The organism is Streptomyces sp. JLBJ103, assembly GCF_058215575.1.
The window spans coordinates 458618-683946 of record NZ_CM177089.1 but is presented as its reverse complement, the minus strand read 5'-3'; the positions used below and the strand labels follow the sequence as shown (position 1 = coordinate 683946).

Here is a 225329-nt window from a genome sequence, read left to right as displayed (position 1 = left end):
CCGTCTTCGACGAGGAGTTCGGCAAGGAGGGCGAGCCCCGCCCTTGACCGTGCGTATCGATCTCGCCTGGCTGCTGATGATCGCCGAACACCACACCCCCGGGGATCCGCGCGTCACCGACTACGGCGCGCTGGTGGCTGCCGTGAGCCGCCATGAGGCGGAGATATTCGGCACCCCCGTCTACACCGACCCCCAGGAGCGGGCCGCCGCGCTGCTGCAACTGCTGCTCCTGGTCCCGGCCCTGGAGCGGGGCAACGCGCTGTTCGCCTCCGCCGTCGCCTACGCCTATCTCGTGGCGAGCGGGCTGAAGATCGCCACCTCGCCGGAGCGGGTGCGGGATCTGGCCCGGCTGGTCAAGGACGGCACCGCCGATGTCCGTACCATCGCCGACGAGCTGCGCAGCTGGAGCGTGTAGCGCCCAGGGCCCGTCGTCACAGGAGCCGCCCCGCTCCCGACACCCTAGGTCCTGTCCGGTGGATCTTCGTGGATCAGCCCGCGGTGTCTGGTGCGGTGGATCGCAAGGCGGGGGGGTCGTCCTTGTACTGGGCGTACTCGGACGATCCCGACAACGCGGCGAGGTGCCGTGCCAGGCGTCGCGGGCCCGCGAAGATCCGCCGGACAGGGCCTACGCGCCCGGAAGCGCCGGGCGGCGGACCGTCCCCAGCACGCAGGACGACGTCGGCAGCGGCACACCCCGCTCCGGAACCCGCAGGCGCCGGTGCCCGGCCGGTTCGAAACCGGCCGCCGCCAGCTCCGCCCGGACCTCCCGCGCGGTGTGACAACCGCCGAACATCAGCGGCCACACCGTACGGTCCAGCACCCGCTGCGTCGTGGCCATCACCCGGCCGTCCGCCCGGCCGTGCTCCAGGAAGCGCAGCTCCCCGCCGGGCTTGAGCACCCGCATCAGCTCGGCCAGGGCGCGCGGCACATCGCGTACCGAACACAGCACCAGACACGCCACCGCCGCGTCGAACGCCTCGCTCTTGACCGGCAGCGCCTCCGCCACCCCCGGCACCACATCCACCGGGACCGCCGCCCGCAGCCCCGCCCGCGCGGCCAGCCGCCGCAGATGGCGCTCCGGTTCGATGGCGACGACCTCGGAGACGGTCTCGGGGTAGTGCGGGAAGTTCCGGCCGTTGCCCGCTCCGATCTCGATGACCCGGCCGGACAGCCCGGACAGCAGCTCACTGCGCAGCTCCGCCACCCCGCCCCGCTCGTCGGCCACGACGCTGAGCCGGTCCCAGCAGCGGGCGAAGAGCGGGTGGTGCAAGGTGTCGGGCGGTGCGGTGCGGCGGCGGATGGGCATCGGGATCCCCCTTTTTTCCAGCGGAACGGTCGAGGACCGGTAGGGGGATTCTGCCCAGGACGGGGGTGAGGCTACGCCGTGAACGCCGCCGGGTTCCAGGTGCCGTCGAGCTGCGGGGCCAGCCAGCCGGGCGCCGCGGCGCGGAAGTCGGCGGGATCGAGCGCGGCGGCCCGCTCCGGCAGGACGCCGAGCAGGGGTACGCCCGCCGACGCGGGCAGGTCGGTCACATTGCAGCGGGAGGCGAGATCGGCGTCGGCGGGCCAGCTGCCGATGACGAGCCCCGGGCAGTCAAGCCCCCGGGCGGTCAGCGCTTCCGTGGTCAGCGTGGCCACATTGAGCGTGCCGAGGCCGGGATGCGCGACGATCAGGACGGGAGCGGCCAGCAGCCGGGCCGCGTCGGCGAGCGTCGAGCCCTCCTCGTCGAAGCGTACGAGCAGTCCGCCCGCGCCCTCGAGGAGCACCAGATCGTGGTCGGCGGCCAGCTTCTCGGCCGCCTCCGCCACCTCATGGGGACGGACCGCCGGAAGTCCGGAGCGGCGCGCCGCGGTGTCCGGGGCCAGCGGCTCGGGGTAGCGGGCGAGTTCGAGGGTGGTGACCTGCCCGGCGAGCCGGGCCACCTCGGCGACGTCGCCCCGCTCGTCCGCGCCGACCCCGGTCTGCGCGGGCTTGAGCACCGCCACCGACCGGCCGCGGGCCAGGGCCGCGGCGGCGACGGCCGCTGTGGTGACGGTCTTGCCGATCTCGGTGCCGGTGCCCGAGACGACCAGTACTGACATCTGTCCGTGCCTTTCGCTGAGATCCGCGCCCCGCCGTCCGGCGGAGGAGATCCGCCGGACGGCGGGACGCGGCTGTCCGTTCGTCAGCCCGCCGCGGTCGCGGCCGCCCGTACCGCGGCGCAGATCCGGGCCAGGTCGTCGTCGCCGGTGATGTACGGCGGCATGGTGTACAGCAGATCGCGGAACGGTCGCAGCCAGACGCCCTCGCGGACCGCGGCCCGGGACGCCGCGGCCATGCCCGCCGCGTCGAGCGGACGGTCCAGCTGGACCACGCCGATCGCGCCGAGTACCCGTACGTCCCGGACGCCCGGCAGTTCGCGCGTGTCCGTGAGCCCGTCGCGCAGTCCCGCCTCGATCCGCTTGACCTCCTGCCGCCAGTCGTGGCCGAGTAGCAGGTCGATCGAGGCGTTGGCGACGGCCGCGGCCAGCGGATTGCCCATGAAGGTCGGGCCGTGGGCGAGCACCGGCACCTCACCGCGCGAAATGCCCTCCGCCACCCGCGCGGTGCACAAGGTGGCGGCCATGGTGAGATAGCCGCCGGTCAGCGCCTTGCCCAGACACATCACATCGGGGCTCACCGCCGCGTGATCGGCCGCGAAGAGCGCGCCCGACCGGCCGAAGCCGGTGGCGATCTCGTCGAACACCAGCAGGACGTCGTGTTCGTCGCACACCTCGCGCAGCAGTCGCAGCAGCGCGGGGGAGTGGAAGCGCATCCCGCCCGCGCCCTGGACCACCGGCTCCACGATCACCCCGGCCAGCTCATGGGCGTGCCGGGCCACCAGGTCGCGCAGCTGGGCCTGGTAGGCAGGGTCCGGGTCGGCGTCGAAACCGGGCGGCGGGGCGTCCGCGAAGATCTGCTCGGGCAGCACCCCCGACCACAGCCGGTGCATCCCGCCGTCCGGGTCGCACACCGCCATCGGCTGCCAGGTGTCGCCGTGGTAGCCGCCGCGCCAGGTCAGCATCCGCCGCTTCTCCGGACGGCCGAGCGACCGCCAGTACTGGAGGCACATCTTGACCGCGACCTCGACCGACACCGAACCGGAGTCGGCGAGGAAGACATGGCGCAGCGGCTCGGGGGTGATCTCCACCAGCCGGGTGGCCAGCCGGACGGCGGGCTCATGGGTGAGCCCGCCGAACATCACATGGCTCATCCGCCCCAGCTGGCCGCGCGCGGCCTCGTTGAGCACCGGGTGGTTGTAGCCGTGGATGGCCGACCACCACGACGACATCCCGTCCACCAGCTCACCGACGCCCTCGACCGGTTCGGCCAGCCGCAGCCGGACCCCGGACGCGGACTCCACCACCAGCGGATCCTCACGGCCGGGCATCGGGCCGTACGGGTGCCAGACGTGCTCCCGGTCCAGCTCCCGGAGCTCACCGGCCGACAGCGGCTCAGGCATTGGGCGGCAGATCCGTGCCCACGCCCCGGCGGCGCACCGCGACCAGATCGGCGTGGGACTCCTCGCGCGCCGCCACCGCGGCGGGCTCGGCCTCGGGCTCGGACGCGGGGTCACCGCACGGACCGCAGCCCCCGCCCTCGGTGCTGTGCGAACCGCAGCCCCCGCCCTCGGTGCTGTGCGAACCGCAGCCCCCGCCCTCGGCGCCGTGCGAACCGCAGCCCCCGGCCGCCCCGGCGTGCGAGCCGCAGCCTCCGGCGGCCGCCGCGAGCGCGTCGGCGCGGTGCTCGGGCAGGGTGGTGGTGTCGGTGCCCTCCACCTCGAAGCCCGCGTCGGCGATCATCGCCAGGTCTTCCTTGCCGGTCTGGCCCTCGGTGGTCAGATAGTCGCCGAGGAAGATCGAGTTCGCCAGGTTCAGGGCCAGCGGCTGGAGGCTGCGCAGATGGATCTCGCGTCCGCCCGCGAGCCGCACCTCCACATCCGGGCAGACGAACCGCACCATGGCCAGGATCCGCAGACAGCGCTGCGGGGAGAGGTTCCAGTCCCCGGCCAGCGGGGTGCCCTCGATCGGAATGAGGAAGTTGACCGGCACCGAGTCCGGGTCCAGCTCGCGCAGCGAGAAGACCACGTCGACCAGGTCCTCGTCCGTCTCGCCCATGCCCGCGATCAGCCCGGAGCAGGCGGACATACCGGCCGCCTGGGCCTGCTGCACCGTCGAGACCCGGTCGGCGTAGGTGTGGGTGGTGGTGATGTCGCCGTAGGTGGCCTCGGAGGTGTTGAGGTTGTGGTTGTAGGCGTTGGCACCGGCCTCCCGCAGCCGCTCCGCCTGGCCGTCCGACAGCAGCCCGAGGCAGGCGCAGATCTCCACGTCCTGGTGCTGGTCCTTGATGGCGGCGATGGTCTGCGAGACCCGGTCCACATCCCGGTCCGTCGGCCCGCGGCCGCTGGCGACCAGGCACACCCGCTTGGCGCCGCCCGCGACTCCCGCGGTCGCCGCGGCCGCCGCCTGGTCCGGCTTCAGCCAGGTGTACTTGAGGATCTCCGAGGTCGAGCCGAGCCGCTGCGAACAGTACGAGCAGTCCTCAGGGCACAGGCCCGACTTGAGGTTGACCAGATAGTTGAGCTTCACCCGCCGCCCGAACCAGTGGCGGCGCACCTTGCCCGCGGCGGCCACCACATCGAGCACATCGTCATCGGAGGTCGCCAGCACGGCGAGCGCCTCTTCGCGGGTCGGCGATTCGCGCCGCAGCCCCTTGTCCACCAGCGTGTTCAGCAGGTCCATGGCGCCGATCCTGTCCTACGCCACCGCTCCCGGCAAAGGAGGATCTGTACAAGACCGCGAGTTGGGGGTGTGGGTATTGCCACACCGTGACCACGCATGGAGAGGACTACGTTCTATCCGGACCCCACAGTTGGTGCCCCGTGGAAGGCGAGGACAGCGTATGGCCGAGGACCGGCAGGACGACCCGTTCGAGTGGATCGACGCGCAAGCCGAGCGGCGCGCCCGCGCCGGACTGGTCCGCCGTCTGAACCCTCGCCCCGCCGACTCCCCGCTGCTGGACCTGGCGAGCAACGACTATCTGGGGCTGGCCCGGCATCCGGAGGTCACGGCCGCCGCGGCGGAGGCGGCGCGGCACTGGGGCGCGGGGTCCACCGGGTCACGGCTGGTCACCGGATCCACCGAGCTGCACGCCGCGCTGGAGGAGGAACTCGCGGAGTTCTGCGGCTTCGAGGCGGCTTTGGTGTTCTCATCCGGATATGCCGCGAATCTGGCCGCCGTCTCCGCACTCAGCGACCGTGCCGCGCTGGTGGTCTCCGACGCGGGCAACCACGCCTCGCTCATCGACGGCTGCCGGCTCTCCCGCGCCGAGGTCGAGGTGGTGCCGCACGCCGACCCCGCAGCCGTACACAAGGTGCTGGACGCCGAGCGCCACGAGGCGGGCGGGGGACGGGGCCGCCGGGCGCTCGTGGTCACCGACTCGGTCTTCTCCGTCGACGGCGACGCCACCCCGCTGCCCGCGCTGGCCGCGGCCTGCCGGTCGCACGGCGCGGCGCTGGTGGTGGACGACGCCCACGGGCTGGGGGTGCTCGGTGAGGGCGGGCGAGGGGCGGTGCACGCGGCCGGACTCGCGGGCGCGCCGCAGGTGGTGGTCACCGCCACCCTGTCGAAGTCGCTGGGCAGCCAGGGCGGGGCGGTTCTGGGGCCGGCCCGGGTGATCGAGCATCTGGTCAACGCCGCCCGTACCTTCATCTTCGACACCGGTCTGAACCCGGCGGCGGCGGGCGCGGCGCTGGCGAGTCTGCGGCTGCTGGCCCGGGAGCCGGAACGGGCCGCCCGCGCGCGTACGGTCGCCACCGCGCTGCACGGACGGCTGACCGCCGCGGGTCTTGCCGCGGTGCGGCCGGACGCCGCGGTGGTGTCGGTGCGGGCTCCGTCGCCGGAGCAGGCCGTGCGATGGGCCGCGGACTGCCGTGCGGCCCGGCTGCTGGTGGGCTGCTTCCGCCCGCCGTCGGTCCCCGACGGCATCTCCCGGCTGCGGCTGACCGCCCGCGCGGATCTGACGGACGAGCAGATCGAGCAGGCGGTCGGCGTGATCCTGGAGACCGCACCGACCGCCTGACGGATCAGCTCCCGGCGGCGTGGGAAAGGCCGGGGCCGAAATCGCCGCCGGACAGGCCCTCGAGGAACGAGGTCCAGCTCGACGGGGTGAACAGCAGGGCGGGGCCTGCCGTGTTCTTCGAGTCGCGTACGGCGAGCAGTCCGGAACCGAGCCGGGCCGTCTCGACGCAGTTGTTCATGCCGACGCTGTAGCTGCTGCGCAGCCAGCCGCCGGGGTCGACGGATGTGGCGGATGTGGCGGACAGTGCGGACATGGAGCCCCCTCAGGCGCCGCCCCCGATTTTGCTGATGAAGGTGAGTGATTCCTCAGGTGCCAGGGCGTGGGTGCGCAGGACATCGAACGCCGCGCTGTACGCCCGGAGGTCTTCTTTCCGCTCCAGATAGAGGCTACTCGTCAGGTGGTCGAGAACTACCACGTCGAGGTCAGTAATGTGCGGAAAAGAGAAAATAATGAAAGGACTGGTAATGCCAATGGGCATTCCAGCGGAATATGGCAGCACTTGTACACACACCTGAGGCAGCTCCGCCAGCGTGGTCAGATGCCGCAGTTGGGCCGCCATCACCTCCGGCCCGCCGACCACGCGGCGCAGCACCGCCTCGTCCAGCACCGCGTGCAGGCGCAGCGGTTCGGTGCCGTACAGCACCGACTGACGGGCGATCCGCACCTCCACCAGCGCGTCCAACTGCCGCCGCGGCAGATCCGGCAGTGCCGCCCGGGTGACCGTCCGGGCGTAGTCCGGGGTCTGGAGCAGTCCGGGCACCACCGTGGTCTCCAGGGTGTACGCCTGTGACGCCTCGGCCTCCAGGCTGATGAAGTCCCGGTAGGCGGGCGGCAGAAGATCGCGGTAGGCGTGCCACCAGCCGCGCCGTGACTCGTGCGGATCCGAGGAGCCCCCGCCGCACAGCGCCTCCAGCAGCGCCCGCAGATCCGGATCACCGACCCCGTACAGATCCAGCAGCCGTGCCACATCCGCGGGTTTGGCACCGCTGTGGCCGGTCTCGATCCGGCTCACCTTCGACTGGTGCCAGCCCAGCAGCCGCGCTGTCTCCCCACTGGTGAGACCGGCCAGATCGCGCTGGCGGCGGAGCTCCGCGCCCAGCTTGCGGCGGCGCACCGCCGGGCCGTACCGCATGAGTTCTCCCTCCCGCCCGCGCCCCTGTACCGCCTTTCGCTCCCCAGTCTGCCGCCCAAATCCGGTCTTCCGTAGCAGAGTTCACCGCTTCGAGCGACAGATATATGCATAACCCGGTGGATCGCCCCCGTTACGGAGGGCATCGATGGCACTCTGACGCGTAAGCACGCCGAAGCCACCCGGAACGCCCCGGCTTCGTCGGCACCACCCGACGCGTCCGCGCCGCGCCCCCGGCGGAAAGGGACAGGCCGCCATGGCAGACCATCAGGAAGCATCCCTCACTCTGCCGAGCGCCCCCGCCTCGGTCCCCGCGGCCCGCGCCTATGTGACGGACGTACTGGCCGAATGGGGGCTCGGAGCGGGCGCGGAGGCCGCCGACACCGTCCGGCTCATCGTCTCCGAGCTGGCCACCAACGCGGTCCAGCACACCGTGGGCCGGTCACCCACCTTCACCGTCGACCTCCGGCTCGACCACACCCGGCGGCTGGAGATCGGCGTCACCGACAGCCATCCCCGGTGGCCGGGACGGCTGCCCGCCGCCACCCCGCAGGACCACGGCCGGGACCATGGCCGCGGCCTGGTCATCATCCACTCCCTGGCCGCCGAATCGGGCGGCGACGTCTTCATCACGCCCACCGACGACGGTGGCAAGACCGTCTGGATCGCGCTGCCCTGGACCGTAGCGGTCAACTGAGCTGCGCCCCTGGCTACAACACCCGCTCGACCCGCCCCGTCCCCGAACGCGCCTCGGTCAGCTCCCGGATACGGGTGAAGACCCGCCCGGCGGCCGGGCCGATCAGATAGTGCGGCATATCGCCGCGCTCGATCACCCCGTACGGACTCGCGCCCATGAGGTACGAGGAGTACAGGATCAGCCCGTCCGGGCGGCCCACGTCGATCCCGAGCGCCGAGAACCCCGGGAAGCCGTCCGTCTGGTAGACCCGCAAGCCCTCCGCCTCGGCGCCGTAACGCTCCTTGAACCGGCCGAACCGCTCCAGCGAATCCTTGATCTTCCGCGCCATGTCCTCCTCGTACTGGCGCGCCAGCGTGTCCGCCGCCTCCGAGGACGGGTCCAGCAGATAACCGCGGTAGGTGCCGCCGCGGCGTAACAGCCCCAGCACCGCGTCCCGATAGCGGGCCGGGCGCTCGGTGGTCACCAGACGGCTGGAGGAGGTGCGCAGCGCCGTCCCCATGTCGAGGACCTCGTCCGACGCCGCGTCCAGCAGCCGCGCCTTCTGATGTGAACTCGGCCGCTCGGGATAGGCGTACACCGGTGTGCCGTCGGCCAGCCCCCGGCCCGCGAGCCACGCCTTGGCCGCCGCGCCCGGCCCGCCGTCGCCCGCCATCAGATAGACGTCCTTGCCCTCATGGCTGCCCACGGGCGTGAACAGCTCCGCGAACGGACCGGCGGTGCGGTACACATCCTCCGACACCGCCAGACAGTCCGGCGGAGTCACCTTCTCCAGATGCGCGGCGAGATTGATGTCGGGGGAGTGGATCGCGCCCGTCCGGCCCTCCGCGCTGTGCCGGATCGCCCCCTTGTGCACCGCCATCCGCACATGCAGCTCACCGTCCACCCCGGCCTGCGCGAACTCGTCCCGTAAATGGCGCAGATCGAGGGTGAGAAAGGTCCGCGCCGCCTCCAGCGCGACATCGCGGGCCACGCTCTCGCACTCGTCGTGGACCGCGAAGAACCCGCCGTCGCCGCGCCAGCTCCAGACATCGCTGCGCGCACAGCGGTACTGCGCGGAGAGCTGGGCGATCCGGCCCCGCATCCGTTCCCGCAGCAGATCGAAGGCCTGGGCGGCCCGGTCCCTGGGGTTGGAGCGGACGATCGTCGAATACCCGGAGGTGTCGACGAAGACGAGATACACCTGGTCGTAGGTCCGGTCCGGCTGGAACTGCTCGGTCACCACGCGCCCCCTCCCGGTGCCGGCCGGTGCACGGCCGGCACCGGCTCACGCTAGCGGCTCGCCCCGACCCGCTCCAGGTGGCCGACCGCCGGACAGTGTTCAGGACTCCACCAGACCGCGCTCCACCGCGCTGCGCTCCACACAGAACTCATTGCCCTCGAGGTCGGACATGACCACCCAGCCCATCCCGTCGTCCGTACGCCGGTCGTCGACGACCTTCGCGCCGAGTCCGACGAGCCGGTCCACCTCGGCGTCCCGCGTGCCCGAAGGCGGCTGGATGTCGAGGTGGACACGGTTCTTGACGGTCTTGGTGTCCGGCACCCGCAGGAACAGCAGGCCGGGGACCCCGGGTTGGTCCGGCGTGATCAGCACGTCGTCATCGCCCGGATCCGAGTCCTCCAGCGGGTATCCGGTCAGCTGTGACCAGAACTGCGCCAGCCGGTACGGATCATGGGCGTCGAAGGTGATGTGCCGGACCGGGTTGAGGTAGGACATGCGGGTCTCCGAGGGTCGACGGGGTGGTGCCGCAACCCCGTCAACCTACCTCCGGCCTCTGACAAAGCGGCCCCGGCAACTCCGCCCGGATCAGCGGACCTTGCCGTAGGAGACGTGGCGGGTCCAGATCCGCTCCAGCCGTACCACGGTGCCGGTCTTGGGCGCATGCCAGATCCGGCCGTCGCCCGCGTAGAGGCCGACGTGGTAGACACCGCGGTTGCCGTGGAAGAACACCAGGTCACCACGGGTGCGCGAGGCGGCCGTTATCGGGCGCGTCCGGTTGTACTGTGCCGCCGCGGTACGCGGCAGAGGCTTCCCGGCCCCCTTGTACGCGTACTGCGTCAGCCCCGAGCAGTCGAAGCGGTGCGGCCCCGCCGCGCCGTACACATAGGGCGCGCCCTTCTGCGACGCGGCGATCCGGAGCGCCTTGAAGGCGACGGTCGTCGACGCCGCCTTCGCCTCCGGCGGCGACTCCGGCACCGCGATGGTGCCGCCGACGGCGGCGACGGTGAGAGCGGAGACGGCACTCGCTCGGGAGACCATCCTGGGGATCCGAATGTGCGCAGTCATCGCGCACCCCCTTCATGAGCGGACCCCACCCCGGTACTCCGGCGGGGTCTGTTGTCCCAGTGATGGTCACGCATCCCGGCCGCTGGTTCCGCAGCGACACACCCCTGTGTGATGGTGCTCACGGATGGCCCGTTCGAGTGACCGCCCCTCCCCCTCGCCACCCTCCTGACCAGTGACGATCTCTGCTTCGCCGAGGGGCGGCAGCACTGGGCGCAAGCGGGCGGCGATTCTTCCCCGGGATTTCCGGCTACGCCGATCGGGCGACCGCTTCAGCTCCCCCGGGCCGGGGGCAGTGTGACCCGCCCGGTACGCCGCTCCCCGTCCAGCACCCGCAGCGCCCGCGCCAGGGTGGCGGTGTGCAGGGCGCTCTCCCCGCGCTGGTGCATCAGCTCCAGTGCGTCACGCAGTGCGACGGCCCTGCCGACCAGCGCCTGGGCGGCACGCAGACTCGCATAGGTGTCCCGGGCGCGGGCCGGGTTGACCCGCCCGAGCAGATCGACCGTCTCCAGATAGGCATCGAGGAGGTTCCCCTCCGCGCGGGTCAGCGCGGGCAGCGGCGGCAGCTCCGGTGGAAGCATCCCCTGCTCACCTCGCTCCGGTGGCCGCGTCCGGCCCGCCGCGACGCTCGGTGAGCCGGTCCACCAGCCCGTACGCCACCGCGGCCGGAGCGTCGAAGATCCGCTCGCGGTCGATATCGGTGCGGATCTCCTCGGCGCTCCGGCCGGTGTGGCGGGCCAGCATCTCCTCGAGCAGCGCCTCGCTGCGCAGCAACTCCGCCGCCTGGATCGCCAGATCGGAGGTGCTGCCCTCGATCGGCTCGCTGATGGCGGCCTGGTGCAGCAGGACCCGTGCGCCGGGCAGCGCCAGCCGCTTGCCCGGCGTACCCGCGGCGAGCAGTACGGCGGCGGACGAGGCGGCTTGACCCAGGCAGACCGTCTGGATGTCGCAGGTGACGTACCGCATCGTGTCGTAGACCGCGGTCATGGCGGCGAATGAGCCGCCGGGGGAGTTGATGTAGAGCGAGATGTCCTGGCCGGGGGCGGCGTGCTCGAGGTGGACGAGCTGGGCGATCACATCGTTGGCCGAGGTGTCGTCGACCGGGGTGCCGAGGAAGACGATCCGCTCTGCGAGGAGCTTGGCGTACGGGTCCATGGTGCGGGCGCCCGAGCTGGTGCGCTCGGTGAACTCGGGCAGGACATGGCGCGCGGTCGGTCGTTCCATGGCGTCACCTCTCGGCGGCTCGCAAGGCGCTCTGTATGGCGCTCTCTCTGCATGGCGCTCTCTATAAAATGTACAGGACGTACATTTCGTTATGATGGTGAGCATGGCCTATGAGATTCCGGTGACGCAAGCCCGTGCGGAGCTCGCGGAGCTGATCAACCGCGTGGTGTACGGCGGGGAGAGGGTGGTCGTCACCCGCCACGGAAAGCCGCTTGTCGCTCTGGTCTCCGCGGCTGACCTGGAACGACTCGAGCGGAACGGGACGGAGGCGGAGGAGTCGGTGATCCGTACCGTCTCCAGCGTGCGGTCCTCGTCGTCCGCTCCGGGCGAACGGCGCCGCTTCGGCATCGCCGCCGAACACCGCGGCCCGGCCGCCGGGGATCGGCGACCGGGCCAGAAGGAGTGAGGCGCGGGGCCGGCGCTCGGCCGGCCCCGCCAGGTCCTAGGAGCTGAGCGTCCAGATCGCGTTGGCAATCGCGTCGGTGTTCAGATCCAGTGCCTTGTCGTCGATGTTCGACGTCTTGTCGCATGCGGAGTGGTAGCACGGGTCGAACGGCTCGCCCGCCTTGCCGCCCCACTTGTCCGCCTGCTCCTGGCTCTTGGTGGCCTCGGCGCCGGTGAACAGACCGCCGACCCGCACGCCCGCCTCCTTGAACGGCGCGTGGTCCGAGCGGCCGTCGCCCTCGGTCTCCGGGTCGGTCTTGATCTGCTTGGCCGCGAACCAGTCCGTGAAGACCTTCTCCAGCTCGGTGTCATCGTCGTAGACGAAGTACCCCGGGTTGGGGGAGCCGAGCATGTCGAAGTTCAGATACGAGTCGATCTTCGACTTGTCGCCGGACGCCAGGCTGTCCACGTAGTGCGTGGAGCCGACCATGCCGTCCTCCTCGTCGCCCCACCAGGCGAACCGCAGGTGCTTGGTGGGCTTGAGGTCGGCCTTGGCCGCGGCGAGCGCGACCTCCAGGATCGCGGCGGAGCCCGATCCGTTGTCGTTGATTCCGGGGCCCGCGGAGACCGAGTCCAGATGCGACCCGGCCATGACGACCTTGTCCTCGCTGCCGCCCGGCCAGTCGGCGATGAGGTTGTAGCCCTTCTCCCCGCCGCTGTCGAACTCCTGGATGGTGGTCTTGAACCCGGCCTCGTCCAGCTTCTTCTTGATGAAGTCCACGGACGCCTTGTAGCCGGGCTGGCCGTGGGCGCGGTTGCCGCCGTTGCTGTCCGCGATGGACTGAAGTTCCTTCAGGTCTCCCTTGACGGCCTCGACATCAATGTCGGGGGCCGCCGCGGCGGAGGAGTCGGAGATGCTTGCCTGGGCCATCGACGCGCCGGACAGCAGGGCGGCGGCGAGGGCGGCACTGGCTCCGGCCGCGAGCACTCCACGGCGGATCGGCATTATTCGCTTCACAGTTGGGCTCCGTTGTGATGTGGGGGGATGTTGCGGAGCGGTGGATCATTTGTGCGCACATGAGAATCGACGGTCAACAGGGCCTCCGTCAAGGGCAAATATCGGACGGCATGTCCCGCCGACCGGAGCCATCCGCCCCCGACCTGCGAGAACTGGCCGCTACAGTGGTGTTGACAGCCAGGGAACGCCATGCGGCGGGACCCCCTACGCCGTTGGGCTGATGTTCACGTGTTGATAAAGAAATGACGGTTTGCCCTGTACTCGGCGGTAAGCCAGCCACAAGAATCCTCCTGACACTCTGTGATCATCGCCGTCACGAGCGGCGCAACCATGCAGGGGGATAACTACGTGAGACGCACAGCACTCTTCGGCGTGGCCGGTGGTGTGATGACCGGTGCGCTGATAACTGCGGCGCTGGCCGCTCCCACCGCGGGTGCCTCCGAGCGGACGCCGGGCGGCGCCGCCGAGGCCCGTGGTGTTGCCATCGCCGCGGCCAAGGCCGCGAAGAAAGGCATCGACTGGCAGGACTGCCCGGCCGACTGGGGCCTGGCCAAGCCCATTCAGTGCGGCTACGTCACCGTGCCGCTGGACTACGCCAAGCCCGACGGCCGCAAGATCAAGATTGCGGTGGACCGGATCGGCAACACCGGCTCCGCCTCCGAGCGCCAGGGCTCGCTGGTCTACAACCCGGGTGGTCCGGGCGGTTCGGGCATGCGCTTCCCGACCCGGGTCACCAACAAGAACCCGGTGTGGGCGAAGGCCGCGAAGGCATATGACTTCGTCGGCTTCGACCCGCGCGGTGTCGGCCACTCCGCTCCCATCTCCTGCGTCGACCCGCAGGAGTTCGTCAAGGCGCCCAAGCTGGACCCGGTGCCCGACAGCGAGGCGGACAAGCGCGTCCAGCGCAAGCTGGCCAAGAAGTACGCGCGGGGCTGCAAGGAGCGCAGCGGCCGGATGCTGCCCCATATGACGACGCCGAACACCGCGCGTGACATCGACGTCATCCGGGCCGCGCTCGGCGACAAGAAGCTCAACTACCTCGGCGTGTCCTACGGAACGTACATCGGTGGTGTCTACGCCACGCTGTTCCCGAACCACGTGCGCCGGCTGATCGTCGACAGCGTGGTCAACCCCTCGCGGGAGAAGATCTGGTACCAGGCCAACCTGGACCAGGACGTCGCCTTCGAGATGCGCTGGAACGACTGGAAGGCGTGGGTCGCCAAGAACGACGCCGCCTACCACATCGGCAACACCCCGGACGCGGTCCAGAAGCAGTGGGACACCCTGCGCGCGACCGCCAAGAAGAGCCCCATCGGCGGGGTCGTGGGCCCGGCCGAACTGCTCGCCTTCTTCCAGAGCGCTCCGTACTACGACTCCGCGTGGACCCAGGTCGCGGAGGTGTGGAGCGCCTACCTCGCCGGTGACGACAAGCCGCTGATCGAGGCCGCGGGCCCGGACATGTCCGACACCGCGGGCAACATCGCCTCGGAGAACAGCAACGCGGTCTACACCGCCGTGGAGTGCGCCGACACCAAGTGGCCGACCAGCTGGGCCAAGTGGGACCGGGACAACACCCGGCTGCACCGGGACTACCCCTTCCTGACCTGGTCCAACGCCTGGATGAACCTGCCGTGCGCCACCTGGGGCGCCAAGCAGCACACCCCGCTGGAGGTGGGCGCCGCCAAGGGCCTGCCCAAGACCCTCATCGTGCAGAGCACCCGCGACGCCGCGACCCCGTACGACGGCGCCGTGGAGCTGCACAAGAGGCTCAAGGGCTCGCGTCTGATCACCGAGAAGGACGCGGGTTCGCACGGCGTGACCGGCCTGGTCAACGCCTGCATCAACGACCGGGTGGACGCCTACCTGCTCAAGGGCACGGTGGACGCCGCGGACGTGACGTGCGGTCCGCACGCCACGCCGGTGCCCGCGAAGTCCGACTCGGCCGCCAAGGCGGCCAAGGCGGCGAAGGTCTCCAAGGCCACCGCCGTCAAGTAACCACCACCGGGCCCGGTTCCGTACGTGTCGGCGCGTACGGAACCGGGCCCGGCCCTTTCCGGCGAGGTGGATCAGACGGCCCGGCCGCGGCTGCCCAGCCAGGCGTCCTCGGCCGCGTAGTCGAACAGATCGATCTTCGGGCCGTAGGCCGCGGCCATCTCCGGGAACGCGGCGGGCCAGCCCCCGCCGTCGGTGAGCCGCCGGGCCAGCCACTCCACCGTCTCCGGCAGCGACTCGGCGTAGTCGGTGACCGGGCGGTAGCCCAACTCCCGCTCCGCCGCCGTCATGTCGAAGATCACGGGGTGCGGGAGGCTCCACGGGGTGACGCCCACGTGCGCAAGCGGTGGCCCGCCGTCGATCAGTACCAGTTCACTCCGCGCCCCCATCACGGCGTCCACCGCGGCGGCGATATCGGCCACCGTCGGCGCCTGTGGATCGCCCGCGTTGAGCACCCGCGACCCGGGCCGGTGGGCGGCCAGCCGTATCAGCTCCGCGAGATTGTCCACATGCACCGGGTGGAAGCGGCTGCGGCCGCCGTACGCCAGTACGCGCACCGGTCGCCCGTCGAGCACCCGCTTGACGAAGAACAGCTCGCGCGGGGTGCGGCAGTGGGGGCCGTGGATCGCTCCGGCCCGCAGCAGGGTTACCGGCAGCCGGTCGCCCGCGGCCAGCAACTCCCGCTCCAGGGCGACCTTGCGGTTCCCGGCGGTGTCCCCCGGGGGCACGGTGCGCTGGGATTCCAGGATCGGCACCGGGTACACCGGGGCGCCGTCCGGCCGGTCCTGGGTGCCGAAGCCGCGGCCCCGGTCGTCCTGGTACACCATGACGCTGGAGATCACCACCGCCGAGCCGATCCGGTCCGCCAGGCCCAGCAACTGCCTTGCGTGCGCGCGGCCGTAGGCGACACAGTCGACCAGCACCTCGCAGCCGTCCCCGACGAGGGCGGCCACCGCCGCGTCGTCCTCCCGGTCCAGGGCCACGCTCTCCACGTCCCCGGGCCAGCGCTCATCACGGCCCCCGCTCCGGGAGGCCGCCCGCACCCGCCGGCCCTCCTCGGCCAGCGCGCGCACCGCCGCCCGTCCGATCTGCCCGGTCGCCCCGATCACGCATACATCTGCTGTGGTCATGCCGGGACGCTACGGTCCACCGTTCAGGCACGCCCAGGGCAATCGGCTGGTGGCAGATTCGCCGTCAGCGTAACGGTCCGGGACGGTGCCGGGACCGCTCGGCCTGCCGTCCGTCGTGCGAGCGGGGTGCCCTCCGGATAGATGCCCAGCAACCGGCCCTTGCGCAGCACCGCGAGTCCCGAGCGCAGCGCCGCCCCGGCCGCCTCGCGCCCGCGCGGTCCACCGGAATCTGACCGGCGCCGCGGAAGAACGCCGCGGTCAGCCGCCTTTGAGGCCCGGTCCGGTGAAGTACTCCGCCTTGGCGAGAAAGGTGATGCGGCGCGGCACGATCGCGGGCATCAGAAAATGATCGGAGAACGACAGGTGATTCCCGGCGACGATGGCGGCGCCCTCGGCCGGGATGTGCTCGATCCCCTCGACCCGGGGCCGGAAGAGAAGCCTCAGCAATGGCCCCAACAGCACGTATTTGAGCACCTGTAGAACACGCGACCGCCCTCCACACCTGTGTGGCCAACCGACAGACTCTACAACCAGGTTGCCCCTGCGGAGAGTCACCGCGCAATGTCCGTAATCACCTGGAATGAGCGGCCTTTGATAGGTGTGGGGTTTCGAGATGCAGGAGAATGTGAATGAATTTGATCGATTCTTTGCTCTGAATGAATTCGCTCTTCAGTGCAATTCCGAGAAAAAAGCATCTTCGTCTCGGTGCCTGATGAAAGCGCTATGCTCCTGGGCCCATAGCGAGCTCCTCGCACGCATTTTCTTCCGCTCTTCCTAAGGAAGCCAATGGTTTTCGCTGGCGCCTCACCCGGAGGCCGACGGCCCGCCTCCACGCTCGTATGGGTCCTTCCCCCCGCCGCGACGGCGGTCTGCGCGGCGCTCGCCGTGATCGCGGTCCCGGCCGGGGCACGGACGGCGGTCGCCTGGTGCGGGGTGGTGGCGACGCTGGTGGTGGCCCTGGCGGCGGCCGAGTCGATGCGCCGTGGCCGTCTGATCGCCACCCTGCGCGAACGGTTCGCCGCCCAGGAGGACGGACTCCGCCGGCGGCTGGTGGAGCAGGAGGAGGAGATCCGGCGGCTGACTCGCGATCTGCTGCCCGCCGCGGTGGACCGGCTGCGGCGCGGCAGCATGGTCGACGACGTCATGAAGGAGATCGACCACGCACCCGGCCTCGACCGGGACTTCGAATCCGCGCACCGGGCGCTGCTGCGCGCGATGCTGGAGACGGTGCGGGCGGAGGAGGACCTGCGCGACGCGGCACAGCGGGCGTTCGTCAACATCGCCCGCCGGGTGCAGGCCATCGTCCACCAACAGGCCCAAGATCTGCGGGAGCTGGAGGACAAGCACGGCGCGGACCCCGAGGTCTTCGAGGACCTGCTCCATATCGACCACGGCAACGCCCTGGTCGGCAGGCTGGCGGACAGTATCGCGGTGCTGGGCGGCTCCCGCCCGGGGCGTCAGTGGCAAAAGGAGGTGCCGCTGTTCAACGTGCTCCGCGGCGCCATGTCGCGCATCCTCGAGTACCAGCGGGTGGATCTGCACTCGGTGGCGGATGTCGCCATCGTCGGACCCTCGGTGGAGCCGCTGATCCACGCCCTGGCCGAACTGCTGGACAATGCCACCCGCTATTCACCGCCCAAGACCCGGGTGCATCTCACCGCGATCGAGGTCCAGTCCGGGATCGCGGTCGAGATCGAGGACGCCGGGGTCGGACTGTCCGCGGAGGCGCGGCGCCGCACCGAACTGGTGCTGGCCCAGGCGTCCACCGGACTGGATCTCAACGACCTGGGCGAGACACCACGGCTGGGCCTCGCCGTGGTCGGACGGCTCGCGCTGAAGTACCGGTTCCAGATCTCGCTGCGGCCCTCCGCGTACGGCGGGGTGCGCGCCGTGCTGGTCGTACCACAGGACATCACCTGTCCCACTCCCGCGCCCGGCGGAGCCATCGCCCGCGCCGCCAAGCTGCCGCCGCCCAAGCCGGTCAAGCGCGCGACACCGACGCCGATGCCCGCGCGGGTCGCCAAACCCGCTCCGGGCCACCCGGGGTTCCGCCAGAACGGCGCCGGACTGCCGCAGCGCCGCCGCCGGATGCCGGTGGTGACCCCGCCCATCCGGGTCGACGCAGAGCCGCCCGCCCCGGCCGCCGACCGGCCCGCCGAACCGGCCGCGCCGCGGGTGCAGCCCGGGATGTGGCTGGCCGCGTTCCACAAGGGCCTCTCCGGGGAGCCCTCGGACGCCACGGACGACGCGGAAGCCGCGGAAGCCACGGACACCGCGTCAATCCCCTCGGACTTCACAGACCCCACAGACCCCTCGAACAAGGATGAATAGCCAAGTGAGGCAAGCGCGGTTCAACATGGACTGGATGCTCCGGGACCTGGCGTCCAGCGTTCCCCAGACCCGCCACGTGGTCCTGCTCTCCTCGGACGGTCTGTGCATGGCACAGGTCGGGACCGACGAGGACACCGCCGACCGGCTGGCCGCCGCCTGCGCGGGATTGCAGAGCCTGTCGACCGCGATCGCCGCCGAATTCCCCGAAGGTGACGGGCGGATGAGACTGGTGGTCATCGAGGTCGTCGGCGGATTCTTCTATCTGATGGCGGCCGGAGTCAGTTCGTATCTGGCGGTTCTCGCCGAGGAGAGCGTGGACGCGGGGCTGATGGGCCAGTGCATGCGGGACCTGGTCGCCCGGCTCGGAGAACATCTGAGCAGCCCGCCCCGTGTCGACGGACTGGCATGAGCCGGCCGGACAGGGGCGGGACCGGCAAGGACTGGGACGAGGGCGGCCCCGAGCGGCTGTACACCGTCACCCGTGGCCGTGTGCAGTCCGACCGGACCTCCGTCGAACTGGTCAGCCTGATCGTGGCGCGGACCGAACCGGAACCGGGGATGCAGCCCGAGATCGCCGCTGTGCTGAGGATGTGTCAGTTCCCCCTCTCCGTGGCGGAGATCTCCGCGTATCTGGTGCTGCCCGTCTCCACCGTCTCCGTGATCCTCGCGGGGCTGCTCAAGGACCACCGAGTGGAAGCGCGGGCGCCGGTCCCCGCCGCCGTGCTGCCCGACCCCGAACTGCTCCAGGCGGTGATGCATGGACTACAGAATCTCTGACGGCAACGGCAACGGCAACGGCAACGGCAACGGCAACGGCAACGGCAACGGCAACGGCAACGGCAACGGCAACGGCAACGGCAGCGATGGCGGCAATGACGGGCTTGTCGGGCTTGTCGGGCCGCGCAGCGAGGACATCCTCCCCGCCTCCGCCGCGGCGGCCGTCAAGGTGGTGATCGTCGGAGGGTTCGGCGTCGGCAAGACGACCATGGTTGGCTCCGTCAGCGAGATCCGCCCGCTGACCACCGAGGAGACCATGACCCAGGCCGGAGTCGGCGTCGACGACCTCGCCGGGGTGGAGCGCAAGACCGAGACCACCGTGGCCATGGACTTCGGCCGGATCAGCCTCAACGAACGGCTGGTGCTCTATCTCTTCGGCACTCCGGGCCAGGAACGCTTCTGGTTCCTGTGGAACGGCCTCTTCGAGGGCGCGCTCGGTGCCGTGGTTCTGCTCGACACCCGCAGACTCGAGGTCAGCTTCGATGTGGTCGGCCGGCTCGAGGAGCGCGGAGTGCCCTTCGTGGTGGCGGTCAACGCCTTCCCCGAGGCGCCCGTGTACCCCATGGCAGACCTGCGCGCGGCCATGGATCTGCCCGACGCCGTCCCGATGATCGACTGCGATGCCCGCGACCGCCGTTCCAGCCGCGACACCCTCATCACCCTCGTGAGCTATCTGCAAGCCCTCACCACCATGACCCCGGAGACACCGTGACCCCTCCCTCCGACCACCGCGGCACCGGCACCGGGCACCCGGCCGCGCCACCCGTCGAATGCCCCGCCCACGCCCTGATGTCCGAGGGCGCCACGACGGATCTCTTCGGACCGGAGAACGCGAAGGACCCGATGGCCCTGTACGAGCGGCTGCGCGCCGAGCACGGGGCGGTGGCCCCGATCCGGCTCGACGGCGACGTACCGGCCTGGCTGCTGCTCGGCTACCGCGAGAACCTGGAGGTGACCCGCACTCCCTCCCGCTTCTCCCGCGACTCCCGGCACTGGTACGCCTGGAAGGAGGGCACCCTGCCCCCCGACTCCCCGCTGCTGCCCGTGGTCGGGTGGCAGCCCATGTGCACCTTCGCCGACGGCGATGAGCACGAGCGGCTGCGGGCGGCGCTCACCGAGTCCATGGGCCGCCTCGACCGGCGCGGGATCCGCCGCCACATCACCCGCTTCACCCACCAGTTGGTCAACGACTTCTGCGCGGACGGCGAGGCCGATCTGGTGGCGGGCTTCGCCCAGCAGCTGCCCATGCTGGTCCTCACCCATCTGCTCGGTATGCCCGACGAGTACGGCCCACGGCTGGTCGCCGCCACCCGGGACCTGATGCAGGGCACCGACACCGCGCTGCGCAGCGACGCCTACGTCACCGAGGCCATCCAGAGCCTGGTGGACCGCAGACGGACCGCGCCCGCCGAGGACCTGGCGTCCTGGCTGCTGGACCACCCCTCGGAGCTCACCGAGGAGGAGGTCGTCCAGCATCTGCGGCTGGTACTGCTCACCGGGAACGAGACCACCACCAATCTGATGGCCAACACCCTGCGCATGGTCCTCACCGATCCGCGCTTCCGCGCCTCGCTCGCCGGTGGCCATATGACCTTGCCGGACGCCATCGAGCATGTGCTGTGGAACGAACCGCCGCTCACGGTCATCCCCGGCCGCTGGGCCACCGGGGACACCGAGTTGGGCGGTCAGCAGATCAAGGCGGGGGACATGCTGCTGCTCGGGCTGGCCGCCGGGAACGTCGACCCGGCCATCCGCCCCGACATCGGCGCCCCCATGTACGGCAACCGCTCCCATCTGTCCTTCAGCGGCGGCCCCCATGAGTGCCCCGGACAGGACATCGGCCGTGCCATCACCGACACCGCCATCGACACGCTGCTGCTGCGGTTGCCCGATCTCCGGCTGGCCGTCCCGGAATCCGAGCTGAGCTGGCATGCCACCTGGATCTCCCGGCGGCTGGAGGCGCTGCCCGCCGAATTCTCCCCGCGCCGCGCCCAGCCCGACATCGTGGAGGACACCTCGGGCACCACGCTCTCGCCCGAGAGCCGGGCGCGCCGGGTGCCCGAGGAGGAACCGCCCGCGGCCCCGCGGCCGCCGGTGGTGGTCTCCGAGACACCGCCGTCGGTGCCGTGGTGGCGCGCGCTGTGGCGGCGGCTGCTGGGCCGCGCGGCGGCCCCGGCGCGGCAAGCGGACTCCGGCGGCCGGGACTGACCTCTGGGGCCCGCCGTTCGCCTCAGGAGCGCGCCAGCACCACCCCCACGGTCAGCAGGCCGAGCACCACCCAGCTGAACCAGAGCCATCCATTGCTGCCCAGGGCCACGGTGTAGGCCGTCACCATCACCAGGCCCCCCACCGTGCACACCGTCATCGCCTTCGTGGATCCGGGCATCCCCGACCTCCTCACGGCGGTTCTGACGACCTATCGCCAGAACCACGGCCCCACCACGGGCCGGGGCATATCGTCTCGCGGCCGGGGCCCGGCCGCCAGCGCCTCCCAGGGCCTAGGTGTTCTGTCCACAGAGGTTGGTGATGGACGGCACGGCTTGGTGGTCTTGAACGAGTGAGGGCCTTCCGGCTTCGGTGTGGATTGCGACATCTCCACCGAGCACCGAGAAGGCCCTCTTGCCCCACCGTAATGCACCCCTGACTGAGACCGGCCGTCTTCGCCTCGCCCGCTGTGTGGTCGAGGACGGCTGGACCCTGCGCCGTGCCGCCGAACGTTTCCAGGTCTCACCGACCACAGCCCAGCGATGGGCGGACCGCTACTGTCTGCTCGGCGAGACAGGTATGACCGACCGGTCCTCCCGGCCACACACGAGCCCACGACGTACCCCGACCCGCACCGAACGCCGGATCATCAAGGTCCGCCTCCAGCGCCGGTGGGGCCCGGCCCGCATCGCCCACCTGCTGGGCCTGGTGCCTTCGACCGTGCACCGCGTGCTGACCCGCTACCGGCTGGCCCGGCTCACACACCTGGACCGGGCCACCGGACACGTCATACGCCGCTACGAACGCGACCGGCCGGGCGAACTGATCCACGTGGACATCAAGAAGCTCGGCAACATCCCCGACGGTGGCGGCCACAAGATGCTGGGCCGCCAAGCGGGGCGCAAGACCCGCAAGAACGCCGGCTACAGCTACATCCACACCGCCGTCGACGACCACTCCCGCCTGGCCTACAGCGAGATCCTCGGCAACGAGAAGAAGGAGACCGCGACGGCCTTCTGGACCCGGGCCCAGGCATTCTTCACCTCGTGCGGGATCACCGTCGAGCGGGTTCTGACCGACAACGGCGCCTGCTACCGCTCACGCGACTGGCGCGAAGCCCTCGCGGCGGCTGGGATCACCCACAAGCGAACCCGGCCTTACCGCCCCCAGACCAATGGCAAGGTCGAACGCCTCAACCGCACCCTGCTCGACGAATGGGCCTACGCCCGCCCCTACCGATCAGAGACCGAGCGACGCGAAGCCTTCCCCGGCTGGCTGCACACCTACAATCACCACCGCGGACACACCGCGCTGAAGGGCCAACCACCCGCCAGCCGCGTCCCCAACCTCACAGGGCAAGACACCTAGGTCCTGTCCTGTCGATCTTCGTGGATCAGCCCACGGTGTCTGGTGCCGTGGATCGCAAGGCGGAGGGTCGTCCTCGTACTGGGCGTACTCGGATGATCCCGACAACGCGGCGAGGTGCGGTGCCAGGCGTCGCGGGCCCGCGAAGATCGGCAGGACAGGGCCTAGCGGCCGCGGCTCTGGAGCGAGGCGAGATAGGCGTTGTACGCCTCGAGCTCCTGGTCGCCGTCCCGGTCCGCGGTGCGGTCCGCCCGCCGCGCCTGGCGCTGATCGGACTTGTACCACTGGTAGACCAGCGCCACCAGGACGATCACCGACGGGATCTCGCTGAACGCCCAGGCGATACCGCCCGCCGCGTTCTGGTCCGACAGCGCGTCGATGCCCAGCGAGGCGGGCGGGTGCTCATAGGTGCCGATCATGGGCTCGGTCGCCATCATCAGCGCGATCCCGAAGAACGCGTGGAACGGCATGCCCGCGAACAGCTCCAGCATCCGCATCACATAGCCCGGCCGGTGCGGACCCGGGTCCACGCCCATGATCGGCCAGAAGAACACCAGGCCCACCGCGAGGAAGTGGACCATCATCGCCAGGTGTCCGGGCTTGCTCTCCATGAGGAAGTCGAAGAGCGGGGTGAAGTAGAGCGCGTACAGGCTCGCGATGAACAGCGGGATCGTGAACACCGGATGGGTGATCACCCGCATATAGCGGCTGTGCAGCAGTGCCACCAGCAGCTCCCGCGGCCCCTTGCGGCCGCGCCCGGCCGCGGGCAGGGCGCGCAGGGCCAGGGTCACCGGCGCGCCCAGCAGCAGCAGGATCGGCGAGACCATGCTGATGATCATGTGCTGCACCATATGGACGCTGAACATGACCATGCCGTAGTCGTTCAGCTTGGTGCACATCGCGATCACGATGGTCAGCACGCCGAGGGTGAACGAGACCAGCCGCCCCACCGGCCAGGAGTCACCGCGCCGCCACAGCCGCGCGGCGCCCCAGCCGTACAGGCCGAGCGCCACCAGGGAGCCGACCAGGAAGAGCGGATCGCCGCCGAACTCCAGCCCTCGCGACAAGGTGAACGGCGGCAGATCCATGTCCATGCCGTGCCCGCCGTGATCCATTGACTCTCCCCGGCCTTCCCTGTTCTCCCGCTGTGCACCGATGTGCCCGCACCAGCGTAGAACCGGTCAGCTCAGAGCACGCACTCGGCCTCGGCATAGCGCTCGTCCGGGACGGTCTTGAGCCGCTCCACGGCCTCCGCCAGCGGCACCAGCGTGATCTCCGTACCGCGCAGCGCCGTCATCCGGCCGAAGTCGCCCCGGTGCGCCGCCTCGACCGCGTGCCAGCCGAAGCGGGTGGCCAGCACCCGGTCGTACGCCGTGGGCGTACCGCCGCGCTGCACATGGCCCAGGATCACCGGCCGCGCCTCCTTGCCGAGCCGCTGCTCCAGCTCGACGGAGAGCTGACGGGCGATACCGGCGAACCGCTCATGCCCGTAGACGTCCTTGCCGCCCGATTCGTAGGCCATCGTGCCCTCGACCGGTTTGGCGCCCTCCGCCGCGACCACGATCGCGAACTTCTTGCCCGCCTCGAAGCGCTGCCCGACCGTCCGCGTCAGCTCGTCGATGTGGAACGGACGCTCCGGCACCACGATCGCGTGGGCGCCCGCGGCCATCCCCGAGTGCAGTGCGATCCAGCCGGTGTGGCGGCCCATGACCTCGACGATCAGCACCCGCTGATGTGATTCGGCGGTGGTCTTCAGCCGGTCCAGGGCCTCGGTGGCGACCCCGACCGCGGTGTCGAAGCCGAAGGTCACATCGGTCGAGGCGATGTCGTTGTCGATGGTCTTGGGCACCCCGACGATCGGCAGCCCGGCGTCGGAGAGCAGCCGTGCCGCCTTCAGGGTGCCCTCCCCGCCGATCGGGATGACCGCGTCCAGGCCCAGATCGGCGACATGGCCCTTGGCCCGCTCCACACCGTCGCGCAGATGGGCGGGCTGCACCCGGGTGGAGCCCAGGATGGTGCCGCCGCGGGCCAGGATGCCGCCGACGGCGTCCAGGTCCAGCTTGCGGTAGTCGCCCTCCAGTAGACCCTTCCACCCGTCGTGGAAGCCGATCACGTCATCGCCGTGATCGACGACGGCGCGGTGGACGACAGACCTGATGACGGCGTTCAGACCGGGGCAGTCGCCGCCGGACGTGAGCACACCAATGCGCATGGCACGGATTCCTCTGTGTACGAGGGGGCCGGAGACCGGACCGCGCTGTCCGGCGGGAGACCCCGCCACCCTACAAGCGCGGGGGTGGCGGGGTCGTGGCCGTGCGCCATGTGTCCAGCATCCGGGCACATTCCGTGCCGGAGCGGCTCATCTGGGCCGGAGGCGGCTCAGGCGGGTTGGCTGGCCGCCGCGATCCGCTCGTTGCGCAGCGCCTCGTACCACTGGTCGTCGACCGGCGGCAGCGCGTTCACATCGAGCGCCAACTTCAGCAGCAGATCGGCGATATGCGGATTGCGCGCCATCACCGGGCCGTGCATGTAGGTGCCGAAGACGGTCTCGTTGTACGCGCCCTCGAAGCCGTCGCCCGTGCCGTTGCCGTTGCCGAACCGGACCCGCGCGAACGGGCGCGCGGTCGGGCCCAGATGGGTGACGCCCTGGTGGTTCTCGAAACCGGTCAGCGGCGGCAGCCCCAGCCGCTCGTCGATGTCGCCCAGTACGTCCCCGACGCAGCGCGCGCCCTCGCCACGGGTGCTGATCACATCCAGCAGCCCCAGACCGGGCTGGCGCTGGCCGAGGTCGTTGACGAACTCATGGCCGAGGATCTGGTAGCCCGCGCACACCGAGAAGACGATCGCCCCGTTGGCGACCGCGCGGTTCAGTCCGCCGTCCCGGGTCAGCCGCTCGGCGGCGAGCCGCTGCGGGCGGTCCTCACCGCCGCCGATCAGGTAGATGTCCCCGGAGGTGGGGATCTGCTGGTCGGAGCGGACGTCCAGTCGGGAGACATCCAGCCCGCGCTGGCGCGCCCGGCGCTCCACCACCAGCGCATTGCCCTGATCGCCGTACGTGCTCAGCAGGTCGGGGTAGACCCAGACCAGGCGCAGGCCGTTCTGGCTGTTGCTACGCATGTCGTGTGCCTCTCGTACGGGGTCAGTTGCCGACGCGGCGGCGCAGGTCCTGGAAAGCGGTGTAGTTGGCGATGGTCTCGATCTGCCCCGGGGGAGCGATCCGCACCGCCTCGTCCACATCGGCGCAGACCCGGAAGTCCAGCCCGGCGACCTCGAGACGGACCGCCAGGTCCAGCTTGCGGTCACCGATCACACAGATCGGGTGCCCGGCGAGCCGGGTGTAGTCCACGTCCCACAGCCAGGAGGTGTCGGTGCCGTCCGCCCCGCGCGCGTTCACCGAGAGGATCACCGGGGTGGGCGGCGGGTTGATCAGCGAGAAGGTCTCCAGCCAGCCGGCCGGGTTCTTCGCCAGTAGCAGCCGCAGCTGACGCTCCTCGAAGGTGACCACGTCATAGCGTCCGGCGACCGCCTGGACCTGGTACATCCGCTCCAGCGCGACCTGCGGGGGCACTCCGAACGTCGCCGCGACCGCCGCCGAGGTGGCCGCGTTGGCCTTGTTGGCGCGGCCGGGCAGCTGGAGGTGGATCGGCCACGCGGCGCCCTGCGGGTCGAGGACGTAGTCGCCGTTCAGCGCCCAGCTGGGCATCGGACGCCGGAAGCCGCACTCGGCGCAGACCCAGTCGTCGCCGGGGCGCTGGAGCACCCCGCCGCACGACGGGCAGGACCACGCGTCGTCCTTCCACTCCTGGCCCGCCGCGACCCAGACCACATTGGGGCTGGAGGAGGCGGCCCAGACGATCAGCGGATCGTCGGCGTTGGCGATCACCACGGCCTTGCTGCCGGTCAGCCCCTCCCGCCACTTCTCCGCGAGCATGCGGGTCTCGGCGGCGCGGTCGAGCTGGTCGCGCGAGAGGTTGAGCAGCGCGATGGCCTTGGGCTCGGTGTCCCGGGCCACCCCGGCGAGGTACTTCTCGTCGACCTCGATGACCCCGTAGCGGGCGTCCGAGCCGCCCGCCAGGGCCGAGGTGATACCCGCCGGCATATTGGCGCCCAGCGCGTTGGAGACGACCGGTCCGGCCGCCCGCAGCGCCTCGGCGATCAGCCGGGTGGTCGTGGTCTTGCCATTGGTCGCCGACACCAGGATCACGTCCAGGTGCTGTGCCAGCCTGCCCAGCAGGTCGGGGTCGAGCCGCAGGGCCACCTTGCCGCCGATCACCGATCCGCTGCCGCGGCCCGCCGCCCGCGACACCGCTGCCGCGGCCTTGCCCGCCGTCACGGCCAGTTTGGCTCGCGGCGACAGCGGCTCCGAGTTGCCTGCCATCGTGTTTCGATCCTCCTCGCATACCGGTGCCGCTTCTGCCCCCCGAGCACCGGTGGTACGCCCCCTCCGAGCCGGATCTCCAGCCGGGAGGCCACGGTCGGGGATCAGCCTATCGAGATCCGGCCGCCGACCCGAATTCCGTGACCCCCACAAGTGCCGACCGGGTGGCCCGTACCCTTGGCTCTCATGCGAAACGGCGTGATCCCCGGCAGCAGTGGAGCGGTACGGCCGATGAGCCTGTTCGGCGATCCGGTGCTCGGCGCGCCCTGCGCGGAGGTCACCGAGTTCGGCCCGGAGCTCGGCCGTCTGGTCGAGGACATGTACGCCACCATGTACGCGGCGCAGGGGGTCGGCCTTGCCGCCAACCAGATCGGGGTGGCCCTCCGGGTCTTCGTCTACGACTGCCCGGACGACGAGGACCGCCGTCATCTGGGCCATGTGGTCAATCCCCGGCTGGCGGAGACCGACGGGGTCGTGGTGCGCGGCCCGGAGGGCTGTCTGTCGCTGCCGGGCATCGAGGCGGGCACCCCGCGCCACGACCGCGCGGTGGTGGAGGGGGTGACCCTGGCCGGGGAGCCGGTGCGGATCGAGGGCACCGGTTTCTTCGCGCGCTGTCTCCAGCACGAGTGCGACCACCTGGACGGGGAGCTGTTCACCGACCGGCTCGGCGGGCTGCGGCGGCGCCGGGCGCTGCGCGCGGCCCGGCGGGCGCCCTGGGCCCGCGGCGGGGTGTGACGCTACGCACGCCGCCGGAAGGCCCGGTCCGCGAGGGGCCCGGATCAGAACGCGGGGCCGCCGTCGCGGTCGTCCGCCACCGCCAGCCGACCCCACAGCAGCTCGGCGAGATGCTGCACCAACTGCTCGCGTGAACAGGGGCGTTCCCGCAGCCACCAGTCACCGGCGGCATGCATCATGCCGACGATCCCATGGCCCCAGACCCGCGCCTGCTCCTCGCCCCCGGGGCCCAGTTCGACCCGTTCGGCGATCACCATCGCCAGCTCCTCGCCGAGGCGGCGGAGCAGCGGCGCGGAGTGATGGCCCACATCGAAGCCCTGCTCCTGCTGCTGGCCCTGGTCGGAGGGGTGCATCAGAAAGCGGTACACCTGCGGCCGGGCCTCGATCGCCGCCAGATAGGTGTCGAGGGTGGCCTCCACCCGGTGGCGCCGGTCGGGGGCTGGGGCGCCGAGGGCGGTCCGCAGCGAGGACAGCAGCGCGTCGGTGTGGCGCTTGGCGAGCGCGCGGTACAGCCCTCCCTTGTCGCCGAAGTGGCGGTACAGAATGGGCTTGGTGATGCCCGCCTCGGCGGCGATGGCGTTCATCGAGGCTTCCGGGCCGTCGCGGAGCACCACGCGGTCGGCGGCCTCGAGCAACTCCCTGCGCCGCCGCTCGGCCGCTTGCCGCTGGTCTTCCCGCTGGCTGGTCCCGGTCTCCATCGCGCTTCCTCCCCGCCCCCTGACGTCCGCATACGTCCAGGCCGTCTGTGCTCTGCGCAACGTAACACCCGGGTGGTGCGTCCGGCGCGGGCGGCCAGGGGAGTTGACATCGCCTACTCGTGAGTAACACACTCTTGTTACCGCAGGTAACAAGCAGGTGGAGGGGCCATGGCGGAGTTCTCGTTCGAACTCGACGACGAGCAGAAGGCAGTGCGGGACTGGATTCACGGGTTCGCCGCGGATGTGATGCGCCCGGCCGCCGCGGAATGGGACGAGCGCGAGGAGACCCCCTGGCCGATTATCCAGGAGGCCGCCAAGATAGGGCTGTACTCCCTGGATTTCTACGCCCAGCAGTACTTCGACCCGACCGGTCTCGGCGTCCCCATGGCCATGGAGGAGCTGTTCTGGGGCGACGCGGGCATCGCCCTGTCCATCGTCGGCACCGGTCTGGCCGCCGTCGGCGTCCTCGCCAACGGCACCGAGGAGCAGATCGGCACCTGGGTCCCGCAGATGTACGGTGACGCGAACGACGTGAAGGTCGCCGCCTTCTGCTCCTCCGAGCCCGACGCGGGCTCCGACGTCGGCTCGATGCGCACCCGCGCCGTCTACGACGAGGCCAAGGACGAGTGGGTGATCAACGGCACCAAGACCTGGGCCACCAACGGGGGGATCGCAGGCGTCCACGTGGTGGTCGCGGTGGTCGATCCCGAGCTCGGCTCCAAGGGCCACGCCTCGTTCATCATCCCGCCGGACACCCCCGGCCTGTCCCAGGGGCAGAAGTTCAAGAAGCACGGCATCCGCGCCTCGCACACCGCCGAGGTGGTCCTGGACCACGTCCGTGTCCCCGGCCACTGTCTGCTCGGCGGCAAGGAGAAGCTGGACGAACGCCTCGCGCGCGCCCGCGAGAGGGCCAAGGACGGCGGGGAGCGGCTGAAGAACGCCGCGATGGCCACCTTCGAGGCATCCCGCCCGGCCGTCGGCGCCATGGCGGTCGGCACCGCCCGCGCCGCGTACGAGGTCGCGCTCGACTACGCCAGGACCCGGCAGCAGTTCGGCCGCCCCATCATCGACAACCAGGGCGTCGCCTTCCAGCTCTCGGACATGCGCACCCAGATCGACGCCGCGCGGCTGCTGGTGTGGCGCGCGTCGTGGATGGCCGTGAGCGGCAAGCCCTTCGAGTCGGCCGAGGGCTCGATGTCCAAGCTGTTCGCCAGTGAGACCGCCAAGAAGGTCACCGCCCAGGCGGTGCAGATCCTCGGCGGCAACGGCTTCACCCGCGAGTACCCGGTCGAGCGGATGCACCGCGACGCGGCGATCTACACCATCTTCGAAGGCACCAGCGAGATCCAGCGGTTGGTGATCGCCCGCACTCTGTCCGGGATGCCGATCCGCTGAACCCGCCGCGCCGCAGTCGGTGAGCCGCGCCGGACAGGGCCCAGGGGCGGGTCACCCCACGCCCGCTCCGAAGCGCCGCTTGCGGGTGGCGAACGCGTCCAGCAGCGCCCGCAGTTCCTCACCGGTGAAGTCGGGCCAGAGCGTGTCGACGAAGAACAGCTCGGCGTAAGCCGCCCGCCAGAGCATGAAGTTGGAGATGCGCTGCTCCCCGGAGGTGCGCACCAGCATGTCCAGGTCCGGCAGATCGGCATGCGGCAGATGACGGGTGAACAGGGCCTCGTCGATCAGGCCGGGGTCCAGTGCGCCGTCCGCGGAGGCGCGGGCCAGGGAGGTCGCGGTGCGGGCGATCTCCTCCCGGCCGCCGTGGTTGAAGCAGAACGCCAGCGTCATCGCGCGGTTGTCGCGGGTCTCGGCCTCCGCCCGGCGCAGGGCGGCCAGGGTGGACGCGGGCAGCCGCGCCTCCGAGCCCAGCCAGCGCAGCCGCACCCCGCGCTCGCCGTAGCCCCGGAAGACATCGGCGAGCTGGCCGGTCAGCCGCATCAGGGCGGCCACCTCGCGGCGCGGCCGGTTCCAGTTCTCGGTGGAGAAGAAGAACAGCGACAGATGCTCGATGCTCTCCTCCAGCGCGGTGTCCACCACGCGGGGCAGGGCCCGGATCCCGGCTTCATGGCCCCGGGTGCGGGACAGCCCGCGGGCGGCCGCCCATCGCCCGTTGCCGTCCATGATGATGCCCACATGCCGGGGCCGGTCCGGGCCGTCCGCTACGTCCCGCAGGCCGCGGCGCTGCCGGACGACCGCGGGCGCCTCACCGGGCGGACGCTCCGTTCCGCGCAGCAGGCGCTTGACGGAGGGCACTCTCCAGGCTCCGACCTCGAACACCCTGCGTTCCTCCGCCCTCGCCCTCGGCTCTCCGGCGCTGTGTCTGACGAGGCGGCGGGGGCGGGGGTTACCTGCCCGGTGGCCGAACCATTCGTTATGGCTACCGCCAGTCGGGGCAGTGGGCGCCGGGTCGAGCGTCAGGGTTTGCGCGCCACACCGCCGTGGACATCGGTGGTCTCGATGGCGGTCTCGGTGGGTCCGGGCCGCCACAGCGGACAGGACACGATACCGGGTTCGATCACCTCCAGTCCCTCGTAGAGGCGGGTGATCTGCTCGTAGCTGCGCAGTACGTACGGCACCGCGCCGGTGTCGTCGTAGCCCTCCTGAGCCTTCTTCAGCGCCTGGTCGGTGTCGGTGCTGTCGTAGTGCACGAAGTAGCTGCCGGAGGGCAGCGCGTCCTGGAGCCGACGGGTGATCGACACCGCCTCCTCGAAGTCCTGGATGTGACCCAGGATGCCCATCAGCATCAGGGCGATGGGCTTCTCGAAGTCCAGGATCCTGGCCGCGGCCTCCAGGATCCGGTCCGGGTCGTGCAGATCGGCGTCGATGTAGTCGGTCACCCCCTCGGGGGTGCTGGTCAGCAGGGCCTGGGCGTGGCGCAGCACCAGGGGGTCGTTGTCGACGTAGACGATGCGGGCCTCGGGTGCCACCCGCTGGGCGACCTGGTGGGTGTTGTCGTAGGTGGGCAGCCCGGTGCCGATGTCGAGGAACTGGCGGATCCCGCACTCACCCGCCACATGGTTGACGGTGCGGATCAGATAGGCGCGCGAGGCGCGCGCCATGACCTCGATGTTCGGGGCGATCTCGCGGTACTGGTCCCCGGCCACCCGGTCGACCTCGTAGTTGTCCTTGCCGCCCATCCAGTAGTTCCAGATACGGGCCGAATGCGGCACGGAGGTGTCGATTTTCGTTAATGCCTGCTGGCCGGGGGTGGATGCTGCGTCTGCCATGAGGTTCTCCTGCCGTACGACTGCCTGTGCGGGCACCAACGTAGCGTCGCTGCCCGGGAGTTCAGCGAGGTTGGGCGACGAGGGGGACCGGAGAACGGATCCGCGGAAGGCGCCGGGCCGACGGGCTCACCGGCAGCGCGACGGTGCGGTCGGGCGGTCCGGCGCCGGGGCCGGTCAGCGGATTCTCGTCGACCGTGACCACCGGGGCGTGCTGGGCGAGGGTGCGGAACGCGCCCTCGAAGGCGGCCACCGCGGCGGCGATCTCCGGAAGGTCCACCGCCGGACCGCCGCGCGCGGCCATCCGCTCCTCGAGCACCGCGACCGGCGTCCTGACGTGGACGAAGGCGCCGCTGCGCTCGGCCAGCGCATCGGCGAAGTCGAACGCCTGGATCCAGGTCACCCGGGAATGGCCGCGCCGCAGCGGTCCGTAGACCAGCTCTCCGACCAGATGGGCGTCGACGGCGAGCGCCCCGCCCTGCTGGAGGATCTCGCGGTAGGGCCGGACCGGGTCGATATGCGGCAGCTCCCGGGGCGCGCGGCCGACGGTGTATCCGTGGCTCTCGGCGAGTCCGGTCAGCAGCCGGTCTCTGATGACACCGTCGCAGCCCTCGACGACGAGAGTGCGGCGCTGTGCGGCCAACTGGTGAAGGTTCATCCTGTCGTCCCGTCGTCCCATGTGTCCCGTACTCGGTTCAGGGGGACGACACCGCCGCCCGCCACGGCACCTCCAGTGTGCGTGGCGTAACGCCAGGGGTGGGAGTGAACTGCGAGTTGTGCGGTTGTGCGGGCGTAGTGGTTTCCGGTGACAGCCGCAACGGACGCGTAGGGGACGACGCCGGACAGGCCTAGGCGATCAAGAAGTCCGCTTCGCCCGCCTTCGCGGCCTCCAGGAAGGAGGCGACCTCGGAGCGGGTGTATATCAGCGCGGGCCCGGAGGGATCGGTGGACTGGCGCAGCGCGACCCGGCCGTCGGGGAGCCGCTTCGCCTCGATGCAGGTGCCTCCGTTGGTTCCGCTCCAGGGCTTCTGCCAGCCCTCCGTGCCCAGGTCTGTGGCCGGCATACCGCTGTAGACGGGATCGGTCATGTCAGAACTCCTTACGCAGTTCGGCCAGGACAGTGCTGGTGTCGGCGATGGGTTCCGCCTGGACGGCCATCCGGTCCAGGACCTCCAGATAGGCGACCACCTCGGCGGGCTGGTCCACATAGACCGCGCCGGTGAGGCTCTCCGTGTAGACCACGTCCGGCAGCTCGGAGAACCCGAAGCGGAAGTAGTGGAAGGGGCCGAAGGCCCCCGGGTGCGGTCCCGTGGCGAACCGCATCACCTGGAGCCGGACCTTGGGTCGCTCCAGCGCGGCGATCAGATGGTCGATCTGCTCACGCATCACCCGGTGGCCGCCGACCGGGCGCCGCAGCACCGTCTCGTCGAGGATGGCCCATATGGTCGGCGCGTCCGGTTTGGTGAGCAGGCTCTGCCGCTGGACGCGCAGGGCGATCCGGCGGTCCAACTCCTCCTCGGTGTCGTTGGGGAAGCCGGTGCGCAGCACCGCTCGGGCGTACTCCTCGGTCTGGAGCAGCCCGGGTACGTAGTGCGGCTCATACGCGCGGATGACGGTCGCCTCGCTCTCGAGGCTGACATACGCACTGAACCAGTCGGGCAGGACATCCCGGAACTGGTGCCACCAGCCGGGCTGGTTGGCCTCCCGGGCCAGGGCGAGGAAGTCCTCGATCTCCGGTCCCCGGACGCCGTAGTTGCGCAACAGCTCCTTGACGTACGGGATTTTGAGGCCGACCTCCGCCTTCTCCATCCTGCGGACGGTCAGTGGGGTGACCTCGATGGCCTTGGCGGCCTCCTCGAAGGAGACCTTGGCCCGTTCGCGCAGCTGTCGCAGGCGTTTGCCCAGCACTCGGCGCAATACGGTGGGAGCGGCTCCGGCCGGCCGTGCCTCGCTCACGTCCCGCCTCCCGAAATGGCCGTCATATGCCTGCACAGTGTGCCACGCCTCGCGGCGACATATACAGCACGAGCGGATCGTTCTGAAATTATCAGAACGATGGTTGCGGGCTGAGTGTGTCACGGCTCATAGTGAGCACGTGACCCATCTCACCCTCCGTGGCGAGGGCTCCCAACCACCTTTGTCCACAACGCCGTTGAGGTGCCCGGCCGCACGGTCGGTACCCCGCGGCGGGGATCCCGCAGATCGCCGTGGCCCGAGCTCGGGACGGTCACGGTGACGCACGACGCACACTCCACGGGCGTACGCCGGAGCGCCGCCACCAACAGCGCGTTGGCCGCCGCCCTGAAGGAATCCGGGTGCTCCTACGCCTCGTTGGCCCACCGGGTCAACGAGCTGGGCCGCCGGCAGGGACACGAGTCGAACTACGACAAGGCGTCCGTGACCCGCTGGCTCCAGGGCGGACAGCCGCGCGGCAGTACCCCGGAGCTGATCGCCGCCGTGCTCTCCCACCGGCTCGGCAGGCCGGTGCGCCCCGCCGAGCTCGGCTTCATAGCCGACCGACAACGCCCGGTGGTCGCCAGGGCGTTGGCCTACCGGGAGGACGTAAGCGAAACCTTGCACACGCTCGCCGAACTCGGCTCCACCGATATCTCCCGCCGCAGCCTGCTGGGTGCGGTGCCCTTCGTCGCCGGCGCGCTGGTGACCCCACAGCGCGAATGGCTGCTGTGGCTGGTCGAGAACCAGGACTCCGCCCGTCTGGCCGCCGCGGCCGACGGTGGACGCGTCGAGCAGGTCCACGCCGCCATCAGCATGTTCGACGAGATGGACAACCGGTTCGGCGGCGGCCAGGTCCGCGCCAGCATCGTGCTCTATCTGTCGACCGAGGTCGTGCCCATGCTCCAGCAGCGCGGTGCGCCTCCGCACGAGCGGCGCCAGTTGTTCACCGCGGCCGCCAAACTGGCCGCCATGGCCGGCTGGAGCAGCTATGACAACGCTGAATACGGCCTGGCCCAGCGCTATATGACACAGGCGCTGCGGCTGTGCGCCGAAGGCGGCGACCGCGTGCTCGGCGGTCAGATCCTCGCCGGGCTCTCCCATCTGTCCACCAATCTGGGTCAGCCCGAGGCGGGGGTCGAGCTGGCCCGGGTGGGGGTGGCCACCGCGAAACACGCGGGCAGCCCGCTCGGACTGATGCGGCTGCACGCCATGGCCGCCCGCGGATACGCCGCTCTGGACCAGCCCCGCGAGGCGTCCAAGTCGCTGCGCGCGGCCGACGCCCAGCTGGAGGCGAGCCGCGGCGCCGAACAGGAGTCGCCCTGGGTGCGCTTCCTCGACCACCACTATCTGGCGGCCGAGGCCGCACTGTGCTTCCGCGATCTGGGCAACTCCGCGGAGGCCGAGCACGCGGCCGCCGAGTCGGTGCGCGCCAATGCCGACCGGCGCCGCCGCCAGGCCATCAGCCGGTCCGTCCTGGCCACCGCCTTTCTCCAGCAGAACCGGCTGGACGAGGCGGTCGGGACCGCGAACGAGGCGCTGGACACCCTCAGCGGGGTGCACAGCGAGCGCTCGATCCAGGCGTTGCGCGACTTCCGGGCACGGCTTCGGCCACGCCAGAAGGAGCCTCTGGTCAGGGAGTTCGAGCGGCGGTCACGGGCCGTGCTCGGTGCCGCCGCCTGACCGGTGGCGTTCGGCGACGCCCCTTCGGGGGAGCGCCGGGTGGCTAGTAGCCCCCCGGCGTAGGGGCGTTCTGAGCGCGGTCGACGGGCAGGTGTGCGCCGGAGACACCGCTCGAGGCATCCGAGAGCAGAAACGCGACGACTCGGGCGACCTCTTGCGGCGCCACCAGCTCGCCGTGCGGGAACTCCGCCGCGAACCGCGCGAACGCCTCGGGCTCCTCGGTGCGCATCCGGTCCCAGCGCTTCCCGGGGATGAGCATCGACCCCGGTGAGACGGCGTTGACCCGGATCCCGTCCGGCCCCAGTTCACGGGCGAGCGAGCCCGCCAGATGGATCTGGGCCGCCTTGGCGGCCCCATACTGGGCCTGCGGCCCCGGCTTCCATCCGGAGATGGAGGCGATCACCACCACCGAGCCGCCGCCCGCCCGCCGCAGATGCGGCACCGCGGCCTTCACCAACCGCGCGGTGTGACCGACATTCATCTCCCAGGTCAGGGACCAGTCCCGGGCGTCGGCCTCGTCCAGCCCGCGGCCCCGCGCTCCGCCCGCGCAGGCCACCACGCCGTCCAGTCCGCTGAAACGTTCCGCCGCGGCAAGGACGAACTCCTCCAGCCGGTCCGGCTCGGTGATGTCCAGAGCGCGCGTGAACAGCGGGCCATATCCCTCCGCGGCCAGTGACGCCGTAAGTCCCCGCAGGTCATCCGCCGTGCGCGCACAGGTGGCCAGCCGCGCTCCCTCCGCGGCCAGCAGCCGAACGATCTGTTCGCCCAGCCCCCGGGTGCCCCCGGTGACCAGAACGCGCTTGCCCTCCACACCGGACCGGCCCCCCGGGCGGAACTGCCCGCTCCGGTTCCCACTCATACGTGCCACGCCGGGACCGTACAGCCCGAACCACTACGCCCGTACAACCGGACAACCCCCATGCCCTCTCGCCCGCCGGTCGGTCCAACCGTTTGTCTACATGAACGGCGGCCGTTGACGCTGTGCGCTGCCTTCGAAGGAGGAATCATGCCGGTACCCGGCACTCACCGCGACCGGGCCCGCTCCGTCCATGGCAGCCGGTCCAGGCGGGTCGGGCAGGGCGCGCCCCCCACCCTTCACCAGCACAGATGCGGCGTGGTCGGTCGCCAGCATGCGCTTACCCGCTCCCCAGGACGTCAACCACGCCATGTGCACGTATGCCATCAGAGCCGACAGACCGAAGAGGACCGTGAGGACCGACACCGTGAGCCGATCCTTCCCAGGGCCGCCGAAGCGGCCGGCGTCGGCCGATGAGGGAGGTGAACCAACCATGTCACCGTCCACGACCACCGCACTCGCGCCGTCCACGGACCGCCCCCACGCCGAGCCGGCCGCCGGGCAGCGTGCTGTCCCCTGTCGGCGAGGGGGGAGACCGATGATGTCCGTGGACACCTGCCGTCTCTTCCGCGCCGAATTCCCCGCGCTGGCCGACCGTGCCTCCGCGGTACGCCGTATGGTCACCGGGCATCTGCGCGAATGGCGGCTCGGCGCGCTGGTGGACTCCGCCGTCCTCGCCACCAACGAACTGTTCGCCAACGCCGTGGAGCACGGCAGCTCCGGCGCCGCCGACACCGTCACCATCACCGTCTCCCTCCAGAACCGTGGCCATGAGCTGCGGGTCGAGGTGGCCGACGGCTCGCCCGTCGTCCCCCGCATCCGGGAGGCGGCACCGACCGCCGAGTCCGGACGGGGGCTGGCCATCGTGGACGGCCTGGCCGGTGACTGGGGCACCGAGCCGCCCGACCCCGGGAGCGTGGGCAAGAAGGTGTGGTTCACCCTGCCGCTCGAGCCCGTCGAGAGCCTGTCATGACGGCGGGGGAGCGGCGGACACGGCTGACCGTGGAGGGTGACGCCGCCGACTGGCTGCTGTCCGCCAGCGAGGACCCCGGCCGGGTGCGGCTTCAGTGGGCCAGCGGCAGCGGTCTCGCCGACCTGCCGGTGGGCCCGGTCTTCGACCTGGTCAGAATGGCCGACGAGATCGGTTCCGCGGTGATCCAGGCCCTCCAGCGGCGGGACGCGGCCACCGGCCCGGTGATGCTGGCCACCGCCAGCCATGTGCTCTCGTTCCTCGTACCGCCCGGCTCCGCGGCCGAGTGGAAGGCATGGCTCGCCGGAACGCCGTACGCCCGGCGGCGCTCGGTGGCCGCGGCCGGACCGGGCCGGACCCTGCGCTGCCCCCGGCCCGGGTGCGTACGGCAGGGCCATGTCTGGCTGATCCGCCCCGGCGGCGGGCTCGTCGACAGCCGCGTCCTGCGGGCCGCGCTGGAGGAGGCCGCCGACCGGCCCGCCGACCGCCTCGCGGGCGCGCTGTTCCGCTGAGCGTTCCGCGGGACGTGCGAGCGTTCCGCGGGACGTGCCGTGAGGTGCCCGTCGCGTCTGCGGCTGCGCCGTGGCTGGTCGCGCCCACGCGGCGGAGCCGCATATCGACACAGCCCCGTGCCCCTTCGGGGCGCAACCCGAACCGCACCGGACTTCAGCGAGGCCGCTTTAGAACGGTCGCAGAGTCTCCGGGACCTCCACCACGATCGTGGCCCGCTTCTCCCCGGGCGTGGTGCCTTCCCGCCGGGCCCAGGGCTCGGCGGAGCGCATCCACGCGGGCAGCCCCGCGGGCAGATCGGCCTCGGGGATGGGGGCGAGATCGGCCGGGGTGAAGCCGGTGCCGCCGTACGGGACCGGGGGCCGTTCGTGGTCGGGGTGGGTGATCGCGCCGTGCAGCGCCTCCAGGGCGGTGTTCCAGTCGGCGAGCAGCTTCGCCATCGCGGTGGCCAGGGTTGTGCTGCCGGAGGAGGATGCGCTCTCGGGGTAGGTGGGGTGCAGCATGTGCTGGTAGGCGCCCTTGTAGCGGCGCCCCGCCGGGGTCGCGTGCCAGGTGCGGAACGCGGTGTCGGCCAGCCCGCCGAAGGCGAGGACCGCCTCCACCGCGTTGTGCTCCATCAGTGCGTCCAGCCAGGCGTGGCGGTAGTCGGCGATGGCCGGGTCCTGGGCGTGGGCGGTGCCGCCGCCCTGCCCGTACACGCTGTAGAGGAACGTGTTGACCATGACATAACCGGTGTCGATGCCCAGTTTGGCCAGGAAGCCCTGGACACGGCGGCCCGCGGTGCCCACCAGGATCCGCCGGGTGACCGCTTCGTGCGCGGCCGGGTCCTGTCCGATGACCAGGACCCGGGCGCTTCCGTCGAGCCGCCCGCGGTGGAAGACCGGGCCCCACTCGACGCGGAAGTCCTCCGGTGGATAGATCTCGGGGCCGGGGTGGGAGCGGACCAGGGTGGCGTAGGGCTCATGGACGTACCCGGGATCGAAGTCGTGCACCGCGGACTCCTCACGTGGGGGCTGCCGGTCTCTCCTCCGGATGGGGCCGAAGAACAGGGCATAACTGGATAAGTCACATCATCATCGCTTAATGGGGCGGCGGTCGCCCGTGGACGGCCGCCGGTCCGGGAGCGAGGTGAAGGGACGCGCCATGCCACCTCCGGTGGATGCCGAAGAGCAGCCGCGCTTCGCGCTGCGCGGCCGGATCGTCACCATGGACCCGCATGACACCGTGCTCGACGACGGTGTGCTCTACATCGCGCGGGGCCTGGTCGACGCGGTGCTGCCGGTCGGTGCCCCACGGCCCCCGGGCCATGAGGACACCCCGGTGGTCCGCACCGGCGGCACCGTCTACCCCGGTCTGATCGAGCTGCACAACCATCTGCCCTACGACGTGCTGCCGCTGTGGCGGATCCCCGAGCGCTACGGCAACCGCTCCGACTGGGGCGGACGGCGCAACCCGGCCTACCGCCCCCTGGTCACCGGGCCGATGACGGTGCTCGGCGAGGATCCGGAGCTGATGCCCGCCGTGGTGCGCTACGTGGAGGCCAAGGCCCTGGTCAACGGCACCACCACCAGCCAGGGCATCGCACTGTTCAGCAACACCGGCTCCCGCCGGATGTACCGCGGCATCGTCCGCAACGTCGAGGCCACCGACGACCCCGCGCTGCCCGAGGCCGCCTCCCGGATCGCCGATGTCGAGGCGGCGGACGCCGCCCGGTTCCTCACCCGGCTCCAGCAGCCCCACCGGCTGCTGCTGCACCTGGCCGAGGGCACCGACCAGGACGCGCGCGACCACTTCCAGGCCCTGGAGATCGAGCGCGGGCGGTGGGCGATCACCGACAACCTCGTCGGTATCCACTGCACCGCGCTCACCCCCGAGGACTTCACCGTGCTGGCCGGGCACGGCGGCTCCATGGTGTGGTCCCCGCTGTCGAACCTGCTGCTGTACGGCCGCACCGCGGACATCGCCGCCGCCCGTCGCACCGGCATGCTCATCGGACTCGGCTCGGACTGGTCGGTCTCCGGCAGCAAGGGTCTGCTGGGCGAACTCAAGGCGGCCCGGCTGGCCTCCGACGTGGCGGGCGGGGTGTTCAGCGACCGCGACCTGGTCGCCATGGCCACCCGTGACGCGGCCGCCATCCTGCGCTGGGAGCGCACCCTGGGCTCGCTGCGGCCCGGGATGCGCGCCGATCTGATCGCCGTCGCCGGAGCCGACGGCGATCCGTACACCGCCCTGATCGACGCCCGCGACCGCGACATCACCCTCGTCGCCATCGACGGCACCCCCCGCTACGGCACCACCGCCCTGATGCGGAAGCTCACCCCCGACCCGGCCGAGCTGGAGCCGCTCGACCACGGGGCGTCCGCGCGGCGCAGCGTCCGGCTCCGCCAGACCTCCGCCGACCCGGTCGTCGGCGGTCTGACCCTCACCGAGGCCGCCGACCGGCTCAGCCGCGCCCTCGCCGATCTGCCCGGCCACGCCGAACGAGCCGCGCGGCGCGCCCCGCCCCGGGCGGACGAGGGCCCGCGGTGGCGGCTCGCCCTGGACGAGATCGAGCCGAACGGCACCGAGCTGCGCCCCCGGCTGGCGCCGGCCGGAGCGCCCCTGCGGGCCAGGCCGGGCCGCAGCGGCCCCGAGATCGCGCCGCCCGGCATCAGCCCGGCCGCGCTCACCGCCCTGGCCTTGGACGGCCTGACGGCCGGGGCCGACCCCGCGTTCCTGGCGAGCCTGGCCGCCGAGCCCAATCTGCCCCCGGACTACGCCGCCGAGCTGTCCGACCTGCTGACCTGACCGTTCCCCACCCCACCCGAGGAGTTCTCATGGCAACCGGTATCTCCGTCCACATCGGACTCAACCAGGTCGACCCCGCGGCCTACGACGGCTGGAGCGGTGAGCTGAACGCATGTGAGCAGGACGCCACGGACATGGCGGGCCTCGCCGACAACGCGGGGTTCGACGTCACCGATCCGCTGATCACCGCCGAGGCCACCGCCGAGGCGGTCACCTCCGCACTGGAGGCCGCGGCCGGGCGGCTGGCGGGCGGCGACATGCTCTTCCTCACCTACTCGGGCCACGGTGGCCAGGTGCCCGACCTCAACCACGACGAGACCGGCGACCGGCTGGACGAGACCTGGGTGCTGTACGACCGGCAGCTGGTCGACGACGAACTGTTCGAGCTGTTCGGCAAGTTCGCCAAGGGGGTGCGGATCTGGATGCTCTCCGACAGCTGCCACAGCGGCACCGTGGCCCGCCAACTGCCGGATGTCCTCAGCCCCCGCGAGCTGGACCGGCGGTTCAACACCGACGACCCCGATGAGATCGGCCGGAAGATCAGGGCGATGCCCGAGACGGTGCAGGCCGCGGTCTACCGGCGGGACCGCGAGTTCTACGACCGGATCCAGAAGGCGCACACCGCCAAGGACCTCGTCAAGATCGAGGCCAGCGTGCTGGAGATCTCCGGCTGCCAGGACAACCAGACCTCCTCGGACGGCGTCGTCAACGGCCTGTTCACCGGAACCCTGCTGGAGGTCTGGCGCGGCGGCGCCTTCGCGGGCAGCTACCGGGGGCTGCACCGGGAGATCGTCAAGCGGATGCCCCCGGACCAGACCCCCAACCTGTTCCTGGCCGGGGCGCGGAACCCGACCTTCGCCCGTCAGCGTCCGTTCACCATCTGATGACGCGGGCGTATCCCACTGGTGTGCGGGGGTCCGCCCGGCGAGGTATGACAGAAGAAGCGCACACGAGCCGGTGAGGTGCCGGTATGACCAGGCATGACCGTCTTGACCAGGACGGCGAGGCGGGCAGGAGCGGCCTGACCGCCGCCCCGGGAGGGGTGCTCGACCTGTTGCAGGTCGCCGCCGTGGTGCTGGACGGCGACGGCCGCATCGTGCTGTGGAGCCCCGAGGCGGAACAACTGTTCGGATACCGTGCCGCCGATGCGCTGGGCTGCCGCGCGGACCGGCTGCTGGTCCCCCCCGACGACCGCCGGTCGGCCGTGGAACTCTTCGCGCGGGTGCGGGCGGGTGACACCTGGGCGGGCGTCTTCCCGGTGCGCCACCAGGACGGCCGTACCCTTCAGGTCGAATTCCGCACCATGGGCCTGCGCGATGTGCACGGCGACGCCTACGCCCTCGGGCTCGCCGCCGACGAGGGGACCGTACGGCGGCTGGAGACCGATCTCGCCGTCTCCGGCTTCCTCATCAAACAGTCGCCGGTGGGCCTGGCGGTCTTCGACACCCAGCTGCGCTGGATGCGCGCCAATCCGTCCCTTCAGCAGATGCACGGGGTGACCGAGAACGAGGTGCGCGGCCGCCGGATCGCCGAGGTGCTGCCGGGGCTGGACACCGTGGCCATGGAGACCGCGATGCGGCACGTCCTGGAGTCCGGTGAACCCCTGCTGGACCAGCAGAGCGTCGGCCGCACCCCCGCCGACCCCGACCACGACCACGCCTGGTCGGACTCCTACTACCGGCTGGAGGACCCCAGCGGCCGGGTCCTGGGCGTCGCCGTCTCGGTCATCGACGTCTCCAAGCGCCACCGGGCGGCGAGCGAGGTCGCCGAGGCACGTGAGCGGCTGGCCGTCATCGCCGACGCGGGGGTCCGTATCGGCACCACCCTGGACCTGCGGCAGACCGCCCAGGAGCTGGCCGATGTGACCGTGCCCCGGCTCGCCGACCTCGCGGCCGTCGATGTACTCGACGCCGTGGTGCACCGCGAGGCCACGGCCCGGGTGCGCACCGACGGCTCGACCCGCTTCCGGGCGCTGGCCGTGGCCGCCGGCTATCCCACCGAGGCGGTGCACGCGGCCGACCCGGTCGGCGAGATCGCCCGCTACGGCCCCACCCGCCTGATCACCAAATGTGTGCGCGACGCCCAGCCGATCTTCGTTCCGCACGTCACCGAGCAGGACGTCCGCCGGATCGCGCGCGATGAGTCCGCCGCCGCGGTCCTCCAGCGGGAGGGCGTCCACTCCTATCTCGCGGCCCCGCTGATCGCCCGCGGCAGTGTGCTGGGCACCCTCAGCCTGCACCGCACGGTCAACCCCCGGCCGTTCGACGAACAGGACCTCACCCTCGCCTGCGAACTGGCCATCCGCGCCGCGCTGTGCATCGACAACGCCCGGCTCTACGGGCGGGAGCGCGACGCCGCGCTCACCCTCCAGCGCAGTCTGCTGTCCCAGCAGCCCCGGGACCTGGACGGACTGGAGATCGCCTCACGCTATCTGCCCGCCGTCAGCGCCGCGGGCGGCGACTGGTTCGACGTACTGCCCCTCCAGGACGGCCGGGTCGGCCTGGTGGTCGGGGACGTCATGGGCAAGGGCATCCACGCCGCGGCCATCATGGGCCAACTGCGCACCGCCACCCGGGCCTTCTCCCAGCTCGACCTGGACCCCGTGGAACTGCTGCGCCACCTCGACGAGATCACCCTCAGCCTCGGCGAATCCATCGCCACCTGCCTCTACGCGGTCTGTGACCCGCGCACCGGGCGGTGCGAGCTGTCCACCGCCGGCCATCTGCCCCCGGTTCTGGTGCATCCCGGCGGTGACGCCGAGCTGATCGACATCCCCACCGGAGCGCCACTGGGCGTGGGTGGTGTCCCCTTCGCCGCGGTCCACTGCGAACTGGCCGAGGGCGCGCTGCTCGCCCTGTTCACCGACGGGCTGGTGGAAAAGCGCCACCAGTCGCTGGACGTCGGACTGCACACCCTGGTCCAGCTGCTGCGCCGGCACCACGGTTCCCTGGAGCGGATCTGCGACCAGGTGCTGGCGGCGCTGCACGGCGCGCCCGACGACGATGTGGCGCTGCTGCTGGCCCGGTTGCGTACGCCGTCGGGGTCCGACGGCGACGGCGGTCACGGTGCCGCGGTGCCGCGGAAGGTGGACCGGTAGGCGCTGGGGGAGACACCGAGCGCGGTGTGCAGATGCTGTCGCAGTGACGCGGCCGTCCCGAACCCCGCGTCCGCCGCGATCCGGTCCACCGGCAGATCGGTCTCCTCCAGCAGCTGCCGGGCGCGCTCCACCCGGGCGTGCGTCAGCCACTGCACCGGGGTCATCCCGACCTCCTCGCGGAACCGCCGGGAGAAGGTCCGTACGCTCATCGACTCCCGATCCGCCAGCTCCCGCAGGCTCACCGGCCGGTCCAGCCGGGTCAGCGCCCAGGCGCGGGCCGTGCCGGTGGACGAGCCGCGCCGCTCGGGGACCGGCCGCCGGATGAACTGGGCCTGGCCGCCGTCCCGGTGCGGGGCCACCACCGCGCCGCGGGCGACCTCGCCCGCCACCGCCGCTCCGTGGTCGCGCCGGATCATATGGAGGATCAGATCGATACCGGAGGCGTCCCCGGCCGAGGTGAGGACCGAGCCCTGGTCGGTGTAGAGGACGTCCGGGTCCAGCTCCACGGCGGGGAACAGCCCCCGGAAGCGGTCGGCGGCCTGCCAGTGGGTGGTCGCCCGGCGGCCGTCGAGCAGCCCGGCGGCCGCCAGGACAAAGGCGCCGGTGCAGATCGAGGCGATACGGGTGCCGGGGCGGATCACCTCGAACGCGGCGCCGAGCGCGGCGCCGAGACGGCCCTCGGTCTGCGGTGGGTCCTGCTCGTTGGCGGCCGGGACGATCACGGTGTCGGCCTCGGCCAGCGCGTCCGGCCCATGGCGGACGTTCACGCTGACATCGGAGTCGGTACGCACCTCACCGGGGATCAGGGCGCATGTCACCACCTCGTACAGCGGCTCGCCCGCCCCCGATCGGGCCCGGCCGAACAGCCGGTGCGCCATGCCCAGTTCGAACGGCAGCAGCCCGTGCCGGACCAGCACCGCGACCCGGTGGCGGTCGGTGTGCGCGAAGTGCGGGGCGGCAGACATGGCGCAATGTTTGCACAGCATGCCGATCCGGCCAGGGGGTGGCTCAGTCCTCGGTCTTCGCCCGGCTCGGCTGCACCCGCTTCGGCTCGCCCTTCATCTTGGGATGCTCCGGCGGATAGGGCAGATCGCCCAGACCGTGTTCCTTCTCGTCCCGGTCGGCCAGCTCCAGCGCGCTGTCCAGCCGGAAGGCGTGCCCGTCCATATCGGCGTGCACATCGCCCAGTTCGCGGTAGCGCACCGGCATGGTCGCCAGATCGAAGTCCTGCGGCCGGGCGTCGGGCACCTCCTCCCAGCGCAGCGGCGCGGAGACCGGGGCGTCCGGCCGGGGGCGGACCGAATACGCGCTGGCGATGGTGCGATCGCGGGCGGTCTGGTTGTAGTCCACGAAGATCTTGCTCCCGCGCTCCTCCTTCCACCACGCGGTGGTGATCCGCTCCGGCGCCCGCCGCTCCAGCTCCCGCGCGACGGCGATCGCGGACCGTCGTACCTGGGTGAAGGTCCACCGCGGCTCGATCGGGACGAAGACGTGCAGCCCCCGGCCGCCCGAGGTCTTGGGCCAGCCGCGCAGCCCCAGCTCGTCCAGCACCTCGCGCAGCTCGCCCGCCGCGCGCACCGCGTCCCAGTAGTCGGTGCCCGGCTGCGGGTCGAGGTCGATCCGCAGCTCGTCGGGGTGCTCGGTGTCCTCGCACCGCACCGGCCAGGGATGGAACGTCAGACAGCCCAGGTTGGCCGCCCACACCACCGCCGCCACCTCGGTCGGGCAGATCTCGTCCGCGTGCCGCCCGCTGGGGAAGGAGATACGGCCGGTGGGGATCCAGTCGGGCAGGTTCTTGGGCGCCCGCTTCTGGAAGAACGACTCCCCCTCTACGCCGTCCGGGTAGCGCTCCAGCGTCGTCGGCCGGTTCCGCAGCGCCCGCAGCACACCGTCGCCGACCGCCAGGTAGTAGCGGGCGAGGTCCAGCTTGGTGAAGCCGCGCCCCGGGAAGTACACCTTCCCGGGGTTGGACAGCCGCACCGTACGCTCACCGACCGTGAGCTCCACCGTCTCTCCCATACCGTCACGCTAGGCCCGACCGCCCAAGGTCACCTCCCGGCGGGCGCCCGGCCCTCGACGGACGCACAATCGGACACCATGGACCTTCCGGTGATGCCCCCCGTCGCGCCGATGCTGGCCAAGTCCGCGGCCACCATCCCCGCGGGGATGCGCTACGAGGCCAAGTGGGACGGTTTCCGGGCCATCGTCTTCCGCGACGGCGACGAGCTGGAGATCGGCAGCCGCACCGGCAAACCGCTCACCCGCTACTTCCCCGAACTGGCCGAGGCCCTGCTCGCCCAGCTCCCGCCGCGCTGTGTGCTGGACGGCGAGATCGTCATCGTGCGCGGCGGACGGCTGGACTTCGACGCCCTGCTGGAGCGCATCCACCCCGCCGACTCCCGGGTCCGGATGCTGGCCGGGACCACCCCCGCGAGCTTCGTCGCCTTCGACCTCCTCGCCCTTGGCGACGCCTCGCTGATGGACACCCCGCTGCGGGAGCGCCGGGACGCCCTCACCGAGGCGCTGCGCGCGACCACCGACCCGGTCTTCACCGCCCCCTGGACCGACGACCAGCAGGTGGCCCGGCAGTGGTTCGAGCAATACGAGGGCGCGGGGCTGGACGGAGTCGTCGCCAAACCCTTCGACCTCGGCTACCGGCCGGGCGAACGCGTCATGGTCAAGGTCAAGCACGAGCGCACCGCCGACTGCGTCGTCGCCGGACTGCGCCACCACAAGTCCGGCCCGGTCGTCGGCTCACTGCTGCTCGGCCTGTACGACACCACCGGCCGCCTCCAGCACGTCGGGGTGTCCGCCGCCTTCCCCATGCGCCGGCGCCAGGAGCTGATGACCGAGCTGGAACCGCTGCGCATGCCCACCGTCGAGGGCCACCCCTGGGCGGAGTGGGCCCGCGAGGAGGCACACGCACAGTCCCGGATGCCGGGCGCGCCCAGCCGCTGGACCGGCGTCAAGGATCTGTCCTGGGTGCCGCTGCGCCCCGAGCGGGTCTGTGAGGTGGCGTACGACCACATGCAGGGCGACCGCTTCCGGCACACCGCCCGGTTCCGCCGCTGGCGCCCCGACCGCGATCCGCGCGACTGCACCTACGCCCAGCTCGAGGAGCCGGTCTCCTACGACCTGCGGCAGGTGCTGGGCAGCACCTAGGCCCTGTCCTGCCGATCTTCGCGGGTCCGCGACGCCTGGTACCGCGCCTCGCCGCGTTGTCGGGATCTTCCGAGTACGCCCAGTACGAGGACGACCCTCCGCCTTGCGATCCACGGCACCAGACGCCGCGGGCTGATCCACGAAGATCGACAGGACAGGACCTAAGCGCTCCGCGGGAAGTGCCGAGAGGTGCGGTCGTTCGTCCGCGGCCGCGTCGTGGCCGGTCGCCCACGCGGCGGAGCCGCACATCGACACAGCCGCGGCGGAGCCGCACATCGACACAGCCCCGCGCTCCTTCGGGCCGCAACCCGAACCGCACCGGACTTCAGCGAGGCCGCTTAGCTGTGGTCAGTGCCGGGCGCCGCGGGCCGGACGGCGGGACATCCGCGCGAACCAGTCGCGTGCCGCCTCGGCCGCCTGCTCCAGGGTTCCGGGCTCCTCGAACAGATGGGTCGCGCCGGGCACCACATGGACCTCGTGCGGCGCGGCGAGCATGGCGGCGGCCTGCTCGTTCAGCCGCAGCACCTCATGGTCGTCCCCGCCCACCACCAGCAGTACCGGAGCGCGCACCCGGTTCAGCGCCCCGCCCGCGAGATCCGGGCGCCCGCCGCGCGAGACCACGGCCCGCACCCGGTCCGGCCGCTCCGCCGCGGCGGTCAGCGCCGCCGCGGCGCCAGTGCTGGCGCCGAACAGACCGACCGGCAGGTCGCTGGTGGCCGGATGCCCGGCGAGCCAGTCCACCGCCCCCACCAGCCGCCGCCCCAGCAGCGGAATATCGAAGCGGTGCTCGGCGGTGACCGCGTCCACCCGCTCCTCGGCCTCGGTGAGCAGATCGAACAGCAAGGTGGCGAGGTCCGCCCGCTGGAGCACCTGGGCCACCGCGCGATTGCGCGGGCTGTGCCGGGAGCTGCCGCTGCCGTGTGCGAAGGCCACCACGCCGATGGGGTGTTCGGGCAGGGCGAGATCTCCCACCAGCAGGGCGTCGTCCGCGGCGATACGGGCGGTCTCGGAGCGCATCGGCACCTCCTGCCGGGGGTCGGAACTCTTCACTGTTCTTGGTCTTGCGGGCGGTCAGGCGTAGGCCATCAGCCCTTGGCGCAGCTCGCTGTAGAGCCGGGAGAGCCTGCGGGATATGTGCATCTGCGAGAAGCCGAGGATCTCGCCGATCTGGCTCTGCGAGAGCCCGGCGAAGAACCGCAGGTACAGCACATAGCGGTCCTGTTCCGAGAGATGCGAGATCAGGACCCGCAGCGCCTCCCGGTTGACGACGCGTTCGATCGCGGCGTCGTCGGCGCCCACCGTCTCGGCGAGCAGCCGCTCCTCGGCGCCCTGCACGGCGGCGTTGAGGGACAGCGGGGTGCAGGAGGCGCTGGCCTCGAGGCCGGCTTTCACATCCTCCTGCGGCATCCCGGTGCGCAGACAGATCTCGGTGACGGTGGGGGTACGCCCGCCCAGCTCCTGTTCCAGCGCGTCGCGGGCGGAGCGGGTGCGGGAGCGCACCTCCTGGATGTTGCGGGGGATGTGCAGCGTCCACAGATAGTCGCGGAAGTGCCGCTTGAGCTCACCGGTGATGACCGGGATCGCATAGGAGGGGAAGGCGTGCCCGAGGTTCGGGTCATAGCGGTCGACGGCCTTCACCAGGGCCAGCGAGGCCACCTGGGTGAGGTCCTCCATGTTCTCGCCCTTGTTGCGGAAGCGCAGCGCCAGCCGCTTCGCGACCGGCAGCCAGGCGCAGATGATGGCCTCGCGCAGGGCGTCGCGCTCGGGTCCGGAGGGCAGTCGGGACAGACGCTGGAAGGCACCGCCGGTGTCGGGCGTGTCGTCATGGCGTCGTCGGCGAGTCGCGGTTGCTGACATGGTCACTCGCCTCCGTGGTCCGATGTCACGGCGGTCCCCACCACAGTCGCATGATCCTTAACCCCTCGCAATTCGGCCATATTGGTTTATGTTTATGCGCTTTTGGGGGGAATGTTGAGGATCCGGAGTTCAGGGCGGAGGCCCCGGGTACAGTGCGGGGATGGACGTCACCGTGCGACTCGCCCAGCAGCCCGAGGCCGACGCCCTGCTCGGGCGCAGCCCGCTGGCCCTCATGATCGGGATGCTGCTCGATCAGCAGGTCCCCATGGAGTGGGCGTTCTCCGGCCCGTACACCATCGCGCAGCGCATGGGGTCGGACGATCTGGACGCACAGGAGATCGCCGCGTACGACCCCGAGCGGTTCGCGGAGCTGCTGTCGCAGAAGCCCGCCGTGCACCGCTACCCCGGGGCGATGGCCAAGCGGGTCCATCAGCTGTGCCAGTACCTCGTCGAAACCTACGACGGTGACGCGGAGGCCGTGTGGCGCGATGTGGGCAGCGGCGCCGAGCTGCTCCGGCGGCTGACCGACCTGCCCGGTTTCGGCAAGCAGAAGTCCCAGATCTTTCTGGCGCTCCTCGGCAAGCGGGTAGGGGCCGGGCCCGAGGGGTGGCGTGAGGCCGCCGGGGCCTACGGCGAGGAGGGCTCGTACCGCTCGGTGGCCGACATCACCGGCCCCGAGTCGCTGGACAAGGTCCGCGCCCACAAGCAGGAGGTCAAGCGGCAGGCGAAGCGCGCCGCGGGGAAGTGAGCCCCGTGAGCCCCGGGGGCCGGTTCAGCCGGTGCGCAGTGCGCCGCGCAGGGTGTCCACGGCCAGGGTGAGCGCGGCGCGCGCGGCCTGGGTGTCGCGGAGCGCGTCGAGCATGAGGAAGTCGTGGATGATGCCCTGCATCCGCACGGCGGTGACCGGTACCCCGGCCGCCCGCAGCTTGTCCGCGTAGGCCTCTCCCTCGTCCCGCAGCACATCGGCCTCGCCGGTGATCACCAGGGCCGGAGGCAGCCCGGCGAGCTGGGCGACATCGGCGCGCAGCGGGGAGGCGGTGATCTCGGCGCGCTGGGCCGGGTCGGTCGTGTACTGGTCCCAGAACCACCGCATCCCCTCGCGGGTGAGGTAGTAGCCGTCGGCGAACTGCTGGTAGGAGCCGGTGTCGAAGGCGGCGTCGGTGACGGGGTAGAACAACACCTGCTGGACCAGGGAGAGATCACCGCGCTCCTTGGCCAGCAGGGTGAGGGCGGCGGACATGTTGCCGCCCACCGAGTCGCCGGTCACCGCGATCCGCGCGGGGTCGAGACCCGCCCCCTCGCCATGCGCCACGATCCACTGCCCGACCGCGTAGCTCTGTTCCAGGGCCACCGGGTAGTGGACCTCGGGGGAGAGGTCGTACTCGGGGAAGACCACGGCGGCGCCGACCCGGACGGCCAGCTCCCGGACCAGCCGGTCATGGGTGTGGGCGTTGCCGAAAACCCAGCCCGCGCCGTGGATGTAGAGGATCACCGGCAGGGTGCCGCCCATCCCCGGCGGACGGAGGATCCGCGCCTTGACGCCACCCTCGGGGATCCCGGTGACGCTGATCCACTCCTCGTCCACCTCCGGTTTGGGCACCGGACCCGACTGCACCTCGTCCACCGTTCTGCGGCCCTCGGCGGGCGACATCTGGTACAGGAACGGCGGCTTGGCACTGGCTTCGGCGAACTCCGCGGCGGCGGGCTCCAGTACGGGGCGAGCCGGGGCGGTGCCGGGGGACATCTGCTTCTCCATCGCCTCTCCTCGACATGCGGTGGCAGCGCCGCCGCCCGCCCCGCCTGGAGTCACACCGCGATGCGGCGCTCCTCGGCGGTGATGGGCAGGTCGTTGATGCTGGCGTAGCGCTTGCGCATCAAGCCGTTCTCGTCGAACTCCCAGTTCTCGTTGCCGTAGGCGCGGAACCACCGGCCCTCGGTGTTGTGGTACTCGTACTCGAAGCGGACGGCTATCCGGTTGCCGGTGAAGGCCCACAGCTCCTTGCGCAGCCGGTAGTCGAGTTCGCGCTCCCACTTGGCGGTCAGGAATTCGACGATCTCACTCCGGCCGCGCAGGAACACATCGCGGTTACGCCACTCGGAGTCCTCGGTGTACGCGAGGGCGACCCGGGCGGGGTCCTTGGTGTTCCACGCGTCCTCGGCGAGCTGGACCTTCAGACGTGCGGTCTCCTCGGTGAAGGGCGGCAGCGGGGGCTTCTGGTCGGCCATGGCGGAATCTCCTTGAGCGTTGGCACGGTGGAAACGGTGGAGAACGATCGTTCTCTCCGCTGGTTCACCACCGTAGGAGAACGTTGGTTCTCGCGCAAGTGTGCACCGGTGCCGGTGCCGGCGCCGCGCCCCGCCGTGCGATCGGGGCACGACGGGGCGCGAGGGCGGTACGGCTCAGGTGAGCGGCCCCGGGGCCGGTGATGGATCCGGGACCGGGTCGGGGCCCGGCGGTCTGGGCACCGGATCCGGGGACGGGCCCGGCGGCGGCCCCGGTGTGGGGCTCGGCGGCGGGCTGGGCGGCGGGCTGGGCGGGGGAGTGGGCACCGGGTCGGGCGGCGGTCCCGGCGGCGGGCCGGGCACCGGTCCCGGTGTGGGACCCGGCTCCGGGCCGCCCGGACCGGGTGACGGTGCGGGCGACGGCGGCCCGGGGTCACACAGTGCCGGGTGCGGGGGAATCGGGTCGGTCTGCCGTGCCACGGTGTCCTCCCGGAGTTCGTACGACGGTGGCCACGTCATCTGGGGGCGAGTGCCCCGCCCCCTGTCGTCCACGCATGGCCCCAGGGCGTGCGCGGGAAAAACACCCGCGCGATGGACCCGGTGTCACTGGCATCGTCGTCGCCATGCGACGCTTCCCCGATCCGGATACCGGATCTCCGGACCTGCGCTCTCCTACATCCTATCTGTTATGGCTTGCCGCTGATCAGAGGAATTCGCTCTGCTTAGGCGTTCTTTACGGCATTGTCCATGTGCTGTCCCAGGCGCTGGTACCCGCCGTGATCGGCCGGGCCATCGACACCGGAATCATCGCGGAGAACCAGCGGGCGCTGCTGCTGTGGGGCGGGGCGGTGGTGGCCCTCGGGGTGATCCAGGCCGCCGCGGGCATCCTGCGCGACCGCGCCGCCCTCACCACCCGGCTCGGCGCCTCCTACCGCACGGCTCAGCACATCACTCGTCAGGCGGCCGGGCTCGGTGCCTCGTTACGGGGGCGGGCGACCAAGGGCGAGGTGGTGAACGCGGGGGTGGCCGACCTCTCCCAGCTCGGCGACGCGCTCGCCGAGACCGTCCGGGGCGGCGGCGCCGTCGTCGCCGTGGGTGTGGTGGCCGCGATCCTGCTGACCACCTCCTGGCAGCTGGGCCTGGTGGTGCTGATCGGCGTGCCGCTCATGGCGGGGGCGATCGCGCTGCTGATCCGTCCGCTCCACCGCCGACGGCAGCGGCTGCGCGAGCAGCAGGCCGAACTGACCGGCCGCGCGGTCGACATCGTCGGCGGACTGCGCGTCCTGCGCGGGATCGGTGGTGAGGAGGCCGTCGCCGCCCGCTACCGCGCGGACTCCCAGCGGGTGCGCGCCGCCGGAGTGGCGGTGGCCCGGGTGGAGGCCCTGTTCGACGCCGCGAAGGTGCTGCTCCCGGGGCTGCTCACCACGGTTGTCGTCTGGCTCGGCGCGCACTACGTGGCCACCGGCCGGATCGGCGCCGGCCAGCTCGTGGCGTTCTACGGCTACGCCGTCTACCTCACCGACCCGCTGCGCCGGATCACGGGTGCCGTCAGCAAGCTCACCGGCGGCCATGTCGCCGCCCGCCGGGTCGTCCGCTTCCTCGCGCTCCGGCCCACGCTGGAGTCCGGCTCCGCCGCCCCGGGCCCGGACGGCGGACCCGCCGCCCTGGCCGACCCCGCGTCCGGGCTCACGGTGGCACCGGGCCGTCTCACGGCCGTGGTCTGCGCCTCCTCCGCCGATGCCACCACCCTCGCCGAGCGGCTCGGCCGCTACACCGACTCCGCGGTCACCCTCGGCGATCTCCCGCTGAGCGATCTGCCCCTCGCCGAGGTGCGCCGCCGCATCCTCGTCGCCGACAACGCCGACCGGCTCTTCGCCGGGCCGCTGCGTGCCGAACTGCGCGGTGAGCACGGCTCGGACGACCTGCTGGAGCGGGCCGTCGACGCCGCGTCCGCACAGGACATCGTGACCGCGCTGCCCCACGGGCTCGATGACACCGTCACCGTGTCCGGGGGCACCTTCTCCGGCGGACAGCAGCAGCGGCTCCGGCTGGTCCGCGCCCTCGTGGCCGACCCCGAGCTGTTGATCCTGGTCGAGCCCACCAGCGCGGTCGACGCCCACACCGAGGCCCGGATCGCCCATGGGCTGTCCGCCCTGCGCGCCGGGCGGACCACGCTCGTCTTCACCAGCAGTCCCGTCGTCCTCGACCGGGCCGACCACGTCGTCCACATCGAGAGCGGCAAGGCCGTCGCCCAGGGGTCGCACGCCCAACTCCTCGCCGACAGCCGCTACCGGGCCGTCGTGGCCAGGGAGGACGCCCTATGAGCGCCAGTGCGACACTGCCGGTGGCTTCGGCCCGGCGGACCCGTGCCCATGCCCGCCGGATCGCGCTGCGCCATCGGCGTGAGCTGTGCGGTGTGCTCGCCCTCCACATACTCGCCGCCGGCTGCGGTCTGGTGGGGCCCTGGCTGCTGGGCGGACTGGTCGAGGACACCCGTGGCTGGGGCGGTGCCATCGCCCGTACCGCCCTGCTGATCTGCGTCTTCATCGTCGCCCAGGCGCTGTTGACCCACGCCGCCCAGTACGCCTCGGCGCGCCTGGGCGAAAAGGTCCTGGCCGCACTGCGCGAACGGTTCGTCGACGAGGTGCTCGCGCTGTCACCGGCCACCGTCGAACGGGCGGGCACCGGCGAGCTGGTCACCCGCACCACCCGCGATGTGGAGCGGCTCTCCAGCGCGGTGCGCACCGCGCTCCCGTCCGCCATGACCGCCCTCGTCACCATCGGCGTCACCCTGGGCGCGCTGTTCGTGGTCGGCCCGCTGCTGGCCCTTCCCTGTCTGATCGCGGTGCCCTTCCTCTGGGGCGCGGGGCGGTGGTTCTTCCGCCGGTGGCGGGTGGCGTTCCTGGAACAGAGCGCCTCCTACGCCGCGATCACCGAGGGGCTGACCGAGACCGTCGAAGGCGCCCGCACCGTCGAGGCGCTGGGCCTGGCGCGGCGCCGGGCCGAGCGCGCCGACCGCGATATCGCCGGGTCCTACGCGGCCGAGCGCCGCACCATCGGACTGCTCACCGTCTTTCTGCCGGTCATCGACACCGCCTATGTGCTGCCGGTGGCCGCGACCCTGGTCATCGGTGGTGCGTTCGCCCTCCACGGCATGGTTTCGCTGGCCGCGGTCACCGCCGCCACCCTGTACGTCCAACAACTGCTGGGCCCGGTCGACCTGCTGCTGTACTCCCTGGGCGACCTCCAAGCCGGTGCCGCCTCGCTGGCCCGGCTGCTCGGCGTCCACCGCGGCCCCGAGCCCGCCGCGGGGCATGCCACCGCGTCCGTTCCCCGGCACCGGGCGCTCGCCCTGCGCCAGGTGACCTACGCCTATCCCGGCGGGGAGGATGTGCTGCGCGGCATCGACCTGGACATCGAGCCCGGTGAACGGCTGGCCGTCGTCGGGCCGTCCGGTGCGGGGAAGTCCACCCTGGGCAGACTGCTCGCCGGGATCGAGGCGCCGCGCACCGGTGCGGTCACCGTCGGCGGTGTCCCCCTCACCGGGCTTCCGCCGGACGAACTGCGCGGTCAGGTCGCCCTGGTGACCCAGGAGAGCTATGTCTTCCGCGGCACCCTGCGGGAGAATCTGCTCCTCGCCCGGCCCGGTGCCGATGACCGTGCGCTGGAACGGGCCCTGGACGTGGTGGGCGCCCTGGGATGGGCCCAGGAGACGGGCCTCGACACCCGAGTGGGGGCGGGCGGCACCGCCCTGCCGCCGGATCGGGTCCAGCAGCTGTCGCTCGCCCGGCTGGTGCTGGCCGATCCGCACACCCTGGTGCTGGACGAGGCCACCTCGCTGCTCGATCCGCGCACGGCCCGCCGTCTGGAGCGTTCGATGGCCGCCGTTCTCCAGGGGCGCACCGTCATCGCGATCGCCCACCGGCTGCACACCGCGCATGACGCCGACCGGGTCGCCGTCATGGAGCGGGGCCGGATCACCGAACTGGGCCCGCACAAGGAGCTGGTGGGCCGGGAGGGGACCTACGCCGCGCTCTGGGAGTCCTGGCACGGCCGATCCTGATCGGTGGCTCGAAAGACCCCGTTGACTTCTCCCATTCGGTCATGGCCCTGACACCGAACCTCCGCAGATTGTTCACCATCGGACGATCATGTGTCTGACACGCTTTCGGGGATCGAACAACGGTCGTAAATCGGGGAAAGGACCACCTGTGCACGTCACCCGTGTCAACCGCTGGAAATCCCTGGCCCTGCTGGCCGGCGTCGCCACCATCGCCGTCACGGCACAGGCCCCGGCAACCGCCGAGGTCACGGCCACCTCCACGCCGTACGACGACACCTACTACAAGGACGCGATCGGCAAGACCGGTGAGCCTCTGAAGGACGCGCTGCACACGATCATCAGCACCGACGTCACCAAGCTGTCGTACGACGAGGTCTGGGACGCCCTCAAGAAGACCGACGAGGACCCGGACAACCCGTCGAATGTGATCCTGCTCTACAGCGGGACGTCACAGAGCAAGGACGCGAACGGTTCCGGACCCGACCAGTGGAACCGTGAGCACGTCTGGGCCAAGTCGCACGGCGACTTCGGCACCGCGACCGGCCCCGGGACCGATGTCCATCATCTGCGTCCGGCCAATGTGACGGTCAACAGCATCCGCGGCAACAAGGACTTCGACGAGGGCGGATCCGAGGTCGAAGGAGCGCCGGGCAACCGCACCGACGACGACTCCTTCGAGCCGCGGGACCAGGTCAAGGGTGATGTGGCCCGGATGGTCCTCTACATGTCCGTGCGCTACGAGGGCGACGACGACTTCCCCGACCTGGAGGTCAACGACAAGGTGGACAACGGCACCCAGCCCAACCTCGGGCGGCTGTCCGTGCTGAAGAAGTGGAACGACGAGGACCCGCCGGACGCCTTCGAGAAGCACCGCAACGACGTCATCTACGACACCATCCAGCACAACCGGAACCCGTTTGTCGACCACCCGGAATGGGTCGGCGAGATCTGGAAGTAGGTCCTGCCCAGGGCCTGGGCCCCGCTCACGCCTCGTCCGCGCCGACGGCCCGGCCGTCGGCGCGCAGCGGTACCGGGTCCGTGCTCCGGGCCGCCGCCAGCAGTTCGGCGGCGGTGCCGGGGCGGGCCTGGAGCGAGGGCAGCAGCAGCGTCCACAGATCGGTCAGATGGTCCTCGACCAGCCGTCGTCCGTCGAGCGCCTCCGAGACGGTGTGCAGACCGAAGAAGGCGCACACCACGGTCCGGGCCGCGGCCTGCGGATCGACGTGGGCGGCGAGCTCGTCCTCGGCCTGGGCCTTCTCCAGCATCTTTGCCACCGCGTCGATCCAGCCCACGAAGGGCGGCGGAAACTGCGCGTCGATCAAGGTGCGCTCGGTCCACAGCCGGGCCCCCGCCCGTACCACGATGTCATCGCGGAAGGCGCGGGCCACCGCATAGCTGAGCCGGACCAGTTGCTCCAGCGCGGGGGTGTCGATGGCGGTGTGCTGCTCGATCAGCGGGGGCCAGGTGGCGAAGTGCTCCTCCACCACGGCGAGCGCGAGCCTTTCCTTGCTCGTGTAGTGGAAATACATGGCGCCGCTGGTGTGCCCGGACCGATGAGTGATGTCGCTGATGCTCGTTCCGGCGTATCCGCGTTCGTCGAAGAGGGATGCGGCCGCTTCCAGAAGGGATCGGCGCGTTTGTTCGGCCCGCTCTTGCACGTGTTCGCCGTCCTTCATCAGCCGCTTTGTGTACGCAGCGAACTTAGCGGAATTCCGCCCCCTCATGGAGATGAGGCGAGACAGGTCAAACATTATTAGTATTTTATAGTGATCGTTCGTGAGGCTTGCGGCCTTTCGGAGTCCTCCGGTCCCACCGGGCGGCCGCTCAGTTGGTCCCGCACGGTGGAGCGCGAGGCGGTGCACCGGGTCTCGGTGGCCGAGGTGCTGCTCACCGATGTCCGTACGCTGGGTGACGACCGCTTCGAGGCCGCCGCCCAGTGGCCCCGCTCCCATCCGACCTTCCCGCACGGCGGGGACGGCAGACACCATCCGCTGATGATCGCGGAAACCCTGCGTGAACTGGGCATCTACATCCCCACCCGGTACTACGCGGTGCCCGCGGGCGCACACTTCCTGATCCGCGACCTGTTCTACCGGCTCGACCCCGAGGCCGAGCCGCGCGCGCCGCACGGCGCCACCGACATCACCTGCCACGCTGCCGTGACGGACCTCCACACCACGCCCTCCGGGCGCTTCGTCTCGGGGATGCGGCTTGACATCGCCCTCTCGGCGGGCGGCAGACGGTTCGCCTGGGCCGGAGGCACCGCGCGATTCCTCGACGGCACCTCCTACGCGGAGACCCGCTCGGCCGCCTCGGGGCAGACCGCACGGCGCAGACTGCGCGCCGCGGTCCGCCCCTCACCCGGGCAACTGGCCGTTCCCGCAGCCCGGGACGTGCTGGTGGTACGGGACGGGGGAGTGGTGTACCTCGATCCGGCCGACCCCCGCCACCCATTCTTCTACGACCACTGGAGCGACCATGTCCCCGGTCTGGTGCTGCTGGAGAGCGCCCGGCAGGCCGCGGCGCTGGCCACCGACGGGTCGCTGACCCGGCCTGTCGCCTGCCGGCTGAAGGCGATCCGCTTCACCGAGTCGTATCCGCCCGCCGTGGTCGAGTGCACCTCCCACGGCAGGACGTGTGTCTTCCGGCTGCGGCAGGCGGAGATCTGTACGGCGGTCGGGGTGCTCCAATACCTCTGACCGCACTTCTGACCGTCAAACACACTGTACGACGGACGCATTGAGCGACGAACGCGCGCAGCGGTGAACAAATCGCCGACATTGCGTGACGACTTGCTTACTCCGGGTCATCCAATTAACGTAGTGATCGTTATGTTTCGGGCAGGCGGATTCTCCGTCTGTACCGCCTCCCATGTCGCGCACGCGAATAGGCGCTCGCGCATCGGACAGCAGCGGTCAACGCATTCGCGTACCGAGCCGCCAGGAAATCCACTGTGCTGCTCCCCGCAGGTACAGGCACCCCCTGCGCCGATTCCCCCACCTCCCATGGAACGGCAGGCAGATGACAGCCGAAAAGCTCCTCGCATGGACCCCAGCCGCCATCGTCTTCGACTGCGACGGCACCCTCATGGATTCCGAACGGCACTGGGAGGAGGCGCGTGAAATGGTGCTGAGAGAGCACGGCACCGCCCCCACCGAAGAGTTCGCCCAGCGCACCAAGGGACTTCACTACAGCGAATGCGGCCGTCTGCTGGCCGAATTCGCCGGGCACCCCGAACTCGCCGAGCAGATGACCGGGCAACTGCTCGACGCCTTCCGCACCCTGGTGGCCGAGAACCCGGTCACCATGCCCGGGGCGCCGGAACTGGTGGAGAAGGCCGCGGTGTTCGCACCGCTGGCCATCGCGAGCAACTGCCCGCGGGACGTGGTCGAGGACGGGCTCGCCAAGGCGGGGCTGCTGCGGCACTTCGGTCATGTGCTGGTCCCCGAAGGGGAGATGCGGCCCAAACCGTATCCCGATGTCTATCTGGAGGCCGCCCGTCTGTGCGGTGCGGCCCCCGGCGACGCCCTCGCGGTCGAGGACTCCCACTGCGGGTTTCTCTCCGCCTCACGTGCCGGGCTGAGAGTGCTCGGTGTCGGCCCGCGGAAACCGGTGGACGAACGCCCCCCGGTGGACCTGTGGGTCGACACCCTCGCCGACCCCGATCTGGTCAGGTGGGCCGAGACCAGGGTGGCATGACCGGCTGACACGCTTCGCCGCCCGGTCGGCGGCGCGGCTCACATCCCGTCCATCCCGTCGTGCGAGCCGGAGCCGTGCGAGCCGGACCCGCCCTTCGGGTCGGAGCCTCCGTGGGATCCGGAGCCGCCGTGGGACATGGACCCGTGCTCGATGTCCCCGCCGATCTTCTCCCGCAGGGGTGTGAGCGAGCCGGTGGACAAGCCCGTCACCGACCAGCGCTTGCCGACCAGGTAGGTGCCCCCGTAGTCCTTGGACGTCGACAGCCAGGCGTGCTGGCCCTTCTCGGTGGCGAAGGTCAGCATCGTGTACCGGTTCTTGCCGGAGGTGCAGGCGCCCTGCCGCAGCTCCTCCACCTCGGTGATGACCTTCGCCTTGCAGCCGATGGCATCGGCGATCCCGGTCAGCGAGGCGGGTTTGCCGGGTTTGCCGAACTCCTTGGCGGAAGGTGCCGCCTTCTCCTCCGGATGTTTCGCGGCGTCGTGCGCCTTGCTGTTCCCGGCGCAGCCGCTCAGGAACAGCAACGCCGCGCAGAGCGCGGTGGCACGGAGTGCGGGTGACACTACAACCTCCCGTTGAGAGTCCGTCGGGGAGGCCCGGGTCCTCTGCGGCCTCGGGCCTCCCGCTGCGGTGACCGTGTTGGTGCGGCTACTGCGCCGCGGCGACGCCCGCCTTCTTGCCCTTGTCGGTGACCGCGAACCACTGGCCCGCCTTGCCCTGGCCGTTGGTGTCGCCGGGCTTGGTGTCCCCGGTGAAGGTGTAGAGCAGCCAGCAGTCGAAGGCGGCCTGCTTGGTGCCGTCGGGACGGGTGAAGGAGGTGACCTTCGAGGCGTCGAGACCGGCGACCTTGGAGGTGTTCACGGCCTTGAGCGGCTTCCAGGTGTCCAGGCAGGCGCCGAGGCAGCCGGTCTTCATCGGCCACGCGCTGTCCTTGTTGAACCGGTAGACCGTCATGCCCTTGCCATCCACGATGATCTTGCCGAGCTTGGCGTTGCTGTTCACCATCAGCTGGAGGCTCTCGTCCGTACCGGCGGCCTTCTTGCCGGCCGGCTTGCCGTCGGGCGCCAGCGCGTTCCAGGTGCCGCCCACGCCATGGCCCTTGGTGTCGCCCGCCTTGGTGTCACCCGCGTAACGGTAGACCGGCCAGCCCTCGAGTGTCAGCTGCTTGGTGCCGTCGGAGCGGGTGACCGAGCCCAGCTTGGACTTGTCGACACCGGTTCCGGCGGCGGCGTCGTCGGCGGGCACCGGCGGCCACTTGGTGGCGCAGGCGTCGTTGCAGTTGGACTTGGCCGGCTTGGGGGTGTCCTCGTCGAACCGGTAGAGCGTCCAGCCCTTGGCGTCGGTCACGATCTCGCCCAGCTTGGCGTCCTTCTTGACGGTCACTTCCTTGGCCGGGCCGGACTTCCCGGTGTCACCGGAACCCGCCGCGGCGCCCGTGTCCCCGCCCGCCTGGTAGCCACCGGCCGCACCGGAGGAGGCGGCGCTCGAGCCGGCGCCCGCGCTCGATCCCACGTTCTGGGCACCGCCGGCGGGCTGGACATTGGAGCTCTGACCGGAGGAGTCGTCCTTGCTGCTGCCACACGCCGCCGTCAGCAGAACCATCGCGACGGACACTCCGGCGAATGCGATCTGACGCCGCTTCTCCATGACCATTCCTCTGCAATCTCTCTTGGTCCGGCGGTGTTTGCGCCGACGTCATGTGCATACGGAGCCGGTGCCGGGCGACGTTCAGCGGGCCCGGATTTTGTCATCCGACGCAAAAAACGCGGGATCCTTGAGCGCACAGCAGTCGACGGCCGTTCTTGGCGGCCGTCGTGGGTGACGCGGGGTACGGGAGGGCGGCTACTCCTCGATGCGCAGCGCCAGCGCCGGACAGCGCCGCACCGCGCGGACCGCCTGGGCTCGCAGCTGACGTGGCACATCCATCTTCGCCGAGGCCGGATAGCCGTCGATGCCCAGCTGGAGCACATCGGGGATGATGTCCGCGCACAGCCCGTGGCCCTGGCACAGCGACCAGTCCACGATGAGCTGCTCCATCCGTGCCCGCGGCTCCCGTTCCCGCCGGGGCTCGGCCGCCGACGGTCCCGGGGGCAGCGCGAGTGGCTGGGAGTCCTCGGGCAGCGGCAGCACACCGAGGGTGGGCCGGCCGCAGCCCAGGCCCAGCGCATGGGCCTCGATCTCCTCCGGGAAGGCGTCCAGCGCGGTGGTCACAAAACCGGCCGTACCGTCGGGGTGGCTGCATGCCCCGCGCTTCTTCACGGAGTTGATGTACGCCCGCACCGTGTCGACGGCGCTCTGGCCGCCACCGCGCTCCACCTGACCCAGCGCGTCCGCGAGCGCGGGCAGCCCGATGAAACACGGTCCGCACTGACCGGCCGTCTCCGCGGCCAGCCAGCGTGTCACCCGCGCGGTCTCACCGAGCGGGCAGGTGTCCTCGGGGATCGGCAGCACCGCCCCGGCGCCCAGCCGGGCGCCGTACTTCTTCATGGACTCACGGGAGATGGTGGTGGCGTGGATGCTGTTCGGGTCCAGCCACTTGCCGTGGTACCCACCGACCAGAACGCCCTGGCCGGGGGTGAGGTTGCACAGATCCAGGATGTAGGTCAGCGGGACCCCGGTCGGGGTCTCCATCACGAACTTGCCCGCCACCGTCAGCAGGGTGGTGCCCGGTTCGGTGGGCAGCCCCACCGAGCGGTACGGCAGGGCGCCCATCCGCGCCGCCACGGCGAGCTGAGCGAAGGTCTCGGTGTTGGACAGCAGGGTGGGCAGCCCCCCGAGCCCGCTGTCACTGGTCCGGATCTTCCGGCCGTTGGGGATGGCCGGGGCGCCGCTGATGCCGTTGATGACGGCACCGCCCTCACCGGCGACGAAGCGGTCCGGAGTGCGGGAGACCCGCAGCCGGGGCCCGCTCGGGGCGCGTTCGGCGATGGCGGCGGCGATCGACTCCTCGACATCCGGCCGGTGCACCGCGATGCACACGTCCTCCGCACCGAGCGCCTCGGCGGCCAGCATCGCGCCGTCGATCACCAGATGCGGAGTGTGCAGCAGCAGTGCGGTGTCCTTCAGACAGCTGGGCTCGCCCTCACTGCCGTTGACCACCACGGCGCAGCGGCCGTCCCGCCGCGCCGCCGACTCGATGACGGAGGTGAGTTTTTTGGCGAACGGGAACCCGGCGCCACCACGGCCGCGCAGGTCGATGTTCTCCGCGAGGGCCACCAGTTCATCGGCGCGCAAAGCGGGCATCTGCCCGTGCACCGTCAGATGGCCGACACGGTCCAGCCGGTACGCCTCGTCCAGTCCAGCCAGCAGCCGGGGCGGATCAATGCAGGCCAGCCGGGGCTTTGCTGTGATCACCGGCCCCACCCGCGGGAGGCGCCGAGCGGCTCGGTGTCACGCCGGTCGGGCTCCGCGGAGCGCGGACGGGGGACGCTCGGTGCGGCCCGTCCGGTCCTGCTTTCCTGCCGACCGCGAGCGGGGGGATTCCTCACCTCGATGCCGTCCGTCCTCTCGCCCTGCGCCCGCCGGGAAGCGAGCCGTATCCACAACGCGACCGCCACACCAGCCAGGGCCATGACATATCCGGCCGTGGCCCAGTCCTTCGCCGGACGGCCTGCCTTGAGGCCGTGGATCAGCGCGGCACACCACGCCGGATACGCGGCCACATGCAGGGCCCGCCACCAACGGTAGCGCCAGCGGGACTTGCCGGTTGAGGCGAATGCACTGCGCACCGCTCCGGTGACCGCCGCCATGGTGAAGAGGTACCCGGCGATGGTCCCAAGGCCGATGAGCACAGGCTGATTTGCGTCAGCGAACGGTACCACGATGGCCGCGGCGCTCGTGTGGCTCTCCGCCACCTTCACCCAGACATGCAGCGCGAGGAAGCACAACCCCCCGACGGCGGCGGCCCGGTGGACACCCTGGGCGATCAGCCGGTGGTTGGTGTGCAGCACCAGTTGGTCGGTGGCCGCGAGCCCCCACAGCACCGCCGAAGTGAGAGACACCAGGGCGAGGACACCGGCGCCGAAGTCCAGAAAAGCCCAGGTCTTGGTGAATGCGCCCACGTTGTTGGCCACAATGAGGGACAACACCACCGCCGCACCGATAGCGTAGAGGCGAAGGTGTCGGGCCTGGCTGCTGCCAGGCCGGGCACGTGCCCGAGGCCGGCGGGCGGCTCGTCGGCTGCCGGGTACTCCGAGGGCTCCAGCGGGAACCGATCCGGTGTGGCGTCCCCTGCGGTGCGGCCCCTGGGAGCGGGGAGTCGGCATCTGGGACATGGACATGGAGCCTCCCGATCGCGCGGATTCGCGCGGGTGACGAGATACGTCAAAGTCGTCTTGGGAGCAGCAGCTTCTCGGAACTACACGTGATCTCCATAAGATTTGTCGTAACGTGACAACTTCTTGTGGAGAAACGGTGCCCACACCGTCTCCTACCGATCCGTTGCCATCTCGATGGCAAAGAAACGGCAAAATGCCGGGACCGGTAGGGGTGGGGGTCCTCTATGACGTAGCGGAGGACCCTCGACTCCCTTTCCGGACTGGACGAACCGGAGACGGAGGCAACCTCCACGGGCCTGACCGACCCCCCAACGGCCAGGCCTCCCCCCGGCAAGAACGAGGTAATGATGGGCGAACTCGTGAACCGCATGTGGTCCCGCCCCCGTGGCGAGTGGACCCGCGTTCTGCGCAATGAACTCCCGTCGGTAGCCGACGAGGTGGTTGAGACCCTTCGGCGCAGACTCCCGGGATTCTCCGAACTCCTGGAGGACTCTGAGCGAGAGAAGGTCCGATGCGGAGTCGAGCAGGCTCTCCTGACCGCACTGGGCTACCGGAAGCAGGGCGAGGAAGGGGCCGGGGAACCGGCCGCCTCCCCGCCGGCCCGCTCCGGTGGCGAACGGATGACGGAGGTACCGCCCGAGCGGGCCCGCCGCGAGCTGTTCGAAGCCCTCACCGGCGAAGTGGCGGTCTCCGAACGGACCCTGGCGGAGCTTTCACGGGCCGCCCGCTGGCCCCTTCCCGAAACCGTCCAGGCCGTCGCCCTGCCCACCCCGGGCGAGGCGCCGCAACTGGCCGCGGTGCTGGGAGACACCCTCATCGGCGCGGTCGGCGACGAGCTGTGCCTGCTGATCCCGGACCCCGACGCGGACGGCGATCCCGCACCGGTCACCACCGCCGAACGGGCGCCGGACGGCGAGCGGGACCCGGACCGGGAACCGCCCGTGGACGCCGGTACCCGTGGCGCGCTGGAAACCGCGCTGCGGGGCCGCACCGCCGCGGTCGGCCATGTGGTGCCGCTCAACGACGCGGCGTCCTCGGTGCGCTGGGCGCGGAAGCTGCTGACGATGGCTCCCGCGCGCAGCGGCCCCGAGGCCCGGGTGCTCTTCGTCGACGACCACCTGTCGATGCTGCTGCTGCTCCAGGACGAGTCACTGGTCCGGGCCCTGGCCTCCCGGTGGCTCAAACCGCTGGTCGGGCTGACACCCCGGCAGAGCGAACGGCTCCAGATGACACTGCTGGCATGGCTGGAGGGCGGTGGCGCCCCGGAGGCGGCGAAGGCGCTCAAGGTGCATCCGCAGACCGTGCGGTACCGATTGCGGCAGATAGAGAAGCTCTTCGGGCCGGGCCTGCGGGACCCGCGCATACGCTTCGAGTTGGAGATGGCGCTGCGCGGGCGGCGGCTGATGGCACAGATGGACCGGATACGCCGCCACGCGTCACGGGTGGGCCGCAGGGCCCGTACCGGAACGGCCCCCGGAATCCGGCCGCTCGGGATCGCCCGGGAGGCCCGCGTCAACGGACTGTGAGACAGGTCGGCGCACCGCGCTGACCACCACCAACGGAACTGCCGGCCGCGTCACGCGGTCGGCAGTTTTGTGTGGGGAAGTGGGTGTTGCGGGGGTACGGCCGGGTCAGCGACCCGCGCCCACGGGCACCTGGGCCGGTGCGACGGTGCGCATCGCGGCGTTGAGCCCGAGCAGTTCGTGGTAGGCGTGGGCGCAGAACGCGCACGAGGCCAGATGGCGCCCGAGCGCATGGCCACGGACCCCGCCACGCCGCACCGAGGCGCCCAGCATGGCGCTGAAGTGGCGGCACCGGTCGTCCCGCGCGGACTCCAGATGCGCCTGGAGGTACGACTCGCGCAATCCCTCCCTGGCCCGGAAGGCGAGCGAGGTGACACCACTGGGAGAGATCCCCAGAACGGTGGCCACCTGGTGCGGAGGGGCGTCCTCGACGAGGGTCAGCCACAGCACGGTCTGCCAGCGTTCGGGCAGTCCGCGGAAGCTGCGGATGAGCAGCCGGCGGTTCTCCCTGGCCACCAGGTGTTGCTGGGGGTCGGCCGTGGGCGCGAGCTGCCGCCAGGGCTCGAAGTCGGCCGTGAGCAGGATCTGCCGTTCCCCGGCGCTCCATTCGACCGCGGTGTGGCGCACCACGGTCAGCAGATACGGCCGCCAGGGCCCGCGCGGCCCGCCACCGGCGCGCACCGCCTGGAAGGTGCGGATGAACGCCTCGGAGGCCAGATCCTCCGCGTCCTGAAGGGCGCGGCAGCAGGTCCGGGCGTACGAGAGCGTGGCCGCGTGGTGGCGGCGGTAGAGGATCTCGCCCGCGGCCGGGCTGGTGGTGCCCGAGCGGTAGCCCTCCAGGAGCAGCCGGGTCAGTTCCGGGTCCGAGAGGGAGCGGACCGGTCGGTCGGTATGTCCGGGGCCCACCGCTTCGGGATGTTCCGCGGCGGGAGGGTCCCAGGGCTCGTCGGCCGTCTCATGGGTGGTGGCAGCGCGGCGCGCGCCGGCCTGATGGCCGACGCGCGCCTGGAGAGTCTTGTCCATCAATTGCACTTTTGGCCGTTGTTGATGCAGTCCACGGCCTTGTTCATCAGGTCTTCCGGCATCACGTTGATGAAGTCGTCGTGGTCGGTGATGGGCTTGTGCAACTGCTCGGGGAAGCCGTCCACGGCGAACGGGGTGTTGGGCGGCACATCGTAGGTGATGGTGTTCACCAGCTTGGGGATGGCCTGGAAGCCGTTGGGGCAGGAGCCGTCCTGGTTGGGGAAGGCCATGTGGTCACGGTGGTTGGCGCTGTCGATGTTCTTGCCGTCCCAGCAGCTCTGGAAGTCGAACGTGCGCGTCACCGAGCTGCCCTCGGGGCAGAGCGGGTACTTGTCGGTCAGCTGCCGGTCCTCGAAACCGGTGCAGCTCCAGGAGGCGTTGGCGTTCTTGTCGCCGTTGGTGAACGCCTTGGCGTCACCGGTGATGATCCGCAGGAACTTCGGCATCGCCACGACCTTGTTCTGCGGGTTGCCCTGGAACTCGATGGTGGAGCTCTTGGGCGTCAGGATGGTGCCGACGTTGCCTTCCTGGCCGCCGCCGAGGTCGTTGGCGTCCGCTTCGTCCTTACCGTCCTGGGCGCGCACCACAGGCCAGTAATAGGTCGACTTGTCGCCGTTGTTGCAGGAAGTCCCGGCCTGCTCGAAGGTCTGGTTGTTGGCGAAGGCGTCGTTGCTGTCGTTGCCCACGTAGTCGTGCATGTGGTGGGCACCGTTGCCCACACCGGGCGCGACGATCACGTTGTCGCTGTTGCGGAGCTGCGGGTCGCCGACGCCGCACTCCGAGGTGAACGTGCCGTTGGAACCGCCCTGCTGCGCCTGGGGCGGGTTCTGGACGTTCGGCTGCACCTGCTTGATGTCGACGAAGTCGCCCTGCGACGGGCCGTTGCCCGCCTGGCCGCCGGCGTTGCCGGGCACCTCCTTGGCGCCCTCGCCACCTTGCTGCTGACCGCCGTCCTGCTGCTGACCCCCGGCCTGTTGCTGGCCGCCGTCCTGCTGCTGCGCGCCATCCTGCTGGTTGGCCTGGCCGCCGTCGTTGCTGACCTGCTGCATCTGGCAGTTGCTCATCGAGTTGAGGTCGTCAGGGCTCTGGCCCTGCTCGTCGATGGCGTTGCCGATGTTGTCGAGGGTTTCCCCACGCTGCTTCTCCAGCGAGGAGAGCACCGAGTCCCTGGAGGCCCCGCTGTCGGACATCCGCTGGTACGCCTTGGCCACCTGGGAGTCGAGTTCGGCGAGGTTCTTGTCGACCTCGGGGCGCGCCTGGCGCGGCACGGACGACAGCTGTTGGCCCACATCGGGGCAGCGGATCGTCCATGATCCGGCGGACACCGTGCGATTCTGGCCGGAGTCGGTGTTGTCGCCGCTGGCGGACGCGTTCGCCGCGATGATCGCGGCCCCGCCGCCGCCCAGAGCCAGTGCGGCGACGATGGCGACGGTTTTGTTCGAGAACCTGCCGCGCTTGTGGGTCTGTTGCCTCATGAGATCACTTCACTTAGTTGTTGAGGGCGTCGAAGTCGACGAGCCCGGTGTTCTCGAGCACCGTGATGTGGTCGAGAACGATGGTGTTGGCCCGGGTGGCCAGTGATCGCACCATGGAGTTCCGGCTCTGTGCCCGGATCTGGGCGACGAGCGAGAACACCTTCCCGTGTGCCGCGCGGAGCCGGTTGGCGAAGATGCGTTCGAACTCGGCGCTGCTGGACGCGTTGTTCATCTCATTGAGCCAGCCCTGCTGCTGCTCGTTCGGCTGAGTGGGCAGATCGACCCCCAGCGCCCGGCCCACCTCGTTCACCCGGCGGTCGAGCTCGGTGTGGCCCTCGATGAGGTGCTCACCAGCGGTCTTCACCGAGTCCCGAGTGCCACGCTCCTGGGCCTCCCGGCCCGAGGGAAGCTCCCAGAGCCCGGCGAGCTTCACCTTGCGGACGAAGTCCCGGTCCAGAGCGGTCAGCGGCCCGTACTGGGTGCTGACCGTGCCCTTGCCGTCGTCGATGACGCCGGGGGGCAGCGATGACGCGGCGCTGCTCTCGCCGAACAGCTGGACGGGGATGAGGATCGCCGCGAGGGTCATGGCGAGTGCCCCAATGATGAGGCCGGTGCCGATGGTACGGCTGGATGCGATGGATCTGCTGACGATTGCTGATCGCACAGCGCCCTCCTTGCTTCGGAGTGACACCGGACGCTAGTACCTGGTGTGGCCCGGACGTGGAGACCTCATCACTAACGAATAAAGCCGGGACAACCATCGTTACCGACTGGTACCATACGCGGCCATCTTTCGGCCGCACCCTCCGCGGGGGCGGTCGCAAGTTTTTTCCCGCGCGTTGAGCACATCGCGGGTGCCGTCCGTACGACAGGGAGAACCATCCCCGCGCGAAGGGCATCTGTGATGCGAACAGCGGCATGGAGCTCCGAACTGTTACCCCGGCGGACCGGGGTTCGCTCCGCCCCGGCCCGCCATACCCTTCCGCCGCCGTCATCCTTCGGCGGTTGAACTCCTCGAGGACGGCCAGAACCTGCCGCCAGGTGTCCAGGGCGAAGTCCCGCTCGCCCAGGGCGTACTGGCTGTCCCCTTATCTGTGTGAGGGCGTGCCCTGTCCCCTATATAGGCATCAGTAGAAACGACGAAGAACGACAGCAGGAAACAGAAGGAAGGAGAGCGGCGGGGCCGGTGCGGCCCGCGCTGTCACCACCCGACCCGGACCCGGTGGCGCGTCAGGAGGCGTTGGCGTCCGGCACCCCCGTCGAAGTGGTCACCCAGCACCCGGCGTTCCACGGACTCAGTGCCCGGGGCGCCCGGAGGAGCGGGCCGCCCGGCTGTCCGGGCCTTCCTGACCCCGGGAGCGGGGCGGGGAGCGGCGATCGCCGTGTCCGTTTTCCGCCAGCGCCCCGGCCCGGACCGGAGCACAGTGGACACCGTGATGACGGAGGACGGTAAGTACGAGGCGGTGCGTGGCCGGGACGCGCGGTTCGACGGTGAGTTCTTCTTCGCCGTGGCCACGACCGGTATTTACTGCCGGCCGAGCTGTCCGGCGACGACGCCCCGGCGGAAGAACGTGCGGTTCTTCCCCACCGCGGCGGCGGCGCAGGGCGAGGGGTTCCGGGCGTGCCGTCGCTGCCGCCCGGACGCGGTGCCCGGTTCGGCCGCGTGGAACACCCGCGCCGATGTGGTCGGGCGCGCGATGCGGATGATCGGCGACGGGGTGGTGGACCGCGAGGGTGTGGCGGGGCTGGCCCACCGGCTGGGCTACAGCCCGCGTCAGGTACAGAGGCAGCTCAACGCCGAACTGGGTGCGGGGCCCATCGCCCTCGCCCGCGCCCAGCGCGCCCACACCGCCCGCATCCTCCTCCAGACCACGCAGATGCAGGCCGCGGAGATCGCGTTCGCCGCGGGGTTCGCCAGTGTGCGGCAGTTCAACGACACCATCAAGGAGATCTACGCCATCACCCCGACCGGGCTGCGCGACGCCCGGCCCGGCCGCTCCTCGCGCTTCGGCCCGGTCGCGCCGCGTTCGTTCTACGGCGGGGTGCCCCTGCGGCTGGCCTGTCGCGGACCGTATGCCGCGGCCGAGTTGTTCGACCAGCTCGCCCGTCACACCGTCCCCGGTGTGGAGGAGATGATCGGCGAACGCGGGGCCCGCACCTACCGGCGTACCCTGCGGCTGCCGCACGGCCATGGCATCGCCGAGGTCGACGAACGGCCCGGCGACGGCGGCTGGCTGGAGTGCCGGCTGTGTCTGGGGGAGCTGCGCGATCTGACGACGGCCACCCAGCGGATGCGGCGGCTGTTCGACCTCGACGCCGATCCGTACGCGGTCGCCGAACACCTCGGCGCCGACCCGCTGCTGGCGCCGTTGGTGGCCGCGCGCCCCGGGCTTCGCTCCCCGGGCGCCACCGATCCGCAGGAACTGGCCGTCCGCGCCGTCCTCGGCAGACGGCTCTCACCCGATGAGGCGCGGGCCCAAGGTGCCGCGCTGGTCAGCGCGTACGGGCGGCCGCTGGCGGCCCCGAGCGGCGGACTCACCCATCTCTTTCCCCGCGCCGACACCCTGGCCGGGGCCTCGCTGGAGGAGTTGGACCTGCCCGCGCCGCGGCGTACGGCGCTGCGCGCGCTGGCCACCGCCCTCGCCGACGGCACCGTACCGCTGGACGCCGGGGCCGACCGGGACCAGGCGGAGAAGGAACTGCTCAACCTCGACGGCATCGGACCACGCACCGCCGGATACATCCGGATGCGTGCGCTGGGCGATCCCGATGTCCTGCTCCTCCCGTCCGGAACATCCGTTGCGCCGGAGACGGCCGTCGGCTGGCGGCCCTGGCGCTCGTACGCCACCCAGTATCTGTGGGCCGCGGCGCGCGATTAGTCTCCGCCTTGGGTTCCGCCGTGTGACGTGGTGTCCTCGATGGTGCCGCCGAATCGTTCGCGCACCTCCGTCATGTTCTTCCGCGGGGACGACGACAGCACCCAGCGATCGCCGATGAGATACACCCCGCCGTACATCTGTGCTGTCTCCAGCCAGTCGCGCTGCCCCTTGGCCTTGACGAAGTCCAGGAGGAGGAACTTGCCCCGGGAGTTCTTGCACACCGCTTGGCGGTAGTCGTCGACATCCACGGTGAACTTCGGCTTGCAGCCGACCGCCGCGGCCAGTTGCTCGACCGTCGCCGGTCTGGGAGTGGCTCTCGCCCCGGCGCTCGGCCGGTCCGCGCCATGCCGTCCGGTCTCCGCCGTGGCATTCCCCGCACCGCCGTCGCCGCCGCAGCCCGCGACGGTGAGCAGTCCGCAGACGGCCGCCATCACCGGGGTCAGACGCGCGCCGCGGCGAGGTGGGGTGCGTTCGGCGGTGCGCTCCGGGTGCGGGGATGCGTCCATGAGGGGCCCTCTCGTGGCGTGTCCGGTGGCGGCTGCACCCATGGATACGGACGCGTGGGACGGATTGTTCACGGCCTCCGGTGGCGCCCGTCGCAAGCGGACGGCGCGATGTGCAAACCCTTGACAGCCAGGGCGGATGCTGGATTACTGGACCGCACTCCAATAGAGACCGAATGTTCGGTCGGGTCTCGAGGGCGGTGGAAAACAGGTGGCAGGCTCCAGAAACGCGGCCGTCGGTCCGGTGGAGGAGATGTTCGCCGCGGACCAGGCGTCACGCGGACTGGGCATCGAGCTGCTGAAGACCGGGGACGGTTCGGCGGTGCTCCGGATGGCCGTGACGGCCTCGATGGTGAACGGGCACGGGATCGCCCACGGCGGCTATGTCTTTCTGTTCGCGGACACGGCGTTCGCCTGTGCGTGCAACGGCCACGGCCCGGTGACCCTCGCCGCCGGTGCCGACATCACCTTCGTCGCCCCCGCCCGGGAGGGCGATGTGCTCGAGGCGACCGCCGAGGAGCGGACCCGGTACGGACGCAGCGGTGTCTACGACGTGACGGTGCGCCGCGGCGACGAGGTGATCGCGGAGTTCCGCGGGCGCAGCCGCGCTCTCGGCCGCCGCGCCGCCGAAGCGAAGGAGAGATCGTGACCGGCACACCGCCACCCGAGGAAATCCTGGACGCCGCCGAGCGGATGAGCCGGGATGAGCTGAGGGATCTCCAACTCACCCGGCTGCGCGCCACCTTGCGCCATGCATACGACCATGTGGAGCTGTATCGCGCGAAGTTCCGCGAGGCCGGAGTGGTCCCGGAGGACTGCCGCACCCTGGAGGACCTGGCCCGCTTCCCCTTCACCACCAAGGCCGATCTGCGGGACACCTATCCCTTCGGGATGTTCGCCGTGGACCAGAGCGAGGTGCGGCGCATCCATGCCTCCAGCGGCACCACCGGCAGACCCACCGTCGTCGGCTACACCGAGAACGATTTGTCGATGTGGGCGGATGTGGTGGCCCGTTCGCTGCGCGCGGCGGGCGGCCGTCCCGGCCACAAGGTCCATGTCTCCTACGGCTACGGCCTGTTCACCGGCGGTCTCGGCGCCCACTTCGGGGCCGAGCGGCTCGGCTGCACCGTCATTCCCGCCTCCGGCGGTATGACCGCGCGTCAGGTGCAGATCATCCAGGACTTCAAGCCCGAGATCATCATGATCACCCCCTCCTACATGCTCACGCTGCTCGATGAGTTCGAGCGCCAGGGTGTGGATCCGCGCACCACCTCCCTCCAGGTCGGTGTCTTCGGCGCCGAGCCGTGGACCGAGGAGATGCGCCGGGAGATCGAGGACCGCATGGACATCCACGCGGTGGACATATACGGGCTCTCCGAGGTGATCGGGCCCGGGGTGGCACAGGAGTGTGTGGAGACCAAGGACGGTCTGCATGTGTGGGAGGACCACTTCTACCCGGAGGTCGTCGACCCGCTCACCGACGAGGTGATGGCCGACGGCGAGGAGGGTGAACTCACCTTCACCACCCTCACCAAGGAGGCCCTGCCGGTCATCCGCTACCGCACCCGGGATCTGACCCGGCTGCTGCCCGGCACCGCCCGTCCCGCGTTCCGCCGTATCCAGAAGATCACCGGCCGCTGCGACGACATGCTCATCGTGCGCGGGGTGAATGTCTTCCCCAGCCAGATCGAGGAGATCGTGCTGAGGGTTCCGGCGGTGGCGCCGCACTTCCAGGTGGAGCTGACCCGGGCCGGTCGGATGGACCGTATGACGGTCCGCGTCGAGGCCCGCCCGGGAGCCGACGGCGGGCAGCGCGAGGCCGCCGCGGCGGTGATCGCCCGGGGGATCAAGGACGGGGTGGGGGTCACGGCCGAGGTGGCGGTGGTGGATCCGGAGACCCTGGAGCGCTCGGTGGGCAAGATCCGCCGGGTCAGGGACCTGCGCGAGGGGTGAGACGGGCCGGTCCGGGGTGGGCGGTACCGTAGGAGAACGACTGTTCTCAGGTGAGGGTGACCGTGATGGACCAGGAACCGATCAGGACCCGTGTGCTCGACGCCGCGGAGGGGCTGTTCTACGGCCGCGGGGTGCAGAGCGTGGGCATGGATGAGATCCGGACCGCCTCGCAGGTCTCCCTCAAACGCCTCTATCAGCTCTTTCCGTCCAAGGGTGAGCTGGTCGAGGCGTATCTGGAGCGGCGCGACATCCGGTGGCGGGAGGCGCTGGCCCGCCATGTGGAGGCCGAGGAGGACCCCGTGGCGCGTGTCCTGGCCGTCTTCGACTGGCTGCACGGCTGGTTCATCGAGCCGGACTTCCGGGGGTGCGGATTCATCAACTCCTTCGGTGAGCTGGGGGCCACCACCCCCGCGGTGGCGGACGCCGTCCGTGCGCACAAGGAGGCGTTCCGGGCGTATCTGGGTCGGCTGGTGGCCGACGCCGGGCGGCCCGCCGCGCTCGCCGGGCAGCTGGCGCTGCTCGCCGAGGGGGCCATGACCACGGCGGCCATCCGCGGGTCGGCCGAGTCTGCCCGGCAGGCCCAGGATGCCGCGCGGGTCCTGCTGGGGGCGTCGGCCGGAGCCTCCCGGGCCGGCTCCCCGGGGTGATCCCGGCTTCCTCGAAGTGATCTCGGCGGGCGGGAATGAAGCCATGTAGTTCACTGTTCAACCAGATGTCTTCAGGGTCGGCCGTCCTGGCCGGCCGACCGCCGTCCGCGAACGAGGAGAGCGTCATGCCCGCCGTGACCGTCGACAGCACACTGGAACTGCCCCGCGTCCCCACCCCCGATCCCCAGACCGCCCCGGCGCGCCCGGTCCGCTCGGTAACCGGCGCTCCGCAGGGGTTCGAGGGGGAGGGGTTCCCGGTGTACCGGGCCTTCGCGGGCGCCTCGCTGCGCGATCTCGACCCCTTTGTCCATATGGACCAGATGGGCGAGGTCGACTACGCGCCGGGTGAGCCCAAGGGCACCCCCTGGCATCCCCACCGCGGCTTCGAGACTGTCACCTACATGATCGACGGCGAGATGCAGCACCAGGACTCCAACGGCGGCGGTGGGCTGATCTCCGACGGCGCCACCCAGTGGATGACCGCCGGTGGCGGCATCCTGCACATCGAGACGCCGCCGGAGCACCTGGTGGTCTCGGGCGGGCTGTTCCACGGCATCCAGCTGTGGGTGAACCTGCCGCGCGCCAACAAGTGGAATCCGCCGAAGTACCAGAGCATCGAGGGCCGCGAGGCCGCGCTGCTGTCCTCGCCCGACGGCGGCGCCCTGGTGCGGGTCATCGCAGGGGAGATCGCGGGCCATCAGGGGCCGGGTGGCACCTTCACCCCGATCACCATGATCCATGCGACGCTCAGCCCCGGTGCCCGGCTCGATCTGCCCTGGCGCCCCGACTTCAACGCGCTGGTCTACGCCCTGTCCGGACGTGGCACCGTCGGCGCCGAGAACCGTCCGCTGGACGCGCATCAGCTCGCCGTCCTCGGGCAGGGCGGAGCCCTGAGCGTGGCCGCCACCGACCGTCCGGACACCCGCACCCCCCAGCTCGACGTACTGATCCTCGGCGGGCGGCCGATCCGGGAGCCCGTCGCGCACTACGGACCTTTCGTGATGAACACCAAGGCGGAGATCGCCCAGGCCATCGACGACTTCCAGAGCGGCCGTCTCGGGGTCGTCCCCGCCGAGCACATGCCGCACACCGCAGCCGGAGAGGAGGACGCATGACCGCGTACATCCCCGAGGAGACCCTGGCCGAGCGCTGGGAGCGCGCCGGGCTCTTCTTCGAGGCGAAGGACTACGCCGAGGCCGCCCGCATCCTCGCCACCGTGGTCGAGGACGAGCCGGAGCAGATCGCCCCGCGGCTGCTGCTGGCCCGCGCCTACTACCACTCCGCCCAGCTGCGGCGCGCCGAGGAACAGCTGCGCGAGGTGATCGCCCGCGATCCGGTCGAGGCGTACGCCCATCTGATGCTCGGGCGCACCCTGCAACGCCAGGGGCGGGACCGGGAAGCGGCCGGTGCGCTGCGAGTGGCGGACGCGCTTCGCGGGGCGTTCGCCACGACCGCGGCGGACTGACCCGTCACACCCGTCCCCCGGCTGGGGGACGGGTGGTCAGCCGTGCAGGGGGAGTTGGGCACCGCACACGGTGGCCTGTGCCCGCGCGGCGAGCATACGGCGGTCCTCCCTCCCCGGCGCGGGCAGCAGCGGCCGGTGGTTGCGCACCCGGATGGTCAGCCCGTCGGCGCGCAGAACCCGGCGCAGCGAGCTGCCGAAGTCGTCCTCGCCGACGAAGGCGGCCACCGTGGTGGGGGCGCCGTGCTGGAGGTATTCCAGGGCCACCGGGCGCACCGGAGCGCCCGCGTCGAGCGCCGCCTGGAACGTCGCCCGCCGGAAGTGTCCTCCCGTCCCGGCACACCAGGTGATGCCCTGCGGGAAGACCACCAGCGAACGGCCGTCGCGCAGCAGCGCCGACATCTCCCTTACCGTGTCGGGCAGTTGGCGCAGACTGGCGCGGTCGATGAACATCGTCCCGGCTCGCTTCGTCAGCGGGCCGACCACGGGCCAGCTCCCCACCTCCCGCTTCGCCAGCATGACCACCGGCTCGACGGCCAGCAGTGCCACGATGTCCAGCCAGGAGATGTGGTTGGCCACCACGAGGGTGCCGGTGGTGCCCGGTGCGCTGAGTGTGGCGTCGCCCGCCACCTCCAGCCGGATGCCCAGCGCGGTCAGCAGCTCCGCGGCACGGGAGCGCAGGGTCTCCGGCTCGGCGATCCGCTCGCCCCGCACCAGCGCGCCGACCAGCGCCCGGCCGAAGGCGGCGGACCGCCGCAGGGTCCGCGTGGCGGGGACCCGGTCGGCGGCGTGGGCGACGCAGTCCGGGTCGCACGGGGACCACGCGGCCCACGCGTGTGCCGGCGGATCCAGGGGGGCCGATACGGTCACTTGGTCTCGCCCAGGAAGTAGCGGCGGTAGCGGTCGTTCATCCGCTCGGTGTCCAGCAGGACGAAGAAGTCGGCGTCGTCGAAGCTCCGGTCGTGCTGCGGGGAGCCGCACATCCAGGCGCCGACCCGCAGATAGCCGCGGAGCAGCGGCGGCAGTTCGGCATAGCTCGGCTCGGCGTCCAGCGTCCGCGTCGGTATCCAGGGGTCGAGCGGGTGCACCCGCAGCCCGGAGGGGGCGGCGTGCCGGGTGGTGCCCAGCAGCCAGGCGTTGGCCGCGGCCTGTCCGCCGTCGGCCAGCGGGACCGAGGCGCAGCCCGCGAGATAGCGGTGGCCGGACAGCAGGACATAGCGGGCCAGTCCGGCCCACATCAGATTGATCACCGCGCCCGAGCGGTGGTCGGGGTGCACACACGCCCGCCCCGCCTCGACCATGGAGGAACGGACCTCCTCGGGAAGGCCGCGCAGATCGAACTCGGTCTCCGAGTAGAGCCGTTCACTGCGGCCCGGGGGGAGCAGCCGGTAGGTGCCGACCACGGTGCCCGTCGTCGTGTCCGTGACGATCAGGTGGTCCATCACGGCGTCGAACTCGTCCACGTCGCGCCCGGCGAAGGGCGAGGACAACCGGCCTCCCCTCTCCTCTCCGAACACCTGGTAGCGCAGCCGCTGCGCGGCGTGGATCTGCTCCTCGGTGTGGGCGATGGAGGTGACGTACGAGCTGGTGGACGCCGGTACCGGGGGCGTCGTGAGCACGGACATTCCTGTTCTCCTTCCGGGGAAGTCAGGAGCGACGGGGATGAGGGAAGGGGCGGGCGGGGAGAGATACCCGCACGCCGGCGCGGTGCGCGAAGAGCGGCGCACACCGCTTGCGTTCACCCCAGTCTTGCCGTGACGGCGAACGCCACAGTGTCCGCGTGGTGTTTCGACGACTGCCAGCCGATGACAAACGCATGCCGTGGTGACGCGGGCGATCGGCCCGGTGACACGGAGCGGCGAGAGGTGGTGACGTGCCCCGGTGTCAGGGTGCGCCGGTGCCGTGCAGCGGGAAGCCGAGGGACCGGGCCGCGACGGCGGGCGTGGGCTGGGACCAGTAGTCGGTGACGGCCTGCGCGGAGGCCAGCGAGCGGGTCTCGGCACGGTCCAGATACAGCACACCGTCGACATGGTCGGTCTCGTGCTGGACGATCCGGGCGGGCCAGCCGGTGAACTCCTCGTTCACCTCCCGCCCCGTCTCGTCCTGTCCGCGCAGCCGGATCCGCTCGGGGCGGCTGACCACCGCCTGCCAGCCGGGAACGCTCAGACACCCTTCGAAGAACGCCGCTCGGCCGTCGCCCACGGTCTCGTACGACGGGTTGACCAGGACGCGGTACGGCTGTGGCACCCGGCCGCGCGCCTCGCGCACCTCGGCTGTCACCTCCGCCGGATCCTCGATCACCGCGAGCCGCAGCGGTACGCCGATCTGCGGGGCGGCCAGGCCCACCCCGGGCGCGGCGTGCATGGTGTCCCGCATCGCCCGCAGCAGCCGGTCGAGCTGGTCCGTGGACAGCTGGCCCTCGTAGGGGACGGCCGGTTGCCGCAGGACGGGGACGCCCGCGGAGATGATCGGCAGCGGGTGGGTGCCGGAGAGCAGTTCGTCGACGAGTTCGGACAGGCTGGAGGTCGGCATGGGGACAGCCTGGCAAGCCGGTCAGGCCGCGGCAATCCATGGGACGGGGCTGCTGTCCGGAGCCGGGCGTGCCCGTGTCCGCCCCCGGTGAACGGGATGCGGATGTGGTCCGTACTCACCCATGAGCCGCCGGGGAATCCCACGCCCCGAGGCTCACCCGGGTCCTCCCGGCTCGGGACGCCGCCGCTCCGCGGTGCTTTCCCCGTTGTGCACGCGGGGTGGCGGCTCCTGGGGCCCGTCTTCGAGGACGGCCCCCAGCGTCCGGGAGGCGGAGGGAGCCGGTGCTCACGGGGCGGCCGGCTCCTGGGCGGCCGCCTCCCGGACATCGCTCAGATCGCGTACATACGCCTGCGCGGGGCGCCTGCCGAGGGTGATCTCGCCGCCGGTGGGGACGAAGCCGGTGCGGGCCAGTACGGCGCGTGACCCGGCGTTGTCGAGCGTGGTCTCGGCGCGCAGCGCGGTCAGACCGTACTCGGTGGCGGCCAGGAGGCAGACCCGCCGGACGGCGCGGGTGGCGAGGCCCTGCCGGGTGGCCCGCTCGGCGATCCGGTATCCCAGCGCCGCCGTGCCGTCGGCCACATCGACCAGATTGACCCGTCCCAGCACCTGGCCGTCGGCGTCCACGATGAGATGGAAGTGGTGGAGTCCGGCGTCCTGTTCGGCGAGCCGCTCGGTGTGGCGCGCGTCGAAGTCGGTGAAGTAGTCGTCACCTCGGTCGGGAACCGTCTGCGCGAAGTAGGCGCGATTCTCCCGCTCGAAAGTGAGCAGGGCCGCGGCGTGATCGCGTCGGAGGCGCTGGAGTTCGGGCATGACTGCACGGTACGCCGCGACCGGCCGGAACGATCACTGGTTTTCGCGGTCCGCGGATCCGGAGGCCCCGCTGCCGCCTCCTGTCCCGTCGTCGAGATCGGTCCGGTCCCCGACATCGGTCCGGTCGTCGAGGTCGGCCCGCGCCTCCGGGAGCAGGGCGCGGATATCGCTCGGCAGCACCCCGTACACCTTCTCCATCAGCTCCGGGTCCACGGCGGCGTCCAGCACCTCGAAGAAGGCGCTCGCCTCGCGCAGCGCCTCCTCCTCGGTGTGCTCGGTGCGCCAGGCGATCCGGCCCGCGAAACCGGTCAGGTCGAACCGCTCGCCGTGGTCGCGCCGGTAGGACCGCTCCTCCGGCGAGCCCCGGTGGGAGGCGGCCACCCGGCGCATCGGCTCCGCCGCATCGGTGGGCAGCTGGGCCGCCAGATGGTCCGCGAGTCCGTCGGGAATCCGCTCGGCGAGGGTTTCGAGTGTCGCCCGGACGGCCCGCTCGGCCGAACGCCGGTCCGGCAGCTGGGCCCGCACCTGGACCTGGCCCGTCAGTTCTTCGTAGCGCATCGTGGATCAGCGCTCCCTGGATCGGTGCCCACGCTCGTCCGCCGAGTGCCCAGCGGCACCGCCCCGAAGCGTCCGCCCCGGCCCCGATCGGCGCCCACCCCGATACCCACCCTCCGGCACCGTCCGGCCGAACGGAGCGCGGTGTGGCCATCACGGCCGCACACTGGGCACTGTGGCGGAGAAGCGCACCGAGAAGAGCACGGGGAAGCGTACGGAGCGGCGCACCGAGAAGCGCAGCGCCGGAATCCTGCTGTTCCACGGCACCGGACCGGCCACCGAGGTGCTGCTCGGCCATATGGGAGGCCCGTTCTGGGCCGCCAGGGACGAGCGGGCGTGGTCCGTGCCCAAGGGCGAGTACACCGAGGGGGAGACCCCCGAGGCCGCCGCGCGCCGGGAGTTCGAGGAGGAGCTCGGACTGCCGCCGCCCGACGGCGAGTTGCTGCCGCTGGGCTCGGTCCGGCAGACCGGCGGCAAACTGGTGACGGTCTGGGCCCTGCCGGGCGAGCTCGATCCGGCGGAGGTCAGGCCCGGCACCTTCACCATGGAGTGGCCCCGGGGATCCGGCCGGATGCGGGAGTTCCCCGAGCTCGACCGGGTGCGGTGGCTGGATCTGCCACGGGCCCGTACGAGGATCGTGGCCAAACAGGAGCTCTTCCTCGACCGGCTCGACGCGCTGCTCAACGGGGCGCCGCTACCGTGAAGAGGGAGACCGTGCGGTATGCCACGACGCGCGCTGAAGCCGACGGAGGCACGGTGGGCATGGAGAGCGCGAGGAGTTCGGAGTACCTGCCCCGACTGCGGCTGGACGAGCTGCTGGAGGAGTTGCAGGTCCGCATCGACGCGGTGCGCGGCACCCAGGACCGGGTGCACAGCCTGCTGGAAGCCGTGCTCTCGGTCGGCCGTGAGCTGGATCTCCCCCATGTGCTGCGGCGGATCGTAGAGGCCGCGGTGGTCCTGGTGGATGCCGAGTACGGGGCGCTCGGTGTCATCGGCGAGGATCAGCGGCTCGCCGAGTTCCTGCCGGTGGGCGTCGACAAGGAGCGGATCGAGAGGATCGGGGACCTGCCGTCCGGCCACGGCATCCTCGGCGAGCTGATCCGCCACCCCGAGCCGCTGCGGCTGGCCGAGCTGTCGGAGCACCCCGCCTCGTACGGGTTTCCGCCGGGCCATCCGCCGATGCACTCGTTCCTCGGGGTGCCCATCCGGGTGCGGGACGAGGTCTTCGGCAATCTCTATCTCACCGAGAAACGCGGCGGGAAGGAGTTCGACGGGGAGGACGAGACCGTGCTGTCCACCCTCGCCGTGGCCGCGGGCGTGGCCATCGAGAACGCCCGGCTCTACGAGGACGCCCGGCACCGCCAGCACTGGCTGGAGGCGAACGCGGAGGTCACCAACAGCCTGCTGTCGGGTGTGGACGAGACCAGCGTGCTGGAGCTGATCGTCGACCACGCCCGCCGGATCCTCTCCGCCGATCTCGGAGTGCTGATGCTGCCCGTCGCCGGAAGCGGCGATCTCGAGGTCGCGCTCGCGGCGGGCACCGACGCCGAGGCCCACCGCGGTCTGGTGCTGCCCTGCCGGGGCACCTTCGCCGGTGCCGCCTTCACCGCCTCCGCGCCGGTCACCAGCACCGACGTCAAGAACGATCCACGGATCACGGTGGGCCCCCAGCGCTGGGAAGGGCTCGGCCCGGCCGTCGCGGTGCCGATGCGCACCAGCGACGGAGTGGGCGGGGTGCTGTCGCTGGCCCGCTCGGTGTCCAGCGCCCCCTTCACCCAGATCGAGACCGACACCCTGCTCGGCTTCGCGGGCCAGGCGGCGATCGCCATGAAACTGGCCGAGCGGCGCCGCGACGCCGAACAGCTCGCCCTGCTCGAGGACCGCGACCGGATCGCCCGCGATCTGCACGACCTGGCCATCCAGCGGCTGTTCGCCGCGGGGATGACCCTCCAGAGCACCATGCGGTTCGTCCAGCACCCGGAGGGTTCCGAGCGGCTGCTGCGAGTGGTGGACGATCTCGACGACACCATCAAGATCATTCGGTCCACGATCTTCGGGCTGCGGGCCCATGAGGGCGGCCCCGCCCTCCAGGGGCTGCGCGTCCGCACCGCCAAGACCATCGAGGAGGCCGTGCCCGCGCTCGGCTTCACCCCCTCGCTCCGCACCGAGGGCCTGGTCGACACGGATGTGCCGCGCCCCGTCGCGGACGACATGGTCGCGGTCCTCGCCGAGTCGCTGTCGAACACCGCCCGGCACGCGGAGGCGGACGCCGCGGAGATCTCCCTCGTCGTCGCCTCGGGACGGCTGACCCTGACCGTCACCGACAACGGCGTCGGCATCCCGGAGGGCGGACGCCGCAGCGGACTGCGCAACCTGGCGGAACGCGCCGAGAAGTACGGTGGTGAACTGGCCCTCCAGGTGCCACCGGGCGGCGGGACCCGGCTGGTGTGGGGCGTACCGCTGCGCAGTCCCTGAGCCCTCGGCGTACGCCGACCCCCGGTGGTCAGCCGCCGGTCAGCGGCTCAGATCGCCGGGTCGCTGTCCAGCACGTCATGGGCACCGCTGCGCGGAGTCGCCGAGCCCGGCGGCCCGTACCCGAGCCGGATCAGCATCTGCACATGGCCCGGTACCTGGCGGGCGTCGCTGAGCGCCCACCGCAGATCCGACCACTCCAGCGCCTGGTGCAGCAGCGAGGCCCGCACCGCGCGCGAGGTCGCCAGCAGCAGGACGTGCTCCAGCGCCTGCCCGGCCCGCAGCCAGTCCGCCCGGCGGTCGTGGCCGGTGGTCAGCACCGCGATCGTGGGACGGCTCTCGAACATCGCGGTGGGCTGCTGTCCGGCGCCGCGGAAGTCCCGCATCGGCATCCGCGACGCGGTGTCCCGGGGGCCGATGGCCGCCGTGGGGATCCCGTACGGACCGCTTTCGCGGATCCACTCCCGGCTCTCCGCGGCCCGCCGCGGGTCATGGACGTTGCGCTGTTCGGCCTCGGCGGTCAGCCGCAGCAGATGGGAGGTCTCCTCCGGGCCCGCGAGATGCAGGGTGGCCCCGTCCTCGTGGGCGGCGTCGGCCAGCTGGTACATCAGCTGATGCGGCAGCCGGTGCGCCGAGTAGGGCATACGGCTGCTGTGCCGCCGCCAGATCACGTCGTACAGCTCGTCGTGCGCGGCGCGGGCCCGGCCGCGGGGCGACGCGGCCAGCCGCACCGTGGCCAGCAGATCCGGCTGGGAGCGGTACGGCAGCAGCCGGACCACCGGCTCCCAGCCGAAGTGGGCCACGGCCACGCGCAGATTGAACACGGCGGCCCCGGCGGAGACGCTCAGGGCCCGTCCCATCGGGTCGGCGTGGCGCAGGGCGCGTTCCGGGGCGGCCCGGACCTCCAGCGTGACGGTGTCGGGGTTCAGCCGGTACCGCCACGGCTGGGTGTTGTGCATCGACGGAGCGGCCACGGCCGCGGAGATCAGTTTCTCCAGGATCGCCGCGTCGAGTGCTGCGGGCTGCATGGTGTTCTCCTCGCCGGTGGGCGCGGGCGGTTCCCCGCGCAGTCAGCGTGCGGCTCCGGAAAGCGGGACGGGCAGGGGCCGTTGGTCCCCGGGGAGGGACCGGTTGGTACGCGTCGGCCCTCAGCGGTGGGGCGCATGGGGCGCCTGGGGCGCGGGGCGCGCCGGGTGGTCGTCGGGGGAGGCCGGGGAGGAGTGGGTCGCCAGCACCGCCGCCTGGATACGGCGCTCGACGCCCAGCTTGGCCAGCAGCCGGGAGATGTGGTTCTTGACCGTCTTCTCGGAGAGGAACAGTCGCTTGCCGATCTGCCGGTTGGTCAGCCCCTCGCCGATCAGCGCCAGGATCTCCCGCTCCCGTGGCGACAGCCCGGCCAGCACCTCGTCCCTCGGTTCCTGCGGGGTGGTGTCCCCGCGCAGGGTGCTCATCAGCCGGGCGGTGGTCGCCGGGTCGAGCATCGACTGCCCGGAAGCGACCGTACGGACCGCGGAGACCAGGTCGGAGCCCTTGATCTGCTTGAGCACATAGCCCGCGGCCCCGGCCATGATCGCGTCCAGCAGGGCATCGTCGTCGTCGAACGAGGTGAGCATCAGACAGGCCAGATCCGGCATCCGGGAGCGCAGCTCACGGCAGACCGTGATGCCGTCCCCGTCCGGCAGCCGGACGTCCAGGATGGCCACGTCGGGCCGGAGCGCGGGGCCCCGCGCCAGCGCGTGGTCCACGGTCCCGGCGTCCCCGACCACCTCGATATCGGGCTCGGCGTCCAGCAGGTCGTGCAGCCCGCGCCGGACCACCTCGTGGTCGTCGAGCAGGAACACCCTGATGGGGTGCGATGTCGGCGGGGATTCCCGTGTCTCGGTCATGGCGCTCCTCGCACCGCTGGTCTGTGTCCGCCCGTTGTCCGTGTCCGCCCGGCCCGTGGGCCCGCCCGGCTCCCTCGCTGAAGCCCCGCCCCTCGCTGACGAGGGTGGCGCATCCGGCGAGGGCCGCACCAGGGCCGAACGGGCCCCCGCGGGGCCGCGACGGGACCGAAAGGCCCCCGGCACAGGGGTCTGCCCGGCCCTCGCCACGGGCGCCCCCGCGTGCGACGGTCGCGGCATGGGCACGAACGTGCGGGTGCGGTGGCTGTGGCGCTGGCGGCGCAGTCCGCTCAGACGCCGCTCCGACGTGACCGAGGCATGGGTGGTGCTGGTGACCGCCCTGGTGATGGCGGTCGGCGGCCCGGCCGCGGGCGTCATCGCGGGCAGCGCCGTGGACGAGGCGCTGCGGCAGGAGCGTGCCGAGCGGTTCCGGGTGCCCGCGGTGCTGCTGGAACAGGCTCCCGTCGTGCCGCCCACGGGCGACGGCACCGACACCGACCAGGTGCGCGCCCCCGTACGGTGGACCGCTCCCGACGGCGTCGTGCAGACCGGCTCCGCTCTGGTCCACGAGGGGCGGCGGGCCGGTACGACCACGCCGGTGTGGGTCGACGGCCGAGGCCGTCTCGTCCCCGCCCCGCCCACCACGGAGCAGGTCGCGACCCGGGCCTCGCTGGCCGGTGCGTCGGCGGCGGCGGGGGTGGCCGCGGTGGCGCTGACCGGGCGCGGTGTGGTGCGGTGGCGGCTGGACCGCGGCCGGGCCCGGGAGTGGGAGCGTGCCTGGGCCGAGGTGGAGCCGCGCTGGAGCCGCCATCTGTGAGAGCTCATCTGTGAGAGCTGGAGCCGCCATCTGTGAGAGCTGGAGCCGCACTGTGAGATGTGAGACTCACAGTGCGGTTGTGTGCTCTACGACCGGTGTGCTGCGGGCGGAGCCGTCGTCAGCTGGTTGTCGAAGTCCACGACGCCCTCGACCGCCCGGATCAGCCGGGCAGCCGCCGGAACCAGAACGGCGTCCCGGATCCGTCCGGTGAGGGTGACCACGCCCTCGCTCACACTGACCTGGACCGTCTGCCCCGGGGCCGGGAAGAGATGGGTCACCACCTCGCGGCGTACCTCCTCCGCGATGTCCTCGTCCGGCCGCAGAAAGACCTTCAGCAGATCGGCGCGGCTGACGATGCCCTCCAGACGGCCCTCCTCGTCGACCACCGGCAGCCGCTTGACGCGCTTGTGCGTCATGATGCGCGCGGCCTCGGCCAGCGTCGCGCGCGCGTGCACCGTGATGGCGGGGGACGTCATCAGCTCCTCGGCGGTCACCGCGCCCGCCTTGGCCATCTCCGGCAGCTCGCGCAGCTGGGGTATCCGGGCCGGATCGCTGTCCCGGAACTCCTCCTTGGGCAGCAGATCCGCCTCGGAGACCACACCGACGACCCGGCCCTCGCCCTCCAGCACCGGCAGCGCGCTGACCCGCCACTGCTCCAGCGTTCTGACGATCTCCTTGAACGGCGCCTCGCGGCCGACGGCCACCACCGTATGCGTCATCACATCACTGACGATGTGCGAGGTCCGTTGCACGGGTCCTCCTCCGTTCAGCGTGAGGTCAGCCCCTCGGCTCCTCCGCCCTTCAGCCGTCGAAAGCGGCGCTGTAGGGTCCGTAGAGGTCCAGCAGTCGGCTGCGGGTCGACCGCAGTCGCCGCCCGACGACCCCCGCGACATACGTGGCCAGGGCGCTGCCCAGCACCGGGTCCGCACGGCACAGCGCACGCACCGTGGCCGCGTCGAACTCCTCGGCGCGCACCGGGCTGACGGCCTCCGCGCCCAGATGCCACCGGCACGGCGGGATCAGCCATGACCAGCCCAGCAGATCGCCGGGGCCGAGCGTGTCCACAGTGGGTGCCTGCCGCCCCGGCACATGCACATCGAGGGACACTCCGCCGCTGCTGATGATCCAGAAACGGTCGGCCAGGCCCCCTTCCTCGAAGATGCGGGTGCCCATCGGGAACGACACCTCGTGGGCGAGTCGGACGAACTGGTCGCGGTGGTCCGGCGGTACGGCGGCCACCACCCCGTTTCTGGTGATCATCGAGGGCCCCTTCTCCACAGATGCAACGCGTCATGGGTGGCGGGCATCGGCGTCGCCGACGCCGTCATGTCCATCGTGCGGGTGTGCCACCGGCGTGAGGCATGGGCCGAGCGGCCCCCGACCTGGTCCGCTCGGCTCCGGGGCCCGGCCGGTCGACTCCTTGGCCCGGCCTGTCGGCCTCGTGCTCCCCCGGGAGGAGCCGGTGCTCGATCTGGTGGCGCACCCGGCCCGCCAGCCGGGCCAGCGGCGCTGAGGTCGCCGCTCGGGGCGGTATGGGGTCCCGGATCCGGCGCGCCTGGGGCGGCAGCCCGGCAAGATCGGCGGTGAGGCGTTCACGCGCCCGGCCCAGGGTGTCGGGCTCCCCCGTCCGCCGGCCGCCCCGCATTACCGTCTCCAGCAGCGGGGTGCCACCGCGCGGCGGCAGTTCGTCCTGTTCGCCGATCACATCGGCGAAGCCCGGCCGCCGCCACACCTGCTTGGCGCCGGGGGCCGTGACCTTCGCCGAGGACAGCTTCATCACCGGCCGCCCGTCATAGGCGACCAGCTTGTACGCCGAGTCGAGATACGCCGAGTCGGCCGAGACCCCGACTCGGGTGCCCACGGCGAACACATCGATCGGCGCCCCGTCGCGCACCAGGTCCCGCACGGCGTACTCGTCCAGACCGCCACTGGCCACGATCCCCACCTGCGGCAGCCCCGCATCGTCGAGGAGCCGCCGCGCTCGCACCGCGAGCGCGCCGAGGTCGCCGCTGTCCAGGCGGATGGCACAGCCGGTCCCCAGACCCAGATCGCGCAGCACCCGCGCGGCGGTGGCCACACCCGTCAGGGTGTCGTAGGTGTCGACCAGGAAGGTCACCGGACCGGGGTGGGTGCGGGCGAACGCCCGGAACGCGGTCTCCTCGTCCGCGAACGCCTCGATGTACGAATGCGCCATCGTGCCGCTGGCCGCGATCCCGTAGGTGGTGGCGGCCTCCACATTGCTCGTCCCCACGAACCCGGCCAGGGCGCCCAGCCGCGCCGCCTGCATCCCGGCCTGCGGGCCGTGGGTGCGGCGCAGCGAGAAGTCCAGCACCGGGCGGCCGTCGGCGGCCATCACACACCGCACGGCCTTGGAGGCGATGGTGGTCTGGTGGCTGAGCTGCCCCAGCAGATACGTCTCGACCAGCTGGGCCTGCGGCAGCGGCGCCGTCAGCTCCAGCAGCGGTTCCCCGGCCAGGACGATCCGGCCCTCGGGCACCGCTCGCACCTCACCCTCGAATCCCAGGCCCAGCAGGGGTTCCAGATCGTCGTAGGAGCGGTGCAGCACGGTGGCGAACGCCTCGACGTCGTCCGGCCCGACCCGGAAGCCGGACAGATAGTCCAGCGCCGGTTCCAGGCCCGCGGCGACCAGGAAGCCGCGCTCGGGCGGGAGGTCGCGGACATACAGATCGAAGGTGGCCGGGGCGGTCATACCCTCCCTCAGGTACGACAGAGCCATGGTCGCCTCGTAGAGATCGGTGGTCATCGCGTTCGACATCGTCGTTGTCTCCCTGTCTCCCTCTGTCTCCCTCTGTCTCCCTTGTGCTCTCCTCAACTCCTCGTCCGCCGAGGCGCGTTGAACGGTTCCCGCCGTCCGCGTCAGCCGGACGGCACCACCGCCACCGGACACGGTGCGTGGTGCACCGCGGCGTGTGTCACGGAGCCCACCCGCGGTACGGCACCGTGCTCGTCACGGCCCAGTACGAGCAGCCCGGAGCCCGCGGCGGCGTGCACCACGGCGCGCCCCGGGCGCTCCGCGATGATGCCCTCGGCCACGGGCACCCCCGGGTACTTCTCCTGCCATGGCCGCAGCGCCGCGTCGAGCGCCGCCCCGGCGTCGGCGTCCGCCCGCCGGGCGCCCGCGTGCACCGCGCGCAGTGCGCCGCCGCGCCGCGCGGCCTCGTCGAAGGCGAACGCGAGCACGTCGTCGGACGGCCGCCGCAGCTCCAGGCCCACGGTCACGTCCGGGCTTCGGCCGGGGTCGTCCACGTGCACCAGCACCATCGGCCGCACACCGCGGGCGAGGAGCTGCCGTCCGGTGGAACCGAGCAGAAACGCGGCGAGAGTGCCGCGTCCGCGCGAGCCGAGCACCAGCATCTCGGCGTCGGCGCACGCGGCCAGCAGCGCGGGTACCGCGTCCCGCGGCACCAGCTCGGCGGTGACGTTCAGCCCCGGATGCGCGTCGCGCAACTCGTGCACCGTGTCACTCAGCAGACGCCGCGCCCAGTAGTTCTGGTCCATCCCGCGCGAGAAGTGCTCCTCGGACAGCACGTCCGTGTCCGTGGGCGAGAGCAGGACCCAGGCGTGCACCAGCCGCAGCGGCAGATCGCGCAGCAGCGCCTCATGTGCCGCCCAGTGCGCGGCATACGGACTCTCGGGAAAACCGTCGATGCCGACGGTGATGGGCGGTCGCACGACCGTCACCTCCATCAATCTCTTCCGGCCGGGAGGAGTTGGTGTTCCGTTGTGCCCCGGAGCGTGGTGTACGGCCGCGGCCGGTGTGCCGGTGTGCAGGGTCAGCGCGCCCGGATCCGGCGGCCGGTGACGCTGGTGGGTTCGATGCGCAGCCACAGCTCGCGGCTGCCGCCCGGCCAGGGGGCCGAGTACGCCGCGGTGGTCAGCCGCCGCACCCTCTCCGGGTCGGTGACCCGCTGTGCGCGTCCGACCACGAGGACGCTCCAGCCCTCGCTGAGCGCCTCGTCGATGTGGTCCACCTCGAAGGCCACTTCGGTGCCCGCGGCCGCCGCGGGGGTGGCGTCGGGCGCGGTCCGGAAGACCACGGCATCGTCCACCACGCTGTAGTTGACCGGGACGACGGCGGGGCCGCGCGCGGTGGTCACCGAGACCCGGCCCACTCCGTGTCCGGCGAGCCGGTCCCGGCACTCCGCGGCGTCCAGTTCCAGCAGATCGGGGTGGGGCCCCGCCTGTCCGCGACCGGGTGGCCGTTCGGCGCCACCGCCGCGCAGCTCCGCCGCGCTGGTGTCCAGTGCCGCCGCGATCCGCAGCAGCGCCCCGGCTCCCGGATCGGCCGGATACTCCTCGAGATAGCGCACATAGCCGGGCGAGGTGCCCGCCCGTTCCGCCAACTCCGCACGGGTCAGGCCGAGTTGCGCGCGGCGCTCGGACACCCGGCGCCCGATGTCGCCTCCGCCGGCCACCGGCTGTGCGGCTGCCGGACCCGGCTGTACCATGTCGCACATCGCCTTCACTCCTCTCGGGTCGCCAGGGGCCGGGTGGGACCCCCGAGCGCGATTTTGATCGCGCCGGTGTCGGTGGCCCGCGAGAAGACGTCGTACGCCTCCTCCATCTGGTCCAGCTCGAAGACATGGGTGATGAGCAGGGACGCGGGCAGCCGTCCGGCGGCCAGCATGGACAGCAGCGTGGGTGTGGAGGACGTGTTGACCAGCCCGGTGGTGATCGTCACGTTCTTGATCCACAGCTCTTCCAGATGCAGTGTGGCGGGCTTGGCGTGCACCCCGACATTGGCGATCCGGCCGCCGGGCCGCACCATGCGGGTGCAGGTCTCGAAGCTCTGCGGTGTGCCCACCGCCTCGATCACCACATCGGCGCCCAGCCCGTCGGTGAGGTCGGCGACCAGTCGCTCCGGGTCCTCGTCCGCGGAGGCCACCGCGTCGGCGCCGATCCGCTTGGCGGCGTCCAGCCGCGTGGTGGCGTAGTCGACGGCGATGATCCGGCCGGGGGAGAAGAACTCCGCGGTCGCGATCGCGGCCAGTCCGACCGGCCCGGCCCCCACCACCGCGACCGTGTCCCCGGGGCCCACCCGGCCGTTGAGGACACCCACCTCATAGGCGGTCGGGAAGATGTCCGCCAGCAGGACCGCCTCATGGCCCTCGGCCGTGCCGGGCAGCGGATGCGTCGACAGATCGGCGAACGGCACCCGCACATACTCGGCCTGTGTGCCGTTGACCGTGCGCCCCAGGATCCAGCCCCCACCCCCGCGGCACTGCCCGTACGCACGCTCCCGGCAGAACCGGCAGTGGCCGCACGCCGAGATGCAGGAGATCAGCACCCGGTCCCCGGGGCGTACCCCCCGTACCTCCTCCCCGGTCTCCACCACCTCGCCCAGGGCCTCGTGGCCGAGCACCGTACCGGGCCTGACGTCCGGTACGTCGCCGTTCAGGATGTGCAGGTCGGTGCCGCAGATGGTGACCGTGTCGACCCGCACGATCGCGTCGGTGACCTCCTCGAGGTCGGGGTCGGGCACCTTCTGCCAGGAGATCCGCCCCGGCTCGTGGAAGACGAGTGCTTTCATGGCCGTTTCCTCTCCGCGCCTCGTGGCATGCGTGATGTCGGTTCTGGTCAGCTTTGGGGGACGACGGCGACCGGACACGCGGCGTGGTGCGCCACGGCCTGGGCGACGGGCCCGAGCCGCGGTCCGAGGCCCGTCCGGCGCGGACCGCGTCCCACGACCATCAGCGCCACCCCCGCCGCGGCGGCCACCAGCCGCCGGGCCGGGCTGTCCGACGCGGTCTCCTCGACGACCCGCACCCCGGCGAACTTGTCCCGCCACGGCGCCAGCGCCTCGCTCAGCGCGTACTCCGCCTCTTTGTGGGCATCGGTCAGCCCGACGTCCACGACCCAGGGCGCGGAGCCCCGTATCGCGGGAACCCTGTTGGCGTACACACACCGCAGCCCCGCACCGCGCCGGGCGGCGGTGTCGAACGCGAACTCCAGCACGTCATGGCACGACCTGCGTGGATCCACCCCCGCCAGCACATCGGCGTTCCGGGTGTCCGGGGTGTCCGCCCGCACCAGGACGACGGGGGTGGCGGCGCGGGCGGCCAGCTCCAGACCGACCGAGCCCAGGAAGAATCCGGCGACCGTGCCGAGCGAGCGGGACCCGACCACCAGCAACTGGGCCCGCTCCGCCTCGGCCAGCAGCACGGGCCCGGGAGAGCCGCGAATCTGGTCGGTCAGGATCGGCATCTCCGGGTGTTCGGCGTCCAGTTCGGCCCGCGCGGACCGCAGCGCGCGCTCGGCCCAGTAGTGCCAGGCGGCCTTCCGGCCCGGGGTGAGCTCCAACTGCTCGGGCCCCGGCCAGGCGTTGACCAGCCGCAGCGGAGCGTCGCGCAGGATCGCCTCGCGCGCCGCCCAGTCGGCGGCGGCCAGGCTCTCGGGGGACCCGTCCAGGCCCGCGGTGACGGGGCGCACCATCGCTGCCCTCCTCTCCGGCGTGGCGCGGTGCGGTGCGGCGTCGTGGGCGCCGGGACTCCTGCGGCCGTATCGGCTCCGGGACGCCTGCCGGACCATGTCTTTGTTGACCGGCGTCTTTGTTGACCGGCGCGCCGACGGGGCGGAGTACGGCCCACCCGGGCCTCGCCCGGTACGACCTGTCGGCCGCCGCCGCGGCACACCCGCGGCGCCGGGGGCCGCCCGCTTCTCGCGGGCCCTGATTGCGCGGTGCGCGGTAGCCGGTGACACACGTCAGCGGGTCCGCCGGTCCGCTTCTCCGCGTCTGCTGGACGCCCCCGGTGCCACTTTCCAGGGCACCACGTCCGGGTGGCCCGCGCCAGGGCCGACCGGTCCCGGCCCACCCCCGCCCCCAGGACAACCGGCCCATCCACCCCGAGTCCCCGGCCCCGTCGGCCCGCCTGCCCCCGCGTCCCGCCGGGCCGCGACATCCGGCCGCCGTGTGCATCCGTGCGCCGCTCGGCACCGTGCCGATCGTGCGTGCCCACGACGGGGAAGGTCTGCGGGCCCCTCCGCTACGCCCCTCCGCCGTGGGCCGGGCCGGGCCGGGGCCGAACGAGGGCGCCCCGGGCCCAGCCCGGAGCCACCCCGCGGTATCCGCTCGTCGCGCCGCGGGGAACGCTCAGCCGACCGGGACCAGGACGACCGGGCAGTGGGCGTGATGGAGGACCGCGTGGGTGACGGGGCCGAGCTGGAGGCCGAGCCGGGCGGTGCGGCGGTGGACGGCCAGGACCAGGACGTCCGCCGCGCGGGACGCCTCCACCAGGGCCTGCGCGGGGGCGCTGTGGACCGTGTCCTCGCGGACGCCCACCTGGCCGAACTCCTCGCGCAGCGCGGCCACCACGCGGTACGTCTCCGCCTGTGCGCGCTCCGCCCGCAGGGCCACGACCTCCCTCGAGGGCAGGGTGTGGTCGCCGCTGAAGGTCCGGGGGTGGGTCCATGGGTACAGCACCCGCAGCCGCGCGCCGCGCCGGATGGCCTCCTCGAAGGCGAACCGGGCCGCCGCCTCGTCCGCGCCGCCCTCGACCCCGACCAGCACCTTGCCGTGGCCCTCGGGCCCGTACGCGGCCGGCACATCGCCGCGTACCACCAGCAGCGGGCGGTGGGTGTGGGCGGCCAGCCGCAGTCCGACCGAGCCCAGCAGCAGCCCGGTGAAGCCTCCCAGACCACGCGTGCCGATGACGATCAGCGAGGCGCCCTGGCCGATCCGCAGCAGCTCCGGCACCGCGTCCTGCGCGGTGAGGGTGGGGACGATCCGCAGCTCCGGGTCCTTCTCGGCGGCCCGCGCCACGGCGAGCCGCAGCACCGTGCGGGCGATCTCGACCGGGGGCCGCTGGGGTTCGCTGTCCATGTCGAAGGCGAGCGGATCGGTACGGGCCCATGGCCAGGCGTGCACGATCTCCAGCGTGGCATCGCGCCGCCGGGCCTCGGCGACGGCCCTGTCCAGCGCGGCCCAGGCGCTGTCGGAGCCGTCGAGGCCCACCACGACCCGGCCGTCCTGGGCCGGCTTGTCGGCAGCCGTCATGACGCGGCACCTCCCTGGCCGGGGGAGTCGTCGACGCGATAGGTGAGCCGGTCGACCACCGCCACCACCCCGTCCACCTGTCCGGCCATCCGCACCGCGATGGGGATCTCGCTGTGCCGGTCGAGGCGGCCCTCCAGCCGCACCACCCCGTCGGTCACGGTGACCGCGACGGTGTGCGGCAGCAGCCACAGCGAGCGCACCAGCACCTCGTCGATCACTTCCGCGCGGATCTCGTCGTCCGGGCGGAGGAAGACCCGCAGCAGATCACGGCGGGTGACGATGCCGATCAGCCGGTCCTCCTCGTCCACGACGGGGAGCCGTTCGATCCGATGGCGGTCCATGGAGCGCGCGGCGTCCACGATGGTGTCCTGCGGGTGCACGGTGACGGCGGGCCGTGACATCAGCTGCCAGGCGGTGCGTCCGTCGGGGGACTGCCGTGGTACTCCGTCGGCCCGTCCGCCCCCCTGGTGACCGTTGTCCTGGCGGCCCGTCAGCTCGCTGAGATCGGTACCGCTGATCACGCCGACCACCTTGTCGTCGTCGTCCACCACCGGCAGACCGTTGATGCGGTGCCGGGCCAACAGCTGGCTGACCTCCTCGAACGAGGCCCCGTGGCCCACCCGGACAACATCGTCGGTCATCACGTTGCCGATCTTGCGGTGCTTCATTTCCTGCCTCCCCGGATCCTGTCTCCAGCCTCCAACGGCCCCCCTTCGCCCTCATGGGCTGCCCGGGGTCCGCTCGGGGCCGACCGGCCCGACCCGGCGGTCTGGGCCGAACGACCCCCGCCGGGGCCGAATCGCCCCTCGCGCCCGGGGCCGGACGGCGGGAGGGTGGGGACATCGGACAGCGAAGGCCACTGCGAAGGACGGTGGATACGGTGGTGCTCCCCCTGGTTGTGGGTGTCGACGGCTCACAGTCCAGCCTCAACGCGGTGGACTGGGCGGTGGACGCGGCGGCCCGGCACCGGGTGCCGCTGCGCCTGGTGCACGGCTCGCTGTGGGAGCGCTATGAGTACATCAGGCCCGCCACCGACCCCGAGCGCCCCTGGGACCGGGTGCTGTCCGAGCAGATCACCGACACCGCGGCCGAGCGCGCGCGACGCCGCGGCCCCGATGTGAAGATCTCCACCGAGGTGCTGCCGGAGGACCCGGTGTCCGTGCTGCTGCGCGCGGGCCAGGAGGCGTTCGGCGTGGTCACCGGAGCGCGCGGCCGGGGCGAACTCTCCGGACTGCTCCTCGGATCGGTCGCCCTGACGGTCGCCGCCCGTGCCCCCTGCCCGGTCACCGTCGTCCGGGGCGGGACGCCCAACCGGCGCGGTTCCTTCGGCCGGATCGTGCTCGGCGTGGACGAGCCCGGCGGTGAGGCGGCGCCCGCCCTGCGGTACGCCTTCCGCGAGGCCGAGGCGGGCGGCCGCGAGCTGGCCGCCGTACGGGCCTGGCGGTGCCCGGCCGGTGAGGTCACGGACGACCTGATGATCTACGGCGATCCGGTCCGCGCCCACTGGGCCCGCGCCGAGCGGGCACTCGACGACGCCCTGCGGGTCCCCGAACGGGACCACCCCAAGGTCGTCGTCCGCCGCGAGACCGTCGAAGGACCGGCCCGCAAGGCGCTGCTGCACGCGGCGGCCACCGCCGATCTGCTGGTCGTCGGCGCCTGCCGGCGCCACGGCCACATCGCGGGGCTCCAGCTCGGACTGGTCGCCCACACGGCGCTGCACCACGCGCCGTGTCCGGTGGCGGTCGTCCCCGACCGGACATGACGTTCCGCGCGCAAGGAACACGGACGCGCGCAAGGAACACGGACGCGCGCATGGAACACGGACGCGAGGGTGGAACACGGACGCGGCGCGTGGAACACGGACGAAGGGCACACCCGGCCGCAGCACGAGCGGCGGCCCGGCAGCGGGTACCCATCCGGAAACCCTACGAGGGAGAGAGGTCCATGCCAGATGTACCGACCTCGGCGGCGAGCGGGCTCGCCGCCGACGAACTGCACGCCCTGGACGCCCACTGGAGGGCCGCGAACTACCTCGCGGTCGGCCAGATCTATCTGCTGGCCAACCCGCTGCTGACCGAGCCGCTGCGCCCCGACCACATCAAGCCCCGGCTGCTGGGCCACTGGGGCACCTCACCCGGGCTCAACCTCGTCCACACCCACCTCAACCGGGTCATCAAGGCGCGCGACCTGGACGCCATCTGCGTATGGGGACCGGGGCACGGCGGCCCGGCGGTGCTCGCGGGCACCTGGCTGGACGGCAGCTACGCCGAGGTCTACCCCGACGTCGGCCGGGACGCGGCGGGTATGGCTCGCCTCTTCCGTCAGTTCTCCTTCCCCGGCGGGGTGCCCAGCCATGTCGCGCCCGAGACCCCCGGCTCCATTCACGAGGGCGGTGAGCTCGGCTACTCGCTCGCCCACGCCTACGGCGCGGCCCTGGACAACCCCGGCCTCCTCGTCGCCTGCGTCATCGGCGACGGCGAGGCCGAGACCGGACCGCTGGCCGCCTCCTGGCACGCGAACAAGTTCCTCGACCCGGTTCACGACGGCGCCGTACTGCCCATCCTCCACCTCAACGGCTACAAGATCGCCAACCCCACGGTGCTCGCCCGCCTCCCCGGGCCCGAACTGGACGATCTGCTGCGGGGATACGGCCATGAGCCGATCGAGGTGTCCGGCGACGAACCGCTCCAGGTCCACCGGGACCTGGCCCGCGCCATGGACCAGGCCCTCGACCGGATCGCCGTGCTCCAGCGCACCGCCCGGGAGGAGGGCGTCGGCGAACGTCCGCGCTGGCCGGTGATCGTGCTGCGTACCCCCAAGGGCTGGACCGGGCCCGCCGAGGTCGACGGCGTCCCGGTGGAGGGCACCTGGCGCTCACACCAGGTCCCGCTGCCGGGTGTACGGGAGAACCCGGAGCATCTGCGGCAGCTGGAGCGGTGGTTGCGCTCCTACCGGCCCGGGGAACTCTTCGACGAGGACGGGCGGCCCCGGCCGGAGGTGCTGGCCTGCGTCCCCGAGGGTCGGCGACGGCTGGGCGCCAATCCGCACGCCAACGGCGGACTGCTGGTGCGCGATCTGCCCCTGCCCGACCTGGAGCGGTACGCGGTCCCCGCCGAGAAGCCCGGGGTGACGCTGCACGAGCCCACCCGAGTGCTCGGCGACTTCCTGGAGCGGGTCATGGAGGACAGCGGCGACCGCCGCGACTTCCGGGTCGTCGGCCCGGACGAGACCGCCTCCAACCGGCTCCAGGCTCTCTTCCGGGCCACCGGAAAAGCGTGGCAGGAAGAGACCCTGACCACCGATGAGCATCTGAACCGGCACGGCCGGGTCATGGAGATCCTCTCCGAACACGTCTGCCAGGGATGGCTGGAGGGCTATCTGCTCACCGGACGGCACGGGCTGTTCTCCTGCTACGAGGCGTTCGTGCACATCGTCGACTCCATGGTCAACCAGCACATCAAGTGGCTGAAGGTGTCCCGGGCGCTGCCGTGGCGGCGCCCGGTGGCCTCCCTCAACTACCTGTTGACCTCGCATGTCTGGCGGCAGGACCACAACGGCTTCTCGCACCAGGACCCCGGCTTCGTGGACCATGTGCTCAACAAGAGCCCCGAGGTGGTGCGGGTCTATCTGCCGCCGGACGCCAACACCCTGCTCTGTGTGGCCGACCATGTGCTGCGCAGTCGGGACTACGTCAATGTCGTCGTCGCGGGCAAACAGCCCTGTTTCGACTGGCTGGACCTCGACCAGGCCCGCGCCCACTGCGCCCGTGGCGCCGGAATCTGGGACTGGGCGGGCACCGAGAACGGCACCGGCGAACCCGATGTGGTGCTGGCCTGCGCGGGCGACGTCCCCACCCAGGAGGTCCTGGCCGCCGCCGGGATCCTCCGCCGCCATCTGCCCGATGTGGCGGTGCGCGTGGTCAACGTCGTCGACATGACCCGGCTGCTGCCCCGGAAGGAACATCCGCACGGGATGCCGGACGCCGAGTTCGACGCCCTCTTCACCCGCGACCGGCCCGTCATCTTCGCCTACCACGGCTATCCGTGGCTGGTGCACCGGCTGGCCTACCGCCGGACCGTCCACCCGGAGCTGCATGTGCGCGGCTATCTGGAGTCGGGCACCACCACCACGCCCTTCGACATGGTCGTCCGCAACGACCTGGACCGCTACCGGCTGGTGATGGACGTCATCGACCGCACCCCGGGCCTCGCGGTGCGCGCCGCCACCGTACGCCAGCGGATGCAGGACGCGCGCACCCGCCACCACGCGTGGATCCGCGAACACGGCACCGACATGCCCGAAGTGGCGGAGTGGTCCTGGAGCGGCTGAGCCACCGCGCGGGGGCACCGGGAGCCGCACCGGCCCCGGTGCCCCATGCCCCGTACGGCCCAGCAGAAAGAGCCGTACCGCCCGCGCCGCGCACACCATGGGCCCATGACGGAGGAGAAGGAGCAGGGCCGGCGCTCGGGACTGATCGGCGAACTCTCCGCGGAGTTCGCCGGGACGATGGTGCTGATCCTCTTCGGATGCGGTGTGGTGGCGCAGGTGGTGGCGGCCGGCGCGCTCACCAAACCACCGGGCGCGCTCGGCGACCACGACTCCATCGCCTGGGGCTGGGGACTCGGCGTCACCCTGGGCGTCTATGTCGCCGCACGGCTCAGCGGCGCGCATATCAACCCGGCGGTCACTCTCTCCCTCGCGGCCTTCAAGGGCTTCCCTTGGAGCAAGGTGCTGCCCTACACCCTGGCCCAGACGCTCGGTGCGTTCGTCGCCGCGCTGCTGGTGCGCTGGAACTACACCGAGGTGCTGGCGGGCGCCGACCCGGGGCACACCTTCAAGACGCAGTTCGTGTTCTCCACCCTGCCGGGCAACGGCTCGCTCCCGGTGAGCGAATGGGGCGCGCTGCGCGACCAGATCATCGGCACCGCGATTCTGGTACTGCTGATCTTCGCCCTCACCGATGTCCTGAACGACCCGCCAAAGGCCAACCTGGCGCCGTTCATCATCGGCCTGGTCGTGGTCGCGATCGGCATGGCGTGGGGCGCCGACGCCGGATACGCCATCAACCCGGCCCGCGACTTCGGCCCCCGGCTCGCCAGCTTCATCACCGGCTACGGCACCGCCTGGCGGGACCAGTACGGGAATTTCTACTTCTGGGTGCCCATCGTCGGCCCGCTGATCGGCGGGCTCGTCGGCGCCGCCCTCTACAAGCTCCTGGTCAGCCGCTTCCTCCTGACGGCCGGACCACAGGAAGTGGGACGCATTCCGGCCCCCGAGGGTCCCGAGAGCTGAGGAGGCCGCATGCCGGACTTCGTCGGTGCCGTGGACCAGGGGACCACCAGCACCCGCTTCATGATCTTCGACCACGACGGCGGCGAAGTGGCGAGGTACCAGCTGGAGCACCACCAGATCCTGCCGCGCTCGGGGTGGGTCGAACACGACCCGGTGGAGATCTGGGAACGCACCAACTCCGTGATGCAGAACGCCATCCGCGCCGGCGATCTCTCACCCGCCGACCTGGCCGCCATCGGCATCACCAACCAGCGCGAGACCACCGTCATCTGGGATCCGCGCAACGGCCGGCCGTACCACAACGCCATCGTCTGGCAGGACACCCGCACCGACACCATCGCCGCCGCCCTCGAACGGGACGGCCACGGCGAGGTCATCCGCCGCAAGGCCGGACTGCCCCCCGCCACCTACTTCTCCGGCGGCAAGATCAAGTGGATTCTGGACAACGTCGAGGGCGTCCGCGAGGCGGCCGAACGCGGCCACGCGCTCTTCGGCAACACCGACGCCTGGGTGCTGTGGAACCTCACCGGCGGCCCCGGCGGCGGAATCCACGCCACCGATGTCACCAACGCCAGCCGCACCATGCTGATGAACCTGGAGACGCTGGACTGGGACGACGAACTGCTGGAGATCTTCGGCATTCCACGGGCCATGCTGCCGACCATCAACCCCTCCTCCCACGCCGAGGCGTACGGCCAGGCACGTACCACCCGCCCGCTGCGCACCGCGACCCCCATCACCGGGGTCCTCGGTGACCAGCAGGCGGCCACCGTCGGCCAGGTGTGCTTCAGCCCCGGCGAGGCGAAGAACACCTACGGCACCGGCAACTTCCTGGTCCTCAACACCGGTACGGAACTGGTGCGTTCGACCAGCGGACTGCTCACCACGGTGGCGTACCAGTTCGACGGCGAACCCGTCGTCTACGCCCTGGAGGGCTCCATCGCGGTGACCGGCTCGGCCGTGCAGTGGCTGCGCGACCAGATGAAGATCATCGAGGACGCCCCCGCCAGCGAGCGGCTGGCCCGCAGCGTCGAGGACAACGGCGGGGTGTACTTCGTCCCCGCGTTCTCCGGCCTGTTCGCCCCGTACTGGCGCTCCGACGCACGCGGCGCGATCGTCGGCCTCACCCGCTACAACACCAATGGCCATCTCGCCCGCGCCACCCTGGAGGCCATCTGCTACCAGAGCCGGGACGTGGTGGAGGCCATGGAGAAGGACGCGGGAACCCATCTCGATGTGCTCCGGGTGGACGGTGGGGTCACCGACAACGACCTGTGCATGCAGATCCAGGCCGATGTGCTGGGGGTGCCGGTCAGCCGTCCGGTGGTGGCCGAGACCACCGCACTGGGCGCCGCCTATGCCGCCGGTCTCGCCACCGGTTTCTGGCGGGACACCGATGAGCTGCGCTCCCACTGGAGCGAGTCCAAGCGCTGGGAGCCGGAGTGGAGCGAGGAGCGGCGCGAGGAGGGCTACGCGGGCTGGAAGAGGGCCGTGCAGCGCACCCTGGACTGGGTCGACGTCGGCTAGGCCCTGTCCTGCCGATCGTCGCGGGCCCGCGACGCCTGGCGCCGCGCCTCGCCGCGTTGTCGGGGTCTTCCGAGTACGCCCAGTACGCGGACGACCCTCCTGCGATCCTCCCCCAGCTACCGCTGGGAGGTGCCCCCTCACCAGACGCCGCGGGCTGATCCACGAAGATCGACAGGACAGGACCTGGTACGCGGTGTGTCCGACGCGTCACCCAGCTGAAGTTCACCGGTGGTACGACGGCGACCCGCGGCTCGTCGCCGCATGGCTGCCCACCCTGCGCCCCCGCATCGCGGCCTTCGCCGGCACCCCCGCTGCAAGAACGCATCCGACGCGCTGATCGGGATCGACGCGCTCGAGGCCGGCACCTGGGGTCCCTGGCTCTACCCCTACGACATGCGCAGGCTCAGCGGCCCTGCGCTCATCCACCAGGGCTGAGGAGCCGAGTTTCGACAGCCGCGTGAGTTCCTCGTACTGATCACGCATGACGTCGGGGCCGCCGATGGTGTACCTCAGGCCCGCTTCGCCGAGGATTGCCCACAGTTTGACCGGGTCCGGGTCGCGCTCCAGGACGCGCTGCTTGCGTTCCATACGGAGTCCGCCTGCCTGAAGGCGTTGTGCCGCCGCTACGCGGGCCGGCCCTTCGGCGACTGCTTGACCGATCGCCTCCCGCGAGGGAGGGCGGGTCCCCGGCCTGGTGGGGGCCGCGGTTGCGGGCCCCGGCGGACGGCGGTTACCTGGGAACGTATCCGGCGGTGAAGTGTGATCGCACCGGGGCCACGGCGTGACCGGGGCCCGGACCGGTCCCGTGTCTTCGGCGCCCGCCTTGTCCGCCGCCGCCGGTCCGCAGGTGACCGACGCGGAGGTGGTCGAGGTGAAAGCCGTTGTCTACGAAGAGCCTTTCACCGTGGCCGTGCGGGATGTCGACGATCCCCGGATCGAGCATCCCAACGATGTGCTCGTACGGATCACCTCCAGTGCGATCTGCGGCGCGGACCTGCATATGTACGAGGGGCGTATGGCGGCCCGGCCGGGCATCGTCTTCGGACACGAGAACATGGGCATCGTCGAGGAAACCGGCTCCGGCGTCACCTCGCTGTCCACGGGGGACCGCGTGGTCATGCCGTTCAACGTGGCGTGTGGATTCTGCAAGAACTGCCTCGTCGGCAACACCGGCTTCTGTCTGACCGTCAACCCCGGCTTCGCGGGCGGGGCCTACGGCTATGTGGCGATGGGGCCGTACACCGGTGGCCAGGCGGAACATCTGCGGGTGCCCTACGCCGACTTCAACTGTCTGAAGCTGCCCGAAGGCGATGAGTTCGAGACCGACTTCGTTCTGCTCGCCGATATCTTCCCGACCGGCTACCACGGTTGCGAGCTGGCACAGGTCTCCCTGGGCGAGAGCGTGGTCGTCTACGGCGCCGGGCCGGTGGGGCTGATGGCCGCCTACTCGGCCCTGTTGCGCGGTGCCGCCAAGGTGTTCGTGGTGGACCGGGTGCCCGAACGGCTCGCCAAGGCCGAGGAGATCGGGGCGATTCCCATCGACTTCACCAAGGGCGACCCGGCGGAGCAGATCAAGGACCGGACCGGTGGGGAGGGCACCGACAAGGGGGTGGACGCGGTGGGGTACCAGGCCCAGTCCCGCGACGCCGGCCACGAGGAGCCCGCGATCGTCCTCAACGGGCTGGTGGACACCGTACGGCCGACCGGGATGCTCGGGGTGCCGGGCCTGTATGTGCCCTCCGACCCCGGCGGCCCCGACGAGCACGCCAGACACGGTGAGCTCCTCCTTTCCATCGGCCGGATGTTTGAGAAGGGGCAGCGGATCGGCACCGGCCAGTGCAACGTCAAGCGGTACAACCGCCAGCTGCGCGACATGATCATCGCCCGTCGCGCCACACCGAGCTTCGTGGTCTCGCATGAACTCCCGCTGGACCAGGCGCCGTCGGCGTACGAGAAGTTCGATCAGCGGATCGAGGGCTACACCAAGGTGGTGCTGCACCCGGCGCTGGCGGCCTGACCGCGGAACTCCAGGATCCGCGGAATCTCGGGAATCCCCGGAATTCGCAAATAGGGTGAATGCGACATACTCGAAGTGGAGGCCCGTGTAGGGGGCTCTTCGAGCGGCGGCCGTACTCCGGCGGCGGTGAGGAGGACCGATTATGAAGAGCGAGGCGGCGCTGGCCTTCGCCAGTGGTTACCTCTTCGGGCGCCGTCACAGGGTGCGATGGGCCGTCGCGCTCGCCGGCATGGCGGCGGGCAAGCGACTCGCATCCCGCCATGCCCCGGGTGTCGATGCGCTGCCCACCTCGGACATCGGCAAGCTGGGCCGCGATGTCCGCGGCCAGGTGGCGTCCGCGGGACGGTCGGCCGTCGTGTCGGCGGCCAGTCATCGTATAGACGCTCTGAGTGACCGGCTGGAGCGCCGGGCGAGCACCCTGCGCGGCCGGGACACCTCCGAGAAGCCGGATACGTCCGAGGAGCCGGACACATCCGAGAAGCGGAAGACCTCCGGCGAGCGGGCGGCGAAGGGTAGGGCGCGGGAGCGCAAGAGCACGTCCGCCGCGCGGTCCGCCGAGCGCGGCCGGAGCGGGGAGCGGACGCGGGGCGCGGAGCGGAGCCGGAGCGAGGACCGGCGGCGGAAACCGGCCGCCGACCGCCCGGCGAAGACCCGGAAGCGAAGCGAGTCCGGAGGGTCCGGACGGCGGAGTCAGGGGTGAGGGCCTATGGCGCGGAAGGCGGATGAACGAGGCTCGGGAGCGCTCGGCGCGCTCGTCCAGGAACTGCCCACTGAGCGTCTGAAGAAGGAGGCGCGGAACCTCGTGGGCGCCCTGGGGCAGAAGGCCGTGTCATCGGTGACCGAGCGCGGCAAGAAGGCCGTGGGCAAGGCCGGAGGCGGTCTGGACGTACCCGTGAAGCCGCTGGTGAAGGCGGGGTTGGAGACCGTCAAGGACAAGGCGGTGGACACGGTCGAGGAAGTGGTCCCGGGCCTGGGCGGCGGCAAGGGGGGTGGGCGGGACAAGTCGCTGAAGGTCACCAATATCGTCGAGCAGATCGATGTCGGGGCGCCCCTCTCGCTCACCTATGACCTGTGGACGCAGTTCGAGGACTTCCCCAGCTATATGAAGAAGGTCGAGGACGTCTCACAGGAGTCCGACACCGAACTGGACTGGAAGGCGCAGGTCTTCTGGTCGCACCGCAAGTGGCACTCCGAGATCGTCGAGCAGGTGCCGGACAAGCGCATCATCTGGACTTCACGGGCCGAGAAGGGCCATGTGAACGGCGCGGTCACCTTCCATGAGATCGCCCCCGAGCTCACCCGGATCATGGTGGTCCTCCAGTACTACCCGCAGGGCTTCTTCGAGCGCACCGGAAACATCTGGCGGGCTCAGGGCCGCCGGGTGCGCCTGGAGCTGAAGCACTTCCGCCGCCATCTGATGGCCGAAGTGCTGCTCAACCCCGACGAGATCGAGGGCTGGCGCGGCGAGATCCGCGAGGGCGAGGTCGTGGACGAAGAGGAGTACGACGAGGGCGAAGAAGAGTACGAGGGCGAAGAAGAGGACGAGGGCGAGGGGTACGACGAGGAGGAAGAGGAGGAAGAGGAGGAAGGCGAAGAAGAGGAGGAAGAGGCGCCGCGGCGGCGCTCGCCCCGCCGCTGACCGTCCCTCGGGCCCGTCAGACCTCGCCCAAATACGCGTAGACCGTGCGGAGTTGACGCTTGAGGATCTTCCCGCTGGGGTTCTTCGGCAAGGATTCGGCGAGCGCCACGTACTTGGGCACCTTGTAACTCGCGAGCCGGGAGCGGCAGTGGTCCAGGATGTCCTGGACGTCCACCGTCTCACCCGGCCGTGGCACCACCACCGCCGTCACCGCCTCGATCCAGTACGGATGCGGCACCCCGAACACCGCGGCCTCGGTGACCGCCGGATGGCTGTGGATGACCTCCTCCACCTCGCGCCCGGACACGTTCTCCCCGCCGGTGTTCACCATGTCCTTCTTGCGGTCGACGACGGTCAGATAGCCCTCGTTGTCCATCACCCCCAGATCGCCGCTGTGGAACCAGCCGCCACGGAACGCCTCCGCGGTGCGCTCGGGGTCCCGCCAGTAGCCGAGCATGGTGTGCGGGCCCCGGTGCACGATCTCGCCGATCGTGCCTGGCGGCACCGGACGGTCGTCCTCGTCCACCACCAGCGTTTCGACGTTGAGCGCGGCCCGCCCCGCGGATCCGGCCTTGCGCTCCTGGTCGTCCGGGCCCAGCACGGTGGCGATCGGGGACATCTCGGTCTGGCCGTAGAGGTTGTACAGCGCCAGCCCCGGCAGCCGGTGACGCAGCTCGGCCAGTACGGCCACCGGCATCGACGCCGCGCCGTAGTAGCCCTTGCGCAGCGACGACAGATCGCGGGTGCCGAACTCCGGATGGCGCAGCAGCGCGATCCACACCGTCGGCGGCGCGAACAGTTTGGTCACCCGCTCCGCCTCGATGGTGGCCAGCAGGGTCGCCGGATCCGGGCCGGGCAGCACCAGGGAGGTGGCGCCCAGATAGATGTCCGGGGTGAGACACGCGTGCAACTGGGCGCAGTGGTACAGCGGCATCGCGTGGATCTCGACGTCATCGGCCGACAGATCGCCGACCACGATCGCCGTCAGATACTGGGAGATCAGATTACGGCTGGTCATGATGGCGCCCTTGGGCCGGGACTCGGTCCCCGAGGTGTACATCAGCTGCACCGGATCGTCGTCCGTCAGTGCGGGGTCGGGCACCCGGTGCCCGTCCTCCTCGCCGAGCGCCGCGAGGTCCTCCCACTCGCCGCGCCCGCCGCCGATCGCCGCCCGCACCACGAGGCGTGGCGGTGCCGCCTCCGCCAGCGCGGCGTCGGCGGCGTCGAGCAGATCCACGCCCGCGATGATGCCCACGGCTCCCGAATGGTCCAGCACATAGGCGACTTCGGGCGGGGTCAGCATGAAGTTGACCGGGACCGACACCGCGCCCAGCCGGGCGAGCGCGAAGTAGGCCACCACAAAGCCGTGTGCGTTGCGCGCGTACAGCACCACCCGGTCGCCCCGGGCCACCCCGCGCGCGGCCAGCGCGCCCGCGGTCCGGTCCACCACCGCGTCGAGTTCGGCGAACGTCTGCCGCAGCGGACCGTCGACCACGGCGGTCTTGTGCGGCAGCCGCAGCGCGGTGCGCGACAGCAGATCGGCGATGCCGTGGCGGCGGGCGCGCACGATGTCCACGGGCAGCGAGGATGCGGTCACCGGTGTCTCCCGAGGTGGCGGGGTGGAGGGACGGATCGCCACGCTGACACGGCCGGGGACGGGCTTCAAGAGTGACCGCGTCAACGTAACCGCCGCGCCGCGGTCCCCCCGCCCGGTCCGGCCCGCCACCGCCCATACCGCACCCCACCGGACCAGGGGCCGGACGGCCCCGCATCAAGGGCCGCGCAGCCCTGCCGCCGGGGCTCCCGGCGGGCCACTCTGGTGCTCCACACAAAGTGGGGGGAAGACGGACGGGCGGCCGCACCGAAGGAGTCATCTCGATGACTCCAAACCATCTTCGGGCGCGGCCGTCCGTCCGTCCTGTGCCATCACGCTCATCACGCACCACACGCAAGGGGGAGACGTATGTCCCGAACTGCCGCCCGCACCGGCGCCCTGCTCGCCGTCGGCTGCGCCGCCGCGCTGCTGTACCCCGCGGCGCCCGCCGGAGCCGCGGGCTCGGTCCACCTGTCCAAGATCTACTACGACTCTCCCGGCAGCGACAACCGCAGCAACTCCAGCCTCAACGCCGAATACGTCCAGATCAAGAACTCCACCTCACACGGGGTCAGCCTCAAGGGCTGGGTGCTGGCGGACGCGAGCAACCACAGGTACACCTTCCCGAGCTATACCCTCGGCGCGGGCAAGACCGTGACCGTGCGCACCGGCACCGGTTCGGACACCTCCGCCACCAGGTACCAGGACCGCCGGGCCTACGTCTGGAACAACACCAGTGACAAGGCCACGCTGCGCAAGAGCGGCGGATCCACCGTCGACACCTGCTCGTACAACAGCGGCCGCGTCGACTACAAGATCTGCTGACCACCCCGGTGGCGCCATCCGACCGGTGAACCCCTCCGCCCCCGACGACAATGGGAGTGTCGAGGAGCGAGAGCCGGTGAGCGGCCGTGTCGGACTGGGTGTGGGAGTACCAGGGCTACGTGCCCGCGGAGGAGCGGCTGCGGGAGTCGCTGTGCACCCTGGGCAACGGCTACCTGGCCACTCGGGGGGCGGCCTCCGAGACCGCGGCCGACGAGGTGCACTACCCGGGCACCTATGCCGCGGGCTGCTACAACCGGCTGGTGTCGGAGATCGCCGGAGGTCAGGTCGAGAACGAGGACCTGGTCAACCTGCCGGACTGGCTCCCGCTGCGCTACCGGCTCTCCGGGCCGGACCCCGCCGTGCCCGGCCCCGGGCCCTGGCTCACACCCGACGGGGAGGAACTGACCGAGTACCGGCAGACCCTCGATATGCGGCACGGCACGCTCACCCGGCGGCTGCGGTTCACCGACCGCCACCGTCGGGTGCTCGTCGTGGAGCAGCGGCGGCTGGTCCACATGGGCGATCCGCATCTGGCGGCACAGCGGACCACCTTCACCGCCGTGGGCTGGTCGGGCACGGTCGAGATCGAGTCCGGGCTCGACGGTGCCGTGGCCAACGCGGGGGTGGCCCGCTACCGCGATCTGGCCGGGCACCATCTGACCGAGCTGCGCACCGGGGTCGCCGCGGCCGACACGGTGTGGCTGAGCTGCCGTACCTCGGCCTCCGACGTACGGGTGGCCATGGCCGCGCGCACCCGGGTGACCGAGGGCGTGGCCGTCACCACCGGACAGCGCCTCACCGGGACCGGGGCCGTCCGGGGGCTGACCCTACCGATCACCTCCAAGGCGCCCGTCACGGTGGAGAAAACCGTGGCGGTGCACACCTCCAGGGACGCGGCGATCGCCGATCCGCTGTGCGCCGCCGTCGACCGCGTGGAGCGCGCCCCGGATTTCGCCGGGCTGCTGGCCTCGCACCACACCGCCTGGAAACACCTGTGGCGCGAGGGCGCGTTGGAGGTGCCGGGCGAGGCGGGCCGCATCCTGCGGCTGCATCTGTTCCATGTCTTCCAGACGCTCTCCCCGCACACCGCCGAGCTGGACGTGGGCGTACCCGCGCGCGGACTGCACGGTGAGGCGTACCGCGGCCATGTGTTCTGGGACGAGCTGTTCGTCCTGCCGTATCTGAATCTGCACTTCCCCGAGGTGTCCCGGGCCCTGCTGCACTACCGGCACCGCCGGCTGCCCCAGGCGTGCCACGCGGCGGCGGACGCCGGGCGGGCCGGTGCGATGTACCCGTGGCAGAGCGGCAGCGACGGCCGCGAGGAGACCCAGATCCTCCATGTGAACCCGCGCTCGGGCCGCTGGCTGCCCGACTACTCGCGGTTGCAGCACCACGTCGGCTCGGCCGTGGCGTACAACGTGTGGCAGTACGGTCAGGCCACCGGTGACACCGACTTCCTGCACACCAAGGGCGCGGAGATGCTGGTGCAGATCGCCCGGTTCTGGGCGGACGCCGCCGTCCTCGACCCGGATCACGGCCGGTACCGCATCCGCGGGGTGGTCGGCCCCGACGAGTACCACGACGGCTACCCCGGCGCCCAGCAGCCCGGCCTCGACGACAACGCGTACACCAATGTCACCGCCGCCTGGGTGCTCAGCCGCGCCCTGGAGCTGACCCGCACCCTGCCCGAGCCGCGGCGGAGCGAACTGTTCGAGCGCATCGGCCTGGACCGCGCCGAACCGGAGCACTGGGAGGATGTCTCCCGGCGGCTGCGCATCCCCTTCCACCAGGGCGTCATCAGCCAGTTCGACGGCTACCAGGACCTGGCCGAGCTGGACTGGGACGGCTATCGCGCACGCTACGGCGACATCCGCCGCCTGGACCGGATCCTGGAGTCCGAGGGCGACACCGTCAACCGCTACCAGGCGTCCAAACAGGCCGACGCGCTGATGCTCGGCTACCTCTTCTCTCCCGCCGAACTGGCCGAGCTCTTCCATCAGCTCGGCTACGGCCTCGACGACGAGACCTGGCACGCCACGGTCGCGTACTACCTGCGCCGCACCAGCCACGGTTCGACCCTCAGCGGGCTGGTGCACGGCTGGGTACTGGCGCGGGCCCGCCGTGCCGAGGCATGGCGGTACTGCCAGGAGGCGCTGGCCGGTGATGTGGCCGACATCCAGGGCGGTACCACCGCGGAAGGCATCCACCTCGGCGCCATGGGCGGCACCCTCGATCTGGTGCAGCGCGGCCTCACCGGTCTGGAGACCCGTGAGGACGCCCTGTGGCTGGACCCGGTGCCGCTGCCGGAGCTCTCGGAGTACGCGGTGTCCGTGCGCTACCGCGGCCACTGGGGGATCGTGCTGCGACTGCGCTCCGGACGGCTGTGGATCAGGGTGCCGGACTCGGAGGAGCCGCCCATCGAGCTGCGGCTCCCGGACCGCACCCTGACCGTCGCGCCCGGCGAGTCCATCTGGCTGCCGCTGCCGCCCGGCTGAGCGCCGCGACGCCGCCGTACCAGCCCCGGTCGCTACTCCGTCAGGGCGTCCAGGACCTGCTGTCCGTACTTGGCCAGCTTGTTCTCCCCGACACCGTTCACCGTGGCCAGCGCCTCCAGGGTTGTGGGACGCTCGGTGGCGATCTGCCGCAGGGTGGCGTCATGGAAGATCACATACGCCGGGACCCCCTGCTCCTTCGCGGAGGCGGCGCGCCAGGCGCGCAGCCGCTCGAAGACCGGCACCGCCTCCTCGGGCAGTTCGGCGGACGCCTCCGCGCTCTTGGGCCTGGCCGCCTTGGCGGACTTCGCCGCGCGGGCGGCCTTCTCCGGCTCCCGCCGCAGTCTGACCTCGCGCTGCCGGTTCAGCACCGTGGCGCTGCCCTCGGTGAGCACCAGCGTGCCGTAGTCGCCCTCGACGCCGATCAGCCCCTGTGACAGCAACTGCCGTACCACACCGCGCCATTCGGCCTCGCGCAGCTCGGTGCCGATGCCGAACACCGACAGCGCGTCATGGTCGAACTGGATGACCTTCGCCGTCTTCTTGCCGAGCAGGATGTCGATGATCTGGCCCGCGCCGAACTTCTGGTTCCGTTCCCGCTTCAGCCGGACCACCGTGGACAGCAGCTTCTGCGCGGGGATGGTGCCGTCCCAGGACTCCGGCGGGGTCAGACAGGTGTCGCAGTTGCCGCACGGACCGCTTTGCTGCCCGAAGTAGTCCAGCAGCTGGACCCGGCGGCACTCGACGGTCTCGCACAGCGCCAGCATGGCGTCCAGATGAGCGCCCAGCCGCCGCCGGTGGGCCTCGTCGCCCTCCGAGGTGTCGATCATCTTCCGCTGCTGGATGACGTCCTGGAGCCCGTACGCCAGCCAGGCGGTGGACGGCAGACCGTCCCGCCCCGCGCGGCCGGTCTCCTGGTAGTAGCCCTCGACGGACTTGGGCAGGTCCAGATGGGCCACGAACCGCACATCCGGTTTGTCGATGCCCATACCGAAGGCGATGGTCGCCACCACCACCAGACCGTCTTCGCGCAGGAACCGCGCCTGGTGCTCGGCACGGGTGAGCGCGTCAAGACCCGCGTGGTAGGGCAGCGCCTCGATCCCGTTGCTCACCAGGAAGTCGGCGGTCTTCTCCACCGAGGAGCGGGACAGGCAGTAGACGATGCCCGCGTCGCCCGTGTGCTCGGTGCGCAGCAGTTCCAGCAGCTGCCGCTTGGGGTCGTTCTTGGGGGCGATCCGGTACTGGATGTTGGGGCGGTCGAAGCTGGCCACGTACTGGTGGGCGTCCTGGAGCTTCAGCCGTGAGGCGATCTCGGAGTGGGTGGCCTCGGTGGCGGTCGCCGTGAGCGCGATCCGGGGCACGCCGGGCCAGCGTTCGTGCAGCTCGGACAGGGCCAGGTAGTCGGGCCGGAAGTCATGGCCCCACTGGGCCACGCAGTGCGCCTCGTCGATGGCGAACAGCGACACCGTGCCCCGCTCCAGCAGCCGCAACGTGGACTCCAGACGCAGCCGCTCCGGCGCCAGATACAGCAGATCCAGCTCGCCCGCGACGAACTCGGCCTCGACCAGCCGCCGCTCGTCCGGATCCTGGGTGGAGTTGAGGAAACCGGCCCGCACCCCGAGGTTGCGCAGGGCGTCCACCTGGTCCTGCATCAGCGCGATGAGCGGCGAGACCACCACCCCCACGCCCTTACGGACCAACGCGGGGATCTGGTAGCACAGCGACTTGCCGCCGCCGGTCGGCATCAGGACCAGCGCGTCACCACCGGCCACCACATGCTCGATGATCTCCCGCTGACCTCCGCGGAACGCGTCGTAGCCGAAGACGCGGCGCAGTACGCGCTCCGCCTCGCTGCCGTCGGGACCGTTGCCGGGTTCGGGACCGTTTTCCGGGAGAGCCATCCGGCGATTCTAGGGGGCCGCGCCGGGGCCCACGAAACGTGTGCGCCCCGGGCGCGGACAGGGCCTAATGGCGGGTGAACCCGGCGACGACGGACACGGTGGCCGCGCCCGTCATCATGCCGCCGGGGTTCGCGGTCATCCCGAAGTCGTGGCGGTCGATCACGACCTCCGCGGTGAGGATGGCGGTGTCCTTGGCCGCCTCGTCGAGCCGGGCGGTGAACGTCATCGGGTGGCTGCGGCCGACGATGGTCAGCACACCGTTGACCCGCACCGCGCCGCTGCCCTCGGGGGACGCGTCGGTCACGGTGAAGACGATCCGCGGATGGTTCTCCACGTCGAAGAACTCCGGGCCGCGCAGGTGGGTGTCGCGTTTGCGGTTGCCGGTGTCCAGCGAGGCGGCGTCGATGGCCAGGTTGCCGTGGGCGGAGCCGTCGGGCCTCACCTCGCCGTCGCCCTCCATCCGGGTGAAGGCGCCCTTGACATTGACCAGTCCCCACATGGTCCGGTGCCGGAGACGGACCGAGGACCGGTCGGCGTCCAGGCGCCAGTGGCCGGCGGCGGGGGAGGCGGGGGAGGGGGTGTTGGTGTCGGTGGTGTCCGTCATGGCGCTCACGTCCTTCACAGACGGCATATGTCCCTGAAGGCTAAACAGCCCACGGCCCTCTGTCGCGGCGGCGTTCCCCCGCCCGGGGCACGGCCCGCGCGGCGGCCCGGACGGAACCCTGGGCCGAACGGGTGGCCACCACCGCACAAACCGGAGGCGGGACTGCCGGTTGATTGGGGCCCGGGGTGGGCATGGTGGCCGATGAGCATGGCGGTGCATCATGTTCACGTCCAGACGCCCAAAAGGTTCCTTCCCCCACAGGAGGCCGATCGTGACATCCAGAAGGCTTGTGCGTGCCTTACCAGCCGCCGTGGCGGCGACCCTCGCCCTGGCGGGCGGACAGGCCGTGGCCGCCCCCGCCGCAGGCTCGCAGGCCGGACACGCCGCAGCCCGGGTGGTGACCTACGACGCCTCCGGGGCAGCCGAGTTCAAGGACGCGGTCGCCAAGGGCGTGGCCGTGTGGAACGAGAGTGTCACCAACGTCCAGCTCAAGCCCGCCACCTCCGGTCAGCGGGCGAACGTCCGTATCGTCGCGGACGACGGCTGGCCCCGCGCCGCTGTCGAAGGACTGGGCAGCGGCACCGTCTACTTCGGCCGCCAGGCCGTCGACCAGGGCTACAACACCGTGCGGATCTCCTCCCACGAACTCGGCCACATCCTGGGGCTGCCCGACAAGAAGCCGGGCCCGTGCTCCAGCCTGATGTCCGGCTCCACGGCCGGGACGTCCTGTGCCAACCCCAACCCCGACGCCTCCGAGAAGGCCGAGGTCGAGGACAACTTCGGCGGCGCGGCGGCTACTTCGCGCACGGCACGGACCACCGTCTACGCGGACTGATCCGGAGCACAGGAGCGAGCTGAGCGAACGCGCGACGGGGCGGGCCGGAGAACCCCACAGCCCCCGCCCCTACCGCACCGCCTCCTCGACCCGCAGCGGCGGCGTCGGAAGCCCCCCACGGCGCGGCAGAAGTACCGTCCGCAGTGCGACGGCGGGGGAGAGCAGCCGGGACGTGGGCGCGGCCAGATGCGTGATGTCGCGGAAGGCCGCACCCACCACCGGGTCGATCGTCGCCCGCGCGACCAGCCGGTCGAAGTACCAGGTCTGGATCCGCTCGGCGGCACCCGGCGGGGTCGCGTCCCCGGCCGCGGCGTACGGCCGGTCGGCGCCCACGGCGGTCAGCCACGCGGTGTCGCCTGCTCGGGCCACCGCCCGCTGCGTCGCGGCCGCGAAACCCGGCCGCAGACCTCCCTTGACCAGGCAGTCGCGCAGGGCGAGACCGCTCAGCGCGGCCACCGACATGCCCTGGCCGTAGATGGGGTTGAAGGTGCACGCGGCGTCCGAGACCGCGATGAAGCCCTCGGGCACACCGCCCCGGGCGTGGTAGTAGCGGCGGCGGTTGGCGGTGTCCCGGTAGCCGAACGGCGGGGACACCGGTGTGCAGCCGGTCACGTGCTCGTGCAGATGCGGTTCGTCGAGCGAGGCGATGAAGTCCAGCACCTCCGCGCTTTGGGTCGGCGGATGGTGGCCGCGCACTCCGGTCATGGTCAGCAGCCAGTTGCCGTTCTCGACGGGCGACCACGCGGCGCCGCGCGGGCAGTCGGGCCGCGGCTCGACGACCATCACCATCTCCAGGGGCTCGGCGGGCCGCAGCATCTGGGTGGAGTAGCCCAGCCCGGCGTCGACCACCTCCTCGCGCGGCGCGGGGCGGCCGAGTTCCCCGAACCACTGGGGAGCGCGCGAGGAGCGCCCGGAGGCATCGACGACCAGATCGGCGCGGATCTCGCGCTCGGCGCGCTCCGCGTCGCGCGCCCGCACCCGTACACCGGTCACCCGGTCCGCCGTACCCAGCAGCCCGATGGCCTCGGTCGCCTCCAGCACCTCCACCCGGGTGCCGGAGCGGGCCGCCTCGGCGAGCACCCGGGCCCGTACGGTGGCGTCGAACAGCGGGCGGGTACAGCTGAGCACGGCGTGCCGGCCCTCGTGGAAACGGCGATGCCAGCCGCTGGCGGTCCTGGTGATCACATCGCGCGGCATCTCCATCCGGTGCGCGCCCGCCGCCTCCAACTCCGCGAGGGTGCCCGGGAGAAGCGTCTCCAGGGCGCGCTGACCGCCGCTGAGGAAGACATGGAGATGGCGTCCCTGGGGCACGCCCTTGCGGAACACCGGATCCTCTGGATAGCGGTCCCGCTCGATGACGGTGACCGTGCCGACGTGCCCGATCAGAGCGCCTAGTGCCAGTGTCCCCGCCAGCCCTCCGCCCACCACTACCGCCGCGTCGTTCATCCCGTACCCTCCCTGGCCCGAGATCGCATCGGCCCAAGCCTGGGGCCCGGGGGAGGGGGCGTCAACTACGCCGGTGGGGAGGGCGCATGCCCTCCCCACCGGCGCGCCGTGCGCGCCGGAGCTTGGGCCCGTCTTCACAGGGGCCGCCCTGCTCCCGACGCCTGGCACGGCACCTCGCCGCGTTGTCGAAAGTCGCCCGAGTACGCCCAGTACGAGGGCGATCCTCCGCCTTGCGAGTCACCGCACCAGACGCCGCTCGCGGCCGGACGCCCCCTTTGAAGACGGACCCTACGGCACCACCACGATCTTGCGCCCCTGGCCGGACGCGAACTGCTCGAGCGCCGAGGGGTACTCCTCGAGCGGCAGCCGGTGGCTGATGAAGATCTCCGGGTCCAGAACGCCGGAGGCGAACAGTCCGGCGGCGCGCTCGTAGCTGTGCAGCACGGCCATCGAACCGGTGATGGTGATCTCCTGGTTGTAGATCTTGTACGGCTCGACGGTGGCCCGCGTCGCGTAGTCGGAGACACCGAACTGGAGAAACGTTCCGGCCTTGGCCACCCGGCTCAGCCCGTCCTGAATGGCGGCCTGGTTGCCGGTGGCGTCGATGACCACGTCCCAGCCGCGCGGCTGCTCCAGCTCCTCTGCCGAGCCGGCGGACCGGGAGCAGCCCAGCGTGCCTGCGGTGGCCAGCCGTTCGGGGTTGATGTCCACCATGTCCACCGTGGTGGCGCCGGTCCGCTTGGCCAGCTCCAGCATCATCAGGCCCATGGTGCCCGAGCCGTAGATGAGCACCTCCGCGCCCAGATTGCCGTTCAGGACGTCATAGCCGCGCACCGCGCAGGACAGCGGCTCGATGAGGGCCGCGTCCGCCGTCGCCACGTGCTCCGGCAGCTTGACGCAGTTGGCCACCGGGGCGACGGCGAACTCGGCGGCGCCGCCGGGGACACTCACCCCGATGGCGTTCCAGTTGTCGCACAGATTGCCCCGCCCGATCCGGCAGTAGCGGCACTCGTGGCAGTGCAGGGACGGATCCACCGCGACCCGGTCGCCCACCGCCAGCTCGGTGACACCGCTGCCGACGCCCACCACCTGCCCGGCGAACTCATGCCCCGGGACGATCGGCAGGGTGGGGGCGAACTCGCCCTGGAGAATATGCAGATCGGTGCCGCACAGACCGCACGCCGCCACATCGACCACCACCTCGCGGGGTCCCGGCGTGGGGTCCGGAACGGTTTCGACGGTGACCTTGCCGGGGGCTTCGATGACGGCGGCCCTCATTTGACTGCTCCTAGAGACAGGCCCTGGACCAGTTTGTCCTGGGCGGCGAAGCCGGCGGCCAGCACCGGCAGGGAAATCACGACGGACGCGGCACACACCTGGGCGAGGAACAGCCCCTGGCTGGTGACGAAGCCGGTCAGGAAGGCCGGGGCGGTCTGGGCGACCACACCGGTGAGCACCTGGGCGAAGAGCATCTCGTTCCAGCTGAAGATGAAGCAGATCAGCGAGGTGGCGGCGATCCCCGGACCGGCGATCGGGGCGATCACCCGCACCAGGACGGTGGGCAGCCGCGCCCCGTCCATCTGCGCGGCCTCGATCACCGACACCGGGATGTCGGCGAGGAAGGACTGCATCATCCACACCGCGATCGGCAGATTCATCGAGGTGTAGAGGATGACCAGCAGCCAGATGTTGTCCAGGAAGCCGGTGTCCTTGGCGAACAGGAACACCGGGAGCAGACCGGCCACCACCGGCAGCATCTTCGTGGACAGGAAGAAGAACATCACATCCGTCCACTTGCGCACCCGCCGGATGGACAGCGCGTACGCCGCCGGAAGCGCCAGCACCAGGACCAAGAGGGTGGAGAACACGCTCGCGCCCAGGGAGTTGAGCAGCGGCGGCCAGGGGCTCGCCCCACCGTCCGCCCCGAAGAACTCGCGGTAGCCGTCCAGGGTGAGCGGCGCGGTCACCGACGGCGGGTTGGTGGCGGCGTTCGACTCGGAGTGGAAGGAGGTCAGCACCATCCACAGCACCGGCAGGACGAACACGATCCCGGTGAACCAGGCCAGCAGTCCGAGCGCGGCACCGCGGCGTCTGGCCCGGCGGGTGGACGGGGGAACGGCGGTGACGGCCGCTTGGGCGGTCGACGCGGTCATGCGCGGGACACCTCCTCACGGAACAGGGACGACACCACGCGCAGCGCGAAGGTGGCGATGACGATCGTGCCGATCACCACCAGCACGCCGGCCGCGGATGCCAGCCCGTACTCATGAGCGTTGTAGAAGGTCTCGTAGATGGTGTACGGGAGGTTGGCGGTGTCCAGACCCCCACGGGTCAGGGTGAACACCGCGTCGAAGTTCTGCACGATGTAGATCGACCCCAGCAGAGTGCCCAGCTCCAGATAGCGGCGCAGATGCGGCAGGGTGAGATAGCGGAAGATCTGCCAACTGCCCGCGCCGTCCAGCCGGGCCGCCTCGATCATGTCCAGGGGGCGGCTCTGAAGCCCGGCCAGCAGGATCAGCATCATGAACGGTGTCCACTGCCACACCAGGGACATCTCGACGGCCAGCAGTGGCATATCGGAGATCCAGTCCGGCTGGGGCCCGCCCAGCCAGTTGAGTACCCCGTTGAACAGACCGTACTCAGGGTTGTACAGCGCATGCTTCCACAGCAGCGCGGAGGCCACCGGGACCAGCAGAAACGGTGCGATCAGCATCGTGCGCACCAGCCCGCGGCCACGGAACTTCCGGTCCAGCAGCAGCGCCAGCAGCAGCCCCAGCACCACGCTGATGATCACCACACTGGCGGTCAGCACCACCGTGGTCAGGATGGATTCGCGCAAGCCCTCGTCATTGACCACGGTCCGGTAGTTGTCCAGACCGGTGAATTCGCGATGGTCGGGCCGGAAGGCGTTCCAGTCGAAGAACGAGATCACCAGTGTGGCCACGAACGGCAGTTGGGTGACCACGATCAGGAAGATCAGCGCGGGCATCAGCGGTGCTCGGGTGGCCCATTCGCGGGCGCGGTTGCGGGGCACCTTGGCGGTGGGCCGCGAAGCGGTGGTCACGGCCGGCGGACGCGGGTCGCGTACGGGGGCGGCAGTCGTGGGATTACTCATCTCGGTACTCCTCGCCGACCTTCTCGGCCAGCTTCTGCGACTTCTTCAACGCCTCGTCGACGGACTGCTTTCCGGCGATCGCGGCACTGATCTCCTGTGCGACCTTGGTGCCGAGATCCGAGAACTCCGGGATGTCGACGAACTGGATGCCGATGGTCGGCCGCTGCTGCACACCCGGGTCACGCGGCCGGGCGCTGGTGATGGCCTCGCGGGTGACCTCCGAGAAGGTGCCGGCGGCCTTGCGGTAGTCGGGGTTCGCGTAGGTGGAAGCCCGTTTGCCCGCCGGGACGTTGGCCCAGCCGAAGGTCTTGCCCACCAGACGCTCGTACTGCTTGCTGGAGGCCCAGCGGACGAACTTCCACGCGTTGTCGTGGGCACGGGACGCCTTCTGGATGCCCCACGCCCAGGTGTAGAGCCAGCCGGAGCTCTTGGTCTTCTCCACCGGCGCCTGGGCATAGCCGATCTTGCCCTTGACGGGGGAGTCGGCGGCCTCCAGCGATCCGGCGGCCGAGGTGGCGTCGTACCACATGGCGCTCTTGCCCTGGGTGAGGTTGTTCAGGCATTCGGCGAAACCGGACTGCGCCGCACCCGCCTCACCGTGTTTGCGCACCAGGTCGACGTAGAACTTGGTCGCCTCTTTGAACCCGGGGGAGGTGAGCTGCGCCTTCCAGTCCTTGGTGAACCAGGTGCCGCCGAAGGTGTTGGCGACGGTGGTGAGCGGTGCCATCAGTTCGCCCCAGCCGGGCAGTCCGCGCAGACAGATGCCCTTCATCCCGGTGCGCGCGCCGTCGGCCTTGGCCGCCAGCTCGGCCACCTGCTTCCAGGTGGGCCGCTTGGGCATGGTCAGATGTTTCTCGGCGAACACATCCTTGCGGTACATCAGGAAGGACGACTCACCGTAGAACGGCTCGGCGTACAGCCGGCCGTTGTCGGCGGTCAGCGACTGACGCATCGGGGGCAGGATGTCCTTCTGGTCGAAGGCCCGGTCGTGCGCCACCCGGTCGTCCAGCGGCAGCAGCCAGTCGTTCTTGGCGTAGAACGGGACCTCGAAGTTGCTGATGGTGGCCACGTCGTACTGACCGGCCTGATTGGCGAAGTCCTGACTGATCTTGTCGCGGACATCGTTCTCCGGCAGCACCGTGAAGTTCACCTTGATGCCGGTTTCCTTGGTGAAGTGTTTCGCGGTGAGCTTCTGCAACTCCATCATCTGGGGGTTGTTGACCATCAGGACGTTGATGCTCTTGCCGGAGCCACCGCCCCCCATTCCGGCGCACCCGGCGAGGAGCGCTCCCGCGGTCAGGGCCACCAGCGGTATCCGGGCAGCACGAAGAGTCAGGACGGGCATGACTGGTCCAATCGAAGGGACGTGTGGGGGGAGAGCGGAGTAACAGCGGGGCGGGGCAGGCCGTGTGACGGTCCGTCAGGCGCGGATGATCTGCGGGCCCAGCAGGGAGTAGCGGTGTGCCTCGGTCAGCGGGAGCCCGGTGTCCGTCACGATCGCCTCGAAGTCGGACACTTCGGCGAACCGGCAGAAGCTGACGGCACCGAACTTGGTGTGCACCCCGGAGAAGATCTTCCGCCGGGACACCCGGACCACCTGCGCCTTGACCTCGCTGACGGCCGGATCGGGGGTGGTGAGGCCGTACTGCCGGGAGATGCCGTTGGCGCCGATGAAGGCCAGGTCGATGACAAAGCCGGAGAGCATATGGGTCGCCCAGTGGTCCACGGTGGCCATGGTGCCGCCGCGCACCCGGCCGCCGAGCAGCAGCACGGTGGTGTTCTCCCGCTCGGCGAGGCCACCGGCGGTGGTGAGGGAGGCGGTGATCACGGTGAGCGGACGGTCCTGGGGCAGCGCCTCCGCGATCAGCTGCGGGGTGAACCCCTCGTCCACGAAGACCGTCTCGGCGTCGCCCAGGAGCCCGGCCGCCGCCTCCGCGATCCGCTGCTTCTCGGGGACGTGCATGGTGGTGCGGAAGGCCAGGGTCGTCTCGAACCCCGCGCTCTCCACGGGATAGGCGCCGCCGTGTGTGCGGCGCACCAGACCGTGTCGCTCCAGCACACTCAGATCGCGACGTACGGTCTCCTTGGAGACACCGAGGTCCGCGGCGAGCTTGCCGACATCGACGGCTCCGGCACGGCGGGCCGTCTCGAGGATCTCCCGACGGCGTTCCTCCGCGTCCATACCGCACCTCTCTGTGTCGATCTCCTGGCTTGCGTGGAAGTTTTACAAGCCCGTCATCACGTGGCCAGCCTTCGGGATGAAGAGATCGTGACCGTATATGCCCGTTTCATGAACGTTATCTCAGCAGGTCAGCACGTGTGAAGCGATGACGGGTGTGGATGGCGGATGGCCGGTTTTCCCTCTTGCGGGCCTGTTTGGTGCCCGTCTTCTCGACGGGGGGCGGAATATGGGCCCGACCGGGCGCGTCCGGGCGCGACCGACGACGGGTTCCTGCCCGTTCGGACATGTGCTAGGCGACTGCGTCGCGGGTGAGCGCCCCCGAGGCGTCGAGGATCCGGGCCGCGACACTGACCGAGTCCACCAGCGGATGGAGGGCGAGGGCTCGCAGGGCCGCGCCGCGGGCGCCGCGCGTACGGGCGCCCGCTCCGGTCGCCGCCGAAGCCGCCGCCTCGATGGTCGAGCGCTCCACCGCCTTCAGCGAGAGCATCAGCCCCAGCTGGTCCGGGGCCACCGCGCCGGCCGCCAGCGGGCGCGCCCCGCCCGCGTCCACCAGGCACGGCACCTCCACCACGGCCTCGGCGTCCAGCCCCGGGACCGCGGTGCGGTTGCGGACGTTGAGGATCAGCGTGGCGCGCTCGTCGCGGGCGATGGCGCGCATGATGGCCAGCGCGATCCGGTCGTAGCCGCCGCCGTCGAGATCGCAGGTGTCGCGCTGCCAGCCGCCGGTGGCCGCACGGCTCTCCGCCATGTACGTGGCCTCCCGCTCCAGCCGGGTCCGCTCCCAGAGCTCCAGAGCTCCCACGCCCTCGGTGGCCGCCGACGCGTAGAAGCGCGCCTGCTGTTCCCGGAGGAACTCACCGCGGGTGGCCGGGGCCTGCCGGATCGACGCCACCGCCTCGCGGTTGAAGTAGTAGTAGTGCAGATACTCGTTGGGCAGGGCGCCCAGCGCCCGCAGCCATGCGGCGCCGAACAGCCTGCCCTCCTCGAAGGACTCCAACAGGTCGGTGTCCGCGAGGAGTTCGGGCAACCGGTCCCGGCCGTCCACCACCACCCGGCGCAGCCATCCGAGGTGGTTGAGTCCGACGTAGTCGTAGGAGGCCCGGTCCGGGTCGGCACCCAGCGCCCGCGCGGCCCTGCGGCACAGCCCCACCGGGGAATCGCAGATGCCGATCACCCGGTCGCCCAGCACCCGCTGCATCGCCTCGGTGACCATGCCCGCGGGGTTGGTGAAGTTGATGACCCAGGCGTCCGGGGCCACCGCCGCGATCCGCTCGGCGATCCGGACCGCCACCGGCAGGGTGCGCAGCCCGTAGAGCACCCCGCCCGCCCCGACGGTCTCCTGGCCGAGCACCCCCTCGGCCAGCGGGATCCGCTCGTCGCGCGCACGCCCCTCCAGACCGCCGACGCGGATGGCGGAGAACACGAAGTCGGCGCCGCGCAGCGCCTCGTCGAGGTCGGTGGTGGCCCGTACGGCGGGGGCGGTGGCACGGCCCGCCGCCTGCTCGGCCAGGACCGCGCCGATGGCGTCGAGCCGGGTGGCGTCGGTGTCGTACAGCACCAGCTCGGTGCAGCGCCCGGCCGCGTCACCGCTGTCGTCCAGCAGCGCGCGGTACACCAGGGGCATACGGAAACCGCCGCCGCCCAGCACAGTCAGCCTCATACGGTCAGTACCTCCACATCGGCCTCGCGGAACACGGCGAGCGTCGCCGGATCGGATGCCGCGTTGGTGATCAGGGTGTCGATCTGCCCGGGCCCGCAGATCCGGGCGAGACCGGTCTCGCCGGGGAACTTGCCCGAGGTGACCAGCAGCACCACCTCACGGGTGGCCTCGAGCATGGCCCGCTTCACCGGCACCTCCACATGGGTGCTGTCCAGCACGCTGCCGTCCGGCAGCACCCCGCTCGCGCCGAGGAAGAGCCGACCCACATGCAGCTGGCGGATGTTGGACTCGGTGAGAAAGCCCACCATCGACCGGTAGTTGGCGCGCACCTGCCCGCCGAGCAGGATCAGCGTCACCCGCGGGTCGTCGCGCAGTTCGTCGTAGATCGCGAGGTTGCTGGTCACGATGGTGACCGGCCGTCCGCGCAGCTGCTTGGCGAGCTGGAGGGTGGTGGTGCCGATGTCCAGCAGCAGGACTTCGCCGTCCGCGACCAGCTCCGCGGCCCGGCGGGCGACGGCCTGCTTCTCGGCCAGGTCGTCGACCTCCACCTCGTTGAACGGGCGCTCCTCGCCCGGGGTGGGGGCGGCCACCGCGCCGCCGTAGATCCGGGTGAGCCGCCCGGCCCGGCCCAGCTCGGTGATGTCCCGGCGGGCGGTGGCCTCGCTGATGCCCAGACGCGTGGCGATCTCCCCGATGGGGAGCACACCCTCCTGCCCGAGGATGCTCAGCAGCTTCTCGTGGCGGGTCTCTCGCAGCATGGGGGCAACCTACTCCTCTTGAGCGAGTGTGCGCGAGTATGACCGATGTCTTGCATTGAGCGTCAAGCAGGTGCAGGGTGTCGCTCACGCTCATGACACCCCTGTTCCGCCGGTGCCATGGCGCACCGACCGGAGAAGGGGGCGCGGGTGAGCGTCACTGGAATTCCCGGAGGATGCCCCGGCCTTCAGGCCGGGGAGGAATCCGGATTCCCGCGGCGCGGGGCAGGAGAAGCCGGATCGCCGTCGGGCGATCCGGCGTCCGCCCGGGGAGTGGCGAGGGCGACGACCTCCAAGAGGTGTGGTGGTTCCTTCGCAGTTGAGGGACCGCCGGTCCGCAGCGGTTTGGGCGGTCACCCGTTCGAGTAGGTCTGCCGGAATCCGGAGTGAGAGCCGAAGGATGACGCTACGTTGGCGGCATGACGACGCCAAGTGAAGCAAACGAGGCCGGGTATGCCCGGTACACGTACCGGCTTCGCGTGTCGTCGACCTCTCGTGCGGCGCTGTTGGCGGAGTGGAACCGGTGCCGGTGGATCTGGAACGAATGCGTCGCCAAGTCCTCGATGGCGCGCAAGGCGGCGGACGCCGCGATCAGCGCCACGAAGAAGGCCCTGATCGAGATGGGCCACAAACACGGGCGGGACATCCGTCTGGTGCATCCCGCGCACACCACCATGGACTGCGCATCGTGCGGAGCGAGAACCAAGCACGCACTCCCGCTGTCCGAGCGCACCTACACCTGCGCCGCGTGCGGAGCCGTCTCCCCCAGAGACAAGAACTCCGCCCGCGTGATGCCCACCGGGCAGGTCTGAACCCGGCTGGCGCCGAGGGCACAAGACCTCCGGGAGCGCTGCTCCCGGAGGCAGCCTGAGCCAGGAATCCCCTCCCTCCAGGGAGGGGAGTAGTCAATGCTGCGTGAAGGAGATGTCCATGGGAATCCCCGGCACCGGGGCGCGCCGACGGCACACCAGAACCGCGCCCACCGTGCTCACCGCCGCTCTCGTCCTGCTCGCCACGGGCTGTGTGCCCGGGACCGACGGCTCGGGGGCCGCCGGTCCCGGCACCGGGGCGGCCACCGCCGTACCGGATCCGGCGAAGGCCGGGAAGGTCACGCTGACCGTGTGGGACCAGGAGATCCGCGGCGGTACCAACGGCGAACTGACGCAGCTCAACAAGGAGTTCCAGCGGAAGTACCCCAACGTGCGGATCAAGCGGGTGGCGCGTAGCTTCGCCGATCTGAAGACCACGCTCAAGCTGGCCGTCTCCGGGAACAACCCGCCGGATGTCATCCAGGCCAACCAGGGCTATCCCGACATGGTCTCCTTCGTCCGAGCCGGACTGCTCACCCCGCTCGACAACTACGCCGGGATCTACGACTGGAACACCCGCTACCCGAACACCCTGCTCAATCTCAACCGGGTCTCCGCCGACGGCACCGACTTCGGCACCGGGCGGCTGTACGGCATATCCCAGACCGGTGAGTACATCGGTCTCTACTACAACAAGGCGCTGCTGCGGAAGGCGGGCCTCGAACCTCCCAGCACCTGGCGGGAGTTCACCGACGGCCTGGCGAAGCTCAAGGACCGCGGCGAACTGCCCGTGCAGTTCGGCAACCTGGACAAGTACCCCGCCATTCACACCTTCGGTGTGCTCCAGGACCAGCTCGACGCCACCGGCACCCGGGACACCGTCCTCGGCCGCGGCGACGGCTTCGAGACCGCCGCCACCAAGGACGCCGCGGCCACCCTCACCGACTGGACGAAGCGCGGCTATCTGCCCAAGGGCGCCAACGGGCTCGGCTACGACGACGCGGCCAAGAAGTTCGCCTCCGGCGACGGCGCCTATCTGCTCACCGGCACCTGGCAGCTGGCCGATCTGAAGAAGACCATGGGCAACACGCTGGGTCTGATGCCACCGCCACCTGCGAAGGCCGGTGGCGACCCCGTCACCACCGGCGGCCAGGGCCTCGCCTGGTCCATCACCTCCCGCTCCCGCCACCCCGAAGTGGCCGCCGCCTACCTGGACTTCCTCACCGACGCCCACGCCGCGGACGTCATGACCCGCCACGGTGTGCTGCCCGCCGTACCCGGCAGGGCCGCGGCCGCGGTCGAACCGGAGACCGTCGACGGCCAGATGATCGACGGCTGGAAGCGGCTCAGCGCCGCCGACGGCCTCGTGCCGTACCTGGACTACGCCACCCCCACCTTCTACGACACCCTCTCGGCCGCCCTCCAGGGCGTCGTCAGCGGCAAGACCTCACCCGGGAAGCTGGCCACCACGCTCCAGCGGGACTACCACCGCTTCATGGCGGAACAGCGGAAACGCCATGCGGCGAAGCCGGACCCGGCGGGCACCCGATGAGGGCCCGTCCCGCCGCGCTGAAGAGCGGCTACCGGCGCCGGGCGCCCGGTGAGCCCCGCGCCATCGGCTATCTCTACGTCCTGCCCGCGCTCGCGGTGTACGCCGTCTTCCTGCTCTACCCCTTCGGCCAGTCGGTGTGGCTGTCCTTCGTGCACTGGGACGGGCTGACCGTGGCCACCCCGGCAGGGTTCGACAACTACCGCGATCTGTTCAGCGATCCCTCGCTGCGCGCCCCGTTCGCCCACGCACTGCTGCTGCTCGTGTTCTACTCCGCCCTGCCGGTGGCCATCGGACTGCTGCTGGCCGCGGTGATGTCCCGGGTCCGGGTGCGCGGGATGACCTTCTTCCGCACCGTGCTGTTCCTGCCCCAGGTGCTGGCGCTGATCGTGGTCGGGGTGGCCTGGCGTTCCATCCTCGCCCCGGACGGACTGCTCAACGACACCCTCCGGGCCGTCGGCCTCGGCTCACTGGCCCGCCCCTGGCTCGGCGACTACACCTGGGCGCTGCCCGCGGTCGGTGTGGTCGGCACCTGGGTCGGCACCGGCCTGTGCATGGTCCTCTTCCTCGCCGGGGCCCAGCGGATCCCGCGCGAGCTGTACGAGGCGGCGCGGATGGACGGCGCCGGGCCGGTGCGGGAGTTCCTCACCGTCACCCTGCCCGGCCTCCGGCCGCAGATCGCGGTGGCGCTGACCCTGACCATCATCGCGGGGCTGCGCAACTTCGACCTGATCTACATCACCACCAGCGGCGGCCCCGGAAACGCCACCTCCGTACCGGCCTACGAGGTCTACCACCGCGCCTTCGAGACCGGCCAGGCCGGCTCGGCCGCCGCCGTCGGAGTGGCCCTCACGGTGCTGATCTTCGTCCTGACCGTCACGGTCTCCCGGCTCGTCGAAGGGCGGCGGTCATGACCACACGTCTGGAACGCGGTGTCACCTACGGCATCCTCACCCTGTTCGCCGTCATCGCCCTCACCCCGGTGATCGGCATCCTCTCCACGGCCTTCGGCTCACAGGACTCCCTGGACACCGGGTTCTCGCTGCCCGAGGACGGACCGCACTGGAGCAACTTCACCGACGCCTGGAGCCGTGGCCACTTCGGCACCTACCTCGGCAACTCGCTGCTGGTCACCGCGGTCGTCGTGGCGGTCACGACGGTGCTGGCCGTCCTGGCCGCGTACGCCTTCGGCGTGATGCGCTTCCCCGGCTCCACCGTGCTGTTCCACCTCTTCGTCATCGGGCTCACCCTGCCGCAGGAGGCCCTGGTCGTCCCGCTCTACTTCGATCTGCGCTGGGCCGGACTCACCGACACCTACTGGGCGTTGATCCTGCCGCAGACCGCGCAGTCCCTGGCCTTCGGCGTGTTCTGGATGCGCACCTACTTCCGGGGCAGCGCACGGGCGGTGATCGAGGCGGCCCGGATCGACGGCGCGGACACCTGGACCACCCTGTGGCGGGTGCTCGTCCCGATGGGCCGCCCGGCGATCTCCACCATGGTGGTCATCACCTTCATGTGGACCTGGAACGAGTTCCTGATGGCACTGGTGATGGTCAGCGACGAGGCCCATCGCACCGTCCCGCTGGGCCTCGCCTTCTTCCAGGGACAGCACAGCTCCGACGCGGCCCTGCTCGCGGCGGCCTCGGTGCTCATCGCGCTGCCGGTGGTGGTGGTCTACGTGGCGCTCCAGCGCCGCTTCATCGAAGGGATGCTCGGCGGCGCGGTCAAGGAGTGAGCCCGGCCACCGGCAGCGTGGAGGGCGTACGGCTGACCTCCCGGCCCAGCTTGGACAGCGACCGGGCGAAGGCGGCGGCGTCGTGCACCGCCGCCCCGCCCGTGTCGTTGTTGAAGTACGCGTACACCGCGGCACCGCCCGGCCAGGTCTCGTCCACCCGGTGCGCCCAGGTGGCCAGCGCCTGGGCGCCGTAGCGCGGGGCCGGGTGGGCGCGGCCGCCGTGGAAGCGCAGATAGCCCCACCCGGCGGTGCGCCACAGCGGGGCGGCCGGTCGCGATCCGGCGTCCGCCCAGCACAGCGCGGCGCCGTGCCGCTCCAGCACCGCGCGCACCTCATCGGTCCACCAGGACGTGTGGCGCGGTTCGACGGCCACCCGGCTCCCGGCGGGGAAGCAGCCCAGAGCGGTGTCCAGCAGCGCGGGATCGGCGCGCAGGGTGGGCGGGAGCTGGAGCAGGACGGGGCCGAGCCGGTCGCCGAGGCCCTGTGCGTGCGACATCAGCCGCTCCACCGGCTCCCGCGGGTCGCGCAGCCGCTTGATGTGGGTGAGATAGCGGCTGGCCTTGAGCGCCATCACAAAGCCGTCGGGGGTGCGGTTCCGCCAGGTGACGAACTGGTCGTGGTCGGGCAGCCGGTAGAAGGCGTTGTTGCTCTCGACGGTGGCGAAGGCACACGCGTACTCCTCCAGCCACAGCCGCTGTGGGCAGTCGGCCGGATAGAGATCGCCCCGCCAGTCCTTGTACTGCCAGCCCGACGTGCCGATCAGGACGGTCATGCCTCGCCCGGGTGCCAGGCCGGCCACTGCCCCGGCCGGTCGGCCCAGTGGACCTGCTCCGGATCGTCGAAGTCGATGTCCGGGAAGGCCCGGCGGACGGTCGGCTCGAACTCCTCCCGTTCGAGGGGTTCACAGCCGAGGCCGCGCAGCCTCACCCGCCGGTAGCGGGTGTCGGCGTCGAAGGGCTCGACGAAGACGGGGTATCCGGACGTGCCCGGATGCGTCGTGTTCCTCATACCTCCAGGGTGCCTCCGGGGCGCGGAATACGCCCTGGAAGCCCGCGCGGCCGGTGCCGCCCGTTTGCGGCCCGGGGCAATGTCGGCTTGATTCGAAGGAGAGCCTTTGTGCCGGGGGTGAGCGATGATCTTCAGCGACCGCGTGGACGCCGGGCGGCGCCTCGCCGAGGCGCTGCGGCCGCTGCGCGACGAGCGGCCCGTGGTACTGGGGCTGCCCCGGGGCGGGGTGCCGGTGGCTTTCGAGGTCGCCCAGGCTCTCGGGGCCCCGCTGGACGTGATCATCGTCCGCAAGCTCGGCGTCCCCTACCACCGTGAGCTGGGCTTCGGCGCCATCGGCGAGGGCGGTGTGCGGGTGGTGCACGAGGCGATCATCCGGATGAGCCGGATCGGTGAGGAGGACCTCCAGGAGGTGGAGCGGACCGAGCAGGCGGAGCTGGTCCGCCAGGCCCGGCGGTTCCGCCGGGGGCGGCCGCGGATAGCGGTCGAGGGCCGGACGGTGATCGTCGTGGACGACGGGATCGCGACCGGGGCCACCGCGCGCGCGGCCTGCCGGGTGGCACGGGCGCAGGGGGCGGCCCGGGTCGTCCTGGCCGTCCCGGTGGCGCCGCCGGACGCGGTCGCGTCGCTGCGCGAGGACGCGGACGAGGTGGTGTGCCTGTCCACACCGCCGGAGTTCTCCGCGGTCGGCGAGTGGTACCAGGACTTCTCGCAGACCGGGGACGCCGAGGTCGTGGAGCTGCTGTCCCACTCGACCGGAGAGACCGGGGAGGCGCATCCTGGAGGGTGAGGTAGGAGGTGATCGCGATGGAGACGATCGTGGGATGCGACGTACAGATGGAATTCCGTGAGGTCGGCCCGCTGACCGAGGCGGTGGTCCGGCTGAGGATGCACGACGGCACCGAGATGCTGGCCCAGGGCCGCGCCAACCGCAACCCCGACGACCCGGCACAGCCGAGGGTCGGCGAGGAGATCGCGGCGGCGAGGGCGCTGAGCAACCTCGCCCACCGGCTGATCGGCAAGGCGGGCGGCGACATCGAGGAAGTCACACACACCAAGGCTCATCTGACGATGTAGGCCGCGGGGAAGCGGTGCCGTGGGGGAGATGCTGGGCTGCCCGGGCGGTGCACCGCCCGGGCAACCCGCTCGGCATGTGCCGGGCCGGTCAGATGGAGGCGCCCTTCTCAGATGGAGACGCCCTTCGACCGCAGATAGCTCAGCGGATTGACGTCCGAACCGTAGTCGGGACCGGTGCGCACCTCGAAGTGCACATGCGGTCCCGTGCTGTTGCCGGTCGAACCGGAGCTGCCTATCTTCTGGCCGCCCTTGACCGACTGGCCGACGTGGACCGAGAGCGCCGACATGTGCGCGTACTGGCTGTACATGCCGTCGGAGTGGCGCAGGACGACCTGGTAGCCGTACGCCCCGCCCCAGCCCGCCGCGACCACCTCGGCCGGGCCCACCGCCCGCACCTGGGTGCCCGCCGGCACGGGGAAGTCGGCGCCGGTGTGGTGGCCGCTGGACCAGTTGCCGGGCACCCCGTAGGCGGTGCCCACGTGGGTGCTGGCGACCGGTGTGGTGAAGGAGGAGGAACGGGTGGCGGTGTCCTGCCGCCCCTGCCCGGTGCCGGGGCTGGTGGCCCGCTGGGCGTCGGCGCCCGTCCTCGGCTTGGCCTGCGGGGCCCGGTCCTGTCCGCCCTGGGCATCGGTGTCGAGGGTGAGCCGCTGGCCGGGGAGGATCAGATTGGGGTCGTCGCCGATGGTCCGGCGGTTGGCGTCGTAGAGCGCCGACCATCCGCCGTCGACGTGCTCGGCACCGGCGATCCGGGAGAGGGTGTCACCCCCGGCCACGGTGTACGAGTCCGACCGCGGTGTGGCCTTGGTGGTGGCCTTGGGCGCGGCCTTCGGGGCAGCCTCGGGGGTGGCCTTCGGCGTCGACTTGGGCGCCGCCTTCGGGGTCTGCGCTCCGGAACCGCTGGAGCCGCCGGAGCCGGTCGAGACGTCCGGGGCCGGTCCGCCGCGCGTCAGCCCGGCCTTCACCGAGCAGACCGGCCAGGCGGTGGGGCCTTGGCTCGCGAGGACCTTCTGGGCCACGGTGATCTGCTCGGCCTTGGTGGCCAGGTCGGCCCGCGCGGCGTAGGAGCCGCCGCCGTATGCCTGCCAGGTGCTCTGGGAGAACTGGAGACCGCCGTAGTAGCCGTTTCCGGTGTTGATGCTCCAGTTGTTGCCGGACTCGCACTCCGCCACTTTGTCCCAGGTGTCGACGGAGGCGGCGTTCGCCTGGCCGACGCCGATGAGCGGCAGGGCCACTCCGGCGCCGCCCGCGGTGAACGCGAGTTGGGCGCGGGAGACGCGGCGAGGCTTAGGCCGGCGGTGACGTCCGCGTGCAGCCATTGAGCTCTTCCTCTCCTACGCCTGCGAGGTGAGCTGTCGGGTTCGGGCTGGAGTTGCCCGGCCGCACGCACGCGGCGCCATGGCCCCGTGGTGCGTCTTCACCCCAAGCCGTACCGCGTGGTCGCGCGGTACGGCGCCTACCTGGTTCCCCCGCTCCTGCCGTGACAGGTCGTCGTGTCACCCCTCAGCCGACGGCAGGACTCGGCGCTCCGGCGGAGGAGGCCCGCGCATGGAATGCGACGAGAGCCGCACAGTAAACACATCGATTTGGTCACGACAAGGTCTCGGTGTGTTGAGCAGGGCACCGGCCTCCGGACCCCTCACCCGGTGTCACTCTGTGCGTCGGATCTCCTTCGGAGAGCGAGACCGTTTTTTTCCGAATGAGTGTCAGAAACGTTACGACACCAAGGAATCCGTTGCCGTTGGTGATCTTTCCCTGGAAATCGATCAATTGGCGGATTCTGCTGTGACCTGCGTCACTGCATTTCCGATTCGACCGATTATGGCGAGATGTGCGCTATGCGGAATTTCTTGAAGAATGCAGCCAATGTGCCGGGTGACATAACGGAGTCAAAGCGGGGAAGGGTGAGCCAAGGGGGATGGACGGGAAGCATCGGGGCACGCGCCCTCGCGGTCGGTGCCCCGCCGATGGCTGACCTGGGGAGGTCACTCATGGCACAACGGCACGGCACGGCAGCACGGCGTACCACCACGGCCCGCTCCCGGCCACTGGTCCTGTCCGCGCTGCTCATGGGCGCGCTGGCCACGGCCACGGGGTGCGGCACCGACTCCGGCGCGGGGGCCTGGGCAGGCTCCGACGCCTCCGGTGCCGCCCGCACGTCGGACGCGGCGGGCGCCCCGCGTTCCTCGGACGCGTCGCGCGCCCCGCGTTCCTCGGACGGGTCCCAGGGCGCCGCCGCTCCGCGTGACCGCTCCGCGCCGTCCCGCGCCCGGTCCGCCACGGACGCCGACGCCCCGGCCGTGCGCCGCATCTGCTCCACACAAGCGCTGAAGCTGACCGTGGGCCGCAAGGACGTGGGCGCGGGCAATGTGTATCTGCCGCTGGTCCTGACCAACACCTCGACCTCGGCCTGCACCCTCACCGGATTCCCCGGGGTGTCCCTGCTCGACGCCGACGGCGCCCGCATAGGCGCCCCCGCCGTCCGGCGGGGCCCCTCGCACTCCACCGTCTCCCTGCCGCCGGGCGGCAGCGCCTCGGCGGTCCTGCACACCCTCAACGAGGGCGTGAACGACACCCCGTGCCGGAAGCCCGCCGCGACCATCCGGGCCTATCCGCCGGACTCCTTCCGGGCCATGACGACCGCGGCGCACTCCTTCCGCGTCTGCGGAGGGGTCTTCGATGTCGAAGCGGTCCGTTCCGGAGCGGGCACCTGACATCTGACAGCGGCATACCGGACCGATGTCACCTCGCGTAGAGGTGTCCGAAAATCTTGACAAGCCAGGCGCCGACTGGCTGTGTTCACCCTTTCGCAATCAAAATAGGTAGGTCACCATGAGGGGTGCCTCACGTGAGCCGGTGTGTAGCGTCCGGAGGGGGACGGTGTCATGGAGCGAGCCGCGACCGGGGTCGAGACGGAGCTGCTGGACCTTTCGGGAGCGACCCTCGAAGACCTTGACCGGAGCGATGGGCTTTCTTCGGTGACCCGGCGATTGCTCGACGCGGTCCAATTTCCACCGACCCTGGTGAACTCCTCCAGTTCCGGACAGAATTGCGGGAGCAAGGGAACCGCGGAATAGTGCCGCATCCCTCGCTTTCCGGAACAAGGTGGCCATGACGGCTGAGCGCTCCTTTCATCGCCTTTCGGAGCGGTGCTTCACCGAGTTGGGCCGGGGTTCGGGCGGTGTGTCGTCGGTGGCCGAGCTGCGATCCGGGCAGCGCAGCCGGACCATGCTCCTACTGCGCGCCCTGGTCGGCATCTGCGCCGACCACTCCGCGTTACCGGGCCCGCTCCCCGACGCCCGGGAGCCGTGGCGCCTTCTGATCCGGGCGGAGCGTGCGGCCCCGGCCGCCGTGGAGCGGGTCTTGCTGCACCCCCAGGCGGGCACCTGGCTCAACCGCTGTCTGCGCGGGCTGCGCGGCCGGGAACCGGTGAAAACGCCACTGTGGACCGAAATCGGCTATCTCCATGCCATGGCCGCTTCGGCCGCACTTCTCGCGGGAATCGACTTCCGTACCACGGTGGCGGTGCGCGAGGGCGGGGTGATCCTACCCGCCCTCGGTTTCGCCCGCCTCCCGGACCGGACGGCGGAAACCGCCGAGGTCGTCCGCGCCCCGGACGGGAAGACCACGCTGACCGCCGGACCGCATACGGTCCCGCTGCCTTTCGACCTCACCCGGAATGCGCCGGGATGGTACGGCCTCCGGCGATTGCGCGGCGAACACCAGGGGCATATCTGCGAGCCCTTCCTCGACGATGTCGACCCCTATCGCGATTTCCTGCGCACCACCCCGCCGGAAAGACTCACCGACGACGAGTGGAAGCACTGGCAGGGGTGTTTCGACACCGCATGGCGGCTGGTCGCGGAGCAGTCGCAGGTGGATCCTGGGGGGATCGCCGCATGTCTGGGCTCCCTCGTCCCCGTGCCCTACACCGCCCATCCCGATCTGTTCAGCGCCTCCTCCCCGGAAGCCCACGGATGTGTGCTGCTCGGCCGCCCCGACGACCCACTCGCGCTGGCCGCGTCGCTGGTGCACGAGGCGCAGCACATCAAGCTCAGCGCACTGATGGATCTGGTGCCGCTGATCGAAGGGGGCCTGGAGGAGGTCCACTACGCGCCCTGGCGGCTGGACCCCCGACCGCTGCGGGGTCTGCTGCACGGGGTGTACGCGTTCCTCGGTGTCACGGGGTTCTGGCGGGACCGGTGGCACCGCGCCGAGGACGGGCCCGCCCGGGACATCGCCGCGTTCGAGTTCGCCCTGCGCCGTGCGCAGACCGCGCGGGGGCTGCGGACACTCCTCGCCCACGCCCGGCTCACACCGCTCGGTGAAAGGTTCCTCCAGCTGGTGGAGGAGCGGCTCGCCGCGTGGTCGGCCGAGCCCGTCCCGCCGCTGCCGCGGCGCTGGGCGACGGATGTGCTCATCGACGCCGAACTCCTCTACCGGCTGCGCCACCTCAGGCCCGACCCCGCGCAGACCACCCGCTGGGCGCGGGCCTGGCGGGCGGGCAACGCCCCGCCGCGGGACCTGCCCGCCACCGCGGTCCGGCCGGCTCCCACCGGGATCCCGGCGCGCCCCGCGCTCGTCCGCCACCGGCTCATGGACCCGGCGGCGTTCGCCCGCCTCGACACGGACCGGAACGCAACGCTCCCCGACGGCACCACACCCGCCGGGGCCGATCTCGACTGGGCCGCGGACCGGGCCGCGGCCGCGCTGCGCGGCTACCGGGCCCGGCTGGCGACGGCCCCGGACGATCTGAGTGCCTGGGCGGGGCTCGCCCTCAGCATGCCGGACAGCACCGCGCGACAGGCGCTGCTGAGCCGCCCCGAGCTGGTGCTCGCCGTCCACCGGGCGTTATGCGGCACGGGGACGGAACGGACGGCCGGTCCCGGTCCGGGGCCTGATCCGATCGCCCTCGCGCGGTGGATCGGAACCCATGGCCGCTGACCGCTCCCCGCGGCCGGTTCAGAAGGCCATGGCCTCCACATCGCAGTCCGCGCGGATGCCCCGGGCCGCCGCCACCGTGGCCGGATGGCCGGCGGACAGCACCTGCCGCATCCGGGTGAGCGCGTCATGGTGCAGTTCCTCCGCCGATCTGCCCTCGCCCAGCGCCCGCAGATCACCGGAGAGATTGAGCGCACAGGCGAGGGTGGTGGGATGGTCCTCGCCCAGCCGGGTCCGGCAGGCCGCCAGGGTCTCGGTGTCCAGCCGCCGGGCCTCCTCGTAGTCGGCCAGTGTGAAGTGATCGCTGGCGAGGTTGATCGCGCAGGCCAGCGAGACCGGGTGGTCGGCCGCCAGCCGCTCGACGAGCAGCGGCAGCGTCCGCTCGTTCAGCCGGAGCGCCTCCTCCGTCTCGCCCAGCAGCCGCAGGGTGATGGCGAGGTCGAGCGCCGCGCTCAGCGTCACCGGGTGGCGCGGCCCCAGCGCGTCCCGCATGTCCTCCACACACTTCAGGCCGAGTTCACGGGCGCCGTCGAGATCGGCCGTCTGCCGCAAGTCCATCGACAGGTTGAGCGCGGTCGTGGAGATGTTGAGATTGGGCTCGGCGTAGCGCAGCCGGTAGCGCTCCAGGACCTCCTGGCTGATCTCGAGCGCGCCTTCGTGGTCGCCCGCCTTGCGGCGCGCCACGGCGAGATTGCGCAGGGCGTAGACACCGATGGGCGCGTTCTGCGGAAGCACTCTGCGGATCCGCGTGCAGGTCTGCTCCAGCATGCCGCGGGCGGTCATGTAGTCACCGCATTCGCGGACGTCGATGCTGACGTTGGTCTCCAGCAGGATGGTCAGCAGATTGTCCTCGCCGAGGATGACCTCCGCGATGTTGTGGGCGCTCTCGTCCACCTCCCGGGCGCGCGCGTAGTCCCCGGCCGCCCGCAGCCCCAGGGCGTAGTCGTTGGCCGCCGCGATGGTGTACGGGTCCTCGTCGCCGAACAGCCGCCGGGTCCTGCTCCAGCGGTCCCGCTCCAGCTCCAGCGAGCGGGCGAAGTCGCCCTGGAAACGCGCGTCGCTGGCCACCGCGCCCAGGGTGACGAGCGTGTTCTCGTGGTCGTCGCCGTCGGCGGCGCGCTGGAGCTCCAGGGTGCGGCTGTTGAGCTCCCGTGCCTGCTCGAAGTAGCCGAGGACGGTGAGGACATGGCCCAGGGTCCGGGAGACCGCCAGTGACTCCGGGCTGTCCTCGCCGAGCGTCTCGAGCCACTTCTCCCGTACCTGACGGCCCAGTTCGAGCGCGCCCTCGTGGTCGCCCCACACATAGAGGAAGCGCACCAGGTTGCGCACCATCTGCCGCACCCACTTGTCGTCGCACTCCATGGCCCGGGAGGCGCGGACATGCGACAGTAGATCGGCGTATCGGCCCCAGTTGGGCGGTGCCACATCATTGGGATCCCCGTAGGCGAGCAGCACATGGGCGCTGTGCTTCATATCCGCCTGCTGCTGCGGGGACATCTGGCCGATCAGCACCGCCTGCACCAGCCGGTGCATTTCGATGGTGTTGCTGCGGTGATTGATTTTGATCAGGGCGTAGCGATTGATCTCACGGATGGCATGGCCCAGTTTGATGGGGTCCTGGAGCACCTCCGACAGCTCGGGGGAGAGGGAAACCCCCCGGACCCCGGAGAACAGCCGCCGCGAAATCGGCTCGGGAGCGAAGAAGGAGCACATCTGGAGCAGTTGCAGCGCGCCGGGATGGGTCTCGGCCAGCCGCCGCAGCGACATGTTCCAGGCGGCGGCCACCGGTTCGGGATAGTCGACCGGCACCCCCGCCGCGAGCAGTTCGCTGCGACGGGTGGAGACATCGGACCGTTCGTCCTCGAACACCTGGAGGTACTCATTGACCGGCATGCCGGTCTCGGTCAGCCAGGCCGCCGCCTGCTCGATGGCCAGCGGCAGATCCCCGAGCGCGTCGGCCACCCGGTCCGCCTGGTCCCGCGGCAGCTCCGGCCCCCGCCGCAGCAGCAGCTCGATGCTCTCCTCGCGCTCGAAGACATCCACCTCGACGGTGCGGGCGGCCCGCGACCACTGGGCGTTGCGCGAGGTGACCAGGATGCGGCCGGGGCCGCCCGCGGGGAAGAACGGCCGGACCGTCTCCAGCTCCTCGGCATTGTCGAAGACCAGCAGCCAGTTGCGACAGGGCCGCCCGGTGCGCAGCGCGTCCAGCACGGTCGGCACGGCCGTGTTGGCCTCCATACCCGCCTGGAGACCGAGCCGGTCGGCGAGCTGGACCAGCGCCTGGCGGATCTGCTCGGTGCGCTCGGCCGGGATCCACCACACCGCGTCGTAGTCCGCGGCGTGCTGATGGACGTACTCCAGGGCGATCTGGGACTTGCCGACCCCGCCGAGGCCGTGCAGCGCCTCCGGCAGCACGGCCGCCGTGCCCTCACTGCGCAGCCGCTCGTGGAGCACGTCGAGCAGCGTCTGCCGTCCGGTGAAGTTGTTGTTCCGGGGCGGCACATTGCCCCAGATGGACGGGGGATCCCCGGCACGGCGCTCCTCCACGGCGGGCAGGGACCGAGCAGCGGTCACGGACACAAAACTTCCTCTCAGGTGCTCTCCCGCCGCACCCGGCGCGCGGTGCGACGGCGGGGCGGGTGAATCGTCGGCATGGGAACGCGCGGTGGATCGGGGAGTGGTGGAGTCAGTCACGGCAACCGCCTCAGCCGCATCGGGGACCACATTTTTTCCCCTGCCGGACCCGTCATCAACTGGATCCGGGGGGTGTTCGCCCGTAGGGGCGACCGTCTGATGGGCGAGGACAAGAGCGCGAAAAGAGCGCGCGCCTTCGAGATACGGCCCCGACAGCGCCTGGTAGACCTGCTCCTGGAGTCTGAGGTACGGCACCAGCCGCTCGGTGGTGGGCAGATCCCGCACCGGCCCCGAAGGGTGGTTGAGCAGATCGCGCAGCAGATGCAGCGGCTGCCAGCGCTTTCCCAGCCGGTCCAGAACGCTGCGCAGGATGTACAGCGACTCGTCCCGCATCCCGGCCGACAGCAGCAGCTCCCGCACCCCGCTGTGGAATTCGTAGCCGATGCCCGTCTCGTCCATGGGGTCGGCCGTCCCCACCTTGCGCAGCAGCCCGCCCAGCAGGATCTCCGCCAGATCGCCGGGGCTGCCCTCCGGGTGGTGGATCCCCTGTACAAACTCCATCACCGGAATGTTCAACGGGGCCGCCGCCAGCCGGGACGCCAGCCGGAAGGCGCTGGGCGAGGCCGTCGTACGGAACCGGAAGACCCGGTCCAGGGCGCTCGGTTCCGGCTCGCGCTCCCAGCGCTCGGCCGGTACGCCGGGCAGCAGGGCCAGCGTCTCCTGGCCGCGGGCCGAGGGCCGGGCCACCAGCTGCGCCCAGCCGGCCAGCCACCGCGCGTCCAGCTCCAGCACCGGCACCGGCGGCTCGCCCCCGGGCCAGGAGCCGCCATCGGCCGGGGCCCAGGTGGCGTTGGGGGCGCCCGGCCCAGGGGCGCGCACCCGCACCCGCTCCGGTGCCACCCCGGTGTGCGCCCAGCGGCCCTGGTGCAGTACGTGCAAGATGGCCACCGACGCACTCCGCGCCCAGCGGGCCAGCGCGCGCTGGGCGCTCTCGTCGGCCCAGGCCGCGCCGATGCCGTCGGTGAGCACCAGCACCGCCCGCTTGTCCCGCGGCGACATTCCGGCCACCGGCGAACCCGGCCCCGGACGGTCCCCGCGCCCGGCCGGACCGCCCTCCCCGTCGTCGGGTAACAGGCGGTCGCTGTCGATCCGGTGCACCCGTACGTCCCGGAAGGCGCCGGTGCGTTGCAACACGGTGACCAGCCGGGTCGCCGTCCGGCGCCAGACCACCATCGACCGTCCGCAGTCCACCACGAGGACCGCGTCCATCCAGCGCTCCCGCACCGGAACGCACTCGGGCACCCACAGCCCCTCGCGCGCCGCGCGCTCGGCCGTGGCCTCCTCGTCGACCTCCAGTGCGACCGGGGAGGGCGTGGTGCGCTTGAGCGGGCGCAGCGCCCGGGACAGCGCACGCTCGGCGATCATCGGCCCGGGGACGGAGCACCGCGGGGCGGGCAGGACAACATCGGTGGCCAGGGCCGGTTCCGCCGCGGCGGCCGGATGGTCCCCGGCCGCGGCGACTTCGGCGGGCAGCGGCGTGGAGACGGTCAGATCGGGCTCGGGAGCCCGCTCCTCCTCCGGCTCGCGCTCCGACGGCGGTTCGCCGGACGGGCGGTCATCCGGCGGCGGTGCGTCCACCTCCGGGGGCCGGGTGAGCGGATCGGGGCCGGTCCGGTCCGGTCCGCGGTCCGTCTCGGCCTTGCAGACGGCCAGCCATACGGCGTCGGCGATCTGCTGCCAGTCCAGGCCCCGTGGGCCGTGCCCGGGGGACCCGCCGCCTGGGTCGTGTGTCATGTCGGGCCCGCTGCGTCCAGCCGGTGCCAGACGGAGTGCAGGAGCTCCTCCCACTCGGGACCGGGCACCTGGGACTGGGACGTCACCAGGTACACCGCGTTGAGCAACTGGTCGGCGGCGAGCCCTCCTTCGAGCTCACTGCGCTCCAGGAACATGTGGATGAGCTCCTGGGCGCGCGGGTCGTCGGCCCGCCCCAGATGAGCGGCCACGATCGCGGCGAGCCGGTCCGCGTCCGGGTCGGGCAGCCGCAGCTGGAGGCAGCGGCGCAGGAACGCGGGCGGGAACTCCCGCTCACCGTTGCTGGTGATGACCACGACCGGGAAGGCACGGCAGCGCACCCGGCCCGAAGCGATGACGGTACTGCGGTCCGGGTCGTCGGTGAGGACCGAAACGGCCGGCCGGCGCCTGCGGACGCGCACCAGCTCGGGGATGGCGTACTCACCGGCTTCGAAGATGTCGAGCAGGTCATTGGGCAGATCGATATCGCTCTTGTCGAATTCGTCGATGAGCAGCACACGGGGGAGGCGGTACGGCAGCATCGCCGTGCCCAGCGGCCCGAGTTGGAGGAAGTCCCCGATGTCCTCGGGGCCCGGCTCCGGGGTGTCCCGCTCCGCCGCCTGCCCGGCCGCGGCCGCGTGCACCCGGCCGACGGCGTCATAGCCGTACAGCCCGGACCGCAGGGTGGTGCGGGTGGTGATCGGCCAGCGCAGCACCCGGCCGAGGCCCAGTTCGCGGCTGATGCGGTAGGCCAGGGTGGACTTGCCCGTACCGGGGCGCCCGGTCACCAGCAGCGGACGCCTGAGGATGAGCGCCGCGTTGACGACGTCGGCCTCCTCGGCGCCGGCCCGCAGGCCCAGCGGGGTGGCTCCCAGCCGCCGGGCCGCGTCCTGCTCCTCCTCCGGCGGTGCCGGGGGCTCGGTCGGTGTCCCGTCCCGGTCTGCTAACGCGCCCGCCTCGGCGTCCGGAGGGCAGGCTGAGACCCCGCCGAAGGTACGCCAGGGAGGCGGCGGCGGAAGGATCTCTTCCAGATCGACGTCGTGCAGCGGGCGGCCGGTGCCCTGGTAGATCCACCAGGGGCGTGGCACACCGGACGGCAGCGGATTCGCGGTGGACCCCGGGTCGTTGTGGACCCGCCCGTTGTGCCGTCGCGCGGACTCCGCCTCGCTCATCGGCTCCCCACCCCCTCGTCCGGCCCCGTCAACCGCCCCACCGGCTCCACGGGACGGGTCGGGTCGTCCCAGACGAGCATCACATGCTGCCCCGGGTGATGCTCCCGCTCCGCGGAGTCGATCGTATGGGCGTCCAGACGTAACTCTGTCACGGCTTCGCGGAGCCGTGCCAGGTTCCCGCTGGCCTCGGCCGGTTTTTGTCTCAGCCAATGGACCAGGTCGGGGGCGCGGTTGTGGCGGCGGTCCCAGGTCACCACGGGGATCCCGGCCCGCCACGCCGCGAGCGCCTCGTTCGTGCCTTCGGAGGTGGCCCCCGGGGGCGAGTTCAGGACCAGCGCGACCACATACGGATCGGCCTTGAGCCGGGCCAGCAGCCCGCCGGCGTCCCCCGCGGACGGGCTGTCCGGGTCCGGGCCGTCAACCACCAGCTGCTTGGAACGCAGGGGCTGATCGGCGAAGACCTGCCAGCGCTGCTTCCACGACCGGTGCCAGCGGCGGGTCTGGCAGCGCTCCAGACTCCGTATCACCACGGGGTAGTCCATGCACAGCGGAGTGGCCAGATCGCTGTCCAGCTCCTGTCGCCACAGATGCACCGGAAGGTTCAGGTCATCGGGGCCCAGCATGAACTCCACATGGATGGACCGGGCGTCGTCCCACTCCTCCGCCGCGGCGTACACCAGGTCCTGGACGGCCCGCTCGGCGGTGGCCGAGGTGACCTGGGTGACCGGGCCCCGGGCCGGATGCCAGCCGGTGGGGTCGTACTGATGCCAGGACGAGAGCTCATAGCGGCCCGGCTCCTGCTGCCGCAGCAGCCGGATCACCAGATAGGCATCGACGGGCTCGGCCGGGGCGGCATGGCCCACCTGCTGGCGCAGCGATCTCAGCTGCGAGGTCAGGGACAGCTCCCGGGCCCGCTCATCGGCCCACGCCCGCAGCGCGTCCGCCGTGCGCAACGGCTGCGCCGACGCGGCCAGATACTCCACCAGGGCGAGCCCCGGCGGCAGACTCCCCGGCTGGGCGTTCATCCGGCTCAGCACCTCGAAGGCGTGCCAGGGGCCGGTGACCGGGGGAACGTCCTGGAGTGGGCCTGCCGCCGCCCGGCACAGCTGCCCCAGATGCCCGATCTCCAGCTCCTCCAGCAGCGACCGCAGCTCCGCGGTGGCGGGCACCGGCAGCGCCGGACGGGCCGTCATCTGCGCCATGACCGCGTCGAGCTGGTGCATCGCGTCCGCGTCCGAGGCCATCACCGCCAGCGACGCGCGCAGCGCCCGCATCACCCGCACATTGTCCAGACACTCCCGGGCCAGCTCGACCAGGAAGTAGTCGGTCACCCGGTGGCTGCGGACCGGTACGGCCGATTCCAGCTCCATGGCGACCAATTCCAGACACAGCGCACGGGAGTCCGGATCCGTCAGACACCGGAATTCCTTGAGCGCCGTGACCAGATGGGTGACCGATGCCAGGCCGCCTTCCCCCATGGCCGCCATGCCGTGCCCTCCCCAGAGCCCGTATCACCGGTCCCCGCCGCCGATGATCCCCCGCCGGAGACCCTGCCATATCGCGGGCGCCGCCCGCCCGGACTCCGGACAACTGATATGCCCTGCACGCCTCCGGCGACACTCCCCGGCGCTGCCCGGTGCGTGCCGTGCGTGCCCGCGTCCGCGCGGTCACGCACGGCCCAGCTCCGCTATGCGCCGGGCCAGTTCGGCCGTTGCCGGGGTGTCCGGCGCGAGCACGGACACCACCTCCACCAGCTCCTTCAGCGCGCCGTACGCCTCACAGGTCCGCAGCAGGGCCAGCGCCTCCGCCCGGCTCGCCGACTGCCGGCCGACCGCGGTGCCGACGGTGGGCAGCTCATCGAGCAGCTGCTGCCAGCGGGCGGGCGAGGTCATCCCGGGGATGTCGAGCAAGGCATCGGCCATGGCGCCCAACTGATGAATGGTCAGCTTCTGTCGACGGCGCGCGGAGGGGGAGACGGCGTGCGCCGCGGGCGCGGGGCGCGCCGCGCCCGCCTCCTCGGGCAGCCGCCCGATCAGCTCGAACGCGAAGGCGGCGGCGTTCCGGGACGCCACGGGCTGCCAGCGCTCGTCATGGGCCTCGCCCTTGTCGCCCAGCAGATCCGAGATACCCCGGATCACCAGGGCGTCCAGATGCTGATTGAGATAGGCGCCCGCCAGGAAGCCGAAGCCCTCCATGTCCACCGCGACGGCGTCTCCCGCGGCCGCCGCCAATCTGCGCCCGGTGTCCGAGCGATGGTGTGCCACCACCCGTCCGCCCGCCGCGATCGGTTTGACATGGGCGCGGGGGATCGGGGAGCCGTCGGACGGGTGGATCCGCCGCTGCCAGGTATCGCCCGCGGTGACGATCCGGGCCAACTGCACCAGCCCGTAAGCCGACTGGTGGGTCTTCTGCCGGGGCAGAAAGCCCTGCTCGGTGTCCTTGCCGGTCTCGTAGTCGTACACCGCGTCGGCGGCCACCACATCGCCCAGCACCACGTCCTTGCGCCCGCCCGCCACCCCGACGAACAGCAGCGCGCGGGGTGCGAACAGCGCCGCGGCCCGCTCGACCGCGGCCGCCGCGCCCGGATTGCCGGGGCCGGTCATATGGGTCGCCACCCGCCGTTCGACGGACCCCGTACGGAAGGTGCCCACCTCGAACAGGGCACCCCGCTCGGCCCGCACCGGGCGCAACTCCTGAAGATGGGCGCACACCGCCCGGTACTCCACCTCCAGCGCGGTGAGCACCACCACATCCGCTCGCGCGGAGCCCCCGTTGTCGCCAGCCGTCACCGTTTTCCCCCTCGGCGCTGTTCCGACCCGAACCCACCATGCTGCGCCACCGCGGGAGCGGCGTCGATGTACGTGTTCACATCACGGGCGGTGAAGATCTGCGTAGCGCACGATCTCCACGGTGACCACGGCGACCAGCGCCACTTCGGCCACCGATACCGCCAGCAGCCACGGAGGCAGCGGCTCCGAGGACCAGCACACGATCAGGGCGGCCATCGGCGCCACCGAGAACAGCAGCAGATCCGCGGCGAGTTGGAGCCGCTTCCGGGAGACCCTGCGGTGGTCGTCGCGATGGGCCGTCTCCCAGCCGAACACCCGCGTTGACCCCGGCGCCAGGGCCGCCAGCCGCGGCCCCAGATCCCCGCGCACATAGCGCCCGATGGCCGAGATCTTTTCGTCGTTGACCAGATACGCCCATCCCAGCACCACCGACGCTGGCGGCAGCAGCAGAAGCAGCTCGGGCTGACCGCCGTTCTGGAAGGAGAAGGTGATGATCGCCGCCATCGAGGCGAGTGTGGCGTAGAGCAGGTTGTCCCGGAACCCGATCCGCGCCCGCTGCTCCTCCTTCACCTGCTCGTACTCCACGATGAGCAGCCTGTTCGTCAGATTCTCCGCATCGCCGTTCCCGTCCCGCGCCACCGCGCCCCCCTCCGCGCTCCGTCACGAACGATAGGCCGTTCGCCGTCCGCGCGGTGGTGGGACGGGCCTTTCAGATCCGGCTGCCCGTCGCGGTGTCCGACGACAGCCGCTGGGCGAGGTAGATGGGGATGACCGACAACAGGACGAGGACGGCGGCGACGACGTTGACCACCGGGGCCTGCTGGGGGCGGGCCATATTGGAGAAGATCCAGATCGGCAGGGTCTGGATACCGGGGCCCGCGGTGAAGGTCGTCACCACGATCTCGTCGAAGGACAGCGCGAAGGCGAGCAGTCCGCCCGCCACCAGGGCCGAGCGCACCAGTGGGAAGGTGATGTCCACGAAGGCCCGGAAGGTGTTCGCGCCCAGATCCATGGCGGCCTGTTCATAGGATCCGGCCATCCGGCGCAGCCGGGCGATCACATTGTTGAAGACGACCACGATGCAGAAGGTGGCGTGGCCGACCACCACGGTGAACATGCCCAGGCCCACCCCGAGCGGTTCGAGGACCGTACGGAAGGCGGTGTTGAGGGCGACACCGGTGACGATGCCGGGCAGCGCGATCGGCAGGACGACCAGGAAGGAGAGGGTCTCCCTGCCGAAGAAGCGGAAGCGCTGCACGGCGAAGGCGATGAGGGTGCCGAGGACCAGGGCGATCGCGGTGGCGCCGAGACCGGCCTTGACCGAGGTCCACAGCGCGTCGCGGGCGCCGGTGCTGTGCCAGGCGTCGGCCCACCAGTGCAGGGTGAGTCCGGGCGGTGGCCAGCCGGAACTGCGGTCGGGGTTGAGGGAGTTGACCAGGACCAGCAGCAGCGGCACATAGATGACCGCGAAGCCGAGCCCGGCGGCGATGCGCAGGGTGATGCGCGCGGGGCGGGAGAGATTCATCGAAGCGCCTTCGGTGTGCGGGCCGTCAGAGGCTGCTGAGAGCACCGGTGCGGCGGACCGCGAGCAGATAGCCCACGATGATCACCACCGGTACGGTGCCCAGCGCCGCGGCGAGCGGCAGATCGAGGGTGATGTTGGAGTAGATGAGGTTGCCGATCAGCTGGGTCTTGCCGCCGACGATCTGCACGGCGATGTAGTCGCCGAGGCTGAGCGAGAAGGTGAAGACCGACCCGGCCGCGATGGACGGCAGCAGCATCGGCAGCACCACCGAACGGAAGGTCCGGCCGGTGCGGGCCCCGAGGTCGGCGGAGGCGTCCAGCAGATTGTCCGGCAGCTGTTCGAGCCCGGCGTGGATCGGCAGGATCATGTACGGCAGCCACAGATACGTCAGCACCAGCACGGTGGCGGTCAGCCCGTAACCGGGTCCGTCGAGCCCGAGCGGACCGAGCAGCCAGTCCAGCAGACCGCCCTCGGCGAGGATGAGCCGCCAGGCGTACGCCTTGACCAGATAGCTGGCCCACAGCGGGGTGAGGATCGCCACCACCAGCAGCGGCCGCCAGCGCGGCTTGGCGATCCGCGCGGTGTAGAAGGCTACGGGGAAGGCGATCACGGCGCACAGCGCGGTGACCGCCAGCGCCACGCCGACGCTGCGCAGGGCGACCTGGCGGTAGACGTCGCTCTCGAAAAGCGTGGTGAAGTTGTCGGTGTTCCAGACCTTCACCACGCTCGAGGTGAAGGAGTCCGTCGTCCAGAACGCGGACAGGAACAGCGCGCTGAGCGAGCCGAGATAGGCCAGGACAAGCCAGGTCAGCGGCGCGGTGAGCAGCAGGGACAGCTGGAGCCGGGGGCGGCGGTGCAGGGTCCCGGCGAGCCGCCGGACGAATCCGGCGGCCGGCGCGGTCTTGGTCATATCAGGCTCAGCCCTTGATCTCGGTCCATGCCTGGACCCACTTGGCGTACGGCACGCACGTGGCGTCCTTGCGGCCGTCGAGGCACTGGGCGACCGGCGTGGTCCAGAAGTGGACCTTCTTCCAGTACGGTTCGTCGGCCGCGTGGAAGATGTCGCAGTGGTTCTTGGTCGCGGTCAGGGCACAGGCCTTCTCGTTGGCCGGGGCTTCGCCGAAGTACTCGGCCACCTGCGCGTTGACCTTGGGGGAGACGATCCAGTCCATCCACTTGTAGGCGCAGTTGGGGTGCTTGGCCTTGGCCGAGATCATCCAGGTGTCGGACCAGCCGGTGGCGCCCTCCTTGGGCAGCACCGCCTTGACCGGGGCCTTCTCGGCCTGCGCGGCGTTGACGATCACCTGCCAGGAGGTGCCGACCACGGAGTTGCCGCTCTTGAAGGCGGAGATCTCCTTGAGGTAGTCGCTCCAGTACTCGCCGATGTCGCGGTTCTGGTCCTTGAGCAGATCCACGGCCGCGTCGAACTGCTTCTGGTCCAGCGCGTAGGGGTTCTTGATGCCCAGCGAGGGCTTGCTCTTCATCAGGTAGAGCGCGGCGTCGGCGATGTAGATCGGTGAGTCGTACGCGGTGACCTTGCCCTTGTGGGCGGACGCCTGGTCGAAGACGGCGGACCAGGAGTCGGGGGCGGGGGAGACCTTCTTGGTGTTGTACATCAGGAGGTTGGCGCCGCGGCCGTGCGGGATGCCGTAGGGGACACCGTCGACCGAGTTCCAGTCCTTCTTCTTCAGACCCGCGAAGACGTCCTTGTAGTGGGGGACCAGCTTGGTGTTGACGGGTGCGGCGTCACCGGAGGCGATCAGGCGCAGCGAGGCGTCGCCGGAGGCGGAGACCGCGTCGTACTGACCGGTCTTCATCAGGCTGACCATCTCGTCGGAGCTGGCCGCGGTCTTGGAACTGACCTGGCAGCCGGTCTGCTTCTCGAAGTCGCTGACCCAGTCGACCTTCGGGTCGTTGCTGCCGTCCTCGACATAGCCGGCCCAGGCGATGAGGTTCACCTTGCCCTCGGTCTTGCCGAGCTGCTTGCGCGGCTTGAGGTCCGGTGGGTCGAAGCCGCCGGCTGACGAGGACGTACCGGACGAGCCGCAGGCGGTGGCGAGGAGCAGGACTCCGGCCGCCGCGGCGGCCTTGAGCGAATGGGGCATGCGCACGACAAATCTCCACGGGGTGGGGGGCGACGGAGGGATGAAGGTGAGGTGGGCAGGGTGCGCCGGGGGCTCAGCCGGCGTCCGGGACCCGGACGGTGTGGCGCGGCTGCCACTGGAGCCTGACCCGTGAGCCGCGGTAGCCCGCGACGTCCTCGGAGGAGGTCTCCAGGTTCTGCTGGAGGGCGGTGAGCCGCCCCCCGGCGTCGAGGTCGACGAGGAAACGGGTCGCGTCCCCGAGATAGACGACCTCGGCGACGGTGCCGACGGCGCCGGCGCAGTCCGGCGTACCGCTGTCCCGGTCCTCCTTCAGCACCCGGATCTTCTCCGGGCGGATGCTGAAGGTGCCGGTCTCGCCCACCACCTGCTCCGCGGCCGGACCGGTGAGCAGATTGGAGGTGCCGACAAAACCGGCGACGAAGGGGGTGGCGGGGCGTTCGTAGATCTCGGCGGGGGTGCCCACCTGCTCCACCCGGCCCCGGTTGAAGACCGCGATGCGGTCGCTCATGGTCAGCGCCTCGTCCTGGTCGTGGGTGACGAAGACGAAGGTGATGCCGACCTCGCGCTGGAGCTCCTTGAGTTCGATCTGCATCTGCTCGCGCAGCTTGAGGTCGAGGGCGCCCAGCGGTTCGTCGAGCAGCAGCACCCTGGGGCGGCTGACCAGGGCTCGGGCGAGCGCCACCCGCTGCCGCTGGCCTCCGGAGAGCTGGGAGGGCCTGCGATCGCCGAGTCCTTCGAGCCGGACGTCGGCCAGGGCCGCACGGGACCGGCGCAGCCGTTCGGCCTTCGGGACCTTCCGGATCTTCAGTCCGTAGGCGACGTTCTGCTCGATCGTCATATGCGGGAAGAGCGCGTAGTCCTGGAAGACGGTGTGCACATCCCGCTCGAACGGGGCGAGCCGGGTGACGTCCCGCCCGGCCAGTTCGATGGTGCCGCCGGTGGGCGGTTCGAAGCCCGCGATCATCCGGAGCACCGTGGTCTTGCCGGATCCGGAGGGCCCCAGCATCGAGAAGAACTCGCCGTCCGCTATCTCCAGGTCGACTCCTGCGACCGCCTCCGTCTTCCCGAAGGACTTGCGCAGGCTCCGTAGCCGGATGGCTTTTCCTTCCATGGGCGGGAACCTTTCTGACGCCGCTGGACGTTGGTCCGTAAAACTATGAAGCCATAGGTCTAATTACAAGACCCCGTTAAGGTAAAGCCTGAGTCAATGGACAGGGGGTGAGGGTGGTGACACGAGACTTCGGCGGTGTCCGGCAGGGCGTCTTCGCGCCCGTCGACAGCCAGGCCAGGGTGGACGTTGTGGTGCGTCGGCTGGGGGACGCCATAGAGCTCGGACTGCTGGCGGACGGGGAGCAGCTGCCCGGTGAGTCCGATCTCGCGGCGCGGCTCGGCGTCTCCACCGTTACCCTCCGTGAAGCACTCATGGCCCTGCGTCAGCAGGGGTTGGTCACCACCCGCAGGGGCCGCGGCGGGGGCAGCTTTGTCACCGTCCCCGAAGGCCCCGCCGAGGAGCGGCTGCGCGGGCTGCTCCTCGGCTGGAGCACCGAGGAGCTCCGTGACCTCGGCGACCACTGGGCCGCCGTCTCCGGGGCCGCCGCCCGGCTGGCCGCCCACCGCACCGAGCCCGGCGATCTGCTCCAACTCAGTCGCTCCGTCGACCAGTTGGCCGAAGCGCCCGACCCCCCGGCGCGCAGCCGGGTGCACGGCCGCTTCCATGTGGAGCTGGCCGCCGCCGCCCAGTCCGCGCGGCTGACCCGCGAGGAGATAGCCATCCAGACGGAAGTGGGCGCGCTGCTCTCCCTGGTGCTCGCGGACGACGAGTATCTGAAGGACGTGTGCGATCGTCACCGCGCTGTGATCTGCGCCCTGCAAGATGATGCGGACGAGCAGGCCAGAGCCCTGGCCGAGGCGTGCGTCCAGCGGTGCATGGCGCGCTTGGTCGAACTCCGCCTCGCCACGCCCGGCTCCGCCGACGGACCCCCTCCCTAGGAGAACACCTATGGGTAGCAGCCCCCGACCCGCGGGTGCCGGGCCGGACCTCCTGGACGACAAGGTGACGGCCGCCGATGTCGCGGTCCGTGTCCGCGACACCCTGGAGGGCGTGTTCGACGCCGTCCGCGAGATCCGTGACGACGCGGCCGAGCTGCTCACCTCCGTCTCGGCGAGCGGACGGCAGCCCGTCACCACCGATCTGGCCGAGCTCCGCCCCGGGCTGCACACCCGGCTCACCCGGCTCGAACTGGTCTCCGGCGCGGGGTTCGTGGCCGCTCCGGAACTGCTCGCCGATGCACCGGCCTGGCTGGAGTGGTGGCAGATCGGCGCGGGCGGCGAGGTGCGCCCGTTGCTGCTCGACCTGGACCCGGAGCACTCGGCGTACTCCGACTACACCCACTGGGACTGGTTCGCGCTGGCCCGGGACACCGGCCGCCGCGCGGTCGCCGGACCCTATGTGGACTACCTCTGCTCCGACGAGTACAGCCTCACCCTCTCCGTGCCGGTGACCGTCGACAGCCGCTTCATGGGCGTGGCGGCGGCGGATGTGTATCTCTCACACTTCGAGGCCGCCGTGATGCCGGTGCTGCAGCGGCTGCCCGGCCCCGCCTTCCTCGTCAACGCGCGCGGCCGGGTCGCCGCCTCCACCTGCGCCGACCACCTCACCGGCTCGCTCTTCAAGGGCCCGGACTTCGGGGCGGTCCCGGCCGGTCCCGTGGACGGTGTCGAGTACGGCCGACGGCGGCTGCGGCCGTGCGGCGACATCCCGCTCATCCTGGTCACCTAGGCCCTGTCCTAGATTGTGCGTACCGGAAGTAACGACAAAGGTGGTTGACCCGTGAGCCTGTACGACATTCCGTTGCACACCCTGTCCGGCGAGCCCACCACGCTCGGCGCGCACCAGGACACCGCGGTGCTGCTGGTCAATGTGGCGTCCAAGTGCGGCCTCACCCCGCAGTACGAGGGTCTGGAGCGGTTGCAGCAGCGCTACGCCGGGCGTGGTTTCACCGTGCTGGGCGTGCCCTGCAACCAGTTCGCGGGGCAGGAGCCGGGTACCAGTGAGGAGATTCAGACCTTCTGCGCCACGACCTACGGCGTCACCTTCCCGCTGCTGGAGAAGGCCGATGTCAACGGCGAGCAGCGGCACCCGCTCTACGCCGAGCTGACCAAGGTCGCGGACGCGGCCGGGGAGGCCGGGGACGTGCAGTGGAACTTCGAGAAGTTCCTGATCTCGCCGAGCGGTGAGGTCGTGGGCCGGTTCCGGCCGCGCACCGAGCCGGAGGCGCCGGAGCTGGTCGCCGCGATCGAGACCCAGTTGCCCGGCTGACCAGCGGAACGCACGGACGGGGTGGGTGCCGCACACCGGCACCCACCCCGTCGGGGTGTCAGCCCCGCTCGGCGGCGAAGGCGACCAGCCAGGCCAGCGGCGCGTTCCAGTTGATGGCCACCTCGTTGGTGGAGTACGAGCCGATGTCATCGACATAGCAGCGGGCGGGCGCACAGCCCCGCAGCTTCTCCCGCGCCACCGGATCCTCCAGGGACTGGTTGGGGCCGCCCGCGAGAGTACCGGCGGGCGGCTCCGGCAGCGCGGCGTCATAGCTGTGCGCCCAGAAGCGGTGGTGCTGGTGGTGTGACGCCCGGGTGCCGTGGCCGGTGATGAACGACTGGCCGAGCGCGTTGCGGCCCAGCAGATAGTCGAGCGCTTCGATCGCCCCCGTGCGGTAGCGCCGCTCCCCGGTCAGTGCGTACGCCACGGCGATCACCGTCGCGTTGTTGGCCACCTGACCGTTGGAGCCCCACACATAGCCGTCCGCGGGCAGCGGGACGGCGTATCCCTGGCGGTTCATCGCCGCCAGACAGTCGTCGGCGGCGGTGACCAACGAGCCCCGGATGCGGGTGAGTTCGGCGGCGGGCAGCCCGGTCGGGACGGTGGCCAGGGTGATCCGGCCGAGGGCCGCGGTGTCCTGCCAGGAGAAGCCGACCGGGGTGAACACCTCCTCGTCCGCGGTGTGGAAGCGCGAGGCGGTGACCGCGTCCCGGTACTCCGCCTCACCGGTGGTGGCGTACAGCTCGGCCGCGGCCCAGTAGAACTCGTCGCCGACCTCGGTGTCGTCGTACGGCCCGCCGCCGGTGCTGTCCGAAACCGGCGCCGACAGGCCGGGGTTGGCTCGTGCGGCGTTCCAGGCGCGGCGTGCGGAGGCCAGGCAGCGGGTGGCGAAGAGCGGGTCGTACGGCGCGAAGACCCGGGCACACTGCGCGGCGGCCGCGGCCAGGTTGAGGGTGGCCGCGGTCGACGGCGGGTGCAGCTCTCGCGGCTCGGCGTCCTGGTCGGGCCGGGTGGGCAGCGCGGTCCAGGCGGCGTCATGGATCTTGTGGAGCGCCATACCCGCCCGCGGCTGTCCCTCCGGGATCTGCATCCGCATCAGGAACTCCAGCTCCCAGCGCGCCTCGTCGAGCACATCGGGCACACCGTTGCTCCGCTCGGGCAGCCGCAGTGTGCCGTCGCCCAGCGCCGCCTGACGGCCCGCCCGCTGGGCGCGCTCGAAGGAGTTCACCAGCTGCCAGGCGGCGATTCCGCCGTTGACCACGTACTTGCCCTGGTCCCCCGCGTCGTACCAGCCGCCGCGCACATCCCGGACCCCGTCGCACACCCCGCTGACGCACGGGACGGCGGTGTCACCGGTGTTGGGGGCGATCCCGAGGTGTCCGGCCGGCCGCGCGTAGGCGGCCCCGGCGAGCGACGCCTCGATGGGGATCCCGCTGCGCTGCTGGTAGAAGAAGGACATCGCGTCCGCGCGCAAGGTGTCGTAGAGGTCGGCGCGGATGGCGAACGGAGGGCTGGTCCGCCCCTCGACGGTGAGGGTGTAGCCGGAGCCCGTGCCCCGGAACGAGGAGAAGTCCACCACCTGCGTCGGATCGCCGGAGGCGGGGTCGGTGCCGCGCGCGGTGGTGGTGCCCGAGGCGGCCAACATGCCGTGGGCGTCGTGGAGTTGCCAGGCTAATCCGGTGGCGCTCGCGCTCACGACGGTGGCGCGTTTGGGGCCGTCGGGCAGATAGCCGAGCTGGTTGACATGGACCGCGGACGGGGAGACGGCCGCGGCGGCGGACGGTGCCGCGGGGACGGCGGGGGCCGCCGCCGGGGCGGCGGCCAGCACCAGCGTGCCGGTGAGCACGACGGCGGCCGTCCGTGCGCCACGCGGCCGCAGGGAGTGGGACATGGGGACCCTTCTGTCGCGGCACGGCGGATGCGCGCACCGCGCTCGTGGAACACAGGTGTTGGGAGCGCTCCCACGTTATGGGGACGGGACGGTGCTGGGTAGGCCCGTACGGGCGAACGCGGGCGGCGGCCCCGGCTGTCACATCCGGGCGGCCGCATCCGTCAGACAGATGACGCGCGCGACATCCGCGTGGCATCCGCGACGAGGAGAATAGACCGATGGACCGGCACCACATTCTGGCGGAGAGCTTCGAGACCCACCGCGGCCGACTGCGGGCGGTGGCCTACCGCATGCTCGGCTCGCTGAGCGAAGCGGATGACGCGGTCCAGGAGACCTGGTTGCGGCTGAGCCGTTCGGACGCCGAGGCGGTACGGAATCTGGGGGGCTGGCTGACCACGGTGGTGGGCCGGGTCTGTCTGGACCTGCTGCGTTCGCGTCACCAGCGGCGTGAGGAGCCGCTGGAGGTGCGGGTGCCCGACCTGATCCTCAGCGGGGAGCGCGGGGCCGACCCGGAGGACCAGGCGCTGATCGCCGACTCGGTCGGCCTCGCCCTGCTCGTCGTCCTGGAGACACTCACCCCGGCCGAACGGCTGGCCTTTGTGCTGCACGATCTCTTCGGGGTGCCCTTCGACGAGATCGCGCCTCTCGTCGACCGCAGCCCGGCGGCGGCCCGGCAGCTCGCCAGCCGCGCCCGGCGCCGGGTCCGGGGAGCGGCCCCGGCGCCCGATCCGGATCTCACCCGGCAGCGCGAGGTCGTCGACGCGTTTCTCGCCGCCGCGCGCGGGGGCGACTTCGAGGGGCTGATCGCCCTGCTCGACCCCGAGGTGGTGCTGCGCGCCGACTACGGCGCGGCGTCCGTCCCGGCCTCGCGCGAGGTGCGCGGCGCCACGGCAGTGGCGAACCAGGCGCTCACCTTCTCGCGCCTGGGCGGATCGGGCGCGGTGTCCCGGCCGGCCCTGGTGAACGGGGCGGTGGGGGTGGTCAGTTCACGCGAGGGCCGTCCGTTCTCGGTGCTGGGCTTCACGGTCACCGGCGGGCGGATCGCCGCGATCGACATCCTGGCCGACCCCGAGCGGCTGAGCGCCCTCGATCTGACGGTGCTGGACTGAACGCGGGTGGGGGCGTGGGCGTGCCGCACCGTCACACCGGCACAGCCACCGGCGTGCCCGCGTCCTTGCCGGTCCGGCCCTTGCGGTACAGGGCCGCCGTCAGCACCACCCCCGCGACGAAGATGCCCGCCGACCACCAGTAGGCGACCTCGTAGCTGTGCAGCTGGGCCCGTGCCGCGGTGACCGGGCCCGGCCGGTGCTCCGCCAGATAGTCGGCCGCGGCGTCGGCGGCCAGGGTGTTGAGCAGGGCGGTGCCGATGGAGCCGCCGATCTGCTGCATCGTGTTGACGGCGGCGGAGGCGACCCCGGCGTCGTCCTCGTCGATCCGGTCGGTGGCCATCGCCATCGCCGGGGGCATCACCAGACCGAGCCCGATCCCGGACAGCAGCAGCGGCGGCAGCACGGTCGTGGCGTAGTGGCTGTCCAGCCCGAGACCGGTCAGCCAGACCATGGAGATGGCGGTCAGCCCCATCCCGAGCGGCACCACCGCCTTGGGGCCCAGTCGGGGCACCAGGACACCGGTGGAGAGCTGCGCGCTGACCATCAGTCCGCCGATCATCGGCAGAAACGCAAGGCCGGTCTGGACGGGGCTGAACCGCAGGCCGCCCTGGAGGTAGTAGGTGAGGAAGAGAAAGACACCGAACATGCCCGCGCCGGAGAGTCCGATGGCCAGGAAGGAGGCGCCGCGGTCGCGGTCCAGCAGTACCCGGGGCGGCAGCAGCGGATGGGCCGTACGGGTCTGCCGGCGGGCGAAGGCGATCAGCAGCACGGTCCCGGCGGCCAGGAACCCCCAGGTGAGCGGGGAGGACCAGGAGTGGCTCCCGGCGTTGGAGAAGCCGTAGACCAGCCCGAAGAGACCCGCGGTGACCACAACGGTGCCGGGGATGTCGAGTTGGGGCCGGTCCGCGGGGGCGCCGCGGCGGAGGAACGCCACTCCGCCGGCCAGCGCGAGAGCGGCGAAGCCGAGATTGACGTAGAGGGTCCACCGCCAGCTCAGATGCTCGGTGAGCAGTCCGCCCAGCAGCAGTCCGATACCGCCGCCCGACACGGCGATGGCCCCGTACGCGCCGAACGCCTTCGCCCGCTCCCTGGCGTCGGTGAAGGTGGTGTTGAGCAGGGACAGCGTGGCGGGGGCGAGCAGCGCGGCGAAGAGACCTTGCAGGGCCCGGCCGGTGACCAGCAGTCCGAAGCCGCTTGCCGCCCCCGCCAGCGCCGAGGCCGCTGCGAACCCGGCCACACCGATGAGGAAGACCGCCCTGCGGCCGAAGAGGTCGGCCAGCCGTCCGCCGAGGAGCAGCAGACTGCCGAAGGGCAGGGAGTAGGCGGTGACGATCCACTGGCGGTTGGCGTCGGAGAAGCCGAGGTCGTGCTGTGCCGAGGGCAGGGCGATGTTCACGACGGTGGCGTCGAGGACCACCATCAGCTGGGCGATGCCGATGGCGGCGAGGATCCACCAGCGGTGCCGGACCGCGTCGGCCGGCGGGGAGATCGGAGTGGTCGGGCCGGTCGAGGTGCGGGTGGTGGTCTGGCGCATGGCGGTGCCCTCCAGGCTGGGGGCTGAACGATTCCGTAAGAGTACGAAACCGTTTCGTACTCTATGAAGGTAGCCCGCACCTCATCGAAACGCAAAAGTTTCGGTTACGCGTGTCGAGCGTGGTCATCCGGCGTACCGCCGCCGCCGTCCGCGGGTGTTGCTGCCGGTCAGCGCTTCCGGGGCGGGCGGCCCGGTTCGATCACGGTGACCCCGCCCTTCGCTCCCGCTGTCATCGCGGACAGTGCCTCGGGTGCCTCGTCCAGCCCGATGACATCGGTGACCAGCAGATCGGGCCGCAGCGATCCGGCCTCCACCATCTCCATCATCGGTCGGTAGGCGTGGGCGGCCATGCCATGGCTGCCGAGCAGGTGCAGTTCGAGCGCGATCACCTGGTCCATGGGGAGCATCGGGGTGCCGGCGGCCGGGGGCAGCAGTCCGACCTGGACATGGCGGCCATGGCGGCGGAGGGACTTGATGGACGCCGCACAGGTGCGCGGGGAGCCCAGCGCGTCCAGTGAGACATGGGCCCCGCCCCCCGTCGCGTCCGCGACCGCCTCCGCCACCGACCCCAGGGTGGACGCCGCGTCCACACACACCTCCGCCCCGAACCGGGCGGCCAGGGCGAGCGCGCGCGGTGCGATGTCCACCGCGACCACCCGTGCCCCGGCGGCCGCGGCGATCATGACCGCGGACAGCCCCACTCCGCCGCAGCCGTGCACCGCGACCCATTCCCCCGGGGCGACCCGGCCCTGTGCGACCACGGCGCGGAACGCGGTGGCGAAGCGGCAGCCGAGACTCGCGGCCGTGGTGAACGACAACTCATTGCGGATACCGACCAGATTCACATCGGCGTTCTCGATCGCCACGAACTCCGCGAAGGACCCCCAGTGGGTGAACCCCGGCTGGGTCTGTCTCTCGCACACCTGCTGGGCGCCCTCCGCGCAGGCGGCACAGCGCCCGCACGCGCACACGAAGGGGACGGTGACTCGGTGTCCCGGGCTCCAGTTGAGGACGTCCGGGCCCACCTCCTCCACCACACCGGCCAGTTCATGACCGGGTACATGCGGCAGCCGTATGTCCGGGTCGTGCCCCATCCAGCCGTGCCAGTCGCTGCGGCACAGCCCGGTCGCCTCGACCCGGATCACCACACCGCTCCGGGAGGGGGCGGGGTCGTCGACGATCCGGACCCCGGGCCTGTGCCCGAAGTCATCGAACACCACAGCGCGCATCGACCCGCTCCCTCGCTCGAACACCCGGTGGGGGCGCTCGAACCTACACCACAACCGGCGGGTACGAGCGTGGGTGTGCGGTGCCCGACGAGGGCTGCCGCGCGCCGGGGTGGCGCGAAAGGCGGGCGGCTGTCCTCCGCGCACCCGTGGCTCAGCGCTTGTCGCGCTGTCCTTCGGCGAGTTGGCCGGCGGTCCGGTCGGCCCCGGCCCGCCGCTGGGCCCGCTCGGCCAGGCTCGGGAACAGTCCGCCGAGGGCGCTGCCGAAGCGCAGCTCCACCGGGGCGACGTTCACCTCGGCCCGGTTGCGCTCGATGGCGCGGATGGTCGCCACCGCCACCTGGCGGGTGGAGACGGTCCGTACCCCGGCGGGTGGAGTGGCGCCGGAGTCGGCGAACATCCCCGCGTCGCCCACGAATCCGGGCTGCACCAGCGACACCCCGACTCCCGTGCCGTGCAGATCCTGCCGCAGCCCGAGGGTGAAGCCGCGCAGCCCGAACTTGGACGCGTTGTAGAGCGCGGCACCGGGGGAGGCGGTACGGCCCGACAGCGAGCCGATCATCACCAGATGGCCGGAACCCTCGGCCACCATCCTGGGGGCCAGCAGCCGGGACAGCAGCAGCGGAGCGCGCAGATTGACATCGAGGGCGCGGTCGATCTGGTCGGTCTCGTAGTCGAGAACCTGCCCGCTGGAGGGCAGCGCGGCGTTGGCGATGAGGATACGGGCGTCCGACGCCTCCTCGGCGAGCCGCTCGAGGTCCTTGCGGTCGGCCAGATCGGCCACCAGCGCCCGCCCGCCGAGCCGGTCGGCCAGCGGCCGCAGCACCTCCTCGCGCCGCCCGGTGAGCAGGAGGTCGGCGCCCTTGGCGGCGAGCGCGCGGGCCAGTGTCTGGCCGATGCCTCCGGTGGCCCCGGTGAGCAGGACGGTCGTACCGCTGATCCGCATGCGATCTCCTCCGGTTACTGACGGGTTTGTTGGGGCACCGTACTGCCCGTACCCGCTGCCCGCGCCACCGGGGGAGCGAGAGGTTCCCCCTCGGCCGCCCGGACCGTCCCGACCACCCGGTGTGGAGGGATCAGGCGTCGCGGCCGGACGCGACTCCCAGGCCGTACACCCGCCGGGCGTTGTCCGCGGCGAGGAGCGCCGCCACCCGGTGGGCGTCCCGGCGCGACCAGGCTCCCGCCGCCACCCAGCCGTTCACCAGCGCGGCCAGCGCCTCCCGGAACAGCCGGGCCCCCACCACATACAGCTCGGGCAGACCGTAGGCGTCCGTCGAGAACAGCACCTTGCCGAAGGGGGCGAGCTCCAGCATCTCGGCCAGCACGGCCCCGGCCCGCGCTCCGGTGTGCGCCAGGGCCAGCCCCACATCGGCGTAGACATGGGGGAAGACGGCGGCCAGATAGCCCGCGCCGCGATGGTACGGATAGCCGTGCAGCAGGATCAGCGTGCAGCCGGTGGGCCGTACCGCGCGGATGAAGTCGGTGAGCGCGAGCGGATCGCAGCGGTCCAGCCGCAGATCCGGATCCCCGAACCCGGTGTGCAGCTGGAGCGGCAGCCCGGTGTACGCGGCCGACCACAGCAGATGGCGCAGCAGTATGGGATCGGTGACCCGAGCCGCGGCCCCGGGATCGTCGGCCCGGTGGGCGAGCCAGCGCTCGGCCGCGGTGTGGACGGCGGCCGGGGCCGGGGGTTCCGGGGCGAAGTCCAGCCCGTAGCGGTACGCGGCCACCGACTTGAACCCCGCCGCCGTACGGGCCGCCTCGCGCACCCCGTCCGCAAGACCGGTCAGAAAGTCGTCCGCGGTCAGCGCGGTGTCGGCGGTCCGCTCCGCCAGGTGCTCCAGGCGGACGATCTCATGGGCCGTACCGCCCGACGCCGTGGCCAGCTCCCGCGGGGTGGTGAGATCCCCGGGCAGCCCCGTGTCCACCAGGAACTCACCGATGCCGGACGCCGCCAGCAGCCGCCGGGTCACCTCCCGCACCCCCATCTCGCGCCGCCGGGCGAGATAATGAGCGGGCGGGCAGTGCGGTTCCAGGCCGAGCAGCGGCGGACACCAGCGGCGCACCGCGAAGCCCAGCTGGCTGTCGAAGAACGTGGTGCCGAGCGCCGCGGGGGCGTCGGACTCGGTCAGGAACGCCTCGAACGCGGCCGAGTCCAGCTCGGAGCGGACCACCCCGTGGCAGTGGTGGTCCACCAGGGGCGGCAGCGGAAGTTCGGCCGGGTCCGGCCTCTCGGCGGCGGGCACGGTTCAGTACCGCCCGCGGGTCGCGGTCGCGATCTCCTGGGGGCTCGCCTTCGCGAACAGCTCGGACTCCGCCCGGCGTACCGCCGCGATGGACTCGAAGAGCGGATCGCCCATCGCCTCCCGGAGCACCGCGGACTCCTCGAACCGCTCCAGCGCCTCCGGCAGCGAAGTGGGCAGCCGCCGCTCCCGCCCCTGGACCACCGGGTCACCGGCCACCGGTGCGGGCAGCGTCAGACCGGCGTCGAGACCGGCCAGCCCGGCGGCGATGACCGAGCCGGTCACCAGATACGGATTGGCCGCCGGGTCAAAGCATTTGACCTCGGCGTTGGCCGCGGCCGGGTCGTCCGGCGCGCCGGTGATGAAGCGCAGCGCGGCCTCCCGGTTCTCAAGACCCCAGCACTGGTACGCCCCGGCCCAGCGGGAGGGCTCGAGCCGCAGATAGCTCGCGGGGGAGGGGGCGCCGACCGCGAGCAGGGCGGGCAGCGCCCGCAGCACCCCGGCGAGGAACGCCTCGCTCGTGGCCGTCATCCCATGGGGGCCGTCGCCGTCCCGGCACAGATTGCGGTCCTCCTGCCACAGGCTCAGATGGAGATGGCCGCCGTTGCCCACCCCGCCCGCCTCCACCACCGGGCCGAACAGCGGGTGCAGCCCGGCCCGCCCCGACACCGCCCGGATCGTCTCCCGCACCAGGACGGCCTGGTCGGCGGCGCCGACCGGGTCCGCGGGGGCCACGGACACCTCGAACTGCCCCGGGGAGTACTCCGGGTGGAGCTGGAGCACCTCGACCTGCTGGGCGTGCAGGGCGCCGAGCAGATCGGCGAGATATCCGGAGAGGTCGACCACCCGCGCCATCCCGTACGCGGGGCCCGTGGTGGGGTAGCGCGGCTTCTCCTCGGACGGCTCGTCGGAGGTGACGACCCACTCCGTCTCGAACCCCATGCGCAGGGTGAGCCCCCGCTCCCGGGCCCGCTCCGTCATCCGCCGCGCGAACAGCCGCTGGCAGGTGGGGTGCACCGCCCCCGCCTGGTCGTACCGGTCGGCCGGTGCCCAGGCCCAGCCGGGCTGCGCGGCCAGCGGGGTGAGCCGGTCGAGGTCGGGGAAGAGCCGCAGATCGCCGTCGGGGCCGCCGATATGGGGGCTCGTGGTCATGGAGTCGTCCACCAGATAGACGTCGAAGACCGGGGACATACCGACGCCACGGCGCACGGCCTGCGGAAGCCGTGTGGTGGGCACGGTCTTCACCCGGGTGAGGCCCGCATTGTCCACCCAGGTCAGCGCGATTCCGCCGACCCCGTCCGCGGCCAGCCGCTCGGCCTCCTGGCGAGCCCGCGCATACGCCCGCTCGCTGTCGCCCGTCGCCATGCACTTCCTCCTCTGTCGCCGCCTATGCCCCGAGAGTATTGCCTCGAACCCGCCGTGCGGTGACGGAACGTCCCGATCAGGGAGGGTGGGTGACGGACAGTCATGTCTGCCCCAAGGGGACGCGCCCGCCGCCACGGGGGCGTCCCCGGACCTTGCCGGGGGCGCCGGGCGCCATCGGCAGCCCTGCCGCTCCAGCGGTGTGCTCCGGCGTACCCACCCCGTGGGCACGGCCCGCCCGGAGCCCACGTCCGGCGCGCCGCTGTCCGCTGCCGGGTGCGACTCGGCGCGACACCTCCCGCTCTGCGGCGCGGCCCGCCCTGCCCGCCCGTGGGGCACAGTGCTCCTCGGGTCATGCCATGGCCCCGCCGCCTGTGGGGTGCCGTCCATTCGGACTTCGTGATGCGGGCGCCGGCCACGAATCCGGCCGCCGCACCGCCTTCGCGGCGTGGAGAACCCGCCGCGGTGACCACCCCCGCTCGGCCCGGGATTGGCGCATCCGGCCCCGCTTTCGTACAGTTCCGCCGTTACCCAGGGAAAACGGCGATACCAGAAAGCGGCAGCGGCGATGACGGTGACTGACGACGGCCGGGCCGGGACGACGGGTGTCGATCCCATGACAACGGGCGTCGATCCCATGACAGCGGAGACCGGCGAGACGGGACCGGCGGCCGGGGCCCCCGCCGAGGCACCCGGGCTCGACCCCGAGCGGATGGCGATCTGCCTGAGCGTGCTCGCGGAGCTCGACCGGCTGCCGCTCGACCACCCCGACGCGATCGCCGTGCGCCGCGCCACCGCCGGGATCTACCGCACCGTGAAGCAGCGTCGCCGCCAGGAGCGGCGGGCCGCGAAGACCGCCAACGACAAGGCCGTGACCGAGGCCACCGCCACCGGGGCCGCCGACCGGATCGACGACGAGACACTCGGCCGGGCCCTCACCAGCTCGGTGACCACGGAGATCGCGGGCATCCTGGAGCGCGCCCGCTCCTGCTACGTGTGCAAGACCCGCTATGTCGAGGTCGACGCGTTCTACCACCAGCTCTGCCGCGAGTGCGCCGCCGAGAACCGGGCCCGCCGGGACGCCCGTACCGATCTCACCGGACGGCGTGCGCTGCTCACCGGTGGTCGCGCGAAGATCGGGATGTATATCGCGCTGCGGCTGCTGCGCGACGGCGCGCACACCACCATCACCACCCGCTTCCCCAACGACGCCATCCGCCGCTTCAAGGCGATGCCCGACAGCGGTGAGTGGCTGCACCGACTGAAGATCGTCGGCATTGATCTGCGGGACCCCGCCCAGGTCATCGGACTGGCCGACACGGTGAGCGCCGCCGGTCCGCTGGACATCCTGATCAACAACGCCGCGCAGACGGTCCGCCGCTCGCCCCAGGCGTACGCGGAGCTGATAGCGGGCGAGTCGGCGCCGCTGCCCGCCGGGGAGCTGCCCGAGGCCACGGTCCTCGGCGCGTTCGGCAGCGGGTCCCAGACGGCGCTGCCGGGACCGCGCCGGCCGCGGGACGGGGCGCTGTCCCCGCAGGACCTCACCGCCCTCGCCCTCACCAGCGGCTCCGCCTCACCCGCCCGGATCGAGGCCGGTACCGCGATCGACGCGGGCGGGCTCATACCGGACCTGGACGCGACCAATACCTGGATCCAGCGGGTCCACGAGGTCGATCCCGTCGAGATGCTCGAAGTACAGCTCTGCAACGAGACGGCGCCCTTCATCCTGGTGAGCCGACTGCGCCCGGCGATGGCCGCCTCGCCCGCCCGGCGCACGTACGTGGTGAACGTGTCCGCGATGGAGGGCAAGTTCGGCCGCGGTTACAAGGGCGCCGGGCATCCGCACACCAATATGGCCAAGGCCGCGCTCAACATGCTCACCCGCACCAGCGCGCGCGAGATGTTCGAGTCCGACGCCATCCTGATGACCAGCGTCGACACCGGCTGGATCACCGACGAGCGGCCGCACCCGGACAAGATGCGGCTGGCCGCCGAGGGCTTCCACGCCCCGCTCGACCTCGTCGACGGCGCGGCCCGGGTCTACGACCCGATCGTCCGGGGTGAGCAGGGCGAGGACCTCTTCGGCTGCTTCCTCAAGGACTACGCGCCGACGACCTGGTAGCCGGCCGTCGGCGCGGCGACGCGCCCCTCAGCGCCCCTTACCGGCCCGCCGCCGTCCCCGGACGGCGGCGGAACACCGCTGTGCAGCGGCGCACCAGTCGGCGGGCGCGGGACCGCAGCGCGGCCCGGGTACGCGCACGGCGGCGAGCGCCGCGGGTGGCGGCCAGCTCCTCGAAGAGCCGCTCGTAGCGCCAGGAGATCGTCGCCGGGTCGTACGTCCGCGCGGACTCCAGCGCCGCGGCCCCCATGGCCCGCCGGGCCGGGGCGTCGTCGATCAGCTCCAGCAGGGCACCGGCGAGCGCGTGCTTGTCCCCGGTCGGCACCAGCCGCCCGGTGGCGCCGTCCTGGATGATCTCGGCTGGCCCGAGCGGGCAGTCGGTGCTCACCACCGGCACCCCGCAGCGCATCGCCTCCACGATCGTCATGCCGAACGACTCGGCGTCCGAGGCCACCGCGACCAGCGACGCCCTGGCGAACTCCGCCTCGATCGGGGAGTGCGGCCCCATCAGCTCGGCGCTGCCGGTCAGCCCCTGCCGGCTGATGCGCTCGCTCAGCCGGTCCTTCTCCGCTCCGCCGCCGTAGATCCGCAGCCGCCATTCGGGATGCTTGTCCACCACCTCGGCGAAGGCGTCGATCAGCAGGTCGAAGCGTTTGCCGCGGACCAGTCGGCCGGCCGCCGCGATCACCGGCTCGGTGCCCTCGGAAGGCCGGACGTCCGGTTCCGGGACGCTGTTGGGTATCGCCAGGATCCGCGCTCCCGGCAGCGGCAGCCGCTTCCGGTAGACCGCGGAGTCGGCCTCGGTCGTGGTGACCACGGCGTCGAGCCTGCGGTAGTGCGGTGCGAGCTCCGCCCGCAGCCGCTTGCTGTGCGCCTCGAAGCGCAGATGCTCCTGGGCGATGCGCAGCGCGCCGCGCGGGCCGAAGCGGGCGAGATAGACATTGACGCCCGGCCGGGTGCCCACGATCACATCGGCGTCGCAGCCGCGCAGATACTCGGCCACCCGCTCGTCGATCAGCCTGCTGTACTGCTCGTAGCGCTTCTCGTGGACCGGGAAGTCCCGGGCCGGCTCGGCGAATCGGGGATCCCGTGCGTCGGCGCCGTCCGGTCGCGTGTCCACCAGCGGGATCAGCCGTACCCGGGGGTCCACGGTGAAACGCGGCGTCTCGCGGTGCCGCTGCATCGAGGCGATCTCCACCTCGTGGCGATCGGCCAGCGCCGCGGCGAGATTCAGCGTGGTCCGAATCGTTCCGCCGATCCCGTAGGCGTTGTGCAGCAGGAATGCGATCTTCATACGGTGATTTTCTCCGGCCCGTAGCATCGCCGGGGCGGGTTTCCCCGGAACGTATCCGACACCTTCTCCGGATTCGGTAAGCCGGTCGCGAGAACAAGGTGAGAGCCGGGTAAGAAGCGCGGCCCGGGAGGGGGTGGATCCGGCGCCCGGCGGATCTTGGCAGACTCGGGGAGTGATGAATACCGTGCTGCTCGCCGAGGACGACCGCGCCATCCGCCATGCCCTGGAGCGCGCCCTGACCCTGGAGGGATACCGGGTCACCGCGGTCTCCGACGGCATCGAGGCGCTGGCCGCCGTGCATCGCGAGCATCCGGACATGATCGTGCTCGATGTGATGATGCCGGGGGTGGACGGACTCCAGGTGTGCCGGGTGCTGCGTGCCGAGGGGGACCGTACACCCATCCTGATGCTCACCGCGAGGGTCGAGACCGCCGACCGGATCGAGGGCTTGGACGCGGGGGCGGACGACTATGTGGCCAAGCCCTTCGAGGTCGAGGAGGTCTTTGCCCGGCTGCGGGCCCTGCTGCGCCGTGCCGCCCCCGCCCCCGCCCCCGCGGTGCCCGGTGAACCGGCCGTGGACGGAGTGGTCGAGGTCGCGGATCTGCGACTGGACCCCTGGGCGCGGCGGGTCTGGCGCGGCGGTACGGAACTGGAGCTGACCCGCACCGAGTTCGACCTGCTGGAACTGCTGGCGCGCAACGCGGGTATCGTCCTGGACCACGCCACCATCTACGCCCGCATCTGGGGCTATGACTTCGGCCCCGGATCGAAGAACCTCGCCGTCTACATCGGCTATCTGCGCCGGAAGGTCGACCAGGAAGGCGCCGAGCCCCTCATCCACACCGTGCGCGGTGTCGGCTACACCCTGCGGGAGGAGTGAGAACGTGCGCCGTCCCCGCCGGTTCCGCGGTCCGCGACCCAGTCTGCGGACCACCTTCGCGCTGTCCTTCGCGGCCGTGGCCTCCGTGGTCACCCTGCTGGTCGGCGGCCTCAGTTACGACGCCGCGGCCGGTCTGGTGCGGGTGGACCAGCAGTCGGCCTTCGACGACGTCGTCCGCGAACTGCGGACCGAGGTCCAGGGAGAGAAGGTGGTGCTCAGTCAGTACCCCTCCGATGGGCCGGTCCCCTACGAGCTGCGGGGCGATCTGCGCCGGATCAGTCGGCTGGACGTCCAGGTGATCAATGGCCGGGGCACCGTCTACGACCCGGGCAGACCCGTGCTGCCGGTCGGCCCCGAGGACCGGGCGGCCGCGGCGTCCGGTACGGCCGGGGCCGTGGTGCGGCGCAACATCGGCATCGGCGACGAGCAGTACCGGATGGCCACCGTGGCCGTGGGCGACGGCACCGGGGCTATCCAAGTGGCCCAGCAGCTCAGTGACACCGAGGATCTGCTGCAAGAACTCCAGAAGCGCACCGCGCTGTTCATCGCCGCCGTCATCGCGGCCGCCGGACTGGCCGGATGGTGGCTGGCGGGGCGGATCACCCGGCGGCTGGTGCGGCTGACCCGGGTCGCCGAGAGCGTGGCGGCGACGGGCCGGATGGAGGTGGCGGTCCCGGTCACCGGACAGGACGAAGTGGGCCGTCTGGGCCGGGCGTTCGACGGCATGCTGGGTCAGTTGGCCCGTTCCAAGGACGACCAGCGGCGGCTGGTCCAGGACGCGGGACACGAGCTGCGCACCCCGCTCACCTCGCTGCGCACCAATGTCTCGCTGCTGCGCCGCTTCGAGGAACTGCCGCCCTCCGCGCGCGAGGACCTGCTCGCCGATCTGGCGGGGGAGACCCGGGAACTGACCGATCTGGTCAATGAACTGGTGGAGCTGGCGGCCGGCCAGAAGGACGACGAACCGCGCACCCCGGTGTCGCTGGAAGCGGTGGCCACCACTGCCGCGACCCTCGCCCGCCGCCGGACCGGCCGCGAGATCACCGTACGGGCACAAGGCGATACCCGGGTCGAGGGCGGCCCGGCCGCCCTGCAACGGGCGATCTCCAACCTGGTGGAGAACGCCGCCAAGTTCGACCAGGAGGGCACCGAACCGGTCGAGGTGGTGATCACCGGCCGCCGGGTGGAGGTCCGCGACCGCGGCCCCGGGATCGACGAGGAGGACCGCGAGCGGGTCTTCGACCGCTTCTACCGGGCGCCCGGCGCCCGCAGTCTGCCCGGCTCCGGGCTCGGTCTGGCCATTGTGCGCGAGATCGCCCTCGCGCACGGCGGCACGGTCTTCGCCCAGCCGCGGCCGGGCGGTGGCGCGGTGCTGGGCTTCACGGTGGGCGATCGCCCCGTGAAGCCCTGACCCCGTTCAGATCCCCCGTCGTTCAGGTCCCCCGTCGCACCCGTTGTTCCCTCGTACTTCCCCCGTTGTCCCCCGCTCCGCTGTCGAGCGCCGCCGTCCTGATCCCCGTCCAGGACACGCGATGGGCTTAACGGCTCAGGGCTTGCGGGCCACACCACACCACAGCGAGACGTCCGCGCTGCTGAGGGCGGACACCTCCCCGTCCGGCTTCCACCGGTGCGGCTCCTCGACGCCCGGCGCGACGAGCTCGAGCCCCTCGAAGAACCGCTCGACCTCGGCCTTGGACCGCACCTGCGCCGGGATACCGCCCTGGCGATAGATCGCGGCGACCTTCTCCCAGGTCTCCGGGTCGAAGTCCGGGGTGCAGTGCGAAAGCACCAGATAACTGCCCGAGGGCAGGGCCTCGACGAACTGCCGGACCAGTTCGTACGGCTGGTACTCGTCCGGGACGAAGTGGAACAGCGCGTTGAACGACAGCGCTATCGGCTGGTTCAGATCGAGCGTCTCGTGCAGCTCGGGTGCTGTGAGGATCCGCTCGGGTTCGCGTACATCGGCCTGGAGGTAGGCGGTGCGGCCCTCCGGCGTTCCCTGCAGCAGCGCCTGGGCGTACGCCAGCACGATCGGGTCGTTGTCCGCGTACACGATCCGGGCGTCCGGGGCGACGTCCTGCGCGACCTGGTGGAGATTGGGCTTGGTGGGAATTCCGGTGCCGATGTCCAGGAACTGCCGGATCCCGGCCTCTTTCGCGAGCCAGCGCGTGGCGCGGTGCATAAAGGTCCGGTTGGTCCGGGCACAGGTCTTGATCCCCGGATAGATCGCGATGACATTCGCCGCGGCCTGCTCGTCCACCTCGTAGTGGTCCTTGCCACCGAGGTAGTAGTCGTACATCCGCGCCGAATGCGGCTTGGTGGTGTCGATATTCATGATGTGGGTGCCGCTCCTGCCCTCTTCGCTAGGTCCGCGCTGTGGATGTCGCTGGTCATGCGGCCCTCCGTTTCGCGCCGTTCCCCTTCGGCGAGGTCAGATGGGGATCCGGCCGCACCAGCAGGAAGTCCGCGGCACCGGCCTTGGCCCCCTGGATGAACGTTTCGATCTCATGATGGGTGTAGATCAGAGCGGGTCCGTCGGGGTCGGTCGACTGGCGCAGCGCCACCCGTCCGTCCTTCAGCTTCAGCGCTTCGACGCAGGCGCCTCCGTTGGGGCCGCTCCAGGGCTTGTGCCAGCCTTCCACCCCCAGTTGCTTGGCCGGCATGCCGTTGTACACGTTGTCGACGTGTTCCACTGTCAGAGCTCCTTGCGCATCTCACGGAGGAAGCCCTCCGTGCGCCGCGCCGATGTGGCCTGGGTGCCCATACGGTCAAGAGCCTCCAGGTAGGTGGCCACATCCGCGCGTTGGTCGAGATAGCCGGCGCCGGTCAGGGCCTCGGCGTAGACGATGTCCGGAAGTTCCGGGATCTGGAACCGGAAGAGCTGGAAGGGGCCGCCCATGCCCACGTGCGGGCCCGTGGCGAACGGCATCACCTGAAGGGTGACGTTCGGCATCCGGGTGGCCTCGATGAGCCGGTCGATCTGGGCCCGCATCACCTCTCGCCCGCCGATACCGAGACGGAGCACCGTCTCGTCCATGACGGCCCACAGATGCGGGCCGTCCGGGCGGGTGAGCAGCTCCTGACGCTCCATCCGCAGAGCGACCCGGCGGTCGATCTCCCGGTCGCTGCCGTTCGGAAAGCCGATGCTCAGCAGCGCGCGGGCGTAGGCCTCGGTCTGGAGCAGACCGGGTACGAAGTGCGGCTCGTACGCGCGGATCCGGCTGGCCGCGCCCTCCAGGCTCACATAGAGGCTGAACCAGTCCGGCAGCACATCGCGGAACCGATGCCACCAGCCGGGTCTGTTGGCGTCCTCGGCGAGCGCGAGGAAGGCGTCGATCTCCTCCTGATCGGCCCCATAGGTCTGCAACAGCTTCTCGACATACGGGAGTTTCAGGCCGACCTCGGCCTTCTCCATCCTGCGGACCGTGGTCTGGTTGACGTGCAGCGCCCTGGCGGCTTCCTCATAGCTGACGTCGGCCTTCTCGCGAAGGTCCCGCAGTCGCATGCCGAGGACCATCTGCCCGACGGTCGGGGCAGACCGCGCTTCACCCACGTCGTACCTCCTCGGACGGTCATTGTCGAGAGTCAGTGTGCCATGTGCGTGATGGGTGGAACAGACTGCTCTGGCTATTCTGCATTTTGCAGAACGCCTCTTGCCAACTGATGTGTACAGCCGGAATAGTGGCGTAGCGTCCGGGCCAACAGGGTGGCCCAAAAGCGGACTTGTGCTCTTCTGAGCCCCCCACAGCGAGACGGAAGGCGAATGGCCGTGGCATTGCGTCAACGCCCGACGATGGCCCCCCTCGTGAGCGCCGAGTGCTATGACGCCGCCCTTCGCCAGGAGATCTTCCGGCTGCCCGCCCGTGGCGCCTCCGTCGCCGCCGCCCGTCTCCGGGTCCGCGCCCAACTGCCCCTCTGGGGCTTCCATGAGGATGTGTGCGACGCCGCCGAACTGGTGATGTCCGAGCTGTTCACCAACGCGCTGGTGCACACCGGAAGCGAACAGATCCTGTGCGTGCTGCGCGCCCATGAGCGCCGCTCGCTGTATATCGAGGTCACCGACCAGGGTGGTGGCCCCCTCGGCCCCACCCCGCGGGACGCGGGCGTGGAGGACGAGAGCGGCCGCGGCCTCGCCCTGGTCCGCGCCCTCACCGACGCCTGGGGCGACCGCCCGGCCGCGGACGGCGGCCGCGTCGTCTGGGCCCAACTGAGCGCCACCGCGATCTGACGCGCGTCGGCGCCACCCGTCTGTTGCCGGGCCCCGCGTGGCCGCCCGCACCTTCCGCAACCTGTTGAGTACGCGGGCCGCGCGTCCGCGCCCCCTGTCGCTCCGCTTGTGGCACCCGCGCGCCTTGGGCCCGGCGGCGGGCATGTGATCGTCGGCGTCTGCCCGTTGGGTTCGGGGGGCTTGCGTGCGCGGGGCGGAGCGTCCGTGGCGGGCGGTCCGGTGGTGTCGTGACGGGCGCCGGGCCGCTCGGCGGTGCAGCCATGGCCGAGGCGGGCTAGGGGCGGTCGTATGTCCGCGCCTCGGGTGGCGCCGGCCGCAGCCCGCGGCGGCCCAGCTGCGGGCTTCGGGTGTTTCGCCACCCCGGCGCACCCGTGGCCGCGCATTCTGGGCATTTCGCCGCTCGCATGCGTGCGCCCTACCCGCCGGGCCCCGGTATCGGGCACGTGATCGGCGTCTGCCCGTTGGGCACGCGCATCCGCTCCGCCGGGCCCGGCACCCATGCCCCCTCGGCTGCCCCCATCCCACCCGTGCGGTGCGCAGCACCGTACGGGTTAGCATCGGCGGGTGGTGCAGGCCGTTTCTCGCCGGGTGTTCGTGGCGCTCGCGGCGGTCGGGCTGGTCGGCTGCGAGGATGCCGGGCCGTCCGGCCGGGTCAGGCTGGCCACCGGGCCGCAGGGCGGGCCGTACAAGATCTTCGGTGGTCGGCTGGCGGACGAGGTGCACGCGGCACATCCGCGGATCGACATCCGGGTGCTCACCACCGCGGCAAGCGTGGAGAACCTCCGGATGCTCGGCGACGGGCGTGCCGATATGGCGCTCTCCCTCGCCGACAGCGCGGCCGACGCCGCCAAGGGCCGGGGCTCCTTCCGGCAGCCGGTGCCGGTCGCCGCGCTCGCCCGGCTGTATCTCAACTATCTGCATCTGGTGGTGCCCGCGGACTCGTCGATCCGGAACCCCTCCGACCTCACCGGGCGGACCGTCTCTCTCGGCGCCGCCGAGTCCGGTACCTCGGTGACCGCGGCCCGGGTGCTCGAGACGGCCGGGGTGAGCACCGTCCGGACGGTATGGCTCGGGCTCGGCGAATCCGCCGACGCGCTCGCCGCGGCCGAGGTGGACGCGTTCTTCTGGTCCGGTGGCGCACCGACCCGGACCATCTCCGAGCTCGCCAAGCGCCGACCCGTGCGGCTCATTCCGCTCGAGGGCCTGGTGGCGCAGCTCCGCCACAGCCACGGGGCCGTCTACCAGAGCGCGTCCATCCCCGCCGGGATCTACGGGCTGCACGGCCCGACCGCCACTGTGGGCACGCCCAGCTATCTCGTCTGCCGCTCCGATCTCGCGACGGCCACGGCCCGCGCCGTCACCGCCGTGCTGTTCGAGCGGCGGGACCGGCTGCCGGTGCCGGACGCGCCCGGCAGCCGTCTCGACGAGCGGTACGCCATCGGCACCGGCACCGTGCCGCTGCACCGGGGCGCGGCGGCGTACTACCGCGCGGTCTACGGCTGAGGGCGGGGCCCCGGGAGCGGGCCGGGTGCGTTGTCGGGCAGCCGCAGCTCGACCACCAGCCCGTGCGGCTCCGCGGGCCGCAGCACCAGCGTGCAGCCCGCCGCGCGGGCCAGCTCGGCGGCGATCGCAAGACCCAGACCGCTGCCAGGGATGTTTCCGTGGCTGGGGGAGCGCCAGAAGCGACCGGACGCCGCCGTCAGGTGTTCCGGTGCGAGCCCGGGGCCGTCGTCGGCGATCCGGAGCGCCCCGGCGTTCAGGGAGACGGTCACGGTGCCGCCCGGCGGTACGAACTTCGCCGCGTTGTCCAGCGCGATATCGGCGATCCGCCCGGCCGCCGTGGGCAGCGAGGTCTCCTCGCCCGCCGCGCCGCCTTCGATGTCCACCGCGAGCGTCAGCTCCCGCGCCGCGTACACCTCGCGCCAGGTGGCCAGCCGGGTGGCGAGCGCCGCGGGCGCGATCGGTTCGGGCGCCGTCGCGCCCGCCTCCACCCGGGCCAGCTCCAGCAGGTCCTCCAGTAGCTGGGCCAGCCGGTCGACCTCGGCGAGGGCCTCGCCGAACTCCTCGTCGCCGGTCTTCTTCAGATGCGGCTCCAGGTTCTCCAGCCGCAGCGACAGCACGGTCAGCGGGGTGCGCAGCTCGTGCGAGGCGTCCGCGACAAAGGCTCGCTGCCGCTCCAGGGCGGCCGAGACCGCGTCGGCCATGGCGTTGAACCGCAGCTCCAGCAGCCGCAGCTCGGCCGGGCCCCGCTCGACCGCCGCGATCCGGGCGTCCATCCGGCCCTCGGCGATCGCGCGGGTGGTGATATCCAGTTCGGTCACCGGATGGAGGATCCACCGGGCCAGCCGGCGCGCCGCGATCAGCGCGCAGAGCACCGCGACCACCGAGCCCGCCGCCACCGCGGCCCAGACCAGGGTGACGTCGCGCCGGGCCGCGTTCGTGGACGCCCGCATCACCACCACCCCGAAGACCTGGGCGTCCCGGCCGACCGGCTCGGCGATCACCGCCGAATCCGGGCCGAACGGGGTGATCAGCGGCAGGCTGTCCGTGGTGCGGCCGGACATCGCCCGTTCGGCCTGGCCGTGGTCCCAGGCGCCGCCGCCCGCGACCCGCGCGCCGTCCCGGTCGCGGATCTCCACGGCGGTGCCGTACAGCGCGTGGTAGCGGGACACCTCCTGGGCGAGCCCCGCGGTGTCGCCGTCGCGGATCGCCTGGTCGGCCAGTTCCGCGAAGCGGGTGGCGTCCGCCCGCCGCTCCAGCAGCAGCTTCCCGGTGCGGTGCGAGGAGTACGCCAGGGAGAACGGCACCGCGAGCGCCATCACCAGGCAGGCGATCAGGACGGTGTAGACGGTCAGGATCCGGAGGTGCATGTGCCGGTTCCCAGCCGGTAGCCGGTGCCGCGCAGCGTCTCCACCAGCCCCGGGCGGCCGGTCTTGGCGCGGATCCCGGCGATGTGCACATCGAGGGACCGGGACGCGGACAGCAGCAGATCGCCCCACACCTCGTCGAGGATCTCCTCGCGGCTGCGGACCACGCCGGGTTCACGGGCGAGCAGGGCCAGTACGTCGAACTCCCGGCGGGTGAGGGTGACGGGCCTCCCGTCCACCTCCAGCCGCCGGGTGGCCAGATCGATACGCACACCGTCCGCCGCCACCACCGGGCCCGCGGCGGTGAGCGGCCGGGTACCGCGCCGGATCACGGCCTCCATGCGGGCGATCAGCTCGGCGGTGCGGAACGGTTTGACCAGATAGTCGTCGGCCCCGCCGCGCAGCCCCCGCAGCACGTCCCGCTCCTCGGAGCGGGCGGTGACCACGATGACCGGGACGGCGGAGGCGCGGCGCAGCCTGCGCAGCGCCTCCAGTCCGTCCATATCGGGCAGTCCGAGGTCGAGCAGGACGAAGTCGGCTCCGTCCTTGAGCCGCAGTGCGTCATCCGCGCGTCCGGCGCGGACGACCTGGTGGCCCAGACGGGCCAGCGCGGCGGTCAGGGCGGCCGCCAGCCGGTTGTCGTCTTCGACCAGGAGAACGTGCATGGGCGTAAGGGTAAGCGCCGGGCCGAGGGGTCACACAGAGGTCGGCTGTGGCTTCCCGGAGGCGGTCGTAGGGTCCTCGGTCCGGCCCCGGGTGAGCATGGTGTCCCGGGTTTCCCGCATGGTCAGGTAGACGATGAGCGAGACAGCGGCACAAGCCGAGACATACCAGTAGAAACCGTACTCCATCCCGCCTTGCTTGAACCACAGCGCCACATACTCCGCGGTGCCCCCGAACAGCGCGTTGGCCAGGGCGTACGGCAGGGCCACGCCCAGTGCCCGGACATGGGTGGGGAAGAGCTCGGCCTTCACCACGGCGTTGATGGAGGTGTAGCCGGTGATGATGACCAGCGCCACCAGCGACAGCAGCAGCGCGCCGCCGAAGGTGTCGGTGTGCGACAGCGCGGTCATCAGCGGAACGGTGCCCACCATCGAACCGATCCCAAAACTGATCAGCAGTGGCCGTCGGCCGATCCGGTCCGAGAGCGCCCCGGCCACCGGCTGAAGCAGCATGAACAGAAACAGGGCACAGAAGCTCACCAGCGAGGCGTCGGACTTGCTCAGCCCGGCGGTGTTCGACAGGTACTTGGTGAGATAGGTCGTGTAGGTGTAGTACGCGACCGTGCCGCCCATGGTCAGCGCGATGACCAGCGCGGCCTCCTTGCGGTGGCGCAGCAGCTCGCCGATGGTCCCGCGGCGCTCGCTGCTCCGGTGGGTGTCCTCCTCGGCGTACGCGTCGGTCTCCAGCAGATTGCGCCGCAGCCAGAAGACCACGGCCGCGGCCACGGCGCCGACGATGAACGGGATCCGCCAGCCCCAGGAGTGCAGCGCGTCGTCGGACATGGTGCGCTGGAGCACGATCTGGAGGCCGAGGCCGATCAGCTGTCCCATCGTCATCGACACGTACTGGAAGCTGGAGACGAAGCCCCGGCGGCCGGGCTGGGACGCCTCGGTCAGATACGTGGCGCTGGCCGCGTACTCACCGCCGACCGACAGCCCTTGCAGCAGCCGCGCCACCAGCAGCACCCCAGCGCCGAGGTAGCCGACCTGGTCGTAGGTGGGCGCGACGGCGATGAGCAGGGCGCTGGCCGACATCAGGGTCACGGTGAGGGTCAGCGCGGCCTTGCGCCCGCGCCGGTCGGCGAACCGGCCCAGCAGCCAGCCGCCGACGGGGCGCATGAAGAAGCCGACGGCGAAGATACCGGCGGTGTTGAGGAGTTGGGCGGTCTCATTGCCTTGAGGGAAGAAGGCACCGGCGAAATAGGTGGCGAAGCTGGCGTAGACGAACCAGTCGAACCACTCGACGAGATTGCCGATCGAACCGCCGATGACGGCACGCCAGGGTGTGCGGGCATGCTGCCGGGGAGCGCTGTCGGACATAGGGCCTCCTGGTGAGCGGTGTCCGGCGGGGCCCGGGGATGGGCGACGCCGCCGCTCGTAGCGTCGACCGAGGCGGCCGCGGGGTACAGCGCCGGCACCGAGAGCTAACCTGCGGTTAACACTGGGGGCGATTCCTCTCTCCAGGAGACCGGCAGGGCTCAAGACTCTCGGGCGGGTCTCAGGAGGTGCGAACGCGCCCCGCAGGGAGCGTTCGCCCAGGTGACAGCGGTGCGCTGATGCGCCTGTGCTGGGAGGGCGTCCGATCGGGCAAGCCCCTTCGGCAAGATCGCGCACGCCGGGGAAGCTTCGCCGGGCCCCGTTCGCCCCGGTTGGAACCGGACTGAGCCGGACCTTAAGGGCTGTCCCGTAAATGATCTTTAGCGCGGGAGAGCGGCACTGGCGCGGGCTCAACCCAGTGAACGGGGCTATCCAGGACCTCCGGCGCCGTGATCACACCAGCCACACCGTGATCATCCCACTGCGGCTGATCCCTCCGGGCGGGCGAAGGCGAGGATGTCGGGGACTGCTTCACACAGGCTCCCGAAGTGACGGTGTACGCCGTCCACCGCAACCACAGCGTTGACCCCCCACACCGTCATGCCGGCCCGCAGCCCTGCCTCGACTCCGGACGGGGCGTCCTCAATGACCAGGCAGTCCTCGGGCTTGGCGCCGAGTTGCTCGGCGGCCAGCAGGTAGGGCACGGGCGACGGTTTGCCCTCCTCTACCGCGGCGGCGTCAACTATGACGCGCGGGAGTGGCAGGCCCGTCCGGGCAAATCGCCCGCGCACCCGGTGCTCGTAGTTCGAGGTCACCAGCGCCCACGACGACGCCGGCAGGGTGCCCAGAAGCTCCGGCGCACCGTCGAAGGCCGCATAGACGCCGGACTGGACGTCCTCGTCCTCCAGTTCATGCAGCGCAGCCAGGCACTCCGTTGGATCCTGGTCCGGAGCTACCTGCGCGAAGGTCTCCGTCGGCCGCGTCCGCAGCGCCACCCGATAGACCTCATCCGCGTCCAGCCGGTATCGCCCCGCCCACATTTCCCAGACCCGGCGTTGGTTGTCCACGGCGTCGATCAACGTCCCGTCGACATCGAAGAGTACGTACGTCCTGGGGCTGGGCTGCACAAGCTCACGGGTCACGTCGTGATCATGCCAGGAAGCTCTGAAGATCATTTACGGGGACGGCCCTTGGACGACGGACCCAAGCGACATGCACTCTCTTGGTGAGCGACTCATTCGGCTCGGTCGTCGGCCTGTCGGCGCGCGAGAATGATCCCCCCGAGCTTGCTTTCGGCTGAGGTGAGAGTTCTGTATTCCTCGACGGAGAAGCCGGCGTCGTTGAGCCACGCAATCATCTGGCCGTGCTGCCGACGGTGGACATAGACGTTCATCGGGTGCCCGCCATAGCCCTCGGTCTTCAATCGCGACTCGTCGCCGACATGGAAGCTGAGCAGCAGCGGCCCACCGGGCCGAACCACTCGCCGGAAGTGCCCGAAGACCGAGCCGATCTCGTCATCGGGGACGTGGATCAGCGAGTACCAGGCGACCAGGCCAGCCATCGAGCCGTCGGCGAGGTCGAGGTCCGTCATGGAGCCGAGATCGAACCGGAGACCAGGGTGATCGCTCCGGGCCACCTCGATCATCCCGGGCGACAGGTCGATCCCGAACGCGTCCATGCCCAGCTGACACAGGTGAGCCGTGATCCTTCCCGTCCCGCATCCCACGTCAGCAACCGGCCCCCCGCCTTGGGTACTCACCAGGTCGGCGAAAAGCGCCAGGACCGCGCGCTCTTCGGGCGTTTCGTCCAGGAGGTGACGCGTCAGGTCGGCATAACTAGCAGCGACGGTGTCATAAGACGTCCGCGTGTCTTCCATCCAGCCGTCATTTTTCAGCCCCATTTCCACGGCCGCAGGCTACCCAACAGCCCAAGTGGGACGACCTGTTGGTTCAGAGGAGCTTGTGAGATGCTCGCTCCTCCGACCAGATCCGGCCCAACGGGCACGTCTCGTCGAGATCCGCATACCGGTCCAGGCCTCACCACGAGGACGAACCGACAGATTGATCACGACCCGATACGCGCCCTGGCTAGCCGTTGCTCCAGCGCTGCCTGGTGTCGGTGGTGAGCGGGGCGAAGGAGAGGAAGCCGGCCGCCTTGTCGCTGGGGACGACGGCGTGGTCGGAGGCGAGCTGGGGGCGCAGCCGCCCCCGCTCGTCGAAGAAGAACAGCAGATCGAGGGTGCGTTCGCAGGTCCGGATGCCGATGCCCTTGGTGATCCGGCCCCGGGTGTCCAGGCAGAAGCCGGGGTTGGCGCTGTTGCGCAGCAGCCCGTCCGGGTCGAGCCGCCACTTCTGGGTGGCGGCGCCGGAGCGGCAGGCCCCGGTGATGACGTCGGCACCGTTGAAGAACGCTCCCTGGACATCCAGACACTGTCCCGTCGCCGCGTTGACCACGGTCGTGAAGGGGCCGGTCGGGGTGGAGGAGGGAGGTTCGGCCGTGGCGTCGGACGGGGGAGCCGTCGTGGGTGTCCGGCTGGGGCTCGGCGACGCGGATGCGGATGCGGACGGGGAGGAGGCCGGGGCCGACGGGAACGGGGTGGCGGTCGCGACGCCCCGGGCCCGTCCCACGTCTCCGTTGCCCTGGGTGGCGGCGGCGATCCCGGTGATGGCCGCCACCATGACCACTGCGCTGGACAGGATCAGCGAGGCGGCGCGGGTGTACGGGGGCTGGAACACTCGCCGGGCCGGGGCGGGCGGCGGGGCCGCGGACCGCGCCGGCTCCACGGCTCCGGTGGCCACCGGGGCCAGGGCGGTGGTGGCGGAAGCCGAGGTGTCCGGGAGATAGCGGTCCGCGGCCCACCCGAGCAGGGCGGCGGCCACCAGCGGGCCGGGCCGCTTCTCCAGCTCGATCAGGGCCGAGAGCATGGCGGCACAGCCGGAACAGTCCGTGAGATGGCCGGGCAGCTCCGTGGTGTGCGGGGTGTCCGCGCGGCGGGCGGCCACTTCCAGGATCCGTCCGAAGCCCCGGCACTCCTCGTCGGCGTCGCGCTCCAGATAGCCGCGCAGGCACAGCTCGCGGTAGGTCTCCCGGGCCCGGTCGGTCAGGCGGGGGAGGTCCGCGGGCCGCCGTCCGGTGTACCGGGCCACCGTGGCGTCGGATTCCCCCTCGACCAGGGTGTGCCACAGCAGGGTCCGGGTGGCGGGCGGGAGCGCGGCGAAACCGTGCACCAGGGGGAGGCGGTCGGGCTCAGCGCCGTTGCCTTCGTCGAGGTGGGCCGCGTACGCGGTCTCGAGCCGGTCGCGGGAGCGGTTGGTGGCCCAGTCGGCGGCGGCCTCGTGGACCAGGGCCAGCATCCGGTGGCGCCATGGAGCGCCGGGTTCCTCGGTCTGGAAGATCTGGCGTAACGCCAACGTGAAGGCTTTTGCGGCCAGTTGGTCGGCTGACCACTCGTCGCGGGCGCAGAGGCGGGCGTAGTCCAGCACCCGGGGCAGATGGCGGCGGCGCAGTTCCTGCGCCGCCGGATGGGGTGAGGGCGCACCGGCCCGGATGAACTCGACGAGCCGGGCGTCGGACAACTCGGCGTAGACAGGGGGGTGTTCGGATGAGGGCAAGGGGGATCACCGGATGCATCGATCACGGGCAGTGTGGGGGCGCCCTCATCGTGATCGATGGCCACGGTGATCAACAGTGTGTCTGCCGGTAACTCATGAAATTGCGCGGAATGCCACACAACCGGACCAGACCAACCCGTGCCGCCTCAGCCGTGTGGCTGGAGCATGGCCTTGCCGCAGTCCGGCCGGCCCGGCGACCCGCCCTGCCCACCGGAGGACTGATGGGGGATCCGGTCCGTGAGACGGAGGGGAACACCGGGAGTGCCGGGCGCCCCGACGGCCCCGATCGCCAGGGCCGGGTCGGCCGTCCCGACCGCCGTGGTGTCCTCGGCCGCCCCGACCGGTTCGGCGGTCCGTACGTCTTCGGCGGTCCGTACGTCTTCGGTGGTCCCGTCCGTCTCCACCGTGTCCGTCAGCTCGGCGGTCACCGGTTCCCCGGTCACCTCGGTCGTACCAACTGCCCCGTTCTTCCAGGCCCGTTCCGCTTCCGCCTCCGCGCCGTGCACCGTCAGCATCACCAGACCGGCGCTCGCGACGACCGCCGCCACCAGGGCCAGCAGGGCGCCCGGCGTACCGAACCGGAAGTGCTCGCCCAGTGCGGCGATGCCCACGGCCGTGGCGACCACCGGATTGACCACGGTCGCCGTCGCCAGTGGTGCGGCCAGCCCGGCGCCACGGTAGGACGCCTGGGACAGCAGCACACCGCCGGACGCCAGCAGACCGATCATGACGAAGCTGGGCAGGGCGTCGCCCAGCGCGTCCCAATTCCACTCCACCGCGACGTTCTTGGTGAACACCGAGGAGATACCGAAGGCCGTGCCCGCCGCCGTGGCCAGCAGCACACTGCGGACACCGGGCAGCCTGATCCACCGCGCGGTCCCGGCCAGCAGTGCGATGGTGCCGACCGTCGCCACGGTCACGGCGATCCGCTCCTGTTCCGCCAGCGCCTGCGCCTCCCGCGAGGGACCGGTCAGTGAGAGCAGCCCGGCCAGCCCGACGGTCGCCAGCACCGCGCCCCGCCAGCCCGCGGCCCCCACCCGGCGGCGTACGAACAGGGCCGCCATCGGCAGCGCGAAGACGATGGTGAGGGCGCCCAGCGGCTGCACCACGCTCAACGGCCCGTAGGCCAGGGCGATCACATGGAGGACCGCACCCGTCCCGTTCAGGGTCACCGCGGCCCACCAACTCCCGTGCCGCAGGGGGGCGGAGGGGTAACGCGGCGTCGTGGCCGCGACATGCTCCTGGAGTATGGCTCCGGCGGCGTAGCACACCGCGGAGGCCAGGGCCAGCAGCACAGACAGCGCAAGGGAGGTCACGTCGTGGCCCCCTGGGCCGATCGGTCGTCGTCCATACCCTCCACCTTGGCGGGTGGAGGCGGCTCCGTCGTCGTCCTAGAGCACCGAATTCCATGTACTACTTGCGTAGTACGGAGCGCCACCAGTGGGGGACTTGCGCGGCCGCCGTACGCGCCCTTTGGAGGAGTTCGTTCTGCGGTTCGGCGGGGCGGTAGACGGTGAGTGCCCCGGGCCGCTTGTCCAGCAGCAGCGCCTCGCCCGGGGTGGCGGTCACCTCGCCGTCGTAGGCGAGGGAGTCCACATCGTCCAGACCCGACAACCGCAGCGTGCGCATCCGGCTCGTGGAGTAGACGTGGGAGCGGCCCAGGGTGCCGGTGAGCGCGGCGATCAGCAGCCGGGTACGGGCCAGCCGCTGGTTCCCGTCGATCGCCCGGACGTCCAGCAGCCCGTCGTCGAGCTGATCGCGGTAGGCGGGCGCGAACCCGTCGGGGGAGTAGCCGCCGTTGCCGACGAACAGCACCCACAGCCGTCGCTTGCGCCCATTGACCTCGATCTCCATCGGCTCCGCGGTACGCAGCACCCGGGTCAGCGCGACGGCGGCCGCGGGCCATTTGCCCAGCCGGTCCTGGAGGCTCTCCCGGATCCGCACCAGCTCGGGGTAGAAGCCGATGCTGAAGGTGTTGACGAAGTGCTGACTCTTGCCGTCGCCGCTGAGCGGTGTGGCGCGGGCGAGGTCCACGGCCACGGCATCGCCCTCGGTCACCGCGTGCGCGGTGTCCTCGAACGCCGGTACGCCCACGTCCAGAGCGAAGTGGTCCAGGGTGCCGCCCGCGAACACCGCCAGCGGAAGTCCGCGTTCGGCGGCGAGCGTGGCCGCCGCGTTGACACTGCCGTCGCCACCACAGATGCCCAGCGCCCCGGCCCGCTCGGCGGCCCGCCGCCCGGCCTGCTGGAGCAGTGTCATGAAGTGGTCCTCGGGGCCGCATTCCAGGATCTCGGCAGCGGGCAGCAGCACCCGCAGCTGATCGGCCACGGAGAGCCCGCCCGCCGCGGAGGCCGCGCCCGCCCGCTGGTTGACCAGAAGGACCAGCCCCTCGCCCTTGGGCAGCGCGGGGGCGGAGACCCGGGGCCGGGCCTGCGCCGGGATCTCCGGGCGCGGCGGCCAGTAGCGGCAGGTGAACGCGGCGGCGCCGGCCCCGATCGCGAGACCCGCCAGCACATCGCTCGGGTAGTGCACACCCACGTACACCCGGGAGGCGGCGACCGCGGCGGCCAGCGGGGCGACCAGCATGCCGTACCGGGAGGACTCGATGGCCACTCCGGTGGCGAACGCGGCGGCCGAGGCCGAGTGGCCCGAGGGAAAGGAACTCGTCCACGGCTGCTTGTGCAGCCGCCGCACCAGGGGGACGCCGTCCAGCACCGGACGGCGCCGTTCCACGGTCCACTTGACCACCAGGTTCGTGGCCAGCGATGCCGCGGCGAGCGAGCCGACCCCGCGCAGCGCGGCCCGCCGCGCGGTGCGTCCGCCGACCGCCGCCAGCACACCGGCGGTACCGAACCACAGCCGTCCGTGGTCGGCCGCCCGGCTGAGCCGGGGCAGTGTGGGGTGCGCGCCGCGCAGCCGTCCGGACGCGACCCGGGCGAACAGCCGGCGGTCGAGTTCGCTGATGTGTCTCATGCGTCATGGGTATCCCGGAACCGCCGTCTGCACGCGCGATCGGTCTCCGCGTGTGATCAGCGTCGCCGTCGGGCGGGCTACCGGGTCGGGCCCATCAGGTCGGGTCTACCGGGTCCGGCTTACCAGGTCGGAGCTACCGGGTCCGGCCGCTGACGATGAGGTCGGCGCCGTGTCCGAAGCGGTCCTCGAAGTCGCCGAAGTGCGGAACGGCCGTGGCGAGCGCGGGATAGCGCTCGGCGGTGACCGCGCTCCGCAGCCGCTCCGGGCTTCCGGTGCCGTCGGCGGCCTGTTCCTCCTGGACCAGACCGAGGGTGAAGTACACCAGTGCCCAGGTCCGCCACGCCGCCTCCGCCGGACCGTGGCCCCCGGCCAGGAACGCGCCCGTCAGCGCGTCGGCGAAGCGGAGGGTGTTGTCCTCGGCCACATCGGTACCGGCCACCACCCGCGCCCCGTCCCGGCGGGCGAGCAGCGCCGCGCGATAGCGGTCGGCCAGGGTGCGGGCCCGCTCCTCCCAGAGCTCCGGAAGCGGGTCGTCCGCACAGCCGTGGAGCATCGCGTCGGCCATCAGCTCCAGCAGCCGCGGCTTGCTGGAGGCGTGCCAGTACACGGTGTTGAGCTGGACGCCCAGCCGCTCGGCCACCTTGCGCATCGTGAGCTTGTCCAGCCCTGTCTCGTCCAGCAGCTCCAGCGCCGCCGTCACCACGGCCGTGCGGTCCAGGCCCATGTGCCCCGTCTCCCTCCACTTGCCTCTTGATCCGGGATCAAGTCTACTGGGGAGGCGCTGTTGATCCAGGATCAAGACCGGTTCTGGCGCACCGGCGTATCAGCCCTGCGATGAGAAGTGACATAGAACCGAGGGAGACGCTGTGGTGGACCATGTGGTGGTGGTGGGGGCCGGGCCGACCGGACTGCTGCTCGCCACCGAACTACGGCTCGCGGGGGTGCCCGTCACCGTCGTCGAGCGCGCGGCCGAGCGCAGCCCGCACTCCAAGGCGCTCACGCTCCATCCGCGCACGCTGGAAGTGTTCGCCCTGCGCGGGATCGCCGAGCGGTTCACCGCCGAGGGCGCCCGGCTCCCCGTCGCCCACTACGCGGGGCTGCCCACCCGGCTGGACCTTTCCGTGCTCGACACCCGCTTCCCCTTCACCCTGATCCTTCCTCAGCTGCGGACCGAACAACTGCTGGAGGAGCGGCTGCGGGAGCTGGGCGGAGAAGTCAGGTGGGGCCACCGGGTGCTCGCGGTGCGCCAGTCCGCTGACGGCGCCGGCGCCGGCGTCGAGGTGGAGGTGGCGGGCCCGGACGGGACCGGCACCCTGCGGGCGGCCTGGGTGGTGGGCTGCGACGGCGCCGGGAGCACGGTGCGATCCTCGGCGGGCATCGACTTCCCCGGCACCCCGACCACCCTCACCGGCTTCCTCGGCGACGTCCTGCTCGACGCGCCGCCGACGGCGGAGGGCGCGCCCTCGTACGACAACGCCCACGGCGGCATCATGGTCGTCCCGCTGGAGGCCGGATACCACCGCATCGTCGGTTCCGCCCGGGGAACCTCCGCCGCCCCCTCCTCGCGGCCCTTCACCTTCGAGGAGCTGCGCACCGCCGTGCGCGAGGTGGCGGGCACCGACTTCGGGATGCATACGCCCCGGTGGCTGTCGCGCTTCGGCAACGCGGCGCGGCAGGCCGCCCGTTACCGCGAAGGGCGGGTGCTGCTGGCCGGGGACGCGGCGCATATGCATATGCCGTTCGGTGGGCAGGGGCTCAACGTGGGTGTCCAGGACGCCTTCAACCTCGGATGGAAACTGGCCTCCGTATGCCATGGCCGCGCCCCCGCCGCCCTGTTGGACACCTACCACGACGAACGGCACCCGGTCGGCGCCGCCCTGCTGGAGAACACCCGGGCCCAGACGGTCATCGGCACCGCGCACACCGCGGACACCCCGGCGCTGCGCCGTGTTCTCAGCGGGATCCTGGCCGACCACCCCGATGTCAACCGGCGGCTGGCCGGGCAGATCTCCGCGCTGGACGTCGCCTATCCCGACCCGGGCGGTGCGTTGCTGGTCGGTGAGCGCGTGCCCGATGTGGGGCTGGACGGGGCGGCCGAGCCGAGTCTGTACCCGCTGCTGGCCGACGGGCGGTTCGTCCTGCTCCACCTCAGGGGCACCGCGGCCGGAGCGGACGGCATCGCCACGGCCGCCGCGCTCGCCGGGGGTGAGGACCGGATCAGGACCGTGGCCGCACGCCCGACCACCGTCCACCAGGGCTGGGACGGCCTGGCCACCGTCCTGGTGCGGCCGGACGGGCATATCGCTTGGGCGCGCCACGCGGTGGACGGCGGCGCGGACGGTCCGGAGCCGGCCACGGGGCAGCGCCGCCCGGTGACCGGGAACGGCGACGGAGGTGCCGCGCCGCTGCCGGGGCGGCCTGACCCGGCCGGTTCCTGTGCGTTCGCCCGGCCGTGGCACCGGAGTGCGGTGCCCGGCCGGGCGGTGTAGCGTCCGCCGCACCGCGGCCGGGAGATGTTCCGGTGCGCGGAACGATGTTGTCGATCTTCGTGGCCAGAGCGCGGGGTCGGGCCGTGCGCACGCCCCGCCGAGGGCCCGGCCGGCCGCCGTTGTCCCGGGTTCGCGCCCGGGGGTCCGTCACCCGTTCGGCGGTCCGGTGTCCGGCCCCCTGGCATCCAGCTCAGCACGATTGGCATCCCGCGGCCACCGGACGTACGGCTCCTGAGGGGTGGTGTCCATTCCGTGTCCACTCCTTGGAAATCGACGCGCGGACCGTTCCCTTGCTGGTTAACCTGGCGACAGATCCCGGTTCAGCCGACACAGGGAGTGTGCGGTGACCCCCGAACAGACACAGAGCGACGAGTCGCACGCAGGCGATGACGGGCGGTGCGCAGAGCCCTCGGAAGTGGGCAGTCTGGAGGTGTGGGCACGCTCCGCGCCGATCCGCCTCGCCGGTTACGAGGACGACCTGGCCGAGCCGCACATCCTCCAGAGCGTGGATTGAGAGCGTCGCGGTCAATCGCTTCCATGTCGAACATTTCGGACGGCCATCATTCAGCCGAATTCGGCACGATCGAAGAGGGTGGCTCCAGCGAGCCACCCTGCCGAAGGAAGAGCTCGCCCTAGTGGTGTAAACCAATGATGTAACAGGTCGCAGCGGGGTGTCCGATCGTTAATCGGCCACGGCCAGTCCGCTCCACGGCGGGCCCGGAGGGCACGGTCCGGGTCGGCGATCTGTCCGCGCACCGCGACTTCGTCGACGTACGCGATGTGGCGCGGGCCGCCGGGCTCGCCGCCGCCACCCCCGGCGAACATCCACGCGTGCTCAACATCGCCAGCGGTACGGCCCGTCCGGTGCGGGCGGGCACCGAGGGGATGGTGCGGGTCGGCGGCTTTTGCGGGCGGCTCGAGGTGCGCGACGGCGGGTCGGACCGCTCGTCCGCCGTCTCCTGGCAACAAGCTGACATCGCCTACGTCGACACCGCGTACGGCCACCGCCGGACCGGGCCGGCGCCCGCCGATTTCCGCCGGTGCCGCCGCTGGTACGGCGTGGACGGGGTGTTCCTGGACCGGACCGCGTCCCACGCCGCCCGCCCGTGGACTTCAGGACGTGCCCGGCCATGACCCCGACCTGAGGGAGGGGGAAGCCGGCACCAGCCAACTGGCGGTTAAGTCGGGGGTTCCCGCACAGTGGGGGGCGGACTGGTGCGTCAGACAACCTCCATGGCAGGATGGCCGCGCGGCGTTGTTCGCCTTAACCAACCGTGAGGGCGTACCGCCGTGAACTGCCACAAAAACAAGGGGGAGCGGATGGCCGTCGGGGCCGACAGGTCACCGGATGACGCCGGCAGTCGGCTGGCGGACCGGCTCAACTACCTGTTCGCCACCATGCACCCGCCGGGCGCCCCCTACACCAACGCCCATGTCGCCGAGGAGATCAGCGGAAGCGAGGAGTACGGCAAGGCGGGTCTGACCGAGCAGTATCTGTCGATGCTGCGCAACGGGAAGCGCACCAACCCGAGCCCGGACCTGCTGCGCGCACTGGCCAAGTTCTTCGCCGTGCCCGTCGGTTATCTGCTCGGCGACCTCTCGCCGTCGCAGGCGGAGCGGGTGGAGGAAGAGGTGCGGTTCCTGGTCGCGATGCGCGACAAGCGGGTCCGCGGCATCGCGCTGCGTTCCGTGGGCCTCCCCCCGGAGGTCCAGGACAGCCTCACCGCCATCATCTCCCAGTTCCGGCAGCAGATGAACCTTCCGCCGGAGCCGGGCGGACCGGAGGGATCCGCCGAACCGGACGGCGAGGCACCCCGTGGGCTGCGGTGAGGTGCGGTCACTGTTCCGCTCCTGGTGCCGGACCGGAATCGAGGGTGGTACAGGCATGCGAGTGCGCCGGATACGACGGCGGTGCAAGCAGCTCATCAAAGAGCTCGGGCTGCCCGCCTCGACCGATCTGCCGCGCCTGTGCGCCATCGTGGCCGAGCGGGTCGGACGCCCCGTCCATCTGGTGCCGATGAGCCTGGGCGGTGTGGTCTCCGGCATGACGGCCAGTACCGACGAGGGATTCTGGATCTTCTACGAGCTCCGCACGTCCCCCTGGCACCAGATCCACATCGTGCTGCACGAGATCGGTCATCTGCTGCTGGGACATGACCAGGACCCGGCCGTCACCGAGGACGCGCTGCGCATGTGGGCCCCGTCCGTCGATGTCACCACCGCCATGCGGCGACTCGGCATGACCCCGGGCTTCGCCCGCCACCACTGCTACGACAACCTCACCGAGCGGGAAACCGAGGTCCTGGGCACTCTGCTGATGGAGCGTGTGGTGCCCGGCTCGTACGACCACGGGCTGCCGCTGCGGGGGCGGGCCGCCGAACTGGCCGCCGCCCTCGGCCCGGCGCTGCGCCATGTGCGCGACGCGGACACCGCCCGTCCCCCTGGGGACGCTCCCGGCACCGGCGGTGGTGAGGCCCATGTTTGACCTGGTGTACCTGTGCTTCGGCGCTGCCGCCTGGGCCCTGGCGGGATACAAGGCCCGCGCCTGGTTCCGTGACCGCGGCAACGCCGATCTGGGGCTCGCCTGTCTGATGACCGGTGCCGTGGCCAATGTGTTCCTGCTCTCGGCGCCCAGCGTCTACCGCTGGTTCGACCGGCTGGTGGGCGTGGCCAACCTGGCCATGGTCTTCCTCTACTCCTCAGTGGTGGTGTTCGCCACCGGCGCCCTGGTGCTGCTGCTGCGCTGGACGGGCTCGGCGATCCGGCCGCGCGTCGTGGTGGCCGCCGTGGGCGTGGTGTGGACGGTGGCGGTCACGGGCTTCGCCGTCGGCCGTCCGGACGCCGTGGAGCACCCCCGGGACTTCAGCACCGCCTATGCCGATGAGCCCGGAGTGGTCCTCTTCCTGGTGCTGTATCTGGCCATTTTCGGAAGCGGACTCGCGGGTCTTGGCGTCCTGTGCCCGCGCTATGCCGCGACCCTGCGCGGCTCCTGGCTCGCCCGGGGCCTGCGACTGCTCGCCGCCGGGTGCTGGCTGGGCCTGGGGTACTGCGCCTGCAAGCTGATCGGCTTTGTCTTCTCCTGGTCCGGCCGGGAGCTGTACTGGCTCTCCAACGGCGTGGCCCCGCTGGCCGCTTCGGTCGCCGCCCTGCTCGTCCTGGCCGGGTTCGCCCTTCCGGCCGGTGGCCCGCGCGCCTCCGCGTGGCGCAGGTTCCGGCGGCTGCGGCCGCTGTGGCGGGAAGTCACCGCTCAGGCGCCCGAAGTGGCCATGGGACAGGCGCGCTGGACCGCCTGGTGGCCGCTGGCCGATCTGGAGTGGCGGGCCAACCGGCAGATGGCGGAGATCCGTGACGTCCAGCGCGGTGTGCGGCGTCATGTGGAGGCCGATGTCCTCGAGATCGCACGTGTCAAGGCCCAGGCCGCACGGTTGGACGATTGGCAACTTGCTGCCGTAGTGGAAGCAGCGGCACTGCGACGCGGTTTGCTGAATCAAGCACGTGGACACCTGCCGGACGCCGCAGCGGACAGCGTGGTGGTGACGACGCGGACCGAACTGGCCGACGAGCACGAGCACTTGGCCCGGGTCGCCGATGTCTACCGGCTGCCGCTGGTGGACGAGGTGCTCGCGGAGCTGGGGGAGGGGACCGCCGCAACGCGGCGGTGACTCAGGGGGGATCGAAGACGAGGTGGCCCTGGACGGGGGTCGGGGCCGCCCGTGGCGCAGGCGGCGCCGGGAGGATTCAGTCCCGGCGCCGCCTTCCGGCCAGCGCCGCACCGCACCACACACCTTCCCCACCGGCTCCCACCGGACGGACCGCGCCGTGGACTTCGGCCCGCACCGGACGATCTGGAGACGATCTAGAGTCGGGAGCCATGACCGCGAACTCCACCCCCCGCGACACCACCGGGCTGCTGACCGATCCCTACGCCACCTACGCCGCCCTCCGGGAGGAGGGCCCGGTCCACCGGATCACCGGACCCGACGGCAACCCGGCCTGGCTGGTCACCCGTTACGAGGACGTCCGGCGGGCGTTCGCCGACCCCCGGCTCTCCCTGGACAAGAGCAACGCCCTCCCCGGCAACTTCCGTGGCTTCTCGCTGCCGCCCGCCCTCGACGCCAACCTCCTCAACATGGACCCGCCGGACCACACCCGGGTCCGCCGTCTGGTGGTGAAGGCGTTCACCGCGGGCCGGGTCGAGGCGATGCGAGCGGGGGTACGGCGGCTGGCGGACGGATTGCTGGACGCCATGGAGTCCGCCGGACGTGCCGATCTGATCGCGGACTACGCCGGGCCGCTCCCCATCGCGGTGATCTGCGATCTCCTCGGTGTTCCGCACAGCGACCGGCAGGACTTCCTCGCCTGGTCGGACGCCCTGATCACGCCCGATCCCCACCGTCCGGAGCAGGCGAAGGAGGCGATCGGCAGCATGCTGCGCTTCTACACCGGACTGATCGCCGCCAAGCGCGAGGAGCCCGGGGACGATCTGCTCTCCGCTCTGATCGCGGCCCGCGACGACGGCGAGAGCGGCCCCGGCGGGACGGACCGGCTCAGCGAGGACGAACTGACCTCACTCGCCTTTCTGCTCCTCTTCGCCGGATACGAAAATGTGGTCCATCTCATCGGGAATTCTGTATCCGGTCTGCTCGACCGCCCCGAACTGCTGCGTGCGCTGCGCGAGAAACCCGACGGGATCCCGGCCGTGGTCGAGGAATTCGCCCGCCATGACGGACCGACTCCGCTCTCGATCCGCCGCTTCCCGCTCGAGGACATCGAGATCGGTGGCGTGACGGTTCCCGCCGGGGAGACGGTGCTGCTCTCGATCGCCGCCGCCAATCGTGATCCCCACCACTTCGAGGATCCGGACCACTTCAATCCACATGTTGTCCGGTCCGGGCACCTTGCGTTCGGTCATGGCATCCACTATTGCCTCGGTGTCCCGCTGGCCAGGATGGAGGTAGAAGTGGCGCTGGAGGCCCTGTTCAGCCGCTTTCCGGGGGTGCGACTCGCTGTTTCGAAGGACGAGCTGCGGTGGCGGCCATCGATTCGTGCGCGTGGCCTGATCTCGCTCCCCATCGCATGGTGATCGGAAAAACGAACACGTTTGTGATGCATAACCCGGTCCCGATGCGGTAAAAAGGTCATCGAGCCCGCCCGGTGTGCATCCCCCGTCGCACCGGGCGGGCCTCCGTTCGCGCGGAACCGTCCCGCGGTGGACTGGATACAGAGAGCAAGCTCACATCCGATTCCTCTGCTCCGGCTTAAGAAGATCGCACTAGCCTCCTGCGTTATGACGGTCCTGCCTGACGGCCTTCCCCTCGCCGACGAATTCCCGGATGTGACGCGTGACCAATGGCGCCACCTCGTCGAAGGAGTGCTGCGTAAAAGCGGCACCTCGGACGCCGTAGGCGAACAGGCCGAAGCGGCCCTCGCGACCGCACTCGAGGACGGCATCTCCGTCCGCCCCCTCTACACCGCCGAGGACGCCCCGCAGGACGCGGGACTCCCCGGCTTCGCCCCGTTCGTCCGCGGCGGACGGCCCGAGGGCTCCACGGTCTCCGGCTGGGACGTACGCCAGCGCCACGCCCACCCCGACCCGGCCCGCATCAACCAGGCAGTCCTGACCGACCTGGAGAACGGCGTCAGCTCGGTGTGGCTGGCGGTCGGCGAGGGCGGAGTGCCCGTTGACGCCCTGCCCCAGGCGCTGAACGGTGTCTATCTCGACCTCGCCCCCGTCGTCCTCGACGCGGGCGCCGACTTCGAGGCCGCCGCCCGTGCCCTGCTGCGGCTCTACGGCGAGCGTGAGGTGCCCTCGCACGCGGCGCTCGGCAACCTCGGCGCCGACCCGCTGGGCCTGGTGGCCCGCACCGGCCGGGACGAGGACCTGCCGGGGCAACTGGCCGCCGCCGCCCAGCTGGCGGCCCTCAGCCACCGCGACTACCCCGGCGTCCGGACCCTCACCGTGGACGGCCTGCCGTACCACGAGGCCGGTGGCTCGGCCGCCCAGGAGCTCGGCTGCTCGCTCGCCGCGGGTGTGGCCTATCTGCGGACGCTGACCGACGCCGGGCTCAGCGCCGAAGCCGCCTGCGGCGAGTTGGAGTTCCGCTACGCGGCCACCGCCGACCAGTTCCTGACCATCGCCAAACTGCGCGCCGCCCGGCGGCTGTGGGCCCGGGTCGCCCAGGTGTGCGGCGCCGCCCCCGAAGCGGGCGCCCAGCGCCAGCACGCGGTGACCTCCCCGGTGATGATGACCCGGCGCGACCCCTGGGTGAACATGCTCCGCACCACCGTGGCGAGCCTGGCCGCCGGGGTCGGCGGCGCCGACGCCGTCACCGTGCTGCCCTTCGACAGCGCCCTCGGCCGGCCCGACGACTTCGCTCTCCGCGTGGCCCGCAACACCTCCACCATCCTGCTCGAGGAGTCGCACCTCGCCCGGGTGATCGACCCCGGGGGCGGCTCCTGGTACATCGAGCGGCTCACCGACGACGTGGCCCGCGCCGGGTGGGCCTGGTTCCAGGAGATCGAGCGCGCCGGCGGCCTCGCCGCCGCCCTCGCCTCCGGCCTGGTCCGCGACCGGCTGGCCGACACCTGGGCCCGCCGCTCCCGCGATCTGGCCCGCCGCAAGGAGCCGATCACCGGCGTCAGCGAGTTCCCGAACCTGGCCGAACAGCCCGTGGAGCGCGAGACCGCGCCCCCGCCGCCCGGCGGCGGACTGCCCCGGGTACGCCGCGACGAGGCGTACGAGGCGCTGCGCGCCCGCTCCGACGCCCACCAGGCCGCCGAGGGCACCCGGCCCCGCGTCTTCCTGGCCGCGCTCGGCCCCGCGGCCGCGCACACCGCGCGCGCCACCTTCGCCGCCAACCTCTTCCAGGCGGGCGGTATCGAGGCGGTGCACGAGCCGGTCACCGTGACCGCCGGGACCGTGGCCGACGCCTTCGCCGCCAGTGGCGCCCGCGTGGCGTGTCTGTGCTCCAGCGACACGCTGTACGCGGAGGAGGCCACGGCCGTCGCCGAGCGCCTGAAGGGCGCCGGCGCACTCCAGGTGTATCTGGCCGGCCGGCCAGGAGATCGACAGGACGAGTACGAGCAGGCCGGAGTGGACGGATTCGTCTTCGCGGGCTGCAACGCGGTCGAGGTTCTCTCCTCGGCCCTGGACATCATGGGGGTGGCGTGATGGCGGGCGGTCCGCAGGACGCCGGAAGGATTCCGGACTTCTCGGGAATCGAGCTCGAGGCGCCCGGGGAGCAGCCCACGGCCACAGCCGCCGACTGGGCCACCGGCTTGAGCGAGAACGTCGGCAAGGGCGTCGAGGACCTGGTGTGGGACACCCCCGAAGGCATCGGGGTCAAACCGCTCTACACCGCCGAGGACTTGACGGACCTGGACTTCCTGGGCACCTACCCCGGCGCCGCGCCCTATCTGCGCGGCCCGTACCCGACGATGTACGTCAACCAGCCCTGGACGATCCGGCAGTACGCGGGCTTCTCCACCGCCGAGGAGTCCAACGCCTTCTACCGCCGCAACCTCGCGGCCGGTCAGAAGGGCCTGTCGGTGGCGTTCGACCTGCCCACCCACCGCGGCTACGACAGCGACCACCCCCGGGTGACCGGCGACGTCGGCATGGCGGGCGTGGCCATCGACTCCATCTACGACATGCGTCAGCTCTTCGACGGCATCCCGCTGGACCGGATGAGTGTGTCGATGACGATGAACGGCGCGGTGCTGCCGGTGCTCGCGCTGTACATCGTTGCCGCCGAGGAGCAGGGGGTGCCCCCGGAGAAGCTGGCGGGGACCATCCAGAACGACATCCTCAAAGAGTTCATGGTCCGCAACACCTACATCTATCCGCCGCAGCCGTCGATGCGGATCATCTCCGACATCTTCGCGTTCACCTCGCAGAAGATGCCCCGCTACAACTCCATCTCCATCTCCGGCTACCACATCCAGGAGGCCGGGGCCACGGCCGACCTGGAGTTGGCGTACACGCTGGCCGACGGGGTGGAGTATCTGCGCGCCGGACTGGACGCCGGGATGGACGTGGACGCGTTCGCGCCGCGGCTGTCGTTCTTCTGGGCCATCGGCATGAACTTCTTCATGGAGATCGCCAAGTTGCGGGCGGCCCGGCTGCTGTGGGCCAAGCTGGTCAAGCAGTTCGACCCCAAGAACCCCAAGTCGCTCAGTCTGCGCACCCATTCGCAGACCTCCGGCTGGTCGCTCACCGCCCAGGACGTGTTCAACAACGTGGCGCGCACCTGTATCGAGGCGATGGCGGCCACCCAGGGCCACACCCAGTCGCTGCACACCAACGCGCTGGACGAGGCGCTGGCGCTGCCCACCGACTTCTCCGCGCGTATCGCCCGCAACACCCAGATCCTGCTCCAGCAGGAGTCGGGCACCTGCCGGGTGATCGACCCCTGGGGCGGCAGCGCCTACGTCGAGAAGCTCACCCACGACCTGGCGCGGCGGGCCTGGCAGCACATCGAGGAGGTCGAGGCGGCCGGCGGTATGGCCAAGGCCATCGACGCGGGCATCCCCAAGATGCGTGTCGAGGAGGCCGCGGCCCGCACCCAGGCGCGTATCGACTCCGGCCGCCAGCCGGTGATCGGCGTCAACAAATACCGGGTGGACAGCGATGAGCAGATCGAGGTCCTCAAGGTCGACAACAGCTCGGTCCGCGCCCAGCAGATCGAGAAGCTGCGGCGGCTGCGCGCCGAGCGGGACGAGGCGGTGTGTCAGGACGCGCTGCGCCGGCTGACCGCCGCCGCGGAGTCCGGCCCCGGCACCGGCCTGGAGGGCAATCTACTGGCCCTCGCCGTGGACGCGGCCCGCGCCAAGGCCACCGTGGGCGAGATCTCCGACGCACTCGAGAAGGTGTACGGGCGCCACTCCGGCCAGATCCGTACGATCTCCGGTGTGTACCGAGAAGAGGCCGGACCGTCGTCCGGTGTGGACCGCACCCGCGCCCTGGTCGAGAGGTTCGAGGAGGCCGAGGGCCGCCGCCCCCGCATCCTGGTCGCCAAGATGGGCCAGGACGGGCACGACCGCGGCCAGAAGGTGATCGCCACCGCCTTCGCCGACCTGGGCTTCGACGTGGACGTCGGCCCGCTGTTCCAGACCCCGGAGGAGGTCGCCCGGCAGGCGGTGGAGGCCGATGTGCACATCGTCGGCGTCTCCTCGCTCGCGGCCGGCCACCTCACCCTGGTGCCCGCGCTGCGCGAGCAACTGGCCGAGGCGGGGCGCGAGGACATCACCATCGTCGTAGGCGGGGTCATCCCGCCGCAGGACGTCCAGACCCTGCACGAGGCCGGTGCCGCCGCCGTCTTCCTGCCGGGCACGGTCATCCCCGACGCCGCCCACGACTTGGTCAGGTCGCTTGCCGTCGGCCTCGGCCACGAGCTGTAGGCCCATGCGGCCGGCCAAGCGACCGTCCATCGACATCGACACCTACGCCAAGGGTGTGCTCGACGGATCGCGCGCGTACATCGCCCGCGCGATCACCCTCGTCGAGTCCACCCGGCCCGACCACCGCGACCTCGCCCAGCGGCTGCTGATCGAGCTGCTGCCGCACACCGGCGGGGCGCGGCGGGTCGGCATCAGCGGTGTGCCCGGGGTGGGCAAGTCCACCTTCATCGACGCCCTGGGCACCCTGCTCACCGGGCTCGGCCACCGGGTCGCGGTGCTCGCCGTCGACCCGTCCTCCAGCCGCACCGGCGGCTCCATCCTGGGCGACAAGACCCGGATGGAGCGGCTGTCCGTCGACCCGAACGCCTTCGTCCGCCCCTCGCCGAGCGCCGGAACGCTCGGCGGGGTCGCCCGCGCCACCCGCGAGTCCATGGTCGTCATGGAGGCCGCGGGCTATGACGTGGTGCTGGTGGAGACGGTCGGGGTCGGCCAGTCCGAGACCGCCGTGGCCAATATGGTCGACTCCTTCCTGCTGCTCTCCCTGGCCCGCACCGGCGACCAGCTCCAGGGCATCAAGAAGGGCGTCCTGGAGCTGGCCGACGTGGTCACCATCAACAAGGCCGACGGACCGCACGCCCGTGACGCCAAGTCCGCGGCCCGGGAACTGGCGGGCGCGCTACGGCTGTTGCAGCCGCCGGACGCCCCCTGGAACCCGCCCGTCCTCACGTGCAGCGCCCGCGAGGGCAGCGGTCTGGACGTGGTGTGGGAGCGCCTGGAGCAGCACCGCCGGGTGCTGGAGGCCACCGGCGCGCTGGACACCAAGCGCCGCGACCAGCAGGTCGACTGGACCTGGTCGATGGTGCGCGACCAGCTGCTGGCCCGGCTGCACGCACACTCCGAGGTACGGCGCCTGGGACCGCTGCTGGAAGAGCAGGTCCGCGAGGGCACGCTGACAGCGACGCTGGCCGCGGACCGGCTGCTGGACGCGTTCCGGACGACGGACGACCATTGACCCGTGGACGGCGAAGACACCCCTGCGCACGGTGACAGCACAGCGGCGATGCTGCGTGAGGCCGTCGCGGTGGGCCCGTTCTTCGCTCTGCGCACCGGGGGCGCGGGACCGCGCGCCGAGGGGTATGTCCCCCTCGGCGCGGTCTACCGGACCGTCGACGGCCGGGCCGCGCCCCCGCTGCTCGCCCGTATCGACACCGTCGCCGCGACCCTGCGCACCGACGAGCGCCGGGTCGCGGCGTCTCTTGTCTTCCAGGGGCTCGCGGCCCGGCTGTGGTCCCTCGCGCTCGCCCCGGCCGCGCTCCACGACCGGGTGCCGGAGCTGCGCCCCGACCGTCTGTGGTGGAACCCGGCCCGGATGGCCCCCGACGATCTGTGGCACCCCGACCCCGTGCGTGTCCACGGCGAACCCGTTGGGCTCGCCGGACAGTTGGGACAGACCGCGTACGTCCATCTGCGGCCGCTGCACCAGGCCGTCCGCGCCGCCTGCCCGGTCTCCGGACGGCTGCTGTGGGGCAACGCGGCCTCGGCGCTGGCCGGTTCACTGCGGGTGCTGTACGACTGGTGCCGGGCACAAAGCCGGGGGGACGCGGCGGACCGCGCCACCGCGCTCGTCCGCACTCTGCTCCGAACCCTGCCCCTGAGTGACACCGGCACCCTGACCACCGCGCCGCTCTCCTTCCGCCGCCGCACCTGCTGTCTCTACTACCGGGTGCCGGGCGGTGGGCTGTGCGGCGACTGCGCGCTCAGCCGGACCCCTCGCACCGAACGCGGCGCAGGTCACAGCGGTGGGGGCTGATCCCGTGACGGCCCGGTCGGTACGGTGTGCGGGTGCCGATGAACGAGAACCTGTTCTCATCCTGGGCGGCCTGGCGCCGCCGCACCGCGTCCCGCCTGGTGCACCGCGGATCGCGCTGGGTGCGGCAGGCCGGTGCGGTGACCCGGGAGCGCCCCGGCCCCTACCGCTTCGGTGCCATCGGTGTCGGCACCCGGCTGGCCTTCCCCCAGGGCACCGTCTTCGGAGAGCCGTGGATCCACCTCGGCGACCACTGCGTCATCGGCGAGCAGGTGACCCTGACCGCGGGCATGATGCCCAGCCTCGACCTCGGCCCGGATCCCGTACTGCGCCTGGGCAACGGGGTGGTGCTGGGCCGGGGCAGCCATGTGATCGCCTCCCGGACCGTGGAGTTCGGCGACGATGTGTTCTGCGGTCCGTACGTCTACGTGACCAGCGACAACCACTCCTATGACGACCCCGAGCAGCCCATCGGCCGGCAGTGGCCGCGCTCCGCGCCGGTGTCCATCGGCTCCGGAAGCTGGCTGGGCGCCGGGGCGGTGATCCTGCCGGGCGCACGGCTCGGCCGCAATGTGGTGGTGGCCGCGGGCGCGATCGTCCGCGGCGAGGTGCCCGACCACGCGGTGGTCGCCGGAGCGCCCGCCCGGATCATCCGGCGCTGGGCCCCCGACGCGGGCTGGCAGCCGCCGCTGCGGACACCTCCGCCGAAGCCGATCCCCGCGGGGATGACGGCCGAGCAGTTGATGGCGCTCGCCGAACTGGAGCCTGACGACGGTCCGGTGCGGGAGCAGGAGGGGGAGCGGCCGGAGCAGGTGCCGGGGCCCCGGGTGGCGGACGGCTGACCGGCCCCGGGGCGGGGTGTGTCGTAGCAGGTCAGTAGAGTTCCGCTGTGCGCCGTTCCACCGCACATCTCGCCGTCCGTCCCCTTCCGAACTCCTCGATCTCTCCGAACGACGTGAGGTAGCGCCGTGAGCCCCGCCCGACATCCCGTGACCGTCGTCGGTATCGGCGCCGACGGCTGGAACGGCCTCGCGGCCACGGGGCAGGAGGCGCTGCGGTCGGCCGAGGTGGTCATCGGCGGCCCGCGTCAGCTGGCGCTGCTGCCCCCGGAGTGCCGCGGTGAGCGGTTGCCCTGGCCGTCGCCGCTGCGCCCCGCCGTCCCCGGGCTGTTCGCCGGACTCACCGGGCGCCAGGTCTGTGTACTGGCCAGCGGCGACCCGATGTTCTTCGGGATCGGCCGCACCCTGGCCGAGGAACTCGGCGCCGAACGGCTGCGGGTGCTGCCCCATCCGTCGTCCGTCTCCTACGCGTGCGCCCGGCTCGGCCGCCCGCTGGAGGAGATCGAGGTGATCAGCCTCGTGGGCCGCCCGTTGGCCGCCCTGGCCCGGTCCCTGTACCCGGGGCGGCAGTTGCTGGTGCTCAGCGCGGGCGCGGACACCCCGGCCGAGGTCGCCGGGCTGCTGCGGGACCGCGGCTTCGGCCCGAGCCGGATGCGGGTGCTGGAACAGCTCGGTGGCGAGCGCGAGCGCACCGTGGACGGCACGGCCGACACCTGGGCCCATCCGCCCGGCGACCCCCTCAACGTCATTGCCGTCGACTGCGTCCCCGCGGACGGGACGCCACGGCTCCCGGTGACCCCGGGACTGCCGGACGCGGCGTACGAACACGACGGCCAGCTGACGAAGCGTCATGTGCGGGCGGCCACGCTCGCCGCGCTCGCCCCCGCCCCCGGTGAACTGCTGTGGGACATCGGCAGCGGCTCAGGCTCCATCGCCGTGGAGTGGATGCGCGCCCATCGCACCTGCCGGGCCGTCTCCGTCGAACGCGACCCGGTGCGGGCCGAGCGCATCGGCCGCAACGCCGCCGCGCTCGGAGTGCCGGGCCTCGGCGTCATCACCGGCGCGGCACCCGGTGCGCTGGCCGGACTGCCCACCCCCGACGCGGTGTTCATCGGCGGCGGAGCCACCGCGCCCGGACTGCTGGAGACCTGCTGGTCGGCGCTGCTACCGGGCGGGCGGCTCGTCGTCAACACCGTGACGCTCGAATCCGAGGCGCTGCTCGCCGACTGGTACCGCCGCCACGGCGGTGAACTGGTCCGGATCGCCGTCGCCCACGCCGCCCCGGTCGGCGGCTTCACCGGATGGCGGCAAGCCATGCCGGTCACCCAGTGGTCCGTGGTCAAACCGGTCGGCCGGTCGGCCCAACCCGTTCCAGGAGAAACACGATGACGGTGTACTTCATCGGCGCGGGCCCCGGCGCCGCCGACCTGATCACGGTGCGCGGCGCCCGGACCCTCGCCCGCTGCCGGGTGTGTCTGTACGCGGGCAGCCTCGTACCCCGCGAACTGCTGGCCGAATGCCCGCCGGACGCCCGGCTCGTCGACACCGCCCGGCTCGATCTGGACCGGATCACCGCCGAGTTGGTGGCGGCCCATGAGGCGGGCGAGGACGTGGCCCGGCTGCACTCTGGTGATCCGTCGGTCTTCAGCGCCGTGGCCGAGCAGATGCGCCGGCTCGACGCGGCGGGTGTGCCGTATGAGGTGGTGCCCGGTGTGCCCGCCTTCGCGGCGGCCGCCGCCGCGCTGGGGCGCGAGCTGACCGTCCCCACGGTCGGTCAGACCGTCATTCTCACCCGGATCGCCCAGCAGGCCACGCCCATGCCGGACGGGGAGGACCTCGCGACCCTCGGCCGCAGCCGCGCCCTGCTGGTGCTGCACCTCGCCGCCCGTTATGTGGACCGGGTGGTGGCCGAACTCCTTCCGCACTACGGCGCCGACTGCCCGGCGGCGGTGGTGGCCATGGCCAGCCGCCCGGACGAGCTGGTGCTGCGCGGCACGCTGGATGAGATCGCCGAGCAGGTGAAGGCCGCGGGCGTGGTCCGCACAGCCGTCATCATGGTGGGCCGCACGCTGGGCGCCGAGCAGTTCCGCGACAGCCACCTCTACTCCAGCGAGCGTGAGCGCCCGCCTGAGCCGTGCGGCAACGAGGCCGGTTGAGACCCGGTTGAGGGACTTCGCCCCGCACCGATGAGTTCCGCACGGCCGGGCGGTCTCCCTTTCCGTAGCCTCAAGGCGAGGCGAGGCGAGGCGAGGAAGAGGAGCGGCCCCATGCGTATCGCGATCACCGCATTCATGAGTCTGGACGGCGTCGTACAGGCGCCCGGCGGCCCCGACGAGGACACCGACGGCGGTTTCGCCCATGGCGGCTGGACGCATCCGTACTTCGACGAAGAGGTGGTCGGCGGTGCCTTCGACGAGGCGCTGGGCAAGGCCCAGGCGCTGCTGTTCGGCCGCCGCACCTGGCAGGTGATGGCCGCCGCGTGGCCCGAGCGGGCCGGTGACCCGTTCGCCGACCGGATGAACACGATTCCGAAGTACGTGGTGTCCACCACCCTCGGGGACGACGAGCTGACGTGGCAGAACACCACCCTTGTCCCCGGTGACGAGGCGGTGGCGCGCCTCCGTGAGCTGCGCGCGAGCGAGGGCGGCGATCTGCTGCTGATGGGAAGCTCCGCGCTCGCCCGCACCCTGCTGCACGAGGACATGGTCGATGAGCTCCGGCTCATCCTCATGCCGGTGATCCTCGGCGGCGGTAAGACGATCTTCCCCGGCGACGGTGCCCGGCGCGGGTTCGAACTGGTCTCCACGGTCACCAGCGCCAAGGGCGTGCAGGTGTGCACCTTCCGGCCCGCCGGTCGATCGGAGTAGCGGCTGCTCGGCATCGCGAGAGCGCCTGGGAACGCGCCGACCGATGGCGGTACCGTTCCGGCTCAGCCGTCGCGTGGGCCGCGTTCGGCGGCGCGGCCCACGACCGTGCCCGCGCGGTCGATGCAGATGACGTCCACCGCGACCGGCGCGCCGCGCAGTACGCCGAGCGCGGTGTCGCGGGCCGCCGCGGCCACCAGATCGCCGAGCGGCACAGCGCGCGCCGCGCACAACTGGAGCGCTTCCAGACCGGTGTTGGCCATGGCCACCGCCGCCACCAGCTCCTCGTCCGCGCCGCCCCGGCGGGCCAGCTCCGCCAGGAAACCCTTGTCCACCTGGGAGCGCGAGGAGTGCAGATCCAGGTGGCCCGCCGCCAGTTTGGAGAGCTTGGCGAAGCCACCCGCGACCGTCAGCCGGTCCACCGGGTGACGGCGCAGATACTTGAGCACGGCCCCGGCGAAGTCACCCATGTCCAGCAGCGCGTCCTCCGGCAGCCCGTGCACGGCCACCGCCACCTTCTCCGAGGTCGAGCCGGTGCAGCCGGCCACATGCCGGCGCCCCGCCGCCCTGGCGACATCCACCCCGCGCCGAATGCTGTCGATCCACGCGGAGCAGGAGTACGGCACCACGATGCCCGTCGTGCCGAGGATGGACAGACCGCCGAGGATGCCGAGACGGGGATTCCACGTACTGCGGGCGATCTCCTCGCCGTGGTCCACCGAGATCTCCACCTCGACATCGGCCGTCCCGCCGTGGCGGGCCGCGACCGAGGCGATGTGGTCGCGCATCATCTGGCGCGGCACCGGGTTGATGGCCGGTTCGCCGACCTCGAGCGGCAGTCCGGGGCGGGTGACGGTACCCACCCCCGGACCGGCCCGGAAGACCACTCCGGCACCCGGTGGCAGCGTCCGTACCGTGGCCCGGACCAGCGCGCCGTGGGTCACATCGGGATCGTCCCCGGCGTCCTTCACCACCGCGGCCATCGCCCGCCCCCCGGACAACTCCTCGGCCGCCAGCGCGAACGCGGGCCGCTGCCCCTTCGGCAGCTCGATCGTCACCGGGTCCGGGAACTCACCGGTCAGCAGCGCGGTGTACGCGGCTGTGGTGGCGGCCGTCGCACAGGCGCCGGTGGTCCAGCCGTGGCGCAGCCCGGTCCGCTCCAGCTGGGCGCCGCGGCCACCGGCCTGCCGGGCCTCAGCCACGGCCCACCCGCCGCGCATACGATGACGGGCGCACCCACGACGGTCGGCACGGCCCCGCGGACGACCTCGCGCAGGACGGAAGGCACCCGATGAACAGCGCTCTGGCGCGCCATGTACTCATCCTCGGCGGCACCACAGAGGCCCGCCGCCTCGCCGCCGAGCTGGACGGCGACCCCGCGCTGCGCGTCACCAGCTCCCTCGCCGGGCGGGTCGCCGAGCCGCGGCTGCCCGCGGGACAGGTGCGGATCGGCGGGTTCGGGGGTGCCGAGGGCATGGCCCACTGGCTCCGTGAGCACCAGGTGGACGCGCTCATCGACGCCACCCATCCTTTCGCCGACACCATCAGTCTCAACGCGGCCCGAGCCGCCGCGTCCGTCCATGTTCCCCTGCTCGCGCTGCGCCGTCCCGGCTGGGTGGCGGGCCCGGGGGACCGCTGGCACCCGGCCGCGTCCCTGGCCGAGGCCGCGCGGCTGCTGCCCGGACTGGGCGAGCGGGTCTTCCTCACCACCGGACGGATGGGTCTTGCCGCCTTCGCCCAGCTGTCCGGGCAGTGGTTCCTGATCCGCTCGGTCGACGCCCCGGAGCCGCCGGTCCCGCCGCGCGCGGAGGTGATCCTCGACCGCGGGCCCTTCACGCTCGAGAGCGAGGCGGAGCTGCTGCGCCGCCACCGTATCGATGTCGTGGTGACCAAGGACAGCGGGGGCGGCGCCACCGCCGCCAAGCTCACGGCGGCGCGCGAGGCGGGACTTCCGGTAGTCGTGGTGCGCCGTCCGCCGCCCCCGGAGGGCGTCGCGACGGCCGGGGCGCCGGACGAGGCTGTCGCCTGGCTGCGTACGACCCTCAACAGGCAGGCCGGGGCCGCTGACGGTCAGCCCTCCGGGTAGCGCCTCGGGGTCCAGACGATCTCGGTGCCGTCGCCGCGGCGCACCGTGCGGGTCTGGGACGAGCCGATCAGCAGGATGGTGCGCATGTCCACCTGGGCCGGGTCCAGATCGGCCAGGCGCACGATGCGGACCCGCTCCTCCGGGCCGCCCACGTCCCGGCCCATCACCACCGGAGTGTCGGGTGCGCGGTGCTCCAGGAGGAGTTCGCGCGCCTTGCCGACCTGCCACACCCGGCTGCGCGAGCCGGGGTTGTACAGGGCGAGCACCAGGTCGGCCGCGGCCGCGGCGCGCAGCCGCTCGGCGATGACCTCCCACGGCTTGAGCCGGTCGGACAGGGAGACCACCGCGTAGTCGTGGCCGAGCGGGGCGCCCGCGCGGGCGGCGGCCGCGTGGGCGGCCGTCATGCCGGGGAGCACCCGCACCGGCACCTCGCGGTAGGGGTCCTCGGACGCGGCTTCCAGTACGGCGGTGGCCATGGCGAACACACCGGGGTCGCCGGAGGAGACGACGGCGACCCGCCGCCCGCGCCGGGCCAGCTCCAGGGCGAATTCGGCGCGTTCGGCCTCCACCTTGTTGTCGGAGGGGTGCCGCCGCTGGCCCGGCCGCCGCGGCACCCGGTCCAGATAGGTGGTGTAGCCGACCAGGTCCTCGGCGGCGGCCAGCTCGCCGCGGGCCTCCGGGGTGAGCCAGAGCGGACCGGCCGGGCCGAGGCCGACGACCACGACCTCACCCGGGCCCGCCTCACCCGGGCCCGCCGAGTCCCGCGTGCCCCGCGTGTCCGTCTCGTCCGCCGCAGCCGGTGCCGCCGCTGCCGTGCCGACCCGGCTCGGCAGCACCGCCACCGAGAAGTACGGCACCGTCGCGGGGTCGACCTCGGCCAGCGGCGCGGTGCGCTCCGCGCCCATCGTGGCGCGCTCGACGTACCGTGCGTCCGCCAGCCGCCCCGAGCGCTCCAGGGCCCGCCGTACCGTCGGGAAGGTCCGGCCGAGCTTCATCACGGCCGCGGCGTCCGCCGAGGCGAGCCGCGCCGTCAACTCCTCCTCCGGCAGGGTGCCGGGAAGGACCGTCAGCACCTCCTCGCCCTCCACCAGCGGCGCCCCGATCCGCGCGGCCGCGGCGCTCACCGAGGTGACCCCGGGGATCACCTCGGTGGGATAGCGGTCGGCCAGCCGCTTGTGCATATGCATGTAGGAGCCGTAGAAGAGCGGATCGCCCTCCGCGAGCACCGCGACCGTGCGCCCCGCGTCCAGATGGGCCGCGAGCCGGGCGGCCGCGTCGGCGTAGAACTCCTCCATCGCGCCCCGGTAGCCGCCGGGGTGGTCGGTGGACTCGGTGGTCACCGGGTAGACCAGCCGCTCCTCGATATGGTCGGGCCGCAGATGCCGCTCGGCGATGGAACGCGCGATGCTCCGGCCGTGCCGGGCACTGTGGTACGCGATGACATCGGCCTCGGCGATGACCTCCACGGCCCGTACCGTCATCAGGGACGGGTCGCCGGGGCCGAGCCCCACACCGTAGAGCCGGCCCTGCTGCTGCTCGCTCACTCTGCCTCGCTCGCTATCGCGTTGACCGCGGCCGCGGCCATGGCGCTGCCGCCGCGTCGGCCGCGCACCACCAGATGGTCAAGCGCCGCCGGATGTCCGGCCAGCGCCTCCTTGGACTCGGCGGCGCCGATGAAACCGACCGGCACCCCGATGACGGCGGCCGGGCGCGGCGCGCCTTCCTCGATCATCTCCAGCAGCCGGAAGAGCGCGGTGGGAGCGTTGCCGACCGCCACCACCGAACCCTCCAGCCGGTCCCGCCACAGCTCCAGCGCGGCGGCGCTGCGCGTGGTGCCCATCCGCCGTGCCAGCTCCGGCACCTCAGGGTCCGACAGGGTGCACACCACGTCGTTGCCGGCGGGCAGCCGCTTGCGGGTGACACCACTGGCGACCATCTGTGCGTCGCACAGGATGGGCGCGCCGGAGCGCAGCGCGGCACGGGCGCGCGAGACCACCTCGGATGAGTACCCGAGGTCCTGGACCAGGTCGACCATGCCGCAGGCGTGGATCATCCGCACCGCGACCTGGCTGACGTCGGCGGGGAGGCCGCCGAGATCCGCCTCGGCGCGGATGGTGGCAAAGGAGGCGCGGTAGATGGCCGCCCCGTCCTTCTCGTAGTCGAACACTGTGCCCTCGATCATCTCGTTCCGCGGGCCGCCGCCACGGCGTCGGCCACCTGCTCTGCTGTCACGTCCACACCGTCCGGGTCCTCGGGCGCCCCCGCCGTGCCCGGTGCGCCCCGTACGGTGATCCGGTAGCCCCCGTCGGTCGCCAGCGCGTCCACCCAGCGGCCGCCGGGGTGGCCGCAGCGCCGTTCACAGCCGGAGAAGTACACCGGCAGCGGATCGGTACGGGGCTCGCCGCCCGTCACCGTGCCCGCCACCGTCCGCCCGGCGTCGGTACGCACATCGGCCAGCGACTTGGCACATCCGGGCAGCCCGGTGCAGGCGCCGACGCCCAGCCAGGGTGAGCGGGCATCGGTCACCAGCCCGGCCGCGGCCAGTTCGGCCGCCGCGGTCCGGCCGCCCTCCGGGGTGAACCCCGGGAGCACCACGCCGCGCCAGGGTGTCACACGCAGTTCGTCCGTCCCGTCCCGGGAGGCGAGCGCGGCGAGCAGCCGCCACTGCGCGGCGCTCATCCGGCCGAGCGGGACGGCCACGGACACCGCGTGGCACCCGTCCGGCCCGGCCACCGGCCCGGGTGCGGGCCCGGTTGCTCGGTGCGCCCCGTCCGGTCCGCGTGCGATGTCCGGGTCCGAGCCGAGGGCGATGCCCGCCTCGGTGAGCCGTGCCGCCAACCCCTGGGCCGTCACGGCGTGTTGCGGAGGAAGGTCCCGAACCCGCCAGGCCCGGATGCCGCTTTCCTCCGCTCTCGTCAGGAATTCCAGGGCCGCCAGCGCGGCGGCGCGCGGCGCGTCCCCGGCCGCCGTGACACACAGGACGGGGCCGGTCGCACCCTCCGATCCGGCCGAGCCCATCCGCAGCGCGGCCCCGCCGCCAGGTGTTGCGAGCAATGTCACATCAGCGCCCAAGGTGGCCACATCGCCCCGCCCGTCGTCCAGCGCGAACAGAAAACGCCCTGACAACCCCGACAAACCCGTCAACTCACCGGACCCGGCCGTACAGAGCAGCGTGTCCAACTCCCGTGCCCAGGCGGGTGCGTCGGTGTGTCCGGCGCCGTCCAGGCCGCTCAGCGGTGATGCCACGATGTTGCGCACTCGGTCGTGTGCGTCCGACGGCAGCAGCCCGGCCGTCCGCAACCGGTCCGCCAGCCGTGCCCCGCACCCCTCGGCCAGGCCGCGTAGCTGGAGATTGCCCCGGGAGGTGAGATCCACCCGGCCGTCGCCCAGTTCTTCCGTCACCTCCGCCAGTGCCCTCGCCTGACGTCCCGTCAACAACCCGCCGGGCAGCCGGATACGAGCCAGTGCGCCGTCGTGCGCCGGGTGCAGCCGCAGTGCGCCGGGGCATGCGTCATCGCGCCCACCGCGATCCGCGGCGACCGTCCGGTCCCCGGCGGAGCGGGCCCGGACACCGGCGGCGGGCGTTGGATCCCCGGGCGGGACGGTTGTCGGGGGGAGGGGCATGGCGGCGAGCATACCGACGATTTCCCGGCCCTCTCCGTCCCGTGGCAGGTCAGCAACGCTTACTATGCTCAGCGGCGGGCCGACCCGGCCCGCCGGACGCAACAAGACGGCGTCAGGGGAGGAAGCCGGTGTGATTCCGGCGCGGTCCCGCCACTGTGAGCACGGCAGCAGCCGCGCGAGCCAGGAACTCCCGCCGTCTTCAACCCGCCCGGGGCGCGGACCCCGAGGAAGGCGCTGAGCCATGATCCTGCTGCTGTCGACGTCCGACACCGACCTGCTCAGTGCCCGTGCCGCCACGGGCCCGGTGCCGTACCGCCTGGCCAACCCGGCCCGGCTCGCACTCGACGACCTCCCCGGCCTGCTCGAGGGCGCCGACCTCGTCGTCGTACGGCTGCTCGGCGGTCTCCGCGCCTGGCAGGAAGGGCTGGACATCCTGCTCGCGGGCGATCGCCCGGTGGTGGTCCTCACCGGCGAACAGGCCCCGGACGCCCAGCTCATGGAGGCGTCCACGGTCCCGGTCGGCATCGCCGCCGAGGCCCACGCCTACCTCGCCCACGGCGGCCCCGGAAACCTGGCCCAGCTGGCCCGCTTCCTCTCCGACACCGTGCTGCTCACCGGCCACGGCTTCGAACCGCCCGCGCCCGCCCCCACCTGGGGCCCGCTGGAGCGCACCGCGCGCACCGGTACCGGCCCCACCGTCGCGGTGCTCTACTACCGCGCCCACCACATGAGCGGCAACACAGCCTTCGTCGAGGCCCTGTGCCGGGCCGTGGAGGACGCCGGAGGCCGCCCGCTCCCGCTGTTCGTCGCCTCGCTGCGCGCCCCCGAGGCCGAGCTCATCGAAGCCCTCGGCGCGGCCGACGCGGTCGTCACCACCGTGCTCGCCGCCGGTGGCACCCGGCCCGCCGACGCCTCCGCGGGCGGTGACGACGAGGCGTGGGACGCGGGCGCGCTCGCCCGGCTCGACGTCCCCGTGCTCCAGGCGCTGTGCCTGACCGGTTCGCGCACCGCCTGGGAGGAGAACGACGAGGGGCTCTCCCCGCTGGACGCCGCGACCCAGGTCGCCGTCCCCGAGTTCGACGGCCGCCTCATCACCGTGCCGTTCTCCTTCAAGGAGGTCGACGAGGACGGTCTGCCCGTCTACGTCGCCGACCCCGAGCGCGCCGCGCGGGTCGCCGGGATCGCGGTACGACACGCCCGGCTGCGCCACATACCCGCCGCCGACAAGCGCCTCGCGCTGGTGCTCTCCGCCTACCCGACCAAGCACTCCCGGATCGGCAACGCCGTTGGCCTCGACACCCCCGCCAGCGCCGTCGCCCTGCTGCGCCGGCTGCGCGCTTCAGGCTACGACCTCGGCCCCGAGGACGGGCCGGACGCGGTCCCGGGCCTGGTCTCCGGCGACGGCGACGAACTGATCCGCGCCCTGATCGACGCGGGCGGCCACGACCAGGAGTGGCTGACCGAGGAGCAGCTCGCCGCCAACCCGGTCCGGGTCCCCGCCGCCGACTATCGCCGCTGGTACGCCACCCTGCCCGAGGAACTGCGCGAGGCGGTCGAGGAGCACTGGGGCCCGCCGCCCGGCGAGATGTTCGTCGACACCAGCCGCAACCCGGACGGCGACATCGTCCTGGCCGCGCTGCGCCACGGCAACCTCCTGATCGTCATCCAGCCGCCGCGCGGCTTCGGCGAGAACCCCATCGCCATCTACCACGACCCCGATCTGCCGCCCTCCCACCACTACCTGGCGGCCTACCGCTGGATGGCCACCCCGCGGGCCGACGGCGGCTTCGGCGCCGACGCCATGGTGCACTTGGGCAAGCACGGCAATCTGGAGTGGCTGCCGGGCAAGAACGCGGGCCTGTCCGCCGCCTGCGGTCCCGACGCCGCGCTCGGCGATCTGCCGCTGATCTATCCGTTCCTGGTGAACGACCCGGGCGAGGGCACCCAGGCCAAGCGCCGCGTCCACGCCACCCTGGTCGACCACTTGGTGCCGCCGATGGCCCGCGCCGACTCCTACGGCGACATCGCGCGCCTGGAGCAGCTGCTCGACGAGTACGCCGCCATCTCCTCGATGGACCCGGCCAAACTGCCCGCCATCCGCGCCCAGATCTGGACCCTGATCCAGGCCGCCAGGCTGGACCACGACCTCGGTCTCGAGGCCCGCCCCGACGACGACGGCTTCGACGACTTCCTGCTCCATGTCGACGGCTGGCTGTGCGAGGTCAAGGACGCCCAGATCCGCGACGGTCTGCATGTCCTCGGCGCCGCCCCGACCGGCCCGGCACGCGTCAACCTGGTGCTGGCCATCCTGCGCGCCCGCCAGATCTGGGGCGGCACCACCGCGCTCCCCGGACTGCGCGAGGCGCTCGGACTGGACGAGTCGGCCGCCACCCGCACCGGCGCCGACGAGGCCGAGGAGCGCGCCCGCGCCCTGGTCCAGGCGATGGAGGACGCGGACTGGGCCCCAAAGGCGGTCGAGAAGGCCGTCCTCACCCTGCCCGACGAGCAGCGTGCCGCGGTCACCCCGATCCTCGACTTCGCCGCCCGCGAGGTGGTGCCGCGGCTGGCCGCCACCACCGACGAGATCGATCACGCCGTGCACGCGCTCGGCGGCGGCTTCGTCCCGGCGGGCCCGTCCGGCTCCCCGCTGCGCGGCCTGGTCAACGTGCTGCCCACCGGCCGCAACTTCTACTCCGTCGACCCCAAGGCCGTGCCCAGCCGGCTGGCCTGGGAGACCGGTCAGGCGCTCGCCGACTCGCTCCTGGAGCGCTACCGCGCCGACAACGACGGCCGGTGGCCGACCTCCGTCGGTCTTTCGCTGTGGGGCACCAGCGCGATGCGCACCTCCGGCGACGACGTGGCCGAGGCGCTGGCGCTGCTGGGCATCCGCCCGGTGTGGGACGACGCCTCGCGGCGGGTGACCGGGCTCGAGCCCGTCGCCCTCGAGCAGCTGGGCCGCCCGCGCATCGATGTCACCCTGCGCATCAGCGGTTTCTTCCGGGACGCCTTCCCGCATGTCGTCGGGCTGCTGGACGACGCCGTACGGCTCGCCGCCTCGCTCGACGAGGCCGACGAGGACAACTACGTACGGGCGCACACCCGGGTCGACCTCGCCGCCCATGGCGATGAGCGCCGCGCCACCACCCGTATCTTCGGCTCCCGCCCGGGCACCTACGGCGCCGGGCTGCTCCAGCTGATCGACAGCCGGGACTGGCGCACCGACGCCGATCTCGCCGAGGTGTACACGGTCTGGGGCGGCTACGCCTACGGGCGCGGTCTCGAGGGGCGTCCGGCCCGCGAGGAGATGGAGAGCGCCTACCGGCGGATCGCGGTCGCGGCGAAGAACACCGACACCCGTGAGCACGACATCGCCGACTCGGACGACTACTTCCAGTACCACGGCGGCATGGTGGCCACTGTGCGCGCGCTGAAGGGCACCGCGCCCGCCGCGTACATCGGCGACTCCACCCGCCCCGAGACGGTCCGCACCCGCACCCTCCACGAGGAGACGTCCCGGGTCTTCCGCGCCCGGGTGGTCAACCCCCGCTGGATCGAGGCGATGCGCCGCCACGGCTACAAGGGCGCGTTCGAGCTGGCCGCGACGGTGGACTACCTCTTCGGCTACGACGCCACCACCGGTGTGGTCGCCGACTGGATGTACGACAAGCTGGCGCAGAGCTATCTGCTCGACCCGGAGAACCGCGCGTTCCTGGAGGAGGTCAACCCCTGGGCGCTGCACGGCATGGCCGAGCGGCTGCTGGAGGCCGAGAGCCGGGGGCTGTGGGCGGAGCCCGACCCGGAGGTGCTGGAGCGGGTGCGGGAGCTCTACCTCGAGGCCGAGGGCGGTCTCGAGGGCGGCGACGACTGAGCCGTACGCGCGCCGTACGCGCCACCGGGGGACCGGCGACGCGGCGGGGGCCGGTTCACGGGGACCGGCCCCCGCCGCGCTGCGGTGGTCCGGGCGCGGAGCGCCCGGCGTGGCTCAGTTGCCCGACGGCCGGGCGGCCGCGCGGACCCGGTCCGGCCAGGGCGGGCAGTTCACCAACTCGGCCCACTCGCGGTCGTAGCGCCCGGGGATCGCGCGGCCCGCGGACGCCCAGCGCTCGACCAGGGCCGCATAGATCGGTACGGATGTTGACTGGTGAACGGTCTGATGAACCGTTCCGCCGCCTTCGGTGCTCCGGTCCAGCGCTCTGCTCGGCTGCGAGAGAGAACGGCGTCGCATCGTCGTCGTCATATTCGGCCAACGCGCCACATCCCGTCAGGTCACCTCCCCGGGGCTGAGCTCACCCGCACCGGCGTGGCTTCGCACACCCGTCCGGCGGTGTCCACATTTCGGTATGGCAATGAAAAGCGTTGCCGCATTCAAAAAGAGAGAATTGATGAGCCATAAACTCTCTTGATAACCGTGTCCATTGCAGCCTTTGGTGAATTCACCTCCGGGCTGTTTCAATTGCGCTGTCCCGAAGGCGATCCGAAGGAGGAGCGGGTGGGCGCTCATACGCACGGGCACGGCGAGGGCCACGACGGACACGCACATGGGGTGGCGGAGAACGCCGACCGCCGGTGGCTGTCCCTGGCGCTGGCGCTGATCACCTCATTTATGCTGGTGGAAGTGGTGATCGGGGTGATAGCGCGCTCGGTGGCGCTGCTCTCCGACGCCGCCCATATGCTCACCGACGCCGCCGCCATCGTGCTCGCGCTCATCGCGATCCGCCTCTCCGCCCGGCCCGCGCGCGGCGGTTACACCTATGGTCTCAAGCGGGCGGAAATCCTTTCCGCGCAGGCGAATGGACTTTCGCTGTTGCTGTTCGGTCTGCTGCTGGGATATGAGGCGGTGGAACGGCTTGTCGATCCGCCCGAGGTGACCGGCGGGCTCACCCTGATCACCGCACTGGTCGGGGTCGCGGTGAACATCGCGGCGACCTGGTGCATGTCGAAGGCGAACCGCTCCTCGCTCAATGTGGAGGGCGCCTTCCAGCATGTGCTGAACGACCTGTACGCCTTCATCGCCACCGCCATCTCCGGACTTGTCGTGGTGACGACCGGCTTCGCCCGCGCCGACGCGATCGCCGCGCTCGTCGCGATCGCCCTGATGCTCAAGGCCGGGGTGCAGCTGGTACGGGCCTCCGGCCGGGTGCTGCTGGAGGCGGCGCCCGCCGGGGTCGAGCCGGACGAGGTGGGCAACCGGCTGGTGTCCCATGACGAGGTGGTCGAGGTGCACGATCTGCACGTCTGGCAGATCACCTCGGGGGAGGTCTCGCTCTCCGCCCATGTGCTGGTGGCCCCGCTCGGCGACTGCCACGCGGTGCGGCAGGGTCTCGAAGAGGTGCTGGAGCGGGAGTACGGCATCACCCACACCACCCTCCAGGTCGACCATGCCGACGAGCACACCTCGCCGCCGCAGGGCCTCGGCGGCCACTACGACGCCGGGGCCCCGCGCGCGGAGCACTGTCTCACCGCCCACGGCCCGGTGCACCGGGCCGCGCCTGACGACCACTGACCGTACGGGGGTCAGCGGTGGGGGCGGTCGGCCGGGTCCACGTTCTCCAGCCGGACCGGTGGCAGGAACTCGGTCAACAGGGTGCGGTGCCACCAAGCCCCACTGGCGCGCCGCTCCTGCCGGGTGGTGAAGCGGTACAGATACAGCCGGGCCCGTACATGCGAGGGCGGGGCGTCGGGGAACGGGCACACTCGCAGCAGCTTCAGTGTCGCCCGGTCGTTCAGCAGCAGCTTGGCCACCAGCGGCGAGAACCACGACCCCGCGTAGGCCGGTGAGATCCCGGCGAACCACATCATCCAGTCCAGCCGCAGATGGTACGGGGCGAACTGGCGCGGCATCCGCCGTACATCGCCCGGTTTGCCGCGGAACTCGTACTCCTTCCACACCGTGGCCGGGGTGATCACCGGTTCGTCGGTGCCCTCGATCACCACCTCCTGGCGGCTGCGGTTCACACTGCCGAAGGCCCCGTAGGTGTTGACCAGGTGGAGCGGGTTGAAGGAGTAGTTCATCAGCTGACGGCCGGACAGCAGATTGCGGGCCGGCCAGTAGCTGAGCACCAGCACCAGCGCGGTGGCGGCCAGCACCACCCCCTGGTACCAGACCGGGGGAGCGGCCGGGTGGGGCGGTTCGGGCAGCGGAAGCACCCCGGCCGCGAGCCGTCCGTCGACCGCGGACAGGGCCAGCAGGATCGTCAGCCAGTTCAGCCAGGAGAAGTTTCCGGAAGCCACCAGCCACAGCTGGGTCACCACAATGATTCCGGCGGCCACACTGGCGACGGGTTGCGGGGTGAACAGCGCCACCGGCACCACCAGCTGCGCCACATGGTTGGCCGCCACCTCCGCCCGGTGCAGGCGCTTCGGCAGATGGTGGAAGTACCAGCTCAGCGGACCGGGCATGGGCTGGGTCTCATGGTGGTAGTACAGACAGGTCAGCTGCCGCCAGCACCGGTCGCCCCGGATCTTGATCAGCCCGGCGCCGAACTCCACCCGGAACAGCAGCCAGCGCAGCAGCCACAGGACGAGCACGGGCGGTGCGGTATCCGCGTTGCCCAGGAAGACGGCGAGGAACCCCGTCTCCAGCAGCAGCGACTCCCAGCCGAAGCCGTACCACACCTGACCCACGTTGACGATGGACAGATACAGCAGCCACAGCACCAGCCAGGCCGCCATCGCCGCCCCCAGCGGTACCCGGTCCGCGGCCCCGGCCAGCAATGCCGCCGAGAGCGCCACGCCCAGCAGGCCGCAGACGCCGAAGAACCGGTCGGAGTAGTGCAGATGGAAGAGGCTGGGCGACTCCCGGAACGGCACCCGGGCCACGAACCGCGGCACCGGTGTCAGCCCCCGCGCGCCGATCAGCGCAGGTCCCTGGCCGACCGCCACCAGAAAGGCGATCAGGTAGACGGCGGCCAGCCCCCGCTGGAAGACCAGACGGCTCAGCCAGTAGCCGTTTGCGGTGAACCACTCCATGAGGGCCGCTCCTCGGGCCTGTCGCTGCCTCGTCGGCCGGAGGACGGTACCACCGGCCGCCAGGGCGCGAACGGGCTCGCGCCACGCGGCAGCAGCCCCGCCAGCTCCGGGCAGTGCCGCAGGATCACCGAACTCATGCTCCCCCTCTCCACCCAGTCCAGCCCCAGGGGCGTGTACACCTCGGGCCGGAAGTCCGCGGTGAGGAAGCGGTCGCTCTGGATCCGCCGGGTGGCCATGAGCAGGAAGATACGGAACGCGGTGTCGCTGAAGCCGAAGCCCTCGGGTGGGTTCTCCGCGAACAGCCCCACCATGGTGTCGATCGCGTCGACCGAACCGTAGACGTCCTCGAGCCGGGCGGCGGTGTCGGGGTCGGCGGCCAGTTCCCCGAAGGAGCGGATCCGCGGTTTGTGCAGCCCGGTCCGGAAGTCGTTGTACCGCGGCACCCCCCGGCGCCGGGTGCGCACCAGATCGACCACCGACAGATCGATGATCTCGCCGTCCCGCTCGAAGCGGCGCAGCGCGCGGGGGAAGTTGTTGAGGGTGATCGCGCCGGGGTGGGCGATACCGAACGAGTACAGGCTGCTCGCCAGTCCCGTCCTGCGCAGCACCACCTCCGCCGCCGGGCCCCGCACCTGGTGGAAGTCCAGCGACTCCAGCCGCTGCCCGGAGCGGTGGTCGCACAGTTCGACGTCGTCCGGGAGCAGCGGATGCATCCGGTAGACGGTCACGAAGTCCTCCGTGAGCGCGTACGGGACGCCGTGGTGTTCCGGCACGGTGCGGGGGATACCGTGCAGCGCGTTCGCCTCGACCAGCCACAGCCCGAGTTTGCTCAGCCAGCGGTCGGGCGGGCCCTGCCAGTTGGTCTTGAGCCCGATGTCGATGACCTCGGTGGCGAGGATGGCCGGGGTCCACTCCACCGTATGGATCTTGGCGATGAGCGCGGAGACCACCAGACGGGCGGTGTGGTACACCGCCTCCTCGCTCATCGCCGGATAGGTGCGGCGCAGCGCCTCGCAGACCGCGTTGTGCTCACGGGCGAAGAGGGTGTGCAGCACGCTCAGGCCCAGCCACCAGTTCTGGGTGAAGCCGGTCAGCGGCACCCCGCCCGCGCCGAGCGGCAGATGGCCGTCCTCCAGGCGCAGCGCCGCGCCACCGCCAGGCTCGCGCAGCGAGGTCGCGGTCCGCTCGTCCCCGCCGTACACCTCCGAGCCGTCCCACCAGTGGGAGGCGGTGTTGGGGAAGAGGATCGGCGGCCGGTCGCCGGGCAGGTCGATGCCCTCGTTCTCGGCGAACCGCATCACCTTCTCGGCCGGTCCGCCGGGGGTGTTGTGCCAGGTGGCGCCCGGTGGCAGCGGGACCTCGACCGTTCTGCCACCGGCCGGACAGCGGCGGTGGTCCACCCAGTCGTGCACCTGGAACTGGATCCACCCGGCGGCCAGGACGTTGAGCGAGGTGGCCGGGATGAAGCGCTCCCGGGCCAGCAGGGTGTCGCTGACGGTGACCGGGTTCGGGACGTTGAACAGATCCGGCCGGTACACCGGCGGGAGGTTGCGGCCGAACGCGGCGCCCACCGCGCCCATGTCCGGGGCTGACAGATCGTTGTACGAGCCGTCGTAGGAGCGTCGGGTACGCAGCTTCTCATCAAGCTGCGCGGGCGCCGGGTCGGGGTGCGGCGGGGCCTGGCGCACCTCGGGGTCGATGAGGTTGAACCGGCGCAGGGTCTGCCGCAGCGCCACCAGGTTGAGCAGACCCAGCGGGACCGGCAGCCGGTGCCAGGGCACATAGCGGTTGACCAGTCCGAAGGCCGCCCGCATCGGCACTCCCAGCAGGGTGTTGTGCCAGGGCTCGGGGCTGGTGAAGCGCAGTCCGAGGCGGTGTGCGGCGGCGGCCTCGTACGCGGCCTTGCGGGCCCGGTTGAGATTGCCCAGCGGCCGGAACTCCTCGGTGGTGTGCCAGGGGTTGAACGCCAGCTGCTCGACCCGGCGGGCGGCGGAGCGGGCGTCGGCGGAGTCCAGGTCCTGGCGCTCCACGGTCAGCAGGGCGACCGGCACCACGGGGGCGTCGCTCTCCAGCCACTCCACCGATCCGTCCTCGACCGGTGTGCGGCGCTCGTCCCGGTAGCGCTGTACGCACAGCTCGAAGGCGATATCACCGGTGGCGAGCCGGAGCGCCAGCTCATGGCGGAGATAGTCGGGGTCACCGCGGTCGGGCGGGGGAGCGGGGGTGCCGCCGGGCGCGGGGCGCAGCTGATAGCGGACCGGCCCCGCGTCGCCCCACAGGATCGCGCCCCGGCTCCAGAAGGTCTCCCGGGCCAGTGAGCCGACGGTGTGCCGGGTGGCGGTGCGCACATTGCGGCGCATCCGGTCCGCGGTGCCCCAGCCCACCGCCAGCGGCAGCCGGACGAAGAGCCCGAAAGCCTGCTCGACGCTGTTGGTCGCGCCCGCCATGGCCTTGGCGAACGCCACGAACTCCCGGGCGTCGGCGGCATGGGACACCGGGAAGCTGGTGGCCAGCAGATCGTGGGTCTCCTCGGGCCCGGCCTGCACCCGGACCGCCATCCCGCGCAGATCGGGCGAGGCGTCGTGGCGCTCGGTGCCGCCGGCGTTGGACAGCCGCACCACGGCCGGGTACTCGGCGCCCGGCCGGGCGTAGCCCACGCACAGGTCGGGCGGGAGGTCGTCGTGGAACCGCAGCCGGGCGTTCTCCACGCCGAGCGCCGCCTTGGCGTGGAAGGTGCGCAGCAGCTGGGGGGCGCCCGCGGTGTCCCGATGGGTGCGCTGCACCCGCATCAGCTCGTTCGCCAGCTTGTCGAAGAGCACCCGTTCGGCCTCCGGACTGCCGCCCTCGTATGCCTCGTAGTGCCCGGGTGCCGGAGGTGCCGCCGCGTCGTGCCCGTGACTCCGTACGGACTGCTCCTGCTGTCCGGTGTCGACCATGGGAACCTCTCCGTGCGGGGACAAACACGACAAAGGGAACAAAAGGAGACAGTAAGGGAGGGAGTCCCAGAACGCAGCCCGGAGCGGTTGCGGGGGTGGCCGCACCTTGAGGCGGCGCGACCGGCGTGGCCCTGCGGCACACTGGGGGCATGCCGGAACTGCCCGAGGTGGAGGCCCTCGCCGGGATGCTGGCCGAGCGCGCCGTCGGCCGGGAGATCGACCGTGTGCTCCCCGTCGCGGTGAGCGTGCTCAAGACCTACGATCCGCCGCTGACCGCCCTCGAGGGCCGGACCGTCACGGCGGTGCGGCGCCACGGCAAATTCCTGGACCTGGCCACCGACGGACCCCATCTGGTCGTCCATCTCGCCCGCGCGGGCTGGCTGCGCTGGAAGGACGGCCTGCCCGAGGCCCCGCCGCGCCCCGGCAAGGGCCCGCTGGCGCTGCGGCTGGTCCTGGCCGGTCCGGAGCGCTCCGGCTTCGACCTCACCGAGGCCGGATCGCGCAAGGGGCTGGCGGTGTACTGCGTACGCTCCCCCGAGGATGTCCCGGGGATCGCCCGGCTCGGCCCGGACCCGCTGGACGGCTCCTTCAACCCCGAGGCGTTCGCCGGACTGCTGCGCGGCGTACGCCACCGGATCAAGGGGGTGCTGCGCGACCAGAGCGTCATCGCCGGAATCGGCAACGCCTACTCGGACGAGATCCTGCACGCCGCGAAGATGTCGCCCTACCGGCTGGCCTCCGATCTCGGCGAGGAGGAGATCGCCGCCCTGTACGAGGCGATGGACACCACGCTGCGCTCGGCCGTCGAGCGGTCCCGCGGACTGGCCGCCGGCGACCTCAAGGCGGAGAAGCGCAGCGGGATGCGGGTGCACGGGCGCACCGGCGAGCCGTGCCCGGTGTGCGGGGACACGGTCCGCGAGGTGTCCTTCAAGGACTCCTCGCTCCAGTACTGCCCCACCTGCCAGACCGACGGCAGACCACTTGCCGACCGCAGAATGTCCCGCCTGCTCAAATAGCTCACAAGAGCGGTCAGTTGACAACACTCTCTTGACCTGGGCGAGTCAACCCCGCCATATGGTGGCCATGACCACAGCCCTGATCATCGGTGGCGGCATCGCCGGCACGGTGACCGCGATGGCCCTGCACAAGGCCGGGATCGACGCGGTCGTCCACGAGGCATACCCTGAAGACGTTATCGACATGGGCGCGTTCCTCGTCGTCGCGGCCAACGGCCTGGAGGCGCTGCGCACGATCGACGCCCACCAACCCGTGCTGGACCACTCCTTCGCGGCCGGCCATGTCGACTTCATCAGCGACACCGGCAAACGGCTCGGCCGCAAGCCGATGTCCGGCTCGGAGGACGGCGGTCTCGGGGGCCGCACCATCAAACGTGCCACCCTGGTCCGGGTGCTGCGCGAGGAGGCGGTGCGCCGCGGGGTGCGCATCGCCTACGGCAAACGGCTGCTCGCCGCGCACACCAGCCCCGACGGTACGGTCGTCGGCTCCTTCGCCGACGGCGGCCGGGCGGTGGCCGATGTGCTCATCGGCGCCGACGGCATCCACTCCCTGATCCGCCGGACCATCGACGCCGGCTCGCCCCGGCCGCGCTACACCGGACAGCAGACCGTGTGCGGTTACGCACGTGACGTCCCCGCGCCCCCGGACCCCGACACCTACACCATGATCTTCGGCAAACAGGCGTTCTTCGGCTGCACCACCGCGCCGGACGGCGAGATCTGGTGGTTCACCAACGCCCCCGCCCCCGAGCTGCCGCAGGAGGAACTGGCCGCTGTCACCCCCGGGCAGTGGCGCGAACGGCTCACCGGGCTGTTCACGGCGGACCAGACCGCGGCCGCCGGGATCATCGGCGCCACCGGCGAGAACATCATCGCCACCGGCGCCTACGACATCGTCTCCACTCCCACCTGGTCCTCGGACGGGATGGTCATCGTGGGGGACGCGGCACACGCCTGCGCTCCCAACGCCGCACAGGGCGCCTCCCTCGCCATCGAGGATGGGGTGGTGCTCGCCAAGTGCCTGCGCGATCTGCGCCGCCCACGCGCCGCCTTCGCCGCCTACGAGGCGCTGCGCCGCGAGCGCGTCGAGAAGGTGGCCCAGTCCAGCGCGGGCATGGCCCGCCGCACCGCCCCCGGCCCGGTCAAACGCGCCCTGCGCGACGCCACACTGCCCCGACGGCTGGACCGGGCGGGCGGCGCGGCCACCACCGACTGGGTGACCGGCTACCGCATCGACTGGGACGAGCCGGTCGACGGGGAGACGGCGGCCCGCAAACGCCGCTGACCCCAGCGCTCGCTCCGGGGGCGACCGGACACCGCCGGTCATTGTCCCCGCGGCCGGGGCCACCCGCCAGGCAGGTTTGGCCCCGGTCCGCACGGGCACTTGGAGCCCTCTGGTTCCGTCCTGTCCGGGAGTCCCCGTGAGCCCAGTACGCATCGTGATCGTCGGTGCCGGATTCGCCGGCTACCAGGCCGCCCGTAGGCTCTCCCGCACCCTGCGCGACGCGGCGGAGATCGTCCTGATCAACCCCAATGACTACTTTCTGTATCTTCCGCTGCTGCCCGAGGTGGCCGCCGGACTTCTCGAACCCCGACGGGTCTCGGTCTCCCTCACCGGCACCCTGCCGCATGTCCGGCTGGTGCTCGGCGAGGTGCACTCGGTGGACCTCGCGGGCCGCCGGGTCGTGTGGGAGGACCCGGAGGGCAACCGCGGCGAGATGGGCTACGACCGGCTCGTCCTCTCCGTCGGCAGCGTCAACAAGCTGCTGCCGATCCCCGGCGTGGCCGAGCACGCCCACGGCTTCCGCGGAATGCCCGAGGCCCTCTATCTGCGCGACCATGTGACCCGCCAGATCGAGATGGCGGGCACCACCGAGGACCCCCGGGAGCGCGCCGCCCGCCGCACCTTCGTAGTGGTCGGCGCCGGCTACACCGGCACCGAGGTGGCCGCCCACGGAGTGCTGTTCACCGACGCGCTGGCCCGGAAGAACACCGCGCTGCGCGATGCGCCCCCGCCCCGCTGGGTGCTGGTCGACATCGCCCCCCGGGTCCTGCCGGAACTGGACGAACGGCTGTCCCGCACGGCCGACCGGGTGCTGCGCAAACGCGGGGTCGAGGTCCGCACCCGCACCACCGTGAAGGAGGCCACCTCCGAGGGGGTGCTGCTGGACGACGGCGAGTTCATCGACACCCGCTCCCTGATCTGGTGCGTCGGGGTGCGCCCCGATCCGCTGGTGGAGGACCTGGGTCTGCCCACCGAACGCGGACGGCTGCGGGTGGACCAGTACCTCGCCGTACCCGGCCATCCCGAGGTGCTGGCCTGCGGCGACGCCGCCGCGGTGCCCGATCTGACCCGGCCGGGCGAGTTCACCCCGATGACCGCGCAGCACGCCCAGCGCCAGGGCAGGACCGCGGCCCACAACATCCTGGCCTCCCTCGGCCACGGCACGCGCCTGCCCTACAAACACCACGACCTGGGGTTCACGGTGGACCTCGGCGGAGTGCGGGGGGCCGCCGACCCGCTGCACATCCCGCTGGCCGGGCCGGTCGCCAACGCCGTCACCCGCGGCTACCACCTGATGGCCATGCCCGGCAACCGTGTCCGGGTGGCCGCCGACTGGCTGCTCGACGCGGCGCTGCCACGCCAGGCGGTGCAACTCGGCATGGTGCCCTCCTGGGCGGTTCCGCTGGACGCCGAGTCCCCCGAGACCGCCCGGACGACCCGCACGTCCGGCCGCTGACCGCCCCGACGCCGACAGGGGCCGACAGGGAAGGAGAACCATGCGACACGAACAGCTCAGCGAGCTCGGGCAGCAGCTCCGCGTGGACTCGGTGCGCGCCGCGGCGGCCGCCGGATCCGGCCATCCGACGTCCTCGATGTCGGCCGCGGACCTGATGGCCGTCCTCATGGGAAACCATCTGCGCTACGACTTCGAAAAACCCGACCACCCCGGCAATGACCACCTGGTCTTCTCCAAGGGCCATGCCTCCCTGCTGCTGTACTCGGTCTACAAGGCCGCGGGCGCCATCAGCGACGAGGAACTGCTCACCTTCCGCACCTTCGGCAGCAGGCTGGAGGGCCACCCCACACCCCGGCTGCCGTGGGTGGACGTGGCCACCGGCTCACTGGGGCAGGGCCTGCCCTACGGTGTCGGCATGGCGCTGGCCGCCAAACGGCTGGACCATGTGGCCGGCCGGGTCTGGGTGCTCATCGGCGACAGCGAGATGGCCGAGGGGTCGGAGTGGGAGGCGTTCGAGCAGGCCGGATTCGACCGGCTGGACAACCTCACCGCCGTCATCGACGTCAACCGGCTCGGCCAGCGCGGCCCCACCCGCCACGCATGGGACCTGGACGCCTACGCCCGGCGCATCCGCGCCTTCGACTGGCACACCATCGAGATCGACGGCCATGACATCGCCGCCATCGACCGCGCGTACGGCGAGGCGATGTCCACCATCGGCCGCCCCACCGCCATCATCGCCCGCACGCTCAAGGGCCGCGGAGTGGCCTCGGTGGAGAACCGGGAGGGGATGCACGGCAAACCGCTGAAGGACCCCGAGGAGGCCATCACCGAACTCGGCGGGGTACGGAACCTGGCGGTGCCGGTGCTCGGCCCGCCCACGGTCACGCCCACCCGCCCCGCCTCCGAGGGCCCGCTGCGCCTGCCGCGGTTCAACCCCGGCGACACCGTCCCCACCCGGGACGCGTTCGGCGAGGCCGTGGCCGCCGTCGGCACCTCCCGCGGCGATGTGGTGGCGCTCGACGGCGAGGTGGGCGACTCGACCCGGCTGGAGTACTTCCAGAAGGAGCACCCCGAGCGCTACTTCGAGTTCTACATCGCCGAACAGCAGTTGGTGGCCGCCGCCGTCGGGATGCAGACCCGCGGCTGGACCCCGTACGTCTCCACGTTCGCGGCGTTCTTCACCCGTGCCCACGACTTCATCCGCATGGCTGCGATCAGCCGCGCCGACCTCAACCTCATCGGCTCCCACGCCGGGGTGGCCATCGGCGAGGACGGCCCCTCCCAGATGGGCCTGGAAGACCTGGCCGCCCTGCGGGCGGTGCACGGCAGCACGGTGCTCTACCCCTGCGACGCCAACCAGACCGCCCAGCTGACCGCCGCCATGGCACGGGAGTCGGGCATCCGCTATCTGCGCACCACCCGCGGCGGAACGCCGGTGATCTACCCGCCCACCGAAGAGTTCCCGGTCGGCGGCAGCAAGGTCCTGCGCGCCACCGAGGACGACCGTGTCACCCTCGTGGCGGCCGGAGTCACCGTGCCCGAGGCCCTCGCCGCCGCCGACCGGCTCGCCGAGGCGTCCATCCCGGCACGGGTCATCGACCTCTACTCGGTCAAGCCCGTGGACGCCGAGGCGCTGCGCACCGCCGCCGAGGCGACCGGCCGACTGATCACGGTGGAGGACCACCACCCCGAAGGCGGGCTGGGCGACGCGGTCGTGGACGCCTTCACCGACGGCCGCCCGGTACCCCGGCTGATCCGGCTCGCCGTACGCACGATGCCGGTTTCGGCGACCCCGGCCGAGCAACTGCGCGAGGCCGGAATCGACGCGGACGCCATCGTGGCCGCGGCCCGCGAACTCGTCGGCGGAGCCGCCTGACTCCATGTGATCCGCACCACCTGAGACGGGCCCAGGGCGCCACCGCCCCGGGCCCGTCCCTCTGCGCGCACCCCGCCTCTCGTACGCCGCGAGACGACTCCCGTACGCTACTGCCCAGTTGTGTACGGGATGTCGACAAGGGGCGGGGACCATGGGGCACTTGGGCAGAGGTGCGGGCGAGAGGGCCCGGCGCACGGGCACGGTGGCGGTCGTCGCGGCGGCCGCCGCACTGTGTCTGGCGGCACCGGCGGGCGCGGCGCCCGCCGACACCCCGGACGATCCGCCTTACTCCGCCACCACGGCGGTGGGTGTGCACAACGCGTACGAGAAGGACAAGTACCCGTACTTCGCCGACGCGCTCGACTCCGGCGCCTCCCTGCTCGAACTCGACGTGTGGACCAACGCGTTCGGCTCCGGCTGGCGGGTCTCGCACAGCAACCCGTTCGGCAACAACAACAACTGCGCCAACGCCGGATCCGCGGCCGAACTGCGCACCAACTCCCGTAACCAGAGCCTGGCCGGATGTCTGGCCGATCTCAAGGCATGGCACGACGCCCACCCGGGACACCGCCCCATCGTCATCAAGACCGAACTGAAGGACGGCTTCAACGGCAAGGGCGGCCGCGGCCCGGCCGAGCTGGACGCCCTGCTGACCAGCACCCTGGGCGACGCCCTGCTGCGCCCCGCCGATGTGACCGGCGGCCACGCCACCCTCGACGAGGCCGTCCGGGCCGACGGCTGGCCCGCCCGCTCCGCCCTCGCGGGCAAGTTCGTCTTCGAGCTGATCCCGGGCACGGTCGAGCAGAACAACCCCCTCGACCACCTGTGGACCGACCGTGAGTACGCCACCCATCTCCGCGACCTCGCCGCCGCCGGAAACCTGAAGCAGGCCGCAGCCTTCCCCGCGGTCCTCAACGCCGCCGCGGGTGATCCGCGCACCCGCTACACCGACGCCGCGATCCGCCCCTGGTTCGTGTTCTTCGACGGGGACGCGGCCACCTATGTGAACAGCGGGATCGACACCGCCTGGTACGACGACCGTCACTACCTACTGATCATGACCGACGCGCAGAGCGTGCCCCCGGCCATCGACGGCACCCACCCCACCGAGGAGCAGGCCAAGGCCCGGGTAGCCGAACTCGCCACCCGGCACGCCAGCTTCGCGACCGCCGACTGGTACCCCCTGCCGTCGGTGCTGTCCTCGGTACTGCCCCGCGGCTGACACGACGCCGCGGGCGGCCGGCAGATCGTATGCGGTCATGCGCTCGGTCGGACCGGCCCCTGCCTAGGCTTTGCGGGCGAGCAGTTGAACCTCCTGGAACTGCCGTCGGTCGGTGGGCTGAGGCTCGCGAACCATCCGGGCGACCTCGGCCAACCCGGACGTGCGCAGCATCGCGGCGAGGTGATCCGGCGACCACCGATAGGCCGGCGCGACTGCGTGATCGAAGACCTGCGTCGGGTGAGACGGACCATCGCTGGCCGAAAAGCCGATGAGAAGGTGCCCGCCAGGTGCCAGCACACGGTGGAACTCCGCCAAGATGACGGGGAGTTCTTGCGGCGGAGTGTGGATGATGGACCAACGTGAGAGTACGCCGTCCAGCACGCCGTCAGCGATGTCCAACGCGGTCATCGAGCCCACCTCGAACCGCAGTCCCGGATAAGCCTGTCGAGCCAACTTGATCATCGCAGGAGAGGCATCAACGCCGAACGCCGCCACCCCCAACCCGTCCAGATGGGCAGTGATATGGCCAGGTCCACACCCCAGGTCCGCGACCTGACCGTCCCCACCCGCGCTGACAGCCTCGGCGAAGGCACTCAAGATCGCGCGGTCCAGGGGCCTGTCACGCAGCTCGCCGCGGAACAGCTGCGCATACGTGAGGGCAGCAGCGTCGTAGGCATCGCGGGTGGCACTGAGGGCATCGTGTTCGACCATGCTCGCGACAGTAGCTCCTGGCGCTGAGACGAACCGGGAGAATCACGATCGCACCCGCGTGTACCGCAAGGGCTCGACGTGTCGGCGGGCGGGCCCGGATGGCGTTGTAAAGTCGCGGAGTCGGGCTACGGGGTGCACGGTGGAGGGGGGTGGCCACGTTCGTGTTGAGGGGAGAGACGTATGTCCTGCCACACGTACCGGGTGACGGAGATCGTGGGTTCGTCCGCCGACAGCGTCGACGACGCCATCAGGAGCGGCATCGACCGGGCTTCCAAGACTCTCCGAGAACTGGACTGGTTCGAGGTTACGGAGATCCGCGGGCACCTCGAAGGCGGGCGCATCGCGCATTACCAGGTGGGGCTGAAAGTCGGCTTCCGGCTGGAGGACACGACCACCTGACCTGCCTCGAAATCGCTTCTCCCACCGTGCCTCACCCCGACGCCGGCCGCGAGCCGGACGGTCGGGGTCCGGCCTCAGGGAACCACCGTCACCGGCCAGCGCCCCGCCTTCACCAGCCGGACCGCCACCGAGCCGACGATACGGTGCCCGGCCTGCTCGGACGCGCCGACCACCACCGCGTCCGCGGTGAGCTCGTCCGCCGCCCGCACCAGACCGCTGTAGGGGTCGCCGGGAAAGGTGTGGAACTCCCAGCGCACGTCGAACACCCCGCGCAGCCGCTCGGCGGCCTCCCTGATCTCCCGGAGCAGCTCCTCGGCGACCTCGCCCGTGGTGTCGGCCACCGCCGCGCCGAGGGCCGCGCCCACGGGCACCACGGGCTGCACATAGACCACGGCCAGCAGCGCGTTCTGCCGTCTGGCCAGGCCGGCGGCGTACGCCGCGGCACGCCAGGAGGAATCGGAGCCGTCCACTCCGGCCACGATGACCTTCGGCCCGTCGGTGCCACGCTCAAAAGACTCGGGGAGTTTGTCCACCACATCTGCGAGGCTAGCGCCAGGGACGGACCGGCGATCACCGGGCCCGTACCCGGGCACCACCGCGCCAAAGCACCATGACCGCCACCGTACGACAGGAGAAACAATGGGCGGCACGCACCGAGGCGAGCTTCTCGCCATCAGTGACCTGCACGTGGCCTACGAGGAGAACCGGGCGATCGTGGAGCGGCTGCGGCCGGGCTCCGAGGACGACTGGCTGATCGTCGCCGGGGACGTCGGCGAGGTGTTCTCCGAGATCGAGGAGACGCTGGGGCTGCTGAGCGAGCGCTTCGCCAAGGTCATCTGGTCGCCGGGCAACCACGAACTGTGGACCCACCCCAAGGACCCGCTGGAGGCCCGTGGCGTGGCGCGCTACGAGGCGCTGGTGGAGATGTGCCGGGCAAAAGGGATCGTGACGCCCGAGGACCCCTACCCCCTCTGGGAGGGCATCGGCGGACCGCTGACCATCGCCCCGCTGTTCCTGCTCTACGACTACACCTTCCGCCTCGACGGCATCACCACCAAGGAAGCCGCCCTGGCCCATGCCCATGACGCCGGAGTGGTCTGCACCGACGAGCACTTCCTGCACCCCGACCCGTACCCCACCCGCGACGCCTGGTGCCGCGCCCGGGTGGCCGAGACCGAGGCGAAGCTCGCCGCGTGCGACCCCACCGTGCAGACCGTGCTCATCAACCACTGGCCGCTGACCCGGCTGCCCACCCGGGTGCTGCGCTACCCCGACTTCGCCCTGTGGTGCGGCACCGAGCTGACCGCCGACTGGCACGTCCGGTTCCGCGCCGCGACCGTGGTCTACGGCCATCTGCACATCCCCCGCACCACGGTGGAGGACGGGGTGACGTTCCGGGAGGTGTCGGTGGGCTATCCGCGCGAGTGGAAGGCGCACGGCCTGCTGCCCGAGGACCCGCTGCGCCGGGTGCTGCCGGTGCCGGTCGCGTGACGACGCCCCGACGCCCGTTCGGTGTCGGCATTCTGACGGGCCCGTCGGCATCTTGACGGACCCGGCGGGTGGCGCCGTACGGTCTCGGCTGTGAACCCTGTCGAGGCGTTCCTTCCCGAGACCTATGCCACCGGCGTCCCCTACGCGCTCTTCCGTGAACTGCGCGCCACCCGCCCCGTCTGCCGGATCGAGGAACCCGCGGTCGGGGCGTGGCCCGCGGGCCCCGGCTTCTGGGCGGTGTTCCGGCACGCCGACGTCAAACAGGTGCTGCGCACGCCCGAGACCTTCTCCTCATGGCTCGGCGCCACTCAGATCCGTGACCCCGACACCCCGGCCGACCTCGACTTCGTCCGGGCGATGATGCTCAACCAGGATCCGCCCGACCACTCCCGGACCCGGCGGATCGTCGCCGCCGCCCTTAACCCCAGGGCGGTACGGGAGCTGGAAGCGGTCATCGAGGAGCGCGCGGCGGCGCTCATCGACTCCGTGGCCGACCGGGGCGAGGCCGACTTCGCCGAACTCGCGGCCGATCTGCCGGTGTGGACCCTGGCCCAGGTGATGGGCGTCCCCGAGAACGACCGGCGGCTGCTGTTCGACTGGTCGAACCGGGTCATCGGGTACCAGGACACGGACTACGCCGGGTCCGGCACCGCGGACCCGGCGGAGCTGAGCCCCATGGGACGCGCCGCCCTCGCCCTCCGGCCTGCCTCGGCGGTCCGCCCGGACGGACGGCCGATGAACCCGCGCTCCCGCGAGGCCCTGGCCGATATGTTCGGCTACGCCCATGCGCTGGCCGAACGCCCCCGGCCCGGCAGTGTGATGGCGCGGATGCGGGAAGGGGGCCTCAGCCGCGAGGAGTTCGAGAACATGTTCTTCCTGTTCGCGGTGGCGGGCAACGAGACGCTGCGCAACGGCATCCCCGGCGGGCTGCTCACCCTCCTCGACCACCCCGACAGCCACCGGCTGTTGCGCGACCGGCCCGAACTCACGGGCTCCGCGGTGGAGGAGATGCTGCGCTTCTGGCCGCCGGTCATGAATATCCGCCGCACCGCCACCCGCGAGGTGGAACTGGGCGGACAGTTGATCCGGCGCGGTGAGAAGGTCGTGGTCTTCCATGCCTCCGCCAACCGCGACGAGACGGTCTTCCCCGACCCCGACCGCTTCGACCCCGCCCGCTCACCCAACGATCACGTCAGCTTCGGCTACGGCCCGCACTTCTGCATGGGCGCCCATCTGGCCCGCGTCCAGATGCGGGCCATGCTGCGCGGCGCGCTCGACCGGCTGCCCGGACTGCGCCTCGCCGGGGAGCCGGTGCGGCTCACCTCCAACTTCCAGAACGGACTCAAACACCTGCCCGTGCGCTGGGAAACAGATCGGTGAACGGCGCGGTCGTGTCGCCGACCGAGCGTCCGAACGGATCGTCGAAGTCCCAGACCAGGAAGAGCAGAAAGACGATCAGGCTGGTGAACATCACGGACAGCATCAACTCCCGTGGTGAGCGGCGGATCTGCAAGGTGAAGATCAGCCCGATGACCAGCGCGGCACCCAGCGCCAGCCCGATCCAGACCACCGGGGGCATGGTCGGCCCCGCGTTCTGCTGCCGGGCGGTCCGGGCCGCGTCGGCCGCCGCCACCTCGTCCACCATCGGCTGATACGCCTGTGACTGGAGCGCGGTGTGCGGCCGGGCGTGGGTGACCTCGTGGCGCACGGCGTTCAGCAGCGCCGTGCCGCGCTCGGTCAGCTCACCCTTGTCGATCATCACCTGCCACTCCTTGGACACCACATGGTCCACATACGCGTCGATGTCCTCATCGATCCGGTCGCGTACGGACCGCGGGTAGACGCTCGCCCGTTCGCTCACCTCGTGGAGTGCCTGTGCCTCCGTCCGCACCCCGTCCTGGGCGGCGCCGCGCGCCTCCCAGACCCCGGCGATGGCCAGGCCCAGCACGATCGCGTAGACCACGCCGATCATCATGATCATGTAGTCGAGGACATCGGGGGTCTCGCTCGGGTCGTCGTCCCCGCCGAGACGGCGGGCGTTGATGACGGCGGCCAGCACAACGGCCGTGCAGACCCCGGCCATCAGAAGAGTCAGAATCAGCCATTCGGGCATGGGCAACCTCCGGAGCGGGTCGGCAGGGCGGATCAGCCGCGCCGCCCGCCGCGCGAGGCGGAGCGCGAACGCGGGCGGAGAGCGGCGGCCGCGAGCACCGCGGGCGCCGTGAGCAGCAGGGTGAAGGTGACCAACGAGGTCCCGTCGGGGGGCGCTTCGCGGCTGGGCGGGCGATACGTCTGCGCCTGGACCGGGCGCGCCCGCGTCGGTGCGGGCGTCGGCTCGGAGGACGGCGACGGGGGTTCACCGGGGGAGGGCTCCGCCGGTCGCGGAGGGGTGGGCCGGGGCGCGGGGCGCTCCGGCGCGGGCGCCGTGGCCGGGGCCTCCGAGGTCCGCGGGGGACTGGGTGTTGGCGTCGGGGAAGGGGTGGGGGTGGGCGTGGGTGTAGGCGTCAGTGTCGGTGTCGGTGTCGGTGTGGGGGTGGGGGTGGGGGTGGGTGTAGGCGTTGGTGACGGGGTGGGTGTCGGGGTCGGCGTGGGGCAGTGTCCGTACTGGGCGGACGCTCCGTCCCTCCCGGCTGAGGCGATGGCGTACACACAGAATCCGGGGCGGACTTCGACCCGCGCGGCCGCGTACGCCCCCTCGTCCGTCACTCCCGCGCGGACCCGGACGTCGACCGTCCGCCGGGGAGCGGGGGTGGCGGACGCGGAGCCGCCGCTTCCACCGGTTCCATCGGCCGCGGCTGTCGCCCCCGCCGAGGCGCACACCAGGGCCGCGACGAGGACCCCTGAACGCCATGCGCGATGCCATCGGTTCACGAGGAGGATCTTTGGCACGCCCGGACCGGAACCAGCCGTACGGCCCTGTGATTTCCCCCGAATAGGGGACGTCGTACGGCAGTTCATCGCGCCGAGGTTGACGTCAGGGGCGGCTGCGCCCCCGACGTACCGGTGTGCGGAGCCCGCGTCTCACAGCTCGTCGAAGCTGCCGTGCCGTCCCGCGCCCGCCGCGAAGCGCGCCGCGCCGTCCAGCCCCTCCGCCAGCGTGGCTCGGCCATGGCGCAGTTCCCGCGCCATCGCCTCCTCCTCCGGCAGTCCCTCCTGCTCGAGCAGCGCGGCGCGGTCGCCGCGCAGACACGTCTGCGGGAAGCGGGCGATATCGGCGGCCAGCCGCTCCGCCTCCGCGCGGGCCTCTCCCGGTGGCACCAGCCGGTTGGCCAGCCCGATGTCGTACGCCTCCCGGGCCGGTACCGCACGCCCCGTCAGCACCAGGTCCATCGCCCGGCTCGCGCCGATCAGCCGGGGGAGCCGTACGGTGCCGCCGTCGATCAGCGGTACGCCCCAGCGGCGGCAGAACACCCCGAGGACCGCGTCCTCCTCCACCACCCGCAGATCGCACCACAGGGCCAACTCCAGCCCGCCCGCGACCGCATGGCCGCTGATCGCCGCGATCACCGGTTTGGACAGCCGCATCCGGGTGGGCCCCATCGGCCCGTCGCCGTCCTCGGCCACGCGGTTGCCGCGCTCGGTGCCGACCGCCTTGAGGTCGGCGCCGGAGCAGAAGGTGCCGCCCTCGCCCCACAGCACCGCGATCCGCGCGCCGGGGGCGGCGTCGAACGCGCGGAAGGCGTCGGCGAGCGCGGTGGCCGTCGCCCCGTCCACCGCGTTGCGGACCTCGGGGCGGGCGAGCACCACGGTGGTGACCGGACCCGCCCGCTCGGTACGGACCGCCGCCGTGCCGTCCGCCGATGTCACCGCAGGTCCTTGGGTCGGGCCCGCTCCAGGATCGGTCCGGTGTCGGTCCCCGGCGGCAGGGTGCCGAACGCGTGCCCCCAGTCGCCGTCCAGCCGCGAGGCGCAGAACGCGTCGGCCACCGCCGGATGGCTGTACCGCACCAGCAGACTGCCCTGGAGCACCAGCGTCATCTGCTCGGCCAGACGGCGCGCCAGCACCTGGGCCCGCTGCGGATCGCCGAGCTGGGGCAGCAGCGCGCGCAGCCGGGCCACGGCCGCGTCCAGCCGCGTGTCGGCCCCCGCCGCGGTCTCGACCTCGGCGAGGAAGGCGTCGAGCGCGCCCTGCTCACGGCCGAGCGCCCGCAGCACATCGAGCGCGGCCACATTGCCCGAGCCCTCCCAGATGGACAGCAGGGGTGCCTCGCGGTAGAGCCGGGGCATCCCCGAGTCCTCCACGTAGCCATTGCCGCCCAGGCACTCCAGGGCCTCCGCGGCATGGGCCGAACCGCGCTTGCACACCCAGTACTTGCTGACCGCGAGTCCGAGCCGGCGCAGCGCCGCCTCCGACGCGTCCCCGGCCTCCGACCGGTCCAGGGCCGCCGCCAGTCGCATCGCGAGGGTGGTGGCCGCCTCCGACTCCACCGCCAGATCCGCCAGCACATGGCGCATCAGCGGCTGGTCGATCAGCTCGGCGCCGAACGCCCGGCGGTGCTCGGCGTGGTGCAGCGCCTGCCGCAGTCCGGCGCGCATGCCCGCCGCCGAGCCGATGACACAGTCCAGCCGGGTCATGTTCACCATCTCGACGATGGTGCGCACCCCGCGGCCCGGTTCGCCGACCCGCCAGGCCACGGCCTGCTCGTACTCGATCTCCGATGAGGCGTTGGAGTGGTTGCCCAGCTTGTTCTTCAGCCGCTGCAACCGCAGCGCGTTACGGGTGCCGTCCGGCAGGACCCGCGGCACCAGGAAGCAGGTCAGCCCCTCGTCGGCCTGGGCCAGCGTCAGGAAGACATCGCTCATCGGCGCGGAGGTGAACCACTTGTGGCCGGTGAGCACATAGGTGCCGTCGTCGGTGGGGACGGCCCGGGTGGTGTTGGCGCGGACGTCGGAGCCGCCCTGCTTCTCCGTCATCGACATGCCCGCGATCAGGCCGCGCTTGCCGAGCGGCGCACGCAGCCCGAAGTCGTACTCCCGGGCGGCCAGCAGCGGTTCGTACGCGGCGGCCAGCTCCGGTTCGGCGCGCAGCGCCGGGACCGCGGCGTACGTCATGGAGATCGGGCAGCCGTGTCCGGCCTCGGCCTGCGCGAAGGTGTAGAACTTGGCCGCGCGCACCAGATGGGCGCCGGAGCGGCTCTCGCTCCACGCCGCCGCGTGCTGGCCGCTCGCCACGGCCTCCGCCATCAGCTGGTGGTAGGCCGGGTGGTACTCGACCTCGTCGATGCGGTGCCCGTACCGGTCGTGGGTGTGCAGCACCGGCGGGTGCTCCTCGGCCATCCGCGCCCGGTCCTGGACCTCGGCGGAGCCGGCCCGCGCGCCCAGCTCCCGGACCTCCGGCTCGCCCCAGGCGCCGCCGTCCCGCCGCAGCGCCTCCAGCAGGGCGGGGTCGTCCGCCGTGGTGAAGCCGACGAGCGGCGGGGCCTGGTTGAGGACTTCATGCGTCGGGCTCATGGCGGGCAACTCCTCGGTCGCGGCGGTCTCACCGGTCTCACCCGGGCCGGTCTTACACTTCCATCATGTGCGATGAAGAACTGTAATGGATAGGGTGCCCAGCAGCATGGACGACACCGGAACCCTCACGCTGCGGCCGCTGACCGCGCGCTCGATCGTGCTCAGCACCCTGCTCGGCCATCATCCGCCCCGGCTGCCCGCCCGCACCCTGGTGCGCGTCGGCGCGCTCTTCGGCGCCGCCGAGGGCACCGTCCGGGTCGCGCTCACCCGCATGGTGGCCGCCGGTGACCTGGAGCAGCGCGACGGCGACTACGGCCTCACCGACCGGCTGCTGGCCCGCCAGGCCCGCCAGGACGACAGCCGCGCCCCGCGCACCCGGCGCTGGGACGGCGGCTGGGAGATCGCCGTCGTCACCTCCGACCGGCGCGCTGCGGCCGAGCGCGCCGCACTGCGCCAGACCATGGCCACCCTTCGGCTGGCCGAGCTCCGCGAGGGCACCTGGCTGCGCCCCGCCAACTTGGTGCGCCCCCGGCCGGCCGTCGCCGCCGGGCAGTGCAGCTGGTTCACCGGCGCACCACAGGACGATCCGGCCGCGCTCGCGGCGCGGCTGTGGGACCTGGACGGCTGGGCCCGCCAGGCCCGGCTGCTGGGGGAGGCGCTGGACCGCGCGGAGGGCCCCGCCCAGCGCTTTACCGTCGCCGCCGCCGCGCTGCGGCATCTGCTCACCGACCCCGTGCTGCCCGCCCGGCTGCTGCCCGACGACTGGCCGGGCACCGGGCTGCGGCGCCGCTACGACGCGTTCGAGCGCGAGTTCCGCACCCTGCTCTTCCAGCACACCGGCGGTTGAGCGGGGCGCCGGTGCGGGCGGGCGGTACGGTCACCCCGAGTCACGCACCACCAGCTCGGTCGGCAGGATGAGCGCGGGTTCGACGCGCTCCCCGGCCGCCAGCCGCAGCACCTGAGCAGCCATCCTGCGGCCGATCTCGGCGATGGGCTGGCGCACCGTGGTCAGCGGTGGCTCGGTGTAGCGGGCGGGCTCGATGTCGTCGAAACCCACCACGGCCACATCGTCCGGCACCCGCCGCCCAGCCTGCCGCAGCGTCCGCAGCGCCCCGACGGCCATCAGGTCCGACGCCACGAACACCGCGTCCAGTCCCGGCTGCCGCTCCAGCAGCTCCCGCATCGCCACCACGCCGGACTCCCGGGTGAAGTCGCCGACCGCCACCGCCGGCTCCTGGTCCGCGTCCCGCAGCGCCGCCCGATAGCCCGCCAGCCGGTCGATCCCGGCCACCATGTCCTGCGGCCCCGCCACGGTGCCGATCCGGGTACGGCCGGAGGCGGCCAGATGCCGGACGGCGCGCGCCGCGCCCGCCGCGTTGTCGACCCCGACGTACGGCAGCGCCGTCGCGCCCAGCGCCCGCTCGTTGCAGACCACCGGGATCCCCATCCGGGCCAGGGAGCCGGGCAGCGGATCGGCGCCGTGAATGGACGCCACCATGACGCCGTCGACATGGCGCGCCAGCGCGAACCGCTCGATCCGGTCCCGGCTGGCGGCGGAGCGGGCCATCATCAGCACCAGCTGCTTGTCGGCCTCCTCCAGCTCCTGGCTCACCCCGCGCACCACACCGGGGAAGAACTGGTCGTCGGAGAAGACCCGGCCCGGCTCCTCCGGCAGCACCAGCGCGAAGGAGTCCGTGCGCTGGGTGACCAGGCTGCGCGCCGCCTGGTTGGGGATGTAGCCGAGTTCCTGGATGGCTCGCAGCACCGCCTCCCGGCTGTCCTCGCCCACCGTGGTGGAGCCGTTGACAACACGGGACACGGTCGCGCGGGAGACACCCGCGTGCCGCGCCACGTTCTCCAGGGTGGGCCGGGGCCGGTGCATCTGTGCCATCCCTCGCTGTTCACTGGGTTCGCTCGCCGGTGGTCGCTCCAGCATGGATCAGATACCCAAGTGGGGAACACTCTTCGGCGCGGCGGACCCCACGGCGTGCCGTCCGCGACGCCGTTCAGCCCGCCAGGACGCGGGCGCGGCAGACGGACGGCGTGCCCCATGCGGAGCGCAGCGCGCGGGCCCTGCGGATCCACAGCGACAGGTCGAACTCGTCCGTGTAGCCGATCGCGCCGTGCAGTTGGAGGGCGGTTCGGGCCGCCGCGTAACCCGCCTCACCCGCGGCCACCTTGGCGGCAGCGACCTCCGCGCGGGTGCTCACGGCGCCCGACGCGAGCGCCACCGCCGCCCCGTACAGCAGCGGCCGGGCGAACTCCAGCCCGATGAGCACATCCGCCAGCCGGTGCTTCACCGCCTGGAACGAACCGACCGCACGGCCGAACTGCCGCCGCGCCTTCACATAC

At 71.5% G+C, this 225329-nt stretch carries 203 protein-coding genes, 3 pseudogenes and 2 riboswitches (2 of these 208 running past the window's edge); of the genes and pseudogenes, 91 read left to right on the top strand and 115 right to left on the bottom strand.

What is annotated here, in order from left to right; translation table 11 throughout:
• Positions 1-47, top strand: the 3' portion of a protein-coding gene (locus AC4BEG_RS02895; RefSeq protein ID WP_201876290.1) for an antitoxin. It extends 181 nt beyond the left edge of the window; the window shows 47 of its 228 coding nt (coding positions 182-228); its start codon lies off the left edge, out of view; its stop codon occupies positions 45-47.
• Entirely contained in the window at positions 44-415 is a 372-nt protein-coding gene (locus tag AC4BEG_RS02890; protein WP_201876289.1) for a fic family toxin-antitoxin system, toxin component, read from the top strand. The genes AC4BEG_RS02895 and AC4BEG_RS02890 overlap by 4 nt, the downstream gene beginning before the upstream one ends.
• Positions 416-625: 210 nt before the next feature.
• On the opposite strand, the gene AC4BEG_RS02885 is transcribed toward AC4BEG_RS02890, so the two are convergent.
• The 4 genes from AC4BEG_RS02885 to bioB all read right to left on the bottom strand — a co-directional run bounded on the left by AC4BEG_RS02885 (position 626) and on the right by bioB (position 4761).
• Positions 626-1306, bottom strand: a complete 681-nt coding sequence (locus AC4BEG_RS02885) for a class I SAM-dependent methyltransferase (RefSeq protein WP_490704330.1) — start codon at positions 1304-1306, stop codon at positions 626-628.
• A gap of 71 nt (positions 1307-1377) precedes the next feature.
• Complete coding sequence (bioD, locus tag AC4BEG_RS02880; protein WP_490704329.1) at positions 1378-2082, bottom strand: dethiobiotin synthase; 705 nt, start codon at positions 2080-2082, stop codon at positions 1378-1380.
• An 83-nt stretch (positions 2083-2165) separates the two neighbouring features.
• A complete protein-coding gene (locus AC4BEG_RS02875; protein WP_490704328.1) occupies positions 2166-3482 on the bottom strand; it encodes an adenosylmethionine--8-amino-7-oxononanoate transaminase in 1317 nt (438 codons plus the stop codon).
• The gene (gene bioB / locus AC4BEG_RS02870) at positions 3475-4761 is read right to left on the bottom strand and encodes a biotin synthase BioB (RefSeq protein WP_490704327.1); all 1287 of its coding nucleotides are present in this window, start codon (positions 4759-4761) and stop codon (positions 3475-3477) included. The genes AC4BEG_RS02875 and bioB overlap by 8 nt, the downstream gene beginning before the upstream one ends.
• Before the next feature lie 160 nt (positions 4762-4921).
• Here bioB and AC4BEG_RS02865 point away from each other — a divergent pair, with 160 nt between their 5' ends.
• Positions 4922-6100 carry an 8-amino-7-oxononanoate synthase gene (locus AC4BEG_RS02865; protein ID WP_490704326.1) on the top strand — a complete coding sequence of 393 codons (1179 nt, stop codon included), beginning with the start codon at positions 4922-4924 and terminating at the stop codon, positions 6098-6100.
• A gap of 4 nt (positions 6101-6104) precedes the next feature.
• Here the strand turns inward: AC4BEG_RS02865 and AC4BEG_RS02860 are convergent, their stop codons facing one another.
• Both AC4BEG_RS02860 and AC4BEG_RS02855 read right to left on the bottom strand, forming a co-directional pair.
• The gene (locus AC4BEG_RS02860) at positions 6105-6353 is read right to left on the bottom strand and encodes a DUF397 domain-containing protein (protein WP_490704325.1); all 249 of its coding nucleotides are present in this window, start codon (positions 6351-6353) and stop codon (positions 6105-6107) included.
• A gap of 9 nt (positions 6354-6362) precedes the next feature.
• Complete coding sequence (locus AC4BEG_RS02855) at positions 6363-7232, bottom strand: helix-turn-helix domain-containing protein (protein WP_490704324.1); 870 nt, start codon at positions 7230-7232, stop codon at positions 6363-6365.
• Positions 7233-7485: 253 nt separating this feature from the next.
• Between AC4BEG_RS02855 and AC4BEG_RS02850 the strand changes: the two genes are divergently transcribed.
• The gene (locus AC4BEG_RS02850) at positions 7486-7926 is read left to right on the top strand and encodes an ATP-binding protein (protein ID WP_490704323.1); all 441 of its coding nucleotides are present in this window, start codon (positions 7486-7488) and stop codon (positions 7924-7926) included.
• Between the two features lie 13 nt (positions 7927-7939).
• Here AC4BEG_RS02850 and AC4BEG_RS02845 read toward each other — a convergent pair whose 3' ends face one another.
• From AC4BEG_RS02845 to AC4BEG_RS02825, 5 genes are all read right to left on the bottom strand, one after another.
• Positions 7940-9145, bottom strand: coding sequence for a nucleotidyl cyclase domain-containing protein (locus AC4BEG_RS02845; RefSeq protein WP_490704322.1), 1206 nt, complete (start codon positions 9143-9145; stop codon positions 7940-7942).
• 99 nt (positions 9146-9244) lie between these two features.
• On the bottom strand, positions 9245-9640 hold the full coding sequence (locus AC4BEG_RS02840) for a VOC family protein (RefSeq protein WP_490704321.1): 396 nt from the start codon (positions 9638-9640) through the stop codon (positions 9245-9247).
• Positions 9641-9730: 90 nt separating this feature from the next.
• Complete coding sequence (locus AC4BEG_RS02835) at positions 9731-10210, bottom strand: C40 family peptidase (RefSeq protein ID WP_490704320.1); 480 nt, start codon at positions 10208-10210, stop codon at positions 9731-9733.
• A 269-nt stretch (positions 10211-10479) separates the two neighbouring features.
• Entirely contained in the window at positions 10480-10788 is a 309-nt protein-coding gene (locus AC4BEG_RS02830; protein WP_490704319.1) for a hypothetical protein, read from the bottom strand.
• Between the two features lie 7 nt (positions 10789-10795).
• Positions 10796-11431 carry an ATP-dependent Clp protease proteolytic subunit gene (locus AC4BEG_RS02825; RefSeq protein ID WP_490704318.1) on the bottom strand — a complete coding sequence of 212 codons (636 nt, stop codon included), beginning with the start codon at positions 11429-11431 and terminating at the stop codon, positions 10796-10798.
• A 103-nt stretch (positions 11432-11534) separates the two neighbouring features.
• Between AC4BEG_RS02825 and AC4BEG_RS02820 the strand changes: the two genes are divergently transcribed.
• The gene (locus AC4BEG_RS02820; RefSeq protein WP_490704317.1) at positions 11535-11837 is read left to right on the top strand and encodes a type II toxin-antitoxin system Phd/YefM family antitoxin; all 303 of its coding nucleotides are present in this window, start codon (positions 11535-11537) and stop codon (positions 11835-11837) included.
• Positions 11838-11873: 36 nt separating this feature from the next.
• On the opposite strand, the gene AC4BEG_RS02815 is transcribed toward AC4BEG_RS02820, so the two are convergent.
• A complete protein-coding gene (locus AC4BEG_RS02815; RefSeq protein ID WP_490704316.1) occupies positions 11874-12833 on the bottom strand; it encodes a M28 family metallopeptidase in 960 nt (319 codons plus the stop codon).
• 387 nt (positions 12834-13220) lie between these two features.
• Here AC4BEG_RS02815 and AC4BEG_RS02810 point away from each other — a divergent pair, with 387 nt between their 5' ends.
• Positions 13221-14828, top strand: a complete 1608-nt coding sequence (locus AC4BEG_RS02810) for an alpha/beta hydrolase (protein WP_490706963.1) — start codon at positions 13221-13223, stop codon at positions 14826-14828.
• A gap of 71 nt (positions 14829-14899) precedes the next feature.
• Here AC4BEG_RS02810 and AC4BEG_RS02805 read toward each other — a convergent pair whose 3' ends face one another.
• Positions 14900-15955 (bottom strand): NAD-dependent epimerase/dehydratase family protein, encoded by a 1056-nt coding sequence (locus AC4BEG_RS02805; RefSeq protein WP_490704315.1) that lies wholly within the window; start codon positions 15953-15955, stop codon positions 14900-14902.
• 106 nt (positions 15956-16061) lie between these two features.
• Positions 16062-16414: pseudogene (locus tag AC4BEG_RS02800) on the bottom strand (lysophospholipid acyltransferase family protein); the annotation flags it as partial.
• Positions 16415-16741: 327 nt separating this feature from the next.
• Here AC4BEG_RS02800 and AC4BEG_RS02795 point away from each other — a divergent pair.
• Genes AC4BEG_RS02795 through AC4BEG_RS02775 form a run of 5 tightly spaced genes read left to right on the top strand, consistent with a single transcriptional unit; the run spans position 16742 to position 21271 of the window.
• On the top strand, positions 16742-18286 hold the full coding sequence (locus tag AC4BEG_RS02795; protein ID WP_490704314.1) for a sensor histidine kinase: 1545 nt from the start codon (positions 16742-16744) through the stop codon (positions 18284-18286).
• Positions 18279-18695, top strand: coding sequence for a roadblock/LC7 domain-containing protein (locus AC4BEG_RS02790; protein WP_490704313.1), 417 nt, complete (start codon positions 18279-18281; stop codon positions 18693-18695). The genes AC4BEG_RS02795 and AC4BEG_RS02790 overlap by 8 nt, the downstream gene beginning before the upstream one ends.
• Complete coding sequence (locus tag AC4BEG_RS02785) at positions 18692-19063, top strand: DUF742 domain-containing protein (RefSeq protein ID WP_490704312.1); 372 nt, start codon at positions 18692-18694, stop codon at positions 19061-19063. Before AC4BEG_RS02790 ends, AC4BEG_RS02785 begins: the two co-directional genes overlap by 4 nt.
• Positions 19044-19775, top strand: a complete 732-nt coding sequence (locus AC4BEG_RS02780) for a GTP-binding protein (protein WP_490704311.1) — start codon at positions 19044-19046, stop codon at positions 19773-19775. The genes AC4BEG_RS02785 and AC4BEG_RS02780 overlap by 20 nt, the downstream gene beginning before the upstream one ends.
• Complete coding sequence (locus AC4BEG_RS02775) at positions 19772-21271, top strand: cytochrome P450 (RefSeq protein ID WP_490704310.1); 1500 nt, start codon at positions 19772-19774, stop codon at positions 21269-21271. Before AC4BEG_RS02780 ends, AC4BEG_RS02775 begins: the two co-directional genes overlap by 4 nt.
• A 22-nt stretch (positions 21272-21293) precedes the next feature.
• On the opposite strand, the gene AC4BEG_RS02770 is transcribed toward AC4BEG_RS02775, so the two are convergent.
• Positions 21294-21449: a hypothetical protein gene (locus tag AC4BEG_RS02770; protein ID WP_201876269.1), complete on the bottom strand. Its 156-nt coding sequence runs from the start codon at positions 21447-21449 to the stop codon at positions 21294-21296.
• Positions 21450-21682: 233 nt separating this feature from the next.
• On the opposite strand from AC4BEG_RS02770, the gene AC4BEG_RS02765 reads away from it, so the two are divergent.
• Positions 21683-22636, top strand: a complete 954-nt coding sequence (locus AC4BEG_RS02765) for an IS481 family transposase (RefSeq protein WP_490704309.1) — start codon at positions 21683-21685, stop codon at positions 22634-22636.
• Between the two features lie 161 nt (positions 22637-22797).
• Here the strand turns inward: AC4BEG_RS02765 and AC4BEG_RS02760 are convergent, their stop codons facing one another.
• From AC4BEG_RS02760 to AC4BEG_RS02745, 4 genes are all read right to left on the bottom strand, one after another.
• The gene (locus tag AC4BEG_RS02760) at positions 22798-23748 is read right to left on the bottom strand and encodes a cytochrome c oxidase assembly protein (RefSeq protein WP_490704308.1); all 951 of its coding nucleotides are present in this window, start codon (positions 23746-23748) and stop codon (positions 22798-22800) included.
• A 71-nt stretch (positions 23749-23819) separates the two neighbouring features.
• Positions 23820-24845, bottom strand: a complete 1026-nt coding sequence (locus tag AC4BEG_RS02755; RefSeq protein WP_490704307.1) for a 6-phosphofructokinase — start codon at positions 24843-24845, stop codon at positions 23820-23822.
• A gap of 167 nt (positions 24846-25012) precedes the next feature.
• Positions 25013-25750, bottom strand: coding sequence for a type 1 glutamine amidotransferase (locus AC4BEG_RS02750; RefSeq protein ID WP_490704306.1), 738 nt, complete (start codon positions 25748-25750; stop codon positions 25013-25015).
• Positions 25751-25772: 22 nt separating this feature from the next.
• On the bottom strand, positions 25773-27011 hold the full coding sequence (locus AC4BEG_RS02745) for a Mur ligase family protein (RefSeq protein ID WP_490704305.1): 1239 nt from the start codon (positions 27009-27011) through the stop codon (positions 25773-25775).
• 186 nt (positions 27012-27197) lie between these two features.
• Here AC4BEG_RS02745 and def (AC4BEG_RS02740) point away from each other — a divergent pair, with 186 nt between their 5' ends.
• Entirely contained in the window at positions 27198-27746 is a 549-nt protein-coding gene (def, locus tag AC4BEG_RS02740; RefSeq protein WP_490704304.1) for a peptide deformylase, read from the top strand.
• 44 nt (positions 27747-27790) lie between these two features.
• Here the strand turns inward: def (AC4BEG_RS02740) and AC4BEG_RS02735 are convergent, their stop codons facing one another.
• Entirely contained in the window at positions 27791-28444 is a 654-nt protein-coding gene (locus AC4BEG_RS02735; protein WP_490704303.1) for a TetR/AcrR family transcriptional regulator, read from the bottom strand.
• 168 nt (positions 28445-28612) lie between these two features.
• Here AC4BEG_RS02735 and AC4BEG_RS02730 point away from each other — a divergent pair, with 168 nt between their 5' ends.
• The gene (locus AC4BEG_RS02730) at positions 28613-29839 is read left to right on the top strand and encodes an acyl-CoA dehydrogenase family protein (RefSeq protein ID WP_490704302.1); all 1227 of its coding nucleotides are present in this window, start codon (positions 28613-28615) and stop codon (positions 29837-29839) included.
• 51 nt (positions 29840-29890) lie between these two features.
• On the opposite strand, the gene uppS is transcribed toward AC4BEG_RS02730, so the two are convergent.
• From uppS to AC4BEG_RS02705, 5 genes are all read right to left on the bottom strand, one after another.
• Positions 29891-30718: a polyprenyl diphosphate synthase gene (gene uppS, locus AC4BEG_RS02725; protein ID WP_490704301.1), complete on the bottom strand. Its 828-nt coding sequence runs from the start codon at positions 30716-30718 to the stop codon at positions 29891-29893.
• A 137-nt stretch (positions 30719-30855) separates the two neighbouring features.
• Complete coding sequence (locus AC4BEG_RS02720; protein ID WP_490704300.1) at positions 30856-31668, bottom strand: SAM-dependent methyltransferase; 813 nt, start codon at positions 31666-31668, stop codon at positions 30856-30858.
• A gap of 61 nt (positions 31669-31729) precedes the next feature.
• Entirely contained in the window at positions 31730-32323 is a 594-nt protein-coding gene (locus AC4BEG_RS02715) for a hypothetical protein (RefSeq protein ID WP_490704299.1), read from the bottom strand.
• A 190-nt stretch (positions 32324-32513) separates the two neighbouring features.
• Complete coding sequence (locus AC4BEG_RS02710) at positions 32514-32753, bottom strand: DUF397 domain-containing protein (protein ID WP_490704298.1); 240 nt, start codon at positions 32751-32753, stop codon at positions 32514-32516.
• Position 32754: 1 nt separating this feature from the next.
• Positions 32755-33621 carry a Sco1979 family transcriptional regulator gene (locus tag AC4BEG_RS02705; RefSeq protein WP_490704297.1) on the bottom strand — a complete coding sequence of 289 codons (867 nt, stop codon included), beginning with the start codon at positions 33619-33621 and terminating at the stop codon, positions 32755-32757.
• Positions 33622-33897: 276 nt separating this feature from the next.
• Here AC4BEG_RS02705 and AC4BEG_RS02700 point away from each other — a divergent pair, with 276 nt between their 5' ends.
• Positions 33898-35301 carry an NsdA family TPR-like regulatory protein gene (locus AC4BEG_RS02700; RefSeq protein ID WP_490704296.1) on the top strand — a complete coding sequence of 468 codons (1404 nt, stop codon included), beginning with the start codon at positions 33898-33900 and terminating at the stop codon, positions 35299-35301.
• Positions 35302-35344: 43 nt separating this feature from the next.
• Here AC4BEG_RS02700 and AC4BEG_RS02695 read toward each other — a convergent pair whose 3' ends face one another.
• Positions 35345-36160: an SDR family NAD(P)-dependent oxidoreductase gene (locus tag AC4BEG_RS02695; protein ID WP_490706962.1), complete on the bottom strand. Its 816-nt coding sequence runs from the start codon at positions 36158-36160 to the stop codon at positions 35345-35347.
• A 535-nt stretch (positions 36161-36695) separates the two neighbouring features.
• Between AC4BEG_RS02695 and AC4BEG_RS02690 the strand changes: the two genes are divergently transcribed.
• Positions 36696-37130 carry an ATP-binding protein gene (locus AC4BEG_RS02690; protein WP_490704295.1) on the top strand — a complete coding sequence of 145 codons (435 nt, stop codon included), beginning with the start codon at positions 36696-36698 and terminating at the stop codon, positions 37128-37130.
• A complete protein-coding gene (locus AC4BEG_RS02685; protein WP_490704294.1) occupies positions 37127-37639 on the top strand; it encodes a hypothetical protein in 513 nt (170 codons plus the stop codon). The genes AC4BEG_RS02690 and AC4BEG_RS02685 overlap by 4 nt, the downstream gene beginning before the upstream one ends.
• A gap of 168 nt (positions 37640-37807) precedes the next feature.
• On the opposite strand, the gene AC4BEG_RS02680 is transcribed toward AC4BEG_RS02685, so the two are convergent.
• Entirely contained in the window at positions 37808-38629 is an 822-nt protein-coding gene (locus AC4BEG_RS02680; RefSeq protein ID WP_490704293.1) for a uracil-DNA glycosylase family protein, read from the bottom strand.
• Between the two features lie 151 nt (positions 38630-38780).
• On the opposite strand from AC4BEG_RS02680, the gene AC4BEG_RS02675 reads away from it, so the two are divergent.
• From AC4BEG_RS02675 to AC4BEG_RS02665, 3 genes are all read left to right on the top strand, one after another.
• The gene (locus AC4BEG_RS02675; RefSeq protein WP_490704292.1) at positions 38781-40424 is read left to right on the top strand and encodes an amidohydrolase family protein; all 1644 of its coding nucleotides are present in this window, start codon (positions 38781-38783) and stop codon (positions 40422-40424) included.
• 29 nt (positions 40425-40453) lie between these two features.
• Entirely contained in the window at positions 40454-41308 is an 855-nt protein-coding gene (locus AC4BEG_RS02670) for a caspase family protein (protein WP_490704291.1), read from the top strand.
• An 86-nt stretch (positions 41309-41394) separates the two neighbouring features.
• On the top strand, positions 41395-43521 hold the full coding sequence (locus tag AC4BEG_RS02665) for a SpoIIE family protein phosphatase (protein WP_490704290.1): 2127 nt from the start codon (positions 41395-41397) through the stop codon (positions 43519-43521).
• On the opposite strand, the gene AC4BEG_RS02660 is transcribed toward AC4BEG_RS02665, so the two are convergent.
• Both AC4BEG_RS02660 and ligD read right to left on the bottom strand, forming a co-directional pair.
• The gene (locus AC4BEG_RS02660; RefSeq protein WP_490704289.1) at positions 43485-44486 is read right to left on the bottom strand and encodes a GlxA family transcriptional regulator; all 1002 of its coding nucleotides are present in this window, start codon (positions 44484-44486) and stop codon (positions 43485-43487) included. The two genes, AC4BEG_RS02665 and AC4BEG_RS02660, sit on opposite strands and share 37 nt — an antisense overlap.
• Positions 44487-44529: 43 nt before the next feature.
• Positions 44530-45540: a non-homologous end-joining DNA ligase gene (gene ligD / locus AC4BEG_RS02655; protein WP_490704288.1), complete on the bottom strand. Its 1011-nt coding sequence runs from the start codon at positions 45538-45540 to the stop codon at positions 44530-44532.
• Positions 45541-45618: 78 nt separating this feature from the next.
• On the opposite strand from ligD, the gene AC4BEG_RS02650 reads away from it, so the two are divergent.
• Positions 45619-46683: an ATP-dependent DNA ligase gene (locus AC4BEG_RS02650; RefSeq protein ID WP_490704287.1), complete on the top strand. Its 1065-nt coding sequence runs from the start codon at positions 45619-45621 to the stop codon at positions 46681-46683.
• A 348-nt stretch (positions 46684-47031) separates the two neighbouring features.
• On the opposite strand, the gene AC4BEG_RS02645 is transcribed toward AC4BEG_RS02650, so the two are convergent.
• Together AC4BEG_RS02645 and AC4BEG_RS02640 are read right to left on the bottom strand one after the other, a co-directional pair.
• Entirely contained in the window at positions 47032-47700 is a 669-nt protein-coding gene (locus AC4BEG_RS02645; protein ID WP_490704286.1) for a dienelactone hydrolase family protein, read from the bottom strand.
• A 54-nt stretch (positions 47701-47754) separates the two neighbouring features.
• Positions 47755-48540: a SigB/SigF/SigG family RNA polymerase sigma factor gene (locus tag AC4BEG_RS02640; protein ID WP_490704285.1), complete on the bottom strand. Its 786-nt coding sequence runs from the start codon at positions 48538-48540 to the stop codon at positions 47755-47757.
• 160 nt (positions 48541-48700) lie between these two features.
• Here AC4BEG_RS02640 and AC4BEG_RS02635 point away from each other — a divergent pair, with 160 nt between their 5' ends.
• Positions 48701-49288, top strand: a complete 588-nt coding sequence (locus tag AC4BEG_RS02635; RefSeq protein ID WP_490704284.1) for an HhH-GPD-type base excision DNA repair protein — start codon at positions 48701-48703, stop codon at positions 49286-49288.
• A gap of 24 nt (positions 49289-49312) precedes the next feature.
• Here AC4BEG_RS02635 and AC4BEG_RS02630 read toward each other — a convergent pair whose 3' ends face one another.
• Both AC4BEG_RS02630 and AC4BEG_RS02625 read right to left on the bottom strand, forming a co-directional pair.
• Entirely contained in the window at positions 49313-50296 is a 984-nt protein-coding gene (locus AC4BEG_RS02630) for an alpha/beta hydrolase (protein ID WP_490704283.1), read from the bottom strand.
• A 50-nt stretch (positions 50297-50346) separates the two neighbouring features.
• Entirely contained in the window at positions 50347-50766 is a 420-nt protein-coding gene (locus tag AC4BEG_RS02625) for a nuclear transport factor 2 family protein (RefSeq protein ID WP_490704282.1), read from the bottom strand.
• Between the two features lie 746 nt (positions 50767-51512).
• On the opposite strand from AC4BEG_RS02625, the gene AC4BEG_RS02620 reads away from it, so the two are divergent.
• The 3 genes from AC4BEG_RS02620 (at position 51513) to AC4BEG_RS02610 (ending at position 55784) form a co-directional block, all read left to right on the top strand.
• The gene (locus AC4BEG_RS02620; RefSeq protein WP_490704281.1) at positions 51513-53087 is read left to right on the top strand and encodes an ABC transporter ATP-binding protein; all 1575 of its coding nucleotides are present in this window, start codon (positions 51513-51515) and stop codon (positions 53085-53087) included.
• A complete protein-coding gene (locus AC4BEG_RS02615; protein ID WP_490704280.1) occupies positions 53084-54826 on the top strand; it encodes an ABC transporter ATP-binding protein in 1743 nt (580 codons plus the stop codon). The genes AC4BEG_RS02620 and AC4BEG_RS02615 overlap by 4 nt, the downstream gene beginning before the upstream one ends.
• A gap of 148 nt (positions 54827-54974) precedes the next feature.
• Complete coding sequence (locus AC4BEG_RS02610; protein ID WP_490704279.1) at positions 54975-55784, top strand: endonuclease I family protein; 810 nt, start codon at positions 54975-54977, stop codon at positions 55782-55784.
• Between the two features lie 25 nt (positions 55785-55809).
• Here AC4BEG_RS02610 and AC4BEG_RS02605 read toward each other — a convergent pair whose 3' ends face one another.
• Positions 55810-56502 carry a ScbR family autoregulator-binding transcription factor gene (locus AC4BEG_RS02605; RefSeq protein ID WP_490704278.1) on the bottom strand — a complete coding sequence of 231 codons (693 nt, stop codon included), beginning with the start codon at positions 56500-56502 and terminating at the stop codon, positions 55810-55812.
• Between the two features lie 90 nt (positions 56503-56592).
• Here AC4BEG_RS02605 and AC4BEG_RS02600 point away from each other — a divergent pair, with 90 nt between their 5' ends.
• On the top strand, positions 56593-57525 hold the full coding sequence (locus AC4BEG_RS02600; RefSeq protein WP_490704277.1) for a ScbA/BarX family gamma-butyrolactone biosynthesis protein: 933 nt from the start codon (positions 56593-56595) through the stop codon (positions 57523-57525).
• A 322-nt stretch (positions 57526-57847) separates the two neighbouring features.
• Positions 57848-58525: an HAD family hydrolase gene (locus AC4BEG_RS02595; RefSeq protein ID WP_490704276.1), complete on the top strand. Its 678-nt coding sequence runs from the start codon at positions 57848-57850 to the stop codon at positions 58523-58525.
• Between the two features lie 38 nt (positions 58526-58563).
• On the opposite strand, the gene AC4BEG_RS02590 is transcribed toward AC4BEG_RS02595, so the two are convergent.
• The 4 genes from AC4BEG_RS02590 to AC4BEG_RS02575 all read right to left on the bottom strand — a co-directional run bounded on the left by AC4BEG_RS02590 (position 58564) and on the right by AC4BEG_RS02575 (position 62610).
• Complete coding sequence (locus AC4BEG_RS02590; RefSeq protein WP_490704275.1) at positions 58564-59085, bottom strand: hypothetical protein; 522 nt, start codon at positions 59083-59085, stop codon at positions 58564-58566.
• 85 nt (positions 59086-59170) lie between these two features.
• Positions 59171-60169 (bottom strand): SCO0930 family lipoprotein, encoded by a 999-nt coding sequence (locus tag AC4BEG_RS02585; protein ID WP_490704274.1) that lies wholly within the window; start codon positions 60167-60169, stop codon positions 59171-59173.
• Positions 60170-60364: 195 nt separating this feature from the next.
• Positions 60365-61876 (bottom strand): NADH-ubiquinone oxidoreductase-F iron-sulfur binding region domain-containing protein, encoded by a 1512-nt coding sequence (locus AC4BEG_RS02580; RefSeq protein ID WP_490704273.1) that lies wholly within the window; start codon positions 61874-61876, stop codon positions 60365-60367.
• On the bottom strand, positions 61873-62610 hold the full coding sequence (locus tag AC4BEG_RS02575) for a hypothetical protein (protein ID WP_490704272.1): 738 nt from the start codon (positions 62608-62610) through the stop codon (positions 61873-61875). Before AC4BEG_RS02575 ends, AC4BEG_RS02580 begins: the two co-directional genes overlap by 4 nt.
• Before the next feature lie 533 nt (positions 62611-63143).
• Here AC4BEG_RS02575 and AC4BEG_RS02570 point away from each other — a divergent pair.
• Positions 63144-64325, top strand: coding sequence for a PucR family transcriptional regulator (locus AC4BEG_RS02570; protein ID WP_490704271.1), 1182 nt, complete (start codon positions 63144-63146; stop codon positions 64323-64325).
• Positions 64326-64430: 105 nt separating this feature from the next.
• On the opposite strand, the gene AC4BEG_RS02565 is transcribed toward AC4BEG_RS02570, so the two are convergent.
• The 3 genes from AC4BEG_RS02565 to AC4BEG_RS02555 are packed head-to-tail and all read right to left on the bottom strand — an operon-like array spanning position 64431 to position 67484.
• Complete coding sequence (locus AC4BEG_RS02565; protein ID WP_490704270.1) at positions 64431-65345, bottom strand: RNA polymerase sigma factor; 915 nt, start codon at positions 65343-65345, stop codon at positions 64431-64433.
• On the bottom strand, positions 65345-66820 hold the full coding sequence (locus AC4BEG_RS02560) for a DUF1996 domain-containing protein (protein ID WP_490704269.1): 1476 nt from the start codon (positions 66818-66820) through the stop codon (positions 65345-65347). The genes AC4BEG_RS02565 and AC4BEG_RS02560 overlap by 1 nt, the downstream gene beginning before the upstream one ends.
• Positions 66821-66833: 13 nt before the next feature.
• Entirely contained in the window at positions 66834-67484 is a 651-nt protein-coding gene (locus AC4BEG_RS02555; RefSeq protein WP_490704268.1) for a DUF4142 domain-containing protein, read from the bottom strand.
• A 772-nt stretch (positions 67485-68256) separates the two neighbouring features.
• Between AC4BEG_RS02555 and AC4BEG_RS02550 the strand changes: the two genes are divergently transcribed.
• Positions 68257-69699, top strand: coding sequence for an AlkA N-terminal domain-containing protein (locus AC4BEG_RS02550; protein WP_490706961.1), 1443 nt, complete (start codon positions 68257-68259; stop codon positions 69697-69699).
• On the opposite strand, the gene AC4BEG_RS02545 is transcribed toward AC4BEG_RS02550, so the two are convergent.
• Positions 69696-70205, bottom strand: coding sequence for a hypothetical protein (locus AC4BEG_RS02545; protein WP_490704267.1), 510 nt, complete (start codon positions 70203-70205; stop codon positions 69696-69698). The two genes, AC4BEG_RS02550 and AC4BEG_RS02545, sit on opposite strands and share 4 nt — an antisense overlap.
• Before the next feature lie 250 nt (positions 70206-70455).
• Between AC4BEG_RS02545 and paaI the strand changes: the two genes are divergently transcribed.
• From paaI to AC4BEG_RS02520, 5 genes are all read left to right on the top strand, one after another.
• Positions 70456-70851, top strand: coding sequence for a hydroxyphenylacetyl-CoA thioesterase PaaI (gene paaI / locus AC4BEG_RS02540; protein ID WP_490706960.1), 396 nt, complete (start codon positions 70456-70458; stop codon positions 70849-70851).
• A 44-nt stretch (positions 70852-70895) separates the two neighbouring features.
• Positions 70896-72155, top strand: coding sequence for a phenylacetate--CoA ligase PaaK (paaK, locus tag AC4BEG_RS02535; protein ID WP_490706959.1), 1260 nt, complete (start codon positions 70896-70898; stop codon positions 72153-72155).
• Positions 72156-72220: 65 nt separating this feature from the next.
• The gene (locus tag AC4BEG_RS02530; protein WP_490704266.1) at positions 72221-72802 is read left to right on the top strand and encodes a TetR/AcrR family transcriptional regulator; all 582 of its coding nucleotides are present in this window, start codon (positions 72221-72223) and stop codon (positions 72800-72802) included.
• A gap of 125 nt (positions 72803-72927) precedes the next feature.
• Positions 72928-73917 (top strand): pirin family protein, encoded by a 990-nt coding sequence (locus tag AC4BEG_RS02525; protein WP_490704265.1) that lies wholly within the window; start codon positions 72928-72930, stop codon positions 73915-73917.
• Positions 73914-74267 carry a tetratricopeptide repeat protein gene (locus tag AC4BEG_RS02520; protein ID WP_201876227.1) on the top strand — a complete coding sequence of 118 codons (354 nt, stop codon included), beginning with the start codon at positions 73914-73916 and terminating at the stop codon, positions 74265-74267. The genes AC4BEG_RS02525 and AC4BEG_RS02520 overlap by 4 nt, the downstream gene beginning before the upstream one ends.
• 36 nt (positions 74268-74303) lie before the next feature.
• Here AC4BEG_RS02520 and AC4BEG_RS02515 read toward each other — a convergent pair whose 3' ends face one another.
• From AC4BEG_RS02515 to AC4BEG_RS02495, 5 genes are all read right to left on the bottom strand, one after another.
• Positions 74304-75134, bottom strand: coding sequence for a lysophospholipid acyltransferase family protein (locus AC4BEG_RS02515; protein WP_490704264.1), 831 nt, complete (start codon positions 75132-75134; stop codon positions 74304-74306).
• Complete coding sequence (locus tag AC4BEG_RS02510) at positions 75131-75889, bottom strand: GNAT family N-acetyltransferase (RefSeq protein WP_490704263.1); 759 nt, start codon at positions 75887-75889, stop codon at positions 75131-75133. The genes AC4BEG_RS02515 and AC4BEG_RS02510 overlap by 4 nt, the downstream gene beginning before the upstream one ends.
• A gap of 259 nt (positions 75890-76148) precedes the next feature.
• Positions 76149-76796, bottom strand: coding sequence for a peptide deformylase (gene def / locus AC4BEG_RS02505; protein WP_490704262.1), 648 nt, complete (start codon positions 76794-76796; stop codon positions 76149-76151).
• A 285-nt stretch (positions 76797-77081) separates the two neighbouring features.
• Entirely contained in the window at positions 77082-77606 is a 525-nt protein-coding gene (locus AC4BEG_RS02500) for a GNAT family N-acetyltransferase (RefSeq protein ID WP_490704261.1), read from the bottom strand.
• Between the two features lie 33 nt (positions 77607-77639).
• Entirely contained in the window at positions 77640-78164 is a 525-nt protein-coding gene (locus AC4BEG_RS02495) for a DUF2267 domain-containing protein (RefSeq protein WP_490704260.1), read from the bottom strand.
• A gap of 172 nt (positions 78165-78336) precedes the next feature.
• Here AC4BEG_RS02495 and AC4BEG_RS02490 point away from each other — a divergent pair, with 172 nt between their 5' ends.
• Both AC4BEG_RS02490 and AC4BEG_RS02485 read left to right on the top strand, forming a co-directional pair.
• Positions 78337-78864, top strand: a complete 528-nt coding sequence (locus AC4BEG_RS02490) for an NUDIX hydrolase (protein ID WP_490704259.1) — start codon at positions 78337-78339, stop codon at positions 78862-78864.
• A 59-nt stretch (positions 78865-78923) separates the two neighbouring features.
• Complete coding sequence (locus AC4BEG_RS02485; RefSeq protein ID WP_490704258.1) at positions 78924-80636, top strand: sensor histidine kinase; 1713 nt, start codon at positions 78924-78926, stop codon at positions 80634-80636.
• Positions 80637-80683: 47 nt separating this feature from the next.
• On the opposite strand, the gene AC4BEG_RS02480 is transcribed toward AC4BEG_RS02485, so the two are convergent.
• Both AC4BEG_RS02480 and AC4BEG_RS02475 read right to left on the bottom strand, forming a co-directional pair.
• On the bottom strand, positions 80684-81661 hold the full coding sequence (locus AC4BEG_RS02480; RefSeq protein WP_490704257.1) for an Acg family FMN-binding oxidoreductase: 978 nt from the start codon (positions 81659-81661) through the stop codon (positions 80684-80686).
• A 120-nt stretch (positions 81662-81781) separates the two neighbouring features.
• Entirely contained in the window at positions 81782-82519 is a 738-nt protein-coding gene (locus AC4BEG_RS02475; RefSeq protein ID WP_490704256.1) for a response regulator, read from the bottom strand.
• A 235-nt stretch (positions 82520-82754) separates the two neighbouring features.
• Between AC4BEG_RS02475 and AC4BEG_RS02470 the strand changes: the two genes are divergently transcribed.
• Entirely contained in the window at positions 82755-83333 is a 579-nt protein-coding gene (locus tag AC4BEG_RS02470) for an Rv1733c family protein (RefSeq protein ID WP_490704255.1), read from the top strand.
• Between the two features lie 86 nt (positions 83334-83419).
• Here AC4BEG_RS02470 and AC4BEG_RS02465 read toward each other — a convergent pair whose 3' ends face one another.
• From AC4BEG_RS02465 to AC4BEG_RS02425, 9 genes are all read right to left on the bottom strand, one after another.
• Entirely contained in the window at positions 83420-84085 is a 666-nt protein-coding gene (locus AC4BEG_RS02465) for a CBS domain-containing protein (protein WP_490704254.1), read from the bottom strand.
• A gap of 49 nt (positions 84086-84134) precedes the next feature.
• A complete protein-coding gene (locus AC4BEG_RS02460) occupies positions 84135-84593 on the bottom strand; it encodes a cyclic nucleotide-binding domain-containing protein (RefSeq protein ID WP_490704253.1) in 459 nt (152 codons plus the stop codon).
• A 64-nt stretch (positions 84594-84657) separates the two neighbouring features.
• The gene (locus AC4BEG_RS02455; protein WP_490704252.1) at positions 84658-86109 is read right to left on the bottom strand and encodes a nicotinate phosphoribosyltransferase; all 1452 of its coding nucleotides are present in this window, start codon (positions 86107-86109) and stop codon (positions 84658-84660) included.
• Positions 86110-86210: 101 nt separating this feature from the next.
• Positions 86211-87026 (bottom strand): universal stress protein, encoded by an 816-nt coding sequence (locus AC4BEG_RS02450; RefSeq protein ID WP_490704251.1) that lies wholly within the window; start codon positions 87024-87026, stop codon positions 86211-86213.
• Positions 87027-87127: 101 nt separating this feature from the next.
• Positions 87128-87811, bottom strand: coding sequence for a helix-turn-helix domain-containing protein (locus tag AC4BEG_RS02445; protein ID WP_490704250.1), 684 nt, complete (start codon positions 87809-87811; stop codon positions 87128-87130).
• Positions 87812-87816: 5 nt separating this feature from the next.
• Positions 87817-88884, bottom strand: coding sequence for an alcohol dehydrogenase catalytic domain-containing protein (locus AC4BEG_RS02440; protein ID WP_490704249.1), 1068 nt, complete (start codon positions 88882-88884; stop codon positions 87817-87819).
• Positions 88885-88931: 47 nt separating this feature from the next.
• Positions 88932-89786: a universal stress protein gene (locus AC4BEG_RS02435; RefSeq protein ID WP_490704248.1), complete on the bottom strand. Its 855-nt coding sequence runs from the start codon at positions 89784-89786 to the stop codon at positions 88932-88934.
• 658 nt (positions 89787-90444) lie between these two features.
• Entirely contained in the window at positions 90445-91347 is a 903-nt protein-coding gene (locus tag AC4BEG_RS02430; protein WP_490704247.1) for a universal stress protein, read from the bottom strand.
• On the bottom strand, positions 91344-92015 hold the full coding sequence (locus tag AC4BEG_RS02425; RefSeq protein WP_490704246.1) for a CBS domain-containing protein: 672 nt from the start codon (positions 92013-92015) through the stop codon (positions 91344-91346). Before AC4BEG_RS02425 ends, AC4BEG_RS02430 begins: the two co-directional genes overlap by 4 nt.
• Before the next feature lie 212 nt (positions 92016-92227).
• Here AC4BEG_RS02425 and AC4BEG_RS02420 point away from each other — a divergent pair, with 212 nt between their 5' ends.
• From AC4BEG_RS02420 to glpK, 4 genes are all read left to right on the top strand, one after another.
• Positions 92228-93109, top strand: coding sequence for a universal stress protein (locus tag AC4BEG_RS02420; protein WP_490704245.1), 882 nt, complete (start codon positions 92228-92230; stop codon positions 93107-93109).
• A 182-nt stretch (positions 93110-93291) separates the two neighbouring features.
• Positions 93292-95676: a phosphoketolase family protein gene (locus AC4BEG_RS02415; RefSeq protein ID WP_490704244.1), complete on the top strand. Its 2385-nt coding sequence runs from the start codon at positions 93292-93294 to the stop codon at positions 95674-95676.
• 105 nt (positions 95677-95781) lie between these two features.
• Complete coding sequence (locus AC4BEG_RS02410) at positions 95782-96639, top strand: MIP/aquaporin family protein (RefSeq protein WP_490704243.1); 858 nt, start codon at positions 95782-95784, stop codon at positions 96637-96639.
• 9 nt (positions 96640-96648) lie between these two features.
• The gene (gene glpK, locus AC4BEG_RS02405; RefSeq protein ID WP_490704242.1) at positions 96649-98166 is read left to right on the top strand and encodes a glycerol kinase GlpK; all 1518 of its coding nucleotides are present in this window, start codon (positions 96649-96651) and stop codon (positions 98164-98166) included.
• A 222-nt stretch (positions 98167-98388) separates the two neighbouring features.
• Here glpK and AC4BEG_RS02400 read toward each other — a convergent pair whose 3' ends face one another.
• Positions 98389-98754 carry a Scr1 family TA system antitoxin-like transcriptional regulator gene (locus AC4BEG_RS02400; protein ID WP_490704241.1) on the bottom strand — a complete coding sequence of 122 codons (366 nt, stop codon included), beginning with the start codon at positions 98752-98754 and terminating at the stop codon, positions 98389-98391.
• Positions 98755-99037: 283 nt separating this feature from the next.
• Here AC4BEG_RS02400 and AC4BEG_RS02395 point away from each other — a divergent pair, with 283 nt between their 5' ends.
• The 3 genes from AC4BEG_RS02395 to AC4BEG_RS02385 all read left to right on the top strand — a co-directional run bounded on the left by AC4BEG_RS02395 (position 99038) and on the right by AC4BEG_RS02385 (position 101822).
• Positions 99038-100183, top strand: coding sequence for a glutathione-independent formaldehyde dehydrogenase (locus AC4BEG_RS02395; protein ID WP_490706958.1), 1146 nt, complete (start codon positions 99038-99040; stop codon positions 100181-100183).
• Positions 100184-100325: 142 nt separating this feature from the next.
• On the top strand, positions 100326-100883 hold the full coding sequence (locus AC4BEG_RS02390; RefSeq protein WP_490704240.1) for a hypothetical protein: 558 nt from the start codon (positions 100326-100328) through the stop codon (positions 100881-100883).
• 6 nt (positions 100884-100889) lie between these two features.
• On the top strand, positions 100890-101822 hold the full coding sequence (locus AC4BEG_RS02385) for an SRPBCC family protein (protein ID WP_490704239.1): 933 nt from the start codon (positions 100890-100892) through the stop codon (positions 101820-101822).
• 16 nt (positions 101823-101838) lie between these two features.
• Here the strand turns inward: AC4BEG_RS02385 and AC4BEG_RS02380 are convergent, their stop codons facing one another.
• Positions 101839-103419 carry a fatty acyl-CoA synthetase gene (locus tag AC4BEG_RS02380; RefSeq protein ID WP_490704238.1) on the bottom strand — a complete coding sequence of 527 codons (1581 nt, stop codon included), beginning with the start codon at positions 103417-103419 and terminating at the stop codon, positions 101839-101841.
• Between the two features lie 366 nt (positions 103420-103785).
• On the opposite strand from AC4BEG_RS02380, the gene AC4BEG_RS02375 reads away from it, so the two are divergent.
• Both AC4BEG_RS02375 and AC4BEG_RS02370 read left to right on the top strand, forming a co-directional pair.
• Positions 103786-104241: a lamin tail domain-containing protein gene (locus AC4BEG_RS02375; RefSeq protein WP_490704237.1), complete on the top strand. Its 456-nt coding sequence runs from the start codon at positions 103786-103788 to the stop codon at positions 104239-104241.
• Positions 104242-104327: 86 nt separating this feature from the next.
• Positions 104328-106736, top strand: a complete 2409-nt coding sequence (locus AC4BEG_RS02370; RefSeq protein ID WP_490704236.1) for a glycoside hydrolase family 65 protein — start codon at positions 104328-104330, stop codon at positions 106734-106736.
• A 32-nt stretch (positions 106737-106768) separates the two neighbouring features.
• On the opposite strand, the gene recQ is transcribed toward AC4BEG_RS02370, so the two are convergent.
• Together recQ and AC4BEG_RS02360 are read right to left on the bottom strand one after the other, a co-directional pair.
• Complete coding sequence (recQ, locus tag AC4BEG_RS02365; protein ID WP_490704235.1) at positions 106769-108634, bottom strand: DNA helicase RecQ; 1866 nt, start codon at positions 108632-108634, stop codon at positions 106769-106771.
• Positions 108635-108698: 64 nt separating this feature from the next.
• Complete coding sequence (locus AC4BEG_RS02360) at positions 108699-109238, bottom strand: YceI family protein (RefSeq protein WP_490704234.1); 540 nt, start codon at positions 109236-109238, stop codon at positions 108699-108701.
• Positions 109239-109509: 271 nt separating this feature from the next.
• Between AC4BEG_RS02360 and AC4BEG_RS02355 the strand changes: the two genes are divergently transcribed.
• Complete coding sequence (locus tag AC4BEG_RS02355) at positions 109510-110073, top strand: snapalysin family zinc-dependent metalloprotease (RefSeq protein WP_490704233.1); 564 nt, start codon at positions 109510-109512, stop codon at positions 110071-110073.
• Between the two features lie 69 nt (positions 110074-110142).
• Here the strand turns inward: AC4BEG_RS02355 and AC4BEG_RS02350 are convergent, their stop codons facing one another.
• The 8 genes from AC4BEG_RS02350 to AC4BEG_RS02315 form a co-directional block, all read right to left on the bottom strand.
• Complete coding sequence (locus AC4BEG_RS02350) at positions 110143-111519, bottom strand: NAD(P)/FAD-dependent oxidoreductase (RefSeq protein WP_490704232.1); 1377 nt, start codon at positions 111517-111519, stop codon at positions 110143-110145.
• Between the two features lie 288 nt (positions 111520-111807).
• Positions 111808-112797 carry a zinc-dependent alcohol dehydrogenase family protein gene (locus tag AC4BEG_RS02345; RefSeq protein WP_490704231.1) on the bottom strand — a complete coding sequence of 330 codons (990 nt, stop codon included), beginning with the start codon at positions 112795-112797 and terminating at the stop codon, positions 111808-111810.
• The gene (locus tag AC4BEG_RS02340; protein WP_490704230.1) at positions 112794-113672 is read right to left on the bottom strand and encodes a carbohydrate ABC transporter permease; all 879 of its coding nucleotides are present in this window, start codon (positions 113670-113672) and stop codon (positions 112794-112796) included. Before AC4BEG_RS02340 ends, AC4BEG_RS02345 begins: the two co-directional genes overlap by 4 nt.
• Positions 113669-114634 carry a carbohydrate ABC transporter permease gene (locus tag AC4BEG_RS02335; protein ID WP_490704229.1) on the bottom strand — a complete coding sequence of 322 codons (966 nt, stop codon included), beginning with the start codon at positions 114632-114634 and terminating at the stop codon, positions 113669-113671. The genes AC4BEG_RS02340 and AC4BEG_RS02335 overlap by 4 nt, the downstream gene beginning before the upstream one ends.
• A complete protein-coding gene (locus AC4BEG_RS02330; RefSeq protein ID WP_490704228.1) occupies positions 114627-115979 on the bottom strand; it encodes an ABC transporter substrate-binding protein in 1353 nt (450 codons plus the stop codon). The genes AC4BEG_RS02335 and AC4BEG_RS02330 overlap by 8 nt, the downstream gene beginning before the upstream one ends.
• Before the next feature lie 75 nt (positions 115980-116054).
• Positions 116055-116816, bottom strand: coding sequence for a DeoR/GlpR family DNA-binding transcription regulator (locus AC4BEG_RS02325; protein WP_490704227.1), 762 nt, complete (start codon positions 116814-116816; stop codon positions 116055-116057).
• Between the two features lie 289 nt (positions 116817-117105).
• A complete protein-coding gene (locus tag AC4BEG_RS02320) occupies positions 117106-118476 on the bottom strand; it encodes a 6-phospho-beta-glucosidase (protein WP_490704226.1) in 1371 nt (456 codons plus the stop codon).
• Positions 118473-119234 (bottom strand): DeoR/GlpR family DNA-binding transcription regulator, encoded by a 762-nt coding sequence (locus AC4BEG_RS02315; protein WP_490704225.1) that lies wholly within the window; start codon positions 119232-119234, stop codon positions 118473-118475. Before AC4BEG_RS02315 ends, AC4BEG_RS02320 begins: the two co-directional genes overlap by 4 nt.
• Positions 119235-119779: 545 nt before the next feature.
• Between AC4BEG_RS02315 and AC4BEG_RS02310 the strand changes: the two are divergent.
• The 4 genes and pseudogenes from AC4BEG_RS02310 to AC4BEG_RS02295 form a co-directional block, all read left to right on the top strand.
• A pseudogene (locus AC4BEG_RS02310) lies at positions 119780-120102 on the top strand (zinc ribbon domain-containing protein); the annotation flags it as partial.
• A gap of 59 nt (positions 120103-120161) precedes the next feature.
• Positions 120162-121592: an extracellular solute-binding protein gene (locus AC4BEG_RS02305; RefSeq protein WP_490704224.1), complete on the top strand. Its 1431-nt coding sequence runs from the start codon at positions 120162-120164 to the stop codon at positions 121590-121592.
• Entirely contained in the window at positions 121589-122503 is a 915-nt protein-coding gene (locus tag AC4BEG_RS02300) for a carbohydrate ABC transporter permease (RefSeq protein ID WP_490704223.1), read from the top strand. Before AC4BEG_RS02305 ends, AC4BEG_RS02300 begins: the two co-directional genes overlap by 4 nt.
• Complete coding sequence (locus AC4BEG_RS02295) at positions 122500-123324, top strand: carbohydrate ABC transporter permease (protein WP_490704222.1); 825 nt, start codon at positions 122500-122502, stop codon at positions 123322-123324. The genes AC4BEG_RS02300 and AC4BEG_RS02295 overlap by 4 nt, the downstream gene beginning before the upstream one ends.
• On the opposite strand, the gene AC4BEG_RS02290 is transcribed toward AC4BEG_RS02295, so the two are convergent.
• Complete coding sequence (locus tag AC4BEG_RS02290; RefSeq protein ID WP_490704221.1) at positions 123314-124096, bottom strand: DUF72 domain-containing protein; 783 nt, start codon at positions 124094-124096, stop codon at positions 123314-123316. The two genes, AC4BEG_RS02295 and AC4BEG_RS02290, sit on opposite strands and share 11 nt — an antisense overlap.
• Positions 124093-124332 carry a hypothetical protein gene (locus AC4BEG_RS02285; protein ID WP_490704220.1) on the bottom strand — a complete coding sequence of 80 codons (240 nt, stop codon included), beginning with the start codon at positions 124330-124332 and terminating at the stop codon, positions 124093-124095. The genes AC4BEG_RS02290 and AC4BEG_RS02285 overlap by 4 nt, the downstream gene beginning before the upstream one ends.
• A 124-nt stretch (positions 124333-124456) precedes the next feature.
• On the opposite strand from AC4BEG_RS02285, the pseudogene AC4BEG_RS02280 reads away from it, so the two are divergent.
• Together AC4BEG_RS02280 and AC4BEG_RS02275 are read left to right on the top strand one after the other, a co-directional pair.
• Positions 124457-125110 (top strand): annotated as a pseudogene (locus tag AC4BEG_RS02280) (phosphoribosyltransferase); the annotation flags it as partial.
• Positions 125111-125136: 26 nt separating this feature from the next.
• A complete protein-coding gene (locus AC4BEG_RS02275; RefSeq protein ID WP_490704219.1) occupies positions 125137-125406 on the top strand; it encodes a DUF1876 domain-containing protein in 270 nt (89 codons plus the stop codon).
• Between the two features lie 107 nt (positions 125407-125513).
• Here AC4BEG_RS02275 and AC4BEG_RS02270 read toward each other — a convergent pair whose 3' ends face one another.
• Positions 125514-126722, bottom strand: a complete 1209-nt coding sequence (locus tag AC4BEG_RS02270; protein WP_490704218.1) for a transglycosylase family protein — start codon at positions 126720-126722, stop codon at positions 125514-125516.
• A 5-nt stretch (positions 126723-126727) separates the two neighbouring features.
• Positions 126728-126904: riboswitch (cyclic di-AMP (ydaO/yuaA leader) on the bottom strand.
• Positions 126905-127394: 490 nt separating this feature from the next.
• On the opposite strand from AC4BEG_RS02270, the gene AC4BEG_RS02265 reads away from it, so the two are divergent.
• Positions 127395-128117 (top strand): DUF4232 domain-containing protein, encoded by a 723-nt coding sequence (locus tag AC4BEG_RS02265; protein ID WP_490704217.1) that lies wholly within the window; start codon positions 127395-127397, stop codon positions 128115-128117.
• A 397-nt stretch (positions 128118-128514) separates the two neighbouring features.
• On the top strand, positions 128515-130347 hold the full coding sequence (locus AC4BEG_RS02260; protein ID WP_490704216.1) for an HEXXH motif domain-containing protein: 1833 nt from the start codon (positions 128515-128517) through the stop codon (positions 130345-130347).
• Between the two features lie 18 nt (positions 130348-130365).
• Here the strand turns inward: AC4BEG_RS02260 and fxsT are convergent, their stop codons facing one another.
• From fxsT to AC4BEG_RS02215, 9 genes are all read right to left on the bottom strand, one after another.
• Positions 130366-134772 (bottom strand): FxSxx-COOH system tetratricopeptide repeat protein, encoded by a 4407-nt coding sequence (fxsT, locus tag AC4BEG_RS02255; RefSeq protein WP_490704215.1) that lies wholly within the window; start codon positions 134770-134772, stop codon positions 130366-130368.
• A complete protein-coding gene (locus tag AC4BEG_RS02250; protein WP_490704214.1) occupies positions 134769-135941 on the bottom strand; it encodes an AAA family ATPase in 1173 nt (390 codons plus the stop codon). The genes fxsT and AC4BEG_RS02250 overlap by 4 nt, the downstream gene beginning before the upstream one ends.
• Positions 135938-137428: a VMAP-C domain-containing protein gene (locus tag AC4BEG_RS02245; protein ID WP_490704213.1), complete on the bottom strand. Its 1491-nt coding sequence runs from the start codon at positions 137426-137428 to the stop codon at positions 135938-135940. The genes AC4BEG_RS02250 and AC4BEG_RS02245 overlap by 4 nt, the downstream gene beginning before the upstream one ends.
• 180 nt (positions 137429-137608) lie before the next feature.
• Entirely contained in the window at positions 137609-138730 is a 1122-nt protein-coding gene (locus AC4BEG_RS02240) for a phosphorylase family protein (protein ID WP_490704212.1), read from the bottom strand.
• A gap of 81 nt (positions 138731-138811) precedes the next feature.
• The gene (locus AC4BEG_RS02235; RefSeq protein WP_490704211.1) at positions 138812-139369 is read right to left on the bottom strand and encodes a hypothetical protein; all 558 of its coding nucleotides are present in this window, start codon (positions 139367-139369) and stop codon (positions 138812-138814) included.
• Between the two features lie 70 nt (positions 139370-139439).
• Positions 139440-140255, bottom strand: coding sequence for an ABC transporter permease (locus tag AC4BEG_RS02230; RefSeq protein ID WP_201876167.1), 816 nt, complete (start codon positions 140253-140255; stop codon positions 139440-139442).
• Between the two features lie 25 nt (positions 140256-140280).
• Positions 140281-141165: an ABC transporter permease gene (locus AC4BEG_RS02225; RefSeq protein ID WP_490704210.1), complete on the bottom strand. Its 885-nt coding sequence runs from the start codon at positions 141163-141165 to the stop codon at positions 140281-140283.
• Between the two features lie 7 nt (positions 141166-141172).
• Positions 141173-142360, bottom strand: a complete 1188-nt coding sequence (locus tag AC4BEG_RS02220) for an ABC transporter substrate-binding protein (RefSeq protein ID WP_490707341.1) — start codon at positions 142358-142360, stop codon at positions 141173-141175.
• A gap of 73 nt (positions 142361-142433) precedes the next feature.
• Positions 142434-143471 carry an ABC transporter ATP-binding protein gene (locus AC4BEG_RS02215; RefSeq protein WP_490704209.1) on the bottom strand — a complete coding sequence of 346 codons (1038 nt, stop codon included), beginning with the start codon at positions 143469-143471 and terminating at the stop codon, positions 142434-142436.
• Positions 143472-143587: 116 nt separating this feature from the next.
• Between AC4BEG_RS02215 and AC4BEG_RS02210 the strand changes: the two genes are divergently transcribed.
• From AC4BEG_RS02210 to AC4BEG_RS02200, 3 genes are read left to right on the top strand one after another with little or no spacing between them, the layout of a single operon-like run.
• Positions 143588-144349, top strand: a complete 762-nt coding sequence (locus AC4BEG_RS02210) for a FadR/GntR family transcriptional regulator (protein ID WP_490704208.1) — start codon at positions 143588-143590, stop codon at positions 144347-144349.
• Positions 144350-144359: 10 nt separating this feature from the next.
• On the top strand, positions 144360-145139 hold the full coding sequence (locus AC4BEG_RS02205; protein ID WP_490704207.1) for a cache domain-containing protein: 780 nt from the start codon (positions 144360-144362) through the stop codon (positions 145137-145139).
• 51 nt (positions 145140-145190) lie between these two features.
• Positions 145191-145679: a glutathione peroxidase gene (locus AC4BEG_RS02200; protein WP_490704206.1), complete on the top strand. Its 489-nt coding sequence runs from the start codon at positions 145191-145193 to the stop codon at positions 145677-145679.
• Between the two features lie 58 nt (positions 145680-145737).
• Here the strand turns inward: AC4BEG_RS02200 and AC4BEG_RS02195 are convergent, their stop codons facing one another.
• Positions 145738-147570, bottom strand: coding sequence for a glycoside hydrolase family 9 protein (locus AC4BEG_RS02195; RefSeq protein WP_490704205.1), 1833 nt, complete (start codon positions 147568-147570; stop codon positions 145738-145740).
• Between the two features lie 218 nt (positions 147571-147788).
• Between AC4BEG_RS02195 and AC4BEG_RS02190 the strand changes: the two genes are divergently transcribed.
• Positions 147789-148679 carry a sigma-70 family RNA polymerase sigma factor gene (locus AC4BEG_RS02190; protein WP_490704204.1) on the top strand — a complete coding sequence of 297 codons (891 nt, stop codon included), beginning with the start codon at positions 147789-147791 and terminating at the stop codon, positions 148677-148679.
• A 31-nt stretch (positions 148680-148710) separates the two neighbouring features.
• Here AC4BEG_RS02190 and AC4BEG_RS02185 read toward each other — a convergent pair whose 3' ends face one another.
• The 5 genes from AC4BEG_RS02185 to AC4BEG_RS02165 form a co-directional block, all read right to left on the bottom strand.
• On the bottom strand, positions 148711-150213 hold the full coding sequence (locus AC4BEG_RS02185; protein WP_490704203.1) for an MFS transporter: 1503 nt from the start codon (positions 150211-150213) through the stop codon (positions 148711-148713).
• A gap of 167 nt (positions 150214-150380) precedes the next feature.
• Entirely contained in the window at positions 150381-151442 is a 1062-nt protein-coding gene (locus AC4BEG_RS02180; protein WP_490704202.1) for a zinc-binding dehydrogenase, read from the bottom strand.
• A gap of 151 nt (positions 151443-151593) precedes the next feature.
• The gene (locus AC4BEG_RS02175) at positions 151594-152385 is read right to left on the bottom strand and encodes an SDR family NAD(P)-dependent oxidoreductase (RefSeq protein WP_490704201.1); all 792 of its coding nucleotides are present in this window, start codon (positions 152383-152385) and stop codon (positions 151594-151596) included.
• 130 nt (positions 152386-152515) lie between these two features.
• Positions 152516-153685, bottom strand: a complete 1170-nt coding sequence (locus tag AC4BEG_RS02170; RefSeq protein ID WP_490704200.1) for an amidohydrolase family protein — start codon at positions 153683-153685, stop codon at positions 152516-152518.
• Between the two features lie 3 nt (positions 153686-153688).
• On the bottom strand, positions 153689-155047 hold the full coding sequence (locus AC4BEG_RS02165) for a type I glutamate--ammonia ligase (protein WP_490704199.1): 1359 nt from the start codon (positions 155045-155047) through the stop codon (positions 153689-153691).
• 634 nt (positions 155048-155681) lie between these two features.
• On the opposite strand from AC4BEG_RS02165, the gene AC4BEG_RS02160 reads away from it, so the two are divergent.
• Positions 155682-157166 (top strand): SDR family NAD(P)-dependent oxidoreductase, encoded by a 1485-nt coding sequence (locus AC4BEG_RS02160; protein WP_490707340.1) that lies wholly within the window; start codon positions 155682-155684, stop codon positions 157164-157166.
• 37 nt (positions 157167-157203) lie between these two features.
• Here AC4BEG_RS02160 and AC4BEG_RS02155 read toward each other — a convergent pair whose 3' ends face one another.
• Positions 157204-158457 carry a glycosyltransferase family 4 protein gene (locus AC4BEG_RS02155; RefSeq protein WP_490704198.1) on the bottom strand — a complete coding sequence of 418 codons (1254 nt, stop codon included), beginning with the start codon at positions 158455-158457 and terminating at the stop codon, positions 157204-157206.
• Positions 158458-158629: 172 nt separating this feature from the next.
• Between AC4BEG_RS02155 and AC4BEG_RS02150 the strand changes: the two genes are divergently transcribed.
• Positions 158630-159337: a response regulator transcription factor gene (locus tag AC4BEG_RS02150; protein WP_490704197.1), complete on the top strand. Its 708-nt coding sequence runs from the start codon at positions 158630-158632 to the stop codon at positions 159335-159337.
• A 4-nt stretch (positions 159338-159341) separates the two neighbouring features.
• On the top strand, positions 159342-160748 hold the full coding sequence (locus tag AC4BEG_RS02145; RefSeq protein WP_490704196.1) for a sensor histidine kinase: 1407 nt from the start codon (positions 159342-159344) through the stop codon (positions 160746-160748).
• 135 nt (positions 160749-160883) lie between these two features.
• Here AC4BEG_RS02145 and AC4BEG_RS02140 read toward each other — a convergent pair whose 3' ends face one another.
• From AC4BEG_RS02140 to AC4BEG_RS02130, 3 genes are read right to left on the bottom strand one after another with little or no spacing between them, the layout of a single operon-like run.
• A complete protein-coding gene (locus AC4BEG_RS02140; protein ID WP_490704195.1) occupies positions 160884-161672 on the bottom strand; it encodes an SAM-dependent methyltransferase in 789 nt (262 codons plus the stop codon).
• A 55-nt stretch (positions 161673-161727) separates the two neighbouring features.
• Entirely contained in the window at positions 161728-162000 is a 273-nt protein-coding gene (locus AC4BEG_RS02135; RefSeq protein WP_490707339.1) for a DUF397 domain-containing protein, read from the bottom strand.
• 32 nt (positions 162001-162032) lie between these two features.
• A complete protein-coding gene (locus AC4BEG_RS02130) occupies positions 162033-162890 on the bottom strand; it encodes a Sco1979 family transcriptional regulator (protein ID WP_490704194.1) in 858 nt (285 codons plus the stop codon).
• A gap of 240 nt (positions 162891-163130) precedes the next feature.
• Here AC4BEG_RS02130 and AC4BEG_RS02125 point away from each other — a divergent pair, with 240 nt between their 5' ends.
• Positions 163131-163565, top strand: a complete 435-nt coding sequence (locus AC4BEG_RS02125; protein WP_490704193.1) for an ATP-binding protein — start codon at positions 163131-163133, stop codon at positions 163563-163565.
• Between the two features lie 564 nt (positions 163566-164129).
• A complete protein-coding gene (locus AC4BEG_RS02120) occupies positions 164130-165068 on the top strand; it encodes a TAXI family TRAP transporter solute-binding subunit (RefSeq protein ID WP_490704192.1) in 939 nt (312 codons plus the stop codon).
• Here the strand turns inward: AC4BEG_RS02120 and AC4BEG_RS02115 are convergent.
• The 9 genes from AC4BEG_RS02115 to AC4BEG_RS02075 form a co-directional block, all read right to left on the bottom strand.
• Positions 165059-166435, bottom strand: a complete 1377-nt coding sequence (locus AC4BEG_RS02115; protein WP_490704191.1) for a sensor histidine kinase — start codon at positions 166433-166435, stop codon at positions 165059-165061. The two genes, AC4BEG_RS02120 and AC4BEG_RS02115, sit on opposite strands and share 10 nt — an antisense overlap.
• Positions 166417-167097: a response regulator transcription factor gene (locus AC4BEG_RS02110; RefSeq protein ID WP_201876147.1), complete on the bottom strand. Its 681-nt coding sequence runs from the start codon at positions 167095-167097 to the stop codon at positions 166417-166419. The genes AC4BEG_RS02115 and AC4BEG_RS02110 overlap by 19 nt, the downstream gene beginning before the upstream one ends.
• Before the next feature lie 30 nt (positions 167098-167127).
• Positions 167128-168474, bottom strand: coding sequence for an MFS transporter (locus AC4BEG_RS02105; protein WP_490704190.1), 1347 nt, complete (start codon positions 168472-168474; stop codon positions 167128-167130).
• Between the two features lie 470 nt (positions 168475-168944).
• Positions 168945-169613, bottom strand: a complete 669-nt coding sequence (locus AC4BEG_RS02100) for an HAD family hydrolase (protein ID WP_490704189.1) — start codon at positions 169611-169613, stop codon at positions 168945-168947.
• Positions 169614-169705: 92 nt separating this feature from the next.
• Positions 169706-170365: a class I SAM-dependent DNA methyltransferase gene (locus tag AC4BEG_RS02095; RefSeq protein ID WP_490707338.1), complete on the bottom strand. Its 660-nt coding sequence runs from the start codon at positions 170363-170365 to the stop codon at positions 169706-169708.
• 193 nt (positions 170366-170558) lie between these two features.
• Positions 170559-172082, bottom strand: a complete 1524-nt coding sequence (locus AC4BEG_RS02090) for a ricin-type beta-trefoil lectin domain protein (protein ID WP_490704188.1) — start codon at positions 172080-172082, stop codon at positions 170559-170561.
• 146 nt (positions 172083-172228) lie between these two features.
• Positions 172229-173398 (bottom strand): DMT family transporter, encoded by a 1170-nt coding sequence (locus tag AC4BEG_RS02085; protein WP_490704187.1) that lies wholly within the window; start codon positions 173396-173398, stop codon positions 172229-172231.
• A gap of 97 nt (positions 173399-173495) precedes the next feature.
• Entirely contained in the window at positions 173496-175055 is a 1560-nt protein-coding gene (locus AC4BEG_RS02080) for a bifunctional phosphatase PAP2/diacylglycerol kinase family protein (RefSeq protein ID WP_490704186.1), read from the bottom strand.
• A 133-nt stretch (positions 175056-175188) separates the two neighbouring features.
• Positions 175189-175779 carry a TetR/AcrR family transcriptional regulator C-terminal domain-containing protein gene (locus AC4BEG_RS02075; RefSeq protein WP_490704185.1) on the bottom strand — a complete coding sequence of 197 codons (591 nt, stop codon included), beginning with the start codon at positions 175777-175779 and terminating at the stop codon, positions 175189-175191.
• Positions 175780-175921: 142 nt separating this feature from the next.
• Here AC4BEG_RS02075 and AC4BEG_RS02070 point away from each other — a divergent pair, with 142 nt between their 5' ends.
• From AC4BEG_RS02070 to AC4BEG_RS02000, 15 genes are all read left to right on the top strand, one after another.
• A complete protein-coding gene (locus tag AC4BEG_RS02070; protein ID WP_490704184.1) occupies positions 175922-177544 on the top strand; it encodes an FAD-dependent monooxygenase in 1623 nt (540 codons plus the stop codon).
• Positions 177545-177887: 343 nt separating this feature from the next.
• The gene (locus tag AC4BEG_RS02065; protein ID WP_201876140.1) at positions 177888-178058 is read left to right on the top strand and encodes a hypothetical protein; all 171 of its coding nucleotides are present in this window, start codon (positions 177888-177890) and stop codon (positions 178056-178058) included.
• Between the two features lie 266 nt (positions 178059-178324).
• The gene (locus AC4BEG_RS02060; protein ID WP_490704183.1) at positions 178325-178678 is read left to right on the top strand and encodes a hypothetical protein; all 354 of its coding nucleotides are present in this window, start codon (positions 178325-178327) and stop codon (positions 178676-178678) included.
• A 186-nt stretch (positions 178679-178864) separates the two neighbouring features.
• On the top strand, positions 178865-179374 hold the full coding sequence (locus AC4BEG_RS02055; protein ID WP_490707337.1) for a helix-turn-helix domain-containing protein: 510 nt from the start codon (positions 178865-178867) through the stop codon (positions 179372-179374).
• Positions 179375-179429: 55 nt separating this feature from the next.
• Positions 179430-180029 carry an ImmA/IrrE family metallo-endopeptidase gene (locus AC4BEG_RS02050; protein ID WP_490704182.1) on the top strand — a complete coding sequence of 200 codons (600 nt, stop codon included), beginning with the start codon at positions 179430-179432 and terminating at the stop codon, positions 180027-180029.
• Positions 180022-181206 (top strand): MAB_1171c family putative transporter, encoded by a 1185-nt coding sequence (locus AC4BEG_RS02045; RefSeq protein ID WP_490704181.1) that lies wholly within the window; start codon positions 180022-180024, stop codon positions 181204-181206. The genes AC4BEG_RS02050 and AC4BEG_RS02045 overlap by 8 nt, the downstream gene beginning before the upstream one ends.
• Before the next feature lie 209 nt (positions 181207-181415).
• Complete coding sequence (locus AC4BEG_RS02040) at positions 181416-182627, top strand: cytochrome P450 family protein (RefSeq protein ID WP_490704180.1); 1212 nt, start codon at positions 181416-181418, stop codon at positions 182625-182627.
• A gap of 204 nt (positions 182628-182831) precedes the next feature.
• Positions 182832-184715, top strand: a complete 1884-nt coding sequence (mutA, locus tag AC4BEG_RS02035) for a methylmalonyl-CoA mutase small subunit (protein WP_490704179.1) — start codon at positions 182832-182834, stop codon at positions 184713-184715.
• Complete coding sequence (gene scpA, locus AC4BEG_RS02030; RefSeq protein WP_490704178.1) at positions 184715-186943, top strand: methylmalonyl-CoA mutase; 2229 nt, start codon at positions 184715-184717, stop codon at positions 186941-186943. The genes mutA and scpA overlap by 1 nt, the downstream gene beginning before the upstream one ends.
• 4 nt (positions 186944-186947) lie before the next feature.
• Positions 186948-187955 carry a methylmalonyl Co-A mutase-associated GTPase MeaB gene (meaB, locus tag AC4BEG_RS02025; RefSeq protein ID WP_490704177.1) on the top strand — a complete coding sequence of 336 codons (1008 nt, stop codon included), beginning with the start codon at positions 186948-186950 and terminating at the stop codon, positions 187953-187955.
• 3 nt (positions 187956-187958) lie between these two features.
• A complete protein-coding gene (locus AC4BEG_RS02020; RefSeq protein WP_490704176.1) occupies positions 187959-188753 on the top strand; it encodes a (2Fe-2S)-binding protein in 795 nt (264 codons plus the stop codon).
• 32 nt (positions 188754-188785) lie between these two features.
• Entirely contained in the window at positions 188786-189592 is an 807-nt protein-coding gene (locus AC4BEG_RS02015) for an acyltransferase (RefSeq protein ID WP_490704175.1), read from the top strand.
• 126 nt (positions 189593-189718) lie between these two features.
• Positions 189719-190978 carry a precorrin-6y C5,15-methyltransferase (decarboxylating) subunit CbiE gene (cbiE, locus tag AC4BEG_RS02010; protein ID WP_490704174.1) on the top strand — a complete coding sequence of 420 codons (1260 nt, stop codon included), beginning with the start codon at positions 189719-189721 and terminating at the stop codon, positions 190976-190978.
• Positions 190975-191745 carry a precorrin-4 C(11)-methyltransferase gene (gene cobM / locus AC4BEG_RS02005; RefSeq protein ID WP_490704173.1) on the top strand — a complete coding sequence of 257 codons (771 nt, stop codon included), beginning with the start codon at positions 190975-190977 and terminating at the stop codon, positions 191743-191745. Before cbiE ends, cobM begins: the two co-directional genes overlap by 4 nt.
• Before the next feature lie 111 nt (positions 191746-191856).
• Positions 191857-192456 (top strand): dihydrofolate reductase family protein, encoded by a 600-nt coding sequence (locus AC4BEG_RS02000; protein ID WP_490704172.1) that lies wholly within the window; start codon positions 191857-191859, stop codon positions 192454-192456.
• A 62-nt stretch (positions 192457-192518) separates the two neighbouring features.
• On the opposite strand, the gene AC4BEG_RS01995 is transcribed toward AC4BEG_RS02000, so the two are convergent.
• The gene (locus tag AC4BEG_RS01995) at positions 192519-193673 is read right to left on the bottom strand and encodes a cobalt-precorrin-5B (C(1))-methyltransferase (protein ID WP_490704171.1); all 1155 of its coding nucleotides are present in this window, start codon (positions 193671-193673) and stop codon (positions 192519-192521) included.
• 71 nt (positions 193674-193744) lie between these two features.
• Here AC4BEG_RS01995 and AC4BEG_RS01990 point away from each other — a divergent pair, with 71 nt between their 5' ends.
• A complete protein-coding gene (locus AC4BEG_RS01990; protein ID WP_490704170.1) occupies positions 193745-194539 on the top strand; it encodes a cobalt-precorrin-6A reductase in 795 nt (264 codons plus the stop codon).
• Here AC4BEG_RS01990 and AC4BEG_RS01985 read toward each other — a convergent pair.
• Genes AC4BEG_RS01985 through cobG form a run of 3 tightly spaced genes read right to left on the bottom strand, consistent with a single transcriptional unit; the run spans position 194524 to position 198163 of the window.
• Complete coding sequence (locus tag AC4BEG_RS01985) at positions 194524-196083, bottom strand: precorrin-2 C(20)-methyltransferase (RefSeq protein ID WP_490704169.1); 1560 nt, start codon at positions 196081-196083, stop codon at positions 194524-194526. The genes AC4BEG_RS01990 and AC4BEG_RS01985 overlap by 16 nt on opposite strands.
• Positions 196080-196721 carry a precorrin-8X methylmutase gene (locus AC4BEG_RS01980; protein WP_490704168.1) on the bottom strand — a complete coding sequence of 214 codons (642 nt, stop codon included), beginning with the start codon at positions 196719-196721 and terminating at the stop codon, positions 196080-196082. Before AC4BEG_RS01980 ends, AC4BEG_RS01985 begins: the two co-directional genes overlap by 4 nt.
• Positions 196718-198163, bottom strand: a complete 1446-nt coding sequence (cobG, locus tag AC4BEG_RS01975; protein WP_490704167.1) for a precorrin-3B synthase — start codon at positions 198161-198163, stop codon at positions 196718-196720. The genes AC4BEG_RS01980 and cobG overlap by 4 nt, the downstream gene beginning before the upstream one ends.
• A gap of 118 nt (positions 198164-198281) precedes the next feature.
• Positions 198282-198353, top strand: a riboswitch (cobalamin riboswitch).
• 51 nt (positions 198354-198404) lie between these two features.
• Here cobG and cobN point away from each other — a divergent pair.
• Positions 198405-202031: a cobaltochelatase subunit CobN gene (gene cobN / locus AC4BEG_RS01970; RefSeq protein ID WP_490704166.1), complete on the top strand. Its 3627-nt coding sequence runs from the start codon at positions 198405-198407 to the stop codon at positions 202029-202031.
• A 114-nt stretch (positions 202032-202145) separates the two neighbouring features.
• On the opposite strand, the gene AC4BEG_RS01965 is transcribed toward cobN, so the two are convergent.
• Entirely contained in the window at positions 202146-202388 is a 243-nt protein-coding gene (locus AC4BEG_RS01965; RefSeq protein ID WP_201876121.1) for a hypothetical protein, read from the bottom strand.
• A gap of 264 nt (positions 202389-202652) precedes the next feature.
• Between AC4BEG_RS01965 and AC4BEG_RS01960 the strand changes: the two genes are divergently transcribed.
• The gene (locus tag AC4BEG_RS01960; protein ID WP_490704165.1) at positions 202653-203666 is read left to right on the top strand and encodes a cation diffusion facilitator family transporter; all 1014 of its coding nucleotides are present in this window, start codon (positions 202653-202655) and stop codon (positions 203664-203666) included.
• Positions 203667-203677: 11 nt separating this feature from the next.
• Here AC4BEG_RS01960 and AC4BEG_RS01955 read toward each other — a convergent pair whose 3' ends face one another.
• Positions 203678-205132 carry a lipase maturation factor family protein gene (locus AC4BEG_RS01955; protein WP_490704164.1) on the bottom strand — a complete coding sequence of 485 codons (1455 nt, stop codon included), beginning with the start codon at positions 205130-205132 and terminating at the stop codon, positions 203678-203680.
• Positions 205099-208068, bottom strand: a complete 2970-nt coding sequence (locus AC4BEG_RS01950) for a peroxidase family protein (RefSeq protein ID WP_490704163.1) — start codon at positions 208066-208068, stop codon at positions 205099-205101. Before AC4BEG_RS01950 ends, AC4BEG_RS01955 begins: the two co-directional genes overlap by 34 nt.
• 149 nt (positions 208069-208217) lie before the next feature.
• Between AC4BEG_RS01950 and AC4BEG_RS01945 the strand changes: the two genes are divergently transcribed.
• The 5 genes from AC4BEG_RS01945 to AC4BEG_RS01925 all read left to right on the top strand — a co-directional run bounded on the left by AC4BEG_RS01945 (position 208218) and on the right by AC4BEG_RS01925 (position 214926).
• Positions 208218-209084 carry an Fpg/Nei family DNA glycosylase gene (locus AC4BEG_RS01945; protein WP_490704162.1) on the top strand — a complete coding sequence of 289 codons (867 nt, stop codon included), beginning with the start codon at positions 208218-208220 and terminating at the stop codon, positions 209082-209084.
• 67 nt (positions 209085-209151) lie between these two features.
• On the top strand, positions 209152-210369 hold the full coding sequence (locus tag AC4BEG_RS01940; RefSeq protein WP_490704161.1) for an FAD-dependent monooxygenase: 1218 nt from the start codon (positions 209152-209154) through the stop codon (positions 210367-210369).
• A 136-nt stretch (positions 210370-210505) separates the two neighbouring features.
• Positions 210506-211825, top strand: coding sequence for an NAD(P)/FAD-dependent oxidoreductase (locus AC4BEG_RS01935; protein WP_490704160.1), 1320 nt, complete (start codon positions 210506-210508; stop codon positions 211823-211825).
• A gap of 40 nt (positions 211826-211865) precedes the next feature.
• Positions 211866-213704: a transketolase gene (locus AC4BEG_RS01930; RefSeq protein ID WP_490704159.1), complete on the top strand. Its 1839-nt coding sequence runs from the start codon at positions 211866-211868 to the stop codon at positions 213702-213704.
• Between the two features lie 151 nt (positions 213705-213855).
• Entirely contained in the window at positions 213856-214926 is a 1071-nt protein-coding gene (locus AC4BEG_RS01925; RefSeq protein ID WP_490704158.1) for a phosphatidylinositol-specific phospholipase C domain-containing protein, read from the top strand.
• Between the two features lie 63 nt (positions 214927-214989).
• Here the strand turns inward: AC4BEG_RS01925 and AC4BEG_RS01920 are convergent, their stop codons facing one another.
• Complete coding sequence (locus AC4BEG_RS01920; protein WP_490704157.1) at positions 214990-215637, bottom strand: class I SAM-dependent methyltransferase; 648 nt, start codon at positions 215635-215637, stop codon at positions 214990-214992.
• Between the two features lie 180 nt (positions 215638-215817).
• Here AC4BEG_RS01920 and AC4BEG_RS01915 point away from each other — a divergent pair, with 180 nt between their 5' ends.
• Entirely contained in the window at positions 215818-216036 is a 219-nt protein-coding gene (locus AC4BEG_RS01915) for a dodecin (protein WP_490704156.1), read from the top strand.
• 74 nt (positions 216037-216110) lie between these two features.
• Here the strand turns inward: AC4BEG_RS01915 and AC4BEG_RS01910 are convergent, their stop codons facing one another.
• Positions 216111-216572 (bottom strand): universal stress protein, encoded by a 462-nt coding sequence (locus AC4BEG_RS01910; RefSeq protein ID WP_490704155.1) that lies wholly within the window; start codon positions 216570-216572, stop codon positions 216111-216113.
• A 103-nt stretch (positions 216573-216675) separates the two neighbouring features.
• Between AC4BEG_RS01910 and AC4BEG_RS01905 the strand changes: the two genes are divergently transcribed.
• Positions 216676-217527 carry a metallophosphoesterase family protein gene (locus AC4BEG_RS01905; RefSeq protein WP_490704154.1) on the top strand — a complete coding sequence of 284 codons (852 nt, stop codon included), beginning with the start codon at positions 216676-216678 and terminating at the stop codon, positions 217525-217527.
• Between the two features lie 90 nt (positions 217528-217617).
• Positions 217618-218907: a cytochrome P450 gene (locus tag AC4BEG_RS01900; protein ID WP_490704153.1), complete on the top strand. Its 1290-nt coding sequence runs from the start codon at positions 217618-217620 to the stop codon at positions 218905-218907.
• Here AC4BEG_RS01900 and AC4BEG_RS01895 read toward each other — a convergent pair.
• From AC4BEG_RS01895 to AC4BEG_RS01885, 3 genes are all read right to left on the bottom strand, one after another.
• A complete protein-coding gene (locus AC4BEG_RS01895; RefSeq protein WP_490704152.1) occupies positions 218870-219640 on the bottom strand; it encodes a bestrophin-like domain in 771 nt (256 codons plus the stop codon). The two genes, AC4BEG_RS01900 and AC4BEG_RS01895, sit on opposite strands and share 38 nt — an antisense overlap.
• Before the next feature lie 908 nt (positions 219641-220548).
• Positions 220549-221334, bottom strand: coding sequence for a crotonase/enoyl-CoA hydratase family protein (locus AC4BEG_RS01890; RefSeq protein WP_490704151.1), 786 nt, complete (start codon positions 221332-221334; stop codon positions 220549-220551).
• Positions 221331-222977, bottom strand: a complete 1647-nt coding sequence (locus AC4BEG_RS01885) for an acyl-CoA dehydrogenase family protein (protein ID WP_490704150.1) — start codon at positions 222975-222977, stop codon at positions 221331-221333. Before AC4BEG_RS01885 ends, AC4BEG_RS01890 begins: the two co-directional genes overlap by 4 nt.
• A 106-nt stretch (positions 222978-223083) precedes the next feature.
• Between AC4BEG_RS01885 and AC4BEG_RS01880 the strand changes: the two genes are divergently transcribed.
• Positions 223084-223824: a PaaX family transcriptional regulator C-terminal domain-containing protein gene (locus AC4BEG_RS01880; protein ID WP_490704149.1), complete on the top strand. Its 741-nt coding sequence runs from the start codon at positions 223084-223086 to the stop codon at positions 223822-223824.
• Positions 223825-223854: 30 nt separating this feature from the next.
• On the opposite strand, the gene AC4BEG_RS01875 is transcribed toward AC4BEG_RS01880, so the two are convergent.
• Positions 223855-224859: a LacI family DNA-binding transcriptional regulator gene (locus tag AC4BEG_RS01875; RefSeq protein WP_490704148.1), complete on the bottom strand. Its 1005-nt coding sequence runs from the start codon at positions 224857-224859 to the stop codon at positions 223855-223857.
• 124 nt (positions 224860-224983) lie between these two features.
• On the bottom strand, positions 224984-225329 hold the 3' end of the coding sequence (locus AC4BEG_RS01870; RefSeq protein WP_490704147.1) for an acyl-CoA dehydrogenase family protein. 641 nt of this gene lie beyond the right edge of the window; the window shows 346 of its 987 coding nt (coding positions 642-987); its start codon lies off the right edge, out of view; the stop codon is at positions 224984-224986.

What these genes read in the sequence shown, in the direction of transcription:
- AC4BEG_RS02885 (WP_490704330.1), bottom strand. Translation starts at nt 1,306, where the DNA reads ATGCCCATCCGCCGCCGCACCGCACCGCCCGACACCTTGCACCACCCG.
- bioD (WP_490704329.1), bottom strand. Translation starts at nt 2,082, where the DNA reads ATGTCAGTACTGGTCGTCTCGGGCACCGGCACCGAGATCGGCAAGACC.
- AC4BEG_RS02875 (WP_490704328.1), bottom strand. Translation starts at nt 3,482, where the DNA reads ATGCCTGAGCCGCTGTCGGCCGGTGAGCTCCGGGAGCTGGACCGGGAG.
- bioB (WP_490704327.1), bottom strand. Translation starts at nt 4,761, where the DNA reads ATGGACCTGCTGAACACGCTGGTGGACAAGGGGCTGCGGCGCGAATCG.
- AC4BEG_RS02865 (WP_490704326.1), top strand. Translation starts at nt 4,922, where the DNA reads ATGGCCGAGGACCGGCAGGACGACCCGTTCGAGTGGATCGACGCGCAA.
- AC4BEG_RS02860 (WP_490704325.1), bottom strand. Translation starts at nt 6,353, where the DNA reads ATGTCCGCACTGTCCGCCACATCCGCCACATCCGTCGACCCCGGCGGC.
- AC4BEG_RS02855 (WP_490704324.1), bottom strand. Translation starts at nt 7,232, where the DNA reads ATGCGGTACGGCCCGGCGGTGCGCCGCCGCAAGCTGGGCGCGGAGCTC.
- AC4BEG_RS02850 (WP_490704323.1), top strand. Translation starts at nt 7,486, where the DNA reads ATGGCAGACCATCAGGAAGCATCCCTCACTCTGCCGAGCGCCCCCGCC.
- AC4BEG_RS02840 (WP_490704321.1), bottom strand. Translation starts at nt 9,640, where the DNA reads ATGTCCTACCTCAACCCGGTCCGGCACATCACCTTCGACGCCCATGAT.
- AC4BEG_RS02835 (WP_490704320.1), bottom strand. Translation starts at nt 10,210, where the DNA reads ATGACTGCGCACATTCGGATCCCCAGGATGGTCTCCCGAGCGAGTGCC.
- AC4BEG_RS02830 (WP_490704319.1), bottom strand. Translation starts at nt 10,788, where the DNA reads ATGCTTCCACCGGAGCTGCCGCCGCTGCCCGCGCTGACCCGCGCGGAG.
- AC4BEG_RS02825 (WP_490704318.1), bottom strand. Translation starts at nt 11,431, where the DNA reads ATGGAACGACCGACCGCGCGCCATGTCCTGCCCGAGTTCACCGAGCGC.
- AC4BEG_RS02820 (WP_490704317.1), top strand. Translation starts at nt 11,535, where the DNA reads ATGGCCTATGAGATTCCGGTGACGCAAGCCCGTGCGGAGCTCGCGGAG.
- AC4BEG_RS02810 (WP_490706963.1), top strand. Translation starts at nt 13,221, where the DNA reads ATGACCGGTGCGCTGATAACTGCGGCGCTGGCCGCTCCCACCGCGGGT.
- AC4BEG_RS02805 (WP_490704315.1), bottom strand. Translation starts at nt 15,955, where the DNA reads ATGACCACAGCAGATGTATGCGTGATCGGGGCGACCGGGCAGATCGGA.
- AC4BEG_RS02795 (WP_490704314.1), top strand. Translation starts at nt 16,742, where the DNA reads ATGGTTTTCGCTGGCGCCTCACCCGGAGGCCGACGGCCCGCCTCCACG.
- AC4BEG_RS02790 (WP_490704313.1), top strand. Translation starts at nt 18,279, where the DNA reads ATGAATAGCCAAGTGAGGCAAGCGCGGTTCAACATGGACTGGATGCTC.
- AC4BEG_RS02785 (WP_490704312.1), top strand. Translation starts at nt 18,692, where the DNA reads ATGAGCCGGCCGGACAGGGGCGGGACCGGCAAGGACTGGGACGAGGGC.
- AC4BEG_RS02780 (WP_490704311.1), top strand. Translation starts at nt 19,044, where the DNA reads ATGGACTACAGAATCTCTGACGGCAACGGCAACGGCAACGGCAACGGC.
- AC4BEG_RS02770 (WP_201876269.1), bottom strand. Translation starts at nt 21,449, where the DNA reads ATGCCCGGATCCACGAAGGCGATGACGGTGTGCACGGTGGGGGGCCTG.
- AC4BEG_RS02760 (WP_490704308.1), bottom strand. Translation starts at nt 23,748, where the DNA reads ATGGATCACGGCGGGCACGGCATGGACATGGATCTGCCGCCGTTCACC.
- AC4BEG_RS02755 (WP_490704307.1), bottom strand. Translation starts at nt 24,845, where the DNA reads ATGCGCATTGGTGTGCTCACGTCCGGCGGCGACTGCCCCGGTCTGAAC.
- AC4BEG_RS02750 (WP_490704306.1), bottom strand. Translation starts at nt 25,750, where the DNA reads ATGCGTAGCAACAGCCAGAACGGCCTGCGCCTGGTCTGGGTCTACCCC.
- AC4BEG_RS02745 (WP_490704305.1), bottom strand. Translation starts at nt 27,011, where the DNA reads ATGGCAGGCAACTCGGAGCCGCTGTCGCCGCGAGCCAAACTGGCCGTG.
- def (WP_490704304.1), top strand. Translation starts at nt 27,198, where the DNA reads ATGCGAAACGGCGTGATCCCCGGCAGCAGTGGAGCGGTACGGCCGATG.
- AC4BEG_RS02735 (WP_490704303.1), bottom strand. Translation starts at nt 28,444, where the DNA reads ATGGAGACCGGGACCAGCCAGCGGGAAGACCAGCGGCAAGCGGCCGAG.
- AC4BEG_RS02730 (WP_490704302.1), top strand. Translation starts at nt 28,613, where the DNA reads ATGGCGGAGTTCTCGTTCGAACTCGACGACGAGCAGAAGGCAGTGCGG.
- AC4BEG_RS02720 (WP_490704300.1), bottom strand. Translation starts at nt 31,668, where the DNA reads ATGGCAGACGCAGCATCCACCCCCGGCCAGCAGGCATTAACGAAAATC.
- AC4BEG_RS02715 (WP_490704299.1), bottom strand. Translation starts at nt 32,323, where the DNA reads ATGAACCTTCACCAGTTGGCCGCACAGCGCCGCACTCTCGTCGTCGAG.
- AC4BEG_RS02710 (WP_490704298.1), bottom strand. Translation starts at nt 32,753, where the DNA reads ATGACCGATCCCGTCTACAGCGGTATGCCGGCCACAGACCTGGGCACG.
- AC4BEG_RS02695 (WP_490706962.1), bottom strand. Translation starts at nt 36,160, where the DNA reads ATGAGTGGGAACCGGAGCGGGCAGTTCCGCCCGGGGGGCCGGTCCGGT.
- AC4BEG_RS02690 (WP_490704295.1), top strand. Translation starts at nt 36,696, where the DNA reads ATGATGTCCGTGGACACCTGCCGTCTCTTCCGCGCCGAATTCCCCGCG.
- AC4BEG_RS02685 (WP_490704294.1), top strand. Translation starts at nt 37,127, where the DNA reads ATGACGGCGGGGGAGCGGCGGACACGGCTGACCGTGGAGGGTGACGCC.
- AC4BEG_RS02675 (WP_490704292.1), top strand. Translation starts at nt 38,781, where the DNA reads ATGCCACCTCCGGTGGATGCCGAAGAGCAGCCGCGCTTCGCGCTGCGC.
- AC4BEG_RS02670 (WP_490704291.1), top strand. Translation starts at nt 40,454, where the DNA reads ATGGCAACCGGTATCTCCGTCCACATCGGACTCAACCAGGTCGACCCC.
- AC4BEG_RS02665 (WP_490704290.1), top strand. Translation starts at nt 41,395, where the DNA reads ATGACCAGGCATGACCGTCTTGACCAGGACGGCGAGGCGGGCAGGAGC.
- AC4BEG_RS02660 (WP_490704289.1), bottom strand. Translation starts at nt 44,486, where the DNA reads ATGTCTGCCGCCCCGCACTTCGCGCACACCGACCGCCACCGGGTCGCG.
- ligD (WP_490704288.1), bottom strand. Translation starts at nt 45,540, where the DNA reads ATGGGAGAGACGGTGGAGCTCACGGTCGGTGAGCGTACGGTGCGGCTG.
- AC4BEG_RS02650 (WP_490704287.1), top strand. Translation starts at nt 45,619, where the DNA reads ATGGACCTTCCGGTGATGCCCCCCGTCGCGCCGATGCTGGCCAAGTCC.
- AC4BEG_RS02645 (WP_490704286.1), bottom strand. Translation starts at nt 47,700, where the DNA reads ATGCGCTCCGAGACCGCCCGTATCGCCGCGGACGACGCCCTGCTGGTG.
- AC4BEG_RS02640 (WP_490704285.1), bottom strand. Translation starts at nt 48,540, where the DNA reads ATGTCAGCAACCGCGACTCGCCGACGACGCCATGACGACACGCCCGAC.
- AC4BEG_RS02635 (WP_490704284.1), top strand. Translation starts at nt 48,701, where the DNA reads ATGGACGTCACCGTGCGACTCGCCCAGCAGCCCGAGGCCGACGCCCTG.
- AC4BEG_RS02630 (WP_490704283.1), bottom strand. Translation starts at nt 50,296, where the DNA reads ATGGAGAAGCAGATGTCCCCCGGCACCGCCCCGGCTCGCCCCGTACTG.
- AC4BEG_RS02625 (WP_490704282.1), bottom strand. Translation starts at nt 50,766, where the DNA reads ATGGCCGACCAGAAGCCCCCGCTGCCGCCCTTCACCGAGGAGACCGCA.
- AC4BEG_RS02615 (WP_490704280.1), top strand. Translation starts at nt 53,084, where the DNA reads ATGAGCGCCAGTGCGACACTGCCGGTGGCTTCGGCCCGGCGGACCCGT.
- AC4BEG_RS02605 (WP_490704278.1), bottom strand. Translation starts at nt 56,502, where the DNA reads ATGAAGGACGGCGAACACGTGCAAGAGCGGGCCGAACAAACGCGCCGA.
- AC4BEG_RS02595 (WP_490704276.1), top strand. Translation starts at nt 57,848, where the DNA reads ATGACAGCCGAAAAGCTCCTCGCATGGACCCCAGCCGCCATCGTCTTC.
- AC4BEG_RS02585 (WP_490704274.1), bottom strand. Translation starts at nt 60,169, where the DNA reads ATGGAGAAGCGGCGTCAGATCGCATTCGCCGGAGTGTCCGTCGCGATG.
- AC4BEG_RS02570 (WP_490704271.1), top strand. Translation starts at nt 63,144, where the DNA reads ATGATGGGCGAACTCGTGAACCGCATGTGGTCCCGCCCCCGTGGCGAG.
- AC4BEG_RS02565 (WP_490704270.1), bottom strand. Translation starts at nt 65,345, where the DNA reads ATGGACAAGACTCTCCAGGCGCGCGTCGGCCATCAGGCCGGCGCGCGC.
- AC4BEG_RS02560 (WP_490704269.1), bottom strand. Translation starts at nt 66,820, where the DNA reads ATGAGGCAACAGACCCACAAGCGCGGCAGGTTCTCGAACAAAACCGTC.
- AC4BEG_RS02550 (WP_490706961.1), top strand. Translation starts at nt 68,257, where the DNA reads ATGACGGAGGACGGTAAGTACGAGGCGGTGCGTGGCCGGGACGCGCGG.
- AC4BEG_RS02545 (WP_490704267.1), bottom strand. Translation starts at nt 70,205, where the DNA reads ATGGACGCATCCCCGCACCCGGAGCGCACCGCCGAACGCACCCCACCT.
- paaI (WP_490706960.1), top strand. Translation starts at nt 70,456, where the DNA reads ATGTTCGCCGCGGACCAGGCGTCACGCGGACTGGGCATCGAGCTGCTG.
- paaK (WP_490706959.1), top strand. Translation starts at nt 70,896, where the DNA reads ATGAGCCGGGATGAGCTGAGGGATCTCCAACTCACCCGGCTGCGCGCC.
- AC4BEG_RS02530 (WP_490704266.1), top strand. Translation starts at nt 72,221, where the DNA reads ATGGACCAGGAACCGATCAGGACCCGTGTGCTCGACGCCGCGGAGGGG.
- AC4BEG_RS02525 (WP_490704265.1), top strand. Translation starts at nt 72,928, where the DNA reads ATGCCCGCCGTGACCGTCGACAGCACACTGGAACTGCCCCGCGTCCCC.
- AC4BEG_RS02520 (WP_201876227.1), top strand. Translation starts at nt 73,914, where the DNA reads ATGACCGCGTACATCCCCGAGGAGACCCTGGCCGAGCGCTGGGAGCGC.
- AC4BEG_RS02510 (WP_490704263.1), bottom strand. Translation starts at nt 75,889, where the DNA reads ATGTCCGTGCTCACGACGCCCCCGGTACCGGCGTCCACCAGCTCGTAC.
- def (WP_490704262.1), bottom strand. Translation starts at nt 76,796, where the DNA reads ATGCCGACCTCCAGCCTGTCCGAACTCGTCGACGAACTGCTCTCCGGC.
- AC4BEG_RS02500 (WP_490704261.1), bottom strand. Translation starts at nt 77,606, where the DNA reads ATGCCCGAACTCCAGCGCCTCCGACGCGATCACGCCGCGGCCCTGCTC.
- AC4BEG_RS02495 (WP_490704260.1), bottom strand. Translation starts at nt 78,164, where the DNA reads ATGCGCTACGAAGAACTGACGGGCCAGGTCCAGGTGCGGGCCCAGCTG.
- AC4BEG_RS02485 (WP_490704258.1), top strand. Translation starts at nt 78,924, where the DNA reads ATGGAGAGCGCGAGGAGTTCGGAGTACCTGCCCCGACTGCGGCTGGAC.
- AC4BEG_RS02480 (WP_490704257.1), bottom strand. Translation starts at nt 81,661, where the DNA reads ATGCAGCCCGCAGCACTCGACGCGGCGATCCTGGAGAAACTGATCTCC.
- AC4BEG_RS02475 (WP_490704256.1), bottom strand. Translation starts at nt 82,519, where the DNA reads ATGACCGAGACACGGGAATCCCCGCCGACATCGCACCCCATCAGGGTG.
- AC4BEG_RS02470 (WP_490704255.1), top strand. Translation starts at nt 82,755, where the DNA reads ATGGGCACGAACGTGCGGGTGCGGTGGCTGTGGCGCTGGCGGCGCAGT.
- AC4BEG_RS02460 (WP_490704253.1), bottom strand. Translation starts at nt 84,593, where the DNA reads ATGATCACCAGAAACGGGGTGGTGGCCGCCGTACCGCCGGACCACCGC.
- AC4BEG_RS02455 (WP_490704252.1), bottom strand. Translation starts at nt 86,109, where the DNA reads ATGTCGAACGCGATGACCACCGATCTCTACGAGGCGACCATGGCTCTG.
- AC4BEG_RS02445 (WP_490704250.1), bottom strand. Translation starts at nt 87,811, where the DNA reads ATGTGCGACATGGTACAGCCGGGTCCGGCAGCCGCACAGCCGGTGGCC.
- AC4BEG_RS02440 (WP_490704249.1), bottom strand. Translation starts at nt 88,884, where the DNA reads ATGAAAGCACTCGTCTTCCACGAGCCGGGGCGGATCTCCTGGCAGAAG.
- AC4BEG_RS02435 (WP_490704248.1), bottom strand. Translation starts at nt 89,786, where the DNA reads ATGGTGCGCCCCGTCACCGCGGGCCTGGACGGGTCCCCCGAGAGCCTG.
- AC4BEG_RS02430 (WP_490704247.1), bottom strand. Translation starts at nt 91,347, where the DNA reads ATGACGGCTGCCGACAAGCCGGCCCAGGACGGCCGGGTCGTGGTGGGC.
- AC4BEG_RS02425 (WP_490704246.1), bottom strand. Translation starts at nt 92,015, where the DNA reads ATGAAGCACCGCAAGATCGGCAACGTGATGACCGACGATGTTGTCCGG.
- AC4BEG_RS02415 (WP_490704244.1), top strand. Translation starts at nt 93,292, where the DNA reads ATGCCAGATGTACCGACCTCGGCGGCGAGCGGGCTCGCCGCCGACGAA.
- AC4BEG_RS02410 (WP_490704243.1), top strand. Translation starts at nt 95,782, where the DNA reads ATGACGGAGGAGAAGGAGCAGGGCCGGCGCTCGGGACTGATCGGCGAA.
- glpK (WP_490704242.1), top strand. Translation starts at nt 96,649, where the DNA reads ATGCCGGACTTCGTCGGTGCCGTGGACCAGGGGACCACCAGCACCCGC.
- AC4BEG_RS02400 (WP_490704241.1), bottom strand. Translation starts at nt 98,754, where the DNA reads ATGGAACGCAAGCAGCGCGTCCTGGAGCGCGACCCGGACCCGGTCAAA.
- AC4BEG_RS02390 (WP_490704240.1), top strand. Translation starts at nt 100,326, where the DNA reads ATGAAGAGCGAGGCGGCGCTGGCCTTCGCCAGTGGTTACCTCTTCGGG.
- AC4BEG_RS02385 (WP_490704239.1), top strand. Translation starts at nt 100,890, where the DNA reads ATGGCGCGGAAGGCGGATGAACGAGGCTCGGGAGCGCTCGGCGCGCTC.
- AC4BEG_RS02375 (WP_490704237.1), top strand. Translation starts at nt 103,786, where the DNA reads ATGTCCCGAACTGCCGCCCGCACCGGCGCCCTGCTCGCCGTCGGCTGC.
- recQ (WP_490704235.1), bottom strand. Translation starts at nt 108,634, where the DNA reads ATGGCTCTCCCGGAAAACGGTCCCGAACCCGGCAACGGTCCCGACGGC.
- AC4BEG_RS02360 (WP_490704234.1), bottom strand. Translation starts at nt 109,238, where the DNA reads ATGACGGACACCACCGACACCAACACCCCCTCCCCCGCCTCCCCCGCC.
- AC4BEG_RS02350 (WP_490704232.1), bottom strand. Translation starts at nt 111,519, where the DNA reads ATGAACGACGCGGCGGTAGTGGTGGGCGGAGGGCTGGCGGGGACACTG.
- AC4BEG_RS02345 (WP_490704231.1), bottom strand. Translation starts at nt 112,797, where the DNA reads ATGAGGGCCGCCGTCATCGAAGCCCCCGGCAAGGTCACCGTCGAAACC.
- AC4BEG_RS02340 (WP_490704230.1), bottom strand. Translation starts at nt 113,672, where the DNA reads ATGACCGCGTCGACCGCCCAAGCGGCCGTCACCGCCGTTCCCCCGTCC.
- AC4BEG_RS02335 (WP_490704229.1), bottom strand. Translation starts at nt 114,634, where the DNA reads ATGAGTAATCCCACGACTGCCGCCCCCGTACGCGACCCGCGTCCGCCG.
- AC4BEG_RS02330 (WP_490704228.1), bottom strand. Translation starts at nt 115,979, where the DNA reads ATGCCCGTCCTGACTCTTCGTGCTGCCCGGATACCGCTGGTGGCCCTG.
- AC4BEG_RS02325 (WP_490704227.1), bottom strand. Translation starts at nt 116,816, where the DNA reads ATGGACGCGGAGGAACGCCGTCGGGAGATCCTCGAGACGGCCCGCCGT.
- AC4BEG_RS02320 (WP_490704226.1), bottom strand. Translation starts at nt 118,476, where the DNA reads ATGAGGCTGACTGTGCTGGGCGGCGGCGGTTTCCGTATGCCCCTGGTG.
- AC4BEG_RS02315 (WP_490704225.1), bottom strand. Translation starts at nt 119,234, where the DNA reads ATGCTGCGAGAGACCCGCCACGAGAAGCTGCTGAGCATCCTCGGGCAG.
- AC4BEG_RS02305 (WP_490704224.1), top strand. Translation starts at nt 120,162, where the DNA reads ATGGGAATCCCCGGCACCGGGGCGCGCCGACGGCACACCAGAACCGCG.
- AC4BEG_RS02300 (WP_490704223.1), top strand. Translation starts at nt 121,589, where the DNA reads ATGAGGGCCCGTCCCGCCGCGCTGAAGAGCGGCTACCGGCGCCGGGCG.
- AC4BEG_RS02295 (WP_490704222.1), top strand. Translation starts at nt 122,500, where the DNA reads ATGACCACACGTCTGGAACGCGGTGTCACCTACGGCATCCTCACCCTG.
- AC4BEG_RS02290 (WP_490704221.1), bottom strand. Translation starts at nt 124,096, where the DNA reads ATGACCGTCCTGATCGGCACGTCGGGCTGGCAGTACAAGGACTGGCGG.
- AC4BEG_RS02285 (WP_490704220.1), bottom strand. Translation starts at nt 124,332, where the DNA reads ATGAGGAACACGACGCATCCGGGCACGTCCGGATACCCCGTCTTCGTC.
- AC4BEG_RS02275 (WP_490704219.1), top strand. Translation starts at nt 125,137, where the DNA reads ATGGAGACGATCGTGGGATGCGACGTACAGATGGAATTCCGTGAGGTC.
- AC4BEG_RS02270 (WP_490704218.1), bottom strand. Translation starts at nt 126,722, where the DNA reads ATGGCTGCACGCGGACGTCACCGCCGGCCTAAGCCTCGCCGCGTCTCC.
- AC4BEG_RS02265 (WP_490704217.1), top strand. Translation starts at nt 127,395, where the DNA reads ATGGCACAACGGCACGGCACGGCAGCACGGCGTACCACCACGGCCCGC.
- AC4BEG_RS02260 (WP_490704216.1), top strand. Translation starts at nt 128,515, where the DNA reads ATGACGGCTGAGCGCTCCTTTCATCGCCTTTCGGAGCGGTGCTTCACC.
- fxsT (WP_490704215.1), bottom strand. Translation starts at nt 134,772, where the DNA reads ATGACACACGACCCAGGCGGCGGGTCCCCCGGGCACGGCCCACGGGGC.
- AC4BEG_RS02250 (WP_490704214.1), bottom strand. Translation starts at nt 135,941, where the DNA reads ATGAGCGAGGCGGAGTCCGCGCGACGGCACAACGGGCGGGTCCACAAC.
- AC4BEG_RS02245 (WP_490704213.1), bottom strand. Translation starts at nt 137,428, where the DNA reads ATGGCGGCCATGGGGGAAGGCGGCCTGGCATCGGTCACCCATCTGGTC.
- AC4BEG_RS02230 (WP_201876167.1), bottom strand. Translation starts at nt 140,255, where the DNA reads ATGAATCTCTCCCGCCCCGCGCGCATCACCCTGCGCATCGCCGCCGGG.
- AC4BEG_RS02225 (WP_490704210.1), bottom strand. Translation starts at nt 141,165, where the DNA reads ATGACCAAGACCGCGCCGGCCGCCGGATTCGTCCGGCGGCTCGCCGGG.
- AC4BEG_RS02220 (WP_490707341.1), bottom strand. Translation starts at nt 142,360, where the DNA reads ATGCCCCATTCGCTCAAGGCCGCCGCGGCGGCCGGAGTCCTGCTCCTC.
- AC4BEG_RS02215 (WP_490704209.1), bottom strand. Translation starts at nt 143,471, where the DNA reads ATGGAAGGAAAAGCCATCCGGCTACGGAGCCTGCGCAAGTCCTTCGGG.
- AC4BEG_RS02205 (WP_490704207.1), top strand. Translation starts at nt 144,360, where the DNA reads ATGGGTAGCAGCCCCCGACCCGCGGGTGCCGGGCCGGACCTCCTGGAC.
- AC4BEG_RS02195 (WP_490704205.1), bottom strand. Translation starts at nt 147,570, where the DNA reads ATGTCCCACTCCCTGCGGCCGCGTGGCGCACGGACGGCCGCCGTCGTG.
- AC4BEG_RS02190 (WP_490704204.1), top strand. Translation starts at nt 147,789, where the DNA reads ATGGACCGGCACCACATTCTGGCGGAGAGCTTCGAGACCCACCGCGGC.
- AC4BEG_RS02185 (WP_490704203.1), bottom strand. Translation starts at nt 150,213, where the DNA reads ATGCGCCAGACCACCACCCGCACCTCGACCGGCCCGACCACTCCGATC.
- AC4BEG_RS02180 (WP_490704202.1), bottom strand. Translation starts at nt 151,442, where the DNA reads ATGCGCGCTGTGGTGTTCGATGACTTCGGGCACAGGCCCGGGGTCCGG.
- AC4BEG_RS02175 (WP_490704201.1), bottom strand. Translation starts at nt 152,385, where the DNA reads ATGCGGATCAGCGGTACGACCGTCCTGCTCACCGGGGCCACCGGAGGC.
- AC4BEG_RS02165 (WP_490704199.1), bottom strand. Translation starts at nt 155,047, where the DNA reads ATGGCGACGGGCGACAGCGAGCGGGCGTATGCGCGGGCTCGCCAGGAG.
- AC4BEG_RS02160 (WP_490707340.1), top strand. Translation starts at nt 155,682, where the DNA reads ATGACAGCGGAGACCGGCGAGACGGGACCGGCGGCCGGGGCCCCCGCC.
- AC4BEG_RS02155 (WP_490704198.1), bottom strand. Translation starts at nt 158,457, where the DNA reads ATGAAGATCGCATTCCTGCTGCACAACGCCTACGGGATCGGCGGAACG.
- AC4BEG_RS02140 (WP_490704195.1), bottom strand. Translation starts at nt 161,672, where the DNA reads ATGAATATCGACACCACCAAGCCGCATTCGGCGCGGATGTACGACTAC.
- AC4BEG_RS02135 (WP_490707339.1), bottom strand. Translation starts at nt 162,000, where the DNA reads ATGCCGGCCAAGCAACTGGGGGTGGAAGGCTGGCACAAGCCCTGGAGC.
- AC4BEG_RS02125 (WP_490704193.1), top strand. Translation starts at nt 163,131, where the DNA reads ATGGCCCCCCTCGTGAGCGCCGAGTGCTATGACGCCGCCCTTCGCCAG.
- AC4BEG_RS02115 (WP_490704191.1), bottom strand. Translation starts at nt 166,435, where the DNA reads ATGCACCTCCGGATCCTGACCGTCTACACCGTCCTGATCGCCTGCCTG.
- AC4BEG_RS02110 (WP_201876147.1), bottom strand. Translation starts at nt 167,097, where the DNA reads ATGCACGTTCTCCTGGTCGAAGACGACAACCGGCTGGCGGCCGCCCTG.
- AC4BEG_RS02105 (WP_490704190.1), bottom strand. Translation starts at nt 168,474, where the DNA reads ATGTCCGACAGCGCTCCCCGGCAGCATGCCCGCACACCCTGGCGTGCC.
- AC4BEG_RS02080 (WP_490704186.1), bottom strand. Translation starts at nt 175,055, where the DNA reads ATGAGACACATCAGCGAACTCGACCGCCGGCTGTTCGCCCGGGTCGCG.
- AC4BEG_RS02075 (WP_490704185.1), bottom strand. Translation starts at nt 175,779, where the DNA reads ATGGGCCTGGACCGCACGGCCGTGGTGACGGCGGCGCTGGAGCTGCTG.
- AC4BEG_RS02055 (WP_490707337.1), top strand. Translation starts at nt 178,865, where the DNA reads ATGGCCGTCGGGGCCGACAGGTCACCGGATGACGCCGGCAGTCGGCTG.
- AC4BEG_RS02050 (WP_490704182.1), top strand. Translation starts at nt 179,430, where the DNA reads ATGCGAGTGCGCCGGATACGACGGCGGTGCAAGCAGCTCATCAAAGAG.
- AC4BEG_RS02045 (WP_490704181.1), top strand. Translation starts at nt 180,022, where the DNA reads ATGTTTGACCTGGTGTACCTGTGCTTCGGCGCTGCCGCCTGGGCCCTG.
- AC4BEG_RS02040 (WP_490704180.1), top strand. Translation starts at nt 181,416, where the DNA reads ATGACCGCGAACTCCACCCCCCGCGACACCACCGGGCTGCTGACCGAT.
- mutA (WP_490704179.1), top strand. Translation starts at nt 182,832, where the DNA reads ATGACGGTCCTGCCTGACGGCCTTCCCCTCGCCGACGAATTCCCGGAT.
- scpA (WP_490704178.1), top strand. Translation starts at nt 184,715, where the DNA reads ATGGCGGGCGGTCCGCAGGACGCCGGAAGGATTCCGGACTTCTCGGGA.
- meaB (WP_490704177.1), top strand. Translation starts at nt 186,948, where the DNA reads ATGCGGCCGGCCAAGCGACCGTCCATCGACATCGACACCTACGCCAAG.
- cobM (WP_490704173.1), top strand. Translation starts at nt 190,975, where the DNA reads ATGACGGTGTACTTCATCGGCGCGGGCCCCGGCGCCGCCGACCTGATC.
- AC4BEG_RS02000 (WP_490704172.1), top strand. Translation starts at nt 191,857, where the DNA reads ATGCGTATCGCGATCACCGCATTCATGAGTCTGGACGGCGTCGTACAG.
- AC4BEG_RS01995 (WP_490704171.1), bottom strand. Translation starts at nt 193,673, where the DNA reads ATGCGCGGCGGGTGGGCCGTGGCTGAGGCCCGGCAGGCCGGTGGCCGC.
- AC4BEG_RS01990 (WP_490704170.1), top strand. Translation starts at nt 193,745, where the DNA reads ATGAACAGCGCTCTGGCGCGCCATGTACTCATCCTCGGCGGCACCACA.
- AC4BEG_RS01980 (WP_490704168.1), bottom strand. Translation starts at nt 196,721, where the DNA reads ATGATCGAGGGCACAGTGTTCGACTACGAGAAGGACGGGGCGGCCATC.
- cobG (WP_490704167.1), bottom strand. Translation starts at nt 198,163, where the DNA reads ATGCCCCTCCCCCCGACAACCGTCCCGCCCGGGGATCCAACGCCCGCC.
- cobN (WP_490704166.1), top strand. Translation starts at nt 198,405, where the DNA reads ATGATCCTGCTGCTGTCGACGTCCGACACCGACCTGCTCAGTGCCCGT.
- AC4BEG_RS01965 (WP_201876121.1), bottom strand. Translation starts at nt 202,388, where the DNA reads ATGCGACGCCGTTCTCTCTCGCAGCCGAGCAGAGCGCTGGACCGGAGC.
- AC4BEG_RS01955 (WP_490704164.1), bottom strand. Translation starts at nt 205,132, where the DNA reads ATGGAGTGGTTCACCGCAAACGGCTACTGGCTGAGCCGTCTGGTCTTC.
- AC4BEG_RS01950 (WP_490704163.1), bottom strand. Translation starts at nt 208,068, where the DNA reads ATGGTCGACACCGGACAGCAGGAGCAGTCCGTACGGAGTCACGGGCAC.
- AC4BEG_RS01945 (WP_490704162.1), top strand. Translation starts at nt 208,218, where the DNA reads ATGCCGGAACTGCCCGAGGTGGAGGCCCTCGCCGGGATGCTGGCCGAG.
- AC4BEG_RS01940 (WP_490704161.1), top strand. Translation starts at nt 209,152, where the DNA reads ATGACCACAGCCCTGATCATCGGTGGCGGCATCGCCGGCACGGTGACC.
- AC4BEG_RS01930 (WP_490704159.1), top strand. Translation starts at nt 211,866, where the DNA reads ATGCGACACGAACAGCTCAGCGAGCTCGGGCAGCAGCTCCGCGTGGAC.
- AC4BEG_RS01925 (WP_490704158.1), top strand. Translation starts at nt 213,856, where the DNA reads ATGGGGCACTTGGGCAGAGGTGCGGGCGAGAGGGCCCGGCGCACGGGC.
- AC4BEG_RS01920 (WP_490704157.1), bottom strand. Translation starts at nt 215,637, where the DNA reads ATGGTCGAACACGATGCCCTCAGTGCCACCCGCGATGCCTACGACGCT.
- AC4BEG_RS01915 (WP_490704156.1), top strand. Translation starts at nt 215,818, where the DNA reads ATGTCCTGCCACACGTACCGGGTGACGGAGATCGTGGGTTCGTCCGCC.
- AC4BEG_RS01905 (WP_490704154.1), top strand. Translation starts at nt 216,676, where the DNA reads ATGGGCGGCACGCACCGAGGCGAGCTTCTCGCCATCAGTGACCTGCAC.
- AC4BEG_RS01895 (WP_490704152.1), bottom strand. Translation starts at nt 219,640, where the DNA reads ATGCCCGAATGGCTGATTCTGACTCTTCTGATGGCCGGGGTCTGCACG.
- AC4BEG_RS01885 (WP_490704150.1), bottom strand. Translation starts at nt 222,977, where the DNA reads ATGAGCCCGACGCATGAAGTCCTCAACCAGGCCCCGCCGCTCGTCGGC.
- AC4BEG_RS01880 (WP_490704149.1), top strand. Translation starts at nt 223,084, where the DNA reads ATGGACGACACCGGAACCCTCACGCTGCGGCCGCTGACCGCGCGCTCG.
- AC4BEG_RS01875 (WP_490704148.1), bottom strand. Translation starts at nt 224,859, where the DNA reads ATGCACCGGCCCCGGCCCACCCTGGAGAACGTGGCGCGGCACGCGGGT.